We start from the raw sequence: 228,995 nt of genomic DNA, 5'->3' as shown, positions 1-228,995 counted from the left end.
GTGCAGAAAAAACCGCTGGCGTTCGTCTCCGGCATCGGCGTAACCGCGCTGGTGCAAAGCAGCAATGCTACTGCGCTGCTGGTCACTTCTTTCGTCGCACAAGGGCTGGTGGGGCTGACGCCTGCGCTGGTGATCATGCTGGGTGCTGACGTGGGTACCGCGCTGATGGCGCGAATTCTGACCTTTGATCTCTCCTGGCTGTCTCCGTTGCTGATCCTGGTCGGCGTATTCCTGTTTCTCAGCCGCAAGCAAACTCGTGTCGGTCAAATGGGCCGGGTGTGCATCGGCCTTGGGCTGATTGTTCTGGCGCTGGAGCTGATCGTGGCTGCCGCGACGCCAATCACCCAAGGGGCAGGGGTGAAGGTGTTGTTCTCGTCACTGACCGGCGATGTGATGCTCGATGCCCTGACCGGCGCGCTGTTTGCCATTGTCAGCTATTCCAGTCTGGCGGCGGTGCTGCTGACGGCCACCCTGACCGCTTCCGGTGTGATTTCACTGAAAGTGGCGCTGTGTCTGGTGATCGGTGCCAATCTTGGCAGCGGCCTGCTGGCGGTGATTAACACCAGCGGCCAGAATGCCGCCGGCCGTCGGGTGGCGCTCGGCAGCCTGTTGTTCAAGCTGATCGGCTGTGTGTTGGTGCTGCCCTTTGTCTCTTATCTGGCGGACGTGATGGCGCGGTTGCCCGGTGGCAACGAAGAGTTGGTGATTTATTTCCACGTGTTCTACAACCTGATCCGCTGCCTGGTGCTGATCCCGCTGGCCGGGCCGATGGCGCGGCTGTGCGAAACGCTGATCGCCGACGTGGCGGCTGACGATCCCCGTTTGCGCCCACGGCATCTGGATGCCAGCGCACTGGATACGCCGACGCTGGCGTTGGCCAATGCGGCGCGTGAAACCCTGCGCATGGGGGACGTGGTGGAACATATGATGATCCTGCACCGCGAAGTGCTGCACGGCAAGATTGGGCAGGATAAAGAGGTACGTCGGTTGGACGATGACGTCGATGTGCTGTACACCGCCATCAAGCTGTATCTGGCGCAGATCCAAAAAGAGGATCTGGGCGAAGAAGATTCGCGCCGTTGGGCAGAAATCATCGAAATGGCGCTCAATCTGGAGCAGGCCGGGGACATTATCGAACGCATGACCGGCGACATCGCGTCGAAGTCACATGCGGCGCGGCGGGCGTTTTCGGCCGAAGGTCTGGCGGAGCTGGACACGCTGTATGAGCGGTTGATTGGCAACCTGCGGTTAAGTCTGTCGGTGTTCCTGTCTGGCGACCTCACCAGCGCCAAGCGGCTGCGGCGTTCCAAGCACCGCTTCCGTATTCTGGATCGCCGCTACGCGCATGCGCACGTCGATCGCCTGCACCAACAGAACGTGCAAAGCATCGAAACCAGTTCGCTGCATCTGGGGTTGCTGGGTGACATGAAACGTCTGAATTCCTTGTTCGCAGCGGTGGCGTATAACGTGCTGGATCAGGATGAGAAGGATGATGAGCGTGAATGGGAGGACACCCCGAGCACGCTGTAAAAAAATGCCCCCGGCTGAAACCTGCTGGCAACGACATTGCTTAAATAAACGTCTCCCTCTCCTGGGGGAGAGGGCCGGGGTGAGGGGCTTTCGTGTCGGTGTGCTTCCCCTCACCCTTACCCTCTCCCAAAGGAGAGGGGACCATTTTCCGCCAGTTATTTACCCGAAAAAACACCGGCCCTGGCATCGGTGGCCTGGCTATTGATATAGCCACCGACCGGGGTCTCCAGATTCGCCACGCTTTTACCGGCGATCCCCAGCAGGCCACCGGCAGAGGCTGCCGCATCAAGGTGACCGCCACCCTGATAACGGCTGCCCGCTACGTCCTGCTGTTCCAGCTTGCCGTTACCCAGCATTACTTCACCCTGTTGGCTGTGGATCTCCCCACCGTTCAGTTGGGTGTTGCCCTGCACGTTCAGCGCCACGCCATTTTTCCCGCTGATGGCGGATTGCACGCCCACCGCATCGTTATTGACTACGTCGGCTTTGACCTTGAACTGGCCCTGTAACCCGGCGGGGCCGGTTAGACTCTCTTTGGACTTGTTGCCGAGGAAGCGAGCACCGCGATCCCACAGTGGTGCCTGTTCTTTTTCGCCCACCCGGGTTTCCGGTAACGTCACTTTGCCCTCGGCCTTGTTGAAGCTCACCGCGCCGGTGGTGTCCTGTTTGGGTGTGAGACGACGGGCCACGCTGTTGTACTTGTCGGTCGTGGCGTCAGCCACCTTGTTGATCCCGTCCTCCAGCTTCTCCTTCACTTTACCGGCATAGCGCGGCGTGCCGACTTTCGACAGTTTGGAGGTGATGCTGCTGGCCGGATCGTTGGTGTGGTTCAGACCAACGTCCACATTGACCTTCACGCTGCTTTCGCTGTCTTTGCGGCTCTCGACGCGCAGGTCACCGCCGACGTTGCCTTGTACGCTATCGGCATCGATCCGGGCACCGGCCAGAGTGGTGTCTTTACCGCTGTTGATCGTCACTTCGTTGGCGTTAATCAGGCTGTTACCCTGGGTCGTTTTCTGCAGCTTGTCCACGCCGACTTTTACCCCGGCACCCAGTGTGTGGGTGTCGCTGCCGCTGGTGGCGTCAACTTTGCCGCTGGCATCCTTGTTGAAGGATTGACCACCTTTGGCGTTCGCTTTCAGCCCCAGGTTCCAGTTGCTTTTCTGCTCCTGATTTTGCACCGATTCCAGCACCACACCGCCATGTTCGGCATTCAGGCCGACGCTGTTGCCCTGGACTTCGGTCCCTTGCAGATGCAGTGCCTGGTCGCCATCGCCTTTGGCGGTAATGTTCACTGCGCCACCGCTGGTGATTTTACCGCCCTGGTGGGTGGTGGAGGACTCATCGACCCTGGCGATGTCAAATGCGCCGCCGAGGGAAACGCCGCCCGCACTCTTTTTGTCGCTGTCGGTGCTGTTACCGCCAATATCGATATTGCCTGACAGCGTATCGTCCTTGCGCGTCTGGTGCGATTCGGCTGCCTGGAGCGCCACCTTGTCGCCCGCGTTCAAGGTGACGTCGCCCTGACTGGTGACATGACTGCCTTGCAGTGTCAGCCCACCACCGGCTTCCAGCGCCACGCCCTGTTGGCCGCCGATGCTGCTGACCTGTGCGCTGCTGCTGTCGCTTTCCCCCACGCTGCGACCGCCGCCCAGCCCGCCGCCGAAGTTTTTGGTCTCCGGAGTGGATCCGCCTTTGGCAGACACTTTGACGTTGAAGTCATTGTGACTCTCGTGACTGCGGTCGGTAGCCTGCTCGAAACGGAGGTTGCCGTCTTCGGCTTTTACCTGCGTTTTGCCTTTGCCGGCATCCAGTGAAGTACCCTGATAAACCGCGTCTTGCTTAACCTGGATGTCGATGCCGTTGGCCGCGGTAATGCCGCCGGTGACGGCCTGGCTGGCGCTGCTTGCGCTGTGTTTGTTGCCGCCGTCACCTTTGGCGTCGACGTTCAGGTCATTGCCGGTGTTGGTGTAAACACGCACGCTGGCGTTGCCACGGGTATCGCTTTGGCTCTGCTGCTGGTGGTTTTCCGCCGCTTCACTGCGGTGGCTGTCTGCCTTCAGCGTCACACTACCCTGAGTGGCCTGATATTGGGTACCGCGATCCTGCAGTTCCCCGGCAGCGTTAACCTCAATTTCTCCGGCCTTGATGTTGCTGACCACCGCTTGTGAACTGCTGCTGCGCTGTTCACTGCTGCCGCCGTTGGCAGCGACGTCGATGCCGACGTTCGGCAAGCCGATGCTGCCGATATCGTTAATCACACCGTTGGCATCCAGTTTGGCGGCTTTGCCCACTGCGCGTTCAACCGGACGGGTGATGGCGCTGTAATCGACGTTGGCACCGATATCCACGCCAACGTCGGTTTTGCGGGTGTTGCTGCTGGCGCTGTCAGTGGCAGCCAGGTGGGCAACGCTGTTGGCATTCTCCTGATATTTGCCGGCGACCTGATGCTGCGAACCTTGCTGTGTCAGCTGGTCTTTGGCGTTAATGGTCAGATTGCCCTGGATGTCGCTGCCCGAGGTCACCGCCTTACTGCTTTGCGCCTGAGTTTTGCTGTTCTCATAACCGCCTTCAATGCCCGAACCGACTTTATCGATGCCGCCGGTGTAATAGAACCCACCGCCAATTTTGGTTTGTTCGATGTCGCTGGTGGTCTTGTTGTCCGCCGCCAGGAAGGCGACGTTGTTGCCGCTGACGCTGGCATCACCCTGAGTGGTCACCAGTTTGGAGCCGCTGAAGGTCACGTCTTTGTCCGCTTTCAACGCGACGCTGCCGCCACTGAGCATTGAAGACTGTTGCTCGCTGCGGGTGGTTTTCTCGCTGTCACTGGTATGTTCAATGCGCAGACCGGCACGGTATTGCTTATCGCCTTTCTCGTTGGCATAGCCGTTGATCGCCAGCGCCGTTTTCTGCTCATCAATACGTTGCTGCTGCTCTGCCGCGCTGACATTGATATTGCCACCGGCCTGGATGTCCAGCTTGCCGGTGCTGGTGACCTTGCTGCCCACCACGTCGGTATCCTGTTTGCTGACCAGTTGCAGGTTGGTATCGGAAACCAGTTCACTGGCGGTGGACTGCTGGTGGCTGTTGTTGGACTTTTGCGAACTGCTGGTGATGTTAAAGGCAGTGCCGGTACGGGCATTGACCTTATCGATGTTGGTGCTGAGCGCGTTATCAATCCGCAGGCCACCATTGCTGGCGGTAACAAAACCACCCTGACTGCCTTTGACCTTGCTGCCGGTGATGGTCACGCCCTGTTTACCGTTCAGCCACAAGGTGCCGTCGGCGGTCAGCTCGGAGGCGTTGCTGACCTCGCGGCGGTGGCTGTTGTCTTTGTTATCGCCACCGCCGATGCCGCCCCAGGAGGTTTTATCGTCACGCACCGATTTGGCATTGGCAGTTTTTTGCACGTCGATATTGATCCGATCGTTGGCATTGACCTTCAGGTTACCTGTGGCATACACCTTTGCTCCCTGTGCCACCAGGCTATTACCGGCGCTCAGCGTCAAATCGCCACCGGCATGCAGGTCACTGACCTTCAGGCTTTCGGTTTCATTGCTGTTGTTCCAACTGCCGGTGCGCAGGCTGGAGGTATGGTTACGCTGATAGCCGCGTTCGCTGGTTTTATCCTTCTCGACCAGCCCGGCGATCTGCACATCGCGCTTAGCGTCGATTTTCAGCGAGTTACCGGCCCCGACCGTAGCCCCGAGCAGTTTCACATCCTGTGCAGTGGCGGTCAGCGTGGCATTTTTGCTGGCGCTGACGCTGCTGCCGACCTGCTGGTGCTGTTCATTTTCGCGGGTGACGTCGTACTGCCAGGAGTAGAACCATTGGTCGTTGGTATGTCCCTGAGTCTGTTTGAGTTGCTGACCGTCGAGCGTCAGGCTGGCGCCCTGCAAATTAACCTCTTCGCCGCGAATATCGGTGGCGGTCAGGTGGTTGCTGTTATCGGCCAGCAGGCTGATATTTTTGCCTGCCAGCTCGGTGCGGGCCAGCTTTTGGCTGGTGCTGCGATCGTTGATATAGATACCGCCGCGATAGTTTTGGTAGTTCTCACCGCCGTTGCGGCTGCTGCTGTCGTCACTCACCTGGCTTTCTGCACGGATGTCGTAGGCTTTCACCCGGATCTCATTGCTGCCCTGCAACTTGCCCGCGAGCTTCACGCCGCTGCCGGCCGCGGTGTTGATGATGTTGATGCGTCCGGCCTGCATGCTGCCAAGATAGTAGCTGTCCAGCGCGCTCAAGGGTTGCTCGCTGCTGAGCACTTTCGCCTCGCGTGAAACACGGTTATTACCGCTGATGGCGTTGATATCCGCCACCATGTTGCCACTTTTCTTATCGAATACCGGGGTGACGATCACCTCGCCCCGGCTGTCGATGCGCGGGGCGATCAAGTCCAGCACGCCACCGGCGTTCAGTTTGCCATCCAGGCTCAGGGTGTTGCGATTACCCAGGGTGCTGTAGCCCTGCAGCATGCCGTTTTCCACCAGTGGATTGCCCACCACCAATGACGAACGGCTGGTATTAATAAAACCGCAGCCGCTGCAACTGATGCCGTTCGGGTTGGCCAACACGTAGTCGGCCGCCATGCCGAAGATTTCCTGCTGGCCGTGCAACAGCGACGGATTGCGGCTGATCACTTCATTGAGGATCACGCTGGCCGCTTGGTTGTTCAGGTTCGGGTTGGCCCCCAGCTGACCGGCCAACTGAGACAGTCCGGGGTCGCGTGAGTTATTCAGCACCGCGCCGGGTTGGTTAACGTTGAAATCCTGATACTGGTTATGTGACAGTCCGTGGTCATTCGGCGTGACAATATTGACCACCTGCGCGCCGTTACCGGCGGTGGAAACGCCGGGGCCGTTAGCCCCGTTGGCCGCCACGATCTCGCCGGCGTAACCGTTGCCAAGTGAGGCGAGAATGATCGCCAGTGAAGCGGCCAACTTGCCCGCCGCCGAAAGCCTGAAGTTATTATTTTTCATCCATGTATCTCCATATATCGCCGTGTGGTACTGCAAAAAAATGACTGACTAAAAGGTGTACGAGAAGCGGACCAGCACCTGGATCGGATCGTCCGGCATGGCGTGGCTGGACAGCAGCCAGCCGCGGCTGGCCTCGACGTCGATGATGGCGCGCTGATAACGCAGGGTGGCCCCGGCGCTTAACCCGGCGCTGCTTTGCCAGCCCGAAGGGCGGTTATCGCGTGGCAGCACCCGGCCGACGTCGCCGCCGAGGCGTGGGGTGAGGGTGCTTTGGCCCAGGTTGAAGCTGCGGGACAGGGTATTTTGCAGGTACCAGCCGTTATCGCCGGACAGCGTGCTGCGGCTGAAACCGCGGATCGCGCTGCGGTCGGTCAGGCTGAGCCATTCCACGCCGGGCAGCCGATCGCGGCTGTATTGCCCATACAGCAGGTTGCTGAGCTGGTAAGGGGAACCGGCCAGGGTGAAGCGTTGGGTCAGGTTGGCGAACAGCTTGCCCTTGGTGAATTGGGCATCGGGCAGGCCGGCACCGCCGTGGCTATCGGCGCCAAACCACGGCAATCCTTGTTCTACGCTGAGGTTGGCGCTGACCAGCCCGGTAGGCAGGATCTGCAGATGATTCACCCCCAGTTCGAACAGGCTGAGCGTCGGGCTACCGAGGCTGATGCGCACGGTGTCGAAGTAGTTATTGATACGCTTATGGGTCAGTTGGCCGCTCAGGGCATTGATTTGATCGCGATCGCGGTAAAACACATAATCGCCGCGCAGGCCGTATTGCTGGGTCTGGCCGTGCAGTTTATAGCTGTTGAACACCAACTGCTGGCGGTTCATGTATTGCGAATAGCTGGCAAAACCGCTGAAGGTAAAAGCGCCATAGGGCAGAGAATAGAGCAGGGTATAGGCGCGGTTGTAGCGCTGCGACGGATCTTTCAAGGTACCGGCGACGTTCAGGCTGACAAAGTCCGACAGGCCGAACGGGCTGTCCAGCGTTGCGGTGCTGCGAGCCAACCACTGGCCGGTATTTTTCTGGCCGTAATTGTCCAGGGTGGCGGACAGCAGCCAGGGCTTGGTATGTTGGTTATGCAAGCGAATAATGGAGCCGCCGGTTTGGTTGCCCGGTAATATATCCAGCCGAGTTTTGTTTGATTGCAAACGATTGGCCTGATCCAATCCCTGATCGAGCTGGGTTAATTTCAGCGGCTGGCCTTCCAGTCCGGGGAATAATAATTTGCTGTTGACCCAGCGATCGCCGCCCTCTATTTTCTCGATAAATCCTTCGGTGACCCGCAGACCCAATTCCCCCTCGGCATTAGGGCGAATAAACTGTACGCGGGCGGTGATATAGCCTTTATCAAGGTATAAACGGGTTAATTCGCGGGTCAGACGGTTGATGTCATTACTGCTGATACAACGCGGTGGCAGTGCGCTGAGCGCCGCCAAATCTTTCGCTGACAGCAGGGTAATGCCTTGCAGATAGACACCATCAATCGGCAGACATTGGGCTGAACGCGGCAGTGCCGGGGGGGCAGGTTCGGGGTCTGCCAGTAATTGCTGTTGTTTAAGCTGTTGGTAGCGTCGTTGCTCTATCTGTTGATTCACTTCACGCGTGCCGTCTTGCAGGGCACGGCGTGATTCGCCCATCGGCGAAAAATGCTCCATCTCCGGCAGGGTAGCGGCGGGGAGCGCAGTGCTGAACAGCAGCACCAGGGCGGCGGTTTTTTTAATCATTTTAATCCATTATGAGAAGCCAGCGGGGTGGCCTGCTCAATCCATGAGGTCAAGAAACGGACGGCCAGAGGCCGGCCCGAAACAGCGAGCGACAAGCACATTGCGTGATATCTCGATTTGCCGCAGGCAAATTAAGACGATGGGTGTATATCTAAATAATAATTAGGCTGCTTGTTTTAATTTTCAGATCCGTTGAGTTAATTAACTAAAAAAAGTCATTAAACTGTCTGTTATTTAAACTTTATCGGCACAGATAGGAAGAATCTGAATTTTTATTTTGTCCGGGGATAATAGAGGGTGAGGGTAATTCTGACAATCTGACCAGTAGGAAATACGAAATTTCGCAGATAGGTTGGGGCGCAAATGTTAACTGCGCCCCGGAGTGAAATTATTTTTTGTTGATCGGTCGACCGGACCAGTAACCCGCCAGCAGCGAACCGGACAGGTTATGCCACACCGAGAACAGCGCGCCCGGCAGCGCGGCCAGCGGTGAGAAGTAGATTTTGCCCAGCGTTGCCGCCAGCCCGGAGTTCTGCATGCCGACTTCAATTGCCAACGTACGGCAGGTGGACTCGTCAAAGCCAAACAGCTTGCCGCCCCAGTAACCGCTCAGCAGCCCGATGGCGTTATGCAGGATCACCGCGATGATCACCACCAGCCCGACCGAGGCGATATGGCTTTGGCTGCCTGCGACCACGGCACTGATGATCGCCAAAATACACACCATCGACAGCGCCGGCAGAATAGGCTCGATGCGTTTGACGGTTTTGGTAAAGGTGTGATGGACGATCAACCCCAGACCAATCGGGATCACCACGATCTGCAGAATGCTCAGCAGCATGCCCATCACATCGACGCTGATCTCGGTATCGACGTATAAGCGGGTCAGCAGCGGCGTGGCGAACACGCCCACCAGTGTGGAAACCGCCGAGATGGTTACCGACAGTGCCACATCGCCTTTTGCCAGATAGATCATGACGTTGGAGGCGGTGCCGCTGGCCACGCTGCCAACCAGCACCATGCCGGCGGAAAGATCCGGTGGCATATGGAACAGCATTGCCAGCAGCCAGGCCGCCAGCGGCATGATCAGGTAATGCAGAAAGATCCCGGCGGCAACCGGGCCAGGCCGGGAGAGCACGCGCTTGAAGTCATCCAGCCGCAGTGTGACGCCCATGGCGAACATGATCAACATCAGCAATGGGCTGACGTAGGGGCCGATTCCGGTAAAGCTGGTGGGCGTGAAGTAGGCGGCGACGGCGAGCAGCACCGCCCACAGGGGGAATAATCGGGTAAATTTTGCCAGCATGAATGAGGTTTTCCTTAGCCAAATAGAACGATGGGATGGAGTTGTGTTTTTTTGCGAGTTCAGCGGACTGAACCCCTACGGTTATGAACTGATTTTTTAGATGTAGGGGCGCAGCATGCTGCGCCCGCAAGGGATGATAATAGTTTATTCGAACAGATTGTGGTGCAGGGTACGTACCACTTGCTCGGCGTCGTTGCCGGGGACCAGGAAGCACAGGTTATAGCTGCTGGCGCCGTAGCAAATCATGCGGATATTGAACGGGTCGAGCACGCCAAACACTTCTTTGCCCACGCCGCAGGCCTGGGAAAGTTTGTTGCCAATCAACGCCACCAGCGCCAGGTTTTCTTCCACTTCCACTCGGCACAATGATGACAGGTCGGTCAGCAATGAGGTGGTCAGCGGGCTGCCACCGGTGTTGGTAGAGCCGGTGGTGTCCATGGTCAGCGCGATACTGACTTCAGAAGTGGTGATCAGATCCACCGAGACATTATGGCGTGCCAGAGTGTTGAACACTTCGGCCAGGAAACCGCGTGCGTGCAGCATGTTGAGGCTGTGCAGTGTCAGCAGGGTTTGCTTGCGGCGCAGTGCCAGTGCGCGGAACAGCGGCGGATTCTCGGTGGTATTACACACCAGGGTTCCCCCGGCGGCCGGATCCTTGCTTGAACCGACAAACACCGGAATATCGCAGCGCACGGCCGGCAGCAGGGTCGCCGGGTGCAATACTTTCGCACCGAAGGTCGCCATTTCTGCCGCTTCTTCGAAGGTAATTCTGTCAATGCGTTTTGCCGCCGGAACCACGCGTGGATCGGTGGTGTAGATGCCCGGCACGTCGGTCCAGATATCCACCCGGCTGACGCTCAGCGCTTCACCCAGCAGGGCGGCGGTGTAATCGCTGCCGCCACGGCCCAGCGTAGTGGTGCGGCCTTTCGGCTCGCTGCCGATAAAGCCCTGGGTGACCACCAGCGCCTCTTGCAGGCGCGGTTTGAGCAGCGATTGAGCCAGCTGTTTCAGCACCGCGTTATCTGGTGTGGCACGGCCGAAATGGTCATCGGTGTGCATCACTTTACGTACGTCAAACCATTCCGCCTGCACCTGGCGAGCGCGCAGGATCTCCACAAACAGCAGGGTAGACATCAGCTCGCCATGACTGACCAGTTCGTCGGTCAATGCCGCCGAGTTTGCCAGCGACGCCGCTTCGGACAGCATGGCGATGTTTTCCAGCATACGGTCGATTTCTTCGCGCACAACCGCCGGATTGTCGAGACGATCAAGGATGGCGTATTGGATGCGACGGATTTCATCGAGCTGGAAATGGCGTTTGTCGGCATCGCTGCCTTCGGCCAGAGCCACCAACAAATTGGTGACGCCCGCAGAAGCGGACAAGACCACCAGGCGTACGTCCGGATTGGCGAGTACGACGTCGGCGCTGCGGTTCATGGCTGCAAAGTCGGCAACGCTGGTGCCGCCGAATTTGGCGACAACGGTGGAATTCTGGGGTGCTGCTTGGTTCATGTAAAAACCTCGTGTCAGGGTGGCTCTATTCAGAGAGCGCTTTTTTCATAGCCTTGGCACAAGGGAGGAGCGATAAGCAGGGGGCAGACGTAGAGGTTAAAGCTACGATACACCCAGAAGCGCCCCACCTTGCTGATTGCCCCTGCGGACAATCCCTGGTGACAACTCAGAGGATTCAGCCCCTGTAGTCGATACGATGAATGCCGCACATCACCTTACCTCGGCGTCGCTCCCCCTCAAGCGCCGTCATTGGACAACGGCTCCTCTGACACTCTACCTGGGCGACGCACCTCTTCTGGCTTGCGCACCGGGTGCGCAAGTAGGCTGTTAGGAATAGCCGGTAATCGCGCTGCTGTCAACGCCCGGACGTTGAGGGATTTTCATCTTGTACCAGTGCGATCAACGTACAGGGCATCGCCGGGACGAAACCGTTTCCGATGGGGTGCAGTGCGCCATCCTCCCGTTGGCTGAATAACGGAATAATACCCTGATTTTTTTCGATATATTCCATCCAGCCAAAGTTTTCGTTCAGCTTGGTGGCCTTGATGGTGGCGCCGTGGGCGAGCAGACTGCTTAAGCGGGCGTAGGTGGCTTCCTGATTAAATAAAACTTCATGCCGACGAAAGCGCGAGCTTTCCCCACTGTTGCCGCGGCCTTTCAAGGGGGCGCCGGAGCGGATGGCAAACACCTTTCCCTCGCCAAAAATATGGCCGAAGTGGTAGACCGCCAGCGCATTTTGATGGCGGTTGGGCGACAGCGCCAGCACCTGCGCGGTATCGCTGAGATCAAGATAGTTCTCGGCATGTTCGGAGTAAGCATGCCCATAATAAGCGGGGATGCCCTCCATGCGTGCCTGGCGGTAATATTCCCAACTGCTGTCGGTGACCAGCACCGGGATATTCATTTTGATCAACGCCTGCGCCAGCATGCGCGCCACGCTGTTGGCACCGACGATCAGTACGCCGCGCGGTTTTTGCTGCTGCACCCGTAACCAGCGCGCCATCAAGCCGCTGGTCAGGCTCTGTAGCACCACGGTACCGATGATCACGGCGAACACTACGGTCACCAGCCGATCGGCCCCTGGGTAACCGCTGCGTTGCAAGGTCAGGGCGAACAGCGAACTGACCGCCGCGGCGACGATGCCGCGTGGCGAGATCCAGCACAGCAGCAGCCGATCGCGCCAGTGCAGGGAGGATCGCCAGGTCGATACCGCAATACACAGCGGCCGGGCGATAAACTGCACCACCAACAGCAGGCCCAGCAGCGGCCAGCCCATGTTCCACAGTGCCTGGATATCCAGCCGTGCCGCCAAAATGATAAACAGCGCCGAAATCAGGATCGCTGATAGCTCTTCCTTAAACGCCAGGATGTCGCTGGTATCCACATCGCGCATATTGGCCAGCCAGATGCCCATCACCGTGACGGTCAGCAGACCGGATTCGTCGGCGATGGCGTTGGACACGCCAAAGGCGGTGAGCATAATTGCCAGCACCGCCAGGTTTTGCAGGTAGCGGGGTAGCCAGACACGGCGCAGCGCCAGGCCCAGCAGGTAACCGAACAGCGCGCCGGCCACCAGACCGACGGCGGCGGTAATGCCCAGGGTGTAGAACAGGTGGGTGTAAGACTCCGAATGCTGCTTCAGCACGATAAATTCAAACACCAGCAGGGTGAAGATAGCGCCGACCGGGTCGATTACTATCCCTTCCCAGCGCAGCACCTGGTTGATATTGGCGTTGGGCCGCACCACCCGCATCAGCGGGGCGATCACCGTCGGGCCGGTGACCACCGTCACCGCGCCGATCAGCGCCGCCAGCTCGGGCGGAAAGTCCAGTAGCCACCAGCAGGCCACGCCAATCACCAGGAAGGTCATCAGCATGCCGATGGTCACCAGGTTGCGTACCACGCCCCCCAGGCCACGTATTTCCTCGACTCGTAGCGTTAGCGCCCCTTCGAACAGAATAATGGCCACCGACAGTGACACCAAGGGGAACAATAGATCGCCAAACAACGCGTCCGGTTGAACCAGATGTACCACTGGCCCCAGCACCACGCCAAACACCAGCAGCGGCAGAATGGCCGGCAGGCGTAACAGCCAGGCCAGCCACTGCGCCAGCAGCGAACTCAAGCCAATAACCACCAACATCAACGGGGCAGATAATTCCATAGTAATGTCCTTCGTGTTTCAAACCGCAGCCTGGTTGGCGCGCATCCTTAGCCTAATTACGTCAATGACGTGGTGATAATCTGACACAGTTTGGTGACAGTTAACTAACCCTGATAACAGGCTGTTATCCAAAAGTATAGGGGAAGAGCTGAAACGATGCGGCGGCGTTTGACAGTTAGCGCCTATCGCAAGAAAAGAGATCATAATCACAGTCGAACAGGCTACAATCGGACAACCACGTCATCTTTATTCTCAAGCCTAAGAGTGTTGCTATGAAAAATATCAATCCTAGTCAAACCGCTGCTTGGCAAGCCCTGCAGCAACATTTCGAACAGATGAAAGATGTACAGATCAGCGATCTGTTTGCTCAGGACAAAGAGCGTTTCTCCAAGTTCTCTGCCACCTTCAACGATCAGATGCTGGTGGACTACTCTAAAAACCGCATTAGCGCGGAGACCCTGGAGAAGCTGCAGGCACTGGCGAAAGAAACCGATCTGCAAAGCGCGATCAAATCGATGTTTGCCGGTGAGAAAATCAACCGTACCGAAGACCGTGCGGTGCTGCACGTTGCCCTGCGCAACCGTAGCAATACCCCGATTATCGTGGACGGCAAAGACGTGATGCCGGAAGTGAACGCGGTGCTGGCCAAAATGAAACAGTTCTGCGACCGCGTGATTGGCGGTGACTGGAAAGGTTACACCGGTAAAGCCATTACCGACGTGGTGAACATCGGTATCGGCGGTTCCGATCTCGGCCCTTATATGGCGACCGAGGCGCTGCGCCCATACAAAAACCACCTGAATATGCATTTTGTCTCCAACGTTGACGGCACTCATATCGCCGAAACGCTGCAACCACTGAACCCGGAAACCACCCTGTTCCTGGTGGCGTCCAAAACCTTCACCACCCAGGAAACCATGACCAACGCCCACAGCGCGCGCGACTGGTTCCTGAGCACTGCCGGCGATCAAAAACACGTGGCGAAGCATTTCGCGGCGTTGTCTACCAACGGCAAAGCGGTGGGTGAGTTCGGTATTGATACCGCCAACATGTTCGAATTCTGGGACTGGGTCGGCGGTCGTTATTCACTGTGGTCGGCGATTGGCCTGTCGATTGCCCTGTCACTGGGCTTTGATAACTTTGAACAGCTGCTGAGCGGCGCGCATGCGATGGACCAACACTTCGCACAAACCCCGGCGGAGAAAAACCTGCCGGTGCTACTGGCGCTGATCGGCATCTGGTACAACAATTTCTTCGGTGCAGAAACCGAAGCCATTCTGCCGTATGACCAGTACATGCACCGTTTCGCTGCTTACTTCCAGCAGGGCAACATGGAATCCAACGGTAAGTATGTCGATCGCAACGGCAACCCGGTGGATTACCAGACCGGCCCGATCATCTGGGGCGAACCAGGGACCAACGGTCAGCACGCGTTTTACCAGTTGATCCACCAGGGGACCAAACTGGTGCCTTGCGACTTTATCGCACCGGCCATCAGCCATAACCCGCTGAGCGACCACCACGCCAAACTGCTGTCTAACTTCTTCGCACAGACCGAAGCGCTGGCGTTCGGTAAATCGCTGGAAGTAGTAGAGGCCGAGTTTGCCGCACAGGGCAAAACGCCGGAAGAGGTCAAGCACGTAGCGCCGTTCAAGGTGTTTGAAGGCAACCGTCCGACCAACTCCATCTTGCTGCGTGAGATCACCCCGTTCAGCCTGGGCAGCCTGATTGCTCTGTATGAACACAAGATCTTCACCCAGGGCGCAATTCTCAATATCTTCACCTTCGACCAGTGGGGCGTGGAGCTGGGCAAACAGCTGGCTAACCGTATCCTGCCGGAACTGGCGGGTGACGAAGCGGTCAGCAGCCATGACAGCTCGACCAATGCGCTGATCAACCGTTTTAAAGAATGGCGTTAAGTACCACCTGAATTGATGCCATTAAAAAACCCGCCGCGGCGGGTTTTTTCACATATGAATGATTACAGATTGATCGGCACTTCGAAACTGATGCCTGCGCCCACGTCATCGGCGGTGCTGGCGTTGTTATCGGTGTACCACAGGCTGGTGTCGAACTTGACCTGCGAGTCGAAGTTGTAGCCCCAACCCAACTGAATGCCTTTCAGCGTATCGGATTTCGGGAATGCCTTATTGACGGTCTGGCTGTTTGGATTTACTTTGGCGTACACCAAGCGGGTGCTCCAGCGTTGGCCGTCATCCAGCACCATTTCTACTCGGCCGGACAGCATTTGCCCGTCGCCACCCATTGCATGGCCCAGCGGGTAACCCTGCTGGTAGTAACCATCACGATAAATATAGTGACGGTACATGACGTTATCTGCCTTGCCGTTGGAACGGGTGTCTGCGCCTTCGATGTGCCAGTTAATGGTGGTTGGACCCCATTCCGGATGACCCTCCAGACCCAGCAGGTAACCATTGTGTGATGGCAGCATGCCGGCTTCATCTTCACCGGTGATCTGGCCATAGAAACTCACCGGCAGGCCAATCAGTGGCTGCAGTTTCAGCTTGAAGTCGAACCCGCCCAGTTGGTTACCTGGATCGTTTTTCGGGTCGCCAGTGTTGTCGTTGCCGGTCACACCGTCCCAGAATGAACTCCAGGAGTGCGGACGGCCATCGCCACCCCACATCATGATGCGTGAAGCGCCCAGTTCGAGGAAGTTGGTTGGCATCATGGTAAAACGACCGCCAATCAGTTTGGTATCTGGCACGGCAGTGTATTGCGACAACTGGCCAGCGGTGAGCTGGTACTGCCAACGGCCAATCCATGACAGCCAAGGGGTTTCAAACGGCGATTGGTCGGCGCGTTGCAGCATAAAACCGGCCACCGGGCGTGCGGCGTCGGAACGGATCAGGCTGCCGTCATAGCCCGGGCCCCACCACTGGGATACCTCACCGAAGGACAACCATTGGTTCCAGATTTTCACTGCGCCATAGGAGCCGTTCAGGTTGAATTTGGAGCCGTCGCTAACGCGTTGATCGCCCTCGACTGACCCCTGGACACGCACATCCCAGAACTCGCCGTTGGCACCGGCACCGATAGTCAGGCTTTGGTCAGCATATTGGTTCTGGCCGAAGCCCTGCGGCGTGCCCGGTTTGTCGGTAGCCGCGTAGCCGCTGACGCGAATATTGGCTTTTAAGTCACCGACGCGGCGTTGAACGCGGTCGAGCACGTTTTTCTCGGTATTGGTTACCGGTTTGGCCTGTGAAATTACGGAGCTGATTTCTTCCTGACTCAGTGGCCAGGTGGACAGGCTGACGTTGATGACACCACGGTCGGACAGCCAGGCGAGGTCATTACGCAGGTCATTATCAGGGGTTACCAATCCGCTGGCATGGCCGCTCAATGCACAGGTAAACAGGCCTGCGGCGACCAGTCCGTTAAGTTTAGCGCGCATAAATATTCCCTTGTTAATTCGAGTTGTTTGTTTTATGTAAAGATCTATGACCCATCATAGTTGACATTTCAATTTGCTACAAATATATCCATATGAAACATTAAAAATTAAACACTTGAATAATAATGATTTTTATCAGTCTTGGCCCGGGTGTTAATTTTTAAGATAATGCCTATGTTAGGATGCGCGAATAATTACAGTGATATTAATGGTGAATATTTATGGCAAAAACCTCCCGCTCCGTGATGATAGCCAAAGGGTTGCAACGGGTACTGAACGTTGGACTGTTGCTGCTGGCGGCGATCCTGATCGTCTTCTTGGTGAAAGAAACCATTCATTTGGCGAAAGTCTTGTTTGTAAACAACGAGGAATCGACGTCCTATCTGCTGATTGAAGGGATTGTGATTTACTTCCTCTACTTTGAGTTTATTGCTTTGATTGTGAAGTATTTTGAATCGGGTTATCACTTCCCGTTGCGCTACTTTATTTATATCGGCATTACCGCGATTATTCGTTTGATCATAGTGGATCATGAGAACCCGATAGACACGTTAATTTATTCTGCCGCGATATTGTTGCTGGTGGTGACGCTGTATCTGGCCAATACCGATCGACTTAAGCGTGAGTAAAGCGGGATAAAAAAAGCGGCCCAGAGGGGCCGCCGAAGACACAGGTATAGAACGAAGTACATCAAGCGCTGTAGGGGCTCCACATGTTGAGCCCGAGAAAAACTAACCTTTCACCCCACCGGCCGTCAGGCCACCGACCAGCCAGCGCTGTGCCAGCAGGAAGACGGCGGTAATCGGAATCGCCGACAGCACCGCCGCAGCGGCAAAGTCGCCCCACAAATAGTTCTGTGGGTTCAGATATTGTTGCATCCCTACCGCCAACGTATAGCTGTTGACGTCACGCAACAGCAGTGAAGCCACCGGCACCTCGGTGATGGCGGCGATGAACGACAGAATAAACACCACTGCCAGAATTGGTACCGACAGCGGCAGCAGCACCAAACGGAAGGCCTGCCACGGGCTGGCGCCGTCCAGTGCCGCCGCTTCTTCCAACGAATTATCGATGGTTTCGAAATAGCCCTTGATGGTCCAGACGTGCAGCGCGATACCGCCCATATAGGCGAAGATCACCCCGCCGTGGGTGTTCAGGCCGATAAACGGAATGTATTGGCCCAGACGATCGAACAGGGCATACAGCGCCACCAGTGACAATACCGCCGGGAACATCTGGAAAATCAGCATGCTTTTCAGCAGGGTGCTTTTGCCGCGAAAACGCATGCGGGCAAAAGCATAGGCGCAGGTGGTAGACAGCGTGACGATGCCGATGGCGGTGATCACCGCGATCTTGATAGAGTTCCACAGCCACAGCAGGACTGGGAACGGCGGTGGGGTGACGCTGCCATCGGCATGCGTCACGCTCATGCCGAGCGCCAACCGCCAGTGATCCCAGGAGATTTGTTCCGGTATCAGGCTGCCGGTGGCGAAGTTGCCAGACCGCAGTGAGATAGTGACGACCATCAGCAGCGGGAACATGATCAGAGCGATAAAGCACAGCATCAGAGCATGGGTTATCCACAGACGCAGACGCTGGGATTTGGGTTGGACCATAGCCATTATTTTTCTCCCTAGTCGAAGTTCATCTTGCTGGCTTTCAGATTCAGGATCGCCAGAGCGCCTACCAGCAGGAAGATCAGCGTGGCAATTGCCGCCGCCAGCCCGAAGTCCTGGCCGCCGCCGCCTTCGAAGGCGATGCGGTAGGTGTAACTGACCAGCAGATCGGTATAACCGGCCGGCGTGGTGGTACCGATCATGTCCGGCCCGCCGTTGGTCAACAGTTGGATCAGCACGAAGTTATTAAAGTTGAAGGCGAAGCTGGCAATCATCAATGGCGTCAGCGGTTTAATCAGCAGCGGCAGAGTGATGCGGAAAAAGTTCTGCATCGGGGTGGCGCCGTCCATCGCCGAAGCCTCGTACAGGTCGTCCGGGATGGCTTTCAGCAGCCCCATGCACAGGATCATCATGTACGGATAACCCAGCCAGGTATTGACGATCAAAATCATGCTTTTGGCGGTGATAGGGTCGCTGAACCAGGCCGGTTTGATACCGAACAGATGGCTGAGCATCATGTTGATTTCACCGAAGCTTTGGTTGAACAACCCCTTGAAAATCAGAATCGAAATAAACGACGGCACCGCGTAGGGCAATATCAGCATCACACGATAGACAGCCTTGCCTTTCAGCGCTTCCCATTGCACCACACAGGCCAGCACCATGCCCACCGCTACGGTGAGGATCACGGTCATCACCGAGAACACGATGGTCCAAATGAAGATCGACACGAACGGCTTCTTGATCCCTTCGTCCTGCAATACTCGCAGGAAGTTTTTTCCGCCAATGGTGACGGTATAGCCTGGGCTAAGGGTTTCTTTGGCCCAGTTGCCGTCGGCATTCACCGCCTGATAGAAGCCAATCTCCGGGTTAGGCCGGTATTGAATATGGGTCTGTTGGTCGGTCAGCGCGTTGCTGTCTTTATCCAGAGCGTAAAGCGGGCTGGTACCGGAAAACTGGCGCAGGGAACTCATGCGTAACTCGCCGCCGTCCGGTAACTGTGCCAGCAGTTGGCTCAGTGCCTGACGGTTTTGAGTGATCACTCGCAGCGTAGCGCGTTCGCCGCCAGGTTCGGCGCCTTCTTCGACCAGCTTCAGCGTTTGCGGTGCATTGGCATCAAAGCTGAAAGGCTGGGAAATCAGCTGTTGGCCGCTGTCCGGGTGGGTTAACTGCAGACGCCAGCGTTGGTTTTCCGCCGGATACAGGCCGAAGGTAAAGGTCTTGCCGGTCTGGAACTGACGCTGCATCAGCACCGACTGGGCACGCTCAAAGGTGAGCTGATTGGTGCTGCTGTAGTTGGTAAAGGCGATGGCGATGGTGCAAATCAGCGGAAACAGGACAAACAGCCCCATACCGGCGATGCCAGGGTAAACGTAGCGCCAGGCATAGGCGCGACGGTTGGCGAAGACGTAAAGCCCGGCGCTGACCAGGATCAGCGTCAGAATGGCAAACAGGTATTCGCCCTGTGCATACATCAACACAATCAGATAGCAGGTAATCAGGCTGAACAGGCCGATAACCAGCCATTTCAGTATGTCACTCTGCCACCACTTCGACTTTTTGCGCGCAGGTGAACCGGCGTGAGCTAATTGCATAGGGCGTTCCTTTCTGTGAAGCCACAGCGGGGTGCCTGTCTGCACCCCGCACAACATTGTGTGTTACTTGGTGATACGGGTCTGTACGTCATCCAGCGCGGCTTTCACCGTCTGGCGGCCGCTGACGGCGTTGATCACCGCACTGCGTTCGGCGTACCAGAAGGCGCTCATCTGCGGGATGTTCGGCATGATTTCGCCGTTCTGGGAGTTTTCCATAGTGGCGGCAATCTTCGGATCTTTCGCCAGTTGTTCCTGATAGGACTTCAGCGCCACCGCGCCCAGCGGTTTGTCTTTGTTGACGTCAGCCAGGCCTTCGTTGGTCAGCAGGTAGTTTTCCAGGAATTCGGTCGCCAGTTCTTTGTTCGGGCTGGCGGCGTTGATCCCGGCGGTCAATACGCCGACGAACGGTTTGGAAGGCTTGCCTTTAAAGGTCGGCAGCAGGGTCACGCCGTAGTTGATTTTGCTCTGTTCGATGTTTGACCAGGCCCATGGGCCATTGATGGTCATCGCGGTCTGGCCTTTATTGAACGCGGCTTCGGCAATCGAGTAATCGGTATCGGCGTTGATGTGTTTGTTTTTCACCAGGTCGACGATGAACTGCAGACCGGCCTGTGAACCGGCATTGGCGACGCCCACGTCTTTGATGTTGTACTTGCCGTTCTCATATTTGAAGGCATAACCTCCGTCGGCGGCGATGATCGGCCAGGTGAAGTAGGGTTCCTGCAGGTTCCACATGATGGCGCTCTTGCCTTTGGCGCGCAGCTCTTTGTCCAGCGCCGGGATCTCTTCCCAGGTTTTTGGCGCCTGTTTGATCAGGTCTTTGTTATAAATCAGCGACAGCGCTTCCACCGCGATCGGGTAGCCGATCAGCTTGCCATCGTAGCGCACCGCATCCCAGGTGAAGGGGAACAGTTTGTCCTGGAAAGCTTTGGAAGGATGGATCTCGGCCAGCAGGCCCGACTGCGCGTAGCCGCCAAAGCGGTCATGGGCCCAGAAAATAATATCCGGGCCGTCGCCGGTGGCAGCTACCTGCGGGTATTTCTCTTCCAGTTTGTCCGGGTGCTCGATGGTGACTTTGATACCGGTGTCTTTCTCAAACTTTTTGCCGACCTCGGCCAGGCCGTTATAGCCTTTATCGCCGTTGATCCAGATAACCAGTTTCCCTTCCTCGATCTTGGCGAAGGCGGAAGAAGAAAGCACCAGGGTGGTCAGAGCCGAAAGCACCAGTGTGCGGGCGGTGGTAAAGCTGCGAGTCATAATCCAATCCTTCTTTTTTATGGGCACGTAAATCAAGGAGAGAGTTTTCACGGTAATAGTGGGTCACAAAGCGACACATTCTCATCCTCCCCCCCTCTACGCCCCACCGCTGTGTAGTGTGATCCAGTTAACATTGCTCTCTATTCTGTGGCGTCAGACACAAAATAGGGGGACGATTTTTGCCAGGCAGATCACAGATTTGTCTTAAGCGCGGAACTTCTCACCGCCGCGGTCGTTCTCTCATCCTCCCATCTCCTCCCCCATGAAAAATCCTGTTACGGATGATTACCCTTTGTGGGGTTTACCGCACTATCGGCCACATTGATTTTCATCGTCACGAGCAGCAGGAACCGGATTTATGTCGCCAATGCCTACCGCCACTCAACCCACCCTGTACCGGATCCATCCGGTCAGTTTCCGTGATGGAAACGGGGATGGTGTGGGCGACACCCACGGCATGATTACGGCATTGCCCTACCTGAGCACGCTGTCGATTGACGGCCTGGTGTTGCCACAGGCGTTGGCGGCCCAAGAGGCGGCGGCTGTCGCTGCCCAGGGGTTGGCCTTGTGGTACTGCGACGGGCCAAACCACATTCGTCGCGCTGCTGCACCACAACAATATTTGCGCAGCCCACTGGCGTTGGAAGTTGTGCCCTTCAGCGTGGAGAGGCTGGTTGAGGTGTTGAATGCTCGCCGCACTACGTTGGCAGAAAGTCTGTGGAGTACCGGTGATGCCGATCAGCCTCGGGTGGTCAGCCACTGGGGGCAGGGCAACTTGCGTTCCGCCGATGCATTTTTGACGCTGCTGGCGATGCTGCCCGCGCCCATTTGCCTGTATCAGGGGGAAGAGCTGGGCTTGCCGCACGCCGCCGGTTTGCTGGATCCGCTTGGCGCACAAACGCCGATGCCATGGCATGAAGCGCCCGAGCAAGTGACCGCCGGTGAGATCCACTGGTATCAGCAGGTGGCTATCGAACACCGCGCGTTGGCTATCAGCCGTCAACAGCATGACCACCAATCCACCTTGCGCTACTGCCAGTCCTTGCTGGCGCTGCGCCGCTTAGCGGTGATCCAGCAGGGGGAACTGAGCGCGGTCAGCCAGAGTAATGGTGTCGTTAGATTACTTATTACCCATCAGGATCAATGCCTTGAAGCGCTGATTAACCTGCAGCCTTATACTCAGGCGGCCGCACCGTCTGAGGCGACCTTGCCACTGGCTTGGCAGCACGGTGCGCAGCAAGAGGGTCATCAATGGGTTTTGGCGGGTTTTGCGTCCGCCATTTTTACACGAAATGTTAACTGCGAAAGCAGGGGAGTAACGCATGGCTAGCGTCACATTGCGCAGCGTTTATAAGGCTTTCGGCGAAACGGTGATTTCCAAAGACGTCAATCTGACGATCAACGACGGTGAGTTTGTGGTGTTTGTTGGGCCATCGGGCTGCGGCAAATCGACGTTGCTGCGCATGATTGCCGGGTTGGAGGACATTACCTCCGGTGAACTGATGATTGGCGATAAACGTATGAATGAGGTGCCGCCGTCCGAGCGCGGCATCGGCATGGTATTCCAGTCTTACGCGCTGTATCCACACCTGTCGGTGGCCGACAACATGTCGTTCGGCCTGAAACTGGCGGGGGCTAAAAAAGCGGAAATCAATCAGCGGGTCAATCAGGTCTCGGAAGTGCTGCAACTGGCCCACCTGCTCGACCGGCGGCCAAAAGCGCTGTCCGGCGGGCAGCGTCAGCGGGTGGCGATTGGCCGTACGCTGGTGGCGGAGCCGGACGTGTTCCTGCTCGATGAGCCGCTGTCCAACCTCGACGCCGCGCTGCGGGTACAGATGCGTATTGAGATCTCCCGTCTGCACAAGCGCCTGCAGCGCACCATGATTTACGTCACCCACGATCAGGTCGAAGCGATGACGCTGGCCGACAAGATCGTGGTGCTGGATGCCGGGCGCGTCGCTCAGATCGGCAAGCCGCTGGAGCTGTACCACTATCCAGCCAACCGCTTTGTCGCCGGCTTTATCGGATCGCCAAAAATGAATTTCCTGCCGGTCAAAGTGACCGCCGTAGAGCCTCAACAGGTCCAGGTCGAACTGCCTAACAATCAACTGGTGTGGTTACCGGTGGAAGGCACGCAGGTGCAGGCCGGCTCGAATATGTCACTGGGCATTCGCCCGGAACATCTGTTGCCTGGTGATGCCTCTGAAGTTCGGCTGACCGGTGACGTACAGGTGGTGGAGCAACTCGGCAACGAGACGCAAATCCACATCCAAATCCCGGCAATTCGTCAAAACCTGGTTTACCGCCAGAACGACGTGGTGCTGGTAGAAGAAGGTGCAACATTCGCCATCGGCCTGCCGCCTCACCGCTGCCATTTGTTCCGTGAAGACGGTACGGCATGTAAACGGCTGCACCAGGAGCCGGGCGTTTAAAGCATCACAGTCTGTATAACAGGAGAATAATGATGACTACTCTGCGCAAACTTCCTCTGGCACTGGCAATCGCCGCTGGTGTTCTCACCACTCAGGCCATGGCCCTTGATTTTAAAGGCTATGCCCGTTCCGGCATCGGCTGGACCGGCAGTGGCGGTGAGCAACAGTGCTTCAAGGCCACCGGCGCCGACAGCAAATACCGTCTCGGTAACGAATGTGAAACCTACGCCGAACTGAAGCTGGGTCAGGAAGTGTGGAAAGAGGGCGACAAAAGCTTCTACTTCGATACCAACCTGGCCTACTCGGTTTCACAACGTTCCGACTGGGAAGACGTGACGCCAGGCTTCCGTGAAGTGAACGTGCAGGGTAAAAACCTGATCGAATGGCTGCCGGGTGCCAATATGTGGGCCGGTAAGCGCTTCTATCAGCGTCATGATGTTCACATGATTGACTTCTACTACTGGGATATCTCCGGTCCGGGTGCCGGTCTGGAAAACATCGATCTGGGCTTCGGCAAGCTGTCTGCTGCCGTGACCCGTAACTCTGAGTCCGGCGGCTCTTACGGTTATCTGGATAATGAATGGAAGCAGCGCCCAACCGTCAACGATACCTTTGACGTGCGCCTGGCCGGTCTGGAATTGAACCCGGGCGGTACCCTGGAGCTGGGTCTGGACTATGGCCGTGCTAATGCACAAGATGGTTATAGTTTGGCCGATGGCGCCAGCAAAGACGGCTGGTTGATCACTGCGGAACATACCCAGAGCATCCTCACCGGCTACAACAAGTTTGTACTGCAATATGCTACCGACTCTATGACCTCACAGAACAATGGTCGTAGCCAGGGCGCCACTATCGACAACAATGGCAAGATGATCCGCGTGCTGGATCACGGTGCCATCGACTTCAACGACCAATGGGCGATGATGTATGTCGCCATGTTCCAGGACATCGATCGCGACAACAACAACGGCAGCACCTGGTACACCGTGGGCGTGCGTCCAATGTACAAATGGACGCCTATCATGAGCACCCTGCTGGAAGCCGGTTACGACAACGTGAAATCCCAGCGTACCGGCGATCGCAACGGTCAGTACAAGGTCACCCTGGCGCAGCAGTGGCAGGCAGGCAACAGCATCTGGTCACGTCCGGCTATCCGTGTGTTCGCTACCTACGCCAAGTGGGATGAGAAATGGGGTTACGCTACTGCCAGCGATGCAGAGGGCAATTCAGGTCTGAATGCCGGCACCGCCTATAACGACACCAGCATGCACACCTTCAGCCGTGGCAATGACGATGAAGTCACCTTCGGCGCCCAGATGGAAATCTGGTGGTAATGAGATAACGGGGAGAGCCAGGTGCTCTCCCCAACCTGTATTCGCCGACATCGTCTCTCTTGCCTGAGCCACGTCGGTTAGCTTGGGGTATAACAATGAAAAAGAATCTGCTGTCACTCTGCCTGTCACTGGCTCTTACCGTTGGTGCGCCACTGGTGGCCAATGCCGATACACCAGCCAATGTTTCCGTTGCTCCGGCCATTAGCACTGCCACGCTGCAAAGTTTGCCATGGCAACCGCTGGTGCCGCCGGTCAGCCAGGATGTGAAACTGGATAATGTCAGCCCGCAAATTAATCAGGGTGATATTCAGGGCGCTATCGCCGCCTATACGCTGCCGGCCGATCGCGGTTCGCTGGAAGTTACACTGAGCAGCATCAGCAAGAACAACTCAATTTACGCACCGAGCGTATTGGTACTGGATGAACACCTGCGCCCGGCAGCCTATTACCCGAGCAGCTATTTCCCTTATCAGCCACCGGGTGCGATGTCGTCCGATCGCCTTGAGGGCACGCTGAAACTGACTCCGGCACTGGGTCAGAAACAAATCTATTTGCTGGTGTACACCACCCGTCAGGATCTGGCGAAAACCACTCAATTGACTAACCCGGCCAAGGCTTACGCTGCCGGTGTGGGCAACGCGGCGCCGGATATTCCGGATCCGATCGCCAGCCACAGCACCAGCGGCACCATCAAACTGAAGGTCACTGCAGAACAGGGTAGCGGCAATATCATGATTGGCATGCTGCAACCGGCACCGGCAGCGGCACCGGTGGTAGTGGGATCAACCGCGGCGGTTGCTGCAGCACCGACTCCGGCACCGGCTCCAACCAAACCGGCAGAGCCGATGTTGAATGACACCGAAACTTACTTTAACAACGGCATCAAACAGGCGGTGAAGGCGGGGGATATCGATAAAGCGCTGAAACTGATGAATGAGGCTGAAAAACTGGGTTCCACCACAGCGCGTAAAACGTTTATTGGCAGCGTGAAAGGCAAGGGGTAGTACCCGACGCTGCCGATGCTGGCTTGATGATTGGTGCGCCCCGGCGCACCTTTTTTCATTCGCGGGCCAGCGTTTCACCGATCAGCGCCAGCAGGCGAGCATTATCCACCTGCTGCATTATCCGCACCGGCCGACCTTCGGCTTCCGGCATGCCGACCGTCAGGCGCAAACTTTGCGGTCGCCAGCGACGAGAGCTGCCGCGCGTCATGGCACCTTCCAGCGCTACATCGACAAAATACTCTTCCGTGCTGACCAACTGCGGCTCCAGCAACCAGGCAATCACCAGTGCGTCATGGATCCAGCAGCCCGGCAGATGGCGGGTATGGCGGGAGTAGTCGATCCAGGGCTGAGTGGTGGTTCGCAGGTAGCGGCACAGCGGCGTGTCCGGCTGGGTCATCTTTATCAGATCGGCCTGAGTCAGCATGGTTTGCGTGGTAACGTCCAGCGGGGCGAGCGTGATATTGGCACCGCTGGTCAGCACCTGCCGGGCGGCCTCCGGATCCAGGCCGAAATTGGTGTCCTTGATGTAGCCTTCGACGTTGAACACCCCACCCATAATCACGATTTCCTTCACTGCCTGCGCCATCTGCGGGTACAGCTGCAGGGCATGGGCGACGTTGGTCAGCGGGCCGATTGCCGCCAGGGTGATCTCGCCGGGGTGATTGCAGATCAACTCCCCGATCGCTACGGCGGCGTTGGGGGTGGGTATCGTGGCGGCTTGCGGATAAGGCGTATTACGCCACAGGGCGGCTAACTGCGGATCGGTAATCGCCCGATCCAGATGGGTGCGCCAGGGTTCTGGCGCTTCGTTCAATGCTCGCGTTGCGCCTGCCACCACCGGCACCTGATAACCGGTTTGCTGCAGCAGATGGCTGGCCACGGCAAAGCCGACGTCGCGCGGCGTATTGCCGGCCACGATGCTGACAAGCTCCAGTGAGAGCTGAGGTTTGGCCGCCAGCGCCAGCGCCAGGGCCAGCCCGTCGTCAACGTTGGCGCCGGGAATGCCGTTGCCGGGATCGCAATCAATAATCAAACGCATAGCAGTTACCTGAATCAATAAACTAGCAGCCGCACGATCGGCGGATATGCAACTGGAAGGTGAACTCGTGCAGCTCTGGCTGCGCAGTACCGGCGGCCAGCATGGCGATGGCTTTTCTGGCCATGGCGTCGATTGGTTGTTCGACCGCGCTGAGCGGCGGCACGCTGAATTCGGATTGCTGGGTGCCGTTAAAGCAAATGATAGCCAGATCGTCCGGCACGCGCAGCTGATGTTCCGCCAGAGCTGACAGGCAGCCGAGTGCCTGCTGCTCGTTGGAGGTGAATATGGCGCGTGGGCGGGGGCCTTGCAGCATTTTCTGGCTGGCCTGATAGCCGCCCTGGCGGGTATAAGGGGCATCAAAAATCCATTCTTCACGCGGCGTAATACCCGCTTCAATCAGCGCGTCACGCCAGCCATTCAGGCGATCTTGTGCGTTGAGCATGGTCAGCGGGCCCACAAAAATGCCGAGTTCCCGGTAGCCGTGCTGCAACAGATGGCGCGTGGCCTGGCAGGCGGCGTCGCGTTCATTAACGCGGATGGCACTGATGCCGGCATGGCTGTCGATGGTGTCGATCATCACGCAGGGGGTGCCGGAATGGCGGATCAGATCAAACCAGGGATGGCGATCGACGCTGGTATACAGCAGGCCGTCAACCTGACGGCGCAGCAGGTGGTTAATCAGGTCGTACTCGTGCTGGCGGTCGTCGCCGGCGTCACCCAACAGCAGCACGCGGCCATGATTGAACGCCTCGCGCTGCAATGCTCGCGCCATGGTGGCAAAAAACGGGTTGGAGATGTCGGGCACCACTAATCCATAAGTCAGGGTATTGCCGGAAGCCAGCGCCCGGGCGATGTCGTTCGGCCGGTAACCGGTTTGCTCGATCGCCGCCAGCACCCGCAGACGGGTGGCTTCTGCCACCGGGCGTGGGCCGTTGTTGATCACATAGCTGACTACCGCGACCGAGGTGCCCGCTAAGCGGGCAACGTCGGCGCGGGTGATGCGCCGCGTGGATTGATTATCCAAGTTGGGTTCCTGTACGCCCTGATTACACCGCGTCCTGCGGCAGGTTAAGATCGCGGCCGCGGGTTTCCGGTGCAAAGAAGGTAGTGATTAAGCCAATGCCTGCCATTACAACAAAATAGCAGGCGACAGGCCACCAGTGACCGAAACCGGCCAGCAGCGCGGTAGCGATCAGCGGTGCGGTCCCGCCTGAGAGTATCGACCCCAGTTCTTTGGCGAAAGCCATTTTTGAGTAGCGGTTTTTGACGCCGAACAGTTCCACGCCATAGGCCGCCTGCACGCCAAAGATGCCCAGGGATGCGATGCACATACCGACCACAATCACCGAAATCACTATTGCTGGCTCACGGCTGTCGAGCAGCCAGAAGGCCGGGAAGGCGTACAGTACCAGCAACAGACAGAACCAACGGTAGGTGACGCGGCGGCCGAAGCGGTCAGAAAGCCAACCCGCCAGCGGGATCACCAGAAAACCGCACAGCGAGGCTATCATCACCGCCAGTGCCGGCACCGACTTATCCACCATCAGCACCTTGGCAACGTAACCGACGATAAACCCCTGGCACAGATAGGACGGGCCATTTTCGCCAATACGCAGGCCGAGCATGATCCAGAAGGCTTTGGTGCGTTGCAGGTAGCTGCGGTTATCCGCTGCCACGGGTGTGTTGTCCAGCATGCGCTGACGGTTTTGCTGCAGTTCGCGTTCAAATACCGGGGTTTCCCGCACGTGACGGCGCAGGTACAGAGCGCCCCCGGCGATCAGGATGCTGGCGAGGAATGGGATGCGCCAGCCCCAGGCGATCAGATCTGCCTTGTCCAACTGCAACACCAGCAACCAGACCAACGAGGCCAGCAGAGTACCGCTGTTGGAGCCGATCGCAATGATTGAGGCGACCAGACCACGGCGTTTGGCCGGTGCATATTCTGCCAGCATTACCGCACCACCGGAAAGCTCGGCCCCGGCCCCGAAGCCCTGAGCAAAACGCAGGATCACCAGACAGATGGGAGCCCAGACGCCGATTTGGGCGTAGGAAGGGATCAGCCCGATCAAGGTGGTCGAGACGCCCATTAGCGCTACCGTGGTGAGCAGCACCACGCGGCGGCCCTTACGGTCGCCAATCCAGCCGAAAACCAACGCGCCGATAGGCCGGGCAATAAAACCGACGGAGTAGGTAGCGAAGCTGGCCAACAACGCCACCATCGGGGTGGCTTCGGGGAAGAACACGTCGCCGAACACCATACCGGCCGCCAGGCCATACAGGGCGAAATCGACATATTCCATCGCCGTGCCGAGCCAGCACGAGAAAGTGGCGCGCCAGAATTGGCCGCGCCCTTCTTTGGTAGCCAAACGTTCATCGGCCGCCAAGGTTTTGTCGGTGGCCTGTGGGGTTGCAAGCGTTGTTTCGCTCATGACATTGATATCCTCTTTTCGTCTGCGCCACACCTGTAGCGTGATCGCGGTAAAGATGGTTTCCCTGGCGTCGGCAAGAAGGTTTGCTGACAAAGTGTCGGACTGATGGCGATTCAACGCTGCGATACAAGGGTATCTACGCGCGTAGATAAAACAATGTTGCAGAGGTGAAATTTTGCTGAGGATCACACAATCCCCAGCGCGCCGGGGAATGAAGGTAAAGAAAACAGATGGCAGAAAGATGACAAGGCGGTGCTTTGAAGGTGCGAGTTTTGCTGTGCGGCACCCCTCGAATCAGCCTGCCGCTTTTGAATTTCTGCGTTACAATGGGCGCCTGTTAACAGTTTGTCTGGTCTGACGCAGCCACAGGGCGCGGCGTCAGGCCTGGAGTAGAACAATGTCAGGCAATAGGGATTCGATCCTACCGCCGCTGGAGTGGCTATCCGCGCAACATCCTCCGGCGCCTGCTGCCGTCAGCGACTGGCTGATGGAGCCAGGTTCCATGACGCGCCGCTTTGAACGCCACTGTGGGCGGGTGCACGTCGAACCACAGCGCGAATGTTTTGTTACCCGCGACCAACTGGGGGAAGAGGCAGAACACTTGCCGGACGGCCCACGCTATTGGCTGCGTGAAGTTGTGTTGTTGGGCGACAATCAGCCCTGGCTACTGGGGCGCACGGTGATCCCACTGGAAACGCTGACCGGCCCTGATCTGGCGCTGGTGGATTTGGGCACCTTGCCGCTGGGGCGTTATCTGTTCAGCAGCGACGATCTGACTCGTGATTACATTCATATTGGTCGGCAAGATGCCCTGTGGGCGCGCCGCTCCCGCCTGCGGCTGGCGGGTAAACCGCTGTTGCTGACCGAACTGTTTTTACCGGCTTCGCCGCTGTACGCGACAGGAAGTTCGGTTGCCGAATGATGAGGAGAGAAAAGACCTTGGAAGGAAGCGTGATTCAAAGCAAATGGCAGGCTTATAGCCATCTGATGCGCATTAATAAACCGATTGGTACCTTGTTATTACTGTGGCCGACGCTGTGGGCACTTTGGATAGCGGGACAGGGCGTGCCGTCACTGTCTGTCCTGGTGGTGTTTGTGGCTGGGGTCTTCATGATGCGCGCTGCCGGTTGTGTGGTGAATGACTATGCCGACCGTGCGGTAGATGGCCACGTGAAGCGTACGGCCGGGCGCCCAATGCCGAGTGGGCGGGTGAGCGAGAAAGAGGCCAAGGTACTGTTTGTGGTGCTGGTGCTGGTCTCATTCGGGTTGGTACTGACGCTCAATGCCATGACCATCTGGCTGTCATTGGCAGCGCTGGCGCTGGCGTGGGCCTATCCGTTTATGAAACGGGTCACTCATCTGCCGCAATTTGTCTTGGGCGCGGCGTTCGGCTGGGGGATCCCGATGGCCTATGCTGCCGTCAGTGAATCCTTGCCATTGAGCTGCTGGGTGTTGCTGCTGGCCAATATCTGCTGGACGGTGGCTTACGACACGCTGTATGCGATGGTTGACCGTGACGATGACCTGAAGATTGGCATTAAATCTACCGCCATTTTGTTTGGCCGTTACGACAAGCTGATTGTCGGTTTGCTGCAGTTTGCCACGTTGCTGTTGTTGCTGTGGGTAGGCTATCTGACGCAGATGAGCGGAGCCTTTTACTGGTCGCTGTTGCTGGCGGGCGCCTTGTTTATCCATCAGCAAAAACAGATTGCCACCCGTGAGCGTGACGCCTGCTTCAAGGCGTTCATGGACAACAATTATGTCGGGCTGGTGTTGTTTATCGGTATCGCACTGAGTTACTGGCAGGGTTAACGATTTTCAGCAATAAAAAGGCACCCGAGGGTGCCTTTTTCGTTTCTGTAGCAATGGATTAGTCTTCTTTCTCTTCCACTGCGGCCGTTTCCGGCAACGCGTTGGTTTCCGCTGGCATACTGACGCTCTCGATGGTCAGCTTGATTTCCGGGGTAATCAAATCGCTCAGCATGTTGTAGACCTCCATGGTGTGCTCACGGACCGCATCGCCGATGTCATTGATGTAGCCTTCTGCACGCAGCGTTGCCACCAGGGTGGAGAACACCGCCTTGTCGAAGAACTCCGGCGCGTTGATGCCATGCAGCACCGACAGACGCTGGGCCATAATACGGCTCTCTTTCTCCAATGCCCCACGGTTGATGCTTGGGTTGGCACTGAGGATCGACATGGTGATGGCATAGCGCTGCAGCGTTTCACGGACACCGGCGGCCAACAACTGTAGTGGACGGATACGCGCTGGGTTCAGGACCAGAGCGTCACCTTTGTCGCAGATCAGTTGCTGACGGATCATTTCGTCGATCAGCGGTCGTAGCACTTCCGGCAGTTGTTCCTTGTCGTTATGCAGGAACAGTTCAGCCTTCAGCATCGGGTAAATCAGGCCAATCTGCCGTAGCAATTCGGCGCGCGATACCCGGCGGTGATGCATCACGATAGTGGCGATCAGCGACGGCAGAACCAGCAGGTGATGGATATTGTTACGGTAATAGGTCATCAATACCGCCTGCTCGCGCGGCAGGATGATGATATCGCCGATGTTATCCTTCTCTACTTCGAACTTGTTCATGTTCAGCGCGTGGTCCAGCAGCTCATCCGGCGTCTGGGTAGGTACAGTAACGTCCCCGGCATAAGGCACATTGCGCATCAGTTGCAGGTAGCACTCCAACTGCTCAAGCAACTGCTCACGGGTCAGCGAGCGCTGGCGTGAGGCCAGCAGCGCCGTGGAACACAGGTTCATGGCGTTGGCGGCGGCGGCATTGTTGATGCGCACCATAATCTTGGCCGCCAAATCGTTGACCGTCGGCGTTAACCAGCTTGGGCGCTGGGCTTCGATCGGGTCAATGGATTCGCGCCACTGTGGCACATTCTGATTCAGATAAGCGGTCAACGGCAGTGGATCACCGAAGTTGACGTAACCCTGGCCGAGATTGCGCAGCTTACGCAGGCCGCGCAGCATCTGCAGCAGGCTCTCTTTTTCCTTGGTCGCGCCACGCAACTCTTTGGCGTAGGTACCCACTTCCATCACGTGCTCGTAACCGATGTAAATCGGCACCAGGGTGATAGGGCGGCTACCGCCGCGCAGCATCGCCTGAATGGTCATCGACAGGGTGCCGGTCTTCGGCTCCAGCAAACGTCCGGTTCGGGAACGGCCACCTTCAACAAAGTATTCCACCGAGTAACCGCGGGTAAAGAGCTCGCCGAGGTATTCACGGAATACCGTCGAGTACAGCTTGTTGCCTTTGAAAGTACGGCGAATAAAGAAAGCGCCCAGGCGACGGAAAATCGGCCCGGCCGGCCAGAAGTTGAGATTGATACCGGCAGCGATGTGCGGCGGCACCAGACCCTGGTGATACAGTACGTAGGACAGCAGCAGGTAGTCCATGTGGCTGCGGTGGCAGGGCACATAAACAATCTCGTGGCCGTCCTGCGCCAACTGACGCACGCGTTCGGCGTTAGTGACGTTGATGCCTTGATATAAACGGTTCCAGGTCCAGCTCAGCACACGGTCGGAAAGACGCACCGTCTCGTAAGAGAAGTCGGCAGCGATCTCTTCCATCAGCGCAATGGCGTTCTGCTGGGCTTTTTCGTGGGAGATTTTCTTGCTGCGCGCTTCGTCTTCGACCGCTTTTTCAATGGCCTTGGACGCCAGCAGCTTGTTGAACAGGTCCTGACGGGCAGGCAGGCTTGGGCCGACGGCGGCCAGACGCTGACGCGAAAAGTGCATGCGCGCTACGCGAGCCAGTTTCTGCGCAATGATTTTGTCCGTACCGTGCTCGGTGGCCATGCGGCGCAACGAAACGGTATTGGAAAAACGCACAAAGCTGTCGCGGCCGAGCCACAGCACGGCAAAGAATTTCTGCACGCCGTTCAGCAGACGCAGATGCGGGGTGCCGTGCCCTTCGCGCCCCGGAGAGCGGCCGAACATCACCGAAACCGGCAGCATCTGAATGTCGAGATCCGGATTACTGCGGTGCAGATCCAGATAGTCGTGGAACAGTTTTACCGACTCTTCTTTCGGCGTGTAGTAGCGGAATACGCGCGGGCCATCGTGAATAAACACGTGGCTTGGCAGCACGGTGCCGTCTATCTCCAGCGGATCGAGGGGATCGGGCAGATCTTGCGCCAGGCACTGGGTGCGCAGCGTCAGCAAATCCGCCTTGGAATTATAAGGTAAAACATACAAAATCGGCCGTGAGGGATCCAACCCTAACTCCGTGACCGGATCTGAAGGGATAACCTTACTTCTTACCAACAGTTTGAGTGGTAAATTCAATAGTTTATAATAAATTTTACGCCAACCTGACATAACAACGTGAAGCCTCTTGTTAGCAATGCGCCGCAAGCATACCAGAAACCGGGTAGCAGATCTGTGGTGTTGGAAAACCGAGAGCCGGGAGAGTTTCCTGGCCTAGACTGTTTAATTATGACTTATCTCTGCTAAAGGCACTAAAAAACATGGCAAACCAAGCAACCGGCCTGACCCGTATTATTAAAGCCGCCGGCTACTCTTATAAAGGCTTTTCCGCTGCCTGGCAGCACGAAGCGGCGTTCCGCCAGGAATTGGTGGCGACCGTGCTGGCTATCATACTGGCGATTTGGCTGGACGTGGGTGCGATAGCGCGCATTTTACTGATCGGATCGGTGCTGTTGGTGATGATTGTCGAGATACTCAACAGCGCGATTGAGGCGATTGTCGATCGGGTGGGGACCGAGCATCACGAGCTTTCCGGGCGGGCAAAGGATATGGGCTCGGCGGCAGTCTCGCTGGCGATTATTTTGGCGTTGTTCGTCTGGGGTTCGGTGCTGTGGCAGCACTTTGCCTGAGTGGCGACGTTTCGTTGCGACAGGTGTCGCTAATCCCTGATTTTTATTCACTCTTCGGTTCCCAAGCCGCAGTTACCTGTATATACTCACAGCAAGACTGTATAAACAAACAGGGGGCGGAATGAAAGCACTAACTACCAGACAGCAAGAGGTCTATGATCTGATTCGCGATCATATTTCGTCCACTGGCATGCCGCCAACGCGCGCCGAGATCGCCATGCGTCTGGGGTTCCGTTCGCCAAATGCCGCAGAAGAACACCTGAAAGCGCTGGCGCGTAAAGGCGTTATCGAGATTATCTCCGGCGCTTCGCGCGGTATTCGCCTGCTGATGGAAGATGAAGAGGGTTTACCGCTGATCGGCCGTGTCGCCGCCGGTGAGCCGCTGCTGGCGCAGCAGCATATCGAAGGGCACTACAAGGTTGATCCTTCCCTGTTCAAACCGAGCGCGGATTTCCTGCTGCGGGTCAACGGCATGTCGATGCGTGACATCGGTATTCTCGACGGCGATCTGCTGGCGGTGCATAAAACTCAGGACGTGCGTAATGGGCAGGTGGTTGTGGCGCGCATTGAAGATGAAGTCACGGTCAAACGCCTGAAAAAACACGGCAACGTGGTTGAGCTGCTGCCGGAAAACAGTGAATTCCAGCCGATTGTGGTCGATCTGCGTCAGCAGAATTTCACCATTGAAGGTCTGGCGGTCGGTGTGATCCGCAATGGCGACTGGGTTTAATCCTCACGCCCAAACATCGTCCTTTGATTTAAGTCGCCCCAGTTCTGGGGCGATGTCATTTCTGACTGATTAAAACCGCACTGCCACGGGAACATTTCACTATGCGCCTGCTTTCTGCCTTCACCAGCGATACCGATAAAGCCCTGTGGCGTCTTGCGCTGCCCATGATTTTCTCCAATATCACCGTGCCGCTGCTTGGGCTGGTGGATACCGCAGTCATCGGCCACCTCGACAGCCCTACCTATCTGGGGGGCGTAGCGGTTGGTTCTATGGCTACCAGTTTCCTGTTTATGCTGTTGCTGTTTCTGCGCATGAGCACCACCGGGCTGACCGCGCAGGCGCTGGGGGCACAAAATCCGCAGGGTCTGGCACGCGCCTTTATGCAGCCGTTGCTGCTGGCCGTGTTGGCCGGGGCGGCTATTGTGTTGCTGCGCTATCCGCTGATCGGGTTGGCACTAAAAATCGTCGGTGGCGATGGGGCAGTGCTGGAGCAGGCTCGCTTATTCCTCGAGATCCGCTGGCTGAGCGCCCCGGCGGCGCTGGCCAATATGGTGATCCTGGGTTGGTTGCTTGGCGTGCAATATGTGCGTGCACCGGTGATCCTGCTGATTGTCGGCAATCTGCTGAATATCGTATTGGATATCTGGCTGGTGATGGGACTGGGCTGGAACGTGCAGGGAGCCGCGACGGCGACCGCCATTTCTGAATATGCCACGCTGCTGTTGGGGTTATGGCTGTCCTGGCGCGTGATGCGCATACGCGGTGTTTCTGTGCCGATGTTGCGCCAGGCCTGGCGCGGTAATCTGCGGCGTCTGCTGGCGTTGAATCGCGACATTATGCTGCGTTCATTGCTGCTGCAACTGTGCTTTGCCTCGTTGACCATCTTCGGTGCCCGGCTTGGCGGTGAGGTGGTCGCGGTCAATGCGGTGCTGATGAATTTGCTGACCTTCACCGCCTATGCGCTGGACGGTTTTGCCTACGCGGTAGAGGCGCATTCGGGCCATGCCTATGGGGCCCGTGACGATAGCCAACTGCGCAAAGTATGGCGTGCGGCTTGTCGGCAAGCCTGTCTGGTGGCGTTGGGCTTTGGCCTGCTCTATGCCGTTGCCGGGCAGCAAATTATAGCGGCATTGACCTCTTTACCTGAACTGCGCGCCTTGGCGAGCCACTATTTGCCGTGGCAGGTGGTGCTGCCATTGGTGGGAGTATGGTGCTATTTGCTGGACGGCATGTTTATTGGTGCCACCCGCGGCGCAGAAATGCGTAACAGCATGGCGGTGGCGGCGGCCGGTTATGGGCTGACGCTGTTTACCCTGCCTGTATTAGGCAACCATGGATTGTGGCTGGCGCTGGCGGTATTTCTTTCGCTACGCGGCCTTGCTCTCGGGTGGATTTGGCATCGCCACAGGGTGCGAGGAACTTGGTTTGCAGCGGATGCGGTACAGTCAAAAAATGCATAATCATTAGTTTTGTTTATGTTTTTATTTATATTAAGTTACATTTTCCTGGACGAAATTATTTCCGCTTACTTGCTGTTCTGTTGGGCTTTTTACTGAGTTTTATTGTTTCTGTGAATTTTTATCCTGACTTTTTCTCTTTTATCGCTATCTGTAGCTATAGTTAATCATGTGGCTGGCGGAATGAATTGGAACTGACAATCCTTTTATTCAGGTCAATTGACCGAAATAATTACTCAGTTAAGTCCGGTCACAGGCGTTTAAAACTGATTAATCACAGGTAACGGAGAGGTTATGAACAAAGATCAAGCCGACGGTAACTGGAAGCAGTTTAAAGGGAAAGTGAAGGAACAGTGGGGCAAGCTGACCGATGACGATCTGACGGTCATTGAAGGGAAACGTGAACAGCTTGTCGGTAAAATTCAGGAACGTTACGGCTACCAGAAAGAGGCGGCCGAGAAAGAAGTTAAATCCTGGGAAGACCACAACAAGTATCGCTGGTAGCACGCTGGGCCGCAGCGGATTGCGGCCACAAGCTACTTTGAAAGGCTGGGCGTTTTTATCCCCTTGACGCCAAGCCTGCAGGTACAGGGAGGTACCTGAAAACCCAATCTATTTCTTCTTGATGGCGATGCTGTGATCGTGTTCGCCGCAGTCATGCTTGCTGTCACAGGCTTCTACTTCAACGCAACCCGCGCACAGACCATGTGCCTCCACCACGTTATGACGCAGGACAAAACCAGATTCCTTCGCCAGTTTCTGCAGTGTCTCTTCGACCCCTTCGGTAGTGCGTTCGGTCACCTGACCACAGCGATCACAGATAAACAGCGCGGAAGTATGCGTCGGCTGTTCGAAGTGATGGCACAGCACGTAGCTGTTGGCCGACTCCACCCGGTGAATGAAGCCCTGTTCCAGCAGGAAATCCAGCGCACGGTACACCGTCGGCGGTTTGGCCTGGGGTTCGGCGACGCGCAGCAGATCCAGCAGGTCGTAAGCGCTGATGGCACCGGGCTGCTGTGCCATCAGGCGTAACACTTCCAGCCGCTGCGGTGTCAGACGCACATTGCGTTGCTGACAGAGTTGTTCAGCCTGCGCCAGCAGCTTTTCCTGGGTGCTTGAGTTCATGGCAAATTTCCCGGTACGTAAAAAAGCCGATTTTACCATGCTTCAGTCAAATCGCCGAGAGTCGGCCCCTTTTCCGCTGATATGGCGCACTAATCGACTGGTTTACCGCCTGCCGCCGGTCACGAGTGTGACGATGTTCACACCTGGACAGCCGGAGGCAGTGGATCCTTAGCCGGCAAGTGAGCGCTGCAAGCGCTCAGCCAACGCGGCCATTTCCGGTGCAGGATTATGACCAATCAGCATAAAACCATGATGACCATCGGCCCAGTAAACCACGTTCATCCCCTGGCGGCGCTCGCTTTGGGCGGACTGAGGCTTGCCCGGTTGCTGAACAATACACAGCGCCAGCGCACCAAATTGTGCATCCAGCCAGGTTAATTGAGCGATACGCCGATCGTCGTAAGCCAGCACGCGAGCGTTTTTCAGCTCGGCGCCACTCAACATTAACTTCGGCACCGAGAGTGCAATGCCCAACCGATCGCCAGTTTGCTGTAACTGATGGGTAATCTGCGTAGTCGTGTCATCGAAGCCTGCCAGCGTTTCCGGCGTGTACAGCGCCATATACTGGGCGACCAAACCGCGCCAGTTGTCTTCCGGCTGGCTGAGCTGTAAATAGGCGCGATCGCCTGCGATACCGAGTGCCAGAAAACCAACCGCGGCGGCGATCAGGCTACGCCGACTGACACCGCGCTGTGGCACAGGGGCGGTAAGGGGGGCTGCGGCGCGCAGACGTTGTACCGGCGCTTCATCAAGCAATGGGGCAAATGCCTGCTTAAAAGGCAGGCTGCTGCGTGCCAGTAACGACAAACGTTCGGCCAGTGCGGGTTCTTCGATCAGGCGCTGTTCCAGAAGCTGGCGCTGCCGTGGATCCAATTGATTGTCCAGGTAGGCGACCAGCAGTTCATCCGCAGCGTAGGTTGAGCTCATGATGGTTCTCCTTTTGCCTGGGGTGAACGGGTTTGCAGCACGCTGTCGTTTGCCAATCTCAGGCGTGCCGCTGCCAGACGACTCATGATGGTGCCAATCGGCACGCCAAGCACCTCGGCGGCTTCACGGTAAGACAGCTCTTCCACATATACCAGAAACAGCGTATTGCGCTGCGCCTCCGGCAGCCGGTTAACCCGCTGCATCACCTCATTAGCCCAAATCGGCTCTTCGCTGTTTTCCGACCCGCTCAGTTCGTCGACGTCGACAAAACCTTGCCCCTGGCGGATATGCTGGGCGCGGATCTCGTTAAGCCAGATAGAGTGAAGGATGGCAAACAGCCAGCGGTCCATCCGCGTGCCCACGGTAAACTGTGCGGCGCGTTCCAGCGCCCGCACGCAGGTGGCTTGAACCAAATCGTCAGCAACATCCCGCCGGTGGGAAAGCACCAGGCCATAGCGCCACAGGCGGGAAAGATACTGGCCGATTTCGTTACGGATCGCGTCGCTACTGATGTTTGCCTCCGGATCCGGTTAGATCATGATTCTGGGTGATGATCGATGGCGGCCGCCAGATCGCGGTACTCTTCACAACCGGTACCGCATAGCGACTGGATCACCTTCAGTTGCTCTTTCGCCAGATCCTGACGGCCCTTGACCATATAGGCTTCACCCAGATATTCGCGGACTTTCGGGTATTTAGGATCGAGCGCTACTGATTTTAAATAGTAGCCGATCCCTTCATCGGTGCGCCCGAGCTTGCGGGTGGCGTAACCACGGTAGTTCAGGGCAACGGCGGTGTTGGGGTCTTTCAGGGTATTGAGCACATCCAGGGCTTCCTGGTAGCGACCGCTTTTTGCCAGCGCATAGGCGTAATTCGCTCTATCGTTGTCGCCGATCATGCTGCCTTTATCCACCATGCAGGTCTTGGTTTTGGTATCGTATATCTGGCCTTTCGGGCAGGTTGGCGTGGTTTTTCCACTGTCATCGCCTCCCATTGCCAGGGCGGCACCGGAAAGCAATAGAGAACCGGCAATCACAGGCAGCAGCAGGCGTTTAACGAAACTGTTCATGGTTGTTTCCTCATTGATAAAGGTGCACAACTGCACCCGTGTTGAGAGAACACCTGACCACGCTTTTTTATTCGTTTTTCCGGGGACTTTTTTAACCGGAGGTACAGCGGTTTTCCCAACGCCGTCGATTGTCGTTATAATAGCCGTTTGCGGCAGTATGCCGTTCGTTGAAACCAGACAGAATCAGGTAGCCAGTAACCCAGCATGACGAAAGACAACAACGCTTCAAAATACGCCGCCAATCGTTTCTCCATCGCGCCGATGCTCGACTGGACCGATCGTCATTGCCGTTACTTCCACCGCCTGCTGACCAAGGAAACGCTGCTGTACACCGAGATGGTGACTACCGGCGCGATTATCCACGGTAAGGGCGACTATCTGGCTTACAGCGAAGAAGAACATCCGGTGGCGCTGCAACTGGGCGGCAGCGATCCGGCGGCGTTGGCGCACTGTGCCAAACTGGCTGAGCAGCGCGGCTACGACGAGATTAACCTCAACGTCGGTTGTCCATCCGATCGGGTACAGAACGGCATGTTCGGTGCCTGTCTGATGGGGCAGGCAACGCTGGTTGCCGACTGCATCAAGGCGATGCGTGACGTGGTGTCGATCCCGGTGACGGTGAAAACCCGCATCGGTATAGACGACCAGGACAGCTATGAGTTTCTGTGTGATTTTATCGCCACCGTTGCCGGGCGTGGTGAATGCGACATGTTCACCATTCATGCGCGCAAGGCCTGGCTGTCGGGTCTTAGCCCGAAAGAGAATCGTGAAGTGCCACCGCTGGATTATCCGCGCGTCTATCAGTTAAAACGCGATTTCCCAAACCTGACTCTCGCCATCAATGGCGGCGTGAAAACGCTGGAAGAGGCGAAGCAGCATCTGCAGCACCTGGACGGCGTAATGATGGGGCGCGAAGCCTATCAGAATCCGGGTATTTTGGCGCGGGTCGACAGTGAGTTGTTTGGTCGCCAGACCGAGGTGATGGATAGCGTGGCGATTATCGAGTCGCTGTATCCTTACATCGAACGCGAGCTGTCGAACGGCACCTATTTGGGCCATATCACCCGCCATATTCTGGGCCTGTTCCAGGGCGTGCCGGGTGCGCGCCAGTGGCGTCGTCACCTGAGTGAAAATGCCCATAAGCCAGGGGCCGATGCGCGCGTGGTTGAGCAGGCGCTGGATTTGGTGCGTTTGCCGCGCACTGAGATGGCGTAACAGACATAGAAATCTGACTAAAAGTTAGCGTTTTTGACCAGGCATGTCACATTATGTGATGTGCCTTTTTTTTAATTTCAATCAGTTAGTGTCCATGCCGTTCTGGCACGCTTCTTGTAATAGCTCAGCAGATACTTTGTTTTGCGAAGGAGCAAAATCATGTTGGAACTCTTCTTTCTGGTCGGTTTTGTTGTGATGTTGATGGTGACCGGGATTTCACTGCTGGGCGTGTTTGCCGCGTTACTGGTGGCGGCGGCATTTATGCTACTCGGCGGTCTGTTTGCGATGGTGATTAAGCTGTTGCCATGGTTGATTTTGGCGGTGGTAGGTGTCTGGATCTACCGTTCGATGCAGAAGCCGCACATTCGCCGCTACTGATTTTTTGTCGAATAATCAGTCGGTCATGCTGAAATCTACGTAACGGATTGGCTCTTAATGCGGCGGAGATCACAGCTTGGCGCTTTAAACGCTAATGCGGCGCATTAGCCATGTTTTTTGCGTTTGCGGGCTGTTAGGATATTTGTCGATGCAGCGATGCGACCTATTTCATCACCGCAAGAGACAAGAATACCCAATACGAGTGTTGCTCAAGCAACCCACTGTCTCTGGCGGACTCTGCTCTACCCCTACAAATGCAGTAATAGAAAGGGCTCCTTACGGAGCCTTTTTCTATTGGGCATAATCCAGAGATATCAGGCTGCTGGCCAGGAATCACTTTCGAGTTGCAGTGTGCGTTCAATGGTCATATTCAGCTCGCATGAAGCAGAATCCAGCATATCGCCGGAACCGTGCGGCGCGGCAACCAATGCCATGCACTGACTGTCTTTGAACTTCAGCCAGTCACGTTGCGCCTGACGCCAGGCTTTCGGTGCCGTAGCCTTGAACTTGAGAGAATGCTGATAAGCTTTGTTTAGGCGTGCATCCCAAAGATTGAATTCCGTTTCGATACAGGCGGCCATGCTGGGTGTGCCAGCATCTGGCTTATTCATGCATTGCGTATATTCTGCGGAATAAGGATAGTGCATGTAAGTTTTTACGGCGGCCTGCGCTGCGGTGACGAATGCAGGGGCTGCGGCAAAAACCAGTGCTGCGATCAGCATTTTTATTTTCATTTCAGCGTGATTTCCTTATTGAACAACATTAATTGCCAGAGGATCATATTTCATCCGTGATGGTTTTTCGATGCTGCGCAGCACTTTATACTGCCTATTAATTGTAAGGTTATTTGTCTCAGCGACCGGGGATCAGCAAACTGGATCCGCTGGTATTGCGGCTTTCCAGCACCTGATGTGCGCGTTGTGCATCGGCCAGTGCAAACTTTTGCTCTTCCTTCACGTCGACCTTGATAGCCCCGCTGCCGATCAATGAAAACAGCTCATTGCTGGCAAACTGCAATTCGGCACGGTTGGTAATGTAGCCGTTAAGCGAAGGGCGGGTGACGTACAGCGAGCCTTTCTGGTTCAGCAACGCCAGATCAACCCCGGTGACCGGGCCGGAGGCATTGCCGAAGCTCACCATTAGCCCACGGCGTTTCAGGCTGTTAAGTGAGGCCTGCCAGGTACTTTGTCCTACCGAGTCGTAAACGACGCCGACTTTCTCACCCTGTGTCAGCTCAGCCACGCGCTGGGCGATATCTTCTTTATGGTAATTGATGGTTGCCCATGCGCCGGCGTGCTTCGCCAGCTCGGCTTTTTCGTCGGAGCCAACGCTACCGATAAGTTTTGCCCCAAGCGCTTTAGCCCACTGGCAGGCAATCAGCCCGACACCGCCCGCGGCGGCATGGAACAGGAACACTTCACCCGGTTGTACCTCATGGGTTTGGCGCAGTAAATAATGCACCGTCAACCCTTTCAGGAAAGAGGCTGCGCCTTGCTCAAAGCTCAGATTATGCGGCAGCAATGCCACCTTTTCCTGCGAAACGTTGTGCACTTCGCTGTAGGCACCGAGCGTCGACTGGGCATACACCACCCGGTCACCCGGTTTTAGCACGCTGACACCGGCACCGACTTTGGTGACTACCCCGGCAGCCTCGGTGCCCAATCCACTCGGCAGCTTGGCGGGCGGGTACAGACCGCTACGTACGTAGGTGTCGATATAGTTGATGCCGATCGCCTTGTTCTCGATCTGCACCTCACCGGCTGCCGGGTCTACCGGGGTAAAGTCAACGTATTGCAAGACTTCCGGGCCGCCGGTGGTGGAGAATTGAATGCGCTTTGCCATTTCATTACCTCGAGTGGGGGTCTGATTTCACCCTACGCGTTTTAGCATCGGCGATCCAGTTTGCCCTGGGGTGGCTTGATACTTTTTGCATCTGTTATGCGCAGGAATCACAGCTAAAAATCACGTATACTCTCGCGTCAGGATCCTCCATTCGCCACCGGATAAAGAATACGTTTCATGGCAGGAAAAAAACCAACCAACAGAACAAACGCCGACGAAGCCAAAGAGCGCCCAAGAGACCGCCAGATGGAAGGGCTGAAGATGCCGCCACATTCATTGGAGGCGGAACAGTCCGTGTTGGGCGGTTTGATGCTGGATAACGAACGTTGGGACAACGTGTCCGAACGCGTAGTCTCCAACGATTTCTTCAGCCGCCCGCATCGCCTGATCTTTACCGAGATGCAGCGCCTGCTGGAAATGAGCCGACCGATCGACCTGATCACCCTGTCCGAATCACTGGAACAGCGCGGTGAACTCGATTCCGTCGGTGGCTTCGCTTACCTGGCCGAATTATCGAAAAATACCCCAAGTGCTGCCAACATCGGAGCTTATGCGGATATCGTGCGTGAACGTGCGGTAGTGCGTGAGATGATCTCGGTGGCCAATGAAATCGCCGACGCCGGCTATGATCCACAGGGTCGCAGCAGTGAAGATTTGCTCGATCTGGCCGAGTCCCGGGTGTTCCAAATCGCGGAAAACCGCGCCAGCAAAGATGAAGGCCCGAAAGGCATTGAGCGTATCCTGGAAGACACCGTTGCGCGCATAGAACAGCTGTATCAGCAGCCGCACGATGGCGTTACCGGGGTAGATACCGGCTATCAGGATCTCAATAAGAAAACTGCCGGGTTGCAGAAATCGGATCTGATCATCGTCGCCGCCCGTCCTTCGATGGGTAAAACTACCTTCGCCATGAACCTGTGTGAACACGCCGCGATGACGCAGGAAAAACCGGTACTGATCTTCAGCCTTGAGATGCCAGGCAACCAGATCATGATGCGTATGCTGGCGTCGCTTTCACGCGTAGACCAAACGCGCATTCGTACCGGCCAGCTCGATGACGAGGACTGGGCGCGAATTTCCAGCACCATGGGTATCCTGCTGGAGAAGCGCAATATGTACATTGATGACTCCTCCGGCCTGACGCCAACCGAAGTTCGCTCCCGTGCGCGCCGTATTTTCCGTGAGCATGACGGCCTGAGCCTGATCATGATCGACTACCTGCAGCTGATGCGCGTGCCGTCCTTGTCCGACAACCGTACGCTGGAGATTGCTGAAATTTCCCGCTCGCTGAAGGCGTTGGCGAAAGAACTGCAGGTGCCGGTGGTGGCACTGTCGCAGTTGAACCGAAGCCTGGAGCAGCGTGCCGACAAGCGCCCGGTCAACTCCGACCTGCGTGAGTCCGGTTCCATCGAGCAGGATGCCGACCTGATTATGTTCATCTACCGTGATGAGGTTTATCACGAGAACAGCGATCTGAAAGGGATTGCCGAAATTATTTTAGGTAAGCAACGTAACGGCCCAATCGGGTCCGTACGCCTGACCTTTAACGGCCAGTGGTCGCGTTTCGATAACTACGCGGGACCACAATATGATGACGAATAATTCTCTAAGGAATTGAAATGAAAGCGGCAACCGCTGTAATCGACCGCCGCGCTCTGCGACATAATCTGCAACAGGTGCGCCGTCAGGCGCCGCAAAGTCGCCTGATTGCCGTTGTGAAAGCAAACGCTTATGGACATGGCCTGCTGGAAACAGCGCACACCCTGCAAGACGCCGACTGTTACGGCGTGGCGCGCATTGGCGAGGCGCTGATGCTGCGCTCCGGCGGTATCGTCAAACCGATCCTGATGCTGGAAGGCTTCTTCTGTGCCGAAGACCTGCCGGTGTTGGTGGCCAATAACATCGAAACCGCCGTACACAGCATCGAACAGCTTGAAGCGCTGGAGCAGGCCACGTTGGCGCGACCTGTACCGGTGTGGATGAAACTCGATACCGGCATGCATCGTCTGGGCGTGCGCCCGGAGCAGGCAGAGGCGTTCTATCAGCGTCTGAGAGCCTGCCGTAACGTGGTGCAGCCGGTCAATATCATGAGCCATTTCAGCCGCGCCGATGAGCCTGAGTCGGACACTACGCTCAAGCAAATACAGTGTTTCGAAAGCTTTGCCGCCGGTAAACCGGGGCAGCGTTCGATCGCCGCCTCCGGGGGCACGCTGCTGTGGCCGGATGCGCACAACGAGTGGGTACGCCCAGGCATTATCCTGTACGGTGTTTCACCGATGGAAGGTTCCCAGGGCTGTCAGTATGACCTGCAACCGGCCATGACGCTTAAATCCAACCTGATCGCGGTGCGTGAACACAAAGCCGGTGAATCGGTGGGCTACGGCGGCACCTGGGTTAGCGCCGCGGATACCCGTTTGGGCGTGGTGGCAATGGGTTATGGCGACGGTTACCCGCGCAGTGCACCAACGGGGACACCGGTGTGGCTTAACGGCCGTGAAGTGCCGATAGTGGGTCGAGTGTCGATGGACATGATGTCGGTCGATCTGGGGCCGGAAGCTACCGATAAGGTGGGTGACGAAGTGGTGCTGTGGGGCCAGGATTTACCGGTCGAACGCATTGCTGCCTGTACCGGCATCAGCGCTTATGAGCTGATTACCAAACTGACGCAGCGCGTGTCGATGGAATACATCGGCGAATAGCCTGTGGGGGGCCAGCGCCTGCCGGCCCCAATCAATAACGCGTTATTTCTTTACCGCCAACCACCGTTCGATAATGCTCTGATACTCACCGGTTGCTTTGGCCAGGTGCAGCCACTGATCCACATATAACTTCCAACTTAAATCATCACGCGGCAGCATGTAGGCCTTCTCGCCGTACTGCATCGGTTTTTTCGGGTTCACCGCGCACAGTTTCGGAAAACGTTTTTGCTGATACAGCGCCTCGGAGGCGTCGGTGATCATGACATCGGCTTTCTTGTCGACCAACTGCTGGAAAATGCCCACGTTATCATGGGTCAGCGTCAGCTTGGCCTTGGGCAGATAGGCGTGCACGAAGGCTTCGTTGGTGCCGCCCGCCGGCTCCAGCAGACGCACCGAGGGTTTATTGATCTGGTCGATGGTGCGGTATTTCTTCACGTCGGTGCAGCGTACCAATGGGATCTTGCCGTCGGTATCCAGCATGTCGGCGAAAAATACCTGCCTTTGCCGCTGCAGCGTGACGGAGATACCGCCCATGGCGATGTCGCATTTACCGGCGACGAAGTCCGGCGTCAGGGTTTTCCAACTGGTTTTCACCCATTTCACTTTGGCACCCAGACTTTTGGCCAGCGATTCTGCCATGTCGATATCAATGCCTTCATAGCTGCCGTCTTCCTTCAGGAAGGTATAGGGCTTGTAATCGCCGGTGGTACACACTTCCAGCGTGCCCTGCTGGATCACCTTATCCAGGTGTGATTGAGCGCTGGCGCTCCCGGCGGCGACCAGCAGTGCGAAAGGTAATAACTTTTTCATCGGCGTCCTTTTTATACATTCGTGGTTTTATGCGCTGTTTAGCCGTTAATTGTTGCTGACTTGCGCGAGTTACCCACTTTTTATGCCATTAGCAGGGGGAAACGTTCGGCATTGCTGCTGCGCGCTTCACAACCTCGGCGGGGGAAGGGTATCCACAGTCAAAAAACTGATAGGCTGTAACGTCAACATTTATTAACACAGTTTACAGGTGGCTATGTACAACATTGACGATTTTGATATGAAAATCCTGACGCTGCTACAGGCCAATGGCCGTCTGACCAATCAGGAACTGAGCGATCTGGTGGGGTTGTCGGCTTCCCAGTGTTCCCGGCGGCGCATCAGTCTGGAGCAGGCACAGCTGATCCGCGGCTATCATGCGCGCCTGGCACCGGAGGCCGTCGGGCTGGGGCTGGTGGGGCTGATTGAAGTGAGCCTGACTCACCATGCTCAGGAGCAGATCGACAGTTTCCACCAGATGCTGGAAGAAGTGGACGCTATTCTTGACGCCTACAAAACTACCGGCGATGCTGATTATCTGCTGAAGGTGGCGGTGGCGGACCTGCCGGCGCTGGACGACTTTATCAGTCAGACGCTGTCGCGGCATAAAAGCGTGGCGCATATCAAAACGGCGGTGGTGCTCAACCGAATCAAGGAAAACGGTTTGTTGCCGGTTGCGCGATAAAGCTAAAACCGAACGCCGTTTTCCGTCTATATTAGAGCCTGATGCTGTGCCCCCGAACCCTAATAATCCAGGAGAACAACCCGTGTTTCAGAACGTTGATGCCTATGCAGGTGACCCGATCCTGTCGCTGATGGAAAAATTCAAAAAAGATCCCCGTTCGCACAAGGTTAACCTGAGTATCGGCCTTTACTATGACGAGCAGGGCATTATCCCGCAGATGAAGGCGGTTGCCGCCGCAGAAGCGCAACTGAGCAGCGTGGATCATGGCGCGTCAGTGTACCTGCCGATGGAAGGCCTGCTGCCTTACCGTACTGCCATTCAGCACCTGCTGTTCGGCGCTGAGCACCCGATGTTGCAACAGGAGCGTATCGCCACCATTCAGACCGTGGGCGGTTCCGGCGCGCTGAAGGTTGGGGCCGACTTCCTGAAAAGCTATTTCCCGGATTCGCAGGTGTGGGTCAGCGATCCGACCTGGGAAAACCACATCGCCATCTTTGGCGGTGCCGGCTTCAAGGTTAATACCTACCCCTACTTCGACAGTGAAAGCCTGGGCGTGAAGTTTGACGCCATGCTGAGCGCATTGAAACAGCTGCCGAAGCACAGCATCGCGTTGCTGCACCCGTGCTGTCATAACCCGACCGGTTCTGACCTGACCCATGCTCAGTGGGATGAAGTGGTCAAAGTGATTGCCGAACGTGAACTGATCCCGTTCCTGGATATTGCCTATCAGGGCTTTGGCGGCGGGATTGCCGATGACGCCTATGCCATCCGCACCATTACTGCGGCCGGTCTGCCATGCCTGGTGAGCAATTCGTTCTCGAAAATCTTCTCGCTGTACGGCGAACGCGTCGGCGGCCTGTCGGTAGTGTGCGAAAGCGAAGAGGCGGCCGGGCGCGTATTGGGTCAGTTGAAGGCTACGGTTCGCCGCAACTATTCCAGCCCGCCGAACTTCGGTGCGCAGGTGGTGGCGAAGGTGCTGAACGATACCCAACTGAAAGCCCAGTGGCTGGCAGAAGTCGAAACCATGCGCACCCGCATCCTTGAGATGCGCAAAACGCTGGTGGAAGCGCTGAAAGTTGCTCTGCCGCAGCGTAACTTCGATTACCTGCTGGAACAGCGCGGTATGTTCAGCTACACCGGTTTCAGCGCAGCCCAGGTCGATCGCCTGCGTGAAGAGTTCGGTGTGTACCTGATCCACAGTGGCCGTGTCTGCATGGCCGGCCTGAACCATAACAACGTGCATCAGGTGGCCGAGGCGTTTGCCGCAGTGCAATAATGTTGTTAGGGTTTGAAGTTCGCAAGGGAGCGATAGCGATATCGCTCCCTTTTTGTTGTCGGTTTGCCGCCGGAGTTGCTGCAAACTGGATAGAGAATATACTGATTGAGGGGCGCTCACTCATGTGGCATCAGCAAACGCTAATCCTCAGCGCAAAAGCGCGTGGTTTTCATCTGGTTACCGAAGAGATTACCGACCAGCTAACCCACTTACACCGCCTGCAAACTGGCCTGTTGCATCTGTTGTTGCAACATACCTCAGCCTCGCTGACTCTGAACGAGAATTGCGATCCTACGGTACGAGCCGATATGGAACAGCATTTCCTGCGTCAGGTGCCAGAGAACGCACCCTATCAGCACGACTACGAAGGGCCGGACGACATGCCGGCACACATCAAATCCTCTCTGCTGGGCACGTCTCTGACGTTGCCTGTCGGTCACGGGCGGCTGATGCTGGGCACATGGCAGGGAATTTGGCTGGGGGAGCACCGCATCCACGGCGGTTCACGCCGGGTTGTGGCCACTTTACAGGGGGAATAACCCAATGAATAACACAGCACTGCTGGAGTACTGCATGGCGAAGCCGGGCGCGGAACAGAGCGACCAGAACCAGTGGCAGGCCAGTCAGATCAAGGTTGGCGACGTGATGTTCGCCATGGTGTGCGAGGTGCAGGGGCGGCCGGCGCTGGCGGTAAAATCCAGCCCGGAACTGGCGGAGAGCCTGCGGGAACACCATCCCGAGATCGTCGCCTGTGAGCGGCTGAACAAAGCGCACTGGAATACGGTGTTTCTTGACGGCAACCTGCCGAACTCGCAGTTTTATACCCTGATCGACAGTTCTTATCAGTTGGTGCTGGAAGGGTTACCTGAACACGTGCGTCAGGAATTGCGCGCTTAGTCGGGCTGGGTAAGAAAAATCGGGCGCCGCAGTGGGCGCCCGAAGAGTTAGGCTCGCAGCGAGTTGATATCCACCACGAAGCGGTATTTCACGTCGCTTTTCAGCATCCGCTCATAGGCCTGGTTGATTTGCTGCATCGGGATCAGTTCGATGTCCGAGGTAATACCGTGCTGACCACAGAAATCCAGCATCTCCTGAGTTTCCGCAATACCGCCGATCAGCGAACCGGCGATGCGGCGGCGTTTCATGATCAAATTAAACACTTGTGGTGACGGATGATCGTGTTCCGGGGCACCGACCAGCGTCAGGGTACCGTCGCGGCGTAACAGGTTGAGGAACGGGTTCAGATCGTGCTGTGCTGCGACGGTGTTAAGAATAAAGTCGAAGCTGTTGGTGTGTTGCGCCATCTGTTCCGGGTCGCGGGAAATCACCACTTCGTGGGCACCGAGGCGTTTGGCGTCCTCGACTTTGGACTCGGAGGTAGTGAACAGCACCACATGCGCGCCCATCGCCCGGGCCAATTTGACCCCCATATGCCCCAGTCCGCCCAGACCGACGATGCCGACCTTTTTACCGGGGCCGGCGCCCCATTGGCGCAACGGGGAGTAAGTAGTGATACCGGCGCACAGCAGTGGCGCGACACCGGCCGGATCGAGGTTTTCCGGTACCCGCAGCACAAAGTCCTGGTCCACGGTCATCGCGGTTGAGTAGCCGCCGTAGGTGATGGCACCGGTTTGCCGATCCTGTCCGTTATAGGTGCCGGTAAAGCCGTTTTCGCAGTATTGCTCCAGCCCTTCTTCACAGCTCGGGCAGCTACGGCAAGAGTCCACCATACACCCCACGCCGACCAAATCGCCGACCTGATAGCGTGAAACATGGCTGCCGACGGCGCTCACGCGGCCAACAATCTCGTGGCCGGGTACTACCGGAAAAATCGTGTTGCTCCATTCGTTGCGGGCCTGGTGCAGATCAGAATGGCAGACGCCACAGAACAGAACGTTGATTTGCACATCGTGGTCGCGCAGGGCACGCGGTGTGTAATCAAAAGGAACAAGCGCTGACTTGGCGTCGTGCGCGGCATAGGCGTGCGTAATGTTCATGGTCACTCCAGTCATTAATGGGTGGGGAACTACTTCCGGCAGCAGGATGCCGGTGAGGCGCGGCCTGAGTACTGCAGATGGCCACAGAGGGAACATTGATGATAAAAGCTGCGAGCGGGGAGGGAAATGCCTGAAAATGTCTAAATCTTGCCTGTTTCTGTTCAATTTGAGCGAAACAGGTAATAGCGCGGGCCGTCCCTGGGACGGCCCGCCGGGCAGGGATTACTTCTTCTTCAGTAACGGCTTAAGGAAGCGCGCGGTATGCGAAGCCTCGCAGTTGGCCACGGTTTCCGGCGTACCGGCAACCAGGATCTCACCGCCGCCGCTGCCGCCTTCCGGCCCCAGATCGACGATCCAGTCCGCGGTTTTAATCACGTCCAGGTTGTGCTCAATCACCACGATGGTATTGCCCTGGTCGCGCAGCTGATGCAGTACCGCCAACAGTTGCTGGATATCGGCGAAGTGCAGACCGGTGGTCGGCTCATCCAGGATATACAGCGTTTGGCCGGTGCCGCGTTTCGACAGCTCACGCGCCAGCTTGACGCGTTGCGCCTCGCCGCCGGACAGCGTGGTGGCCGACTGGCCGAGACGGATGTACGACAGGCCCACTTCCATCAAGGTTTGCAGCTTGCGCGCCAATGCAGGCACCGCGTCGAAGAATTCGCGTGCCTCTTCGATGGTCATTTCCAGCACTTCGTGAATGCTTTTACCTTTGTACTTCACTTCCAGCGTTTCGCGGTTATAGCGTTTGCCCTTGCACTGGTCGCACGGCACGTAGATATCCGGCAGGAAGTGCATTTCTACCTTGATCACGCCGTCGCCCTGACAGGCCTCGCAGCGGCCACCCTTGACGTTAAAGCTGAAACGGCCTGGGTTGTAACCACGGCTACGCGACTCAGGCACACCGGCGAACAGTTCACGCACGGGGGTGAAGATACCGGTGTAGGTCGCCGGGTTGGACCGTGGAGTACGACCAATCGGGCTTTGATCGATGTCGATTACCTTGTCGAAATGCTCCAGGCCGGTCACTTCGCGGAAGGGGGCCGGTTCGGCAATGGTGGCGCCGTTGAGCTGGCGCTGGGCGATCGGGAACAGCGTGTCATTGATCAGCGTTGACTTGCCCGAGCCGGAAACCCCGGTAATGCAGGTAAACAGCCCCACCGGCAGCGTCAGCGTCACGTCTTTCAGGTTGTTGCCGCGTGCGCCGCTCAGTTTCAGCACCTTGGTCGGATCGGCCGGTACACGCTGCTCAGGGATGGCAATCTCACGTTTGCCGCTGAGGAACTGGCCGGTCAGTGATTCCGGCTTAGCCATAATGTCTTCGACGGTTCCTTCTGCTACCACCTGACCGCCGTGTACCCCGGCACCGGGGCCGATGTCGATCACGTGATCGGCGGCGCGGATGGCGTCTTCGTCATGCTCAACCACGATCACCGTGTTACCAAGGTTGCGCAGGTGGATCAGCGTTTCCAGCAGGCGTTCGTTGTCACGCTGATGCAGGCCGATTGACGGCTCGTCCAGTACGTACATCACGCCCACCAAACCGGCACCAATCTGGCTGGCCAGACGGATACGCTGTGCCTCACCGCCGGACAGGGTTTCCGCCGAGCGCGACAGTGACAGGTAGTTCAGGCCGACGTTCACCAGGAACTTCAGGCGATCGCCAATTTCTTTCAGTACTTTCTCGGCAATCTGGGCACGCTGGCCGCTGAGCTTCATATTCTGGAAGAAGGTCATGGCGTGGCCGATGCTCAGATCGGAGATTTCCGGCAGCGTGGTGTCTTCAACGAACACGTTACGCGCTTCTTCGCGCAGGCGGGTGCCGTGGCACGAGGCGCAAGGACGGTTGCTGATAAACTTGGCCAGCTCTTCACGTACCGCGCTCGATTCGGTCTCTTTATAGCGGCGCTCCATGTTGTGCAGCACGCCCTCGAACGGATGGCGGCGTACGGTGGTATCACCGCGATCGTTGATGTATTTGAATTCGATGGTCTCTTTGCCGGAACCGCTAAGTACCGCTTTCTGCACGTTGGCATCCAGACTGTTGAATGGCGCTTCGACGTCGAACGCGTAATGCTCCGACAACGAACGCAGCATCTGGAAGTAATAGAAGTTACGGCGATCCCAGCCGCGGATCGCACCGCCGGCCAGTGAAAGCTCTGGGTTTTGTACCACGCGTTCCGGATCGAAGAACTGTTGCACGCCCAGGCCGTCACAGGTCGGGCAGGCACCGGCCGGGTTGTTGAACGAGAACAGGCGCGGTTCCAGTTCGCGCATGCTGTAGCCGCAGATGGGGCAGGCGAAGTTGGCGGAGAACAGCAGCTCATCGGCTTTCTCGTCGTCCATGTCGGCGACCACGGCCGTGCCGCCGGACAGCTCCAGCGCGGTCTCGAACGATTCCGCCAGACGCTGCGACATATCGTCACGTACTTTGAAGCGATCGACCACCACTTCGATGGTGTGCTTCTTCTGCAGCTCCAACTTTGGCGGATCTGAAAGATCGCAGACTTCACCGTCGATACGTGCACGGATATAGCCCTGGGTGGCCAGGTTTTCCAGCGTTTTGGTATGCTCGCCCTTGCGGTCTTTTACCACCGGTGCCAGCAGCATCAGGCGTTTGCCTTCCGGCTGGTTGAGCACGTTGTCCACCATCTGGCTGACGGTTTGCGCCGCCAGCGGGACATGGTGATCCGGGCAGCGCGGTTCGCCGACGCGGGCAAACAACAGGCGCAGGTAATCGTGGATCTCGGTGATGGTGCCGACCGTAGATCGCGGGTTATGTGAGGTCGATTTCTGCTCGATGGAGATCGCCGGTGACAGACCTTCAATATGGTCGACGTCCGGTTTTTCCATCAGCGAGAGGAACTGGCGTGCATAGGCGGAGAGCGATTCGACGTAGCGACGCTGCCCTTCGGCATACAGAGTATCAAAGGCCAGCGAGGACTTGCCTGAACCGGACAAACCGGTGACGACGATCAGCTTGTCACGCGGGATAATCAGGTTGATGTTTTTGAGATTATGGGTCCGAGCACCACGAACTTCGATATTGTCCATTTACACTTCCCGTCTTGATGATACACCGCGCCTGTCTGGGTGATTTACGGACGATTTTGTGATCGAACGCGCAAAAAACCGGCACAGCCAGTACGAAACGCATAATTATGACACAAAAAAACCTGAATGAATATCCAGTATACGAATGCAACAAAGTCGATCGAAACGACAATTCTGGAATACAATACGCAGTTATCAACACGGGTGTCGTTTCGGGCTGAGCGTGTTAAACTTACTCGTTTATACTGTGTAAAAATCAATCTTCAGGAGAGTTCTCATGGCCAGCAGAGGCGTAAACAAAGTAATTCTGGTCGGGAATCTGGGCCAAGACCCAGAAGTCCGTTATATGCCGAATGGCGGCGCAGTGGCCAACATTACCCTGGCGACCTCCGAAAGCTGGCGTGACAAGGCGACTGGCGAGCAGAAAGAAAAGACCGAGTGGCACCGCGTTGTGCTGTTCGGCAAGCTGGCTGAAGTGGCGGGCGAATATCTGCGTAAAGGTTCCCAGGTGTATATCGAGGGCGCTCTGCAAACCCGTAAATGGACCGATCAGGCTGGCGTAGAAAAATACACCACTGAGATCGTTGTGAACGTGGGCGGCACCATGCAGATGCTGGGCGGCCGTCAAGGCGGCGGCGCACCTGCAGGCGGTGGCCAGGCTTCCGGTGGTCAGGGTGGCCAGGGCGGTTGGGGTCAGCCTCAACAGCCACAGGGCGGCAACCAGTTCAGCGGTGGCCAGCAGGCTCGTCCAGCGCAAAACAATGCGCCGGCAGCCAGCAGCAACGAACCGCCAATGGACTTCGACGACGATATTCCTTTCTGATCGTCGGTTTGGCAAAGTTGTAAAAAAACCCGCTCAGGCGGGTTTTTTTATGCTTGTCGTTGAGTGGGGAAAGGAAGTTACTACTTTCTGGCCTTCCAGGTTCACCTTGTGTTTCTCCTGGTTATTCCTTATGGGGACTCAACACTTGTTGCGCTTCGTGTTTCATCACATGGGTATGGATAGCCGCCTGAAAGACTTTAAAAAGCAGCCCATTAATCAGGGTCGTGGCAGTCAGTACGATAAAGGCGGTCATCACCCAATCGATCAGACCGATACCGCTATGCAATAGCGCAGGGCGGTATATCAGCATCCCGACAATCACCGCCCAGTGGCTCATGCAGTAAAAACAGCTGAAAAGGTGGCCCAGCAGATCATTTTTTCTCGCAGTCCATGCCCGCATCGCGGCGAACAGTTCGGTCTGGGTAATCGTCATGGACAGGCTGGCCGATGCCAGAGCAATCATTAGACATACCGAGAGATCTGAAGCTAAAAGGCTGGTCATTATGCTTCCTCTATTTTGAGTTGTTGAGTCAGGGGTTGGCTTTCAATAGCTCACCATCACGGTGGCTCTATCATGTAACTTATAAAAGCACATGATATTCGGCGTTGTCAATTTCTTGTATCATTGTAAGATACAAGAAAATTACCCTGGGAAAAGGAAGGGAAATGCGCCAGGACAATAAGCTTTCGCGCATGTTGCACGTATTACTGCATATGGCGCGCCACGACAGCCTCTATACGTCTGAACAAATTGCGGTGATGTTGGGCACCAACAGCGCGGTGGTCAGGCGCACTCTGGCTGGTCTGCGAGATGCCGGTTTTGTGAGTTCAGAGAAAGGTCACCACGGCGGTTGGCGAATTGCCGTCGATCTGCGGGATATTAGTCTGCTGGATATCTACCAGGCTGTTGGCGTCAATCAACTTTTCGCGATCGGCGGTGGGGAACAGCACCCGGAATGCGCGGTGGAAGCGGCGGTGAATCAGGCTTTGGGTAATGTGTTGGCTGAAGCTGAGCAGGCATTGCTGGCGCGTTTTGCAGAAATCACTTTGGCCAATCTGAAAGAGGGATTTGACAGCCACTTCTCCGGAGAGGCACAGGAAAATAGCGCTGCCTGCATCGACAGCGCCAAATTCTGACGCCAAATTCACTGCCCGGCTGGAGCTTCTTGCGGCTTCTCTGCTGTTGGCGCACTTTTGGATTGGTCCATCGCCTGTTGTTTGCGAGTCCGCTGCTCCATGATCAGCCGATAAGCGACGTAGTATTTGTAGATGTTGCTGACATAGGTCACCGTCTCGGCGCCAATTCGCTCGGCAGCCAGGTATTCCACATTGCCAAACCAGATATTGGGGTTAAAACCACGCTTCTCGGTTTCGGTACGCAAACGCGCGATGCGGGCTGGGCCTGCATTGTAAGAGGCGAATGAGAACAGCACTTTGTCGAGGGGCGTCATCGGCTCGTCAGCGTAGTAACGGTCGATCATCCAGCGCATGTATTTCACCCCGGCATTGATATTGGGATCCAGTTTACGGATGTCACCGACTTTCAGCTCTTTGCCGGTGCCCGGCATCACCTGCATAATACCGATAGCTCCCACCGGGCTGCGCACCGACTGGTTGAGGCGCGACTCCTGATAGCCCTGAGCCACCATCAGTAGCCAGTCGACGTTATAGCGGTCGCCATATTTCCTGAACACGTCCACCATCGCCAGAAATTTGCTGCGTTCCTTCTCGGACGCCGCATCTTTGACATATTTGGCGTTTTTCAGGTAGCGCAACAAAATGGTGTTGCCCAATTTGCTGCCGTGGCGATTCTTCTCTACGAAGCCGTTGAGCAAAGCGAGTAACTGCGGATTATTTTTGCGCACCGCCCAGGCGATGTCGGCATCGTCACGCAGCACCACATTTTCGTGCAGCTGAATTTTGGGAAAAACCTGTTTCCAGAATAGCGCCTTATGGCGGTCAACCACGATAAGGGGAATTAGGCCGGCACTCAGCATCTCGATCAGATCCTCATCCTCGAGCGCTTCGGGGGCGGTCTCCAGGATAACGGGAGGACGTGATTCCTGGGTAAAGCGCTTGTTCAGCGCCTCCAGGCTTTCGTAATAGCTCGATGAGCGGCGCACGAATACCGTTTTACCGGAAAGTTGTTCCAGGCTTTCCACCTTGGGCGAGGAGGGGCCAGAAATCAGCAGTTCCTTAACTTTCGGATAGAGGGGGGTAGTGAACGCCACCTGTTCCTGACGTGCGGGAGTAATGGTGAGATTGGAGGCAGCAATGTCCCCCCGGCCTTCATTGAGGGCATTGAGTAACTGGTCACGAGCTACCGGCACGAAGATGACGCGTACTTTGAGGTGGCGCTGTTTGAGCTTTTTATCCTTCATCAACTTGAGATTAAGGTCTCGCTCGAACTCGATAAATATGTCATGGGTGGCTCCACGCTGGCTGCCCTTGGTGATAAAGAAAAAGGTCTTGCTGTAAGTCGTCAATACCCGAATCACCCGTCGGTCGAGCATGCCTGGCAAATCCCCCTGCCAGGGGCGCATGATGTCGTCCATATTGACCTGGAGCGTCTCGGGTTCTTCCTGATCCAGCGTCTTATCCTTTCCCGGAGCCGCATAAACTGAACCGGCGAATAGCAGGGCTGTGAGGCACATCAGGCAGGCGATGAGCAATCGTTGGGAAGAGGTGGCGTTCATGGAAGACACTCCGAATGGTGCGTCTTTTCATTGTAGTCAAACCAGGATTATCTGGCGTAAATAGACGGTCGGTTGGATTATCGGGAACGTTAGCGAATCATCTAACGCTTTTAACGAATTTTTATTAATTATTATAAAGGTAGCGATTAAACTGATTACTGTCATGCGACATCAGTGTTGTCAGCTTAGGGTGTACAAAAAGCTTTTCTTTCCCAGCCTGTATTTCCTGTAATACACCGATATCGCAGAGTTTTTTTAGGTAATCAGATGCGGTTTGTCGCTTGGCTATACCACCGTCGACCAAATTTGTTATTCGGCAGTAGGGTTGCTCAAATATGATATGCACTAGCTCGTGACTGTAGATTTTCGGTAAGCGGTGTTTAATGTATTCATTGGTGTGTTCAATAAGAGATCTGACGGCAGCAATTTTCCCAGTAGTCCATTTAGCTGTTTGTTCTACTGCGGTCAGCATGTAAATAATCCAATCTTTCCAATTTCCAGCAATGGTGACCTGCATCAGGGAACGGTAATACTCGCTCTTATGTTGAACGATATAACGGCTTAAATAGAGAATAGGTAGAGTGAGGAGTTCCTGTTCTATCAAATACAGGATATTAAGGATGCGTCCGGTTCGTCCATTGCCGTCGATGAAAGGGTGTATAGCCTCAAACTGATAGTGCGCAACCGCCATTTTTATTAGAGGGTCAAATCCATCTTCAGCATGAAGGAACTGTTCCCAATTGCTTAATAAATCGCGGATTTTCTCTTCACCTACTGGAGGAGTATAGATTACATTTCCGGTACTTTGATTGCTCAACGTAGTCCCAGGTATTTTACGTATATCCATTTTGATGGCTTTTAATCGACTGCAGATTTCAATTGCCGTGTTGGTACATAGTGGCTTATGGGCTAAATGTACAAATCCCTCATAGAGCGCGCTGCGGTAACGTAAGGCCTCTTTAGTTGCAGGATCGGCCATGCTGTCTTCCTGGGAGTATTGAAACAGCCTGTCTGATGTCGTGACTATATTCTCTATCTCTGAGCTATCTTTTGCTTCCAATAGGGGTAATAAATTGATTAGTAAACTTTGGTTTGGCAATAACTCACCTGCCTGTTTAAGCTCAGCTAGCGCGGCTCTGGCGGGAATGCACGCCTTAAAAATCACAATGGATTCAATCAGTTCTACTGATGGGGGGAGTAAAGGTATTGTGTTGAACGGTTGTTCTGGTTGCCATGTCATGTTTGTTTTTCTCAATTTTGTCGACATGAATTTAGTATATGTCGACACTTTAAACACGTAAATAGAACGTGTCGATAAAATCAAAAAAAATCGACACGTGTTAATAACGTGTCGATAGCTTAAACATGATCGTTGAAATTAAGCCGAGAAGCCGCCGTCGATGCTCAGGCTGGCACCGGTGATATAACCTGCCTCGGGGCCAACCAGATAGGCGACGAAGCTGGCGATCTCTTCATCTTTACCATAACGGTTGACCGCCATCATCCCTTTCAACTGCTCGGCGAAATCGCTGTCGGCCGGGTTCATATCGGTATCTACCGGGCCGGGCTGCACATTGTTGACGGTAATGCCGCGCGGGCCGAGATCGCGCGCCATGCCTTTGGTCAGGCCGACCAGCGCAGATTTGCTCATCGCATACACCGCGCCGCCGGCAAATGGCATGCGTTCGGCGTTGGTGCTGCCAATATTGATGATGCGCCCGCCATCATTCATATGGCGGGCGGCTTCCTGGCTGGCGACAAACACGCTGCGGACGTTCACCGCCAGCGTCCGATCCAGATCTTCCAGCGGCAGTTCTTCGGTGCTGCCCATCGCCAGCACACCGGCGTTGTTCACCAAAATATCCAAATTGCCCAGGCTGTTCACTGCCTGACGCACCGCCTGCTGCAGGGCCGCTGCATCGGCACTGTCAGCCTTGATCGCCAAGGCCTTGCCGCCGGTCGCGGTGATTTCATTGACCAGAGCATCAGCTTTACCGGCAGAAGAGACGTAAGTGAAAGCCACTGCGGCACCTTCGCGCGCCAGACGTTTGGCAATGGCAGCGCCAATGCCACGTGAACCGCCCTGAATGAAAGCGACTTTACCTTGCAGAGAGTGAGTTGCGGACATGGTGTTTCTCCAAAGTGGGATTAGGTTAATAAAGCTACCAGTTCAGTATCGGAGATACGCGGAGCGGTAACTAGTCACAAAGAGCTATAATCAGCTTAAACCATGGGTTTGAAATCGTCGGAGAAAAGCCATGCTCGGCCATCTGGAATGTTTTGTCAGCAGCGCAGAGAGCGGCAGTTTTTCCGCCGCCGGTCGCAAATTGGGGATCAGCTCTGCGGCGGTGGGGAAGAACGTCACCAAACTGGAGACGCTGGTGGGCGTGCGGTTATTTCAGCGTAATACGCGTAAATTGACGCTGACCGAAGAGGGCGAACGTTTTTTACAGGAGGTCAGCGGCGGTTTGCTGTCGATCCAGTGCGCATTGAAAAGTTTGAGTAGCAGTGGTGGGGTAGCGGCGGGAACCCTAAAGGTCAGCATGGGTACCGCTTTCGGCCTGCATTTTGTCTTGCCGATGCTGCCGGATTTTCTGGCTCGTTATCCGTCGATTGTTCCAGACTGGCATTTTGATAATCGTCAGGTGGATTTGATTGGCGAGCATTTCGATGCGGCAATGGGCGGCGGTATTGAGCTGGCGCAGGGGATGATCGCCCGCGAACTGGCACCGGCACACGGCGTGCTGGTGGCTTCGACACAGTATTTACAACAATACCCGTCGCTCCAGCAGCCGGAACAATTGGTGAGTCATGCGGGCATTTTTATTCGCTCACCGCAAACCGGGCGAATCCGTAACCTGCCGCTGCGTAATGCGGATAACGAGCAACGGGCGCCAACCATGGCGATAAAAATGACGGTAAATGAGCCGGAAGCGGCAGCACGGGCAGCAGAAATGGGGTTAGGCATTGCACTGATCAGCATGCCGAACGCATTACCTTATCTGGAGAGCGGTCGTTTGGTTCGGGTATTGCCAGGCTGGTATGTCGATCGCGGTAGCGTGCGTCTGTATTTTCCTACCACCAAGTTTCTTCCCACCAAAACCCGGGTATTTGTCGATTTTATTACCGAACAATTTCGCCTGCAGAAGCTGGCTGCTCGCTTTGATGCACGCTAGAAACAAGAAAAGCCCCTTGCGGGGCTTCATTCTTCCGTCAATTTACTGTCTGACGATCAGTTGAAGATTTCTGCGGTGCCATACAGTTTGTTCTGGCCACCGGCGGAGATGATGCGGTAAGAGCTGGCGCCTGATGCAGCGGCTTTGTTGGCCAGTTCAGTTTCCAGTGCGCTCAGGTTAGAGGCGCCGCTAACGGACACCACACCGATTTTCTGGGCATCGGCAGCAGGTTGGCTGGTTGGCTGGTCGGCAGCAACGCTGGCGAAAGAAGCGGTAGTCAGCAGCAGGGCAGTAGCAAAAATTTTGATGTTTTTCATGATTCAATCCTCAGGGTGTTTTTTAGGTGAGAGGTTGTTGCCTCTCGATGTGGTAGATAATAGGCTGCCGCGACTGAATAGAAAATCGGAGAGTTTTGATAATCTCCATCAAATAAACTGACTTATTTTTGAACGGTACGGCTGACGCTGGCGTGCTGGAAAAATCGCCACTACCCTTTGAGTAAGCAGGAACCTTAGAGGAGTAAATGGCATGTCAGTCAACGCGTTTATCGGCAGCTGGTCATTGGTGTCGTCTGTCTTCAAAGGGGAAGACGGCAGGGTCAATCACCCACTGGGCGAGCAGGTGCTGGGTCGCATTAACTACGAACCCAATGGCACCATGGCGGCGCAGCTCTACAGTGCCACGCGGCCACGCTTTGCCGCCGACGATCTGGCGCAGGGCACCGGGCAGGAAACCCACGCCGCCTTTATCAATATGATTTGTTATTTTGGTCGCTATCAGGTGGATGAGAGCGACCAGCGGATAGTGCACCAGGTTGAAGGCAGCTCGTTCCCCAATTGGATCGGTAGCCGGCAGGTGCGCTTTTATCATTTCACCGGCGATCGTCTCCAGCTTCGTACGGTACCGCTGCAGCTAGGCAACGGTGTGCAGGTCGGCGAACTGGTGTGGCAACGGATAGGAGCGCCCTCATGATCATTGTTCACCATCTGAATAACTCGCGTTCGCAGCGCATTCTGTGGTTTTTGGAAGAATTGGATGTGCCCTATCAGGTGCAGCGCTATCAGCGCGATCCGCAAACCATGCTGGCGCCGCCGGAATTAAAGAAAATTCATCCGCTGGGCAAGTCGCCGGTGATTGTCGATGGCGATCTGACGCTGGCGGAGTCCGGCGCCATTATTGAATACCTGCAGGAAGCCTACGACGCGCAGGGGCAGTTTATGCCGACGGACTACCATGCCCGTCAGCAGTTCCGATATTGGCTGCATTATGCCGAAGGTTCGCTAATGCCGCTGTTGGTGATGAAGCTGGTATTTAGCCGGTTGGGACAACCGCCGATCCCCTGGTTGTTGCGGCCGGTGGCGGGGGCGATTGGCAAAGGCGTGCAGCGTGAATATCTGGACAAACAGATCGCGCCACACTGTGATTATCTGGAACAGCACCTGAGCAAAAACACCTGGTTTGTCGGCAATGAATTCAGCGCGGCGGATATCCAGATGAGCTTCCCGCTGGAGGCGATGGCGGCACGTGGCGCACTGGACGGTTCCCCCAAGCTGCGCGGTTATCTGCAGCGCATTCATACGCGTCCGGCCTACCAGCGGGCGCTGGAGCAGGGCGGGCCTTATGACCTGCTGAACTGAGGCGATGGGCTATACTCGTTGAGGTCACCCTTCATCGGAGGTAGCCCATGGCTACGCAAATCTTTGTGAACCTGCCGGTGGGCAATCTGCCCGCATCCATGACATTTTTCACCGAACTGGGCTTCAGCTTTAATCCCCGGTTTACCGACGATACCGCCGCCTGCATGGTGGTTAGCGACAGTATTTATGTGATGTTGCTGACCCACGACAAATTCAAAATGTTCACCCCGAATCCGATTGTCGACGCCAAAAAATCGACCGAGGTTTTGCTGTGTCTTTCGCAGCCCGACCGGGCGGCGGTGGATGCACTGGTCCGCAAGGCGATCGCGGCCGGTGGCAATACCTATAACCAGCCGCAAGATTACGGCTTTATGTACGGTCACGGTTTCCAGGATTTGGATGGTCATATCTGGGAACTGATGTACATGGACGAAAAGGCCGCACAGGCCCAGTGACCCTGTTTGCCCTCCCAATGGGGGGCTTTCCCATCAGATTTCCCTATGTGACAAATTTCAAATTTTCGATAATGATGGGCCCCAATACTTTTCTGCATAAATTGCCGCGATCTTTGGTTGATCAGAGGGCATAGAAGGCTGGATAATCGTTTGCCTTGAATAAACCACCATAAATCACCCGCCTCATGCCTTGAGAGTTAATCGTTTGCCTTTATCAGCGCCGCCAGTTGGCGACGTGAGTGAAAGACCCAAAAGCAAACGATACCCTATCAAACAGGTGTAGGCGGAATAACAAGCCTTGCAACGGGCTGGCAATGAAACACAGGGGACAGCAAGATGTCGAATTCTCAAGCGAACAACGCCGTTAAACCAAAAGGCGGGCTTGATGGTTATTTTAATATTTCTGCGCGTGGCAGCAGCGTGCGGCAGGAAGTGGTGGCGGGGTTAACTACCTTCCTGGCGATGGTTTATTCGGTGATTGTGGTGCCGAGTATGCTGGGCAAGGCGGGCTTCCCGCCAACGGCGGTGTTTGTTGCCACCTGCCTGGTTGCCGGTCTGGGGTCGTTGCTGATGGGGTTGTGGGCTAATTTGCCGATGGCTATCGGCTGTGCCATTTCGCTGACCGCCTTCACCGCCTTCAGCCTGGTGCTGGGTCAGCACATCAGCATTCCGGTGGCGCTGGGTGCGGTATTCCTGATGGGCGTGCTGTTTACCATTATCTCGGTCACCGGTATCCGCGCCTGGATCCTGCGCAATCTGCCGATGGGCGTGGCACACGGCACCGGTATCGGCATTGGGCTGTTTCTGCTGCTGATCGCCGCTAACGGCGTGGGCCTGGTAGTGAAGAACCCGCTGGACGGCCTGCCGGTAGCATTGGGCGCCTTCACCTCATTCCCGGTAGTGATGACACTGCTTGGGCTGGCGGTGATTTTCGGTTTGGAAAAGCTGCGCGTACCTGGCGGTATCCTGCTGGTGATTATCGCCATTTCGGTCATCGGGCTGGTGTTTGACCCGGCGGTGAAGTATCAGGGGTTGTTCGCCATGCCAAGCCTGGCGGACGCCAACGGCCATTCGCTGATTTTCAGTCTGGATATCATGGGCGCCTTGCAGCCGGTCGTATTGCCGAGCGTATTGGCGTTGGTGATGACGGCGGTGTTTGACGCCACCGGCACCATCCGTGCGGTAGCCGGTCAGGCTAACCTGTTGGATAAAGACGGGCAGATCATCAACGGCGGCAAAGCGCTGACTTCGGATTCTCTGAGCAGCATTTTCTCCGGCCTGGTGGGCGCGGCTCCGGCAGCGGTGTATATCGAGTCGGCTGCGGGTACTGCGGCAGGCGGCAAAACCGGCTTGACCGCGACCGTGGTCGGTCTGTTGTTCCTGATGATCCTGTTCCTGTCGCCGTTGTCTTATCTGGTGCCGATTTACGCCACTGCACCGGCCCTGATGTACGTTGGTCTGCTGATGCTGAGCAATGTCACCAAGCTGGACTTCAACGACTTTGTTGATGCCATGTCCGGCCTGCTGTGTGCGGTGTTTATCGTGCTGACCTGCAATATCGTCACCGGCATCATGCTGGGCTTTAGCGCACTGGTGATTGGCCGTATCTTCTCCGGTGAATGGCGTCGGTTGAATATCGGTACCGTGCTCATTGCCGTGGCGCTGGTGGCATTCTATGCCGGCGGTTGGGCAATCTAATCGCGAGGATGTTTCCCCCGTCGCTTCGGCGGGGGATGTTTTATCCCCATTTCTGCTTCAGATAAGTCTCCTTCTGCCGATACTGCATTTTGAATGGCACAACAAGCTTTAACCGCTGTAAAAAAAGTGATCTACTATCGGGGCATACTCCGGCTATGTGCTGTTGTGGTTTGAACCCTAGAGTCTAAGGAAAGCATGGAAATCTTTTTTACAATCCTCATTTTAATTTTGGTGGTCTCCCTGTCCGGGGTGGTGACGCGCATGTTGCCGTTCCAGGTGCCATTGCCGTTAATGCAAATCGCTATCGGGGCCTTGTTGGCCTGGCCGCATTTTGGGCTGCACGTCGACTTTGACCCTGAATTGTTCCTGGTACTGTTTATTCCGCCATTGCTGTTTGCCGATGGCTGGAAAACCCCGACGCGTGAGTTTTTGCACCACGGCCGTGAAATTCTTGGCCTGGCACTGGTGCTGGTGCTGATTACCGTTGTCGGTGTCGGCTACCTGATTTACGCCATGGTGCCGGGCATCCCGCTGGTGGCGGCGTTTGCCCTGGCGGCAGTACTGTCGCCAACCGATGCCGTGGCGCTGTCCGGTATCGTGGGTAAAGGGCGGATCCCCAAGCCGATCATGGGGGTGCTGGAGGGCGAGGCGTTGATGAACGACGCGTCCGGTCTGGTCTCACTCAAATTCGCCATCGCAGTGGCAATGGGCACCATGGTGTTTACCGTGGGCGGGGCGACGCTGGAGTTCCTCAAAGTGGCGATCGGCGGCCTGCTGGCCGGTGTGGCGATCACCTGGCTTTACAGTAAATCGTTGCGCGTAATGAGCCGCTGGAGCGGCGACGACCCGGCGACGCAAATTGTCTTCCTGCTGCTGTTGCCGTTTGCCTCTTATCTGATTGCCGAGCATATTGGCGTCTCCGGCATCCTGGCCGCGGTTGCTGCGGGGATGACCATCAGCCAGTCCGGTGTGATCCGCAATGCCCCGCTGGCGATGCGTTTGCGTGCCAACAGCGTCTGGGCGATGCTGGAGTTTGTGTTCAACGGCATGGTGTTCATCATGTTGGGGCTGCAACTGCCGGGCATCCTGGAAACCTCCATTCTGCAGGCAGAGCTGGATCCGACCATTCAGACCTGGTACCTGTTTGCCGATGTTGCCATTATCTACGCCGCGTTGCTGGTGTTGCGCTTCACCTGGCTGTGGTTGATGAAAAACGCCAGCCGTCGCTTTATGAAAAAACGGCCGTTGCAGTTTGGCGATTTCACCACGCGTGAACTTTGGGTGGCGTCGTTTGCCGGGGTGCGTGGGGCGATTACGCTGGCGGGTGTGCTGTCTATCCCGCTGTTGCTCAGTGACGGCTCCGCCTTCCCGGCGCGCTATCAACTGGTGTTTATCGCCGCTGGGGTGATCCTGCTTTCGTTGCTTGTGGGTGTCATGGCGTTGCCGCTGTTGCTGCGAGGCGTACAGGTGGCAGACAAGAGCGTCAGCAAGAGCGAAGAGCGGATGGCGATTGCCATGGCGGCCGAGGTGGCGATCGAAAGCGTCAACAAGATGGAAGAACGTCTGGCGGTGGATACCGAGGAAAACCTCGATCCGCAGGTGTTGAAAGAGATCAGTTCGCGGGTGGTCGGCACGCTGCGGCGGCGCATCACCACTAAAGACGATATCGAAAATGCGCTGATGCTGGAAAACCTCGAACGACGTTTTCGCCTGACGGCGCTGCGTGCCGAACGCGGTGAGTTATATCACCTGCGCGCCACGCAGAAAATCAGCAACGAGACGCTGCAAAAACTGTTGCACGATCTCGACCTGCTGGAAGCGCTGTTGATCGAGCGCGAGGGGTAATGCCAACGGGGCCGCAGACGCGGCCCTGTTTATTTCCCTGGCGGCCAGAAGTCGCGGCAGCAGGCGATCCAGGCCTGGGCGCTGTGCGACAGGTAACTGCCCTGACGCCAAATTAACCCCACCTTCCATTCCATGCGTGGCTCCAGCGGTAGCCAAATCAGGTTTTCCTTATCCAGCCATTGGCAGACCGGCTCCGGCAGGGTGGCGATGCCAACCCCGGCCTGCACCATCGACGCCAGAAAATCCCACTGCCCGCTGCGTACCGCAATCTGGGGTTCAAAACCGGCCTGACGGAATGCGTTCATCAGCATCTTGTAGAGCGCGAAGTCCTCGTTATAAAGCAGGATCGGCCAGTTGGCCAACTCGGATATATGGATACTGGTGCGGTTCAGCCAGTGCGGTGTTCGTGGTGCGACCACGCACATCGGGTGGCCGAGCAAGGGCAGAAAGGTCAGTGGCTGAGCGGAATCGACCGGCAGAATGGTCATCGCCAGATCCAGTTCACCGGACATCACCGCCTGTTCAACCGACAGTCCACCCAACTCTGAAATTTTCAGTTCGATACCGGGATAGGTATGGCGGAACTGTCGGATCAAATCGGCAATCTGCCGGCCGACCATTGGCGGGATACCCAGCCGCAGCACGCCTTTTTTTACCGAACTGATGTCTTCCAGCTCGGCCTCCAATTGGCGAAATTCATCGATGATGGCCAGACCGCGCTGATACACCGCCTGGCCGCTGTCGGTCAGGTGCAGTTTGCGACCTTCGCGGATCAGCAAGGTGCACTCCAGTTCCTCTTCCAAATGGCGCAGCATCTTGCTGATGGTTGGCTGGGTGACGAACAGTTTTTCCGCCGCGCGGGTAAAGCTTTGCTGACGTACCACTTCCACGAAGTAGCGTAGGGTGCGGACATCCACGTTGGGTTCTCCTGAGGGGCAATACCGGTGGGAAATTATTCCCTGATGGCATGATATGGATGATTTTAATTCATTTCATGAGAGGTTTCCTGGCTGTGTATACTGTAAAACGCGAATTTTTGTTTAAGGTCATTTTCCATGTTACTGGCGTTACGCCACGCTGCTCCCAGTTTGCTGGCTCGCTTGCAGGTGCCGATTCAGGTTGTTTTGTACGCGGTGTTATTTTTGATTGCCGATCGGTTGGTGCAACAGTTCCATTTGCCGCTGCCCGCCAACATTATCGGTATGTTGATGTTGTTGGCGCTGATTGTGCTGCGTATTCTGCCGTTGAGCTGGGTCCGGGCCGGTTCACGCTGGCTGCTGGCCGAAATGCTGCTGTTCTTCGTTCCGGCGGTAGTGGCGGTGGTCAACTATGCCCAGTTGCTGATGGTAGAAGGCTGGAAGATTTTCCTGGTGATTGCGATTAGCACCACGCTGACGTTGGGCGCGACGGGTTTGGTGGTCGACCGGGTCTATCGACTGGAAGTCTGGTTACAACGGCGAAAACAGCGCGATGAATGACTTTATTCTTAGCATCGCCTGCTTTGTGGCGACGTTGGCGCTGTATTTCGCCAATAAAAAACTCTACCGCCGCCGCCGTACCTTGCTGTTAATGCCATTGGTACTGACGCCAATGATCCTGGTGCTGTTGCTGGTGGTGACCCATATTTCGTACCAGGACTACATTGGCGAAACGCACTGGTTGTTGTGGCTGCTGGGGCCGGCCACCATCGCCTTCGCGGTACCGGTATACGAGAATCTGCATATCATCCGTCGCCACTGGCTGTCGCTCAGCGCCGGAGTGCTGACGGCAGTGCTGGTGGCGGTATACAGCTCGGTGTGGCTGGCGCGATTGCTGACGTTGCCGGAAGAGGTGCAGCGCAGTCTGGCGGTGCGTTCCATCACCACGCCGTTTGCGCTGGAAGCGGCCAAACAGATGGGCGGACAGGCAGACCTGGTGGCGCTGTTTGTGGTGATCACCGGGGTGTTCGGTATGGCGGTAGGGGATATGCTGTTCCTGCGGCTGGCGGTGCGCAGCAGTCTGGCGAAAGGGGCCGGGCTCGGGGCGTCGTCGCACGGTGCCGGTACGGCGAAAGCCTATGAGATAGGGCAGGAAGAAGGCGTGGTTTCCAGCCTGGTGATGATGTTGGCGGGGATTATCACGGTGATTGCCGCGCCGCTGATAGGGCAACTGATGTGGTAAGCCTGCGGCAATGAGCGCCGCAGGCAGGGTAAACTCAGCGAATACCGCTCGAAATGGCCGGCGTTCTTGATGATGCGCGTAACACACGGCCGATTTCATCATGACTGAAAATAATCGAGTGATGGTTACAGGCCAAAGACTGGATCTGCAAATGACGGCAAATCGATGACAGTCCGTTGTCGGCAATTGCCAGCAGTTCTTGCCCATCCCCTTGTTCGGTCATATGCAAGTTCACATCCTCCGTGGCTTTAAATAGCGTGACCCGTGCGTGCAGCAGCGGTGCGCTAAGCGTTTCCTTATTTAGGGATAGCTCCGTAGGCTCCGCCCGTAACGCCCTGTCGGCGGCTTCCCCCTCAATGCCCAGCATCAGCAACATCGCTGCCAGCAGGCCCGGTTCGCTGCGGCGTTGAAAAGCCGTTTGATAGAAGGAATCCAGCAAGAAGACCTGGATGTCGCGAAACCCCCGACTTTCAAGCTGCGCCGCCATTTCAAGGGCGATCAAGCCGCCGAGGGACCAACCCAAAAGGCGCACGGGCCGGTCGGGCGACAACGTCATATGCCCGAGGTAATACGACGCCAGTTCGTTTAATGATGTGATATGGGGGGACATAAACAAGTTGTAATTGTTGATCCCCAGGACGTTAAACTCACCCTCCAGTGAGCTGGCCAGATCATGATAAATCTCGCAGCCGGTGACCGCAGGATGAATCATCCAGATATCATCGGCTGAAATGGTCCGGTTCAGGCGCAGAACCTGCTTAAAGGTAAAGTTGGTGTGATTAAGACGGGCCAATAATTGCTGCAGTGGTGCGGCCACCATTGGGGTTGTGGTCTCGGGGGCCTTATCTGCCGTCAGTGCAGATGCCTGCGCACGCAAGGTTGGGTGAGCAAACAAGGTTTTTATGGCCGCCGGATAACCACAGCGCTTGAGTTTGACCAACAGTTGGATGGCATGCAGCGAATGGCCACCGAGTTCAAAGAAATCATCATCCAGACCAATCTGCGTGACTCCCAGCAGCTCCGACCACAAGGCGGCAAGCTGTTGTTCCAACGCCGTTTGCGGAGCCTGATGCTGTGGCGAAACCTGTGTCATCGGTGCAGGTGCGGGCAAAGCCTTGCGATCCAATTTACCGTTGGGAGACAGGGGTAAAGCTTTCAGCCTGATAAAGCTGGAAGGCACCATAAAATCCGGCAAATGCTGTTGTAGCTGATGACGCCACTGCGCTGAATGCACGCTTTCGTCTGGCGCGACTACATAGGCCACCAGGCGTTTTCCACCGTGCCCATCTTCCCTTGCCAATATTGCGGTATCTTCGACGCCTTCACATTGGCGGAGCTGTTGCTCGATTTCGCCCAGTTCAATGCGTACGCCATGGATCTTGACCTGGAAATCATTTCTGCCCAGATATTCAATGTTGCCATCGGGTAGCCAGCGGGCGAGATCGCCGGTCTTATATAAACGAGCCTGAGAAGCGGTGTTGAAGGGATCGGCAATAAAACGCTCGGCGTTTAACTCGGGACGGTTCAGGTAGCCACGGGCAACCTGAATGCCGCCGATATGCAGCTCGCCGGCCACGCCGGGTGGCAGCGGTTGCAGTTGAGCATCCAAAATATGCAGCTGCGTATTGGCAATGGGCTTGCCGATCGGCACCAGCGATCGCTCATCGTTTGGCTGACATTGCCAACTTGAGACATCCACCGCAGCCTCTGTCGGACCGTAAAGGTTGTGCAACTCAGCATGAGGCAACTGCTGCAGGCAGCGCTGCACCGTCGCTAAAGGCAGGGCTTCGCCGCTGCATATGATGCGGCGTAGGGGAGCACACTGCGCCATTTCGCCATGGCGTAAAAATAATTGCAGCATCGAAGGGACAAAATGCAGCGTAGTGACCTGATGCTGGGCAATGCAGGCCCCCAGATAATCGGGGTCTTGATGACCGCCAGGTTTGGCAATCGCCAGACGGGCACCGACCATCAGTGGCCAAAAGAATTCCCAGACCGAAACATCGAAGCTGAACGGCGTTTTTTGCAGCACCACGTCGTCGTGCGTCAGAGGATAGGCTTGTTGCATCCAGAGCAGACGGTTGATGACTCCCCGGTGTTCATTCATCACTCCTTTGGGTTTCCCCGTCGACCCGGAGGTATAAATCACATAGGCCAGGCTGCGTTGTGGGTCGGGAGTCAGCGGCGCAAGATTATCCCTGGAACCAAGCTGCCACAGGTGACTATCATGCTGTAGATGCAAGCGCGGAATAACGATGTCATGGATCGGATGCAATGCCTGTTCACCGGCCTCGTCGACCAGCACGTATTTTGCGCCGCAATCTTGCAGCATATGGCGCAAACGATCTTGCGGATAGTCGGGATCGATCGGCACATAGGCCGCGCCCGATTTTAAAATGGCGTACAGGGCCATCACCATTTCTGGGCTGCGGTTGACGCAAACCGCGATGCGATCATCAGGTTGTATCCCTTGCTGGCGCAGAAAACCGGCAAATTGGTTAGCCTGCTGGTTCAATTGCAAATAGCTGATCTGTTGTTGCTCATAGCAAAGTGCCGGGGCGTTGGGTGTACGCAATACTTGCTGTTCTAAGAACTGATGAATACCTTGCGGCATGGCCCAGGATTGCTGCGTATTATTCCATTCGTGGAAAATCTGTTGCTGCTCGGCCGGCAGCAATAGCGGCAGTTGCCCCAGGGGTAAACTGGCATCGCCCTCCAACAGATTATCGAGCATCTGTACGATGCGGTTGGCGATGCGCTCACCGTCCTGCCGGCTAAACCAGGCCTGGTTGAGGTTGAACTCCAGCACCGGATCATCACCCGGATGATAGTGACGAAGGTAAATGCCCAATGGCAGTTGCTCATAGCCATGATGCATGTTCTCAACCTTAAACTGGCTTCCTTCCAGTTCAATATCGGTCGGGAAAACCTCCAGTGAAAAGCTGATATCAAATAGCTGACGTCGCCCTTGTTGGTGCAGGTTCAACTGACGATTCAACTCGGCGATGGGGAAGCGCTGGTGGCGATAGCATCTGCGCAGCTCACTGCCCACTTGTTGCAGCAGATGAGCAAAGGGTTGCTGCAAGTCCACATTGATATTGAGCGGGATCATCGAAGAGAACATACCCAGCGTCTGCTTATGATCGCTGGTACTGCGGTTATGCACCGGGACACCCAGGGTGGCGTTGTCCACCTGCCAAATCCGCGCGAACCAACTGGCCAACAGAGCCACCATAAAATGCATTGCCGAGCCGCCGTGAAGGGCGGCATATTGCTCCAACTGCAAGAAGCGCTCGCGGGGTAAACGTTTGATGATTTGGCTGCTGGGATAGGTTTGTTGTTCGGTATAACCTTGCCGCCGTTCCAGCACTGAGGGAGGGGCGGCCGCGAAACGTTCCAGCCACCAGTCGCGGTCGCGCTGGTAGCGTGAAGATTGAAGGTAGGTTTGGTCGCTGGCCACGAAATCACTGTAACGCGAGCTGCCGGTTTCAGTTTTTTCCCCCGCTTTTAATTGCTTATAACGATCCATAATCATGCGGCTTAATAACGAGATCGATGTACCGTCCGCAATCAGGTGGTGGGAGGCTAATAGCCACAGCGTCGTGGAGTCGTCGATCTTGGTTAAATGGCAGCGCCAGAGCAGATCTTCATACAGTTGATAAGGCTGGATAAACACTTCACGCAGGTGGTTTTGCGCCTGGCCGGCGGCATCATCGCGCTGTGAAAAGTCGTGGTAGTGAAGTTCAATGGCTTTTTGGCTGAGCGGCCGCTGAGTGACACCCTGAGGCGTTTCCTGCAGGGCGGTCTGCAAGGCATCGTGCTGTTGTTGTACATACTGGATGGCTTGTTTAAACAGAGGGAATGATATTTCCCGTTCTACACGCCATAAGCATCCAACATTATAGAGTGGAATTTCAGGGTTTAAACTTTGGTCGAGCCATACGGCTTGTTGTACCGTCGTGAGAGAATAAGCAGACACGGAATCACCTCCATAAAAATATGAAAGAATCGACTTAAATAGGTGCGCAGTCGGTAAGTACTCGAACATTATAAGAGGTGATAATGAATTCGCCCAATTTCACATTAAATATTTTTAACTATCTACTTTAATTATGTGTATGGAATTTATATTTTATTTGATACTCAGTTTGGTATTTATTCATTTGGGTATCATTTGCAATGATATGAATACATAAGTCAGGTTGTTGCTGCTCACCGGCAGTTTTGGGTTTACATGGGATTGTGAATGAGGATTGTGTTTGTATTGCAATGTTTTGTTTGTGGTTTTTTGTGTCGCATGAGTTTTTAGTGACGGTGTAAAACCGTAAGAGTGGTGATGTTGCTGTTGGGTTTTCCCCCATCCCCACAGTAACAGCAAGTTTAATCAGGCGATCATTCGCCTTTTTTAACATGCCGAAGGGTTATCAACCTGTGGGATTATGGGGGTAATCTGTAGAGTCTCTAATGATATATTATTTTGTAATAAATAAGAATTTTATTCGCTTATTGGGGTTTTCAGATTGTCTTTTCTTTAATGGCTATTTGGAAGATGGCATGAGCGTGACAGTTAAATTAAATTGGGATGAATATCGTTTTTATAGGGTTATATTTATTGATGTCTGAGGTGACGTCATTATTAATAGTAGGGCCATCACGGCATCATGGCCCTCATTATCCATCTCTGTCAGGTATTTGCAGCGGTCTTGATCAGCTCCACCACCAGCGGAGAAAGCTCGTTGCGTAACGCGGCTCGTTCGGATTGGAACAGCGTGGCGGCGTAAAAGCGGTGCCCCGGCAACTCGACCGATCGCACGTCACCTTCACTATCGTGGCCGCTGATAATCAGCGGATGCTGCTGTAGATCGGCGACAAATTCCGGATTAACGCCGAAGTTGCAGTGGTAACCTTCGTGCGTTTCCAGCTTGCCATAGACACGGGCAGCCAGCGTATTGGGTTGGAAAATAATGGCACCGCTTTTTTCGACCAGCGAACAGCTCAGCGGAGCAATCACCAGCCTGCCGCCAGTGTCGGTTTCTGCGTGTCCGGCGTCGTGCCAACCCATAACGTTGCGCGCGTATTCCACAATCGCATATTGGAAGCCGCCGCAGGAGCCGAGGAAAGGGATGTTTTGCTCACGTGCATGGCGGATGGCCATAAAGGCACCGTCGTCATGATTATAAGGGCTGCCGGGCACTACCCAGATCGCATCATAGCCTTGCAGTACCGAAGGGGCGGTAATGGTTTCTGTGGACAGCCAGTGGGATTGGATATCGAGGTTAAGGTGGTGGGCGGTAAGTTTGAGAGCAATGGGGATGGCCTGGTGAGAAACGGCCTCGGGTTTGTAGTCACCAACCAGAGCAATGCGAACTTGAGCTTTCATCATTTCCTTTTCCTGTGCGGGTAAAAAAGGAGGTTACAGTAAAGTCGATCGCCAATCCGCAGTTTTTTAAACGCGGCGCACAAAAAAGCCCGGCGTTGGCCGGGCTCGGGAAATCAGGTTTTGGCTCAGTACAGTGAAGGGGCACCGGCCGGGCGGGTTTTAAAGCGACGATGCAGCCACATATACTGCTCTGGGGCGCGCATGATCTCTTTTTCCACCACTTTATTCATGTAAGCCGCAGCGGCGATCTCGTCGCCGATGGGGTAATTTTCCAGTGCCGGTTGGATCAGCAGATCATAACCGCGGCCTTTCTCACGACGGATTAGCACCACAGGCACCAGCGCCGGTTTGGCCATGCGTGCCAGCATATAGGTCCCGCTGGTGGTGGCGGCCTGATCGACGGCGAACAACGGAGCAAACACGCTGCCGCGTGGGCCGTAGTCTTGATCAGGTGCGAACCAGACGGCTTCGCCGCGCTTAAGAGCCTGAACCATACCGCGCAGGTCTTTGCGATCGAGCATCGCCTTGTTGGAACGCATACGGCCTTTGGTTTGCGCCCATTCCATCGCTTTATTGTTGTGTGGACGGTACATCGCCATCATCGGCTGGCACAGCCCCATGGCACGACCACCCAGCTCCAGCGACATAAAATGCACGCCAATCACCAGCACGCCGCGTTGGTTTTGCTGTGCCGCTTTCAGATGATTGATGCCGGAAACGTTGAACCAGCGCTTAACGCGTTTATCTGACCAGAACCAGGCCATGCCGGTTTCCAGCAGGCCCATGCCGAGGGATTCGAAGTTGCCAATCACTTTGCGCTCGCGCTGTGCCACGTCCATATCCGGGAAACACAGTTCCAGGTTACGGCGAGTAATGGAAACCCGGCGTTTCAGGAAACGCATCGAGGTGCGGCCCATCCATATACCGAGCTTGTGCAGCAGCGGGTAGGGGAGTTGAACCAGTAAGAACAGACAGCCCAGCCCGAACCAGGTAAACCAGTAGCGAGGATGTAGCAGGGCCATTTTGAATTTTTGCGGACGCTTCATATGAACTCATTTATGCATTAAAAGGGGCTGCAACCTGTAACGCACAAAGATCCACTCAATTGCGATACGACCACTCAGACACCCAGACATCACTATTGTTTAGCCAGATTCCATAATTGACCAAATCTTTACACTCGAAGGGCGGTTCGCGCTGCTATCAGGCTTCGGAGGGAGGGCTGCAGGCCCGCGAAGGCGGCTCCAGGAATGTATATTGTAACACACAATACGGCCCGACAAGGAGGAGTGGCATGCGAATATTCTCATTCGCATCGACCTGATCTTGATAACACACCAGAGAAGAAAAAGGCGCCGCCTCTTGCGAGGTTGCGCCTTTTCAACATGCCAACTGACTAGTATCAGTTCATGCCGTATTTTTTCAATTTCTTACGCAGCGTACCGCGGTTGATGCCCATCATCAGGGCTGCACGGGTCTGGTTGCCACGGGTGTATTGCATCACCATGTCCAACAGTGGCTGTTCAACTTCAGCCAATACCAGCTCATACAGATCGTTAACGTCTTGACCATTCAGTTGAGCAAAATAGTTCTTCAGTGCTTGTTTCACCGAGTCACGCAGAGGCTTTTGAGTCACTTGGTCCTGTGAGTTCACGGTAGAAACGGTCAGTACGTCAGAATTTACGCGTTGTTCGAACATAGTTCTGTCAGCTCTTTTTTGTTACGCAAGATTTTCGAAATATGCCTCCAACGCCTCCAGCTGTTCGCTGGCATCCTCTATGGCGTTGAATGTGCGCCGAAACTGGTCATTCGGGGCGTGCTCCTGGAGATACCAGGATACGTGCTTACGAGCAATCCGGAATCCCTTGCCTTGGCCGTAAAAGCCGTGCAATTCCCGAATATGCCCTATCAACAAACGCTTAACCTCGCCAAGCGGCGGAGGGGGCAGCAGTTCCCCAGTGTCCAGATAATGCTGGATTTCCCGGAAGATCCAGGGTCTCCCCTGAGCAGCGCGGCCTATCATCAGGGCATCAGCCCCAGTGTAGTCGAGCACTGCTCTGGCTTTATGCGGGTCAGTAATGTCGCCATTCGCGATAATCGGAATGGAAACACTCTGCTTAACTGCCCGAATGCTGTCGTACTCCGCGTTGCCGTTGAACAGGCAGGCACGGGTTCGGCCATGAATAGTCAGGGCCTGTATACCACAGTCTTCGGCCAGTTGGGCAATCTCTACACAGTTACGGTGTTCGGGTTCCCAGCCGGTACGGATCTTAAGTGTTACCGGCACATCCACAGCGTTAACGACCGCGTGGAGGATCTGTTTAACCAGATCCGGGTACTGCAGCAATGCAGACCCTGCAAGCTTCCGGTTCACTTTCTTGGCCGGGCACCCCATATTGATGTCGATGATCTGTGCGCCACTGGCCACGTTAATACGTGCTGCGGCGGCCATATCATCCGGATCGCATCCGGCAATCTGCACGGAGCGGATCCCTGGTTCATCGCTATGGACCATACGCAGACGCGACTTATCCGTCCGCCACACCTCCGGATTGGAGGAGAGCATTTCGGATACAGCCATCCCAGCACCCATTGCATGACATAGGGCTCTAAATGGGCGATCTGTAATGCCGGCCATCGGGGCCGCAATCAAGCAATTTGTAAGCTGGTGGTGTCCAATGCGCATAGACAAAGAGTAACCATACTGTGTCCGCAAGGGCGCGTATATTACGCATTTTTGCGTTGAGATGAAAGGCCAAACTTTGACCAATCAGGCGCTATTCGGCAATAAAAATGCACCTCGTCAGGATCTATAAAAATATTATATATATTTAACAATGAGTTGACGAAAAATGGTCAATTAGTGCTCGATAAAATATTCCCCATACAACAGAATTTTATCTGTAATGAGTCTCGATTCAGCTGGATATCGTCAGCGATATAGGCCATTTGTCAGGGTATTGCGTTGAGAAGAGGCACAATTACGCTGAAATCGCGTGACGAGGGTTGTAGCTAAAGAGGGGGATTTTCACCGCCAGCTATCAAGCCAGCGGTGAAGTTATTTCGACAACCTTAATCGATGATCACGCGGCCGTTCAGCGCCTGTAGCGGGCGATTGTTCGCATGGTGTACTACGGCGCGGAATTGGACGATCTGCTCGGCAGAGGCGCTTACAGGCTTATCCAGCACCATCCAGCTTACCCCTTCGGAACAAGGGGGTGTGGTTAACGAGCCGCTGAACCGATAGAAGTTAAAGTTTTGGGGCAGCAACGCCTTGATATCCAGCGGCGTAGTCAGCACCGCGGGCTGATCGACGGCGGTCGGCATCTGCCGCCAGGCCTGCGCCAGCTGCGGGTTGGCTTTGCCTTGCTGGAACATTAATGCCAGGACTGCCAGTGCACCCTCTTGGTCTTTATAAACAAAGTGCGCCTCAAGGGGGAATTGCTTGCCGTCAATTTCGTTTTCGCTGGGGGCGTGGAAGTGAAATTGTTGCAGCGTGAAAGTGTCGTTATCCAGCACTAAGGTATTGCCGCCGCTGACGTTTACCTGCACGGTATGGCCGTTATTGACGATCTGCTGCTTGCCTGGTTGGAAAGCCAGTTTCAGTTTGTCGTGCTGGGTTTTCAGAGCCCCTTTAACATTAACCGGTGACTGGTTTTTACCGGTTTCGCACAGCGAAAAGTCCGGAGAGAGTTTTCCCCAGTGTGCGGGATCTTCCTGGCCTTCATAACCCCAATGGGCCTGCTCGGCGGCGCTAATTGAAAAACTGGAGACCAGTAAAGCGGCGAGTAATAATTTCCCTTTCATTGCCAATCCTTATTGAAAAATAGTGAGTATCCTTTGGCGGGCAGCAGTTAAAAAACGGCTGTTAACGCGCCTGCAGCATACCTCTGCTTTTCTTCAGGATAAATCAGCGAAATCTCGGGTGGAAAAAAAAACCACCGTAACGGATTAGGTTATCGGTGGTTTTTATCAAAGCAAAGCCGTCACTATTTGCGTTGGCCGGTGATGCGACACCATTCTTCGCGCTCTGCTACCGGGTCGAGCGTGAATTTATCTTCATAGGCTTGCGCCACGCTCGCTGCCTGGGTGGCCAGCACGCCGGACAGGCCCAGGTAACCGCCGGATTTCGGCAGGCAGCCGATCAGCGGGGCCAGCTCACGCAATGGACCGGCCAGAATATTGGCGACGACCACGTCAGCCAGCAGATCGGCAGGTTGGTCTTTTGGCAGATACAGCTCCAGACGCTCTGAAACGCCGTTACGCTGCGCGTTGTCGCGACTGGCCTGAATGGCCTGGGGATCGATATCGATGCCGATAGCGCGTGCTGCACCGAGCTTCAGCGCGGCAATCGCCAGGATGCCGGAACCACAACCGAAGTCGATAATGGTCTTGCCGGCCAGATCCAGACCATCGAGCCACTGCAGACACAGCGCCGTCGTCGGGTGGGTGCCGGTACCAAATGCCAGGCCCGGGTCGAGCATCACGTTCACCGCATCCGGATCGGGCACGTCACGCCAGCTTGGGCAGATCCACAGACGCTCGCCGAAACGCATTGGATGGAAGTTGTCCATCCACTCACGCTCCCAGTCCTTGTCTTCCAGCTGTTCAATCTTGTGGCGGAAACCGGCGCCCAGCAGCGGATGCTGTTCCAGCATTGCCACCACTTCGGCCATATCGGTTTCAGCGTCGTACAGCCCGATCACATCGGTATCGCCCCACAGCAGGGTTTCGCCCGGCAGCGGTTCGAACACCGGATTGTCGTGGGTGTCCTGAAAGGTCACCGATACTGCGCCGCTTTCTACCAGCGCATCGCTCAGGTCTTCTGCCTGGCTGCCGGTGGTGTTCAGTTTGAGTTGGATCCAAGGCATAGCAATTCTCTTTTAAGAGGGTAATGATGACGCCGTCCGGCGTTTTTCGCCGACGAGGTTACCGATATAAAATGCCAACAGACTAAGCAGCAACGAGGGCACAATAGGGTGCAACCCTGCCAGTTGCAGCTTGAAGCTGGCCAATAGCGTATAGCATACCGCACCCGTCACCATTGAGCTAAGCGCTCCCTGCGCGTTGGCACGTTCCCAGTACAGGCCCAGTACCAGCGGCCACAGGAATACCGCCTCCAGGCCGCCGAACGCCAGCAGGTTCAGCCAGATGATCATTTCCGGTGGTCGCCATGCCGCCAGCAGCACCAAAAGCCCGAGGATTAACGTGGTCAGGCTGGAAAAGCGCTTAATCAGGCGTTCGTTCTGCATTTGCTGCGGGCGTACGCCAAGGTAGAGATCTTTAATAATAGTGGCGGAAGATTGCAGCAGTTGGGCATTAATGGTCGACATGATGGCCGCCATCGGCGCGGCCAGGAAGATACCGGCGGCATACGGCGGCAGCACGGTGATCATCAGCGTCGGGATCACCTGATCGGGGATCTTCAGATCCGGCAATACCGCGCGGCCAAGCGCACCGGCCAGGTGCATACCGAACATCAGTACCGCCACTACCATAGTGCCGAGGATGATGCCGCGGTGTACTGCCTTACTGTCTTTGTAAGAGATGCAGCGCACCGCAGTATGCGGCAGGCCAATCACGCCAAAGCACACCAGGATCCAGAACGAGGCCATAAACGGCAGGCTGAGGATCTGCTCACCCCCCTGGGGGGATACCAGTGCCGGATCAATTTGCTGGAGTTTGTCCACCGCGCTGTGCAGACCACCGGCGGCGTGGATCACTGCCACCAGTAGCAGTATGGTGCCGATCAACATCACCAAACCCTGCATGGCATCGTTCAGCACGCTGGCACGAAAGCCGCCAAAGGCGGTGTACAGCGCGATGCTGACGCCAAAGATCAGCAGGCCGGTGTCGTAAGGGATGCCGGCAGCGGTTTCCAGCAGGCGCGCGCCACCGATAAACTGTACCGTCATGGCCCCCAGGAACGCCACCAACAGGCTGAGACTGGCCAGCCAGACCAGCAGACGGCTTTGATAGCGGCCGTACAGCATGTCGTTTAAGGTGATGGCGTTGTAGCGGCGAGCCAGAATGGCGAACTTCTTGCCCAGTACACCGAGCGAAAGCCATACCGCCGGCAGTTGGATCATCGCCAGCAACACCCAGCCAAGACCATATTTATAGGCGGCACCGGGGCCACCGATAAACGAACTGGCGCTGATATAGGTCGCGGTCAGTGTCATGGCCAGCACGAAGCCGCCCATCGATCGGCTGCCCAGGAAGTACTCGCTAAGAAAGTTGCCGGTCTGACGTCGGCTGTAAGCATAGACCGACAACCCGAACACCAACACCAGATAAGCGACCAGCGGCACAATGACTTCAGTTTGCATCGCTGTCCTCCAGTGAAATATCACGGAATATGCCGCGTACCATCAGCCAACACAGGCCGATAAACAGCAGTGGCACCAATAAGCAGGCCATTTCAAACCAGTGTGGCAGGCCGGTAATACCGGATGCGCTGTCTGGCAGATAGGCCGCCAGTGACCAGGCCAGCAGGTAGAGCAGCGTCAGGCCAAGTGCCCATCGTGCTTCGCGGTGGGCTTGAATAAAGCGTGTGTCCATCAGTGTTCCCCATAGGTTTACGGTGATGGTTTTGCCAAAGGTAAGGAATTCTACGGCAAGGCTGGATTTTGCCAAGCCGTTACCGTGCCTGAGATGAAAAAGAAAAAGGCCGGTGATTAACCGGCCTTCTGTCAGGCGAGGTGGATTGCCTGCCTTAGGTTTCCTGCAGACCGAGCTTCTTCTCCAGATAGTGGATGTTGGTGCCACCGTGCTGGAAGTTTTCGTCGCTCATGATCCGCTGCTGCAGTTCAACGTTGGTTTTGATGCCATCGATGATCAGCTCAGCCAGGGCGTTCTTCATGCGGGCAATCGCCACGTCACGGTTTTCACCGTAAGTGATCAGTTTGCCAATCATGGAATCATAGTACGGCGGTACGGTATAACCGGCGTAAATATGAGATTCCCAACGCACGCCGAAACCGCCTGGCGCATGGAAACGGGTGATCTTGCCTGGGCTTGGCAGGAAGGTGTTCGGGTCTTCGGCGTTGATACGGCATTCCACCGCGTGGCCGTGAACCTTCACTTCATCCTGTTTGATCGACAGCGGCTGACCGGCAGCGATGCGCAGCTGCTCTTTGATCAGATCCACGCCGGTGATCATTTCGGTAACCGGGTGTTCAACCTGAATACGGGTGTTCATTTCGATGAAATAGAACTCGCCGTTTTCGTACAGGAACTCAAAAGTACCCGCACCGCGGTAACCGATTTCAACACAGGCTTTCGAGCAACGCTCGCCGATGTAACGGCGCATTTCGCTGGTGATGCCTGGTGCTGGAGCCTCTTCAACCACTTTCTGGTGACGACGCTGCATGGAGCAGTCGCGCTCGGCCAGATAGATGGCGTTACCCTGACCGTCTGCCAGAATCTGAATTTCGATATGGCGTGGGTTTTCCAGGTATTTTTCCATGTAAACCATGTCATTGTTGAAAGCCGCTTTGGCTTCAGCTTTGGTCATGGAAATGGATTGTTCGAGGTCTTTGTCGCTGCGCACAACGCGCATGCCACGGCCGCCGCCGCCGCCAGATGCCTTGATGATCACCGGGTAGCCGATGCGTTTGGCGAAGGCACGGTTTTTATCCATGTCGTCGGTCAGCGGGCCATCGGAGCCAGGTACGCAAGGCACGCCGGCTTTCTTCATGGCGTTGATGGCAGAAACCTTGTCGCCCATCAGGCGGATGGTTTCAGCTTTCGGGCCGATGAAGATAAAGCCGGAGCGTTCGATCTGCTCGGCGAAGTCGGCGTTCTCGGACAAGAAGCCGTAACCCGGGTGGATCGCCACTGCGCCGGTAATTTCCGCTGCAGAGATGATGGCCGGGATATTCAGATAGCTTTTAACCGATGGCGCAGGACCGATACATACGGTCTCGTCAGCCAGCAGTACGTGTTTCAGATCGCGATCGGCTGTCGAGTGCACGGCAACGGTTTTGATGCCCAGCTCTTTACAAGCACGCAGGATACGAAGCGCGATCTCGCCACGGTTGGCGATAACAATTTTATCAAGCATGTTCGCCTCGTTATTCGATGACGACCAGTGGCTCGTCAAATTCTACCGGTTGGCCGTTCTCTACCAGAATGGCTTTCACCACGCCGGATTTATCCGCTTCGATCTGGTTCATCATTTTCATGGCTTCAACGATGCACAGCGTGTCGCCGGCATTCACTTTCTGGCCAATTTCGATGAAGGCTTTCGCATCCGGGCTTGGCGTGCGGTAGAAGGTGCCGACCATTGGAGAACGGACGATGTGGCCACTCATGGCCGCTGGTGCTGCAGGGGTTTCGGCTGGCGCGGCTGCAACCGCTGTAGCCAGTGCTGGCTGCGGCTGTGCCGGCATTGCGTATGCCTGCGGCATCATTGGGTAAGCCTGTGCCGGAGCGGCACGGCTGATGCGAACTGACTCTTCGCCTTCAGAGATTTCTAATTCAGAAATACCTGATTCTTCAACCAGTTCGATCAGTTTCTTGATTTTACGAATATCCATGAGTGTGATTCCGTACTCTTTTTGCGTAGCAATTAGTGGGTTTTCGACAGACGGTTAACCGCTGCCTGTAAAGCAAATGTGTAGCCATCTGCGCCGAGGCCGCAAATCACACCCACCGCAATATCGGAAAGGTAGGAGTGATGACGGAAAGGCTCTCGGGCATGCACGTTTGAGAGGTGGATCTCGATAAACGGGATCTGCACCGCCAGCAATGCATCGCGCAGCGCCACGCTGGTATGCGTGAACGCGGCAGGGTTGATCAGAATAAAATCTGTGTTGCCGCGTGCCTGATGTATGCAGTCGATCAGCGCATGTTCAGCGTTAGACTGCAGATGGCTCAGGGTAATATCCAGTGCGGATGCCTGGTTTTCCAATCCGTTAACAATCTCTGTTAGCGTCGTGCTGCCGTACTTCTCCGGCTCACGCGTCCCCAGCAGATTCAGATTGGGGCCGTTCAGAAGCAAAATGTGAAACTTATCCGCCATTGTGCTGGTATCTCCGGCAATAAAACCATCATCGTAGAAAATAACCCGATGTCACCGATTTGTCACCTGTTAAGGGGAAAATTCACCCTGAGAACAGAAACAAGGTCGGGCATTATAACGATATCGTAGCAATTCGCAGCTAAATACTGGTCTTATCAGCGAAGATATTCAACCCTAAACCAGCAAACAGATAGGGGTGTTATCGCATTATGAGGGGTAGAACACAGAAAAGTTCCGCCTTTTAACGCCACCAATTGCGGAATTTCTTGTAGCGCAGCGCCAGCAGCACGACGGCCAGCAGGGCATAAATGAAGGGCTGTGGCGAAAAGGTTTTGACCGACCACAGATAGTGAATCGGTGCCAGGATGGCCACCAGATACACCAGATTATGCAACCTCTGCCATTTGGCCCCCAGTTTGCGCATGGCCCACAACGTCGAGGTTGCCGCCAACGCCAGCAGGATCAGCCAGCTGATAATGCCGAGCGTCAGGTAAGGGCGGGTAACCAGTTCACGCCCCAGCAGGCCAATATTGCTCAGCCCCAATTCCAGCGTCGAATAGCTTATCAGATGCAGCGTGCCCCAGGCAAAGCACCACAACCCGACCAGACGGCGGCAACGGATCAACAGAGGCTGGCGGGTATAGCGTGCCAGTGGGGCGATCATTAAGGTCGCCAACAACAGTTTCAGCGTCATCCTGCCGGTAAAGTGCTGGATATCCTTGGCCGGATCGGCACTGAACCAGCCCTGATCCACCGACAGCACCAGCCAGAGAAAGGGCAAAAATGCTGCCAGATAAATGGCGACCTTGATCCCTTTGATATGGGTTGGAGTCAAACGCACTTAGAAGTTCTCCCGTAGATCCAGGCCGCGGTACAGCGATGCAACTTGTTCGGCATAGCCATTAAACAGCAGGGTGGGCTGGCGTTTAACGTCCAGAATGCCGCCGGAACCGATAAAACGCTCGGTGGCCTGCGACCAGCGGGGATGATCGACGTGCGGATTCACGTTGGCATAGAAGCCGTATTCATTCGGCGCCGACTCATTCCAGGTGGTGGGTGGCTGATCGCGCACCAGGCGAATATGGACGATCGACTTTATCCCCTTAAAACCGTATTTCCATGGGGTGATCAAGCGTAGCGGCGCGCCATTCTGCGGTGGCAATGTTTTGCCGTACACGCCGACGGTCAGCAACGCCAGCGGGTTCATCGCCTCGTCGAGGCGCAGCCCTTCGACATAGGGATACTTCAACCCACCACCGATAAAGCGGTCTTTCTGACCGGGCATCTGTTCCGGGTCGTACAACGTCTGGAAGGCGACGTAACGTGCGTTGCTGTTGGGTTCTGCCAGCTTGATCAGTTTACCCAATTCAAAGCCAATCCACGGCACTACCATCGACCAGGCTTCAACGCAGCGCATGCGATAGATACGCTGTTCAAGCGGGAAGCGTTTGATTAAATCATCGATGTCCAGCGTGATCGGTTTGGCGACTTCGCCGTCGATGCGTACCTGCCAACCTTCGGTTTTCAAACCGCCGGCATTGGCTGCCGGATCGGCCTTGTCCAGACCGAATTCGTAGAAGTTGTTGTAGCCGGTGACTTTATCTTCCGGCGTCAAAGCCAGTTGGGCCTGCCAGGCGGCAGGTTTGCTGAACTCCAGCGGTTTACCGGGCGGTGCCTTGGGCCGATCGTGGCCTTTAAACCATGACAGCAAATCGGCCTGCGCATTAAGCGGCAGAGCCAGTGATGCGGCGGTAATGCCTAACGCCTGCAACACTTTACGCCGCTGATAAAATACGCTCTCGGGCGTGACATCGGCCTCAGTTAATTTACGTTGTTTGCTCATGCTGTTTTTCTCCACGTATCTGGAGTAAGCATGGCGTGAAACCCGGGCTTATGCGAGAGGCGGCGGGAAAATATGAAATTTCGCAGACGGGATAGGCCCCCGTTGTCGGGGGCCGTCAGGCTTAGCGGATTTTCACCAGGGTGCGGCCGGTGACTTTGTTATCCAGCAGCGCGGCAGCCGTGGCCGGTGCCTGTTCCAGCGTGATTTCCTGGGTGGCTTGTTGGTAGAAGCTGTCCGGCAGGATACCGGCCAGGCGTTCCCAGGCGGTTTGACGGCGATGCAACGGAGTGTGCACCGAGTCGACCCCTTGCAGACGAACATTGCGCAAAATAAATGGCATCACCGTGGTCGGCAGGTGATAACCGCCGGCCAGGCCGCAAGCGGCGACCGTGCCGTTATAGTTCATTTGCGCCAATACCCGCGCCAGCATAGTGTCGCCGACGGTATCCACCGCACCGGCCCACAGTTGCTTTTCCAACGGGCGCGGAGCTTCGAGATAGCCATCACGCGACAGCACTTCCTTGGCACCGAGCGCTTTCAGGTAATCGGTATTGCTTTCACGGCCGCTGATGGCCGTGACGTGGTAGCCCAGCGCCGCCAGAATGGCGACCGCCGTGCTGCCCACGCCACCGCTGGCACCGGTGACCAGAATGTCGCCGTCATCCGGGTGTACGCCGCCTTCTTCCAGCGCCATCACGCACAGCATGGCGGTAAAACCGGCGGTACCGAGGATCATTGCTTTACGCTCATCGAGTCCGTTCGGCAACGGCACCAGCCATTCCCCGGAAACTCGCGCCTGCTCAGCCAGGCCACCCCAGTGGTTTTCACCCACGCCCCAGCCGGTGAGCACCACGCTCTGGCCTTCTTTAAAACGATCGTCGCGACTTTGGCGCACGGTACCGGCGAAGTCGATGCCCGGCACCATCGGGAAGTTGCGTACGATTTTGCCTTTACCGGTGATCGCCAACGCGTCTTTATAGTTAATGCTGGACCAATTAACGTCTACCGTGACGTCGCCGTCGGGCAGTTGGTCACTGCTGATATCTTTGACGCGAGCCAGAGTTTGATCGTCTTGTTGTTCCAATAACAGTGCACGCATGTCACTCTTCCTCTTGTTTGCAATTTTGTCATGGATGGCTGGATCCGATTTAATTGACTATATGCATATAAGAAATTTATGTCCTGATAAAAGGCAAAAAAGGGTGATTGAAGGTTTTCTTCGTTGATGATGCTTGGTAGTTTTAGCGGCATGAACTGCCGGCGGTGATCGTCAAGGGTACGCCAGCGACCAATTAAAAATCAGGGTATTGTGTTGGATTCATTTGAGCGAATTCGGGGCCTTTATACGACCAAAGGTGAAAATCCACGTAACCATAACGGACAAGGCACAGGGATGCGATTCACCACCAAGCTCTCTGCATTGATCACCCTGCTTGTTGCTCTGGCGATGTTTTTGATGCTGATGGGCTGCTCATACAGTTACTTCTACGTCACTCAGGAGAGGCTGGATCGCCGCTTCGATTCGCTGATGACTTCGCTCGATCAGGCGATGTTGCATGAATCACCCGAGGAACAGGAACAATGGTTACCGCTGGTGATGCGCCCGCTCGGTATCGTGGCCGTCAGCGTGGATACCAGCCACAGCAATCTCCTGTCTTATCATCTGCCAACGGTAAAGCCGTCCTGGGAATCGCTCAATGGCTACCGGCAGGTTTCTCTGCCGCTGATGCAGCATCCCGGCGCTTCGCTACGCATTACCTATATTGACCCTTTCGCCAGCGACGTGCGTTCGTTGCAATCTACTGCGGCTGTCACTTTGTCGATCGTCGTGATGGTGGTTATCTTGTTGTTCAGTCTACGTTGGTTGCGTGATCAGGCCGACGGGGAAGACCGGCTGGAACGCCGTGCACGCCGTATTCTTAACGGCGAACGAGAGAGCGTGATGCAGGGTGACGTGCGCGAATGGCCGACGAACGTCAGCGGTGCACTCGATCGCCTGCTGGCGGATCTGGCGGAAGCGCGTGAGGAGCGCAGCCGGGTCGATACGCTGATCCGCGCTTTCGCCGCGCAGGACGCCAAAACCGGGCTGAACAACCGGTTATTCTTCGATAACCAACTGACCACGCAACTGGAAGAGGAAGGTTCGCACGGCATTGTCATGATGGTGCGATTGCCGGATTTCGACACGCTGAGGGAAACCCACGGCAACAGTGCGGTGCAGGAACTGATGTATTCGCTGGTCAATCTATTGTCGACTTTCGTGATGCGCTACCCGGCAGCGTTGCTGGCGCGCTATTTTCACAGCGATTTCACCGTCCTGTTGCCGCATCGCACGCTGAAAGAGGCGGACGGTATTGCCTCACAGTTGGTTCATGCCATTGACGCCCTGCCTTCAACGGCGCTTATCGATCGTGAGGCGTTTTTACATATCGGTATCGTGGCCTACCGCAGTGGGCAAAGCACCGAACAGGTGATTGATTATGCCGAGCAGGCTACGCGCCATGCCACGCTGCAGGGGGAAAACGGCTGGTATGTTTACGACAGCCAGGTGCCGGAAAAAGGGCGCGGCAGCGTCAAATGGCGCACCCTGTTGGAACAGGTGCTGGCACGGGGCGGCCCACGGCTGTACCAGAAACCGGCGGTGACGGTGGAGGGGGAAGTCCATCACCGGGAGATCATGAGCCGGATATACGATGGCACCCAGGAACTGCTGCCGTCCGAGTATATGCCGCTGGTACAGCAGTTGGGTCTGGCGGAAAGTTACGACCGCCAGCATCTGAGTCGCATTCTTCCCTTGCTGGCGTTGTGGCCCGAAGAAACGCTGGCATTTACGCTGTGCGTAGACTCATTATTGCAGCGAACTTTCCAGCGTTGGCTGCGTGATAGCCTGCTACAGTGTGAAAAAAGTCATCGTCGGCGAATTCTGATTGAACTTGCAGAGGCAGACGTGTGTCAACATATCGACCGTTTACGCCCGGTGCTGAGATTGCTCTCAGGATTGGGCTGTCGTCTGGCCGTGTCCCAGGCGGGGTTAACCGTGGTGAGTACCTCCTATATCAAGTCCTTACCGGTGGAACTGGTCAAGCTCCATCCCGGTTTGGTGCGGAGTATTGATAAGCGGGATGAGAATCAGCTGTTCGTTCAGAGCCTGACTGGCGCCTGTGAAGGCACCAGCACCCAGGTTTTTGCCGCCAGCGTGCGGACACGTAATGAATGGCAGACGCTGAAAGATCGCGGGATCCTCGGCGGGCAGGGTGACTTTTTCGCGTCGCCGGAACCGATAGATGTAGGGCGTAAAAAATATTCGCGTCGTTATCGTGTTTAACCTGAATGCCGGGCAAAAATTGACGTAGAATGAGCGCCAATTCATCTGGGCTATTTTATCTGTCTTTTTGGGATTACCCCCAAACTGCCTGCGACAATGACGCCTATTTGATATAGGCTCTTGTCAGTCCTTTTCTGTTGAGCGTTGGTAGGTGCTTACCACCAGCGGCAATCAGGTAATATGTTAGATTTTATGAGCTGTGTTACGCCGTTTCGTGCGCTGACAGGGTGGTAAACTGAGCCTTTGTTCAGGGAATTCAGGCCTCATCCAATTTCCGTGCATTCGAGCAGAAACAATACAGACTATTTTTCACCGAAGTAGAACATTTTTGCGCCTTGTCGCTGCTTCGTGTGGTTGGTAAAGTAGGCGGATTTTATTTTCCGCCCCCAGCTTGCAGGATTATCCTTTAGTTATGTTTAAGAAATTTCGTGGCATGTTTTCCAACGACTTGTCCATCGACTTGGGTACCGCCAATACCCTGATTTATGTTAAAGGGCAAGGCATCGTACTGAACGAACCCTCGGTGGTTGCCATTCGCCAGGATCGTGCCGGTTCACCCAAGAGCGTTGCGGCCGTGGGTCATGAGGCTAAACAGATGCTGGGGCGTACCCCCGGCAATATCGCGGCTATTCGTCCGATGAAAGACGGTGTTATCGCCGACTTCTTCGTGACTGAAAAAATGCTGCAGCACTTTATCAAACAGGTTCACAGCAACAGCTTCATGCGGCCAAGCCCGCGCGTGCTGGTGTGTGTGCCGGTCGGCGCAACTCAGGTTGAACGCCGCGCCATCCGTGAATCCGCCCAAGGGGCTGGTGCGCGTGAGGTGTTTCTGATTGAAGAGCCAATGGCGGCGGCAATCGGTGCAGGTCTGCCGGTTTCTGAAGCGACCGGTTCAATGGTGGTGGATATCGGTGGTGGTACTACTGAAGTGGCGGTGATCTCACTCAACGGTGTGGTCTACTCTTCTTCCGTGCGCATCGGCGGTGACCGTTTCGACGAAGCCATCATTAATTATGTGCGCCGTAACTATGGTTCACTGATTGGTGAAGCGACTGCCGAACGTATCAAGCACGGTATCGGTTCCGCTTATCCGGGCGATGAAGTGCATGAAATCGAAGTTCGCGGCCGTAACCTGGCCGAGGGCGTACCACGCGGCTTTACTCTCAATTCCAATGAAATCCTTGAAGCGCTGCAGGAGCCGTTGACCGGCATCGTCAGTGCGGTGATGGTTGCGTTGGAGCAGTGTCCGCCGGAGCTGGCTTCCGACATTTCCGAACGTGGCATGGTGTTGACCGGCGGTGGTGCATTGCTGCGCAACCTGGATCGCCTGCTGATGGAAGAAACCGGTATTCCGGTCGTCGTGGCAGAAGATCCGCTGACCTGCGTAGCTCGCGGTGGCGGCAAGGCGTTGGAAATGATCGACATGCATGGCGGCGATTTGTTCAGCGAAGAATAGTCAGCCCCAGGAAGGAGGAATCGTATCGGATGAATGCGCAAAGCGAAAATCAGGTACGGTTCCTCTTTCTGTTGTCGAGGAACACGCATAATTTATGAAGCCGATTTTTAGCAGGGGGCCTTCCCTGCAACTACGACTTTTTTTAGCAGTGATTGTGGCTATCTGCCTGATCGTTGCCGATAGCCGTCTCGGTACGTTCGTGAAAATACGTAACTACATGGACACGGCCGTCAGCCCTTTCTATTTTCTGGCCAATGGGCCGCGTAAAGTTTTGGACAGCGTTTCAGAAACGCTGGCTACCCGCCAACAGCTGGAGCTGGAAAACCGGGCTCTGCGGCAGGAACTGCTGCTGAAAAACAGCGATATTCTTCTTCTTGGCCAATTCAAGCAGGAAAACGCCCGTTTGCGTGAGCTGTTAGGCTCGCCGCTGCGCCAGGACGAACACAAAATGGTCACCCAGGTGATCTCGACCGGCTCCGATCCTTACAGCGATCAGGTGGTGATCGACAAGGGTTCGGACAACGGCGTTTATGAAGGCCAGCCGGTTATCAGTGATAAAGGCGTAGTCGGCCAGGTCGTCGCGGTGGCGAAAGTCACCAGCCGCGTGCTGCTGATCTGCGATGCCTCACACGCGCTGCCTATCCAGGTACTGCGCAATGATATCCGGGTGATTGCTGCAGGCAGCGGTTGCACCGATGATTTACAGCTCGAACATTTGCCGAACAATACTGATATTCGCGTGGGCGATGTGCTGGTCACATCCGGCCTGGGCGGCCGCTTCCCGGAAGGTTATCCGGTGGCGGTGGTGTCTTCGGTGAAAGTGGATAATCAGCGGGCCTATACCGTGATCCAGGCGCGTCCGACTGCTGGTCTGCAGCGTTTGCGTTACCTGTTGTTGCTGTGGGGCGCCGATCGCAATGGTGATATGCCGTTGCCGCCGGACGAAGTGCATCGTGTCGCCAATGAACGATTAATGCAGATGATGCCTCAGGTACTGCCGCCGGCCGATGCCATGGGGCCGCAACAGCCTCTGCCGGCACCGGCGACCGGCGTTGCTGTGCCGCCAACCGCCGCACCGGCCACGGGAGTCACCCAATGAATCGCTACCGCAGTAATGGGCGCTGGATAATCTGGCTGTCATTCCTGGTGGCGCTGGTGCTGCAAATTATGCCGTGGCCGGAACAGCTCTATATGTTCCGGCCCTCCTGGCTGGCTTTGATCCTGATCTACTGGGTAATGGCGCTGCCACACCGGGTTAACGTCGGTACCGGCTTTGTGCTGGGGTTGATTATGGATCTGATCCTCGGTTCTACGCTGGGCGTGCGTGCGCTGGCGCTGGGGATCATTGCCTATCTGGTCGCGTTCAAATTCCAACTGTTCCGCAACATGGCCCTCTGGCAACAGGCGCTGATCGTGGTGCTATTGTCACTGGCGATGGATGTTGTGGTGTTCTGGGCCGAGTTTTTGGTGATCAACGTTTCTTTCCGCCCAGAGGTGTTCTGGAGTAGTGTGGTAAACGGCATTCTGTGGCCGTGGTTATTCCTGCTGATGCGCAAAATCCGCCGTCAGTTCGCCGTACAGTAAGGGTATATCAATGACTTCGCTTTATCTGGCCTCCGGCTCCCCCCGTCGACGTGAATTACTGACCCTGTTGGGCGTGGCGTTTGAAATTATCCTGACGGATACCGAAGAACAGCGGCAGGAAGGGGAAGCTGCGGAAGTCTATGTGCGCCGTTTGGCGCAGGATAAGGCCAGGGCAGGCGTGGCGCTGGCCCAGCAGGACTGGCCGGTGCTGGGCGCGGATACCATTGTCGTGCTCAATGGCCGGGTGCTGGAAAAACCCCAAAACGAAACGCATGCGGCGCAAATGCTGACGGCGCTGTCGGGTAAACAGCATCAGGTGATGACCGCGGTGGCGATCGCCGATCGCCATGACGTTCTGTGCCAGCTAGTGGTGACAGACGTGACATTCCGCAACCTGTCACAGCAGGATATCTGCGACTATATTGCAACGGGCGAACCGATGGATAAAGCGGGCGCCTATGGAATTCAAGGAAAGGGTGGTTGTTTCGTCAGAACGATAACCGGGAGTTATCACGCGGTGATGGGCTTGCCGTTGGTCGAAACACATGAGCTGCTCAGTAATTTTGTCGCATTACGTGATGTAAGAACCGGTTGATGGGCGCTGCCATTATCGACCGGCTCTGAGGAGAAGGCATGACAGCTGAGCTACTGGTTAATATCACACCGTCTGAAACGCGGGTTGCCTATATTGATGGCGGCATCCTGCAAGAGATCCATATTGAGCGCGAATCCAAGCGTGGTATCGTCGGCAATATTTATAAAGGACGCGTAAGTCGCGTGTTGCCGGGTATGCAGGCGGCATTCGTCGATATCGGCCTGGACAAAGCGGCCTTCCTGCACGCCTCCGATATCATGCCGCACACCGAATGTGTCGCCGGCGATGAACAGAAAAATTTCCACGTGCGCGATATTGCCGAGCTGGTGCGCCAGGGGCAGGATCTGATGGTGCAGGTGGTGAAAGATCCGCTTGGCACCAAGGGCGCACGCCTGACCACCGACATCACTCTGCCTTCACGTTACCTGGTGTTTATGCCGGGGGCGGCGCACGTTGGCGTTTCGCAGCGTATTGAAAGTGAAGCCGAGCGCGATCGCCTGAAAAAAGCCGTCGCCGGTTACTGCGATGAATTGGGTGGCTTTATCATCCGCACCGCGGCAGAAGGCATTGGTGAAGAAGAGCTGTCGCAAGACGCCGCCTTCCTCAAACGCCTGTGGACCAAGGTGATGGAGCGTAAAAAACGCAACCAGACCAAATACAAGTTGTACGGTGAGCTGGCACTCGCGCAGCGTATTTTACGCGACTTCGCCGGTGCGGCACTGGACCGGATCCGCGTGGACTCTCGTCTGACCCACGATCTGCTGGTGGAATTTACCGGTGAGTACATCCCGGATATTACCGCCAAGCTGGAGCTGTACACCGGCAGCCAGCCGATCTTCGACCTGTACGACGTCGAAAACGAGATCCAGCGTGCTCTGGAGCGCAAGGTTGAGCTGAAGTCCGGCGGGTACCTGATCATCGACCAGACCGAAGCAATGACCACCGTGGATATCAATACCGGTGCCTTTGTCGGCCATCGCAATCTCGACGAAACCATCTTCAATACCAATATCGAAGCGACCCAGGCCATTGCCCGCCAACTGCGGCTGCGCAATCTGGGCGGCATTATCATCATCGACTTTATTGATATGAATAATGACGAACATCGCCGTCGGGTGCTGCATTCGCTGGAGCTGGCGCTGAGTAAAGATCGGGTAAAAACCACGATCAACGGCTTCTCTCAGCTAGGCTTAGTGGAAATGACACGTAAACGCACGCGCGAAAGTATTGAACATGTGCTGTGTCACGATTGTCCTACCTGTCATGGACGCGGCACTCTGAAAACTGTGGAAACCGTGTGCTATGAAATTTTGCGTGAAATTGTGCGCGTGCACCATGCTTATGATTCAGATCGTTTCCTGGTTTACGCCTCTGCGGCGGTGGGTGAGGCGCTAAAAAGCGAAGAGTCCCATGCGTTGGCCGAAGTGGAAATCTTTGTTGGCAAACAGGTCAAGGTGCAGATCGAACCCCTGTACAGCCAGGAACAGTTTGACGTTGTCATGATGTAGTCCGCCTGTTGGCGGCTAAAGTCCTATATTGGAGGGGCCCAGCATGCTGGGCCCCCCATGCATAGATATCCCGTTGCCAGGCAGCGGAAGCAAGGAGAACTGCGTGAGGCGACTGCCTGGGATTTTGTTAGCTACAGGCGCCAGTCTGGTTGTTGTCGTGGCGTTGCTGGTCAGCGGGCTGCGTTTGGCGCTGCCTGAACTGAACAACTATCGTCCTCAAATACTGGCCAAGGTCGAAAGCCTCTCCGGCGTGCCAGTGCAGATCGACTTTATGCAGGGAAGTTGGGAAACCTTCGGCCCGCAGTTGGAAATGCGCAACGTGCGCGCCACGCTGCCCAAAAGTAACCTGCATATAGAACGCGTTACGCTGGCGCTGGACGTATGGCAATCGCTGTTGCACTGGCGCTGGCAGTTCCGCGATCTCACCTTCTACCAACTCCAGTTCGATCTCAACACCACTTTGGGTGGCGAAGAGCATAAGGGCAGCACCGTCGAGCCGGGTAAAATCAGCGATTTGCTGTTGCATCAGGTGGATCACTTCAACCTGCGTGACAGCCGGCTTTCCTTCCTTACGCCTGCCGGTGCGCGCGCCGAATTCGAGGTTCCACAGCTAACCTGGCTCAATGGCCGCGATCGTCACCGTGCCGAAGGGCAGATCAGTCTGTCGACGCTAAATGGCCAGCATGGCGTGGTTCAACTGCGCATGGATCTGCGTGATAACCAGGGGTTATTGAATGTGGGTACGGTCTATATGCAGGCCGATAATATCGACATGAAGCCTTGGTTCACCCGTTGGTTACGCGCCAATACCGGGTTGGAAAGCGCCGACTTCAGCCTGGCGGCCTGGTTGCAAATTCAGAACGGTGAAATTGCCGGCGGTAGCGCGTTGCTAAAGCAGGGCGCGGCCAACTGGAACGTGGGGAAACAGCAGCACCGGCTGGACGTGGACAATCTGGCACTGACGCTAAGCCGCCAGGGAACCGGCTGGCAAGTCGAGGTGCCGCAGCTCAACCTGGCCACCGACGGTCAGGCCTGGCCGCAGGGTAAGCTGTCCGGGCTGTGGCTACCGGAAAACACCGAGTTTATGGGGCCGGGGCAAACGGAAGAACTGCGCGTGCGAGCAACCAACATTCAGCTTGAACGCCTGTCTGCGCTGTTGCCGACCTTCTCGTTCCTCAGCCCGGACGTGCTGGAACGCTGGAACGATCTGCAACCGCAGGGCAAGGTCAATGCCTTGGCGTTGGATATTCCGTTGAAGCAACCGGAAAAAACCCGCTTCCAGGCCCGCTGGCAGGACGTCAGTTGGCAACCGTGGAAGCTGCTGCCGGGGATAAATCATTTCTCTGGCGCGCTGAGTGGCGGCGTAGAAAATGGTCGTCTGCAGCTTGATCTCAACGATAGCACCCTGCCGTACGGCGACATGTTCCGCGCCCCGCTGGAAGTCAGCAGCGCGCGCGGTGCGTTAACCTGGCTGAATAACCCACAGGGCTGGGAGCTGGCGAGTAAGAATCTGGACGTGAAGGCCAAATCGCTGTGGGTGAACGGTGATTTCCGTTACCAGCAGCCGGCCAAAGGCGACCCGTGGTTGAACATTCTGGCCGGTATCCGCCTGTATGATGCCGCAGATGCCTGGCGTTACTTCCCTGAACCGCTGATGGGCAAGCACCTGGTGGACTACCTCAATGGTGCCATCCAGGGTGGACAAGTGGACAACGCCACGCTGATTTACAACGGCGATCCGCAGCATTTCCCGTATCGCAAAAACGAAGGCCAGTTTGAGGTATTTGTCCCACTGCGTCACTCCACCTTCCAGTTCCAACCGGACTGGCCGGCATTGACCGATCTGGCCATCGATCTCGATTTTGCCAATGAAGGGCTGTGGATGAATGCTCCGCAGACCAAACTGGGTAAAGTTGATGGCAAAAATGTTACCGCCATCATTCCGGACTACCTGAAGGAACGCCTGTTGGTTGATGCTGATGTGGCGGGCCAGGGCGCGGAAATCCATGATTATTTCGAGCAGACGCCGCTGCATGATTCGTTGGGGTCTGCACTGAATGAGCTGCAGATTGGCGGTAATGTCAGTGGGCGCTTACATCTCGATATCCCCTTGAACGGCGAGCTGGTGCGCGCGACGGGCGAGGTGGCGTTGAACAATAACTCATTGCTGGTGAAGCCGATCGAAAGTGAGTTGCAAAAGGTCAGCGGCAAGTTCCGTTTCGATAACGGCAACCTGAGCAGCGATACGTTGTCGGCCAATTGGTTCGGGCAGCCGGTCGCGGTGAATTTCAATACGCTGGAAGGTAAAAACGACTACAAGGTCAATGTGGGTCTGAAGGCTGACTGGCAGCCGGGTAAATTCCCCGGTATTCCGCAGGAAGTCGCCGATGCCCTGAGGGGCAGCGCGCCCTGGCAGGGCCAGGTTGCCATTACCTTGCCGCATAAGGGCAACGCCAGCTATGACATTGGCATTGATGCAGACCTCAAAAAAGTAAGCAGTCACTTACCCGCTCCGTTAGATAAACCAGCGGGTGAGTCCTTACCGCTGAGCGTGAAAGTGAAAGGTGGCCTGAATGGCTTCATGCTGACCGGCAGCGCCGGCAAGCAGAACCATTTCAACAGTGAATGGACCTTTGCCAAACAGCAGGTGACGTTGGCACGTGCGGCATGGCAAACCGAAGGCAGCGGAACGCCACCGTTACCGGCCGGTAAATCTTTAACGCTCAACTTGCCGGCACTGGACGGTGAAAAGTGGCTGGGATTGATGGCTCCGGCGTTAAAACAAGGCGGCAGTTCGGGCCAGGTGGGCGGCTTCAACTTCCCGACCACCGTCGCGCTGAAAACACCGCAACTGCTATTGGGTGGTCAGGCCTGGCACAAGCTGACGCTATCGGCAGAGAAACAGATCGGCGGCACCCTGGTCAGCGCCAAGGGTGAAGAAGTCGATGGCAGTCTACGGGTAACGGATCGTGGGCCATGGCGTGCCGATATCAATTATCTTTATTACAATCCGCAGTTTAGCGACAGTAAGGGCACCCCGACCGCGGCAACCAACCCGCTGGCGACGACAGAAAAGGTTTCCTTCCGCGACTGGCCGTCGTTGATGCTGCGCTGTAAGTCGTGCTGGGTGATGGGGCAAAACCTGGGCAAAGTTGAGGCCGATTTGGCCAATCAGGGCGATACCCTGACTCTGGAGCATGGCTTGGTCGATACCGGCAAAGGGCGCATGACCGCCAGCGGCCTGTGGAAGCAGAATGCCCAGGAAGAACGCAGCTCGCTGAAAGGCAAACTGCTGGGTGGCAAAATTGATGAAACCGCCGCTTTCTTCGGCATCACCACGCCGCTGAAAGGTGCGCCTTATGACATTGATTTTGATCTGTACTGGCGTGGCACGCCGTGGAAACCGCAGAGAGACACCCTCAGCGGCGCTCTGAAAGTCAATATGGGCAAGGGCGAGATCGACAGTATGGGCGGCGGCCGCGCCGGTCAGCTATTGCGTCTGGTCAGCGTCGACTCCCTGTTGCGAAAGTTGCAGTTCGATTTCAGTGATACCTTCGGTAAAGGTTTCTACTTTGACTCCATCCGCAGCACCGCGTGGCTGAAAGATGGCATAATGCATACCGATAACTTGTTGGTTGACGGACTGGCGGCAGATATCGCCATGAGCGGCGAGGTCGACTTAGTGCGCCGACGTATTGATATGGAAGCGGTGGTCGCACCGGCCATTTCGACCACCGTTGGCGTTGCCACAGCGTTCGTAATTAACCCTATCGTTGGCGCGGCGGTGTTTGCTGCTTCGCAGGTGTTGGGGCCGCTGTGGAGTAAAATCTCGCTGATTCGCTACCATATCAGCGGTGATTTGGACCAGCCGAAGATCAACGAGGTTCTGCGTAAGCCAAAGGAGGATAAGGCGTCATGAAAAGTGCTAACGTTGCGTTGTTACAGTTGTGCAGTGGCGATCGGGTGCGTGACAACCTGGCCCAGATTGAACAGCAGATTAAGCAGCTCAATACCGGGGTAAAACTGGTTATGACGCCGGAGAACGCGCTGTTGTTTGCCAATTCCGCCGCTTATCGTGAGCATGCGGAACACCAGGGCGACGGTCCACTGCAGAATGCGGTGCGTGAGATGGCACGGCGTTACGGTGTCTGGCTGCTGGTGGGGTCGATGCCACTGGTCAGCCGTGAAAACCCTGCGCTGATCACCACCAGTAGCCTGCTGTTTGACGACCAGGGTGAGATCCGCGCGCGTTACGACAAACTGCACATGTTCGACGTGGACATTAACGATTCCCACGGCCATTATCGGGAGTCGGACACTTATCAGCATGGCCAACAGCTCACGGTGGTGGATACCCCGGTCGGGCGGCTTGGCATGACCATCTGCTACGATCTGCGCTTCCCGGCGCTGTTTCAGGCGTTGCGAGCGCAGGGCGCTGAATTGATTTCCGTGCCGGCGGCCTTTACGCGCGTGACCGGCGAAGCGCACTGGGAAATTCTGCTGCGGGCCAGAGCAATTGAAAACCAATGCGTGATCCTGGCACCGGCGCAGGTCGGCAGCCATGGCCCGACTCGTCGCACCTGGGGCCATTCGCTGGCGGTGGACGCCTGGGGCAAGGTATTGGCTGAAAACCCGGATGCGGTATCGGCGTTGAAGGTGCGGGTCGACATTACCGGCCTCAAGACCATTCGCGAGCAAATGCCGGTATTGCAACACAACCGATTCCAGACGTCGCTGACGGCGCCGTTTGACAAAAAATCCTCCATTAAAGAGTGAAAAAATTATGAGCCTGACGTTTGTCAGTGAGCAGTTACTTGCTGCCAATAAGCTGAGCCACCAGGACCTGTTTTCTGTCCTGGGGCAACTGGCCGAACGCCGCCTCGATTATGCCGATCTCTATTTCCAGTCGAGCTACCACGAAGCCTGGGTGATTGAAGACGGCATCATCAAGGATGGCTCTTACAATATCGATCAAGGGGTCGGGGTCCGCGCTGTTAGCGGCGAGAAAACCGGCTTCGCCTATGCCGATCAGATCACCCTGAATGCCTTGCAACAAAGCGCTCATGCGGCACGCAGCATAGTGCGTGACAGCGGGAATGGTCAGGTGCATACCCTGGGTGAAATCAGCCATAAGGCGCTGTATCCCCTGCTTGATCCGCTGCAAAGCCTGCCGCGGGAAGAGAAAATCGCCCTGTTGCACCGCGTTGACAAGGTGGCCCGCGCGGCCGACAAGCGAGTGCAAGAGGTCAGCGCCAGCATCACCGGCGTGTATGAACAAATTCTGGTAGCCGCCACCGACGGCACCCTGGCGGCGGACGTTCGCCCGTTGGTGCGTTTATCCGTTAGCGTGTTGGTGGAACAAGACGGCAAGCGTGAACGCGGCTCCAGCGGCGGCGGTGGCCGTTTCGGCTATGATTATTTCCTGGAAATCGCCGATGGCGAAGTGCGCGCCGATGCTTACGCCAAAGAAGCGGTGCGCATGGCGTTGATTAACCTTTCTGCGGTGGCGGCCCCGGCAGGCAACATGCCGGTGGTGCTGGGCGCAGGCTGGCCTGGCGTGCTGCTGCATGAGGCCGTGGGTCACGGGCTGGAAGGCGACTTCAACCGTCGTGGTACTTCGGTATTTAGCGGCCAGATGGGGCAATTGGTCGCCTCCGAGCTTTGCACCGTGGTGGATGACGGCACTCTGCAGGGGCTGAGAGGCTCATTGGCTATCGACGACGAAGGTGTTCCGGGCCAGTATAACGTGCTGATTGAGAACGGCATCCTGAAAGGGTATATGCAGGATAAACTCAATGCGCGCCTGATGGGCGTTGCGCCAACCGGTAACGGCCGCCGCGAGTCCTACGCGCACTTGCCGATGCCGCGCATGACCAACACTTACATGCTGGCGGGCAAGTCAACGCCGGAAGAGATCATCGCCAGCGTAGAATACGGCCTGTATGCGCCGAACTTTGGTGGTGGCCAGGTGGATATCACCTCCGGCAAGTTTGTGTTCTCTACCACCGAAGCCTATCTGATCGAAAAAGGCCGCATCACCAAGCCGGTGAAGGGCGCAACGCTGATCGGCTCTGGTATTGAGGCGATGCAGCAGATCTCGATGGTAGGTAACGATCTGGCGCTGGATAAAGGCGTCGGCGTTTGCGGTAAAGAGGGGCAAAGCCTGCCGGTGGGGGTTGGCCAGCCGACGCTGAAGCTGAACACCCTGACCGTTGGCGGTACCGCGTAATACTGGAGTGCCCCTGCCCTATAGTTTGGATATAGGCGGAGTTTATGGGCACTCCACGGTTTTCTGGGGCTGAGTTCGGTATTCAATCGGACTCAGACTTTGCAGGCTGGCAGGTGGCCAACCTCTGGTCACATCGCAGCGCGCTCTCCGGGCTTTTTCTTCCGGCGCAATGTTTCGATCTGGTTCGGCCATGTCACCCACCACTGTGCAGCGCAAATCTTGCGCTTGCTCGACTACGTGATCTTCCATGCGCTGGTATTCTTCACCTTCAACCTCGGTACCGGGGCGCTTCAGCGGAAGCTCAATCGAGAAGAACACGAACGCCTCTCAGCAGAGCTGATGAGTGGGGGTGGACCGCCGGGAAAAAGCTTCCGGGTGGAAGGAGCCGTTTACTGCACTCGGTCGATTTGAATGTAGATGACTTTTAGATCTACATGTGGTCGCGCCAGTGTTCGTATCTCAATCTTTTCCAAATTTTGCCCAGAATCCAACGCGAACTTTCCAACAATCTTTTCGGTCGTCCCGCCAGTGCCAGCGATTAGTCCATTTTTCAAAACCTCCGCCTCTTTGGGGAGGGCGAGTACTACATCCCAATCTCCTATAGCCTCTCCCTTTCTAGTCGTGCTTGAATATGCAATTTCAAAGGTGTACTGACCAGTTTCCAATGGCTCGTAAGGGCCATACGTCACATGACCTGATTGAGCATTGTCTTTTTTTTGTATTGCGCATCCGGCTGTTTTTTCTCCAATTTGTGTGAGTAGTTCGCATGCTTTCCATGTGTAAGAGTCACCCACGTTGACAATTTTCCTAACGCGCAATTTGTCTTTGCCATACATCAAGACTAACCTGCTTCCGCAGGTTTTTACTAGCTTGGGAGTCCCATTAATACGCGTTAGTGCCTCAGAAGATATCTTGTATGGAGGGGTAGCGTTCTCTGAAATAATCGCAAAGTCATAGCGTTTCTTGAAATATTCTTTTGACGTGATCCAGTACATCTCGTCCAGGTTATCTGAGTGCTGAGCAATGTCTAGGTGTAACCTGCTGAAATTTTGGAGATACTTGGCATCCCAGTACTGAGCGATTCCGTTATGAAGATTCTCTTTTTCGAGAGCGTCGTCTATACAGGATATGTCTTCTGGATAGTATTTTGTTTTGATTCCGTTGTTTTTGATGAGATGGTATGAGGTCCAGCTCATGGACGCCAATACTAGCAAAGAAATTACAATTGCGGCAGAGGCAAAGCGATCGCGTAGATGGTTATTTAAGAAAATTAAAACAACAATAACTGGCCAAGAAAACACTGGAATTAGATACCTGCTTGTAATCGTAAGATTTTCTATCAGCGTGGTGGCACCGAGTGTCGTGCAGAGGGATAGAAAGGAGAATACGACAAGCCAAGATGATTTGGCATTCTCTTTTTCACCTCTCATGAGTCGAGTGAAGGAACACAGTACGGCACCAATATAGAGCAAGAAAATAAAGCCTAATACTGGATTGCCTATTATTGCTGAGTGAAATAGTTCATAAATATATTTTAAATTTGAAGGTAATTTGTCGATTCCTATACTTGTAGTATAGCGAGTTTGATTATCTACAATCCATTTGTAGGATATTGAGCCAAGGATGCTGAAAATTACTACAAGTATGAGTGGAAGCTTGTTTTTGAATTGAGAATCGCGCTCTGCTATTGAAGCCAAAACTTGTATCGCAATAAGTGGAGCAATGAACTGGACCAGGAATAGGTTGTCTGATAGCGTTGCGGCATAAGCTATGATTGCCATCAGTGGAAGAAAAACAGCGCTGCTTTTATTTTTGTCTCCGCTGTTGAATTTAATCCATAAGGCGGATATCAGTATGGATGAAAGGAAACTCCCATAATGGTAAGCACTATTTAGGATGAAAATAAAAGGTTCGGCAGCCATTAACCCTAGCCATGCTAAGATAACTACTATAGTTGTTGCTGTAATAAATGAATTGAGATTTGTGGTGACTCTTATGGTAAACCAAATCGCCAAGAACACTAAAATAACCTGGGTTAATGCAAATAAAATAATTTGGCTGTAGGGGGTTGGTCCGATTAAGTAAGCGAGCAGGAAGGTGGGATAGTCGGGGAAAAAATAGGGTGCCGGGGTAAGATACCAATCCTTGATTTTCCCGCCTTTTGCGATAATATCTGTAAATAGGGTCGGCAGATAAAGTGCATCAGAATTAAAAAGGCTGGCTTGAATGGATGATCCTGATAAATAATATACAGCTATGCAAACCAAACTTAATATTAGCAAAATCAAGGCGAATAAATTCTTATTTCTCTGCATGGAAATTATCTCAAATATTTATTTTATTGAAGGTGAACGTGGGTAAGTGTCTAATTATCATCATAATTAACCACCATTTCCCCGGTGCGTAGATGACCATCGACTTGCCCGCATCTACACCCTCGACAATCTTCTTTGCCACACTTTCAACAGATGCCAGCTTGGCTCCCTTGCCCTTGAGATGAGCGGTCATGGGGGTATCAGTCGGACCAGGCTTTATCAGTACCACCTTGACTCCGGTATCCGCAAAACGGTGCTGCAAGCCTTGGGCGTAGCGCGTAACCAGCCCTTTGGCCGCACCGTAGACATAGTTGGATTTGCGACCGCGATCACCTGCCACGGAGCCGATGAGGGCAATAGTGCCGTGATTGGCTTTGGCCATCTGTTTGGCGAAAGCCTCGGCATAGAGCACCGGTGAAACCCCATTGACATCCAGCGCTTCACGGCATGTTTCCAGGTTGTCTTGGCAGTTGGCTTGCTCTGGCAGTGAGCCGTGTGCGATCAGCACAATATCCACATTGCCTGACTGAATGATGTGTTCGACTGTAACATTAATAGCTTCTGGGTCTAAAAAACCTGCCTGAACGATCTGGATTTCCGACTCAGGGCTACGCACCTTGAGGTCTGTGGCCACCCGTTCGATGCGTTGTGCATCGCGCCCCACCAAAGTCAGATCGATCGGCTGCTTCTCCAGCCAGAGCCTGACGCAGTGCTCGGCGATCGCCGAAGTAGCGCCAATAACGACGATTTTCTGCTTGTTGTTCATTCAACTTCCCATCAAACGGCGTGAGAGGCCGGAACTGATGCCCGGGTCCCGGTATTTCATGAATTCAGTCAGGCGCGGATAGCCTGCCTCGAAGAGTGCTCTGGGCATTCGTGCATCTTTGGCCGGATAGAGACGGCCCTTTGCCTCACGCACAATGGCATCCAGGCGCTCGAATAGTTTGTGCGTGCGTTCCCCGTGATTCGGAAAATCCAGCGCCAAGGTGACGCCAGGCTGTGGAAAGCTCAGCATCCCCACCGGCTGGCGGTTGCCAAATGTCTTCAGGACGGCCAGGAATGAACCATCCCCAGAGCGGGCAATTTCTTTCAGCATGGCCTGAACCGCGTCTTGCCCGACTTCACGTGGCACCACACTTTGGTACTGGAAGAAGCCTTTTGGCCCGTACATTCGGTTCCACTCAAGGAGATTGTCGAGCGGGTAGAAAAATGGCTCGTAATGTGTGATGGCCCGACCTGCCTGCCACTTCTTGAGGTGGTAGTAAGTCATATTGAAAAGCCGTAGTGACAGCCGATTGACCAGGGATATCGGCGGCACGATGGGCATGGTTAACTTATGTCCCTGGGGGGCCTGGCGATCTCCGGCATTGGTGGGGTTGCCGCGCATGAACAAACCGCGTCCGCCACCTCCCGTGATGCAGTCGATCCAAGACACCGTGTGTTCCCAGTCGGCCTCGGAATCATCCGCTAGTCGGAAGAACTCGTCCAGGTTGGCATGGGGAACCGTCTCGGTGTCTAGCCATGGGCCAGCCACGCATCGCAACTGGATCTCGGCTTGCGTGATCACCCCGGTTAGCCCCAACCCGCCCACAGTCGCTGCAAACCAATCTGATCGCTCATTTGGACCACATTGGATGACTTCTCCATCGGTACGGATGAGGGTAAGGCTCTGGATGTGATCGCCGAAAGAACCCAGTAAGTGATGGTTCTTGCAGTGCACGTCGTTGGCGATTGCCCCCCCAACGGTGACCATCTGAGTACCCGGTGTCACTGGCAGAATCCAACCGCGTGGAATGACCAGTCGCTGGATGTCCCGTAATAGCACGCCAGCCTCACACATCAGTCGGCCAGTGCTTTCGTCGAAAGCGATGAAGTGGTCGAGTCCTGTCGTGATCCAGAGCGTGCCTTCCGGATTTAGGCAAACGTCACCGTAGCTGCGTCCCATGCCATGGGCCACACCCTGGTGAGCTCCATGGCAAATGAGACTCTTGACTCTGGAGGGATCGTTCAGGCCGACGACATGATGGGGAGCGGCGCTCAAGCGTCCCCACGAGCTAATTGGCTTCATTGAGTGTTCACCAATAAATAGGCAATTGAATACATGCCGTCGCCAGATGTTGCAGTTACGCTAATTTTTTTCAACATTACCCAACAATGCCCTCAAGAGTGATTTTATGACGCGCTAATGCGTTTATCTGTGCATGAATATTAGTCGTAGCTAGCAGAGTCGATTCATGATTTAGATTCCCCGCAACTTCATAAATATAATTTTTATTAACCCAAATATCAATTTATTGCGTTACCTATAAATTTATTGCGATACCTATAAATTTATTGTGATGTCTATCAATTTATTGCGATGTTTAAAATATCCAGACGATTAATATAAAGCCTGTTTCAATGTGTGATAATGCAAAAAATAACATTAAGAATCAAGTAATTGTTCAGTGAAAATTCAAGTGCTATGATTGGAAAACTATAATATCTATAAAACGCTTCTTGAAATTAGGGAACCAAACGATAATATAATAACCCAAAACAGGGGTGTATAGAGTTCCACTCTTTAGTTAATGTAAGGTATTGTTTCCATAGTGTTAAATGTTGTGACAATGCTATGTTATTTCAAATAATGCATATGCCAACCCTCTTATTTCGCGAATTGTTTGAAAACAAAATGCTTATCGAGGTGGTACTTGGTCAGGTAGCCGATGGTCAGGCCAATAACACCGCCTAGGTAGCGCATTTCCTTGGTCTCAAATATGTACTGGAAGCCAAATTCGAAGCCCCAGAAAATTACAGTCGTGGCCAGGCCCATGACAATGTAGAGAGCGAAAGTCTGGGTGTCGTGGGCGACGCTACGGGCACGGAAGCGGAATATGTAGCGTTTGTCGAGGATGTATTTGACGACGAGCCCAATCCCGGTGCCCACAACGACTGAGGCCAATATATTAAAGGTGCCGTTGTAGGTGCGGATAACAAGATCCTGGGCACCGATGTTTGTTGCCGTTGCGATTAGTGCGAAAACGATATAGCTAATCACCAGCCTGGTCGAAGTAAACATTTAATGATATCACCGAGGTTCAAAAATAATGCATGATACCGTAATGGCTCGTTCGCCTCTAGCGCCGATGCTAGGGGCAATCAAATTGATGCGGCCAAAGCAGTGGGTTAAAAACGGCTTTGTTTTGGCACCGCTGGTGTTTACAGGGGCATTTTTGGATGCTGGTGCCGTTAGCCATGTCCTGTTAGCGGTGTTGCTGTTCTGCGTCGCCTCGTCGGCGGCCTACATCATCAACGACATGCACGACATCGAGCGTGACCGTTGTCACCCCAAGAAGTCCAAGACCCGCCCCCTTGCGGCCGGGATCGTCTCGATGCCTGTTGCCCTGAGTCTGCTCGCGGTGCTCTACGCTATACTGGTATGGGGCTGGTTTATCGTTCCGAAGGTGGTGATAGTCACTGTGGCCTATTTGGTCTTGAACCTGGCCTACACATTCGTGTTTAAGCGCCAACCTGTGGTCGACATCTTCACCATTGCGATTGGTTTTGTCCTGCGGGTGTACGCGGGGGCCATGGCGCTGGATGTACCCGTGTCTTCCTGGATGTTCATCACTACGCTGTGCCTGGCGTTGTACCTTGCCGCTGTCAAGCGGCGCCAGGAGCTCATCCAAAGCGGAACCGAGGGGCGCGAGGTGCTGAATAAGTATTCCGTCTCGCTAGTGGATCGCTACGCAGAAATGTCCGCAACCGGGGCGTTGCTTTTCTACGGTATGTTTGTAATGTCAGCCAAACCTGAATTGGTCATCACGGTACCCGTGGTTTTGTTCGGTCTGTTCCGCTACTGGTTCGTGGTGGAAACCTTTGATAATGGTGAGTCGCCCACAGATACGCTGCTGAGTGACTGGCAGTTGTTGCTTACTCTGGTGCTGTGGGTGGCTGCCTGCTGCTGGGTGCTGTGGCCAGTACAGGGGTGACCATGGACTACTCTTACGCACTCACCCCCTTTCTGGCTTGGCTCGTCGCCGGTGTTTCGAAGTTCATCATCAACAGCATCAAGGCCAGGCAGCTTGCGTTCGGCCTCATCGGCTACGGCGGGTTGCCCAGCAATCACAGCGCCATCGTCAGTAGCATGGCTGCGCTTATTGCTTTGAAAGAGGGTATCGGACATCCTGACTTCGGTGTAGCCATCACACTGGCATTTATCGTGATGCTTGATGCCAACAGCCTGCGTCGTCAGGTGGGCAAGCATGCAGTGGCAATCAATAAATTAGCGGATGGATCGAACCATCAGTCGCTTCGAGAGCGCATGGGTCACACCCGTATGGAAATTGCCGCCGGTATTGCCGTGGGGATAGCGGTTGCTGCCGCAGTGAACGTGATTTTGTCTTGATGAATGGATCACGGCCGGCCTCGCTCCTCAGCGTGTTTTGGGGGCAAGTAGTGGTGCTCTCCCTGATGAGCTATCCATCGTGATAAGGCGGCTTACATACGGAAAGGCGTCGGCGTTTGCGGTAAAGAGGGGCAAAGCCTGCCGGTGGGGGTGGGTCAACCGACGTTGAAGCTCGATACCCTGACCGTCGGCGGTACCGCGTAAGTCATACCTTCCAGGGGCTGGTTCACGGCCCCTGTTAGCCTTCGTTTTTGAGGCTCTCATCGCATTAGCGGCAATTTTCTTCCGTCTGGCCAAAATTAAGAGCGATTCACTGTTTATTTCTGTCAGCGCAAATCAATAAGCTACATTTACCATTTTCATATGACTTTCCGCTGCCTGCTTTAGGAATGTTCCTTCATAAATGGCCAAATTCGGGCCGTGGCTAATGGTTCGCATCTTGTTACATTTCCCATCCCGCGGTTAAAATGCCGAAAAAACACACGGATGATCTTCTGAATGGATTCAGTCACTCAACGGCTCTCGGCCGCTTTGCTGTGCATTTTATTTTCCTCCACCACCGGTGCTAACCTGCTTAGCCCGGCGGATCGCGACACCATTCAACAGCAGCAGCGTGAATTACTGGAACAAAACCAGCAGCAGCGGCAGGAACTGCAACGCAGCCTGACGCCCACCTTACCCGCAACCCCGGCACCCAGCGCCAACACGGGTGGCCCTTGCTTCACCATCAGCCGTATTCAACTGGAAGGCGCGGATCATCTGCCTGCCAGCGCGCAACGCAAACTCACTCGGGATTATCTGCAGCAATGCCTGAATTTGGGACAAATCCAAACGCTGGTGCAGCAGGTTTCCGACTGGTACATCGCCCGTGGCTATATCACCAGCCGTGCATTCCTGACCGAGCAGGATCTTTCGCGCGGCGAACTGCGGTTACTGGTGCTGGAAGGGCGGCTTGAGAAAATCCTGCTGGAGCAGCAAGACGATCGCATGCTGAAAATGGCCTTCCCAGGCCTGCAAGGCAAAATCCTCAACCTGCGCGATATCGAGCAGGGCATGGAGCAGATTAACCGTCTGCGCCAGCAACCGGTGCAGATAGAAATCCTGCCCGGCAGCCAACCGGGCTACTCGGTGGTCAATTTAAGCGCCAAACCCGAGTTCCCGCTGATGCTGGGGCTGGGGTTCGACAACAGTGGGCAAAAAAGTACCGGGACCGGGCAGCTCAACGCATCGCTGACCGGCAACAACCTGCTGGGGTTGGCGGATCAATGGTTTGTCGCCGGTGCCCGAAGCAGTGATTTCGCCAACGCTCATAATGCACGCAGCGTGCAGACCGGCGTCAGCCTGCCTTACGGTTATTGGACGCTGGATTACAACTATTCCTACAGCGACTACCTGACCACCATTAACAATCAGGGCTTTGACTGGCGCTCCAGCGGTGACAGCCAGACCCATCGGCTGGGTGTTTCGCGGGTGCTGTTTCGTGACGGCGAAATGAAAACCGGCCTGTCGCTGGGGCTGACGCACCGCATCAATCGTAATTACCTGAACGATACCCGGCTGGAAAGCAGTAGCCGCAAGCTGACCAGCGTGACGCTGGGCGTCAGCCACAGCCAGAAACTGTTGGGTGGTTTCGCCACCCTGAACCCGGCCTACAGCCGTGGTGTCCCCTGGCTTGGCGCTGAAAACGACAGCGGCAAAATCAAGGAAGCGCCCCGGGCCGAGTTTCACAAGCTTTCGCTTTCCGGCAGCTACTACCTGCCGCTGGCGCAAGACTGGACCTATCTCACCAGCCTGTACAGCCAGTGGAGTAACCACCGTTTGTACGGCAGCGAACGCCTGACGATAGGTGGGGAAAGCTCTGTTCGCGGTTTCAAGGAACAATACCTTTCCGGCGACAAGGGCGGTTACTGGCGTAACGAGGTCAACCGCACGCTGGTGACACTGCCGTACCTCGGCAGCATCAACGCCCTGGTGGCACTCGACGGTGGCTATTTGCAGCGCGACAAGCTGGATGCCAACGCCTCCGGTACGCTGTGGGGCGGCGCTGTGGGGCTGGGTAGTCGAAGCCGTTATTTCAGCAGCCAACTGACCGTCGGCTGGCCGCTGGCTTATCCTGACTGGCTCAAACCGGATCGGGTCTCGGTTTATTACCGGGTGAATATCGTACTTTAACGCTAATGCACAGGAAGGTTTCAAGGATGAAGTGCACTAAAAATCAACCGCTTAATACATCTCAGCGTCTGTTGAGCTACACCCTGTGCATCTTGCTGGCCGGGCAGCCGCTGCTGCCTGCGCTGGCCCAAGGCGTTAACGTGGCCGAGGGCAATGCCCGTGTCGATCAGGCCGCTAACGGCGTGCCGGTGGTCAACATTGCCACACCGAATCAGGCTGGTATTTCTCATAATAAATACAACGATTTCAACGTTGGCAAAGAGGGGATAATCCTCAATAACGCTACCGGGCAGCTCAACCAGACTCAGCTCGGCGGCCTGATCCAGAACAACCCCAACCTGCAGGCCGGCAAGGAAGCGCAAGGCATCATCAACGAAGTGGTGGCCCCGAACCCTTCACAGCTGCAGGGCTACCTGGAGGTGGCGGGTAAGCAGGCCAGCGTGATGGTCGCCAACCCCTATGGCATCACCTGCGACGGTTGCGGCTTTATCAACACCCCCAACGCGACGCTGACCACCGGCAAGCCGGTGCTGGGTGCCGATGGCAAGCTGCAGGCGCTGGAAGTGACCCAGGGGACCATCACGATTCAGGGCAAGGGGCTCAATGCCGACAGCAGTGACAAATTCGCCCTGATCGCCCGCGCGACCGAGATCAACGCGCAACTGCATGCCAAAGACCTCAACATCACGCTCGGTGCCAACCGGGTGGACGCCACCGGCAAGGCCACGGCGATTGCCGGTCAGGGGGAAGTCCCTAAAGTCGCCATCGATACCGGCGCGCTGGGCGGCATGTACGCCAACCGTATTCATTTGGTGTCCAGTGAAAAAGGGGTGGGCGTCAACCTCGGTAACCTCACCGCGCGTGAAGGCGATATTCAACTGGAGGCCAATGGCCAACTGCGGCTGAACAAAACCCTGGCGCAGGGCAGCCTGAATGCCACGGCGGCGGGCATGACGCTGAGCGGCAAGCATAAGGCTGAGCAGGCACTGACCCTGAAAAGCGGCGGTGATATTACCGCGGATCAAGCCACGCTGAGCGCCAAGGGGGATATGCAACTGACCGCCGCAGGCAAACTGCAGGCGGGCAAAGCCGATACGAACGGCCGCCTGCAAGTGGATGCTGCCAGCCTGAGTAGCGATAAAAACAGCAGCCTGACGGCCGAAGGGGACATCAACCTGACGCTCAGCGGTGACGGCAACTGGCAGGGCACCCTGACCGCCGGGCACGATTTAAAGTTGCAGGCCAATCATCTGACCAACGCTGGGCAGCTGGCTGCCAATCGCGACAGTCGCCTTAACACACAGAACCTGACCAACAGCGGGCTGATCCAGGCGCAGGGCACGCAGAACCTGACCAGTACCCAACTCGACAATTCGGGGCAGTTGAAAGCGGGTACTGTGCACACCATTACCGCCGACGGTGTCGACAATCAGGGGACAATCACCTCCCTGCAACAACTCGATCTGCGGGTGCGCGACAAGCTTAAGGTCGGTGGCTCACTGTCTGCCGATGGCCTGTTGACGGTACAGGCAGGTGAGTTTTTACTGGCCGGAAGCGCCAGCGGCAAGCAGGGCGTCACCCTTGATCACACCGGCGTACTGAAAACCGAGCTGGGCTCATCGCTGCTGAGCGACGGCAATATCACCCTCAACGCCGATGACATGCAGCTCGGCGGGCTGCTTTCCAGTGAGCAAGGCCTGACGCTGGAAACGCCAAAACTGCTGTCTACCGCCGGCGCCCGCACCCAATCCAAACAGGACATGACGCTCAAGGTTGCGCAAGACGCGCAGCTGGCCGGCGTATTCAACACGCTGGGGGATTTGAATTTCTCTGCCGCCACGGCGGATAACCGCAGTGACATTGAAGCCCGGTCTCTGGATCTAACATTCACCAAAACCTTCAACAACGCCGGTAAGTTTCAGGCGGAAAATACGTTAATCCTCACCACGCCGTCGTTGATCAATTCGGGGGCAATTGTCGCCAAAGGCATCGAGCTTAATGCCGACAGCCTGGACAACAGCGGGCGAATACAGGCGTGGGAAAACGCAAATATCACCAGTAAAGATCTGCAAAACCGCCTGGCGGGCCAGTTGCTGGCCGGTGGCACACTGACGCTGCAGGGCACCGAGCTGAATAATGCCGGCAAGCTGCAGGGCAAGACTGTGGATATTGACGTGCAGCGTTGGGACAACAGTGGCAGTGCGCTGGGCGATGACGGCTTAACCGCCGTGGTTGAGCAGACGCTGGAAAACAGCGGGCAACTGCTGAGCGAAGGGCCGATGACACTGACGGCCGCCACGCTGAACAACCCCGGCAAAATACTGAGCGAAGGCGCGTTACAGCTTACTGCTGATAGCGTCAGCAATCAGGGGGAGGCGCAAGGTGCAACCACCAAGGTCACCGCCAAATCGCTGACTAACAGCGGCAACCTGATCGGCATACAAAAGCTGGTGTTGCAGTTGGAAAAGGATCTGAGCAACGCCACCGGTGGCAAGCTGCTGAGTGACGGCGAACTCACGGCCAACGCAGCGACGGTTAATAACAGCGGATTATGGGATGGCGGTAGCATTACGCTGACGGCCCAGCAACTGGATCATAAAGGTACGCTGCAGGCGGGCAAAGGGATCACGCTGGATCTGAGCGGCGATCTTAACGCTGATGCCGCTAGCAAGATCTTCTCCAATAGCAAGGCGAGTCTGACAGCGCTGACCTTGAACAATCAGGGTCATATACAGGCAGATGAACTGACGTTAACCGCCACAGACCTGACCAACAGCGGCAGGCTACAGGGGCAAACCCACCTCGAGACCAAGCTGAGTGGCGTATTCAACAACCTGGCTGGCGGCAATGTACGCAGTCTGGGAAGTTTGCGGATAGAGGCGGCGGAACTCAATAACGTCGGGGATCTACAGAGCGATGGCGGCAGCGTGCTGCAGTTGGATCGTCAGTTGATCAACTCAGGCAACCTGAAGGCAGGCGGTGCCTTGAATCTGCACGCGCCGACGCTGAACAACAGCGGTTGGCTACAGGCTAATAACCTGACATTCACCGGCACCCGCTTGGATAACAGCGGCACATTGAGCACCAGCGGTGATAACCAGCTCACGCTCGATAGCCTGAAGAATACAGGCACGTTGCAGGGTGGCAATTTAACCCTGCAGGCGGACAGCCTGGATAACGCCGGTACATTGCTGGCAAAAAGTCAGATGAGCCTCAAAGCGCGACAGATTGATAACCAGAAGAGCGGCAAGCTGTTCAGCGGCGGTGATACCACACTGGCGGGCAGCCTGCTGAATCAATACGGGCAACTGGTAGCCTTGGGCAATATGACGCTGACGCTTAAAGACGCCTTTACCCAGAGCGGCACCCTGGCGGCAGGCAAAGCGCTAGTCCTGACCAGTGACGGCGATATTCTGCTAAAGGGAACCACTCAGGGCCAGAGCCTGGATCTACGCAGCGGCGGTCAGTTGACCAATGCCGGTACCTTGCGCGGCGGCAGCGGTGACATGCGCCTGGAAGCGGCCGGGATCACGCAAAACAGCGATGCCAGCCTGCAATCGGGCGGATTGGTGCAGTTGCTGAGCCGGGGCGACATCAGCAATAACGGCTTTATCGGTACCGCGGGCGATCTGCTGCTGAGTGCTGCTAACCAACTGATCAACAGCGGCATGCTGTACGCCGGTGGTGATATGAGGTTGCTGGCGGACCGCATCACCAACCAGCGTGGCGATATTCTGGCGGGAAAAAACCTGTGGATGCAGAAAGACGCCGACGGCAAGGCCAACAGCCAAATCGTCAACACCTCCGGCACTATCGAAACTGAAACCGGCGATATTCATATCAACACCGCGCATCTGCTTAATCAGCGCGATGGCTGGTCTGTGAGTACAGAAAAGCAGACGGCGGTGAAGGATCCACTGTGGAATGGCCAGACGCTGGTCAATATGAAACTGGGGGATCTGGCCGAAAGCGAGCTGGGTTATTACATCAAAACTGTGCGCACCGGCGGTAGCATGGGCCACGGCAACGGTTCAGTTGATGATTACTATTATTTAGCGCCTAAAGCGCCCGCGGTGGACAAAAAAATTCTGGTTGAATCGTCCAAAGTGATCGTAACGGCGAATGGTGGAGCCGGGCGTATTGCAGCAGGAAAAGACATTGTTGGCACCGTTGAACGTTTTGACAATATCGCCAGCGATATGTTGGCCAATGGTGATATCTCGCTGACCGGCGGCACGCTGAATAATGAGAGTGTACAAGCAGGAGACCAGAGTAAATACCTGAATTATCATTATGATGGCGAAAACGCACAGTATGATTTCGACAAACGCCATTCGCTGGCTGATTTCAAAAAGAGCGGAAATTACATCCGTGATAACGTCAACACAGCGATTCAGTACCGCTTAACCGGGCAGCCAGAGTACCAGAACGAAAACACCGTTGATTACCGCAGCGTGATCCAGGCCGGTGGCGCGGTCAATGCCAACTTTAGCGACGATATCGGCAACACCATGCTGACCCCGAACGCGGGTAGCCTCAGCCATACCTTGACCCGGCCAACGCTGGACAGCTTGCAGCAACTGCAAGCGGTTGACGGCGTGAAGCAGCAGGCATTGGCGGAGGACCAAAGCGTGGTGTTCGGCACGCCGGAGTGGAAAGACAATCTGCAGGAGGCGCTCGGTACGCTCGGCAATAACGCCGTAGAATTAACGGATTACCCACTGCCAAGCGGTGGCAATGGCCGCTTTGTCGTGACCGAGGATCCGAGCAGCCCCTATCTGATCACCACCAATCCCAAACTGGATGGCCTGGGGCAGTTGGACGGCAGCCTGTTCAACGATCTCTACGCCATGTTGGGCCAACAGCCGGGCGCTGCCCCACGTGAAAACGACAGCCGTTTCACCGATGAAAAGCAGTTTATCGGTTCGGCCTATTTCCTCGACCACCTGAAATTAAACCCGGATTACGACTACCGCTTCCTCGGGGACGCGGCGTTCGATACCCGCTACATCAGCAACGCGATGCTCAGCCAAACCGGCCAGCGCTATCTCAACGGCGTCGGATCCGATCTGGCGCAGATGCAGCAGTTGATCGACAACGCGGCACGGGCGCAGAGCGGCCTGAAGCTGCAGTTCGGCATCAGCCTGACACCGGCACAGGTTTCACAGCTGGAGCACAGCATCGTCTGGTGGGAGAAGCTGACGGTCAATGGCCAGACGGTGCTGGCACCTAAACTCTATTTGGCCAAAGGTGACGTCGCCCCACTGAGCGGCAGTGTGATTGCCGGCAACAAGGTGAACCTGAACGGTGGCAGCGTCCGCAACGACGCCAGCACGCTACAGGGTGGTGAGCGGCTGAACGTCAACAGCCAGGCAGGCATCAGCAATCTTAATCAGGGGATGATCAACGCTAAAGATGGGCTGAATTTGAGCGCTACTGGTGATATCAGCAATATCGGCTCGACCATCAGTGGACAGCGGGTCCAGCTTGAAAGCCAGGACGGCAGCATTATCAATAAAACCCAGGCCCGCCAGTGGGACGCCACCGGCACCCAGGGGGGCCAATCGCTGACGCTGTCGCGCACGGAGGTCGGTGATACCGCCGTGATCCGCGCCGGAGATACATTGAACATGCAGGCCGGTAACAATATCGATGTTACCGGGGCGCAGGTTACCTCTGGCGGTGCAATGGATCTGCGGGCAGGCGGCGATATTAACCTGCTTGCCAATCGTATTGAATCTATTGATAAAACCAACAATAGCGAGCGCATCAGCACTGGCGCGACGCGCAGCACCCTCACCAGCGGCGGGGACCTGCAGTTGCAGGCCGGACGTGACCTGAATTCACAGGCCGCGGCGCTGGTGGCAGACAACGACGTCGGCTTGCGGGCCGGGCGTGACGTTAACCTCAATACCCAACAAAGCCGGGAATATCAGGAAAGCCACGGCGGGCGCCAACAGCGAGTGAACGAGTCCATACGCCAGCAGGGCACTGAGATTGCCAGCGGCGGCGACACGCGCATTCAGGCCGGACGGGACGCGACCCTCAACGCCACCCAGGCCCAGGCCAGCGGTGACGTGGCGGTGAGCGCCGGGCGTGATATCGCGCTCAATAGCGCCACCGAAAGCGACTACAGCTTCTTCGAAGAGACCAAGGTCAAAAAAGGCCTGATGTCCAAAACCACCACCCATACGGTGGAAGAGGACTACGCCACCCACGAGAAAGGCGGCTTACTGAGCGGGAACAACGTCTCGCTCAATGCCGGTAACGATCTCAAGGTGCAAGGCTCGACGGTAGTCGGTGACGGCAAGGTAAACCTGCAGGCGGGCAATAACGTCGATATTGTCGCCGCCACCGAGGAGCAATCGCGCTACCGGCTGAACGAGAAAAAAACCAGCGGCGTGTTCAGCGGCGGCGGCATCGGTGTGACCTTCGGCAGCAAGTCTTCCCGCCATCAGTTGAACGAAGACGGCACCACCCAAAGCCAGAGCGTCAGCACTATCGGTTCTACCGGCGGCGACGTGAATATCGTGGCCGGCGGCAAGGCGCATATCGGCGGCGCGGATGTTATTGCGGATAAGAACCTTAACGTGGTAGCGGGTGAGATCAGTGTCGATCCGGGCAATGATCTGCTGCGGCGTAAAGAGCGTTACGAGCAGAAGCAAAGCGGATTGACGCTGTCGGTCTCCAGTCCTATCACCGATACGCTGCTGGCGATTAATGATTCACTCAAGCGTGCGGACGATACCGGTGATGGCAGGCTGAAAGCGCTGTATGCGGTACAGGCTGCCCGTGCAGGGTGGGTTAACTCACAGGCCAGTGCCGATCAGGCGCAGGGACTGGCGAAAGGTGAGCTTTCCAACAGTGTGAAGGTGCAGCTGAGTGTTGGAGCGAGTAAGAGCACCTCCGAGTCTGAGCAGGCACAAAATCAGGTACGTAGCAGCAACCTGACGGCAGGCGGCGATGCTACTTTGGTCGCGACCGGGTCGAAAGGCACCAGCGGTGATCTGCATGTCAGCGGTAGCGGTATCACTGGGAATAAGGTGACGCTGGCGGCGAAAAACGATCTGTTGCTGGAGGCTGCTGGCAACAATAGTGAACAAACCAGCAAAAACAACAGCAGCGGCTGGAATGCCGGGGTACACATTTCGCTGGGGCAGGAAACGGGGATTGGCGTCTCGGCCAGTGGTTATCAATCGAAAGGCGCGACAGACGGCAAGAGTACCGATTACGTTAACTCTCGGGTGAATGCAAGGGACGAACTGAGCCTCAGCAGTGGACGTGATACGACGCTTTCCGGTGCGCAGGCGCTGGGTGACAAGATCAAAGTGGATGCCGGACGCGATCTGTCTATCAGCAGCCTGCAGGATACCGACGATTACCACAGCTGGCAGAAGGACGTGAGCGGTGGTGCGAGCTTTACCTTCGGGTCGATGAGCGGTTCTGCTTCGGTGAGTATGAACCAGACTAAAATCGACAGTGAATACGCCAGCGTGGGTGATCAAAGTGGTTTATTTGCTGGGGATAAAGGCTTTGATATCAACGTCGGCAACCATACGCAACTGAATGGTGGGGTGATTGCCTCGACGGCGGACAGTATCAAAAACCAGCTCTCTACCGGTACCTTGGGTTGGGATGCCATTGATAACAAAGCGGAGTATAACGCCAGCAGCAGTGGATTCGGTATTTCGACCAGTGGACCAACCGGCGGCGGGCTTGCCAAAGATAAAGGCAAGGCTTCCGGCACCACGCAGTCGGCCGTCGCCGAAGGCAATATTGATATTCGCAATACGACGGATCAAACTCAGGATATCGCTGGGTTAAGCCGCGATACGGACAACGCCAATGGCCGCATCGATAAAATCTTCGATGAGGCGAAGGTGAAAGACAATCTGGCGTTTGCGCAGGGTGTGGCTCAGCTCAGTACCCAGTTGGTCAGCGACTACGGTAATCAGCAAATGCTGCAGGCACAGCGTGCGGCGGCGGAGAAACTGAGTGAAGACCCGGCCTACCTGAGTGCCAGTGCGCAGGAACGCCAGAAAATGCTGGAAGCATCGCCGGAGTATAAGGCGGCGCAGAAAGAGTATGGTGTCGGCAGTGATTTTTGGCTGGCAGGCTCTGCCATCAGTGCGGCCTTGGCGGGGATTAGCGGCGGTGATATTGGCGCTGCTGCCGGTGGCGCACTGGCCCCGTATCTGGCACGGGAGATCAAGGCGAAAATCCAGGGTAACACGGCAGCCAATGCGGCGGCGCACGCGGTAGCCGGGGCATTGGTGGCACTGGTCTCTGGCAACAATGTGGCGGCGGGCGCGGTGGGCGCGGCAAGTGGAAAACTGGCTGCTAAAATTATCAGCGAACAGTACTATGGCAAGGATCCGTCCGACCTGACGGAAGCAGAGAAGGAAAACGTCAGCGCACTCAGCCAGTTGGCGGCGGGGCTGGCAGGTGGATTGGTAGCGGACAGCACCGCAGGGGCCGTGGGCGGTAGCGTGGCCGGCAAGACTGCGGTGGAGAATAATGCGCTAAGTGCGACTGAATCCCTGGCGTTCGATAAAGAACTGGCTGATTGCCGGAAATCAGGTGGTGGTTGTCAGGCTGTCATTGATAAGTGGAAGAAGCGTAGTGATGAACGCAGTACCAAAACCGATGAAACGCTCAGCGATAATCCATTAGAAGGCCAAGAGATAGACAAGAAAATTGCTGAAGGCGGAATTGAGATGGCAGAACGTCCTTTCTGGTTAGGTAAACTTCCCGGCGTGGATGTGATGACCAGCGAGGAGGCTAAAGCTTACGTTAAGCAATGGAATGGTCAGGACCTGGCAAAGATCGACGTAAACAGCCCTGAATGGGTGAAATATGCGGTATTTGCATCAGATCCGGAAAACCAGCTGGCACTGGTATCACTTGGCATTCTGGGTAAAGATCTTCATCAGCTTGCTAAGGCAACTGTTTCGAATATAGCTCAAGGTGGGGTTTCAACAGGCATAAAGAGTATGCAAACAGGACTAAGAAACCCTCAGCAAGTAGATCAGATAAAAAATGATATGACATCAGGGAATTATAGATTTAGTGCTCCTGAAGGCCGTATTGCTGGCTATATAGATAGTAAGGGGAATTATTATATTTCGGAAGGAAACCATCGGATGGTAGCCGCTCAGGAAATATATAAAAAGACAGGAGATAGATCTAACATCGAGAAATTACTACAAAACGGTTCATGGTCTCAGACAAAGAATGCTCCTGTCGGAGCCAAACCAATGCCATCAAGGAAGTAGTATCATCATGAAAAAAAATGAAATATATGTAAAGATGTTGGCGCTTGCCCTACCTTACATAAGGAATATTCAGTCCCTGGGAAAGAAAGAAAAAGGACGGGATATGTCATGCTTCTTTGAGGCTGAATTAATACATAACCTTACGCTCACTATACTCATAAGCGAATTTACAGAGCATGATGTGTGGTTTCTGAATAATCAGGCTAAGTATTATTTTGAAAAATGTAATGATGATATATCACCAAACTATAATCAGCATATTTACTATATCGGAGAGTTATTTAAAATAATCCCTGATGAGTTAAAACCCAAGCTAACATGGGCTGGCCCATAAGCAACAATCCAAGGTAAGGTCGTGACTGTGATTTCTAAGGCCTAAATCCGTTAACTCCTGCTGCCGCAACCGCCTAATTCGGAGAACTGCAGTGTCGGGAGTAGCCGGTTTATTAGAAAAATATTGTCATTTTGAAAATTGAATTACCCAAGATTAATCATTAATGAAATAAATTTCTTTATATTAAAGATAAACGATATCAATAAAAACCCAACATGATGTTGGAATATTACTAACAAGGAGCAGTAATGAAAAAAGTTCTGTGTGTTTCCATGGCGAGCAGTATGCTGTTATTAACTGCCTGTTCATCCACTAATAATGTAGAAAAAGTCACCGCCGTTAATGGCAGTAGCATTGGTGTGAAGACTTTCTTTGCTCTACCTGAAAATAACAATAATCAATATGCTGACACCAGGCTGCGTATTGTCACACAGACCAATACCGGCGTAGGTGTGGGGCTACAGGTTTTAACCTCTGCACTTACCGGTGGTCTTTCCGCCAGTACTTTCAGCAAGGACACGTTGAAAGGCAGCAGTGTCGATACTTTGCCAGAACCGACTAAAAGTTATCTGGTGCCTAAAGCCAAGGTTGTTATCGCCGACTGGTTGCAAAAGAACGGCGCCGGTTACAGCTACAAGAATAATTTGAATATCACCCCCGCCAGATGGCTGCTGGTATATCAGGAGCTAGCGAAAAGTGATACTCCATACGAACTGCGCTACGCCGTTACCTTTTATAAGCGGCCGGAGGGGGGAAACATGTTCTCAGCCTTCGACCAATTCAAGTGCAGCCCAACCCCGCGTTCGGCATCACTGACACAGTGGCAAGCCAGTGATTATGCGATGGTGAAGCAGGTCACCACGGAATATATGGATGACTGCCTTAGCCAGTTGGATAGGCAATTAACCGTATTACTAAAGCGCTAGTTTCTCCTCCGCGATAAAACCAGGCCGAGCGGCAATCCAAAAGCCACCCGGCCCATCAATACCACCTTTACAAGCCGCAGCTTAAACCTTCACTTCCCCAATCCTCTCCAGTGCATCCACCACCAAACCCCAAAACTTATCCTGATCCAGTTTTACCGCCACCTGAGTGTGGCAGTCCGGTGGCGGCGCGGCGCGGAAGTCGGCCACCGTCATGCCCAGCGTCAGGGTGCCGGTCAGTTCGATATCCACCGGGACTTTACGAACAGTCATCACTTCGGGATCGATCACATAGGCCACCGCGCAAGGATCGTGTACCGGCGGGGCGCTAAAGCCCTGCGCCTGTTGATACATCTTGCCAAAGAACTCAAGCAGTTCGCCGACAAACCTGGCCGGCCCGGTTTGGATAGCGGCAATGCGGGCACAGACTTCTGGCGTGGCGAGTGCCTGATGGGTCAGATCCAGCCCGACCATGGTCAGCGGCCACTTTTCATTGAATACGATGTGTGCGGCTTCCGGATCGATCTTGATATTAAATTCGGCCACCGCGCTCCAGTTGCCCACGTGGTAGCCGCCGCCCATCAGCACCACTTCCTTCACCCGGTCGGCAATGCGGGGTTCTTTGCGTACTGCCATGGCGATGTTGGTCAGGCCACCGGTCGGTACCAGCGTCACGCTGCCCGGCGGGTGAGCCATGATGGTGTCGATGATCAGATCTACCGCGTGGCAGGGTTCCAGCACCAACGTTGGCTCCGGTAATACCGGGCCATCCAGGCCGGATTCGCCATGGATATCGGGTGCGACTTCTATCTGGCGTACCAGTGGCCGTGGGCAGCCGGCAGCAAAGGGCACACCGGTAATATTGGCGATACGCGCGACGGCCAGCGCATTGCGGGTGACCTTATCCAGCGTTTGGTTGCCCACCACGGTGGTCACGGCCAGCAGATCGATCTGCGGGTTACCCCAAGCCAGTAGCATGGCGATCGTATCGTCATGTCCCGGATCGCAGTCCAGTATGATTTTTTTCATTTTTATTTATTCCTGATGCAGGGAGAGGTCAGCGCAGCATAGCGCACCGCTAGCAGGTGGGGTAATGACCGATAATGCTTTTTGTTAACCACATCAAAGCGTTGCTAATCTGAAGGTGTAATTAAACGTAAATCTCCCTCGCCGCACTTTACCCTGGAGTTTACTCCAGGGTTTATTCTGTCACCTGGCGTAAAGCACAGAGGAGAAGCGCGATGAGCCTGTTGAAAAAACTCTTGGGGCAAGGCGATTTTGGTGGTGGGCATCAACGCTCAGGGCATCGCAGTGGCCACCATGGCAACCGCTATAACCAGCACGGCGATCAGGGGCCGCAATGCCTGCAATGTCAGGCGCTGAGCAAGCCAGGTGCCCGTTATTGCCATCGTTGCGGTCAACCTTTTGAGGCGGCGGCAGCACAATGCAGCGGATGTTCCGCCCCCTTGCCGCCAGGCAGCCGTTTTTGTCAGCAATGCGGCAAGGCCGCTAACGGGGGGCAACCATGACAAAACGCGGATGGAGTGTGGCAGTGCTGTTGGCAGCAATGGCGTTATGGACGCTGCTGGCCTGGGGCGTTTCTGGCGTCTTGGGCTGGTTGCCCGCGCTAACGGGGCTCGCGCAGAGCGGCTCGGCACAGTTGGCACCGCAGCTCACCGGGGTGCTCAGCCTGGTGCCACAGGCGCTATTGGATACCTGGCTGCCACAGTTGCAGCAACTGGGGAACTGGCTGGCGGGATCTTTCCCACTGCTACTCACCTGGGTGAAGTATGCCGTCTGGTTAATCTGGGGGCTGGGCATGCTGGCATTAGTGGTGCTTGGCGCTTTGGCGCGTCGTGTGCTGCTCAGCGATAGCCCTGATAGACTTCCCCCACGCGCTTAAAGTACTCGGTCAGATAGTTGATACACACCTGTACCTTGAGCGGCAGCTTATCTTTCTCGGTGTACACCGCGTACACCGGGCGAGGATCCGAATGGTAGTTTTTGAACAGGATCTCGATCTCTCCGCGTTTGATCTCCTCGATCACCCACATCAGCGGTGCATAGGCGATACCGGCTCCGGCTTTCAGCCAGCGGATCATGGTCTGTGAATCGTTGGTGACGAAGCGCCCCTGCGGCGCGATGCGCGTGCTGATACCTTCCGGTGCGATCAGCTCGAACTCGCTGTCTGGCCGCACGCTGTATTCGAGCCAGGAAAAATTGACCATGTCGCTTGGTTTTAGTGGCGTGCCGTGTTGGCTGAGATAGCTTTTGGCGGCGCACACCACCATCGGCATTGAGCCCAGGCGTTTGGAGAACAGGCTGGAATCCTGCAGCGCACCGGTGCGGATCACCACATCCAGCCCGTCGGCGATCAGATCCGGTGCCGGGATACCGGTCACCAGGTTCACCGTCAGGCCGGGGTACTCTTTGAGCATATCTGCGGTCATGGTTGCCAGCATGTTTTGTGCCATGGTGGATGAGCTACCAATGCGCAGCGTGCCGGTCGGCGTATTGTTAAACGCGTACAGCTGCTCATGCACTTCGCTGACTTCCAGCAGCATGCGGCGACAGCCCTGATAATAGATTTTTCCGGCTTCCGTCAGGCCAATGCTGCGCGTGCTGCGGTTGAGCAGCTTGACATGCAGCTCATTCTCCAGTTTGGAGACGGTCTGGCTGATAGATGAAACGCTCATATCCAACTGGCGTGCTGCCGCAGTAAATGACCCGCATTCAACCACTTTGGCGAATACCGACATCCGTTTTAGTCTTTCCATTATTCACTCTGGCTTAAAAGTGATTTAGATCACAGATTGTTGATGACTTGATAGTAAGCACGCTAATATAAACAGGTCGGGTGAAAAGACCTTACTAACGCGCGAGTGCGATCGGCAGCGCCATGGTGGCCGATCCCTCCGGTATCCTCGCAGTCCCTATCGCGGATGTACGCTCCAGAGTTTACTCTTATTTCAGGTTCCTGACCTGTCTGGGCCAGAATTTGTGGTGCGTGTCCGCTAAAATGTAAAGAGAATGTGAATGGATAGAGTTCTTAACGCCCGGTGCAGTGAGTGATAAGGAAAAATTGATGAGTTTGCTTCCGGTTATGGTCATTTTCGGACTGTCGTTTCCCCCGATATTTTTTGAGTTGCTGCTTTCGCTGGCGCTGTTTTTTTTGCTGCGTCGCCTGCTGCAACCCACCGGGATTTACGATTTTGTCTGGCATCCAGCGCTGTTTAATACCGCGCTGTATTGCTGTTTGTTCTATCTGATTACCTGTCTTTTCGTTTGAGGTCGCTGTGAAAAATTTTTCAATAAAAATAGCCCGGATCGCGATCACTCTGATTCTGGTCCTGCTGGGGATCGTCGCCATATTCAAGGCCTGGGTGTTTTACACCGAATCCCCCTGGACGCGTGACGCCAAGTTTACCGCCGACGTGGTGGCGATCGCCCCGGACGTCACCGGTCTGTTGACCGATGTCCCACTGGTGGATAACCAACTGGTGAAGAAAGGGCAGGTGCTGCTGGTGATTGATCAGCCACGCTACCAACAGGCCCTGGCGGAAGCCAATGCCGATGTCGCCTACTACCAAACGCTGGCGGCAGAAAAAAGACGTGAAGCCGGCCGTCGTGTGCGCCTCGGCGTGCAGGCGATGTCGCAGGAAGAGATCGATCAGGCGAATAACGTTTTGCAAACCGTAGAGCATCAGCTGGCGAAGGCCGTAGCGACCCGTGAATTGGCAAAATTGGATCTGGAACGCACCACGGTGCGCGCACCGGCCGACGGCTGGATCACTAACCTGAACGTGCACGCCGGTGAATACATCACCCGGGGTTCAGTTGCCGTGGCGCTGGTGAAGAAAAACAGTTTCTACATTCTGGCCTATCTGGAAGAAACCAAGCTCAATGGCCTGAACAAAGGCGACCGTGCGGAAATCACCCCGCTGGGTAGCAACCGCATTATGCATGGCACCGTCGATAGCGTGGCTGCCGCCGTCAACAACAGCAGCAGCACGGTGAACAGCAAAGGGCTGGCGTCGATCGACAGCAACCTGGAGTGGGTGCGTCTGGCGCAGCGCGTGCCGGTGAAAATCCTGCTGGACGACAAAGACCAATTGCACCCGTACCCGGCAGGAACCACCGCCACCGTGGTGATCACCGGTAAGAATGACCGCGCTACCGACAGCGGCTCGCCTTTTGTTCGCTTGATGCATCGGCTGCGTGAGTTCGGTTAATGAATAACCCAACCTTTATCCGGCTGAGATTTGCCTTCAAGCTCAGCTTTGCGGTGGTGTTTGCGCTGTTCGTCGGCTTCCATCTCAATCTGGAAACCCCTCGCTGGTCGGCGATGACCGCCGCCATCGTGGCCGCCGGTACGGCCTTTGCGGCGGGCGGCGAGCCTTTTTCCGGCGCTATTCGCCATCGCGGTTGGCTGCGTATTATCGGCACATTTATCGGCTGCTTTGTCGGTATAGCGATTATCGTCACTACGGCGCGTGCACCGGTGGTGATGTTGTTGCTGTGCTGCATCTGGGCCGGCTTTTGTACCTGGCTTTCCTCCCTGGTTAAAGTTGAAAACTCCTATGCCTGGGGCCTGGCGGGTTATACCGCGCTAATCATTATTGTCACCGTTGCCAGCAGTGAAGCGCATCTGCTGGAAGCGCCGCAGTTCGCCATTGAGCGCTGCAGCGAGATCGTGCTGGGGATCGTCAGCGCCGTGCTGGCAGACTTGTTGTTCTCGCCGCGTTCAATCAAACAGGATATCGACCGGGCGGTGGATAAACTGCTGGTGGATCAGTACCTGTTGATGCAGATGTGCATCAGCAATGCCGAGAAAGAAGATATCGACCGCGCCTGGAGCAATTTGGTGAAGAGCACCACTGCGCTGAACGGCATGCGCAGCAACCTGATGATGGAGTCATCACGCTGGCAAAAGGCGAATCGCCGCATTCTGGCGCTGCATACGCTTTCGCTAACCTTGATTACCCAGGCCTGCGAGACCTATTTAATCCTGTTGAACCACCCGGATGCGCTGAAAGAAAACGTTCGCGAGTTGCTGATGGTTCCGGCCCAAACGCCGCAGGAAATCCATAAACGCATGAAGTTGTTGCGGCAGGTGCTGACCACCAACCGTACCGACGAGACATTAGTAACCATCACCAGTTGGGTGGGGGCGGCCACTCGCTACCTGCTGCTGGCCAAAGGCGTACACACCAACAGCAGTATCAGTTCGGTAGAAGAAGGGGTGTTGAGCAGTGAGGTAGTGGTCAAACCGACCTCGGCGGAAAGACACCACGCGATGATTAACGGTCTGCGCACCTTTGTGGCGACGGCCTTTGGCAGCCTGCTGTGGCTGTGGACCGGCTGGACCTCCGGCAGCGGCTTTATGGTGATCATTGCGGTGATCACCTCGCTGGCGATGCGCACCCCGGCACCGCGCATGGTGGCGATGGACTTTATACTGGGCATGCTGGCGGCGATCCCGGTCGGCTCACTGTACTTTATGGTGATCCTGCCGGCGACGCAGCAAAGTATTTTACTGCTGTGCCTCAGTCTGGGCCTGCTGGCGTTTTTCATCGGTATCGAAGTGCAGAAACGGCGGTTGGGCTCGCTCGGCCTGCTGGCGGGGACCATCAATATTCTGGTATTGAGCAACCCGATGGAGTTCAACGTCACGCAGTTCCTCGATGGCGCGCTCGGCCAGTTCCTCGGCAGCTGTGTGGGCCTGATGGTGCTGCTGCTGATCCGCGATAACTCGCGTGAACGTACCGGTCGCACCTTGCTGAACCAGTTTGTCGGCAGCGCGGTATCGGCGCTGACCACCAAGGCCTCACGCCGTCAGCAAAACCACCTGCCTGCGCTGTATCAGCAGTTGAATCAACTGCTGATGATGTTCCCGAACGATATTGCCAAGTACCGCTTGGCGCTGAACCTGATCATCGCTCACCAGCGTATGCAGCGAGCTGAGATCCCGGTCAGCGAAGAGCTTTCGGCTTTCCATAAGAAGATCCGCAATACCGCCGACCACATGGTCTCGGCGAAAAACGACGTAAAACGTGCTTATTATTACGATCGGCTGTTGAGCGAAATGAACGATTATCAGCAGAAATTGGTGGATTATCAGGCCCCGCTCAGCGTCACCGGGCCGGTAAAACGTCTGGCCGACATGCTGTATCGCTATCGCCACGCCCTGATTGACTAATACCTCAAATACCCTTGCCGGGGCTATACTTGCCTGAGATGGCCCCGTTTCAGAGTTGCACTGAGTGCCTGACCGGCTGCAAAATGGCATGATTAGCTTGAACGGGTGATGCAAAGTTGTTCGGCGCGCTTTCCCTGAAGTGAAAACGTTACATGCCAGTCATCTCTGCTTCATCCTTTTCATCTATAAATCCAACCAGCATGGGTGCTGATGCACCCCTGTCGGCCATAAATCAGGGACAGCAATGAACAAGCGGATCCTCGTGGCGATCGTTATCGCCGTTGTGATAGCCGGTTTTAATGCACTGCGCAGTAACGATCGGGTGATTGCCAACGTACCGGCGGTGGCCGAAGGTCAGAATATTGACCAACTGACGCAGCAGCAAAGGGTGGTGAGCTATCTGCAGCAGCACCAGCGGCTGCCGGACTATTACATCACCAAGAAGCAGGCGCGTGAGCAGGGATGGGATGCACGTAACGGCAATCTGTGTTCGGTGTTGCCGGGCAAAGCGATTGGCGGCGATCGTTTCTCAAACCGTGAAGGGCAACTGCCCACGGCCCGCAGTCGGGTATGGCATGAGGCGGATATCAATTATCAATGCGGCCGGCGCGGCGCCGATCGTTTGCTGTATTCCAGCGACGGCCTGATTTTTGTCACGCGTGACCATTATAAAAACTTCATTCGGGTGGAGTGAGCTTGATGGCAAAAGTAGAGTTCGATTTTAATCAGATTAACGATTTGCCGGCTTTTTACCGCGACTTCGCGCATAAGTTTGCGCTGGATGAGGCCTTTGGTGCCAATCTGGACGCATTGTGGGACGTGGTGACGGCGGACATCGGTTTACCGGTGGAGATAGAATTCACCCATCTCAATGCCCGCAGCAAACGTCGCTTTGGCGCGATTATCCTGTTGTTCGAAGAGGCGGAGGAAGAGCTGGAAGGCAACCTGCGTTTCAACATCCGTGAAAGCACTGGTGAACCTGCACATCACCGGGGATGAACTGGGTTCATCCCGTGGTGACGGCGGCGATCATTCGGCGGTCTCGGCCAGATCGCGCAGGTACTGGAAGATTTGACGGTAGGCTTTCGGCGGCTTGTTAGCGGCTTTCTCTTTCTGTGCGTTACGCACCAGTGAGCGCAGCTGCTGGCGATCGGCTTCCGGATACAGCGCCAGAATCGGCGGGATCGCGTCATCACCTTCTTCGACCAGGCGGTCACGTAATGCTTCCAGCTTGTGGAACAGCGAAACCTGTTGGTTATGGCGGTTCTTCAGCTTGTCGAGCGCGGTCTGAATCGGCTCTACGTCGCGGGCGCGCAACATCTTGCCAATCAGTTGCAGCTGACGGCGGCGACCTTCTTTTTTGATCTTCTGCGCCAGATCAATCGCAGCGCGCAAATCTTCATCCAGCGGGATGCGTTCCAGCGCGTTCTTGCCCAGCTCGACCAGTTCAACACCCAGGTCTTTCAGCGCTTCGGCATCACGTTTAATTTCACTTTTACTGACCCAGATAATCTCGTCATCTTCCTCGTCAATGTTCTCCGGGACATCGTCGAGCCAGTCTTCAGGCTGTTTGTTCATGGTAGGCTCCGTTAAAAAGAGGCTAATCCTAACAGGTTGCCGGCTTTATGCGAAATTCCACGCGGTTCCTGTTAGACTCAAACGTATAAATCTCATGATTTTTGCGCGTGACTCCGCGCGCAACCACGCCGCCACGGCACTTTTCTCAACGATTTTCTGATTAAGTATGGCAGATTGATGAAAGTAGTCACTCAAGTTGCACAGCAGCGCAAGGCGCTGGAACAGGCCGTCTCACAGGCTTTGGAACTGGCGCGCGCCGGTTCTGATGCGGCAGAAGTTGCCGTGACCAAATCTACCGGTATCAGCGTCAGCACCCGCTTTGGCGAAGTGGAGAACGTTGAGTTCAACAGCGATGGTGCGTTGGGCATTACCGTCTATCACCAGCAACGTAAAGGCAGCGCTTCATCTACCGATCTCAGCCCGGATGCGATTGCCCGTACCGTGCAGGCGGCGCTGGATATCGCCCGTTATACCTCGGTGGATCCGCATGCCGGCCCGGCGGAAAAAGACCTGCTGGCGTTTGACGCGCCGGACCTGGATCTGTTCCATCCGGCAGAGCTGGACGCCGACCGCGGTATCGAGCTGGCTGCTCGCGCCGAACAGGCGTCACTGGCGGTGGATAAACGTATTACCAATACCGAAGGCGGCAGCTTCAACAGCCACTATGGCATCAAAGTGTTCGGCAACAGCCACGGTATGTTGCAAAGCTATTGTTCCAGCCGACATTCATTGTCGAGCTGTGTGATCGCCGAGCAAGGGGGTGATATGGAGCGTGATTACGCTTATACCATCGGTCGTGCGATGAGCGATCTGGAAAGCCCTGAATGGGTGGGTCAGGAATGCGCCCGTCGCACCTTGTCACGCCTGTCACCGCGCAAGCTGTCGACCATGACCGCTCCGGTGCTGTTTGCCTCTGAAGTGGCGACCGGCCTGTTCGGCCACCTGGTTGGTGCTATCAGCGGTAGCAGCGTTTACCGTAAATCGACCTTCCTGCTGGATTCACTGGGCAAGCAAATCCTGCCGGAGTGGTTGACCATCGAAGAGCATCCGCATCTGCTGAAAGGGCTGGCTTCCACGCCGTTCGACAGCGAGGGCGTGCGCACCCAACGGCGCGACATTGTCAAAGACGGCGTGCTGCAAACCTGGCTGATGACCAGCTATGCGGCGCGTAAGCTCGGCATGCACAGCACCGGCCATGCGGGCGGCATCCATAACTGGCGTATTGCCGGGCAGGGTAATGACTTTGCCGGCATGCTGAAGCAGTTGGGCACCGGCCTGGTGGTTACCGAACTGATGGGGCAAGGCGTCAGCGGTATTACCGGAGACTACTCGCGCGGCGCGGCGGGTTTCTGGGTGGAAAATGGTGAGATCCAGTATCCGGTCAGCGAGGTAACCATCGCCGGTAACCTGAAAGACATGCTGCGCAATATTGTCAGCGTGGGCAGCGATATCGAAACCCGCAGCAACATCCAGTGCGGTTCCGTGTTGTTGCCGGACATGAAAATCGCTGGTCAGTAATCTCTGCTACGGCTGGCCGCTCCGGTTGCCAGCCGCATCACTTTCACTTCCCCGTTTTAACCTTGCTTACAAATCTTCGGTTTCGGTTTTCAGCCCCCTTGCCTATGGTTAGGCTGGGTTAATTAAAACAATAACTGGAAGGTGAGCAAGTATGTCGAACAAACTGAAAGCGCTGTTGGCGTTGGCGCTGCTGGGTGCCAGTTCACTGGCGGTCGCAGCCGATCTGGCCGACGATATGGATACCATCGCCGGCAATTACAAAAAGGTACTGAGTACCGACTCCTCGGATACCCTCAAACAGAGCTTGCAGAATATGCGGGCCGCGGCAGTGGATGCCAAGCAAAGCAAGCCGCCAAAAATGGAAGACAAAGCCAACGATAGCCCGGAAATTAAAGATTTCCACCACGGGCTGGATACGCTGATCGGCCAGATCGATCAGTCGCTGGCGTTGGCTAATCAGGGCAAGCTGGCCGAAGCCAAACAGGTCGCCCAGGGCTTCAAGCAAACCCGCGACACCAACCACAAGAAATTCCGCTAAACCCTTTCGCGCCGTTCTGAGGCCAGATAACAGGACGGCGCCTGCCCCAGCACGCGGCGAAACATGGTTGCAAACGCCGCGCTGCTTTCATAACCCATATCCAGTGCTACCTGAGTCACACTGCTACCTTCAGCCAACCGGGCCAGCGCCAATACCACGCAGGCCCGCTGACGCCATTGTGAAAATGACATGCCGGTTTGATCCCGGAAAAAGCGGCTGAAGCTGCGGATACTCATATACAGGCGTTTAGCCCACGTTTGCGGCGAGTCGTGCGCGTCAGGTTGCTGCAGAAAACGTTGGCACAGTTCCTCCAGTCGCCGGTCGGCAGGCAGTGGGATGTGCAGTGGCAGGGATTGCAGATGGGCAATTTCATGCAATAACAGACTTACCAATGCGCTGTCACGGCCTTGCTGCTGATATTCCAGCGGCATATCGACCGCCGCCATCAACAGTTGGCGCAGCAGCGGTGTCACGCTAACCACCTGGCAAACCTGTGGCTGGGCGGCCGGCAGCGCTGAAGGTTCAATGTACAGGCTGCGGGTAGTGACGCCGACCATTCTCACCTCGTGCGGCATCTGTGGCGGTAGCCATACCGCTCGCTGCGGTGGCACAAGCCAGTTCCCCTGGCGGGTGAATACGTGCATGACTCCGGTAGCACCATACAACAGCTGAGCGCGCCGGTGGCTGTGCATCGGCAACAGATAACCTGCCGGATAGTCATTCCCGATGGCAATCACCGGTCTGGGGACGTGGTCGAGGTCATCAATACGTAGGTTGCGCATAAACTCTGACGTTGAACAGTTTGGCCGAAACGCAATGATAGTTGGCCTTTCATATGAAGCAAGCCAATAGCCATCGTTTTATTCTGCCTTCCGACTTATTTATTCAGGGAGCGCTTGAGGCTATGGCAGATATCATTCTCGTATTGTTAACCGGGTTTATTACCGGTATCACCACCATTTTGTTCGGTTTTGGCGGTGGTTTTGTGGTGGTTCCCTTTGTTTATCATCTGGTTGCTGCTTCAGGCGAACACCCTGGCCAGGCGATGCATATCGCGGTAGCGACCTCGACGGCGGTGATGATCCTCAATTCTGGCTATGCCACCGTCACCAACTGGCGCAGTGGTAACCTGTTGCGTGAAACCATTGTCCCGTTGATTTATTTTATCGGCATTGGCGCTGCATTGGGGGCTTTGGCCGCTAGCCTGCTGGACGATGCGGTGGTCAGGCTATTGTTTGTGATTTATATGCTGGTGACGATTGCAGATTGCCTGTTCAGGCCGGGGTTTTTGGTCAAGCCGGCTCGCACAGTGCTGTCAAAGGCGACCTTGTGGGGCGGTGGCCCATTGATTGGTGCGATTGCCACTATGCTCGGTGTGGGGGGGAGCGTGATGACAGTGCCTCTATTGCGCCGACATGGCTATGAGATGCAGCATTGCGTCAGCGCGGCCAATCCGTTGTCGATCCCGGTCGCCGTTATTGGTGCTCTGATGTATGTCGGTTTGGGCTGGAAGGACATGAGCGGGCCGCAATACCTGGGCTATGTCAATCTCTCCCTGCTGGGGATGTTGTTGGTGGCGGGTATCCTGGGGATTGTGTTTGCCAAGAGGTGCCTGCCGAAGATCGCTGACAGGTGGCATGCCAGAATTTATGTATTGCTGCTGATTCTGGTTTTGATTGCCATCAGTTTGTAAGACACAGAAAGGGCGGCAGGGTACCGCCCTGATAACCGCTTAGCGGTGGTATTCACCCGCCGCTTCCGGCTGATACAACAGTTCCAGCACTTCGATACGCGCTTCCTCACCGTTCGGCAACTGCCAGGTAATCTGGTTACCTACGTGCATGCCCAGCAGGGCTGCGCCCAAGGGGGCCATTACCGAAAGCTGTTCGTGGCTGTCCTTCAGCGAAGCCGGGTAAACCAGCGTCCGCACGTGTTCTTCTGCCGTATGCAGATCGCGGAAACGCACGCGGCTGTTCATGGTCACCACGTTGGCTGGGATCTGGGACGGCGGCAGGATTTCGGCGCGATCCAGTTCGATGTTCAGCGCGGTGGCGACATCGGTGTTGGCAAAGGCCGGTTGTGCCAATAGCGCATCCAGGCGCTCCGCATCCAGCTCATTAATAGTAATGGTTGGTTTGGTCATTCCACTCTCCAGTCAAATCAAAGGGCGCAGGTTACGCGCCCATAAATTCGGAAAAACAGCACAAAAGCAACACCCCCGCGCCAGAGGAGCGGGGGTGTTGTTGATGTCGAATTGTCTTACCGATAGTAGGCGGTTAAGCGGGGAAAAGAAAGAGATCCCGATCACGAAGCTTTTCACCGCCGCCGGGCTAACTGGAAACAGTTTGTGGCGTTATCTTTTTGTAATTTAATTAAATTATCTGGCAAAAGCTTATTTTGCGAAATGGATCCCTGACGGTCACTGAATTTCCACTTCCAACTGGAAAAAAACAGGCTACACAGAAAATCTCCCCGGGGTTAGGGTAAAGGCATCAGAGAAGGCGGGTTATTCAGGTGATGCCGTGCAATTGACTGAATCATGTTTGAGTCTAGGGGTACTGAAAAGTGAATGATGGATCTGTTGCGATAGAAAATAGTGAGCAACCCGATGTCAGTCAGGCCGGAGGGATAACCGAGCAGGTGCTGACCGATATTACAGCGATGCTGAGCGCAGAGGGTATTTATACCAACGCGGTACAGCAACAGATGCTGGAGTCGCATATTCGTGCCATGGTGCTACGCTCAATAACTGGCGAGCCATTACCGGAAGTCGATAAATCATTGTTTGATGAAATTTCGGCGGAATCCATGCAAATGGCGGAACGGGTCGTGGGGCAGTTTGTTACTCTGCCGATCGAAGAAGCTTATTTACTTTCCGTCCATTTTGAAGTGGCAAAAGATAATAACCAATAGCAGTTAACGAATTAATTTAATCAGGAGAAATACCATGGGTCAGATTACCGTAGTGATTGGCGATCGTTTGGGTAAAGGTCAAAAAGTGGGTCAGGGCATTGAAAATGCAGGCGGAAAAGCCATTGTGATCCCTGGTGTGGCGGCGGATATGAAGCTGGGCGACGTGATGAAAGCGGAAGGCGCACAGCTGGGTATTTCTTTCTGCGGCAGCGGCGGTGCAGGGGCCATTACCGCTCAGACCAAATACGGCTACAAAGCCAAATACGGCATGCGCTCGATTGATGAAGGCGTGACGGCAATTAACGAAGGTTGCACCGTGTTGGGTTTCGGTTTTATGGATAAAGAAGAGCTGGGGCAAAGGCTGGTTGAGGCCTACGTTAAAAAACACGGCAATCCGTAATGAAAGAACAATATACAACGTCGGTAAAGGTGGAGGGTAAGGGCGACAGCAAAGCGAAAGCTTTTGCTTCCGCCTTGGCCAACGTGCAGGGCGCGGTATTAAAATCCACCAGTAATATTCTGCTGCGTATTGAACCGCAGGATGTCAGCGTATTAAGAGCGGAAGAAAAAATAACAAAAGAAAAGTTTTTATTCTTCTTTCTGCCGCGCGAAAGAAAGAACTATTCCGTCTCTCTGGAAATAACCGTGAACGTGACAATCATCAATACAGAAAAAGTTGTCTTCGTCACGAAATAAAAACGTTAGCATAAATCAAAGGGTATACTGATGTTTTTAATCATCTTATTTAAGTCGCTTATTATCGGCGGACTGGTGGGGGTTGGCGTAGGGGCCGGCGCCGCACGCATGTTCCACGCCCCAACCACCCAGGGCATGGGCGCTTTCCGTACCTTGGGCGAGCTGAACTCCTGCGAGGGCGATCCGGCTTCCCACTTTTCATTCGGTCTGGGCTTCTTCTTCAACGCCTGGGCGTCTTCCGTGGCGGCGGGTGCCTTCACGCAGGACGTTGACCACCGCATCATCCCACACTGGGGGGCGGCAGCGTTGATGGTCAAAAACCGCAACCTGGCGCAAACGCTGCACGACCCGAAAAAAATGGCTATTGCCTGCGGCATTATCGGCATGCTGGTGGTGGCTTTCCTCAATACCACCGCTTCTGCAGTGCCTGCTGCGTTGCAGGTGACGGCGATTAAAGTGCTGGTGCCGGCAGCTAACCTGCTGGTGAACACCGTGATGCCGGTGATCTTCTGGTTGGCGGCTATCGACGCCGGGCGTCGCTCCGGTTTCTGGGGCACCATCTTCGGCGGTCTGGCGCAATTGATCATGGGCAACGCCGTACCGGGTCTGGTGCTGGGTATCCTGATCGGTAAAGGTGTGGAAGAGAGCGGCTGGAACAAAATCACCAAGATCATGATGGCGGTGATCGTACTGTTGTTCGTGCTGAGCGGTTTCTTCCGCGGCTTCGACATGAAAGTCCTCGAGTCCTTCAGCCTCGGCGTGCCGGGCTGGCTGGATGCCATTCACAATACCCTGAGCGGTAAATAAGGAGCTGGATGATGGAAGAACAAACTCAAAAAGGCTTCTGGTATGCCGACTGGTCATTCCCGATTTTTGTTGGCCTGCTCTCGTCCGGCGTGTTCGCCGGGACGCACATGTACTACCTGTACGGTATCGGCGCCTTTAACGAAGTGGCCTTCGTTTCCATGCTGCGGGCCGGAATGGATACCGGCGTTTATGGCGCGGTGGCGGCCTTCGGTGCCAGCTTCCTGTTTGCACGCATCATTGAAGGCTCGCTGGTGGGGATCCTGGACATTGGTGGGGCGATCCAGACCGGTGTAGGGCTGGGAGTGCCGGCACTGTTGCTCGGGGCAGGCATTATCTTCCCGGTCGCCAACTTTGCCGCTTCGTTGATCACCGGCCTGGTGATTGGTCTGGCGATTGGCTACCTGATCATTCTGGCGCGTAAATTTACCATCAATCAGAGCAACTCCACCTACGGGGCGGACGTGATGATGGGCGCAGGTAACTCCTCCGGTCGTTTCCTGGGGCCGTTGATCATCCTGTCGGCGATGACCGCCTCGATTCCGATTGGTATTGGTTCACTGCTCGGCGCACTGCTGTTCTATATCTGGAATAAGCCAATCACCGGCGGGGCGATCCTCGGGGCGATGCTGTTAGGGGCCATTTTCCCGGTGGCCATCGCTTAAATGCGACTGTGATTGTTGGGGAGCGGGATGCCGCTCCCCTGCTTGAAAAGGAGTAATGCAGTATGTATGACTTAGTAATCAGACGCGCCAGACTGGCGGATGACCGACTGGTCGATTTGGCGGTTCAGGACGGCAAGATTGCCGCGGTCGGGCAACTGGCTGAAGACGTTCGCGCGCATCGGCAATGGGATCTGGCGGGCAATCACCACCTGAGTGCTGGCTGGATCGACTCCCACGTGCATTGTTACCCCTCTTCGCCGATTTACCATGACGAACCGGATTTGGTCGGCACCGCCTGTGGCGTCACCACGGTGGTCGACGCCGGTAGCACTGGCACTGACGATGTAGACACGTTTTATGCACTGACGCGCCGTGCCAAAACCAACGTTTTTGCCTTCCTGAATATTTCACGCATCGGTCTGCTGCGACAGAACGAACTGGCAGACCTGACCGATATCGACAAGCAGAAAGTCGGCCAGGCAATAAGTGAACACCCGGGCTTTATCATTGGCATCAAGGCGCGCATGAGCAGCAGCGTGGTCGGCCAGAATGGCACCCGGCCGCTGGTGCTGGCCAAAGAGATCCAACAGGAAAATAACCAATTGCCGCTGATGGTGCATATCGGCAATAACCCACCGGATCTTGATGAGATCGCTGATCTGCTGACTCGCGGCGACATTATCACCCACTGCTACAACGGCAAACCAAACCGCATCCTGACCCCGGCGGGCACGCTGCGTGAGTCTATTCAGCGTGCGCTGCAGCGCGGTGTATTGCTCGACGTTGGTCACGGCAGTGCCAGCTTCAGCTTCGAGGTCGCCCGGCAGGCGATAGCGCTGGGCATTTTGCCGCATACCATCAGTTCCGATATTTACTGCCGTAACCGCATGGCCGGGCCGGTACACAGCCTGGCGACGGTGATGTCCAAATTCTTTAGCGTCGGGCTGTCGCTGCCGCAGGTGATTGCCTGCGTGACTGAGAATGCCGCGTCGGCGCTACGCCTGGTCAATAAGGGCCGGCTCGAAGTGGGTTGCGACGCCGATTTCACCCTGTTTGATCTCCGCCAGGGGCCGCAGGTCTTTGCCGATTCAGAAGGGCAATCGGCAACCGGGCAACAGTTGCTGGTTCCGCTGGCCGCGGTGGTGGCCGGGGAAATCCTATTAACCGATGAAGGGAAAGCCGCTCATGTCTTCGATTTATGAAAAATATAATTTAAAACAGGTGATTAATACTTCCGGCCGCATGACCATGCTCGGTGTGTCCACGCCACGCCAGGACGTTATTGACGCCGTTGACTACGGCCTGAATCACTATTTTGAAATCAAGGATCTGGTCGACAAGACCGGTGCCTATATCGCCAATCTGTTGAATGTCGAGGCTGCGGTGATTGTTTCCTGTGCTTCGGCGGGTATCGCTCAGTCGGTGGCGGCGATGATCGTTAAAGATAACGCCAATCTATTGGTGAACCTGCACTCCGCATCAACTACCGTTCCGCGTGAAATCGTGTTGCCGCGTGGCCATAACGTCAACTTCGGCGCGCCGGTCGACACCATGGTCGCTTTGGGTGGCGGCAAGGTCGTCGAAGCGGGCTACGCCAACGAGTGTTCCGCCGAGCAGCTCGAAGCCTGCATTACGCCGCAGACCGCCGCGCTCCTCTATATCAAATCGCACCACTGCGTGCAGAAAAGCATTCTTTCCGTTGAGCAGGCGGTGGTGGTGGCGCGCAAACATAACCTGCCGTTGATCGTCGACGCCGCGGCGGAAGAAGATTTGCTGTGCTACTACCAGATGGGGGCCGACCTGGTGATTTACAGCGGTGCCAAAGCCATCGAAGGCCCAACCAGCGGCCTGGTGATCGGCAAGAAGCAATACGTCGAGTGGGTGAAGCTGCAATCCGGCGGTATCGGTCGGGCGATGAAGGTCGGCAAAGAGGGCATCCTCGGCCTGACGCAGGCGATCGAAAGCTATCTGACGTTGGAGAAAACCACCGGTCAGCAAATGGTGGAAAGAATGACGCCGTTTATCGACAGCCTGAACACCCTGACCGGCATCAGCGCCAAAACCGTCTGGGACAGTGCCGGCCGCGATATTGCGCGGGCAGAGATCACTTTTGATGAAGCGGTGCTCGGACGTTCTACCTACGACATCGTGCAGGCGCTGAAAACCGGCGATATCGCTATCTACTTCCGGGGCTATAAGGCGAACGAAGGCAAGATTGAAGTGGATGTGCGCAGCGTTGATCAGCAACAGCTGATGACTGTCTTCACCTGTATTAAAAATCTGTTCACGGAGAAACAAGCATGAAGCTGCAACCTAACTACTATCGCGATCGCGTGTGTCTCAACGTCTTGGCCGGCTCGAAAGACAATGCGCAGGACATTTATTCGGCGGCGGAAGGGCATGTGCTGGTGGGCGTTCTGTCCAAGAACTACCCGGACGTCGACAGTGCGGTGGCAGACATGCAGCGCTATGCGCGGCTGATTGAGAATGCGCTGTCGGTGGGATTGGGTGCGGGCGATCCGAAACAGTCGGCGATGGTCAGCCTGATTTCTCAGCAGGTGCAGCCACAGCACGTAAACCAGGTGTTTACCGGCGTCGGTGCCAGCCGCGCGTTGCTGGGCCAAAATGACAGCGTGGTCAATGGCCTGGTATCGCCTACCGGCCGCGTTGGCTGGGTGAAGATTTCTACCGGTCCACTGAGCGCTTCTGCGCCGGACGGCATTGTGCCGGTGGAAACCGCCATTGCCCTGTTAAAGGATATGGGCGGCAGCTCAATCAAGTACTTCCCAATGGGCGGGCTGGCCTGCAAAGAAGAATACCAGTATGTGGCTCAGGCCTGCGCCGAACATGACTTTATGCTGGAGCCGACCGGCGGTATCGATCTGGAAAACTTCGAGCCGATCGTCGAAATAGCACTGGCTGCGGGCGTGAAACGGGTGATCCCACATATCTACAGCTCCATCATCGACTCCGCTACCGGCAACACTCGCCCGCAGGACGTTAAAACCCTGCTGGCAATCACCAAAAAACTGGTCGGATAAACGCATGATCGGATGACGTAAGGCAGGGAGGCGACAGGCTTTGTATCCACCGGCGCGGGCACTCCGCGCCGCTATCTATCATAAGGATAACTATGCGAAACTGGCAGTCTCCAACCCTACGCACCGCGTTAACCCTGGCGCTACTGGCGATGACCAGCCCGGTGCTGCATGCTGAGGATGCAATGAAATCTACGTCATCTCATTTTGCTTATATCGGTACCTACAATCCTAACGGTGAAGGCGTCTATCGGGTGCAGGTCGACTCGGCCAGCGGTGCGTTGAGCGGTAAAACGTTGGTCAGCAAGCAGGCCAACCCGGCACAGCTCACCGTGGATGCCAAAGGCCAGACGTTGTATGTTGCCAGCGAAGTGGCAGATTTTAACGGTACTAAACACGGCGGCATCATCGCTTACCGCATCAATCCATCCGATGGCAATCTGACTCAGCTCAATCAGGTCGATTCCCAAGGCGCGGGGCCGGTATATCTTTCTCCGACGCCTAACGGCCGTTATCTGCTGGTAGCGAACTACGTCAGCGGCACCGTGGCCGCCTTCCCGCTGGAGAGCGACGGCAAGCTGGGTAACGCCAGCTCAGTGCAGCAACAGCAGGGGCCTGCAGGTACCGGCAAGCCGGAAGGCGCGGTGGAAGGCAGCTTCGCCATCAGCGATCACAATGGGCCGCATGCGCATATGATCACCAGCGATCCGAGCGGCAAGTTTGTGTTCTCCACCGATCTGGGGCTGGATCGGATCTACCAGTGGCGCTTTGACGATGCCAGCGGCCAACTGACGCCGAACGATCCGCCGTGGATCGCCGCGTCTTCCGCTGGTGCCGGCCCGCGTCACTTTGTTTTCCATCCGGACGGCAAAACTGTACTGCTGGTGAATGAAGAGGCTTCGACGCTGACCAGCTACCGTTTCGACAGCCAAAAAGGGACTCTGAAACAGCGACATGTCGTCTCTTCACTGCCAGCCGATTATAAAGGGACCAACTTTGCTGCCGGTCTGGTTCTGAGCGCAGACGGCAAAAATCTGTATGTCGCCAATCGACTGCATAACAGCATCGCGCAGTTCAGCGTCGGCAGCGATGGCGAGTTGCATGCGGTGGCGGAAACCTGGACGCGTGGCGATTATCCTCGGTCATTGACGTTAAGCCCGGATGGGCATTATCTGTATGCAATGAACCAACGCAGCGATAACCTCACTCGCTTTAGCGTGGATAAGGCCAGCGGCAAACTCAGCTTTGTCGAAGGCTATACGCCGGTGGGCAGCCCCTCGCAAATGGTGTTCTTACCGCTGGCGAAGTAACCCGTTGCCCGCCTGATTCCCCAGGTGGGCACCTTAATTAACGGAAAGAGAATGGTGCGATTTCCCTACCCGCGTTTGGCCTATCTGTTTGATGCTTTGCAATCTGAGACTTTGCCGCAGGATGAACTGGCGAAGCGCTTCGCGGTGTCCACCCGTACCGTGCGTGCCGACATCACGGCACTGAACGATATTCTGGAAAAATATGGCGCCCACTTTGTGCATAGTCGCGGAGCAGGCTATCGCCTGCAGATTGATGACGCCGCACTGTTTAGCGCCCTGCAACATCAGGAGCGCAGAAAGCACGCTACGCCGCGCAGCGCGCAGGAACGGGTGCACTATCTGCTGATTCGTTTTCTGACCTCAGCCTTTTCTCTGAAGCTTGAAGATTTAGCCGATGAATGGTTTGTCAGCCGCGGTACGCTGCAAAACGACATGGCTGAGGTGAGGGAGCGCCTGGCGCACTACCAGTTGACCATTGAAACCAAACCGCGTTACGGCATGAAGCTGTTCGGTTCGGAGATGGCGATCCGCGCCTGTCTGACCGATCTGTTATTCCAGTTGCATCTGGCCGATGCTGAAAATCCATTGCTTAACAATGAGATCCTGCTGCAGCCGCAGGTGGCGACCTTTGCCGGTTTGCTGCATCCGTTGCTGTCGCAATATGCCATTCGTCTGACGGACGAAGGTGAGCAGTATCTGATTTTCTATTGTGCAGTGGCGCTGCGACGCATTACCGATGGTTATCCGCTGCCGGACTTTGACGTTGAGGACGGGGATGATGCGGTGCGCAAGGTTTCGACCTGGCTGGCCGGGGAACTGCGCAAAGCCAGTGGCAAAGAGATATCGATAGCGGAAGAGGCCTACCTGCGGGTGAACATTGCCGCGCGGCGGGTGCAGGAGGTGCAACCGACCGAGATCAACGCCGACGATGAAGAAGCGCTGGTGGATTACATTCTGTCGTATATCAACGCGCACTATAACTACAATCTGCAGGGTGACAAGCAGCTGCGTGCCGATCTGCTGACCCATATCAAGACCATGATCACCCGGGTGAAATACCAGATTAATATCCCCAACCCGTTGCTGGCAAACATTAAACAGCACTATCCGATGGCCTATGACGTGACGCTGGCTGCGGTCTCCAGCTGGGGAAAATATACGCCTTACACCCTGAGCGAAAACGAGATTGGCTACCTGGTATTGCACATTGGCGTTGGGCTGGAGCGGCATTACAACATTGGCTATGAGCGACACCCGCAGGTGATGCTGGTGTGCGATACCGGTAACTCGACGGTGCGGATGATCCAGGCGCAGATCGCGCGCAAATACCCACAGTTGGTGATGACGCGCATCGTTTCACTGCGTGATTACGAGGTGCTCAACCATATCGACGAAGACTTCGTTATTTCCAATGCGCGGGTCAGCGAAAAGAACAAGCCGGTGGTGGTGATGTCGCCGTTCCCGACCGAATACCAGCTCGAACAGCTTGGCAAGCTGGTGCTGGTGGATCGCACCAAGCCCTATATGCTGGAGAAGTTCTTCGACGCCGAGCATTTTATGTTGGTCAATGAACCGCTGACCCAGGCGGAATTATTCCAGCAGGTATGCAGCCAGCTTGAGCAAGAAGGCTATGTTGGCGATGATTTTTATCCTTCGGTGGTGGAGCGCGAGGCCATTGTTTCTACCCTGCTGGGCGAAGGGATCGCCTTGCCACACTCGCTGGGGTTGCTGGCGAAGAAAACCGTAGTGGTGACGCTGCTGGCGCCGCAGGGGGTGGTCTGGGGTGAAGGTGAAATTGCTCACGTGATTTTCCTGCTGGCAATCAGCAAGAGCGATTACGAAGAGGCGATGGCAATCTATGACCTGTTTGTCACCTTTGTGCGTGAACGCTCAATGAGCCGCCTGTTGGGCAGCGACAATTTCGACAGCTTCAAGGCGGTGGCGCTGGACTGTTTAAGCCGGATCTAGACCTGCGGTGTCACTCTAACGGGCTTCAGGCAGAAAGAGGGCAGGAGGAAGGTTGAAGCGTTTGGCCAGCGCCATGATATGCGGAATGGTCAGCGATCTCTTTCCGCTCAGGATTTGGCTCACCAGCGACTTTTTGCCAATCTCGTTTTCGAAATCACTTTGGCTAAGGTTGTATTGTTCCATCAGAATGCTCAGTGCGGCCACTCCTTGCGGCAACTGCGAAATGCGCTGATTAAATCCGGCGAAATCGGGGCTGGTATCTTCATATTCGGCAATTTTTGCTGCCAGGACTTCAATCAGTGGGTGGTGCTCGTCGGTTTCAAGCAGGTATTCCACTAACGCGAGTGCATCACGGTAGGCCTGTGGTGAGGCACTGCCGCCCAGTAGGGGAACGGCACGCAACAGCTCGTGGGTAGCCTTAATTGCATCAGTGATCATTCTTGGTTCCTCCGGTACTGTTGCATCAATCTGTCGTATTCTGCATGGGTAACTATCTGCTTAACAAATATTTTCTGGGTATCAAAACTGGCAAAGAACAAGATCCTCAGATGGTTACCCCCGACGTCAATCACCCACCATTTTGCTTTGTATTTCATTCGGTCGAGGCTGGGGAACAGGTTTTTTAACTCTTCCGGCGTATTGAAGGTCCCCCGGCGCAGCGTTTTGTAGATGGTATCGAGAGAGGCGGCTTCGTTGGGATAATGTTTGGCAGCCTCGTTGAATGCTTCCCTTGAGATTATGTGCATCGCTCCCTCTTTCACATCATGTTAGCATTGTAGCCGTTGCGCGGTGAGTTCACAATTTGTAAACTCTGATTTTCTTGTCTTGCAGCAAGTCATAGCCCAATTTATTGGTGCGGTTATTTGCCGCTAAGTCACTATATCGTTGCTGTTTTATCAGGAAAGGGGAGAGCGGGAGTCGTTGCAGGACCTGGAGTCTGGCTCGCAGCGAGGCAACAAGTCTTTATCTGATATGCGCAGGGAATTGAGGAGCGTCTCGCAAAGATAAAACGCGCCATGATGGCGCGTTCCTGAGGTTTACTTCTTTGTCGCGGGGACGTTAGTCTTCGTCAAAACCGGAGTTAATCAACTCAATCACGGCGGCCAGTGCTTTCGCTTCATCCGGGCCGGTGGCTTCCACTTCGATATGACGACCCTGCGCGGAATCCAACATCAGCAGCGCAATCACGCTGCTGGCCTCGGCCTCGGTGCCGCTGTCATTGCGTAGCATCACCTCGGCATCAAAGCTCTGCACCAGCTCAAACAGCTTCATCGCCGGGCGTGCGTGCATGCCCAGCTTGTTTTTGATTTCAACCGTTTGTTTGACCGTCATTGTTTGCGTTTTTCCAGCGTGCGGTGGCGTGACTGCACGTTTTTGCCGCGTGAGCGGAAGTAGTCGGCCAACTGTTCTGCCACGTAGACTGAACGGTGCTTACCGCCGGTACAACCAATGGCGACCGTCAGGTAGCTGCGGTTGTTGGTTTCCAGCATCGGCAGCCACTGTTCGAGATAGCTGCGGGTCTGGTAGATAAAGTTGTGCACTTCGGTGTGGCGATCGAGGAACGAGGCGACGGGTTTATCCAGGCCGGTCATCGGGCGTAGTTTCGGATCCCAGTGCGGGTTAGGCAGGAAGCGTACGTCGAACACGTAGTCGGCATCGATTGGAATACCGTGCTTAAAGCCGAAGGACTCGAACACCATGGTCAGCTCGCGCTCGCGTTTGCCCAACAGGCGGGTACGCAGCATTTCGGCCAGCTCATGGACTGACATTTCCGAGGTATCGATGATCAGGTCAGCCCTGGAGCGCAGTGGCTCAAGCAGGTCGCTCTCTTCATCAATGGCACTTTCCAGCGACAGGTTCTTGCTGGAGAGCGGATGCAGACGGCGGGTGTCACTGTAGCGTCGAATCAGCGTATTACGGTCGGCATCGAGGAACAGCAACTGCGGCGAAAAGCTGTCCGGCAGTTGGGTCATCGCATATTCAAACACTTCCGGCGATTCCGGCATGTTACGTACGTCAATGCTTACTGCCGCGGAGCTATTGCGTTCCGCCAGCGTATTGGCAAGCTGCGGCAGCAGTACCACGGGCAGGTTATCAACGCAGTAAAAACCCATGTCTTCCAGCGCCCGCAAGGCGACGGATTTCCCTGAACCGGAACGGCCGCTGACAATCATCAGCACCATGTGGCAACTCCCCCTGGCATCTCAGTGGCGTTTATCGCCACCGTTAGAAACTTTAGGATCCCAGTCTGAACCGGGATCCATCGTGGCTAAACAGTATCGTTATCCGAGCTGGAAGTCACGCCAGCCGGGCGTTACTCGGTGATGATTTGGTAAAGCTCTTCGTCACTTTGCGCCGCACGCAGGCGGCGGCATACGGTCTTGTCGGCCAGGCGCTTGGCGACCAGCGACAGAGTATGCAAATGGGTTTTACATTGGTCGGCCGGTACCAGTAAGGCAAACAGCAGATCGACCGGCTGGTTATCAATGGCGTCAAAGGCGATAGGTTGGTCGAGACGGATAAACACGCCAACGGCCCGCAGTGTGTCCTCTTCCAGTTTGCCGTGGGGAATAGCGATACCATTGCCGATACCGGTACTGCCCATGCGCTCGCGGGTGAGAACCGCGTCAAACACCACCTGTGATGACAGGTTGAGCTGTTTTGCGGCCAGTTCGCTGATAATTTCCAAAGCCCGTTTCTTGCTGGTGCAATGGACGGAGCTTCTGGTGCACTCGATGTTTAACACCGAGCTTAATTGCATTGTTTCGTTGTTCATCTCATCTTCACTTAAAACCACACCAGCAAGCAGGAGGCTTGTGAGGTGATTTTTCGCCTTGTTTAACCCTTGATGGCTTATCGGCGCGATACCCATACAGGTAACGCGCCGATGGCCGAGGCTACGTTTGAGCCGTACCCGCTGACGGAAACGGCCCAGAATGTCAGTGTTGTTTCAGTTTGTCTTTATGTTTGTTCAATTGACGCGCCAGTTTGTCGATCAGGTTATCAATTGCGGCATACATGTTCTCGTCTTCCGAGGTGGCGTGCAACTCGCCTCCATTCACGTGCACCGTCGCTTCCGCAATCTGCTGCACTTTTTCCACACTAAGTACGACATACACCTGATTTATGCGGTCAAAATACTGTTCGAGTTTGGCGAACTTGGTGTTCACGAACTCGCGCAAAGGTTCGGTGATTTCGATGTGGTGTCCGGTAATGTTGAGCTGCATAATGTCTTCCTTCTCAATAGAGGTCAAACCAACTGTTTACGTTGGTTGGACGGCGGGATGGACAAAGACTCTCGGTACTTGGCGACGGTGCGCCGCGCCACGATGATCCCCTGGTCGGAGAGCAGGGTGGCCAGCTTGCTGTCGCTGAGCGGTTTGGCGGGGTTTTCCGCCGCGATCATTTTCTTGACCACTGCCCGGATCGCCGTAGAGGAGGCCTCGCCCCCGCTGTCGGTATTCACATGGCTGGAGAAGAAATATTTCAATTCGAAAATGCCGCGCGGACTGTGCAAAAACTTCTGCGTGGTCACGCGTGAAATTGTCGATTCATGCATCTCCACGGCCTGGGCGATATCTGCCAGCACCATGGGCTTCATAAATTCTGCACCCTGTTCAAAGAACGCCTGTTGCTGCTCGACGATGCAGCGCGAAACTTTCAGCAGAGTGTCGTTTCGGCTTTCCAGACTTTTGATCAGCCATTTCGCTTCCTGCAAATTGCTGCGGATGTACTGGCCGTCACTGTCGTTACGCGCGCTATTGCCCATCGCCGCGTACTGCTGGTTGATCTTCAAGCGTGGAATGCTGTCGCTGTTGAGCTCGACCGTCCAGACATCCTGCACTTTGCGCACCAGCACGTCCGGGATCACATACTCGGATTCGCCGGTGTTGATCGACTGACCCGGACGCGGATCCAGTGACTGGATCAGCAACATCGCTTCTTTCAGTGTATCTTCTTTTGAGCGCGTTGTTCGCATCAGGCTGCGAAAGTCGTGGTTAGCCAGCAGGTCCAGATGCTCGCTGATGATCAGCCGTGCTTCAGCCAGATAGGGCGTGTCTTTAGCGTACTGGGAAAGCTGAACCAGCAGACAATCGCGCAGGTCGCGCGCGGCGACGCCAACCGGATCAAAACGCTGTACGCGCTTTAATACCGCTTCGACTTCGTCCATTGTCACATTCTCGTCACCCAGGCTCTCCAGAATGTCTTCCAGCGGCACGGTGAGATAGCCGGTGTCATCAACGGCGTCGACGATTGAGGTGGCAATGGCGGCATCGGTATCGGAAAACGGCGTCAGATCCACTTGCCACATCAGGTAATCCTGCAGGGTCTGGGTGGTCTCGCCCTGATAAACCGGGAGCTCATCGTCACTGTAATCGGTACGGGTACCGGACGGCGTGCCGGCGGTGTAGATTTCGTCCCAGGTGGCGTCGAGCGGCAGCTCTTCGGGCATGTCCTTTTGTTCCAACGCCTCGCGGGTATCCAAACCTTCGGTTTCGACAGTTTCTTTGGCGTCGACTTCTTCGTGCAGGTCGCTCTGTTCAAGCAATGGGTTGCTCTCTAACGCCAGCTGTATCTCCTGCTGGAGCTCAAGCGTGGACAACTGCAGCAGGCGGATAGCCTGCTGGAGCTGGGGGGTCATGGCCAGTTGTTGGCTAAACCTGAGTTGCAAACCTTGCTTCATATTCTTCAGTCTACTTCCGTTAACAGTCGTCCATCAGGACGCGCTGGCACTCAGAGGCGGAATTCTTCGCCCAGATAAACGCGTTTCACCTGCTCATCGGCCAGAATAGCATCCGGCGTGCCGTGAGCAATCAGTTTGCCCTGGCTGACGATATAGGCGCGTTCACACACGTCCAGCGTTTCGCGCACGTTATGGTCGGTGATCAGCACGCCCAGGCCGCTGTCACGCAAGTGCTCGATAATTTTTTTAATGTCGATAACGGAAATCGGGTCAACCCCGGCGAACGGCTCATCCAGCAGGATGAATTTCGGGTTAGCTGCCAGCGCACGGGCGATCTCGACGCGGCGGCGTTCACCACCGGACAGCGCCTGGCCCAGATTGTCGCGCAGGTGGGTGATATGGAATTCTTCCATCAGTTCTACCGCACGGTCGGCTCGCTGCTCGCTGCTGAGATCTTCACGGATCTCCAGCACGGCCATCAGGTTGTCATACACGCTGAGGCGGCGGAAGATGGATGCTTCCTGCGGCAAATAACCGATGCCACGACGTGCACGGGCGTGCAGCGGCAGCAGGCTGATGTCTTCTTCGTCAATCACGATACGTCCGGCATCTCGCTGAACGATACCCACCACCATGTAGAAGGTGGTGGTCTTGCCGGCGCCGTTTGGCCCCAGCAGGCCGACGATCTCGCCGGATTTCACTTTCAGGCTGACGTCTTCAACAACTTTGCGGCCCTTGTAGGCTTTCGCCAGGTTTTCTGCGATGAGTGTAGCCATAAGTGATTAGTTACTCTTCTTTTGCCCGTTTTTGTCTTGCAACTGCGACGGTACCAGAACCGTAGTCACGCGTTTGCCTTTGTCGCTAAACGCCTGCATTTGCTGCTGTTGCACCAGATAGGTGATGCGATCGCCTTTTACGTTGCTGTCGAGCTGTTCCAGATAGGCGTTCCCGGTCAGGGTCACCAACTGCGACGCCACATCGTAACGAACCTTCTGCGCGTGGCCTTTCACCGGCTTGCCGTTGTCTTGCATCTGATAGAAGGTCACCGGGTTGCCAAAGGCTTCGATATAAGTTTTGTTCTGATCGCCGCCTGGTCGTGTCACCACCACCTTGTCAGCCTTGATATCGATAGTGCCTTGCTTGATCACCACGTTATCGGTAAAGGTGCTGACGTTGCTCTGCATATCCAGAGACTGTTTCAGCGAGTCGATGCTTACCGGTTGGCTGGAGTCGGACTTCAGCGCCCAGGCGGGGGCGCTGGCGGCCAAAATCAAGCTGCCGATCAATAGATTACGGCTTTGTTTGTTGGTTCTGAATTTCATAGTTGGTCTTAACCTTATCAATCAGCTCAGCGGTTTTGGCCCGCAGGTTCCCACGCATTTTCATGCCGTTAGAGGTGAAGTTCGTCCCATAGAGTGTCACTTCGTCATCCGAAGCCACATCCTGGGTCACCAGGTTCACCTGAGCATTGTCTGTTTTAATTTTTTCCAGCTGTGAGGTGGTGGTCAGGCTGTTCACCTCGACATGGCCGTAAAGATACAGCATCCGGTCTTTAGTCAGTTTGGCGCGATCGGCGCGAACTGACCAGGTGGCCACCGCGTTTTCATCAAACAGCGTCATCACTGGCTGGGTAAACCAGCTTAATTCGTCGGCTTCATAGTACTTCACGTCTTCCGCCACCAGCTTATAGCTCAGCTTGCCGGTCGGATTGTACACTATGGTGACCGTGTGCTGGCTCTGATAAGTCGGGTCCTGGCTGTTAACCGGCCCCGGCGTGGCATCATCATTGACATCCGTCATGTTCCAGCCAATCAGCGCCAATGCGATCACCGCCAGCAGGATGGTGATCCAAAGTTTGGTTTTACTCATATCGACAGCCCTTTGGCGTCCTCCAGCTTGTTCTGAGCCAAAAGAATAATGTCACACAGCTCGCGCACCGCACCGCGGCCGCCGGCAATGCGGGTAATATAGTGGGCGCGTGGCAGCAGCAGAGGATGTGCATCTGCCACCGCGACCGACAAGCCAACCTGAGCCATCACCGGCCAGTCGATCAGGTCGTCGCCAATATAGGCTACCTGATCTGCCGTTAGCGACAGTGTATCCAACAGTTCGCGGAAGGCCAAAAGCTTATCGGATTGCCCCTGGTAAAGGTGGGTAATGCCGAGGGTATTCGCGCGGTCTTCCAGGAGCTTGGCGGAGCGGCCGGTAATAATGGCCACTTCAATACCCGAGGTTTTCAGGCAGCGAATGCCGTAACCGTCGCGTACGTTAAACGCTTTTAATTCTTCGCCATTGTTGCCCATGAAAATCAGGCCGTCTGACAGCACGCCATCGACATCACAAATCAGCAGGCGGATTTTACCGGCGCGAGCCATGACCTCTTGTTCTACTGGCCCGTAGCAGGTTTCAACCAGACTCATTGAGTTCTCTTCCATAATTAAACGACGCCGGCGCGCAGCATGTCATGCATATGTACCACACCCAGCAACTGGTCGCCATCGGCAACCAGCACCGAGGTGATATGGCGTTGCTGCATCAGGTTCAGCGCGTCGACCGCCAGCAGGTTCGGACGCACCCGCACGCCACCGAGCGTCATAACATCGACAATTTTGGCCTCGTTGAGATTGATGCCCATATCAAAAATCCGGCGCAGGTCACCATCGGTAAAGATACCGGCGATCTTCATCAGGTCGTCACAGATGACCGTCATACCCAGATTTTTGCGGGTGATTTCCAGCAACGCGTCGCGCAGCGATGCATCGGCGCTGACGTGGGGAATTTCATCGCCGCTGTGCATGATGTCGCTCACGCGCAGCAGCAGTCGGCGGCCCAGAGCGCCGCCAGGGTGTGACAACGCAAAATCTTCCGGCGTGAAGCCGCGGGCTTTCAACAGGGCAACGGCTAACGCATCGCCCATCACCAGGGTGGCGGTGGTGCTGGTGGTTGGTGCCAGGCCGAGCGGGCAGGCTTCTTGCGGCACCTTGATGCACAGATGAATATCCGCCGCTTTGCCCATCGAACTTTCCGGGTTGTTGGTCATGCAGATCAACGGGATTTGCTGGCGCTTCAATACCGGGATCAGCGCCTGGATTTCGTTGGACTCGCCGGAGTTGGAGATGGCGAGCACGATATCCTGCGCAGACACCATGCCTAGGTCGCCGTGGCTGGCTTCCGCAGGGTGAACAAAGAACGAAGGCGTGCCGGTGCTGGCGAAGGTGGCGGCAATCTTGCAGCCGATATGGCCGGATTTACCCATGCCCATCACCACCACTTTACCGGTGCATTCGGCGATCAACTCGCAGGCGCGGGTAAAGTCTGCATTGATGTATTGATCGAGCTGGGCCAGCCCGTCACGCTCAATCTGCAGCACTTCTTTGCCTGCCTGCTGAAAATCAAAGCCTGGTTGCAACTGAATATTCGACATGCTCATTCCCGTCGGTTTAGCCGAAAGTACTGAAAGGGTTAAAAAACAGCACCGCAAGATACGCAATAAAGCCACATAATAACAGAGCCCCTGCCAGATGACCGATACGATGTTTACGCCCAACGCACAGGGCGGTGAGCACAATGCTGACCGCCAGCATCACCCAGTAATCGCGGTGGAAGGCGGCGCCATCGACGCTGCCCGGGGACAATAGGGCGGGGACACCCAGTACTATCACCGTATTGAAAATGTTGGAGCCGATGATATTGCCAATTGCCATATCATCCTCACCCTTTAGTGCTCCGGCGATGGAGGTGGCCAGTTCTGGCAGGCTGGTGCCGACAGCGATAAGGGTCAGACCGACCACCAGCTCACTCATACCGAAGAAGTGCGCGATCACCGTGGCGTTATCGACCACCATTTTGGAAGACAGCGGCAGAATGATAAACGCCAGCACCAGCCACAGCACCGCCACGGTGTTGCTGCTGTCCTGCGGCAGCTCGGCCATTTGTTCCAGGGTCAGGCTGTCGCTGCCTTCGCGCTGCGCCAGCCGGGCAATTTTCAACATCAACAGAATGAAGACGGCGGCGGCGGCCAACAGCACCACGCCATCCAGCCGGCTCAGCGTGCCGTCCATCAGCACAAAACCGCACAATACTGTGACCGCCAACATCAGCGGCAGTTCGCGCCTCAATACTTCAGAACGCGCAGCCAGCGGGTGGATCAGTGCGGCAACACCAAGGATCAATAGAATATTGGTGATGTTGGAACCTATTACGTTTCCGACCGCCATATCTATTTGCCCGTTCAGCGCGGCCGTGGTCGAAACAAACAGTTCCGGCAGCGAAGTGCCGATGCCGACGATGGTTATGCCGATAATCAATGGTGGCACACCCAGTGAACGAGAAATCACCGCAGCACCGTAAACTAAGCGGTCTGCGCCATACACCAGTAAAAATAAACCAACGATTAATAAAACTATCGCGAGAAACATGCAGGGTCCTTTGTTGGGTATTATCCCGGTTCGTTGGTTAAAAGCCGTAATTCGGCTATCTTGCTTTGCCCTCCGTTGCGCAGGCTAAAGCCGCAGCAACGGGATTTCCCGGCTAATATATGAACACTTTCGTTTTTTTTCGTTATGGTGCCAATTTTGACCGGGTGGCGCGTAAAAGTAAAACCTATGGCACCATTGGTAACGAAATGCCGGTAAGTTTTTGTAAAGATGAGACGCATTGCGCCCGTTGCTTTAACATCGCGGGTAGATTTGGCAAAAATAAGCCGCAAAGGATCCATTAACATGCACCAGAAGGCAGAGAATCTGGTCGAAGTTCGCGACATGACTTTTTCTCGCGGCGATCGACTAATATTCGAAGACATCAACCTGACGGTTCCCCGTGGCAAGGTGACGGCGATCATGGGGCCGTCCGGTATTGGTAAAACAACGCTGCTGCGTCTGATTGGCGGCCAGTTGACACCGGACAGCGGTGAGATCTGGTTTGATGGCGACGACATCCCCGCCTTGTCCCGCCATCAGCTGTATGAAGCACGTAAGAAAATGAGCATGCTGTTCCAGTCTGGCGCGCTGTTCACCGATCTGACGGTGTTTGAAAACGTGGCTTATCCGCTGCGTGAGCACAGCCGCTTACCGGAGCCTATTTTGCGCAGTACGGTAATGATGAAGCTGGAGGCAGTCGGACTGCGTGGCGCGGCCGAGCTGATGCCCAATGAGTTGTCCGGCGGGATGGCGCGGCGTGCGGCGCTGGCGCGGGCGATTGCGCTCGACCCGGAGATGATCATGTTCGACGAGCCTTTCGTCGGCCAGGATCCGATCACCATGGGCGTGTTGGTTAAGTTGATCGATGAGCTCAATCATGCGCTGGGCATCACCTGTATTGTGGTTTCGCACGATGTGCCGGAGGTGCTGAGCATCGCCGACTACGCGTACATTGTTGCCGATCATCGGGTGATTGCCGAAGGCACGGCGCAAGAATTACAGAACAATCCTGATGCACGTGTGCGCCAGTTCCTGGATGGTATTGCCGATGGGCCGGTGCCTTTCCGTTATCCGGCCGGCGATTACCAGGCCGAGTTGTTAGGTTTAGGGAGTAAATAAGCTGATGTTATTACAGGCGTTAGCGTCGTTAGGACGCCGTGGCATCAACACCAGCGCCAGCTTTGGGCGCGCCGGATTGATGCTGTGGGGCGCGCTGGTCGGGCGGCCCGAGCCGCGCAAACAGTGGCCATTGCTGCTTAAGCAAATGCACAGTGTGGGCGTGCAATCACTGCTGATTATCATGGTTTCCGGGTTGTTTATCGGCATGGTACTGGGGCTACAGGGCTATTTGGTGCTTACCACCTACAGTGCCGAAGCCAGCCTGGGCATGATGGTGGCACTGTCGCTGTTACGTGAACTGGGCCCGGTGGTGACGGCACTGCTGTTTGCCGGTCGTGCCGGTTCCGCGCTGACGGCCGAAATTGGCCTGATGAAAGCGACCGAACAAATCTCCAGCCTGGAAATGATGGCGGTCGACCCGCTGCGGCGTATTGTCGCGCCGCGCTTCTGGGCCGGTTTGATCAGCATGCCGTTGTTGACACTGATCTTTGTCGCCATTGGTATCTGGGGCGGTTCGATAGTCGGTGTGGATTGGAAGGGCATTGACGGTGGTTTCTTCTGGTCGGCGATGCAGGGCGCGGTAGAGTGGAAAAAAGACCTGCTCAACTGCCTGCTCAAGAGCGTGGTATTTGCCATCACCGTGACCTGGATTGCCATCTTCAACGGGTATGATGCAGTACCGACCTCTGAAGGGATTAGCCGGGCAACGACCCGTACCGTGGTACATTCGTCACTGGCGGTGTTGGGATTGGATTTCGTGCTGACAGCACTGATGTTTGGGAATTGATTCGATGCAAACGAAGAAGAGTGAAATCTGGGTTGGGGCATTTATGCTGATTGCGCTGTGCGCCGTCGTATTTTTGTGCCTGCAAGTGGCAAACATTAAGTCGATCGGTAACGAGCCGACATACCGTATTTACGCGACCTTCGATAATATCGGTGGTCTGAAAGCACGTTCACCGGTGAAAATCGGCGGCGTGGTGATTGGTCGAGTGGCCAATATCTCGCTCGATCCTAAAACTTATACGCCGCGCGTTGCCCTGGATATCCAGGAGAAATTCAATCAGATACCGGATACCAGTTCGCTGGCGATCCGCACCTCCGGCCTGCTGGGGGAGCAATATCTGGCACTGAACGTCGGTTTTGAAGATCCGGATATGGGGACTACCATCCTGAAAGATGGCGGTACTATTCAGGACACTAAATCAGCCATGGTTCTGGAAGATCTGATCGGCCAGTTCCTGTATAAGAGCGGCGGCCAGAATGATACGGACAAGGCAGGCGATGCGCCTGCTGCCGGTGCTGCGCCGCAACCTGCCGCCCCTATTCATTAAAAGAGGAAACCTGCATGTTTAAACGTTTACTTATGGTTGCTCTGCTGGTGGTTGCGCCACTGGCAAATGCGGTGGATCAAACCAATCCTTACAGCCTGATGCAAGATGCGGCTCAGAAGACCTTTAACCGTCTTAAGACCGAGCAGCCAAAAATCAAGCAGGATCCCAACTACCTGCGTACCGTGGTGCACCAGGAGTTGATGCCGTTTGTACAGGTTAAATATGCCGGTGCGCTGGTGCTGGGCCGTTATTACAAAGAAGCGACCCCGGCGCAGCGTGAAGCTTACTTCACCGCATTCCAGGCTTACCTGGAACAGGCCTACGGTCAGGCGTTGGCGATGTACCACGGCCAGACTTACCAGATCGAACCTGAAAAGCCGTTGGATAATGCCGATATCGTCGCCATCCGCGTGACCATCATTGACCAGGGCGGTCGTCCGCCGGTGCGTCTGGACTTCCAGTGGCGCAAAAACAGCAAGACCGGTTACTGGCAGGCATATGACATGATCGCCGAAGGCGTCAGCATGATCACCACCAAGCAAAATGAGTGGGCATCCACCCTGCGTACCCAGGGGATTGACGGCCTGACCAAACAACTGCAGGCGGCGGCGCAGCGTCCAATTACGCTGGATCAGAAAAACTGATGACCACGGCACTCAGCTTTGAATCGCAGCAGCAGACTCTGATCCTGCGCGGTGAACTGGATCGGGAAACTCTGTTGCCGCTGTGGGAACAGCGGGAAACGTTGTTGGCGGATAAAACCGTGCTCGACGTTACGCAATTGCAGCGTGTGGACTCTTCCGGGCTGGCATTGCTGGTACATCTGCGTGAACAGCAGCGTCAGCACGGCGTGGAATTAAAAATTTCTGGTGCCAGCGATCGCCTGAAAACCTTGATCACGCTGTACAACCTGCAAGCAATAATGCCTGTCGATACCGCTGGTTAGCCCGACTTTCGACTGACTAAAGACGGTTTCTCCTCAGAAAGCCCCTGTTACACAGGGGCTTTTTCTTTAGTTTAAGAAAACGTCTGATTCCACTAAGATGTCAGGCTGATTATGATCCTTTTGATGCAGAACTGGATACTATGGAAAATAACGAGATTAAAGACGTGCTGATGCGAGCATTGGCACTGGATGAAGCACATGTTACCGGTGATGGTAGCCACTTTCAGGTGATCGTGGTCGGCGAACTGTTTGCCGCCATGAGCCGCGTCAAGAAACAACAGACGGTGTATGCACCGCTGATGGAATACATTGCGGACAACCGAATTCATGCCTTGTCGATCAAGGCGTACACCCCAGAAGAGTGGCAGCGAGACCGCAAACTCAACGGATTTTAAGGCTGTTTGCCCAGCGGGGCGGGCAGCGTCAGTTTAGATAATAGAGAGTAGTCAAATGGATAAATTTCGTGTGCAGGGCCGGACCCGCCTAAGCGGTGAAGTTGCTATTTCCGGGGCCAAAAATGCCGCCCTGCCGATCCTGTTCGCCGCATTATTAGCGGAAGAGCCGGTCGAGCTGCAGAATGTCCCGAAGCTGAAGGACATCGATACCACCATTAAGCTACTCAACCAGTTGGGCACCAAGATTGAGCGTAACGGTTCCGTATTCGTTGATGCCAGCGGCGTGAACGAATTCTGCGCGCCGTATGACCTGGTGAAAACCATGCGTGCTTCTATCTGGGCTTTGGGGCCGCTGGTCGCTCGTTTTGGTCGCGGTCAGGTTTCCCTGCCGGGTGGTTGTGCGATCGGCGCACGTCCGGTTGATCTGCATATTACGGGTCTGGAACAGCTGGGCGCGGAGATCAAACTGGAAGAAGGTTACGTAAAAGCTTCCGTTGACGGTCGTCTGAAGGGGGCACACATCGTGATGGACAAGGTGAGCGTGGGCGCTACCGTGACCATCATGAGCGCCGCAACCCTGGCGACCGGTACGACCGTGATTGAGAACGCCGCACGTGAGCCGGAAATTGTCGATACTGCCAACTTCCTTAACACGCTGGGTGCGAAAATTACCGGTGCCGGCAGTGACCGCATCACCATCGAAGGCGTTGAGCGCCTGGGCGGCGGCGTTTATCGCGTTCTGCCGGACCGTATCGAAACCGGTACCTTCCTGATCGCTGCCGCAGTTTCCGGCGGTAAAGTGATGTGCCGTGATACCCGTCCCGATACGCTGGATGCTGTGCTGGCCAAACTGCGTGAAGCCGGTGCGGATATCGAAGTGGGCGAAGACTGGATAAGCCTGGACATGCACGGCAAGCGTCCGAAAGCGGTGACCATTCGCACTGCGCCGCACCCGGGGTTCCCGACCGATATGCAGGCCCAGTTCAGCTTGCTGAATCTGGTTGCAGAAGGCACCGGTGTGATCACCGAGACCATCTTTGAAAACCGCTTTATGCACGTGCCAGAATTGATCCGTATGGGCGCACACGCTGAGATTGAGAGCAATACCGTGATTTGTCACGGCGTTGAGCAACTGTCCGGTGCTCAGGTCATGGCGACCGATTTGCGCGCTTCAGCCAGTCTGGTGATTGCCGGCTGCATCGCCGACGGCGTGACCGTTGTTGACCGTATCTATCATATTGACCGTGGCTATGAGCGCATTGAAGACAAGCTGCGTGCGCTGGGTGCGAATATCGAGCGAGTGAAAGGCGAGTAATCTGTTGGATGCCGGGGGCTAACCCGGCGCAATGCAGTATTGGAGGGCTCGGCGTTGCCGGGCCCTTTTTAATTGCTGTCTTCCGGGAATTCACCCACGGTCATCTTCAAGGTTATGCGTTTGCCCTCGCGCAACACAATCACCGGAATTTCAGTACCAGGGCGGATTTCCGCCACCTGGTCCATGGTTTCCAGCACCGATACCGCCGGTTTGTTGTCGACATTGATGATTACGTCGTTGATATGGAAGCCGGCGTTACCTGCCGGCCCATTCGGCGTAATTTCGGTCACGATAATGCCCTGCAGGCGATCGATACCGGAATTGGACGAGCGCAGGGGAATAATCTCTTTACCCTGAATACCGAAATAACCGCGGATGACGCGGCCGTCACGGATCAGTTTGTCCATAATCTTGGTGGCTAGCTCGATGGGAATGGCAAAGCCCAAACCTTCCGGCGTTTCCCCGTCGGTGATTTTATCGTAGGTCAGGGTATTGATACCGATTAACTCGCCCAGCGAGTTGACCAGCGCACCGCCAGAGTTGCCGCGGTTAATCGAGGCATCGGTCTGCAGGAAAGTCTGGCGACCTGTGGTACTCATACTGATGCGACCTGTGGCACTGAGGATCCCCTGAGTGACGGTCTGACCGAGATTATAGGGGTTGCCGATCGCCAGCACTATGTCACCCACGTGCGCGGTGCGGGCGTCGTTGTAGGGGATCACCGGCAGGTTGCCCGGATCTATTTTCAGCACCGCCAGATCGGTCAGACTGTCAGAGCCGACCAGCAACGCTTCGTAGCGGCGGCCATCCTGCAATACCACGGTGATTTGCTGTGCATCTTTGATTACGTGCCGATTGGTCAGGATATAACCGCGTTCGTTCATGATCACGCCAGAACCCAAAGACAGAATGTTGGCGGCACCATTCATATTGCGGTTGTAGATATTCACTACTGCAGGCGCGGCGCGGCGCACCGCCTTGTTGTAACTGACCGGCGTTTCATCACGGGTACTTTCATGTTTTTCTGCGAACAGGGTATTGGAAGAACGTAGCACGGGCAAAGCAGCCAGCAGCAGGCCGGCAACGATTAAACCAATAACGACGGAACGCAAGAGCTTAGCAAACATGGAGTTTTAGTACGTGAGATGAAAGATACACGGAGGATAGCATGAGAATACCGGGCGCAGTATGTCACCGGGCCCGGTTTTTAAACAAATTACCGATTAACGCAACAGCAGATAAATGGTTTCGCCGCCGCGCACGATGTTCAGTGCCATCACTGGTGGCTTGGCTTCCAGCACCTTGCGTAAGGTCGTGATGTTTTCAACGCGCTGACGGTTGACGCCAATGATCACATCGTCTTTCTGCAACCCGATCTGCGCGGCTACAGAGCCTTTATCGACCCTATCGATCTTCACGCCCTTGTCGCCACTTGGCAGGGCACCGTTGCTGAGTGAAACGCCCTGCAGAGCCGGAGAAAGCGTTTCGGCATTGGTGGAGGCACCTTCACTGTTATCCAGAGTGACAGAAACTTCCTGTGGCTTACCGTCGCGCAGCAAACCAACCTTGATGGTTTTGCCTGGCGCGGTGGTACCGACCTTGGCCCGCAGTTCGGCGAAGCTGCTGACCGGCTTGCCATCGACGGAAACCAGAATGTCACCGGCTTTGATGCCAGCCTTGGCGGCGGCAGATTTCGGCAGGACTTCGCTGACGAAGGCGCCACGCTGGGTGTCTGTATTAAAGGCTTTGGCCATATCGGCGGTCATTTCACTGCCTTTAATACCCAGCAGGCCGCGTTTCACTTCGCCAAATTCAATCAACTGCTGGCTGAGGTTCTGCGCCATGTTGCTCGGGATGGCAAAGCCGATACCCACGTTGCCGCCGCTTGGCGCCAAAATGGCGGTGTTGATGCCGATTAACTCGCCCTTGAGGTTAACCAGTGCGCCACCGGAGTTGCCGCGGTTGATGGAAGCATCGGTCTGAATGAAGTTTTCCAACCCTTCCAGGTTCAGACCGCTACGACCCAGTGCAGAGATAATACCGGAGGTCGCCGTCTGGCCGAGGCCGAATGGGTTGCCGACGGCCACGGCGAAATCGCCGACCCGCAATTGATCGGAGTCCGCCATTTTTATCGCGGTCAGGTTTTTCACATCGCTGAGCTGCAGCAGGGCGATGTCGGACTGTTCGTCACGTCCCAACAACTTGGCATCCACTTCGCGCCCGTCATTCAACTGCACGCTGATTTTGTCGGCGTTGTTGATCACGTGGTTGTTGGTCAGCACGTAGCCTTTGGCTGCGTCGATGATCACGCCAGAGCCCAACCCTTCAAACGGGCGTGAGCTTTGTTGCTGCCCAGGACCACCGGGGCCGAAGAAACGTTTGAGCTCTTCCGGTACCTGCTGGCGCTGTACCTGGGTGCCTTCCACATGCACGCTGACGACAGCGGGCAAGACTTTTTCCAACATCGGCGCCAGGCTTGGCAGCGGCTGTCCCTGCACGGCGACGGGCATTGCCGCGCTGGCTGCCGGTACGGAGGTCAGTGTGAGGCCAATACTCATTGCCAATGCACTAAGAATTAACGACTTTTTATTCATTGATTATAACTCTCTCAATACCTGCCGGTGAAAGGGTGATGATAATGCAGCAGCAATACCATAGTGAAGGGTAAGACCGTGAATTTGCGTGAAAAGTTCACTCAGGCGCCAGCTTTAAGGATAGCTCGGCATGGGAAGAAAAAGCATGGGGGAGCGAAAACCCGTGGGATGACCCACGGGCGAAAATAGTGTTTAGTCGCGGCGCGGACGTTCGCCACGCAGCAGGCCTGATGCGCCTTCCGAGTAATCGCGCGGCATCTCTACCGGCGTCTGGTCGTTATCCGCTTCGGCTTCGGTCAGGCGATAGCGGAACGGGTTTTCCTGCATTGGCAGGTCCGGCAGCAGGTTGTTGGAGCTTTTCGCCATGTGCTGATACAGCTGGCGATAGTCGCGCGCCATATTATCCAGCAGCTCGGCGCTGCGGGCAAAGTGGCCGACCAGCTCCTGGCGATACTCTTCAAGATCGGTTTTGCTCTTGTCCAACTCGTTCTGCAAAACTTGTTGTTGACGTAATTTACGGTTACCAAAACGCATCGCTACCGCACCAATGACGATACCGACCACCAAACCAATCAGCGCATACTCCCAGGTCATGATGACTCCTATTGTGACTTCGTTGTTCCGCAGGGATTTTTCACTTAATAATATCCACTATAACCGTTAACCTTGTCCGAGTGGAATCCTGATGAGCCATGACCTGATTTCTTCAGGGTTTTCAGCGCCGCCCTGAGCGGGTATTTGTAGCGATAAGGGCGCGAAGCCACCCAAAGTTGCCGCGAAAATGGGCTAAATAATTTCTAAGCGTTGTGAAGGAACATCGAACAGATGCAGGCACAATCACCGTTATCACGCTACCAGCGGCTGCTTGCTGCGGGAGAATACCAGGCCGATGAAGTCCAAATGGCGGCCGTGACTCAACTGGATCATATCTATCAGGCATTATTACAGCAGACGCCCGCGGTCAGTGCGCCGGCTGGGGGCCTGCGCGGCAAACTGAACCGTTGGCTGGGCAAGAGCAATGAAACGACTCAGCAGCGTCCGGCCCAGGGCCTATATATGTGGGGCGGTGTTGGACGTGGCAAGACCTGGTTGATGGATATGTTCTTCCAGAGCCTGCCGGGGGATCGCAAGCTACGGCTGCATTTCCACCGTTTTATGCTGCGAGTGCATGAAGAGCTGACCGAACTGCAGGGGCAGGAAAACCCACTTGAAATCATCGCGGATGGTTTCAAGGCGCAGACTGACGTGCTGTGTTTCGACGAGTTTTTTGTTTCCGATATCACCGATGCCATGTTGCTGGCAACGTTGTTGCAGGCGCTGTTTGCCCGTGGCATCACGCTGGTGGCGACCTCCAATATTCCGCCAAACGATCTGTACCGCAACGGCTTGCAGCGGGCGCGTTTCCTGCCGGCGATCGATCTGATTAACGAATTCTGTGACGTGATGAACGTCGACGCCGGCATTGATTATCGCCTGCGCACTTTGACCCAGGCACATTTGTATCTGACGCCGCTTGATGAACAGACCCGGCTGACCATGGACCGGATGTTTGTGAAGCTGGCCGGCAAGCAAGGGGAGGCGGCGCCGGTATTACAGATCAATCATCGGCCGTTGCAGGCGATCAACGCGGTAGACGGCGTGCTGGCAGTCGATTTTCACACGTTGTGCGAAGAGGCGCGTAGCCAGTTGGACTATATCGCCCTGTCGCGCCTGTACCACAGCGTGATCCTGTATAATGTGCGGGTGATGGGGCCGCTGAAGGAAAATACCGCGCGTCGCTTCCTGGCATTGGTCGATGAATTTTACGAACGTCACGTCAAACTGGTGATCGCTGCCGAAGCGTCGATGTTCGATATCTACCAGGGCGAGCGGCTGAAGTTCGAGTACCAGCGTTGTCTGTCGCGGCTGCAAGAAATGCAGAGCGAGGAGTATCTGAAGTTGCCGCATCTGCCGTGACGTCCAGGGGGACCCAGGACACTGGCGTCCCCGCTTTTCCGCCATTGGCGTTTAATTGCGTTTCTATTCAAAAAGCGTTCGATCTTTGTGAGCGACTTCTCTATAATCTTGCGACCCCACGTTACAACAAAGTTTTTTTCCCAAAAACTTTTTAGTGCCGGCAATGGCTATTCGAAGGGGTAGGTTTGCTGGACTTGTATGGTCGTGTGAGCCTCAACTGTTTTCGAGCGTTTGGGTGTTCACCAACGTGTAACTAATTATTGGGTAAGCTTTCTAATGAAAACTTTTACAGCTAAACCAGAGAGCGTAAAACGCGACTGGTACGTTGTTGATGCAGATGGTAAAACTTTAGGCCGTCTCGCTACTGAACTGGCTCGTCGTCTGCGCGGCAAGCATAAAGCGGAATACACCCCGCACGTTGATACCGGTGACTACATCATCGTTCTGAACGCAGAAAAAGTTGCTGTAACCGGCAACAAGCGTACAGACAAAGTGTATTACCGTCACACCGGCTACGTCGGTGGTATCAAGCAAGCGACCTTTGAAGAGATGATTGCCCGCAACCCAGAGCGTGTGATTGAAATCGCGGTTAAAGGCATGCTGCCAAAGGGTCCGTTGGGTCGTGCAATGTTCCGTAAACTGAAAGTTTACGCGGGCACCGAGCACACTCACGCGGCACAGCAACCGCAAGTTCTTGACATCTAATCGGGATTATAGGCAATGGCTGAAAATCAATACTACGGCACTGGTCGCCGCAAAAGCTCCGCCGCTCGCGTTTTCATCAAGCCGGGCAGTGGTAACATCGTAATTAACCAGCGTAGTCTGGAACAGTACTTCGGTCGCGAAACTGCCCGCATGGTAGTTCGTCAACCGTTGGAACTGACCGACATGGTTGGTAAGTTTGACCTGTACATCACCGTTAAAGGTGGTGGTATCTCTGGTCAGGCTGGCGCTATCCGTCACGGTATCACCCGTGCACTGATGGAGTACGACGAGACTCTGCGCGCTGAATTGCGTAAAGCTGGCTTCGTTACTCGTGACGCCCGTCAGGTTGAACGTAAGAAAGTCGGCCTGCGTAAAGCACGTCGTCGTCCGCAGTTCTCCAAGCGTTAATTTTTTACTGCCCCGGCAGTGGAATTTACGCCAAAAACCCGGTGCTTCACCGGGTTTTTTTATGCCTGAAAATCAACTTGTCGCTACTAAAATCTTTGGTATATCAGACAATTCAATACGAAATCACCGCACAGCCCCCACAAAACAAGCAAAATCTGGTAAACTATCATCCACTTTTGCGCCTGTTCGCCATGCAGCAGTTATCAGTCTACCTCCGAGGCCGTTTTTATGACCTAAGGTTTCGCTGCAAGTTGCTGGCCTGCGGTCAAGATCATTCAGGATAGCAGCCTGTCAGTTGGCTATTCGCAGTATTTTCTAGATAACTTGGAGGTTTTCATGGCTGTCGCTGCCAACAAACGTTCGGTAATGACGCTGTTCTCTGGCCCGACCGACATTTTTAGCCATCAAGTACGTATCGTACTGGCGGAGAAAGGTGTCAGCGTTGAGATTGAGCAGGTTGAGTTGGATAACCTGCCGCAGGATCTGATTGACCTCAACCCGTACCAGACGGTGCCTACCCTGGTCGATCGCGAACTGACCCTGTATGAATCCCGTATCATCATGGAATACCTCGATGAGCGTTTCCCGCACCCACCATTGATGCCGGTCTACCCGGTTGCTCGTGGTGAGAGCCGCCTGATGATGCTGCGCATCGAGAAAAACTGGTATTCGCTGATGTACAAAATCGAGCAGAGCAACGGCCAGGAAGCTGAATCAGCTCGCCGTCAACTGCGCGAAGAACTGCTGGCGATTGCCCCTATCTTTGGTCAGACCCCGTACTTCATGAGCGAAGAGTTCAGCCTGGTGGATTGCTACCTGGCGCCGCTGCTGTGGCGTTTGCCGCAGTTGGGCATTGAACTGAGCGGTGCCGGTTCCAAAGAGCTGAAAGGCTACATGACTCGCGTGTTCGAGCGTGACGCCTTCCTGGCCTCCCTGACCGAAGCCGAGCGCGAAATGCGCCTGCAGACTCGGGGCTAAGCGTTATGGATATGTCTCAGATGACTCCGCGCCGTCCGTATCTGCTGCGAGCTTTCTATGACTGGCTGTTGGACAATCAGTTGACTCCGCACCTGGTGGTGGATGTGACGCGTCCTGACGTTCTGGTGCCTATGGAATTCGCCCGTGATGGTCAGATCGTTTTGAACATCGCGCCGCGTGCAGTGGGCAACCTGGAGTTGGGCAACGACGAAGTGCATTTCAACGCACGTTTCGGTGGTGTACCGCGTGAGGTCTCGGTGCCAATGGCAGCGGTGCTGGCGATTTATGCCCGTGAGAACGGTGCAGGCACCATGTTCGAACCGGAAGCCGCTTATGAAGCGGAAGGCACCTTTGAAGGTTTGGACAATGAGACGATCCCTTCGGAAAGCCTGATGTCGGTGATTGATGGCGATCGCCCCGATCTGGATGAAGGTAATGATCCAGACGACGAGCCGCCACCGCCTCCACGTGGTGGCCGCCCGGCACTGCGCGTGGTGAAATAATCCCGCAGCGGTGAACAGTAAAGGTCGCTTCGGCGGCCTTTTTTATGGCTTGCGATCCGGGAAATCCTCAGCTTTTTAGTGATGCAATGCAGGCATCACGCGGGGCGCTGAGGTCACCGATACGCACCGTGGTGAGTGCGTGGGTCGCGCGCTGTTTAAACGAGGTAATGGCTGTGTCGCCTTGCACTTCAGGGGGCGCGGTACAGATGTCGTTGATGGGCAGGTTATTGCCCTTGTCGAGGGCATGCAGCACCGCGGCCGGGTTGTAAGCCAATGCAAAGGACAGGGCAGATTTTATGCCAGTGGTGAAGGCAGCGTTGCCGCCATTGGCCAGTTTGGGTGCCAGCGCGATCCAGCTGTCATCACCCAGTTTGATGCTGTTTTCTACCGCCGCAAGCTGGCCTGCTTTGGCCAGTTGAGCGACTACCGGTGCCGCACCGCGTGCTTCAATATTGTAACCCACTTCTTGCGGATCCAGAGACGAAGCCAATGAGTTGAAACTGACAACCAGCAGCGCGCCGGTTAACAAGGGAATAGGCAATTTCATGGTGAACTATCCTTATCAAGATATCAGGCACGACCGCGCCTGTCAGTGATGCTAACTGAATACTATAGCGCTTCAGGCGTTGTGCTGTGGGGGAGGTTGTTACAAAGCGTGTGGTCGGCGAGGAAAAAACGAAGGGCCCGGCAGATCACCTGCGGGCCCTTTGGGGAAAAGCGAGCGGAAGATTAGACTTCCAGGTAGCTCATGATGCCATCGGCAGCTTTACGGCCTTCGGCAATCGCCGTCACCACCAGATCCGACCCGCGTACCGCATCGCCGCCGGCGAAGATTTTCGGGTTGCTGGTCTGGAAGGCGTTATCGGTGCTTTCCGGCGCCACAATACGGCCCTGCTTGTCGAGCTCAACATCGTGCGCGGCCAGCCAGTCCATCTGGTGCGGACGGAAACCAAATGCCATCACCACCGCATCGGCATCAATGATGTGCTCGGAACCTGGCACCTGCTCAGCAATCTGGCGGCCGTTGGCATCCGGTGCACCCAACTGGGTACGAACCATTTTCACTCCGGCCACGCGACCGGCGCTGTTGAGTTCGATGCTCAGCGGTTGCAGGTTGAATTTGAAATCAACCCCTTCCTCACGCGCGTTTTTCACTTCGCGTTTGGAGCCCGGCATGTTGGCTTCATCACGGCGGTAGGCGCAGATAACGTCGGTTGCCCCCTGACGGACAGAGGTACGCACGCAGTCCATCGCGGTGTCACCACCGCCCAGCACCACCACACGTTTGCCCTCCATGCTGACATAAGGCTCGTGCTGCTCGGCCTGATAGCCCATCAATTGCTTGGTGTTGGCAATCAGGAACGGCAGTGCGTCATAGACCCCTGGCGCATCCTCGTTCTCCAGGCCACCGCGCATTGACTGGTAGGTACCGACGCCGAGGAACACTGCATCAAACTCACTCAGCAGCGTCTCCATGGTGATGTCTTTGCCCACTTCGGTATTGAGCTGGAACTCAATGCCCATCTCGCTGAAGATGCCACGGCGTTTCACCATCACTTCTTTTTCCAGCTTGAAGGCCGGGATCCCGAAGGTCAGCAGGCCGCCGATCTCCGGGTGACGATCGTAGACCACCGCTTTCACGCCGTTACGGGTCAGCACATCGGCACAGGCCAGGCCCGCCGGGCCGGCCCCGATCACCGCCACGCGTTTGCCGGTAGGCAGCACGTGGGACATGTCTGGTTTCCAGCCCATCTCAATCGCTTTATCGCTGATATAGCGCTCGATGTTACCGATGGTCACCGCACCGAACTCGTCGTTCAGGGTGCAGGACCCTTCACACAGACGATCCTGCGGGCAAACGCGACCGCACACTTCCGGCAGGCTGTTGGTCTGGTGCGCCAGATCTGCGGCCTCCATGATGCGGCCTTCATTCGCCAGCTTCAGCCAGTTCGGGATGTAGTTGTGAACCGGACATTTCCATTCGCAATAAGGGTTACCGCAGGACAGACAACGGTCCGCCTGCGCCTTCGCCTGACTTTCCGAAAACGGCTCGTAAATCTCTACAAACTCAATTTTACGGATCTTGAGCGGTTTCTTTGGCGGATCAACGCGCTGCAGGTCGATAAATTGATAAACATTCTGACTCATTAATGACCTCTTACTGCGCCTGAACCCGCAACTCGGCGGCGGTTCGACTACGGTGACCCAACAATGCTTTGACATCACTGGACTTCGGCTTGACCAGAGCGAACTTCGGTGCCCATTCCGGCCAGTTGGCCAGGATCTCTTCCGCACGCGAAGAACCGGTCGCCTGGACGTGCTCGGTAATCAAGCCGCGCAGGTGCTCTTCATGGATAGCCAGTTGTTCGACATCCAACACTTCGACCAACTCTGGATTCACACGTTTGCGGAACTCGCCGTCTTCATCCAGAACATAGGCGAAGCCGCCGGTCATGCCCGCACCAAAGTTGATGCCGGTTTTGCCCATGACGCAGACAATACCGCCGGTCATGTATTCACACCCGTTGTCACCGATACCTTCGACGACGGTGATGGCACCAGAGTTACGCACGGCAAAGCGTTCGCCTGCCCGGCCGGCGGCGAATAGCTTACCGCCGGTCGCGCCATACAAACAGGTATTGCCGATGATGCTGGCTTCGTGGCTGCGGAACGCAGAACCAATCGGCGGACGCACCGCGATACGGCCACCGGCCATACCTTTACCGACGTAGTCGTTGGCGTCGCCGGTCAGGGTCAGTTCAACCCCACCCGCATTCCAGACGCCGAAGCTCTGGCCGGCGGTACCGGAGAAGTACGCCTTGATCGGGTCGGCCGCCATGCCCTGATCGCCGTGCACGGTTGCGATAGCCCCGGACAGGGTAGCGCCCACGGAACGGTCGGTATTGCGGATATCGAAGTAGAAAGCCTTGCTCTGTCTGGCTTCGATATGCGGCTGCGCCTGCGCCAGCAGATCTTTGTTCATCAACCCCTGGTCGAACGGCGGGTTGCTGCTCTCGGTGCAGTACAGCGCCTTGCCCGGATGCGGCGTGGCGGTTTTCAGCAACGGCGACAGGTCCAGCTTGTTCTGCTTGGCTGAAATGCCGTCCAGCTCGGTCAGGAACTCGGTGCGACCAATCAGATCCACCAGTTGGCTGACACCCAGTTGCGCCATAATCTCACGGGTTTCACGTGCGATAAACTGGAAGTAGTTGGTCACACGTTCCGGCAGGCCGTGGTAGTGATCGCGGCGCAGTTTTTCATCCTGAGTTGCTACGCCGGTGGCGCAGTTATTCAGGTGACAGATACGCAGATATTTACAGCCCAGCGCCACCATAGGGCCGGTGCCGAAGCCGAAGCTCTCCGCGCCGAGGATCGCCGCTTTGACGATATCCACGCCGGTTTTCAGGCCACCGTCCACCTGCAGGCGGATTTTATGGCGCAGGCCGTTAGCCACCAGCGCCTGCTGGGTTTCCACCAGGCCCAGTTCCCACGGACAACCGGCGTATTTCACCGAAGACAGTGGGCTGGCACCGGTACCTCCGTCGTAGCCGGCAATGGTGATCAGGTCGGCATAGGCTTTCGCCACGCCGGTAGCGATGGTGCCGACGCCCGGTTCGGAAACCAGTTTCACCGAAATCATTGCCTTTGGGTTGACCTGTTTCAGGTCGAAAATCAACTGCGCCAGATCTTCGATCGAATAGATGTCGTGATGCGGCGGTGGCGATATCAGGGTCACGCCCGGTACCGAGTAACGCAGCTTGGCGATATACGGGGTCACCTTGTCGCCCGGCAACTGGCCGCCTTCACCTGGTTTGGCCCCTTGCGCCACTTTAATTTGGATCACATCGGCATTCACCAGGTAGGCCGGCGTCACGCCGAAACGGCCGGAAGCCACCTGCTTGATGCGTGACACCTTGTTGGTGCCGTAACGCGCCGGATCTTCGCCGCCTTCGCCGGAGTTGGAGAAGCCGCCGAGGCTGTTCATGGCGATCGCCAGCGACTCATGCGCTTCCGGGCTCAGGGCACCGATAGACATGGCCGCGGTATCGAAGCGTTTGAACAGCGATTCGGCCGGTTCAACCTGATCGACCGGAATTGGCGTGCCTTTCGGCGTGATGGCCAACAGGTCGCGCAGCATCGCCACCGGGCGTTCATTCACCAACTTGGCGTAGGTTTGGTAGTCGCTGTATTTGCCGCTGTGGACCGCGGTTTGCAGTGTGCTCACCACGTCAGGGTTGTACGCATGGTACTCGCCGTCGTGAACGAACTTCAGCAGGCCACCCTGTTCCAGCGGTTTGCGTTTCAGCCACGCACGCTTGGACAGGTTTTGCAGATCCTGTTGAATATCACTGAAGCTGGCTCCGCCGATACGGCTGACCACGCCCTGGAAGCACAGATCGGACAGATCGCGATGCAGACCGACGGCCTCGAACAGTTTGGCGCAGCGGTAAGAGGCAATCGTCGAGATGCCCATTTTGGACATGATCTTGTACAGGCCTTTGTTGATGCCGTTACGGTAGTTCAGCATCACTTCACGGTATTTCTTGTCGATCGCCTGGGTATCTACCAGTTTGGCCAAGGTTTCGTAGGCCAGGTACGGGTAGACCGCTGTCGCACCGAAGCCCAGCAGCACGGCGAAATGGTGCGGATCGCGGGCACTGGCGGTTTCAACAATGATGTTGGCATCACAACGCAGGCTCTTCTCTACCAGACGGGTCTGGATCGCCCCTACCGCCATCGGCGCAGGTACCGGCAGACGGCTGGTGGAGATAGCGCGGTCGGACAACACCAGCAGCACGGCACCGTCGCGGACTTTGCGTTCCGCTTCGTCGCACAGCGCGCGGATGGTCTGCTCCAAATCCTGCTCCGCCGGATCAAAGGTCAGATCGAGCGTATCGGCGCGATAGTATTCGCCTTCCAGCGTGGTGAGCTGTTTGAAGTCGGAGTACAGCAGGATCGGCGATTTGAAGCTTAAACGGTGCGCCTGGCCTTCGGCCTCGCAGAACACGTTCATTTCACGGCCGATGCTGGTCGCCAGCGACATCACATGCGCTTCACGCAGTGGGTCGATCGGTGGGTTGGTCACCTGGGCGAACTGCTGACGGAAATAGTCATAAATAATGCGCGGACGGCTGGAGAGCACGGCAAACGGGGTATCGTCCCCCATTGAGCCGGTGGCTTCCTGGCCAATTTCGCCCAGCACGCGGATCACCTGATCCAGTTCTTCGCTGCTGTAGCCAAACTGCTTCTGGTAAGTCTCAAGCTGCGAGTCGTCCAGTTCACGGCTGCCAACCTGATCGGCCGGCAGGTCTTCAAATGGCACCAGACGCTTGACGTTCTTTTCCATCCACTCTTTATACGGGTGGCGGCTTTTCAGATCGTTATCGGTCTCGGCGGAGTGCAGGATCCTGCCGCTGCGGGTGTCGATCACCATCAGTTCGCCAGGGCCCACGCGGCCTTTCTCTACCACTTCATCCGGCTGGTAATCCCAGATACCGACTTCCGAGGCACAGGTAATCAGTTTGTCTTTGGTGATGACGTAGCGCGCCGGACGCAGACCGTTACGGTCCAGGTTACAGGCGGCATAGCGGCCGTCGGACATCACGATGCCGGCTGGGCCGTCCCACGGTTCCATGTGCATCGAGTTGAAGTCGAAGAAGGCGCGCAGGTCGGTATCCATATCCGGGTTGTTCTGCCAGGCCGGCGGCACCAGCAGGCGCATGGCACGGATCAGATCCATCCCGCCCGCCAGCAGCAACTCCAGCATGTTATCCAGCGAGCTGGAGTCGGAGCCGGTTTCGTTAACAAAAGGCGCGGCAGTCTGCAAATCCGGGATCAACGGCGTCTGGAACTTATAAGTACGGGCGCGTGCCCACTGACGGTTACCGGTGATGGTGTTGATCTCGCCGTTGTGCGCCAGATAGCGGAACGGCTGCGCCAGCGGCCAGCGCGGCACGGTGTTGGTGGAAAAACGCTGATGGAACAGGCAGATGGCCGATTCCAGACGCAGGTCCGCCAAATCAAGATAGAAACGCGGCAGATCTGCAGGCATGCACAGGCCTTTATAGATCGTCACCAGGTTCGAGAAACTGCAGACATAGAAGCTGTCGTCCTGGACACGCTTCTCGATACGACGACGTGCGATGAACAGGCGGCGTTCCATATCACGCGGACGCCAACCGGCTGGGGCGTTTACGAAGATTTGTTCAATGCGCGGCAAAGAAGAGAGGGCGATTTCACCCAAGACGTCCGGGTTGGTCGGCACTTCACGCCAACCGACCACTGACAGTGTTTCATTCTGCAGCTCTTCTTCAACAATGCGGCGGCTGGCACGGGCTTCCTCTTCGTTCTGGCTGAGGAACATCATGCCAACGGCGTAGTTCTTGGCTAAACGCCAGTTGCGCTCTTCCGCTACCATGCGGAAAAAGCGGTCGGGCTTTTGCAATAACAGGCCGCAACCGTCGCCAGTCTTGCCGTCAGCAAGGATTGCGCCACGGTGCTGCATACGGGCAAGTGCGTGAATAGCAGTACGCACCACCTTATGGCTAGGTTCGCCTTCTATGTGGGCGATCAGGCCGAAACCACAGTTGTCCCGCTCTTGGGATTTATCGTACAACATATCAGTGAACCTCCCCAGGCTCTGCGTGACTCTCACAACCCACTGCGAGCGGCTTCTTAATTTCAGGCAGAAGTCCAATCAGCAAGGTTAATAGCGCCGATCTGCTTTTCCGCCCTCCGTTAATGGCCTCTCGTGACGGTTCTCACAAGTGGTAAATGACTTGTTTTAAGAGGGAGTCTTAAATTACTGCATAAATATGACGAGACGTTTGCCCGTCCAGAAAGCTTCCAGCGGACTTCCAACTTAGCGAGAAAGAATACGCAGGTCAACTATAGGCCTAAGGGGGTTTCTTATGGGATTTTTTACGGTCAATTAATTGATATTTAATATGTTATGTCAGTTTTTGCGCTTGAACAGAAGAGCTGTAACCCCCGGAGAAATGTGAGCTGTCTCACTATAGTGCAACGCCTGAATCTCTGCACCATGCTAGTGCGGGTGGGAATGTCAGAGTTTTATTCTAATAAGTCATTCTTTTTCGTTGTTTGTAACTATTTTTCATCGCTTTGTCATATTGACGTGAACGGTTGCGTGAGAATAAGAAAAATTCATCTCGGCCAGAGTGATTTTATTTGCATTTATAATGAATAGTTATGCCTGGTGGAGCCTTGCGGGGAAAGCGTTGATCTCCGTCATCGCGGGAAAAGCCGTTTCTTATTAGCATCACGGGCTTTGAGCACAGAGACCCACAAGATTATGCAGTTGCCGCAATTAGTCAATATGTTTGGTGGCGATCTCCAGCGCCGCTATGGTGAAAAGATCCATAAACTCACGCTGCACGGTGGTTTCAGTTGCCCGAACCGTGACGGCACCCTGGGGCGTGGTGGCTGTACTTTCTGCAATGTTGCCTCTTTCGCCGATGAACAAATGCAGCAGCAGAGTATTGCCGAACAGTTGGCGTTACAGGCGGTCAGGGTTAACCGCGCCAAGCGCTACCTGGCTTACTTCCAGGCCTATACCAGTACTTATGCAGAAGTGAGCCTGCTGGCGCAGATGTATCGGCAGGCGTTGGCACAGGCCGATATGGTCGGTATCTGCGTCGGCACGCGCCCGGACTGCGTACCGCCCGCTGCGCTCGATCTGTTGGCGGGTTACCGCGATCAGGGCTATGAAGTGTGGCTGGAATTGGGGCTGCAAACGGCACACGATAAAACGCTGAAACGCATCAATCGCGGCCATGATTTCTCCTGTTATCAACACACGGCCAGGCTGGCGCGCGAACGCGGGTTGAAGGTCTGCTGCCACCTGATTGTTGGGCTGCCGGGGGAAACGGCCGCCGACCATCTGGCGACCTTGCAGCAGGTGGTAGACAGCGGTGTGGACGGCATCAAGCTGCATCCGCTGCATATCGTTACCGGCAGCACTCTGGCGCGTGCCTGGCAGGCTGGGCGACTGCCCGAACTGGCACTGGATGAATATGCCGCCAGCGCCGGCGAAATGATCCGCCATACGCCGAAAGAAGTGGTGTATCACCGTATTTCCGCCAGCGCGCGTCGGCCGACGTTGTTGGCACCATTATGGTGCGAAAACCGTTGGAACGGCATGCAGGCGGTAGGTGGCTACCTGCAACGTCAGGGTGGCCAGGGCAGCGCGTTGGAAGAAAAGCAGCAATACCGCCCTGGCGCATTGTTTTGATTTGCAATCTTTCCCACACTTCGGCGTTTGCTTTCTTATCTCACCGGGGTTTTACGGTATGATTTAAAAGATTCTGTCTGAAGGGAGCGGCTATGAAGCAAATCCGGGTGTTAGCCCAGTACTACGTTGATTTAATGGTAAAACTGGGGCTGGTGCGCTTTTCGCTGTTGCTGGCGTCGGCGTTGGTGGTGCTGGCGATGGTGGTACAGATGGCCGTCACCATGCTGCTGCGTGGGGAAGTCGAAAGCATCGACGTGGTGCGCTCCATCTTCTTTGGCCTGCTGATTACGCCGTGGGCGGTCTACTTTCTGTCGGTGGTGGTCGAACAGCTCGAAGAGTCACGCCAGCGCCTGACGCGGCTGGTGGATAAGCTCGAAGAGATGCGCCACCGCGATCTGGAGCTTAACCAACAGCTCAAAGACAACATCAGCCAACTGAATCAGGAAATTGCCGACCGTATCAAGGCGGAAGAAGAGCGTCAGCAGGTGATGGACAAACTGACGGGAGAGATGGAACAGCGTGAACTGGCGCAGATCGAACTGGGTCAGCAGTCGGCGTTGTTGCGTTCCTTTCTCGATGCCTCGCCGGATCTGGTCTATTACCGCAATGAAGACAAAGAGTTCTCTGGTTGTAACCGGGCGATGGAACTGCTGACCGGCAAAAGCGAAAAACAGTTGATCGGTCTGACCCCCTTTGACGTCTACGGCCAGGAAATTGCCGAGAAGGTGATCGAAACCGACGAGAAAGTGTTCCGTCACAACGTCTCATTGACCTACGAACAGTGGCTGGTTTACCCGGACGGGCGCAAGGCCTGTTTTGAGCTGCGCAAGGTGCCGTTTTACGATCGCGTGGGCAAACGCCACGGTCTTATGGGCTTTGGCCGCGATATAACCGAGCGTAAGCGCTACCAGGACGCGCTGGAGAACGCCAGCAGGGACAAGACCACCTTCATCTCAACGATCAGCCACGAGCTGCGTACGCCGCTTAACGGCATCGTCGGCCTGAGCCGCATTCTGCTCGATACCGAATTAAACGACGAACAGCTCAAATACCTCAAAACCATCCATGTCAGCGCCATCACGCTGGGTAATATCTTTAATGACATTATCGAGATGGACAAACTCGAGCGCCGCAAAGTGCAGCTCGACAACCAACCGGTGGACTTTACCGGCTTCCTGGCCGATCTGGAAAACCTCTCCGGCCTGCTGGTACAGCCGAAAGGGCTGCAGTTTGTGATGGAGCCGCAGCCACCGCTGCCGCAACAAATTATCGCCGATGGTACCCGCCTGCGACAGATCCTGTGGAATCTGATCGGCAATGCGGTGAAGTTTACCCCGCAGGGGCAAATCGTGGTGCGTGTGCGGCGCGAAGAGCAGGATCGGCTGGTGTTTGAAGTGGAAGACTCCGGTATGGGGATTCCGCAAGATGAGCAGGACAAGATTTTCGCCATGTATTATCAGGTGAAGGATCAGCACGGCGGCCGTCCGGCGACCGGCACCGGCATTGGGCTGGCGGTTTCCAAACGTCTGGCGCAGAGCATGGGCGGCGATATCACCGTCAGCAGCGTACAGGGGCAGGGTTCTTGTTTCACCTTATCCATCAAGGCACCGGCGGTGCAGGAAGCGGAAAGTGAAATCGCAGTCGAAGAGGAACTGCCATTGCCGGCGTTGCATATTCTGCTGGTGGAAGATATTGAGCTGAACGTGATTGTGGCGCGTTCGGTGCTGGAGAAGCTGGGCAACAGTGTTGACGTGGCGATGAACGGCAAAGATGCGCTGGCGATGTTTGATCCGGACGAGTTCGATCTGGTGTTGCTGGACATTCAACTGCCGGACATGACCGGGTTGGATATCGCCCGGATATTGCGTGAACGCTATGCCGGGCAGGCGCTGCCGCCACTGGTTGCCCTGACCGCCAACGTGCTGAAAGACAAAAAAGAGTACCTCGACGCGGGCATGGACGATGTCCTGAGCAAGCCGCTGTCGGTACCGGCGTTGACCAAGGTGATTAAGCATTATTGGGATCATCAACCCTCTCACACCACAAAGAAAACGGAGCAAAAGACGATGAAGATTAATGAGTCTTTACTGGATACCACCATGCTGGAACAGTACATGGACCTGGTGGGGCCGCAGTTGATTCATCAGAGCCTGGAGATGTTTGAGCAGATGATGCCGGGTTATCTGGCGGTGCTGGATTCCAACATGACGGCGCGCGATCAGAAAGGCATCACGGAAGAAGGGCATAAAATCAAAGGTGCCGCCGGCTCGGTTGGCCTGCGTCATCTGCAACAGATTGCACAGCAAATTCAAACCCCGACACTGCCGGCATGGTGGGATAACGTGCAAGACTGGGTTGATGAGTTGAAACAGGAATGGCGTAACGACGTACAGGTACTGCGTGAGTGGGTAGCGGAAGCTGAAAAAAAATGACCCCGACCTAGGCCGGGGTGCGCGAATATTGCGCCAACACCAGGGAAATTGTGAACCTGCGTATTGGTTTTAATGTTCTGGTCGAGCAGGTTGTAGAGAATTCCTAAACATCATACAGCCAACAACATAGCAAATGTAAGCGCTCTTGTTAGAAGATTCATTAAAATGTGTGATGTAGATTAGTGTTTGTCAACTCAGAGCATTAACCAGTTGACAGCAGCGACAGGAGGAAGGGTGATGAAAAACGTTGGCGTAGTGCTGAGTGGTTGCGGGGTTTATGACGGTACGGAGATCCATGAAGCCGTCCTGACGCTGCTGGCGTTGGACCGGGCGGGGGCGCAGGCGGTGTGCTTTGCCCCTGATAAACCTCAACTTCATGTTATTAATCATTTATCTGGTGATGAAGAGCCGGAGAGTCGCAATGTTTTAGTGGAGTCTGCGCGCATTGCCAGAGGCAACGTCCAGCCGCTTTCGCAGGCTGACGCCAGCCAACTCGATGCCCTGATCGTCCCCGGTGGCTTTGGTGCGGCAAAGAACCTCAGCAGTTTCGCCAGTGAAGGGGCGGAATGCTGGATTGATAAGGATTTGGCCAAGTTAACGCAGCAAATGCATAAGGCAAATAAACCAATCGGTTTTATGTGCATTGCGCCTGCCTTGCTGCCGAAGTTATTGGATCAACAAGTGCGGCTGACCATTGGCAACGAGCCTGACCTTGGTGAAGTGATTGATGCCATGGGCGGTGAGCCGGTGATTTGCCCGGTTGATGACATCGTAGTGGATGCTGAGAACAAAGTGGTGACTACGCCGGCCTATATGCTGGCGAAATCGATCGCTGAGGCGGCCAGCGGAATTGATAAGCTGGTTTCACGGGTGCTGGATTTGACTGAATGAGAAAATCTGCGGGCAAATCGATTTTTTCCCGGCCCTGGTTTTGGCTGAAACGCGGATTAATTACGGTGTTTGGCGCGTGGCTACTGGGGATCGTCGTCTTCGCCTTTCTGCCAGTGCCTTTCTCTGCGGTAATGGTTGAACGGCAGGTTGGCGCCTGGCTGAGTGGCGATTTTGGCTATGTGGCGCATTCCGACTGGGTGTCGATGGACGATATTTCCCCGCAGATGGCGCTGGCGGTGATGGCGGCGGAAGATCAGAAATTCCCTGAGCACTGGGGGTTTGACGTGGCAGCAATTGAAAAGGCGCTTAGCCACAACGAACGGCGGCCAACACGCATCCGTGGTGCCTCTACGCTATCCCAGCAAACGGCGAAGAACCTGTTCCTGTGGGATGGCCGCAGCTGGCTGCGTAAAGGGCTGGAGGCCGGGCTGACATCGGGGATTGAGCTGGTGTGGACCAAGCGACGGATCCTGACGGTTTATCTGAATATCGTGGAGTTCGGCGACGGTGTATTCGGCGTGGAAGAAGCATCACAGCGCTTTTTCAATAAACCGGCCAAACGCCTGACGGCCTCAGAGGCGGCCTTGCTGGCGGCAGTATTGCCCAACCCGCATCGCTTCAAAGCCAATGCGCCTTCCGGCTACGTGGTACAGCGGCAGCAGTGGATCATGCGCCAGATGCGTCAGTTGGGTGGCGAAGGGTTTCTGAAAGAAAATAATCTGGATTGAGTGAGCTGATGCCCTCTCCGGTGGGAGAGGGCATCAGACCATTTTACTTCACATAGGTAAAGGCGGTGGTGACGTGTTTCACGCCGCCGACCTGGCTGGCAGTCTGCGCCGCAGACTGTGCTTCCTGTTGCGTGACCAGACCCAGCAGGAACACTTCACCATTTTCGGTGGTGACTTTCACATTGGATGACTTCACCGCATCGCTGGCGAGCAATTGTGAACGCACCTTGGTGGTGATCCAGGTGTCGGAAGACGCGGTACTCAGACTGACCGGTGTACCCTGGCGGACCTCGTTATACACTTCGGTAGTGCCTTCAACACCCATCGCAATCTGCTTGGCGCGGGCGGCCAGATCGGTACTCGGCGCCTGGCCGGTCAGCAGCACCTTACCCTGATAGGCAGTCGCAACCACCCGGGCATCTTTCTTCAACTGCTGATCTTTACTCAGGGCGTTTTCAACCCGGGCTTCCAGCGTGCCGTCGTCTACCTGAGTCCCGACGCTACGTGGGTCGGTGGCAGTTTTGGTGGCGACGGCGGCGCTGCCAACGACAACGCCTGCAATACAGCCTTGTAACAGCAGGGCGCTGGACAGCACTGCAAATGTGGCTTTCAGCTTCATTTCAGTTCCTTATTCATTCGTCCTGGTGGGGAAACAACGTACTATCTATCAGGTCGCATAGGCAATTTACGGTAAGCATATGCATCTCCTGAATACGTGCACTGCGGTGTGATGGAATGCGGATCTCGACATCCTGCTGGCCGAGCAAGCCGGCCAGTTCACCGCCGTCATAACCGGTCAGTGCGACAATCGTCATGTCGCGTGTCACCGCGGCTTCGACCGCTTTCACAATATCACGGCTGTTGCCGCGGGTGGAAATCGCCAGTAATACGTCGCCGGCATGGCCGAGCGCGCGCACTTGTTTGGCATAAACTTCGTCGTGCAGCCGATCGTTGGTGATCGCCGTCAGCACCACGTTATCGGCATTCAGCGCAATGGCCGGCAGGCTTGGACGCTCGGTTTCAAAGCGGTTGATCATGCTGGCGGCGAAATGCTGCGCGTTGGCTGCCGAGGTGCCGTTGCCACAGCACAGAATTTTATTACCGTTAAGTAAGGATTGAACCAGCGTCATCGCGGCACGCGAGATGGCGTCGGGCAAAGCCTCCGCCGCCGCAATCTGGGTTTGGATGCTTTCGGTAAAACAGGCTTTAATTCTATCCAGCACGTTGTATTAATCCACTAAGTCAAAGGGCCGGTCTGCACCGGTAAACCACGATTAATCCGCATTGAAGGCGTTGGGTATCCATTCTAACTGGTTACCGGTGATGGCCAAAACATCAAAACGGCAAGACGATGTGTCAAAACTGGCTCCGCGTCCCGCCAGCCAAACGGCGGCGGCATGCAGCAACCGCTGCTGCTTGCGATAGGTGACGCTGGCAGCTGCACCACCAAAAGCGTCACTGCGGCGGTAGCGGACTTCAACGAACACCCAGGTTTGACCATCGCGCATGATGAGATCGAGCTCACCGCCGCGCAGCGCCACATTGGCGGCGCAGAAGGTGAGCCCGGCGCGTTCCAGATAGTGACGGGCCTGTAACTCATAGCCCGCCCCTATGGCGCGTTGACTCAAGAGACCGGAACGACCGTGCCCTGACGGTATTGCAGCCAAGGCAGCTTTCTGTTGATCACACAGCCTGGCGCAGCGGTGAGTACGCCAGTGGTGCCAGAGACCTGGAAGCCAGGTAACTGGCGCATTTCAGCAAAGTGGTTGGACAATGTCCAGGCATCCATCCCCATTGCGTACAGACGCACCAGCGAATAATCGTTGCGGAACTGGCTACTTGCCTGCTGCAACAACTGCGGGTTAGCGCCGGCCAACAATGGAATATCGCTAAATTGCAGGCCTTCCATTTCCAGACGGAAGTCCGGGCCGGCACCGGCCTGGTAACTGCGGGAACTGGCGTACATTGCCGGCTTGCTGCGCGAGTTGGTGGCCATGTCGATCATCGGTTTGATCAGCGTCAACTGGGACTGGGTGGCGACGATATAGACCGAGTCTACGCTGCCACCGCTGGCTGCAGGCGTATCGCTCGGTGGTGCCGGAATAGTCAGTCCGGCGATGGTCACGGCCTGCGGCGCCGGTGCAGCGGAGATTGGCGTACCGGACATGCGAATGCCACCGCTGTTAACCATCTGGCGCAGCTCACTGGCGGAACCGATGCCTTGCTGCAGCACGGTTTGGCCACCCAGTTTTTGCCACTCCTGGTTAAAGGCTTTGGCAACGCGATCGCCGAAGGCACCGCGCGGGATCAGCAACAGCGGCTGCCGCTTCTGCTGTTCCCAAATGTGACGGGCTGCATCACGCGCTTCGTCTTCCGGTGAAAGCGCGAAGTAACAGATGTTCGGGTTATCTTTTGGCGTTTCCGGTTGATTGAGCGCCAGCACGTTCAGCGTAGTGGTGCTGCTGGCCAGTTGATCAACATTTTCTTTCAGCAGCGGGCCGACCACCAGGGTCGCGCCATCCTGCTGTGCCTGCGTCAGCAACGCGGCCAGCGGCTGGCTGGAGGTATCATACACCTTAATCTGTGCGTTAGCGGCCTGTGGCGGTGTAATTGGCGCAGTGGAAGGTGCAGAAGGCTGGGCGGCGGTCACCGGGGCTGCATCTGGTGCCGAGGTGCTTACTGCGCCATTGGCGTTTGGATCGGTTGATGCCGGCTGCGCTGCCTGCTCAGGTACGCTGGCGGGTTGCTGTTGCTGAACCGGGGTGGAAGGCGTGACACCATTTTTAGCCGCTTCAAAGCCTTTTTGGATCGCGTCGGCGAACACTTTGGCCTGGCCGTTCAACGGCAGCAGCAGGGCGATTTTCGACGTGGAAGCCTGGGTAAAGTTCAGCACTTGGTTCAACTGGGTCGGTAGCGTTTTTGCCGCCGGGTTCTGCGGATAGCGGTTCTGCCAGTCTTTAATCCCTGCCTTCAGCAGGTCAGGATCCTGTTTGTTGTCCTGATATACCCGCAGCAGATCCAGCCAGCCTTGCAGCACATTTTCATTGGCGTTGATCACCAGGCTGTTCATGTCCTGCGGCGTCAGTTGCAACAGCGACTGCCAGGTTTGATCCAGGTTGCTTTGATGCGCTTTCCCGGTCAGCAGTGGCTCTTGCGCAATGTAAGCACGGATCAGCGGCAGGGAAGGTTTGCCCTGATTGGCAGCGATCTGCGCCTGGTAGAAGCGCACCAACTGGTTGGCTGATAGCGAGCCGCTATCGATATGTCCCAACGTACTGCGAGCGCTGACGTAGCTTTTGTTCGCTACCTGCAGTTCAGCAGTCAGTAACTGGCTTTCCACCTGCTGCACGCTGCTGAGGTTTTTCGGCAGTTGTTTGAGCTGTTCACTGGCCTGCGGCAGTTTCCCTTCACGCAACAAGGCGCGAATAGCAAGTAATTGCCAGTCAGCCTTGTTATCATTGCTGCTTTGCTGCAGCTGCTGCAGATAGTAATCGGAACTGGCGCTCGCTTCGTCCTGTATATTGACAGGCGGCGTCTGTGGGGCCTGACTTGGACAGCCTGCAAGGAAAAGGGCTGCTGCGATAACTGCGGTAAGTCGGACAGGCTTTGAACGCCCTGCTTTGGTACGAACGAATGTTGAGGAAAGCATACTGTATCCAGTGATGTTTTTTTCAAGATGCTCAATATTAAATCGGCAACCCGGATGAAACAATGAATCAACACCAACAATCAGTCATTTCTGCATCAACGCTGTATGTGGTGCCCACCCCAATCGGCAATTTAGGGGATATTACCCACCGTGCGTTAGAGGTACTGAAAAGCGTTGATCTGATTGCGGCGGAAGACACGCGCCATACCGGGTTGCTGCTGCAACACTTTGCGATTAGCGCGCGGTTGTTTGCGCTGCATGACCATAACGAACAACAAAAGGCCGATCAACTGTTGGCGAAACTGCAGGAAGGCCAGAGCATTGCGCTGGTTTCCGACGCGGGTACGCCTTTGATCAACGATCCCGGTTATCACCTGGTGCGCCGTTGCCGCGAAGCCGGCATCCGTGTAGTACCGTTGCCCGGAGCCTGTGCGGCAACTACTGCACTCTGTGCCGCCGGTTTGGCTTCAGACCGCTTCTGCTACGAAGGGTTCCTGCCGGCGAAAACCAAGGGGCGTAAGGATACGCTGATGGCGCTGGCAGAGGAACCGCGTACGTTGATTTTCTACGAATCCACCCATCGCTTGCTGGAAAGTTTGCAGGACATGGTCACCGTCTGGGGGCCGCAACGTTATGTGGTGCTGGCGCGCGAGTTGACCAAAACCTGGGAGTCCATCACCGGCGCGCCGGTTGGCGAACTGCTGGCCTGGGTGCAGGAAGATGAAGTCCGTCGCCGTGGCGAAATGGTGCTGATCGTTGAAGGCCACAAGGCGCAGGAAGACGCATTGCCGCTCGAGGCGCTACGTACCCTGGCGTTGCTGCAAAAAGAACTGCCGCTGAAAAAGGCGGCGGCGCTGGCGGCAGAGATCCACGGCGTGAAGAAAAATGCGTTGTATAAATATGCTTTAGAGCAACAAGAACAGTAAAGCGGTTGACCTGCCGTGAGTGCAACGCTACTATCCGCGCCGGAGTTGACCAGACAGTCGCCGCTTCATTGCCGTCCCTTTCGGGGGAGACAGATGGAGGGGAGGAAAGTCCGGGCTCCATAGGGCAGGGTGCCAGGTAACGCCTGGGAGGCGCAAGCCTACGACTAGTGCAACAGAGAGCAAACCGCCGATGGCCCGCGCAAGCGGGATCAGGTAAGGGTGAAAGGGTGCGGTAAGAGCGCACCGCGCGACTGGCAACAGTTCGTGGCACGGTAAACTCCACCCGGAGCAAGGCCAAATAGGGGTTCACATGGTACGGCCCGTACTGAACCCGGGTAGGCTGCTTGAGCCAGTGAGCGATTGCTGGCCTAGAGGAATGACTGTCCACGACAGAACCCGGCTTACCGGTCAACTCCCTCTATAAAGAAAACCCCGCGTGACGCAAGTTACGCGGGGTTTTTTCCTTTCTGGATGCCTATCACACCGGCAAATCGATCAGCAGTGCACGCAGCGGTGTCTCGGCACGGATAGTCAGTCGGTTTTCTTCGTGGATAAACGCCCCATCGCCGCAGGTCAGGTGTTGGCTGTCGTTGCGCTCGCCATGGGCTTCAATGGTGCCGTGGATCGATTGCAGGTACGCCCGCGGCCCGTTGAGCGCCAGCGTTTGCTGTTCGCCCGGTTGCAAATCCAGATGATGGATCCACGCCTGTTGGCGCAGCTGCAGGCTGCCCTGAGCACCGTCCGGAGAGGCCAGCAGCGTCAGCCCGGCCTCTGGCAACATCAGGCGCTGTACGCGTTCGTTGTTGCGCTCTGGGCAGGCATCCAGCCACAGCTGCAAACGGGTCAGCGGCGTGTCGCTGCTGATATTCTGCTCGCTGTAGCTCAGTCCCGGCTGGGTAGCCAGCAACAAAGCTTCACCGGCCTTGGCGCTGACCGTATTACCGTCGTTGTCGCGGTATTCCGCTTTACCCTGCAGGATTAAATTCAGGATATCCACGCTGGGGTAGGTGCGTGGCTGGAACGACGCACCCGGAGCCAGCACTTCCTGATTTAACACCCGCAGTGAGGCGTAGCCCATCAGCTTGGGATCGAAGTAGTGTCCAAAAGAAAAGGTGTAGCGAGCCTGCAGCCAACCAAAGTCAGCTTGCCCGCATTGTTGTGCTGTTCTGCATGTAATCATGGCAATCGGCTCTCTAAATTCATTATCTAGATGGTAAGCATCTGGACGGCGGATTGTTAGCCAGTTAATCTGGTCGGCATATTCAAATTTCCTGACAGAGAGATTCGATGGCCAGAGATCGGGCGTTAACGCTTGAAGCGTTAAGGGTTATGGATGCGATCGACCGACGTGGCAGCTTCGCTGCGGCAGCCGATGAACTGGGGCGCGTGCCTTCGGCGCTCAGCTATACCATGCAAAAATTGGAAGAAGAATTGGACGTGGTGCTGTTCGACCGTTCAGGCCACAGAACCAAGTTCACCAACGTTGGGCGTATGCTGCTGGAACGTGGGCGGGTGTTGCTGGAAGCCGCAGACAAGCTGACCACCGATGCTGAAGCGCTGGCACGCGGCTGGGAAACCCATCTGACTATCGTCAGTGAGGCGCTATCGCCACCGAGCAAACTGTTTCCGCTGGTCGACAAGCTGGCGCTGAAGGCCAACACTCAGGTATCGATCTTTACCGAGGTGCTGGCCGGTGCCTGGGAACGACTGGAGCAGGGACGCGCCGATATCGTTATCGCTCCGGACATGCATTTTCGTGCGTCGTCCGAAATCAACACCCGTAAGCTGTACAAGGTGATGAGCGTGTATGTAGCCGCCCCGAACCATCCTATCCATCTGGAGCCGGAGCCATTGTCCGAAATGACACGGGTGAAATACCGTGGCATAGCCGTAGCGGATACCGCACGTGAACGTCCGGTGTTGACCGTGCAATTGCTGGATAAACAGCAACGTCTGACGGTTAGCACCATTGAAGACAAGCGCCTGGCTTTGCTGGCCGGTTTGGGCGTGGCGACCATGCCTTACCCGATGGTCGAGAAAGACATCGAAGAAGGGCGTTTACGCGTGGTGGGGCCGGAATACAGCCGCGAGGCCGATATTATTATGGCCTGGCGACGTGACAGCATGGGGGAGGCGAAAGCCTGGTTCCTGCGCGAAATCCCGCGGCTGTTCGCTCAACTGGAACGCCAGTAACATTCCCCCTCGCCATTAAGCAAAGGGGGGAGTGCGTTAACCGAAACGCCGGTCGCGGCCGTGCGGCTCGTCCAGATCCTGCGCCGGCCCGATGGAAATAATGCCGTGAGGATTGATGGTGGCGTGGCTGCGGTAATAGTGATTGCGGATGTGCGGCAGGCTGACCGTTTCGGCAATGCCCGGCATTTGGTAGATATCACGCAGGAAGCCGTACAGGTTGAGATAATCGCTGATGCGGTGTTTGTCGCATTTAAAGTGGGTGACATACACCGGATCGAAGCGTATCAGCGTGGTCCACAGGCGCAGATCGGCCTCAGTCAGGCGATCGCCCGTCAGGTAACGCTGTTGTCCCAGTATTTGCTCCAGTCGTGCCAGCGCTTCAAATACCCCGTTCACCGCTTCGTCATAGGCTTCCTGGCTGGTGGCAAAACCGGCCTTGTAGACGCCATTATTCACCTGGTCATAAATCCAACCGTTCAGTTCATCAATTTTTCCGCGCAGCTCGGTGGGGTAATAGTCACCGGCGCGTGCGCCAACACCATCAAATGCGCTGTTGAACATGCGAATGATATCGGCGGACTCATTGCTGACGATGGTTTGTTGCTGTTTGTCCCACAGCACAGGCACCGTCACGCGGCCGGTGTAATGTTTGTCGGCACGCAGATAAAGCTGATAGAGGAAGTCTGAGTGGTACAGGCTGTCGCCGGTGGCTTCAGGGAAGTCGGTGCCGAAGGTCCAGCCATTTTCCAGCATCAGCGGATGCACCACGGAAACCGGAATGAGTGACTCCAGCCCTTTCAATTTGCGCATCAGCAGGGTGCGGTGTGCCCAGGGGCAGGCGAGGGAAACGTACAGGTGATAACGATCTTTCTCCGCTTGAAAACCTCCAACTCCGTGTTCGCCCGGCTGACCGCCTGTGGTCACCCAATTGCGGAACTGAGAGGTTGAGCGTTTGAAACGGCCTCCGGTGGATGAGGTGTCATACCAGATGTCTTGCCAAACGCCATCGACGAGTTGTCCCATGAGAGTCTCCTTCGTGTCCGAGTGAAAAAGCAGAAGGGCCCGACATGCGGGCCCCTGAGTCGGTGTTAAAACCTTACCACTTTTTGTTCAAAAGACGGTCGATGCTGAAACCGCCTGGGCCGGCAACGGCCAGTACGATGAAGCCGCCGGCGATGGTCAGGTTCTTCATGAACATCAGCTGGTTTACGCCATCCGCAAAGTTAGTATGGAACAGTAACGCGGTCAGGATGGTAAAACCGGCGGTGAACAGTGCCACGGTGCGGGTCAGGAAACCGAACAAAATTGCCAGACCGCCGCCAAATTCCAGCAGGATGGTCAGTGGCAGCAAGAAGCCAGGTACGCCCATCGATTGCATATATTGTTGGGTGCCTGCATAGGCATCACCCATTTTGCCGTAGCCTGCCACGATAAACAGGATTGGCATCAGAATACGAGCAACCAGCAAACCTGCATCTTCTAATTTTTTCATCTTCTACTCCAAAGTGATTTTTGTTTGCCAGTTTTGGCGTTTGTCATGTTAGTGAGCGGTATGCCGGGTCTCTGACCCTGTCCTGCCCGTTTTGTCTTGATGGAGTGAATGTTAATCGCGAAGCAAACGCTTTGTTAGCAAGTAATACTGTCGTATTTTTTCAAAAAAACTGAATCTTTAGCCTGCTAATAAATCGTGGGGAATCAGAAAGTTGCCCAGCCTTCACCGGCAGAAACGCAAAGTCTCTGTGAAAAGGCGGGCAAAACATCGGAAGTATTGATGGAATTGTGGAGGGTTACTTGCTGGAAAAAGTTTTCTGGATCAAGCGGATAGTACCAAAGGCACCAAAAGCGCGGCGTGACCAGCGAATCAGCTTGCTGGGATGGCGGATGCCGTACAACGCCATCACGCTGGAGCCGACCACCAGATATTTACGCAGGCCGAAAAGGGTTTGCCAACCGCGATCGATGCGTTCGGTCTTTTCCAGCCACAGGGTTTTGTTTTCGGCGAGATCCAGCCTTTGCTGCTGGATCTTGCGAATCAACTTCTCTTTTCTCCATTCCAGATAGCGGCGGCGATTCATTTTTCACCTTCCAGCTCGGAACGGTCGATTTCCAACTGCTTGCGTGTCGCACCCAGCAGCGTGGAGCGGCGGGCTTTGACCAGTGTCCAGATAGCGCCAACCACGGCCAGGAACAACAGCACCCCGGTAGTCGCACCTAATGCCATCACACGGTAAACAGGATCGATAGCCCAGAAAATCAGGATCAGCAGGCTCATCAGGCCGAATGCGGTGAAGAGCAGGGTCATGCCGGCCATAATCAGCAACTGAATGAGGTTGGCTTTCTCCTCTTCCAGCTCGACCACGGCCAGGCGAACCCGGGTTTCCACCATACCGACCAGAATAGTGATGATGCGCTGAGCGACATCCAGGACCCCTTTAGCGGGGCCCTGTGCACGAACTTGCGGTTGTTCTGCCATAATTAGCGGCGCGCTAGCAGAACGCCCAGCACTACGCCGACCGCAGCGCCGATACCGATACCGGTCCACGGATTATCACGAACGTAATCATCCGCCTGGCCAGCGATTTGTTTGGTCTGGGAAGCAATCTTGTCCCCGGCATCGCTCAGACGTACGCGGGTATCTTTCAATGCGCTTTCGGCTTTGGAACGCAGCTTTTCCAGTTCAGCTTTTGGCTTATCGGTGGAGGAGTTCAACACCTCTTCCAGCGTATCGGCTAAGGATTTAAGTTCAGCGCGTAAGTTTTCTGCATTTGAATCATGTGCCATGTGATTATTCCTTAACGTTAACTTCGACAGACTTTCAACATAGCGGATTTTTTCGCCGGAGCAAAGGGCGGATGGGTAGCTGATATCACTAAGCATCCATTTTATACACAATAAAAATCCCGTGTGGCGTGGCTCTCAGCGATAAATCCGCTGGTGTAAAAAAATTATTCCGCCTGAGCCTGTTTCAGCTCGGCTTGAGCTTCAGCCAGCTTTTTCTGCTTCTTGGCCACTTTCTCCAGGTTGCCGGTCTGCTGGGCTTCTTTCAGCTCCTGCTGACGCTCGGCAACCTTGCTTTGTTTCTCATCGATTTTTTTCTGACGATCGGCCTGCAGGCTGGCTGGTGTGCAATGGGTTTGCACCTCGCTCAATGCCGTCTTCAGCCCGGCCACACGTTGAGTATTGCCGTGTTGGGTGGCGTAATCGATCTGCTTTTGAATTTCTTGCGCCTTGGTCACACAGCCGTTTTCTGCTGCGAACGACAGTGCCGGTAGGGCGAATAATGGGAGAGCCAGTAAAATGGCTGGGCGTAATTTCATACTATCAGTTCCTTATTAATGGGATGCATTGGCATGCATCCTCTGTTCCTGACTGCCCAAAAAGGCAGTGCGACAGGAGTCTACGCAGCTGACTGACGCTAACCTTTAGCATAGTCACAGATCACGCAGACCCCCAAAGAATCCGCCCCAGTTCGGTGGTGATCGGTGATTAATTGAACAGGGAGCGCAAATGAAAGGAAAACCCTTCATATGAAGGGGGTATTATCCCAGATTGAGTGGGGCGCGTGCAAATTCACGCACCCAATGGGTAGGCACAGGGGATTCGCTCAGGGCGATGATGTAGCCCGGCGGTAGAATGTTTTGTAATGCTTCGCGCGCCAGCAACTGTTGTTCCGGCGAGTCCAGACGGATCACCAGGCCATCGCCTTCCGGGGTGATGCTTTTGATGCGAATGCCGCGCTGATCCAGCCTTTGGTAGACATAAAAACCGTCAGGCAGCGAAAGGCCTTGCTGGCCTGCGCGGATGCGCAGTTCGCTTTCGGTACGCACCATGCAGGGCACCAACAGCGTGGCGAGCGCCAGCAAAGCTAGCGCAATCAGCAACACGTACTGCCAGCGCGGGCGCTTGGTCATCACGCCCCTTTCCCCTGATCCTGGCTATCGGCGCGTTTCTTGCGCCACAGTACGATCAACGAGCCGACCAGCCCGACCACCAGCAACACCAATGGCAGTAGCATCAGGCAGAACATCAACTGGTCTTCATACTTGCGGAACACCGGGGTTTTGCCCAGTGCAAAGCCCAGCGAGGTGAGGATCACTACCCACAGCAGACCGCTCATCCAGTTAAAGAACTGGAAACGTGCGTTGCTCAGGCCGGAGAGGCCGGCAATGGTCGGCAGCAGAGTGCGGACAAACGCCAGGAAACGACCGACCAGCAGAGCGGAAAGCCCATGGCGGTGGAACAACTGATGGGCGCGCTGATGATAGTGAGCCGGCAGATGGGATAGCCAGCCCTGCACGGTTCGGGTATTACCGAGCCACTTGCCCTGTATGTAACTGACCCAGCACCCCAGACTGGCGGCGACGGTGAGGATAAAAATGGTGAGCGGGAAATTCATGGTGCCTTTGGCGATCAGCACGCCAACCAGGATCAGCAGGCTGTCACCCGGCAGAAACGCCGCCGGCAACAGGCCATTTTCCAGGAACAGGATCAAAAACAGCAGGCCGTAGAGCGTCCAAACCAGCGAAGGGTTCGCCAGCGTCTCAAAATCCTGCTGCCATAAGGCATGTAACAGTTCTTTAATGATGTCCATCCGGTGTTCCTAAAACGTCATTGTTTGTTTTTGTCTCAGCGGCGGATCGGGAGTGGGCGCAAAGCGCGCGGGCGATCCTGGCTGCTGATAATGATGAAACGGCGTTGCTTTTTAGTGGTTTCTAATCGGTGCGACACCGGTCAAGAGTGGTAAGTCAGCGTGCCACGATAAAGCATATTACTTTCTTTCCAGCCACCCAGCCTGTTTTGCTGCTGTGAGGTATGCAGCGTCCAGTTGATCTGGGCAAGCCGGTTTGGCGCAGGTGATTTCTGGCGCGGGAGTCGAGTACTGTGACCCAACTCTGTGGCTAACGAATAAACCGGCAGCAGTTGGGCGGGGGCGGGTAGCGAGCCGGGGTAAGAATGTACCCGCGGCAGCAGCAGCGGCATTTTACCTGGCGCTTTACGTCGCAGTTCTGCCGGTGACCGGTAAACCGGGTCATCAGGGGAAAACACCGACTCGGCGAGCGATGGCTGACCGTTCTGTGCTGTGGGAATAGCTTTGGAAGACGCCGCGCATAGCTTTTGGCCGGAGACCGAACCGGTCCAGCAAAAAAGAGCAATAAGCATGGCAAACAACCAGCGCATGTATTCGCGTCCCGCCCCGTAGCAGAGGGTAAAAAGTGGCTCAACTTTACCAAAATAGCACGATTGGCAACAGGGAAATCTACGTTGCCAGCGGTGAAATACTACACGGCAAATCGCCGTTCAGGCATCGATTCAGCGGATTTTACAATACCTGACATAACACTACGGTTTTTGACCGCCTGAGCTATTTATTTTCTGCGGCCACGCCGTCCAGATGAACCACCGGATTATCGGCGAACAGATAGCGGTCAGCGTTATATTCAAAATCGTCGCTGGTGGCGTTGAACAGCATTTGCTTGGTATTTTCCAGATGCTGCCACATGGCCAGTTTGGCGGCGTAAGGATCTTTACGTATCAATGCTTTGAGGATCTGATCGTGATCGTCACACCAGCTGGCGATTGAACGGTGGTCGATATGCTCGTGCAGTTTGATCCAGTAAGGGTTATTTACGCGCTGGACCCACATTTTTTCCACGATGGTGGCCATCGCCGTGTTCTGGGTAGCCAGGGCCACCTGAACATGGAATTTCAGATCCCACTGGGAATCACGGAAGCGATCTTCTTTACGCGCCTGTTCCTGGATCTCCATCAACTGAACAATGTCCTGTTTGGTGACCTGGGTGGCGGCGAATTCGGCAATGTTGCTCTCGATCAACTGACGTGCCTGCAGCAGTTCAAACGGCCCGGCGGTGGCAAACTCAATGCTGTCGCCCGGCACCACCAGATTTTTTTGGTGGTTGGACATCACGTGGATCCCGGAGCCTTTGCGCACGTCAACATAGCCTTCCACTTCCAGCATGATGATCGCCTCCCGCACGACGGTGCGGCTGACGTTCATCTCTTCGGCAATATAGCGTTCGGCCGGCAGTTTATCGCCCACCGGGTACCGGCCGCTTTCAATACGCTGCTTAAGTTCGGCGGCCAGTTGCTGATACAGGCGTCTGGTTTCAGTGAATTCCATAGTGAATGCTCTTAGGGTAGAGAGGGGCGCGTAACCATGGATTTGTTATACCACTTATCCGGCAGAGCTACCAGTGGCTGCGGGGAACGCCCGGCACGGTGGCCGGGCGGTGGGATTAACTGCGTACTGGATCTGCTTGCAGTGGATCTTCCTCTGGCTGCGAAGCTGGCCGATTTTGCAGGATGGTCCAGATGGCGATGGCACCGAGAATATCGAATACCGACAGCGCGGCGAACAGCGGGCTGAAGCCCAGGGTATCAGCCAGCGCACCGACCACCAGGGCAAACAGGGTGCTGGCGGTCCAGGCTGCCATGCCGGTCAGGCCGTTGGCGGTGGCCACTTCGTTGCGACCAAATACGTCTGAAGAAAGGGTAATCAGTGCGCCAGACAGCGCCTGATGGGCAAAACCACCGACGCACAGTAGCGCGATAGCCACATAAGGGCTGGTAAACAAACCGATCATGCCGGGGCCAATCATTAGCACCGCACCCATAGTGACCACCAGTTTGCGTGACACAATCAGGTTGACCTTAAAGTGCTTTTGGAAAAACGGTGGCAGATAGCCACCAACGATACAGCCGAGATCGGCGAACAGCATCGGCATCCAGGCGAACATGGCGATCTCTTTCAGGTTAAAACCATAGGCTTTGAACATGAATAACGGGATCCAGGCATTGAAGGTCCCCCAGGCAGGCTCTGCCAGAAAACGCGGTAGCGCGATACCCCAGAACTGGCGGTTGCGCACAATCTGCCAGGCGGACATTTTCTTGGCGTTGTCGGTTTGGTGCTGCGCTTCCTGGCCCTCCAGGATGTAATCGCGTTCCTCACTGCTGAGTTTCTTCTGGTCTTTCGGGTGTTTATAGAAAATCAGCCAACAGATGGCCCAAATCAGGCTTAGCACGCCGGTGATGATAAACGCCATTTCCCAACTGTGTGCCACTATGGCCCAGACCACCAGCGGCGGAGCGAGCATGCCGCCGATCGACGAGCCGACGTTGAAGTAGCCAACGGCAATTGAACGCTCTTTGGCCGGGAACCACTCGCTGCTGGCCTTGAGTCCGGCGGGGATCATCGCCGCCTCTGCCATGCCAACGGCGCCGCGTGCCAGTGCCAGACCGCCCCAACTGTTGGCGAGTGCCGTGCCCATACAAAACAGCGCCCACAGAATGGCGAACATGGCATATCCCACCTTGGTACCCAATACGTCCAGTACGTATCCCGCCACCGGCTGCATCAGGGTGTAACAGGCGGAATAGGCCGCGACGATGTATGAGTATTGCTGCGTGGTGATATGTAAGGTGCCTTCCAGCGTCGGTGCAGCCACGGCGATGGCGTTACGCGTCAGGTAGCCCAGCACGGTGCCGATGGTCACCAGCCCGATCATGTACCAGCGTAACCCTTTAATTTTACGCATCAAAAATATCTCCCAGTCTTCAATTGGCGACGCTTGGATGGCGACAGCGTTTAAGGGGCGATCCCTTTTCGTTGTTCTGCGTCGGCCTGTCCGTCACCGGCGTTTTCCCGCCGCATGAACGACTGGGTGGCGAGACAATAACTTGTCATACAGATTTAAAAGTTGAGTGATATCACAAAAGCCATTTTTCAATTGGGCAATACTGTTTGTCGTATAATTATGCGATTCAGGCGGCTTTTTGCCGTAAAACTGCCGGTTGATGGCCATTTAGGGGCGGCAGAGCCAAAGCTGAGGGTGATATTTTGCTGGACGCTCAGTGGAATTGGTGTGATAACTTTGTCGCATTGGGCACGGTGCCGAACGGCAATCAAGGTGAGGAGCCAGATATGGCGACGTTTTTAAACGAAGATTTTCTGTTGGGCAGCGAGTTTGCCCGGCGTTTGTATCATGACTATGCGGCAGATCAGCCGATCTTTGACTACCACTGTCATTTACCTCCGGAGCAGATCGCCGAGAACACCCGCTTCAAAAATTTATATGAGATTTGGCTAAAGGGCGATCACTATAAATGGCGGGCGATGCGTACCAACGGTGTGGCTGAGCGACTGTGTACCGGTGATGCCGGCGATCGTGAAAAGTTCGATGCCTGGGCCGACACCGTGCCGCACACCATAGGTAACCCGTTGTACCACTGGACCCATCTGGAGCTGCGTCGCCCATTCGGGATTACCGGCACGCTGCTTTCCCCAACGACGGCGGACGATATCTGGCAGCGCGGTAACGCCTTGCTGGCGCAGGACGATTTCAGGGCGCGCGGCATCATGCAGCAAATGAATGTGAAGATGGTCGGTACTACCGACGATCCGATCGACGACTTGCGCCACCATAAAGCCATTGCGGCTGACAGTAGCTTCGATATCAAGGTGTTGCCAAGCTGGCGACCGGACAAAGCGTTCAATATCGACGCACCGGGTTTCAATGATTATCTGCAAAAACTGGAAGCAGCAGCGGATATCAATATCGGCCGTTTTAGCGCGCTGTGTGACGCGCTGAAAAAACGCATGGATCATTTTACCGCCCATGGCTGCAAAGTGGCTGACCATGCGCTGGACGTGGTGGTGTATGGCGAAGCGGACGAAAGCACATTGGACGCGATTTTAACGGCGCGCCTGAGTGGCAAGCTGCCGACGCCGGAGCAGAGCGCCCAGTTCAAAAGCGCGGTGCTGCTGTTCCTGGCCGCCGAATATCAACGTCGTGAATGGGTACAGCAGTATCACATTGGTGCGCTGCGTAATAATAACAGCCTCATGCTGGCTAACGTCGGCCCGGATATCGGCTTCGACTCGATTAACGATCGGCCGCTGGCGGAGCCGCTTTCTCGCCTGCTGGACGCCCAGTCACGTCAGGGTGGGCTACCGAAAACCATTCTGTATTGCCTAAACCCGCGCGACAACGAAGTGATCGGCACCATGGTCGGCAACTTCCAGGGCGAGGGTACGCCGGGCAAGATGCAGTTTGGCTCCGGCTGGTGGTTCAACGATCAAAAAGACGGTATGCAACGGCAGATGACACAGCTGGCGCAGTTGGGCCTGCTGAGCCGTTTTGTCGGCATGCTGACCGACAGTCGCAGTTTCCTGTCTTATACCCGCCATGAATACTTCCGCCGCATCCTTTGCCAGATGATTGGTGGCTGGGTGGAGAACGGGGAAGCGCCGGCGGATATCACTCTGCTGGGTGAGATGGTGAAAAACATTTGCTTCGACAATGCCAAAAACTATTTTGCCATTGAACTGGCGTAGCCGTTGCCCGAGGTGGGTTTATGCAAAGCATGGTAAAAATTCATTCGCTGGATAATGTCGCGGTAGCGCTGCGCGATCTGGCTGCCGGTGAAACGCTGGCGCTGGAGACACAGACTATTGAGCTTGTGCAACCAGTGACGCGCGGGCACAAGTTTGCGCTGCAGCCGATTGCCGTCGGTGAGGCCATCACCAAGTACGGTTTGCCTATCGGTCATGCGTTGGTAGCCATAGCGCTGGGTGAACATATTCACTCGCAAAATGCCAAAACCAACCTGAGCGATCTCGACAGCTATCAGTATCAACCCGCTTTCCCGACGCTGCCGCCACAGGCTGCGGATCGTGAGGTGCAGCTTTACCGCCGTAACAGCGGGGAGGTGGGGATCCGCAACGAACTGTGGATCGTGCCGACCGTTGGCTGTGTCAACGGCATTGCCCGGCAAATCCAACAGCGTTTTCTGAAGGAAACTCAGGACGCGCAGGGGATCGACGGTGTGCACTTGTTCAGCCACCCGTTTGGTTGCTCGCAACTGGGTCAGGATCACGAGAACACGCGCACCATGCTGCAAAACATGGTGCGCCATCCGAACGCCGGGGCGGTGTTGGTGATTGGCCTCGGGTGCGAGAACAATCAGGTGGATGTCTTCCGCAGTACGCTGGGCGCTATCGATGAGCAACGGGTGCGCTTTATGGTGTGCCAGCAGCAGGACGATGAGGTCGAAGCCGGGTTGGAGCAGTTGTATGCGCTGTATCAGGTGATGCGCAACGATCGCCGCCAGCCGGGCAAGCTGAGCGAGTTGAAGTTCGGATTGGAGTGCGGCGGGTCGGACGGCCTGTCGGGCATTACCGCCAACCCACTGCTGGGGCGTTTTTCTGATTACCTGATCGCCAATGGCGGCACCACGGTGCTGACCGAAGTGCCGGAAATGTTTGGTGCCGAGCGGATCCTGATGAGCCGCTGTCGCGATCAGGCGACCTTCGAGAAGACCGTCAGCATGGTGAACGACTTCAAACAGTACTTCATCGCCCATAATCAGCCGATTTATGAAAACCCATCACCGGGCAACAAAGCCGGTGGTATTACCACGCTGGAGGAGAAATCTCTCGGCTGCACGCAGAAAGCCGGACAGAGTCAGGTGGTAGACGTGCTCAAATATGGTGAACGCCTGCGGCAACCCGGATTAAACCTGCTCAGTGCGCCAGGCAATGACGCGGTAGCGACCAGCGCGCTGGCCGGTGCCGGCTGTCATATGGTGCTATTCAGCACCGGACGCGGCACGCCTTATGGCGGTTTTGTGCCAACGGTAAAACTGGCGACCAACAGCGAACTGGCGGCGAAGAAACCCCACTGGATCGATTTTGACGCTGGTCGGCTTATCCACGGCACCCCGATGGAAAGTCTGCTGGAGCAGTTTGTCGACCTGATCGTGGCGATTGCCAATGGCCAGGCGGCACGTAACGAAGTGAATGATTTCCGTGAGTTGGCGATTTTTAAAAGCGGGGTGACCTTGTAGGGCAGTGGTATCGAGACCAAAAAAAGGCGCTCGATAACGAGCGCCTTGTCGAGTAAGCCTGGAAATTAACGCACCTTCAGCGGATCTTCATCTGCCAAACGTTGGTCTTCTGCCTGACAGGCTGCGGCAGTAAACAGTACGTCGGTAGAAGAGTTCAGTGCGGTCTCGGCGGAGTCTTGCAGCACGCCGATGATAAAGCCGACGGCGACTACCTGCATGGCCACGTCGTTCGGAATACCGAACATGTTGCACGCCAATGGGATCAGCAACAGCGACCCCCCGGCCACACCTGAAGCGCCACAGGCGCAGACGGCAGCCACGATGCTCAGCAGCAGTGCGGTCGGCACGTCAACCGGGATCCCCAGAGTATGCACCGCCGCCAGCGTCAGCACGGTAATGGTGATCGCTGCACCGGCCATATTGATGGTCGCGCCCAATGGGATAGAAACCGAATAGGTGTCTTCGTTCAGATTCAGCTTTTTGCACAGCTCCATATTCACTGGAATATTGGCGGCCGAGCTGCGGGTGAAGAACGCGGTCACGCCACTTTCACGCAGGCAGGCGAACACCAGTGGATAAGGGTTGCGGCGGATTTTCCAGTAAACGATCAGCGGGTTCAGCACCAGCGCCACCAGCAACATACAGCCGATCAGCACCACCAGCAGTTGAGCATAGCCCCACAGCGCACTGAAGCCGGTTTCTGCCAGAGTCGAAGCCACCAGGCCGAAGATGCCGAGCGGGGCGCAGCGGATCACCGCACGAACCACCATGGTAACGGCATGTGACAGATCGTTAATCAGTGATTTGGTGGTGTCAGAGGAGTGGCGTAGTGCCAGCCCCAGGCCCACAGCCCAGGCCAGAATACCGATATAGTTAGCGCTAATCAGCGCCTGGAACGGGTTGGCAACCACGCTCAATAGCAGGCCTTTCAGCACTTCAACAATACCGCCCGGTGGGTTGATGTCGGTATTGCCGGCTACCAGTGCCAGATTGGACGGGAACATAAAGCTGAGTACCACCGCCACCAGCGCCGCAGCGAAAGTGCCCAGCAGGTAGAGGAACAGGATCGGCCGGATATTGGTTTTCTGCCCGTGTTTGTGATTGGCGATTGAGGCCATAACCAACACCAGTACCAGTACCGGTGCCACTGCTTTCAGTGCGCCAACGAACAGCGCGCCCAGCAAGCCGACTGCCGAAGCTGCTGCCGGTGAGACCAGTGCAACGATAATACCGGCCACCAGGCCGACCATGATTTGTTTGACCAGACTGCCCTGAGTGATTTTCTGTAATAGTTTTTGCATAGTGCTTTTTCTTCCCGATGATGTTGCTTACAGCTTTATCTCGGCGGGAACCTCGCCGGACAACTTTTATTTGAATCTGTAACCAGGTGTGTTTGCCAAATCAGTATTCAGCAAACCAAAGGGGTTGGAAAGGGCCAGCGGTGAAATTCTGAGGGCGGATCAACTCTTGATAACATACTAGTTACATTTGTGTGATCGCAATAACGTTTGGTGTTTTAGGCGAATTGCCAAACAATCACGGGGCGGCAAGCCGCCCGGATAACAGATTATGGTGCTTTATTATTCGCCAGGCGGTCATTCCGGCGGTTCACCCAGGCGTTGATCAACAGCGTCAGCGTCAGGATACTGGCGACGACACCGAGCGAAACACCGATCGGGATGTGGAATAAATCAATAATCAGCATTTTGACGCCGATAAACATCAGGATCAGCGACAGGCCGTATTTCAGCATCGAGAAGCGTTCTGCCACGTTAGCCAGCAAGAAGTACATGGCGCGCAGGCCCATGATGGCAAACAGGTTAGAGGTCAGGACGATGAACGGATCGGTGGTCACGGCAAAGATCGCCGGGATGCTGTCGACCGCAAAGATCACATCGCTCAGTTCTACCAGGATCAGCACCAGCACCAGCGGCGTAGCAAACAGCAGGCCGTTGCGACGCACGAAGAAGCGCTCACCTTCCAGATTATCGGTCATGCGCAGATGGCTGCGCAGCCATTTCACCAGTGGCTTGTCGCCAATCGCCGCGCCATCTTCCTTCGCCAGCGCCATCTTGATACCGGTAAACAGCAGGAAAGCGCCGAACAGGTACAGCAGCCACTGGAATTGGGTCACCAGCCAGCTACCGGCGAAGATCATGATGGTACGCAGTACGATCGCGCCCAGTACGCCAAAAATCAGCACCCGGCGTTGCAGGTTTGCCGGCACGGCAAAGTAGCTGAACAGCATCAGCCAGACAAAGACGTTATCTACCGCCAGCGCTTTTTCGATCAGATAGCCGGTGAGGAAGGCCAGCGCTTGGGTGTCGGCAACTTCACGCCCGGCGGTTTGGTTCAGGTAGTACCAGAAACCCAGGTTGAACAGCAGAGAAAGGCTGACCCACACCAGCGACCAGCTGGCGGCCTGCTTCAGCGTCATGGTATGTGCGCCTTTGCGGCCCTGCAGCAGCAGGTCAATTGCGAGCATCACAACTATGATGGCGGCAAAGCTGCCCCATAACCAAGGTGTGCCAACGGTATTCATCATCAGTGGTATCCTTCAAAAACAAAAACGGCCAACGTCGGAAGACGCTAGCCGCTCTTATGAACGCTGCAAGCAAACCTCGCCTTCCGGCAAGGTCTCACTTACAACGTTGATGAAGGTGCACCTTGGTGCTCCCTGACATCAGGTTGCCCGGTAACCGGGTGCTTGCGCACCGTAATGACGATTAACCGGCAATGAAGTTACTCCCCTTTGCACGGCAGAAAGTAATGCAAAATGTGTCAGCGGTCAACGTTTATTGCGTTACCCGGCCAGGGCTTTTTGCGCACCCAGGCTGACGACAAACCCCTGCAACAGCAGCCGGCTGAACGGCGTATCGCTAACCTGCTGTTGCTTAAGCTGATACTCCGCCTGTTGCTGCGGATACAGCTCGCCAAGCCAGCTCAGATACTGGTGCATCACCGCGCCGTTAAACTCGGGGTGGAACTGAGTGGTCAACACGTTATCGCCATAGCTGAGGATCTGATAGGCATCCTGCTGCGAGCGTGCCAGCACGACGGCCCCGGCAGGGGGCGTCAATACGCTCTGCGAGTGGATCAGATTGGCCTTGAAGCGCGGCGGCAGCATCGCCATCCGCCGGTCATGGGCGGCGGCGGGCAACAGTTCTATCTCCAGCGTACCCACTTCCATGCCCTGCGGGTGATAGCCAACTTCCCCACCAAGCGCATAGGCCAGCAGCTGGTGGCCATAGCAAGCACCAAAAATCGGCAGTTTGATCAGCATCGCCTGACGCAGCCATTCGGCGGCCTGTTCGCTCCACGGCAGTTGCTCGGTCACCATTGCCGGTGAACCGGTGATCACCACGCCAGAGTAATTTTGCGGTGGCAGCGGTTGTTCGCCAGCAGGCAGATGCACGACCTGTACACGATCGGCGTCGATATTCCCCTGTTGCAGGAACATGCCATCAAAATTGGCTTTTTCCCGGCGAATAGCCTCTGGTGCGTCGCCGGTTTGCATCAGTAATAACGGTTTCATGTCATTCTCCGTCGGCAGGGAACACTACGCCGGTCTGGCGGCGGATTTCGGTCAACAGGCGGGCGATAATCAACGAGTTTTCCAGCCCCGGATGCTCCACCTGCCGTTTCTCCACCAGTTCGGCGAAGACTTGCGCTTCGTACAGCATGGTATTGATATGCTGGGGCTGGGTCAGATCCTGACGTTGGCCACCGCGTGGCGTCAGGACTACGCCCTGACACTCCGAAATTTTCTCAATCACCAGTGTGCCTTCTTCGCCCTGGATCTCGCTCGGAATATCCGAGTTGCTGACCTTGGAGTGGGAGAGGGTCACATCGAAGTCGCCGTAGTTGAGGCAGGCGGTGCCGTGCGCATCAACGCCGGTATCCAGCAAGCTGGCGCTGGCGATCACCGATTTTGGCTCGCCAAACAGCGCCACGGCACTGGCCAGGCAGTAATAACCAATGTCCATAATTGAACCATTGGAAAACTGTGGATTGAAGGTGTTTGGATTTTCACCGGCCAGATAGCGTGGGTAGCGTGAAGAGTATTGGCAGTAGTTGATAAAGGCTTTACGCAAACGGCCGATTTTCGGCAGCGTCTGCTGCAAGGTCAGGAAATTGGGCAGGTGGGCGCTTTTAAAGGCTTCGAACAGCACCACCTGATTCTCACGCGCACAGGCCACCAGTTTTTCGGCTTCGCGCAGGTTGGACACCAGCGGTTTTTCGCAAATCACGTGGTTTTTATGGCTGAGGAACAGCAACGCTTGCTGGCAGTGCAGGCTATTGGGGCTGGCGATGTAAACCGCGTCGATAGCGTCAGATTGGGCCAGCGCCTCAAGGGAATCGAAAAACAGACTGACGGGGTAGTTGGCACCAAATGCCTGCGCCTGTTCCAGCTTGCGCGAATAGACGGCGGTCAGCTTTAGTTTGCCGCTCTCGTGTGCGGCGTCGATAAAGCGTTCCGTAATCCAGTTGGTACCAACAACGGCAAAGCGAATCATAGAGTTCTCCGGTTCCCAGACGTTAGAAATCAGAGTATCACAGGCACTCGTCAGGTATACAGATTGCCAAACACCGACAGGTGAGTCAGATACAACCGGGTGTCGAACTCCAGTTGATGGTAGTTGGGTTCCATATGGCAGCACAGGCTGTAGAAGGCTTTGTTATGGTCTTTTTCTTTCAGGTGCGCCAACTCATGCACCACAATCATGCGCAGAAACGGCTCCGGTGCCAGCTTGAATACCGTCGCCACGCGGATTTCCGCCTTGGCCTTCAGCTTGCCGCCCTGCACGCGGGAAATAGCGGTGTGCATGCCAAGCGCATGTTTCATCACCTGGATTTTACCGTCGTAGGCCACCTTGCTCAGCGGCTGGGCGTTGCGCAGGTACTGGTTTTTCAGATCGACGGTAAACTGATAAAGCGACTTGTCGGTGGTGCAGTCATGTACCTGCGGATAACGCTGCAACAACACCTCACCCAGGCGTTGCTGGTCGATCAACTGCTGCACCTGGCTTTGCAGATGTTCAGAGTAACCCTGCAGGTAAGTCAGTTCGATTTCACGCATGAGTAATATTACGCCCCAGTATTTCCATAATCGGGCGCAGTCGCTCGCGCTGTATATTCGCCTGTCGGGCTTCCCAGCGATCGTGGGCCGCCTGCAGGTTTAGCCAAAAGTCTGCCGTGGTTTCAAAAAGATCGGCAAACAGGTTGGCCTCCGCAACGCTGAGACGGCGATGCCCATTGCATAAGCGGTTTACCGTAGCGCGAGTGACGCCCAAGACCTTGGCCAGATCCTCCTGGCCGATACCCAGCGGTGTTAAGTACTCTTCTTGCAGCACTTCCCCCACCGTAGTGGGTTTTCGGCTTGTGGTCTCTAACATATATTCTCCGTTGCCTAGGTATCTTGATGTGGGTCCAGGTAAATCTGCTCGGCGGCATCATTGCGCCAGCGGAACATTAAGCGCCATTGAATATTAACCCGCATACTGGACCAACCTTGAAAGGTGCCGGACAGGCGTTTGTAGTAATTGCTGGTCGGATTATGTAAATCACACTCTTTTTCAGCGGCGGCCAGCATATCGAGTTTTCTGGCTAGTTGGCGTTCAATGGTCGAAGGAATCAAACGATCGTGTCGACCCTCCTGATAGAATTGCGCCAAATATTTGTCTCGGAAAGACGAAATCATTTCCTTCCCCATTCCATTGGGTCAATGAGTGTAACATTTAAAGTTACATTGTGTCGGATTGAAAATTGCTCAATACAGATTAAGCGGAAGGAATGCTATAGCTATCAGCGGCGAAAAGCGGGTTTGGCTTTCCGCTATGCGAGTGAATGCGCAATTTATCCGAAAAAACATTTTACTGCCGGACGTTTTTAGGGGATAAACAGCCCAAATTTTATCAGTCAGGAGGGGCAATGAGCCAACTCGATCTGGGAACACAGCAACTTGAGCTGGAACGTTATCCCCAACAGGAAGAATCCACCCAACTACAGGCGTGGGAAGCGGCGGACGAATATCTGCTGCAACAGCTTGAAAATGTAAACATGGGCGATCGTCCGGTGCTGATTTTCAACGACAACTTCGGCACCCTGGCCTGCGCACTGCACGGTCATCAGCCTTACAGCATCAGCGATTCCTACATGAGTCAGTTGGCCACGCGCCATAATCTGAAACTCAATGAATTGGATCCGGAGCAGGTAACGCTGCTGGACACCCTGGCCGAACTGCCGGCGTCACCGGCGGTGGTGCTGATCCGTATTCCTAAAGCGCTGGCACTGCTGGAACAGCAACTGCGTGCGCTGCGCGATGTCGTGGCGCCAGACACGGTGATCATCGCCGGAGCCAAAGCGCGTGACGTGCATACCTCAACCATGCAGCTGTTTGAAAAGGTGCTCGGCCCTACTCGCACCAGCCTGGCATGGAAGAAAGCGCGGTTGATCCACTGTGAAGTTGCAGACATCGTGCCACCGGCCGCGGCGGTAACCACCAACTGGGTGCTGGACGGCACCGATTGGGTGATCCACAACCATGCCAACGTGTTCTCACGCAGCAACCTGGATATTGGCGCGCGCCTGTTCCTGGATCACCTGCCGCATGACATTGAAGGCCACATCATCGATCTGGGTTGCGGTAACGGTATCATCGGCATGGCCGCATTGATGCAGAACCCGCAGGCGCAGGTGAGCTTTGTTGATGAGTCCTATATGGCGGTGGCTTCCAGCGAACTGAATGTGGAACACAACCTGCCGCAGGATATGGATCGTTGCCAGTTTGAAGTGAACAATTCGCTGGCGGGGATTGAGCGTGAAAGCGTGCAGGCGGTGCTGTGTAACCCACCGTTCCACCAGCAGCATGCCATTACCGATCACACCGCCTGGCAGATGTTCTGTGACGCCAAGCGTTGCCTGCAGGTGGGTGGCGAATTGCGTATCGTCGGCAACCGCCATCTGGATTACCACCAGAAGCTGAAACGTTTGTTCGGCAACTGCACCCTGATCGCATCCAACAAGAAGTTCGTGATCCTCAAAGCGGTGAAATCCGGCGCACGTTACTGATTGGCCAAGGGGCGCAGAGAATGCGCCCCTGATGGTGATTACAACGCCATCGCCAGCCGCGTGCCCTGATCGATAGCGCGGCGGGCATCCAGTTCGGCGGCGACGTCCGCACCGCCAATCAAATGCACCGTTTTACCCATCTCCAGCAGCGGTTGTTGCAGCTCGCGGCGGGGTTCCTGCCCGGCGCAGATAATCACCGTGTCTACCGGCAAACAACTTTCCTGTTCGGCTCGTGAAATATGCAGGCCTTCATCATCAATGCGTTGATAACTCACGCTGTTGAGCATTTTTACGCCGCGCATCGCCAGACTGGTGCGGTGGATCCAACCGGTGGTTTTCCCCAGACCTTCGCCCACCTTGCTGGTCTTGCGTTGCAGCAAATAAATCTGCCGGGCCGCGTGCGTAGCTACAGGTCCTTCGGCGGCCAGACCGCCGCGATGGTTAAGCTGGCTGTCGATGCCCCATTCACGGTTAAACTCGGCCTGATCCAGACTGCTCGACACGCCGTGCTGGCTGAGGTACTCGGCGGTATCGAAGCCAATGCCGCCGGCACCGATAATCGCCACCCGCTGGCCGACCGGTTTTTTGTCGCGTAACACGTCGAGATAGGTCAAGACTCTGGCGTTATCGATACCGGGGATCTCCGGGGTACGCGGCACTATGCCGCAGGCGAGGATCACTTCGTCAAACTCCGCCAAATCGGCTGCCTTCACCCAACAGCCCAGTTTTAGCGTGACCTCCAGCAGCGCCAGTTGGCGGCGGAAGTAGCGCAGGGTTTCATGGAATTCCTCTTTGCCGGGGATCTGTTTGGCAATATTGAACTGGCCGCCAATCTGATCGGCAGCGTCAAACAGCGTCACCCGGTGGCCACGGCTGGCGGCGGTGGTGGCAAAGGCCAACCCGGCTGGCCCGGCGCCGATCACCGCCAGTTTCTTCGGTTTTTCTGCCGCAACCAGTGGCATTTCAGTTTCGCGGCAGGCGCGTGGGTTAACCAGGCAGGAGGTGAGTTTGCCCTCAAAAATCTGATCAAGGCAGGCCTGGTTACAGCCGATGCAGGTATTTATCTCGTCGGCGCGGCCTTCGGCGGCCTTTTGCACAAAGGCGGCGTCGGCCAGGAACGGACGGGCCATCGAAACCATGTCGGCGCAGCCGTCTGCCAGCACCTGCTCTGCAACGGCCGGATCGTTAATACGGTTGGTGGTGATCAGCGGAATACGCACTTTGCCCATCAGCTTACGGGTTACCCAACTGAAACCGGCGCGTGGCACCATGGTGGCGATGGTCGGAATACGCGCCTCATGCCAGCCAATACCGGTGTTGATGATGGTCGCACCCGCCTGCTCAACCGCCAGCGCCAACTGTTCAATCTCTTGCCAGCTGGAACCGTCTTCCACCAGATCCAGCATCGAAAGGCGATAAATCAGAATGAAATCGCTACCGACCGCCTGCCGCACCGCCCGGACGATCTCCACGGCAAAACGCATGCGGTTGCTGAAACTGCCGCCCCACTGGTCGTCGCGCTGGTTGGTGCGCGACACCAGAAATTGGTTGATCAGATAACCTTCGGAGCCCATTACCTCGACGCCATCGTAACCGGCCTGTTGCGCCAGTGCCGCACACTGGGCGAAGTCGGCGATGGTCTGGATGATCTCATCCTCGCTCAGCGCTGTGGGGGCGAAGGGGTTGATCGGCGCCTGCAGCGCGGAGGGCGCGACCGGCTGCGGCTGATAACTATAGCGACCCGCGTGCAGGATCTGCAGCGCAATTTTGCCGCCGGCCTGATGAACGGCCTCGGTGACGATGCGGTGGTGGCTGACCTGCTGCGGGTGGCTGAGGGTAGAGCCGCCGCGATACACCACGCCTTTTTCATTGGGGGCGATCCCGCCGGTGACGATCAGCGCCACGCCGGCCGCCGCGCGTTCGGCATAGAAAGCGGCCATTCGCTCGGGGCCATTGGGCAGTTCTTCCAGGCCGGTGTGCATCGATCCCATCAGCACCCGGTTTTTCAGGGTAGTGAAGCCGAGATCCAGCGGCGCCAGCAGGTGTGGGTAATTGCTCATTGCAGTCTCCATCGCGTCTTTCATCGTTATTATTATGTGCGACCCAAGTGGTCGGATGAGATAAATCTAGCCGTTGTCACTGCCGTTGGGAATCTGCATTGCGCTGAATGTGATAGATGTCATGAATCTTTCTTGCTGTTTGCATAGTGAACAGCAAATCGGTTAGCATTTGCGCGTTGAAATTCCTTCTCTCTGCGGAGCCATTACCGAAAATGAACACACACGCCTGCTGATATCTTGTCCCACGTTGCGCACATCGGTGCCTTGTGGGGATGTTTTGATCTCATTCAGGAGTGCTTATGGCTCATTTTACGCAGCCCCCTTATCTCGTTTTACATCAACTGACCTGCCAGTTTGCTGACGGCGAAACGCTGTTCGGTCCGCTGGATCTGACTTTCGATCAACAACACTGTGGCCTGGTTGGGCGCAACGGCGTCGGCAAAACGCGTCTGCTACGGTTGATTGCCGGGCTGGATTTGCCGGGTAGCGGCCATGTTGAATCTCATGCTTCACTGGCCTACGTGGCGCAGCAGCCGGACATTGTTCCGCAGACCACGCTGGCGCAGCTGCTCGGCTACGGTGAGATCTTTGCCGCTTTGGCCCGTCTTGAGCAAGGGCGACCGCAAGCGGAAGATATCGATCGTCTGGAAGGGCAATGGGATCTCAGCGATCGTCTGCAGGCGGCTTTTAGCGCTGCCGGGCTGCCGGTATTTGATCCGAAGCGGCCAGCGAGCGATCTGAGCGGTGGTGAACGGATGCGTGCCGCCTTGTGCGGGGCGATGCTCGGTGGGGCGGACTTCTTGCTACTGGACGAACCGACCAACCACCTTGATACCCGCGCTCGCGACTGGCTGTATCAGCAGTTGGAAAGCTGGCGTGGTAGTTTGCTGGTTGCCAGCCACGATCGGCAACTGCTGGCGCGCATGCAGCGTATTGTCGAACTGACCCCTGCTGCATTGCACAGCTACGGCGGTAACTACCAGGATTATCGCCGCCAGCGTGACCTGGAGCAGCAGGCTGCGCGTGCCGGGCTGGAACATGCGCGTCAGGAACGTCGGCGTACCCGCGCCCGGCAGCAGAAAGAGCATGACATCAGCCAGCGGCGTTCCGCACAGACGCTGAAAACCGTCGATACGCTGAACATCGCCTCTTTTGAGCGGGTGGCCTACAAGGCGGCGGCCAAAGAGAGCCTGGGTACGCTGCGCAAGCAGCACCAGGAGCAGAAAGGCTCCCTCGATGCCGCAGTGCATGAAGCCTGGCAGCGGGTGGAGGAAGACAGCCCGGTGATGCTGACCCTGCCGGGCAGCGCGGTGGCGGCGGGTAAACAGGTACTGGTGCTGGAACAACTGCAACTGCCCTTTATCACTATGCCGCCGCTGGATTTACGCATCGATGGCCCGATGCGCGTGGCGTTAACCGGTCCGAACGGCTGCGGTAAAACGACCTTGCTGAAGGTGATCCTGGGGCAGTTGGCCGCCAAAGCCGGTCGTTGCCATTGCTCGCTACCGACGGCTTATCTCGATCAAAACCTTTCGCAGCTCGATCTGTCGCTTTCGGTGGTTGAGCATCTTGGCCTGCAAGATTCGCCACTCAATGAGGGCAGGATGCGCAGCCAGTTGGCACAGTTGCAGCTAAACGCCGAGCGCGTATTGTTGCCCCTGGCGGCGCTCAGTGGCGGTGAGCGGCTGAAAGCGGCGCTGGCCTGCATGTTGTGGCGGCAGGAGCCGGCGCAGTTGTTGTTGCTGGATGAACCGACCAACCACCTGGATCTGGCATCGTCACTGGCGATTGAGGCCGCACTGGCCAGTTTTCCCGGCGCGATGCTGGTGGTCTCCCATGATGAGGCGTTTTTGCAGGCGCTGAAATTGACTCACCGCTTACAATGGCAGAAGGAAGGGTGGCAATTGCAGAGCCTTTGATGGAAGACCGCGTTCAGGGACGGATGCATTCCAACAGCAGGGTAAAAGCAGCGGCCATTTGTTCTTCCGGCACGCAGGCAAACCCCATCAGCAGGCCGCGGCGATGGTTAGGCAACATGTAGTAGCGCGACAGCGGCCGCACCAGCACGCCGCGTTGGTTGGCGGCGGCGGCGATCGCCACGTCGTCCGCCTCGTCCGGCAGGTTAAGGATCAGGTGCAGGCCGGCGTTGTTGTTGAACTCGCTCAACGCCTGCTTGCCCAGATGCTGTTCGATCAATGCGGTCAGAAATGCCCGGCGGCGGGCATACAGCAGCCGCATGCGACGAATATGTGCAGTGTAGTGACCTTCCTGAATAAACTGCGCCAATGCGGTCTGGATCAGCAGATGACCACCGCGGTACAGCTCGGCATGGGCGGTTTTCAACGCCGCGACCAGCGGCTTTGGCAACACCACGTAACCCAGCCGCAGCGCCGGATACAGGGTTTTACTGAAGGTGCCGATATAGATCACCGGCGCGTCGGCTTCCAGCCCTTGCAATGCCGGGATCGGCTGGCCGGAAAAGCGGAATTCACTGTCGTAGTCATCCTCAACGATCCAACTGCCGCCGTTACGTGCCAGTGCCAGCAGGCGTTGTCGTCGCGCCAGGCTCATTACCGATCCCAGTGGGTATTGGTGCGACGGAGTGACAAATATCAACCGTGGTGCAGCGGTGGGTTGCTCCGGCGGTACCATGCCGGCCTCATCCACCTCCAGCGGGCAGATATTCACGTCGTTCATTCGCAGGATATTGCGGATCCCCCAATAGCCCGGCTCTTCTATCCACGCGTCGTCGCCTGGATTGCACAGCAGCCGCGTCACCAGATCTATTGCCTGATGGATGCCCTCAGTAATCAGAATTTGCTCCGGTGAACAGCGTACCGAACGCGCCACGCGCAGATAATCCACCAGCGCATGTTGCAATTCCGGGCTGCCACCCTGGTTGCTGTAGGTCAGTTTCTGCGGGGCCGGGCGGCGGCTGATACGTGCCTGGATCTTGCTGAATAACTGATGAGGGAAAGCATTAACGTCGGGTACGCCGGGGATAAACGCCCCCCATTGTTTCGGGCTGGCGCTGGCGTGATGCAACAAAGCAGCGCCCCGCGCCGACAGCTCAATACGCCGTTGTTCCCCGTCACTGCCGGCAGGGGCGCTGGCAGTGGATAAACAACTGTCCGGCACGGTTTCGGCGACGAATGTGCCACTTCCGGCGCGTGCCAAAACATATCCTTCTGCCAACAATTGTTCGTAAACGGTTAAAACGGTGTTACGTGAAAGGCTAAGCTCCTGCGCTAAATCGCGTGAGGCGGGCAGGCGGCTGGAGGGCGGCAGGCTACCGTCCAGAATGCTGGTGCGGATCGCATTATAGAGCCGCTTATGCAGCTTATCCTCCGGCTGTTCGCCGAGACGTTGCAATAACAGGTCGCCACTCAGTGAGCGCAATTGGATCCCTTAATTAATCGGAACTGGCTCTCGATTATAGGGCCACATCCTGTGTAAATAAACGTCATTGTTTCACAAATGTGAACGAAACGTACAGATGGCACCGACCGGAGAGAACAACATGAAAAACGCAGAATTGAACCAACGTCGTCAGGATGCTACCCCACGTGGGGTGGGTGTAATGTGCGGTTTTTACGCCGAGCGTGCAGAGAACGCCACGCTGTGGGATGTCGAAGGCAATGAAGTCATCGATTTCGCCTCCGGTATTGCCGTATTGAATACCGGCCACCGTCACCCGAAAGTGATCGCCGCGATTGAAAAGCAACTGAAGGCCTTCACCCACACCGCTTACCAAATTGTTCCTTACGAAAGCTACGTCACACTGGCGGAACGCATTAATCAGCGTGCGCCGATCGAAGGCCCATGTAAAACCGCCTTCTTCACCACCGGTGCCGAAGCGGTAGAGAACGCGGTCAAGATTGCCCGTGCTCATACCGGTCGTCCAGGGCTTATCACCTTTGGCGGCGGCTTCCATGGCCGTACCTACATGACCATGGCGCTGACCGGCAAAGTGGCGCCTTACAAACTGGGCTTTGGGCCATTCCCCGGCTCGGTGTTCCACGGCCAGTACCCAAATGAGTTGTACGGCGTGACCACCGAAGACGCAATGAACAGCCTGGAACGCATTTTTAAAGCGGATATCGATCCCAAGCAGGTTGCGGCCATCGTGCTGGAACCGGTGCAGGGCGAGGGCGGTTTCAACATCGCACCGGCCGAGTTTATGCAAGCGCTGCGCACACTGTGTGACGAGCACGGCATTTTGCTGATTGCCGATGAAGTGCAGACCGGTTTTGCCCGTACCGGCAAGCTGTTCGCCATGGATCATTACAGTGTGAAACCCGATCTGATCACCATGGCGAAAAGCCTGGCGGGTGGTATGCCGCTGTCGGCGGTGGCAGGGCGTAGCGAGGTGATGGATGCCCCGGCACCGGGTGGACTGGGCGGTACCTATGCCGGTAACCCACTGGCGGTGGCGGCCGCGTTGGCGGTGTTGGACGTGATTGAAGAAGAGCAGCTATGCCAGCGTTCGCAGCGCCTGGGCCAGCATCTGGTGGAAGTGTTGCAGCAGGCGCGCCAGACCAGCCCGGCGATCGTAGATATCCGCGCGCAGGGTTCGATGGTAGCCGTGGAGTTCAACGATCCGACCACCGGCAAGCCTTCGGCGGAGATTACCCGTCAGGTGCAGCAGAAAGCGCTGGCAGAAGGCCTGCTGCTGCTGAGCTGCGGCGTGAACGGTAACGTGATCCGCTTCCTGTATCCGCTGACCATCCCTGAAGACCAGTTCACCAAGGCGCTGGGCATTCTTTCCCGCGCGCTGGCCCAATAAGGAGTGCGTGGCAATGAAATTGAATAATCCCGAGCTGCTGCGTAGCCAGTGTCTGATTAACGGTGAGTGGTGTGATGCGCTGAGCGGCAAACGTGAAGCGGTGATCAACCCGGCGACCGGCGTCGAATTGGCCAGCATTCCGCTGGCCAGCGGCGAAGAAACCCAACAGGCGATTAACGCGGCGCAGGTGGCGCAGCAAGGCTGGAAGCAGCTGACCGCCAAACAACGTTCCACACTGCTGTTGGCCTGGGCCGATAAGATAATGGTGGCGCAGGAAGATTTGGCGCAGCTGATGACCGCTGAACAGGGCAAGTCATTGGCGGAAGCGCGAGGTGAAGTGGCCTATGCCGCTTCGTTTATCACCTGGTTTGCCGAAGAAGCCAAACGGGTCGACGGTGCGGTATTGCAGGCGCCACTGGCCTCACAGCGTCTGGTGGTGGTCAAGCAACCCATTGGCGTTTGTGCGGCCATTACACCGTGGAACTTCCCGGCGGCGATGATTACCCGCAAGGTAGCACCGGCGCTGGCGGCTGGCTGCGCGATTATCGTTAAACCGGCCGAACAAACGCCGCTGACCGCGCTGGCGTTAGGCAAGCTGGCGCAGGATGCCGGCATTCCGGCGGGCGTATTGCAGATTGTCACCGGTGATGCCGCTCAGGTGGGCAAGGTGCTGTGCGACAGCCCGGTGGTGCGCAAGTTGAGCTTTACCGGTTCGACCGAGGTCGGCCGCATTCTGATGGCGCAGTGCGCGCCAACCATCAAAAAACTGTCGCTGGAACTGGGCGGCAATGCGCCGGTGATCGTCTTCGACGACGCCAACCTGGACGCGGCGGTAGCAGGCATTATGGCCTCCAAATTCCGCAACAGCGGCCAAACCTGCGTCTGCGCCAATCGTATCTACGTGCAGGACGGCATCTATGACCGTCTGGTGGACAAACTGGTGGCGGCGGTCGAGCAACTGAAGGTCGGCGACGGCAGCCAGGAGGGCACCACTCAGGGGCCGCTGATCGACCAGGATGCGGTGGAAAAAGTGCAGAGTCATATCGACGATGCGTTGATCAAAGGGGCGCAGATTGCTATTGGCGGTCAGCCACACGCACTGGGGCGTACCTTCTTCCAGCCAACGGTCGTGACCGGCGTGACGCAAAAAATGCGCTTCGCCAAAGAAGAAACCTTTGGCCCGGTGGCTCCGTTGTTCCGTTTCCATGATGAGGCAGAAGCCATCGCCATGGCCAACGATACCGAATTCGGCCTGGCTGCCTATCTGTTCACGCAGAACGCCTCGCGCCAGTGGCGGGTGCCGGAAGCGCTGGAGTACGGCATGGTCGGCATCAACACCGGACTGATTTCCAACGAAGTCGCGCCGTTTGGCGGCGTAAAACAGTCAGGACTCGGACGTGAAGGATCGCGTTACGGGATTGAAGAATATCTGGAGTTGAAATACCTGTGTATCGATGTGAGCTGTTAACCACCGGGAAATTAACCGATCCCGGTGGCCTGAGCCGCCGGGAAACAAAGGATGCCGTATGTCTGCTGAAAATACCTCTATTTCTCCGGCGCTTGCCGCCGGGGTGCGAGCACCTGCACCCGCCAAATCACTGAGTTTTCTCGAAGGGGTGGCGATGATTGTCGGCACCAACATTGGTGCCGGCGTGCTGTCCATCGCTTACGCCTCCAGTAAGGCGGGTTTTTTACCGCTGTTGTTCTGGCTGGTACTGGTCGGCAGTCTGACCACCATCACCATGCTGTATGTTGCCGAATCCACTCTGCGTACCCGTGCGCACCTGCAATTAAGTGGCCTGGCAAAACGTTATGTCGGCGGTATCGGTGCCTGGCTGATGTTTGCCTCGGTTTGCGTTAACAGCGTCGGGGCGCTGACCGCCTATATGACCGGTAGCGGCAAACTGCTGCAATCCCTGTTTGGTATCTCACCGGCGATCGGCAGTCTGCTGTTTTTCGTGCCGGCGGCGGGGGTGTTGTACCTGGGGCTGAAGGCGATTGGCCGCGGCGAAAAGTTTATCAGTATCGGCATGGTAGTGATGCTGACCGCATTGGTGGCAGCCACACTGCTTAAAGATACCAGCCAGATGCGTAACCTGCTGGACGGTGACTGGCGCTTTATGGTGCCGGTATTCAACGTGGTGGTGTTCTGCTTCTCGGCGCAATATATCGTGCCGGAAATGGCGCGCGGCTTCTCGGATAAACCGGAGCAGCTGCCCAAGGCGATTATGGTCGGTATGGCCGTGACCTTTGTGCTGTTGGCGGCGGTACCGATGTCGGTCATTGCCCTCAGTGGATTGGATGGTATTTCTGACGTGGCGACCATTTCCTGGGGCCAGGCGTTGGGGCAATGGGCCTTCTTCTCCGCCAACATCTTTGCCCTGTGCGCGATGCTGACCTCTTACTGGGGATTGGGCGGCAGCTTCCTGACCAATATTTTCGACCAGTTCAGACTGGGTAATGACGAACAGCCGCTGCGCCGTTTCGGCGTGTTGATGCTGGTGGTGTTGCCCCCCTTCGTGCTGGCTTACAGCGGGCTGGTGTCATTCGTTAACGCACTGTATTTCGCCGGGGTATTCAGCGGGGTGATCTTGTCGATTATGCCGATGCTGATCCTGCGCGGGGCGCGCAAGCATGGTGACCAGACGCCACGCTGGCAGTGCAGCTGGATCACTCACCCGCTGTTACAGGTCTGCATTGTGCTGTTGTATCTGGGCAGCGCGGTGTATGCCATTGCGTCGCTGTTCGGCTATCTGCCCTCTGGATGGTGAATTGCCTTCCCTCAAGAAGTGATGTTGTTTCTCGATAATTGAGAACGGCGGCGTCGTGGCCGCCGGTTTTTTTACCCGCGCATTTTCTCCGGCAGCGCCAACCAGGCCTGCACCGAAGGACGTTGCCACTGTTTTTGCGCATAGTGGCGAATGTTTTCCGGCACCGCATCACCGTGTATCACCAGCCGATTAAGCATCAACGCCAGATCGGTATCGGCAATGCACCATTCCCTGAACAAATCATCCTGGCCGTGACTCAGCAGTTTTTCGACGGCGGCGATCAGCTTGTTGGCGTCAGCCTGTGCGGCGGCGGACAGCGGGGGAAACTTGTCCTTGCCGAAAACGGCCTCGGTCGAGCGTTCGGCGCGCAGGCCCTGCAGATCGCTGCGTAGCCACGCCTGGACTTCCCGCGCCTTGGCGCGTTGTTTAACGTCGCGCGGATACACCGGGTGGGCCGGGTGGATCTCATCGAGATATTCATCAATGGCCGAGGACTCCGAGAGTTGAAACTCGCCGACCACCAGCGTAGGGACTCTGCGTGTCAATGACAGCGCTGCATAGCTTGCCGCTTTGTTTTCCCCTTGTGACAGGTCGACCGGCTTAACGGTGAAGGGAATGCCTTTCTCCGTCAGGGTAATAAACGCCGACATGGCATAGGGGCTGAAAAAGTTGGCATCGGTATAGAGTTCGACAATCGGCTGAGACATTGGGGGTTCCTCAAGGCAAAGGGCGGCGAACTTAGATAATTGACGAGCAGTGGCTAAAGATCAATCTGTTAACAGAAAGTTATTTCAACGGTGAGCCGTGCTGCGGGCGAGGGTTGCCGACGCTGTGATATATTTGTTGCCATTAAGTTGAGTTTGGCAGCGCGAAGTAACATGAAGCAGCAGTGGATAGAGAGTTTGAAACTGGGGTGTGCACGTTTGTGGCCGCACCCCTTGGCCGTAGGCAAAAAAGAGATATTTCTTTCCAGCGTTGGCGCCGGATTGGGGCTGATGATTTCCGGCTGGATCAGCCATTTTGTGTTGGGTGAGGTGAACCTGTGGTTTATCGCGCCGATGGGGGCCTCCGCGGTGCTGCTTTTTGGCGTGCCGAACAGCCCGCTGGCGCAGCCATGGTCTATTGTTGGTGGCAATATGTCGGCCGCCGCGGTGGGAGTCAGCACCAGCCTGCTGATAGCCGATCCCGGCCTGGCCTGTGGAGTAGCGGCGGCATTGGCGATTGGGTTAATGTTCAAACTGCGTTGCCTGCATCCTCCCGGCGGCGCGGTCGCGCTGACTGCGATCCTCGGTGGGCCGGGCATTCATCAATTGGGCTATAGCTTTGTGCTATATCCGGTATTGTTGAACTCGGTGTTATTGGCGGTGTTGGCAATTATTTTCAATAACCTGGCCGGACGACGCTACCCGCACCCCCTGGCCACAACCGAGGCCAAACCCGCCAATCTGCCGATCGATGCGGTGTCCATTACCCGTGCTGACTTGCATCAGGCACTGATGCAGGGCGAGCTGTTTGATATCGACGAAGACGATCTGCAGGAAATCCTGTTGCGCGCCGAACAGCTGGCGCACCAGCGGCAGAACTTAAATTAGCGTTTTTCGATAAAATACCGCCCGTTCTGCTTCACTAAAACCCAGCGTTTTATGCAGGCGCTGGGAATCAAGATTGGCGATATCGGCTAAGGCGGTAAAGGCGCCGTCCGTGGATTATTGAAGCATAAAGGACTCATGTTGGGTTGGCGCCAATATTTTGACTCAGTGCACAAAAGTGCGTTTAACTCGTACTGAGACGCAGAAATAAGGTATCCAGATACAGGCTCCGATAATACTTCGGATCAATGAACGGGACTCTTCATAATTTAGTGCAACGTCCAGATAGCGATTGCCGAGGTAAAGATCGATCGTCAAGAAAAGAATATTAGCCAGCAGCAGACCAATATAAGACCTCGGTAGTTGGCGTTTCTTACGGAAGAAGAGGCTGGTGGTATAGACAGACAATAGAAACAGCCCGATAAAGCTGAATAGTTCGAAAAACAAAATCCCTTTGAGTGCTGCTTGCAGAACATCGTAATTGTTAAGTGCTATCTTGAGCGTATTGGTGAGCGCGACAATATTAGCAATGATGCCAATGAGTAACCCGAATGCCGGGACAAAAAGCCAGCCACGGATTTTCTTAAATTCTTTGTTCTCGCAATTCGCACAAAAATCACTGTCTTGCAGTGCTTGGTTGTTGCATTGAATGCAGGTTGTCATGGTCCCTCCTGGAAAAATAGAATCCTTGTTAGGACAAATTATGTAGCGGTATGTTGAATTTTACTACTGGATCGTATCCTAAGGCACTGAAAAGTGCGAACGCCGCCATTTTGTCGCCATTACGGGCAAAAAACAAAAAAGCCACTTCTGAGGAAGTGGCTTAATGTGCTGTTATATCAGCTAAAATTTGGTGGCCCCTACTGGACTTGAACCAGTGACCAAGCGATTATGAGTCGCGTGCTCTAACCAACTGAGCTAAGGGGCCAAGCGGCGAGATTATACGGTAATCCTCCGGCACAGGTCTACTGTTAACCATCTGTATGTTGCTTTTCTGCGCAGTTCTAGCCTGTTGTAATTACTGGCGGATTTTGCGATAACCGCTGTAAATCCCTTTAATGGACTCTCGAACCCTATGGAACTCCTGGTACCCAACCTGCGGGTTGTGTTTTGCGGCATCAACCCGGGTCTGTCCTCGGCCCACCAAGGCTACCCCTTTGCTAACGGCAGTAACCGGTTCTGGAAGGTGGTGCATCAGGCGGGCTTTACCGACACTCAGTTAGCGCCGGAGCAATGGCAACAGTTACAGGAGACCGGTTGTGGCATCACTGCGTTGGTGGCGCGTCCCACGGTGGCGGCCAGTGAGGTGACGCGTGAGGAGCTACTCAGCGGTGGTGAGGCGTTAAAAGAAAAGATCCTGCGCTACCAGCCGCGTGCGCTGGCGATTTTGGGCAAGCAGGCGTTCAGCAGTGCCTTCGGGGTACGTAATGCGCCTTGGGGACGTCAGGAAATGACGATCGGTAAAACGGAGGTGTGGGTGCTGCCGAACCCCAGCGGATTGAACCGTGCCACGCTGGAGCAGCTTACACAGAGCTATCGCGAGCTGTTCCTGGCGTTGAAATAAGTCCGATGGATTTTAGGCAATAAAAAACCCCGGCAAGCCGGGGTTTTTGCGAGCAGCTAAACCTTAGTCGTCCAGGAAGCTACGCAGCACTTCGGAACGGCTTGGGTGACGCAGTTTACGCAGCGCTTTGGCTTCGATCTGACGAATACGCTCACGGGTAACGTCGAACTGTTTGCCCACTTCTTCCAGCGTGTGGTCGGTGTTCATATCGATACCGAAACGCATACGCAGCACTTTCGCTTCACGGGCGGTCAGGCCAGCCAGGACGTCGTGCGTGGCAGAGCGCAGGCTCTCCGAAGTAGCAGAATCCAGCGGCAGCTCGAGGGTGGTATCCTCGATGAAATCGCCCAGATGTGAATCTTCATCATCACCGATCGGCGTTTCCATGGAGATCGGCTCTTTGGCGATCTTCAGCACTTTGCGGATTTTGTCTTCCGGCATCAGCATGCGTTCAGCCAGCTCTTCCGGCGTCGGTTCGCGGCCCATCTCTTGCAGCATCTGGCGCGAAATACGGTTGAGTTTGTTGATGGTCTCAATCATATGCACCGGAATACGGATGGTACGCGCCTGGTCGGCGATAGAGCGGGTGATAGCCTGACGGATCCACCAGGTGGCGTAAGTTGAGAACTTATAACCACGGCGGTATTCAAACTTGTCTACCGCTTTCATCAGACCGATGTTGCCTTCCTGGATCAGATCCAGGAACTGCAGACCGCGGTTGGTGTATTTCTTGGCGATAGAAATAACCAGACGCAAGTTGGCTTCAACCATCTCTTTCTTCGCACGGCGGGCTTTCGCTTCACCGATAGACATACGACGGTTAATGTCCTTCACCTGCTCGATGGTCAGGCCGGTCTCTTCTTCGATCTGACGCAGTTTCTGCAGGCTGCGCTGCACGTCATCCGCGACGTCTTTCAGCTTTTCTGACCATGGCTTGGCCATTGCCAGCGCTGCTGCGAACCAGGTATCGCTGGTTTCGTTGCTGGAGAACAGGGTAACGAAGTTTTTCTTCGGCATTTTACACTGTTCAACGCACAGCTTCATGATGATACGTTCTTGAGTACGAACGCGGTCCATCATGATGCGCATGCTGTTGACCAGGAAGTCGAACTGTTTTGGCACCAGGCGGAACTGCTTGAAGACTTCAGACAGCTTCAGAATTTCTTCTGCTGCGCTGGCGTGGCTGCGGCCGTTCTTTTTGATGACGACACGAGTCGCTTCATACTGATCGCGCAGATCGGCGAATTTCTGACGAGCCAGCTCTGGATCGATGCTGTTGTCATCTTCTTCTTCGTCTTCGTCGTCTTCTTCTTCGTCATCTTTCTGCTCTTCGGTCGACAGCTCAGAACCGACGTGCGTTGCGGTAGGAGCGATGTCTTCTTCCGCGTTAGGATCGACGAAGCCGGTGATCAGATCGGACAGGCGAGCTTCGCCTGCTTCGACGCGATCGTACTGCTCCAGCAAATAGGTAATGGCTTCCGGGTACTCGGCAACTGAGCACTGAACCTGGTTGATGCCGTCTTCAATACGCTTGGCGATGTCGATTTCGCCTTCGCGCGTCAGCAGTTCAACGGTCCCCATTTCACGCATGTACATGCGCACCGGGTCGGTGGTACGGCCAATTTCAGACTCAACGCTGGACAACACTTGAGCAGCCGCTTCAGCCGCATCATCATCGGTATCGGTGGTGTTCTCGGCCAGCATCAGGTCATCGGCGTCCGGTGCTTCTTCCAGCACCTGGATGCCCATGTCGTTAATCATCTGGATGATGTCTTCGATCTGGTCGGAGTCGACGATATCTTCCGGCAGATGGTCATTGACCTCAGCATAGGTCAGATAGCCTTGCTCCTTACCACGGGTGACAAGTAGCTTTAGCTGTGACTGCGGGTTTTGCTCCATAAGACGGTATCCACACTTCAGAGTATTGGGGTTGGTGTCGGTCGGCGAAACCGCCAACAATAGCATTTGGGGCGTTTTTGTTGTTGCCGCGGCCCACTGTGGCGGCATATTGCAGGGCTCTGCCCTCGCATTTATCGGCACTTAAGCCGTTTAGGTATTCAGTTTTTCTTCGCTAGCACTTGGTTAAGAGAACGGACTTCTTCACGTTCTTCCGGGCTGAGGCCATGTGTTCTGGCCTGGGCGATCAATGTCTCCAGCCGTTGCTCCAATACCGAGTCATATAGGCTGGCCAGGGTGTCCAAAAAAGTCTGTTCGACCCTTTCCTCAACGATCATATGGTTCCATGTCGCCAAGGTTTCAAGTTGCTGGCTCAATTTGTTGTCGCGATACTGCTCCAACAACTGGCCGGTAGTCAGGCCTGGCTGAGCTAAACAGGTCTGCACCAACTCGACAAACAGCGGTAAACCGGCCTGTTTGGTCTGCTCCAATCCCTCGAGTGAAGGGATAAGTGTAGCCAACTGCGGATTTTGTACCAGTAACCCTATTAGTATACGCATGGTTGTGCGTTTTAGCTGGGGCGCCTGATAGGTATTCGCATTTTCAGCCTGTTTGGGCATCAGCTTGTCTAGCTGGCTGTCATCGAGCAGGCCAAGCTTGCTGCCGAGCTGTTGACGCAGGTACAGGCGCAACGTTTCGCCCGGCACCTGAGTAATCAGCGGTAGCGCCAGCGTGCTCAGCTTGGCGCGGCCGTCCGGGCTGCTCAGATCAACCTGTGGCATCAAGGTTTCGAACAGGAAAGTGGAAAGCGGCTGCGCCAGCTCCATCCGTTGTTCGAAGGCCTCTTTGCCTTCTTTGCGTACCAATGTGTCCGGGTCTTCGCCATCAGGCAAAAACATAAACCGCAGCTGACGCCCGTCATTCAGATAGGGCAGCGCGGTTTCCAGTGCGCGCCAGGCCGCTTCACGGCCGGCCCGGTCACCGTCATAGCAACAGACCACGTTGTCGGTGGCGCGGAACAGCAACTGAATATGTTCAGCCGTCGTTGAGGTTCCGAGCGAGGCGACGGCATAATCAATGCCGTATTGCGCCAACGCCACCACGTCCATATAACCTTCCACTACCAGCAAACGCTGCGGGGTAGGGTGGTTCTGCTGCGCTTCATACAGGCCGTACAGTTGACGACCCTTGTGGAATACTTCGGTCTCCGGCGAGTTCAGGTATTTCGGCATGCCGTCACCCAATACGCGCCCGCCAAAGGCGATCACTCGCCCACGTTTGTCGCGAATAGGGAACATTACGCGTTCACGGAAACGATCGTACGAGCGTCCTTGATCGTTAGTCACCAGCATGCCGGCATCGTTCAATGCACTACGGCTGTCGGCGTCGCGACCAAAACGCTTTAAGGCGTTATCCCAACCGGCAGGAGCAAAGCCGATGGCAAAATGGCGGATAACATCGTCACTCAACCCGCGCTGTTGCAGATAATTACGCGCCGGCGTACCGGAAGGTTGATGCAGTGACTGTTGATAGAACGCACTGAGCTGTTCCATCAGTTGATACAGGCTTTGGCGCTGATGACGTTCGATTTGGGTCGGTCCGGAACCTGCCTCGTAAGGCACTTCCAGTCCGTGCATGGTTGCCAGCTCTTCGATGGTTTCGACAAACTCAAGTCGGTCGTAATTCATCAGAAAGTCGACGGCGTTACCGTGCGCACCACAACCAAAACAGTGATAAAACTGCTTTTCACCATTAACGGTAAATGAAGGCGTTTTTTCGTGGTGGAACGGACAGCACGCGTGATAGTTCTTGCCCTGCTTCTTGAGCTTTACCCGGGCGTCGATCAGATCGACGATGTCGGTGCGAGCCAGCAAGTCATTGATAAATACACGCGGAATTCGTCCAGCCATAAGCCCTTACTTTACTAGCCTATAAACGAGAACAAGCCGCGCATTCCTTTCGGAAAGCACGGCCTTCGTATGCAACTACTCGGTCTGCGCGATTTTTAAAATCAGAAATTCACGCGGCGGGGTTGCCCCCGAAGAATTAATACAGACGAGTGCGGCGTGCGTTTTCGCGAGCCAGTTTCTTCGCGTGACGTTTCACAGCAGAAGCTTTAGCGCGCTTACGTTCGGTAGTCGGTTTTTCATAGAACTCACGACGACGAACTTCAGCCAAAACGCCCGCTTTTTCGCAAGAGCGTTTGAAACGACGCAGAGCAACGTCAAATGGCTCGTTTTCACGTACTTTAATTACAGGCATGTGCCTCTCACCTCAATAAAATTCGGTTTGCTGCTGGCCAAGCGCCAGCAATTTCAAAATGGTGCGGAATTTTACTTCAACGGATGCTGCTTTGTAAAGCACCACAGCAAATTGAACCTGCGGCCACCCTGGTAAAACATGCGCAATTTTGCATCGGGCGCTGATTATAGACTAATCAGAAAAAAATGCTCGTTTTTAATCAAACCGGCATTTATGGCTGGAATCATCAACATAGCCCAAAGTGGCCGCCAAGATGCGCCGCACTGGCGGTAAATCGGCCTGTTTGTGCTAAACTGGCGGCCGCACGTGAATGATGGGAAATGTAATGCGAGTACTGGGTATAGAAACTTCCTGCGATGAAACCGGAATTGCAGTGTATGACGATCAGGCCGGTTTATTAGCCAATCAATTGTACAGCCAGGTGAAGCTGCATGCCGACTACGGCGGTGTGGTGCCGGAACTGGCTTCCCGCGATCATGTGCGTAAAACCGTGCCCTTGATTCAGGCGGCATTGAAGGAAGCGAACCTGACCGCGGCCGATATCGACGGCGTGGCCTATACCGCCGGGCCAGGCCTGGTGGGGGCATTGCTGGTCGGCGCGACCATTGGTCGTGCGCTGGCGTTTGCCTGGGGCGTGCCGGCAGTGCCGGTGCATCACATGGAAGGCCATTTGCTGGCACCGATGCTGGAAGACAATCCACCGGCGTTTCCGTTTGTCGCACTGCTGGTTTCCGGCGGCCATACCCAGTTGATCAGCGTGACCGGCATCGGTCAATACGAACTGCTGGGCGAATCGGTCGACGATGCAGCGGGTGAAGCCTTCGACAAAACGGCCAAGCTGTTGGGGTTGGACTATCCCGGCGGGCCAATGCTGTCGAAAATGGCGCAGCAGGGTACCGCAGGCCGTTTCACCTTCCCACGGCCAATGACCGATCGGCCGGGGCTGGATTTCAGCTTCTCCGGCTTGAAGACCTTTGCCGCCAACACTATCCGTTCCAACGGTAATGACGATCAAACTCGTGCGGATATTGCCCGGGCATTTGAAGATGCGGTAGTGGATACGTTGGCGATCAAATGCAAACGTGCGCTGGAGCAAACCGGTTTCAAACGACTGGTTATGGCCGGCGGCGTCAGTGCCAACCGCACGCTACGCACCAAAATGGCGGAAATGCTGCACAAACGCGGCGGCGAGGTGTTTTATGCCCGTCCGGAATTCTGCACGGATAACGGTGCCATGATCGCTTATGCGGGTCTGGTGCGGTTGCAGAGCGGTGCCAATCCGGAACTGAGCGTTTCGGTGCGACCGCGTTGGCCACTGGCTGAATTGCCTGCAGTATAAATAGTCGAAAGGCCGGAGATCTCCGGCCTTTTTAATTACTCTTCTTTCTGCTCTTCCTGTTCTGCCGCGTCGGTTTTCTTCTTGCGGAAGACACCCCAGATTTTCCCTTCCTGGCCACGCCACAGGCGCTGAATATTGTCGTGGTGCCGCATCAGGATCAGGCATGACAGCATCGCTACCGGGAAGGTGAACTGCGGTTTGAACCACCAGACGTAGAACGGAGCAATCAGCGCGCTGATAATCGCCCCCAGCGAAGAATAACCGCTGAGCAGCACTGTCAGCAGCCAGGTACCGGTCATCAGGCCGGTAAGATCCCAGCCGATCGGTGCTATGGCACCAAACGCGGTTGCCACGCCCTTACCGCCGCGGAAGTGGAAGAACACCGGGTAAATATGCCCCAGACAGGCGGCGATCGCCGTCAGGCCCAGATACAGCGGCGGGACATCAAGTTTGTATGCCAGCCAGACCGGCAGCATCCCTTTGAGAATATCGAATACCAGCACCGCCGCCGCAGCCACGCGCCCGCCGATACGCAGGACGTTGGTCGCTCCTGGATTCCCTGAGCCATTTTCACGCGGATCGGGCAGCCTGGCGATCCGGCAAACCAGGATCGCACTGGAAACTGAGCCACACAGATACGCGAAGATAATCATGCCAAGCGCGGTAGCACTCATAACGCGGTTCCGTTTAATAAGGGTCGTTTTACTCTCAACATATATGGATAATACTCATATTCCGCTGGAAGTGGTATCCGGCAAGGCCAAAAACAGAGAATGACGTGATGGATATCGTATTTATAGAAGAGCTTACCGTAATTACTACCATTGGCGTTTATGACTGGGAACAAAACATTCGCCAGAAGCTGGTGTTCGATATCGAAATGGGCTGGGACAACCACCAGGCGGCCGCCAGTGACGATGTGAATGACTGCCTGAGCTATGCCGATATCAGTGAAGCCATCATCCAGCACGTGGAGCCCAATCGGTTTGCGTTGGTGGAGCGGGTTGCTGAGGAAATATCTGAAATATTACTCCAGCGCTTCAATTCCCCGTGGGTCCGTATTAAGGTCAGCAAACCGGGCGCTGTTGCACATGCCAGCCGGGTTGGGGTGATCATTGAACGTGGTACCCGGCCGGCGTGACGTTCTGTCATACCTGTGCAACTTAAGACCGTTAACCTGGTCTGAACCTGAGAATTGTTTTAGCGGCAATGTATTGAGCACTGCCGCTTTTTTATGTTTATAGCCGTAACTTTATAGGGTGATCGAAGCACATGGCGGACATGCATTCACTGTTTATTGCGTTTGTTCTTGGGGTGGTCGAAGGGTTAACTGAATTTTTACCGGTGTCTTCAACCGGGCACATGATTATTGTCGGCGAGTGGCTGGGCTTTACTGGCGATAAGGCCAAAACTTTTGAGGTGATCATCCAGTTGGGGTCGATTCTGGCGGTGGTGGTGATGTTCTGGCGTCGCTTGTTCGGACTGATCGGCATTCATTTTGGTGGTAAACCGGTTGAGCACGAAGGCAAAACGACGGGCCATTTGAAACTGGGCCATATTCTGCTGGCGATGATCCCAGCGGTGGTGCTGGGGCTGCTGCTTCATGACTTTATCAAGTCGCTGTTTGCACCGAAAAACGTGATGTATGCGCTGGTGGTGGGTGGTTTCCTGCTGTTGGCCGCTGAATGGCTGAAGCCGAAAAAACCGAGTGCCGAAGGGCTCGATGACATCACCTACCGTCAGGCATTTATGATTGGTTGCTTCCAGTGTCTGGCACTGTGGCCGGGCTTCTCCCGCTCAGGTTCCACCATTGCCGGTGGCATGCTGGTGGGTGTGAATCGTTATGCGGCTGCGGAGTTCTCTTTCCTTCTGGCGGTGCCGATGATGATTGGTGCCAGTGCGCTGGATCTGTACAAGAGTCTGCATTTCCTGACGATGGGCGATTTACCGATGTTTGCGGTCGGTTTCGCCACTGCCTTCGTGGTAGCGCTGATCGCGATCAAGACCTTCCTGACGCTGATCAAACGTATCTCGTTTGTGCCGTTTGCTATCTATCGCTTTATCGTGGCCGGCGTGGTTTACATGGTCTTCATGTAAGCGACACCGCAATAAAAAACCCCGCGCTGCGGGGTTTTTTTATGCCTGATCGAGAGGGATATCCTGGGTTTGTTTCCAGTCGGCCAGTGCCTGTTGGCGGCGGCGTTTCAACTCGTCGCGGATCGCCAGCCCTTGCAGGCCACTGGCTACCACCTCTTTGACCGACACCGCATTTGCCACCTGAAACGCCTGGCGCAGGTAGTCGCCCTGCGGATAAGGGTTGTTTTCAAAGCCGGTACGGCCGCGGGCGTCGGCTTCGCTGGTGAGGATCATCTGTTCCAGCCGCTGCGGTTTGCGCCAAACATCGACCGCATCAAACAGTTTCAGCAGGGTCTCAGGGCGCAGCTTGTTTACCGTATGGATCAGGTCGTGATATTCGGCGACCAGCTTGGCCAAATCGCGTACCGGATTGGGGACTCGCAGCCGCTGGCACAGTGCTTCGACCAGCAGAACGCCCGCAGGTCCATGGCCGTGGTGATGTGGCCAGAGCTCTTTTGGTGTCTGCCCCTTGCCAAGGTCATGACAGAGAGCGGAGAAGCGCACGTCCACTTCAGGGCTGAGCTGGGCAGCGATGGCCAGCGTCATCAGAGTATGAATGCCGGTGTCGATCTCCGGGTGCCATTTAGCGGGGGCCGGTACGCCGAACAGCGCGTCGATCTCCGGGAACAGCACGCTCAGCGCCTCGCAGTCACGCAGTACCTGAAAATAGACCTGTGGGCTCTGGCTTTGCAGTGCCTTCTCGGTTTCTTTCCATACCCGCTCGGCCGTCAGCGCTGCCAGTTCACCACTGCGTGCCATCTGACGCATCAACTCGGCGGTTTCCGGGGCGATGCTAAAACCCAAATGGGCGAAGCGGGCGGCGAAACGCGCCACGCGCAGTACACGCAACGGATCTTCACCAAAGGCATCGGACACGTGGCGCAGTACTCGCGCTTGCAGGTCGGCCACGCCGTGGAAAGGGTCGATCAACTCACCGTCGGCGCTGCGGGCAATGGCGTTGATGGTTAAATCACGACGTTGCAGATCTTCTTCCAGCGTTACGTCCGGTGCGGCGTAGCAGGTAAAACCGGTATATCCCTGGCCGGATTTCCGCTCGGTGCGTGCCAATGCATATTCTTCATGTGTTTTCGGGTTGAGAAACACCGGGAAGTCTTTACCGACCTGTTGATAGCCCAGAGCTGTCAACTCTGAAGGCGCAGCGCCAACCACCACCCAGTCGCGGTCGACTACCGGTATCTCAAGCAAGCTGTCGCGGACGGCACCGCCGACCAGGTAAGTCTTCACTGTTAACTCCTGAATTTATGTTAAGGCTCTGTTGACCAGATTACCTCAATTAGCGGGGTGTTGCCGAAACCAATAAAAAGGGCGCCCCGCAGGCGCCCAATCTCAAACCGAACGATACTTTGATCAGTTCATCCAGCGGTTGTTGCTTTTGCGACGCGGGATCAGATGTGGCAACAGCAGACCCAACAGCAGGCCTACGCCAGCCACACCGCCGCCGTACATAAACCACTGCAGGATAATGGTGCGCTGTTTGTCGTCGAGCTGCAGGTTAACGGCGTTAACCTTTTTCTGTGCCACTACCAGCTGATTTTTCAGATCCTGGTTTTCCTGCTGCAGACCGCTGATGGTGCTGTCGCTGCCGGCTACTTTCTGCTGCATTTCAGCGGTACGCTGGTTCCAGCTGTTGTCGATATTGGCCAGTTTATCGGTCAGGGTTTTTACCTGTTGCTCCAGCGCGGGCACCTGGGTGCGCAGGCTTGGTGTCTGGCTCAGCTGATCCAATGGGATCCAGGTATTACGGCCCTTGGCATCGCGGATCTGGCCATAGTTGGTGCTGTCATTTACGCTCAACAGAGTCACTTCTTCACCGGCGTTCAAGGTACCGACAATACGGTACTGATTACCCGGGCCGCTGTGGACGTAAGTATTCAATTCATCGGAGATATAGCGTTTATCTTCGGCATGGGCGCCCCAAGTGATGCTGAAGCTCAGCACGGCAAGGCAAATCAGGCGTAATTTCTGCATTAGTTCATCGTTTCTGTGTGAATTTATGGGAACGATAGTAGAGCGTTCAGTCTGACGACGCAACGCAAAAACCGGAATGAGAACTATCTTACTGTGGCAGATTCTGTGAGTTGCGCAGTGTTTTATAACGTAACAGGTTTTTTCTGCAGTTAGCAGGGTTAAGGCGCCGGGAATCGCGGTAAGATATCGGCAACTGTGCGTCACCGGGCAGAACGTGGCAGGCCAGGCCCGCCGCCGTGAAGGCTGACGCGAATGCGTAACTTATTGGTGTAAAAGACTTATGACCGTTGAAATAGAACTGAAATTTATTGCCACCCCGGATGCGGTTGCCGCCTTGCCGCAGCAACTGGCCGCCTGGCCGAATCAGCATTCCGCACCGCAAAAACTGACCAATATTTATTTCGAAACCGCCGATAATTTCCTGCGTGGTCAGGATATGGGGCTGCGTATCCGCGGGTTCGACGACAGTTATGAAATGACCATCAAAACCGCCGGAAAGGTGGTCGCGGGCTTGCATCAGCGTCCGGAATACAATGTGGCGATCGCCACGCCGGAACTGGCGCTGGATCGGTTCCCGGCAGATATCTGGCCGCAGGGTTGTGATATCCCGGCTTTGCAGCAGGCGTTGCAACCGCTGTTTCGTACCGACTTCGTGCGTGAGAAGTGGGTGGTCACTTACGGTAAGAGCGAGATTGAGGTTGGTCTTGATCAGGGTGAAGTGCGTGCCGGAGAGCAGAGCGAAGCGCTGTGCGAGATCGAGCTGGAATTAAAGGAAGGCAATACCGCCGATTTGCTGGCGCTGGCCAACGCACTGGCGGAACACGGCGGCCTGCGCCAGGGCAGCCTGAGCAAGGCAGCGCGGGGTTACCATTTGGCGCAGGGCAACGCCCCGCGTGAGCGTCATCCATTGGCGGTATTGAAACCGGCCGCCAAATCCACCGTTGAGCAAGGGATGATCGCCAGTTTCGAACTGGGTTTGAGCCATTGGCAATATCACGAAGAACTGTGGTTACGTGGTGATACTCAGGCCCGTCGTTCCGTGATGGAGGCGATTGCGCTGATCCGCCAGGCATTGGTGATTTTCGGCGGCCTGGTACCACGCAAGGCCAGCGCCGATCTGCGCGCCCGACTGACCGCACTGGAGCCGCTGCTGGTTGATAAAACCACTCAGCCACAGGAGTTGTGCTACAGCGCGGAATATCTGCAATGTAAGTTAGCGCTCACATCGTGGTTGGTAACCGGTGCCTGGAAACCCTTTATCGATGCCAAGGCGCAGGCCAAGCTTGACGGCTCCTTCAAACGTTTTAGCGACATTATGCTGGGGCGCAGCGCCGCCGAGTTGAAAGAAGCCTTCACCCGCACGCTGAACGATGACGAATACGAGGAACAGCTGCCGCGTCTGACGCGTCAGGTCTCGGCATTTATCCTGTTGTCCGGGGCTTACCCTGACGACGAAACCGGCCCGTACATCGACGGCTGGCGCGAGCTGCAGCTGGCGGTAGCCGAACGGCGCCAGGGCTGGTACGAAGGCAGCCGCAAGCAGGCCTTATCGCATGCGCCATTCTGGTTAAACGGCGCCCTCCGCTAATTAAGCTGGCCTGCCCGGCGCAGGCCGCAGAACGGATCATTCACTATGTTGCCACTTTCAGCAGCGTTACAGACTCAGGCACAGAACATCGTGCAGCGTTTTCAGGAAACTCAGGGCGCGGACTGCGCGCTCAGCGATCAGGAACAGTGGGTTTTGGCGTCGAGCGACTTTGTCTGCGACATGTTGCTCAACCAGCCGGAATGGCTGGCGACGCTGCGCAAGCAACCGCCGGTGGCGGACGAGTGGCAACATTATGCCGCCTGGCTGCAGGATGATTTGGAAGAGGTGCGTGACGAAGCGCAGCTGATGCGTGCACTGCGTCTGTTTCGCCGTGAGACGCTGGTAAGGATCGCCTGGGCGCAGGCGCTGGGCCAATGCAGCACGCAAGAAACGCTGTTACAGCTGAGTGGGTTGGCGGAAACGCTGATTGTCAGCGCCCGCGACTGGCTGTACCAAACCTGCTGCCGTGAGTGGGGCACCCCATGTAATGCTCAGGGCGTGCCGCAGCCGTTGTTGATCCTCGGTATGGGGAAATTGGGCGGCGGTGAGCTGAACTTCTCGTCCGATATCGATCTGATCTTTGCCTACCCTGAAAACGGCCAGACCCAGGGCGGACGGCGTGAGCTGGATAACGCCCAGTTCTTCACCCGCCTGGGACAGCGGCTGATCAAAGCGCTGGATCAACAAACTATCGACGGCTTTGTCTATCGCGTGGACATGCGGCTGCGACCGTTCGGCGACAGTGGCCCACTGGTGATGAGCTTCGCCGCGCTGGAGGATTATTATCAGGAGCAGGGCCGTGACTGGGAACGTTATGCGATGGTCAAGGCGCGGCTGATGGGCGGTTCGGAAGACGTCTACAGCGAAGAACTGCGCAAAACCCTGCGGCCGTTTGTTTTCCGTCGCTATATCGATTTCAGCGTGATCCAGTCGCTGCGCAATATGAAAGGCATGATCGCCCGTGAAGTACGGCGGCGCGGGCTAAAAGACAATATCAAACTGGGTGCCGGTGGCATCCGCGAAATTGAATTTATCACCCAGGTATTCCAACTGATCCGTGGCGGGCGCGAACCGGCGTTGCAGGGGCGCTCCTTGTTGCCGACGCTACAGGCGGTGGGGGAACTGGGGCTGCTGGAGCCGCAACAGGTACAGGCGATGAGTGCCAGTTACCTGTTCCTGCGGCGGCTGGAAAACCTGCTGCAGGCGATTGCCGATCAACAAACGCAAACCTTGCCGCAAGATGAACTCGACCAGGCGCGGCTGGCCTGGGGGATGGGGTTCGATGATTGGTCGGCCCTGTTGCTGGCGCTGGATGACCATATGCAGGCGGTCAGGGCAGTATTTAACGACCTGATTGGCGACGATAGTCCGGATGTCGGAGAAGATCCCGACTATCAGCACTATCACAGTTTGTGGCAGGACGCGCTGGAAGAGAACGAACTGGCCCCGTTGACGCCGCACCTGGACGAAGAGGCGCGCAGACAGATGCTGCGCACCATCGCCGAGTTTCGTCATGACGTCGACAAACGGACCATTGGCCCGCGTGGCCGCGACGTGCTCGACCAACTGATGCCGCGCCTGCTGGCGGAAGTCTGTCCGCGTCAGGACGCGCCGACCGCACTGCTCAGGCTGACCCAGCTGTTGCTGAGCATCGTGACCCGTACCACCTACCTTGAGCTGCTGGTGGAATACCATGCGGCGCTCAGCCATCTGATTCGTTTGTGTGCCGCTTCGCCGATGGTGGCCAACCAGCTGTCGCGTTATCCGCTGCTGCTCGATGAGCTGTTGGAGCCGGCGACGTTGTATCAGCCGGTGGCCCCGGATGCCTATCGCAGCGAGCTGCGCCAGTACCTGTTGCGGGTGCCGGAGGACGACGAAGAGCAAAGGCTGGAAGCGCTACGCCAATTCAAACAGGCGCAGCAGCTGCGTATTGCCGCCGGGGATATCTCTGGTGCCCTGCCGGTGATGAAAGTGAGCGATCACCTCACCTATCTGGCGGAGGCGATTATCGACACTGTGGTGCAGCAGGCGTGGAACGATATGGTCGCACGCTATGGCCAGCCAACCCATTTGCAGGAGCGTGAAGGACGAGGTTTTGCGGTGATTGGCTACGGCAAGCTGGGCGGTTGGGAGCTGGGCTACAGTTCCGATCTTGACCTGGTGTTTATCCTCGATTGTCCGCCTGAGGTGATGACCGACGGCGATCGCAGCATCGACGGTCGTCAGTTTTATCTGCGTCTGGCTCAGCGGGTCATGCACCTGTTCAGCACTCGCACCTCGTCCGGTATTTTGTATGAAGTGGATGCCCGCCTGCGGCCGTCGGGCGCGGCCGGTATGCTGGTCAGCACCGTCGAAGCCTTTGCCGATTACCAGCAGAGCGAAGCCTGGACCTGGGAACATCAGGCGCTGGTGCGGGCACGCATCGTGCATGGCGATCCGCTGTTGCATCAGCAGTTTGACGTTATCCGCCGGGAGATCCTGTGCAAACCGCGTGACCTGGAAACGCTGAAGCGCGAGGTACGTGAGATGCGCGAGAAAATGCGCAATCACCTTGGCAACAAGCAGCGCGATCTGTTTGATATCAAAGCCGACGAGGGCGGGATCACCGATATCGAATTTATTGCCCAGTATCTGGTCTTAGGCTATGCGGCCGCCGAACCGCGCCTGACACGCTGGTCTGATAACGTGCGCATTTTCGAGCTGATGGCCAATTACGACATCATGCCGGAAGAAGAAGCGCGCGCACTGACCCAGGCTTACGTCACCATGCGCGACGAGATCCATCATCTGGCGTTGCAGGAGCATTCCGGCAAGGTCGGTAACGGCCAATTCGCCGCCGAACGTGAACAAGTCCGCGCCAGTTGGGCGAAGTGGCTGGGCTGAGCAGGCCGGTTGCGCAATACGTTTTGCAGCTATTACAGACGTCTGTGGTAATATCTGCGCCACTAAAATTTTGTACTTTTTTGGAGTTATCGGATGAAAGTTACACTGCCTGATTTTCGCCGCGCCGGGGTATTGGTGGTGGGTGACGTCATGTTGGATCGCTATTGGTATGGGCCGACCAGCCGTATCTCACCGGAAGCGCCGGTGCCGGTGGTCAAGGTTGAAACCATTGAAGAGCGTCCCGGCGGTGCGGCTAACGTGGCGATGAACATTGCTTCGCTGGGTGCCAATTCACGCCTGGTGGGCCTGACCGGTATTGATGATGCCGCGCGGGCGCTAAGCGCCAAGCTCAATGAAGTCAACGTGCGCTGTGATTTTGTCTCGGTGCCGACGCATCCGACCATCACCAAGCTGCGCGTGCTGTCGCGTAACCAGCAATTGATCCGCCTCGATTTCGAAGAAGGTTTCTCTAACGTCGATCCGCAGCCGCTGTTGGAACGTATTCAGCAGGCGCTGCCGCAGATTGGCGCACTGGTGCTGTCTGACTACGCCAAAGGCGCGCTGAGTCAGGTACAGAGCATGATCCAACTGGCGCGTGCCGCCAAGGTACCGGTGTTGATTGATCCTAAAGGATCGGATTTCGAGCGTTATCGCGGCGCAACGCTGCTGACGCCAAACCTGTCCGAATTCGAAGCGGTGGTAGGTCACTGTAAAGACGAAGCCGAACTGGTTGAACGCGGCATGAAGCTGGTGGCGGACTTTGAGCTTTCCGCTCTGCTGGTCACCCGCTCCGAGCACGGCATGACGCTGCTGCAGCCGGGCATCGCGCCGCTGCATTTACCCACTTTGGCGCAGGAAGTGTTTGACGTTACCGGTGCCGGCGATACCGTTATCGGCGTGTTGGCCGCGGCACTGGCTGCCGGCAACACGTTGGAAGAGTCCTGTTTCCTGGCCAATGCCGCTGCCGGCGTGGTAGTGGGCAAATTGGGGACTTCAACCGTTTCGCCGATTGAACTGGAAAACGCGGTACGCGGCCGGGCCGAAACCGGCTTTGGTGTGATGACCGAGGCCCAGTTGAAAACCGCCGTGGCGCAAGCCCGTCAGCGCGGTGAAAAAGTGGTAATGACCAACGGCATCTTCGACATTCTGCATGCCGGTCACGTCTCTTATCTGGCTAATGCCCGCAAGCTGGGCGATCGCCTGATTGTGGCAGTGAACAGCGATGCTTCCACTAAACGTCTGAAAGGCGAAACCCGTCCGGTCAACGCGCTGGAAAACCGCATGATTGTACTGGGTGCGCTGGAAGCGGTGGACTGGGTGGTGCCGTTCGAAGAAGACACGCCACAACGCCTGATCGCCGATATCCTGCCGGATCTGCTGGTGAAAGGCGGCGATTACAAGCCTGAAGATATCGCCGGTAGTACCGAGGTATGGGCTAATGGCGGCGACGTCAAAGTGCTGAACTTTGAAGACGGCCTGTCGACCACCAACATCATCAAGGCAATAAAAGACGGGCGTGGCTAACGTTCGCTGAAAACGGCGGTGGGCAGTGAGTGGACTGAAGCAAGAGCTGAGTTTGGCGCAGGGCGTTGGGCTATTGTCCACTTCACTGCTGGGGACCGGTGTGTTTGCCGTTCCGGCTTTGGCGGCACAGGTGGCGCAGGGCGATAGTCTGTGGGCCTGGCCGCTGCTGATTATCCTGGTGTTCCCGATCGCCATTGTTTTTGCGGCTTTGGGCCGCCACTTCCCCAGTGCGGCCGGGGCAGCGCATTTTGTCGGGCTGGCCTTTGGCCCGCGCATGGCGAAAGTCACCGGCTGGCTGTTTTTGTCGGTTATTCCGGTTGGGTTACCCGCTGCGCTGCAGATTGCCGCCGGTTTTTGGCAGGCCACTTTCGGCTGGAGCGCCAATGTCCTGCTGTTGGTACAAATTGCCACGCTGGTGGTGATTTGGTTTTTAGGCACGCGCAGCGCGGGTTCCAGTGCCAATATTCAAACGTTAATTGCCATTCTGGTGGTGGCGCTGGTGGCCGCTATCTGGTGGCGTGGCGACATCTCACTGTCTCAAATTCCCTGGCCGGCAATCAACGAAATCTCCTCTCCCAATCTGTTCCACGCGCTGGCCGTGATGTTCTGGTGCTTTGTCGGCCTGGAGGCCTTTGCCCATCTGGCGACCGAGTTCCGTAATCCTGAACGCGATTTTCCGCGTGCGCTGCTGTTTGGCATGTTGGTTGCCGGGGCGGTGTACTGGGGCTGTACCGTGGCGGTGCTGCATTTCCACGCCTACGGCGAGCATCAGGCGGCGGCTGCGTCGTTGCCGGGTATCGTGGTGCAATTGTTTGGTCAACATGCGCTGTGGGTGGCCTGCATCATTGGCTATCTGGCCTGTTTTGCCAGCGTGAATATCTATACCCAAAGCTTCGCCCGGCTGGTGTGGTCGCAGGCGCAGGATCGTCCGTCCAGCGCGCTGGCCAGGCTGTCTGCCGGACAGGCACCGGTCAATGCATTAAGCGCGGTGGTCGGCAGCTGCTTGCTGTTCACTTTGCTGATTTATACGCTAAAGCTACCGCTGGATACGCTGCTGGTGTATGCCAATGGCATTTTCGTGCTGATTTATCTGCTGTGTATGCTGGCGGGCTGTCGAATTTTGCACGGGCGTTCGCGGCTAATGGCGGCGACAGGATTAGGGCTGTGTGTGCTGTTGATGGTGATCATCGGCTGGAAAAGCCTGTATGCACTGGGAATGTTTGCGCTGATTTGGCTGGTGTTGCGGTTTAAGGCACAGACGGCGCTCAAAGCGCAATAAGGGCGCGTTGCCGCGCCCTTAAGGGTAACTATTCGGCGTCTGGCTGTTGCGCAGCAGGCGTGGCGTTCAGCTTGCTTTCCAGCTCGCTCATACGCTGTTCCAGCAACGCCAGTTTCTCACGGGTGCGCAGCAGTACCTGGGTCTGCACGTCGAACTCTTCGCGGTTGACCAAATCCAGACGGGTGAGCTGTGACTGCAACACCTGACGGATTTTCTTCTCAACGTCTTCCCCGAATTCGCGCACGCCTTTAGGCATGGACTCATGCACCTGACGTGCGATCTGTTCAATTTTTTTCGGGTCAATCATGGCGTATCCCTTTCAGAGTTTAATAGCTGTCGCCTAGTGTAATGCGAGTTGCCCGCCGGATAAACTATTTAACCGCTTTCCCTGCGGCTGGCCGAATTGTGCTTTTGCCAATTGCCCTGATTAATCATTAGCGTTATAGTCGAGAAGCTTATTCTCAGGGCGGGGTGCAAGTCCCCACCGGCGGTAAATCACCTTTTACGGTGAAAGCCCGCGAGCGCTCAGCCAGTTTTTGCAGTTTGGTTAGAGGTCAGCAGATCCGGTGTAATTCCGGGGCCGACGGTTATAGTCCGGATGGGAGAGAGTAACGGTATCTGCCGGGTTTGCGCCCGCTTGCGTTATTTTTTTAGCTATTGCTAGCTACTCCTCAAGATCGCCCTGGTTCTGGTAATCCATAATTTTCTAATGAGGTTTTTTACCATGAATCAGACCCTACTTTCAGATTTCGGCACGCCGGTAGAACGCGTAGAACGCGCTCTTGAAGCATTGCGCAATGGGCACGGTGTGATGGTGCTCGATGATGAAAATCGTGAAAACGAAGGTGATATGATCTTCGCCGCAGAAACCATGACCGTTGAGCAGATGGCGCTGACCATTCGCCACGGTAGCGGTATTGTGTGCCTGTGTCTTACCGAAGAACGTCGTCAGCAGCTTGAACTGCCGATGATGGTGACCAACAACTCCAGCCAGTTCCAGACTGCCTTCACCGTGACTATCGAAGCGGCACAGGGTGTGACAACCGGTGTTTCCGCGTCCGACCGCCTGACCACCATTCGCGCCGCAATTGCCGATAACGCCAAGCCGAGCGATCTGAACCGCCCTGGCCACGTGTTCCCGCTGCGTGCGCAGCCGGGTGGCGTGCTGAGCCGTCGTGGTCATACCGAAGCGACTATCGATCTGGTGGCAATGGCCGGTTTCAAACCTGCCGGCGTGCTGTGTGAACTGACCAACGATGATGGCAGCATGGCGCATGCGCCAGAAGTTATCCTCTTCGCCAAACAGCATGACATGACCGTACTGACCATCGAAGACCTGGTGGCCTACCGCCAGTCACACGAGCAGAAAGCCAGCTGATATCACACTGATTTTCTGAATATGAAAAAAGCCGCATGCGCGGCTTTTTTTGTAGCTGAAAAACGATTA

208 protein-coding genes, 1 tRNA gene, 1 other RNA gene, 1 pseudogene and 2 riboswitches (2 of these 213 only partly in view) are annotated in these 228,995 nt (G+C 55.7%); of the genes and pseudogenes, 102 read left to right on the top strand and 109 right to left on the bottom strand.

Going from position 1 to position 228,995, the window contains the following annotated elements:
• On the top strand, positions 1-1,530 hold the 3' portion of the coding sequence (locus E5C26_RS22560) for a Na/Pi cotransporter family protein (protein WP_135318268.1). Its footprint begins 120 nt before the window's first position; only the last 1,530 of its 1,650 coding nucleotides appear in the window; the start codon falls outside the window, past its left edge; it ends in the stop codon at positions 1,528-1,530.
• 155 nt (positions 1,531-1,685) lie between these two features.
• On the opposite strand, the gene E5C26_RS22555 is transcribed toward E5C26_RS22560, so the two are convergent.
• The 5 genes from E5C26_RS22555 to E5C26_RS22535 form a co-directional block, all read right to left on the bottom strand.
• Positions 1,686-6,509, bottom strand: a complete 4,824-nt coding sequence (locus tag E5C26_RS22555) for a hemagglutinin repeat-containing protein (protein WP_135318267.1) — start codon at positions 6,507-6,509, stop codon at positions 1,686-1,688.
• A 48-nt stretch (positions 6,510-6,557) separates the two neighbouring features.
• Positions 6,558-8,234: a ShlB/FhaC/HecB family hemolysin secretion/activation protein gene (locus E5C26_RS22550; RefSeq protein WP_135318266.1), complete on the bottom strand. Its 1,677-nt coding sequence runs from the start codon at positions 8,232-8,234 to the stop codon at positions 6,558-6,560.
• Positions 8,235-8,622: 388 nt separating this feature from the next.
• Complete coding sequence (gene panS / locus E5C26_RS22545) at positions 8,623-9,540, bottom strand: ketopantoate/pantoate/pantothenate transporter PanS (protein ID WP_135318265.1); 918 nt, start codon at positions 9,538-9,540, stop codon at positions 8,623-8,625.
• 144 nt (positions 9,541-9,684) lie between these two features.
• Complete coding sequence (gene lysC / locus E5C26_RS22540; RefSeq protein ID WP_135318264.1) at positions 9,685-11,052, bottom strand: lysine-sensitive aspartokinase 3; 1,368 nt, start codon at positions 11,050-11,052, stop codon at positions 9,685-9,687.
• Positions 11,053-11,161: 109 nt separating this feature from the next.
• A riboswitch (Lysine riboswitch) is annotated at positions 11,162-11,355 on the bottom strand.
• Between the two features lie 52 nt (positions 11,356-11,407).
• Complete coding sequence (locus E5C26_RS22535) at positions 11,408-13,216, bottom strand: cation:proton antiporter (RefSeq protein WP_135318263.1); 1,809 nt, start codon at positions 13,214-13,216, stop codon at positions 11,408-11,410.
• A 272-nt stretch (positions 13,217-13,488) separates the two neighbouring features.
• Here E5C26_RS22535 and pgi point away from each other — a divergent pair, with 272 nt between their 5' ends.
• Complete coding sequence (pgi, locus tag E5C26_RS22530) at positions 13,489-15,135, top strand: glucose-6-phosphate isomerase (protein WP_017894221.1); 1,647 nt, start codon at positions 13,489-13,491, stop codon at positions 15,133-15,135.
• A gap of 62 nt (positions 15,136-15,197) precedes the next feature.
• Here pgi and E5C26_RS22525 read toward each other — a convergent pair whose 3' ends face one another.
• A complete protein-coding gene (locus E5C26_RS22525; RefSeq protein WP_135318262.1) occupies positions 15,198-16,631 on the bottom strand; it encodes a capsule assembly Wzi family protein in 1,434 nt (477 codons plus the stop codon).
• A gap of 221 nt (positions 16,632-16,852) precedes the next feature.
• On the opposite strand from E5C26_RS22525, the gene psiE reads away from it, so the two are divergent.
• On the top strand, positions 16,853-17,260 hold the full coding sequence (gene psiE / locus E5C26_RS22520; RefSeq protein WP_012147169.1) for a phosphate-starvation-inducible protein PsiE: 408 nt from the start codon (positions 16,853-16,855) through the stop codon (positions 17,258-17,260).
• A gap of 102 nt (positions 17,261-17,362) precedes the next feature.
• Here psiE and malG read toward each other — a convergent pair whose 3' ends face one another.
• The 3 genes from malG to malE form a co-directional block, all read right to left on the bottom strand.
• Positions 17,363-18,253 carry a maltose ABC transporter permease MalG gene (malG, locus tag E5C26_RS22515; RefSeq protein ID WP_012147168.1) on the bottom strand — a complete coding sequence of 297 codons (891 nt, stop codon included), beginning with the start codon at positions 18,251-18,253 and terminating at the stop codon, positions 17,363-17,365.
• Between the two features lie 11 nt (positions 18,254-18,264).
• Positions 18,265-19,842: a maltose ABC transporter permease MalF gene (gene malF / locus E5C26_RS22510; protein WP_135318261.1), complete on the bottom strand. Its 1,578-nt coding sequence runs from the start codon at positions 19,840-19,842 to the stop codon at positions 18,265-18,267.
• Between the two features lie 63 nt (positions 19,843-19,905).
• Positions 19,906-21,099: a maltose/maltodextrin ABC transporter substrate-binding protein MalE gene (malE, locus tag E5C26_RS22505; protein WP_037416088.1), complete on the bottom strand. Its 1,194-nt coding sequence runs from the start codon at positions 21,097-21,099 to the stop codon at positions 19,906-19,908.
• 358 nt (positions 21,100-21,457) lie between these two features.
• Here malE and E5C26_RS24960 point away from each other — a divergent pair, with 358 nt between their 5' ends.
• From E5C26_RS24960 to malM, 4 genes are all read left to right on the top strand, one after another.
• Positions 21,458-22,429, top strand: a complete 972-nt coding sequence (locus E5C26_RS24960; protein ID WP_135318260.1) for an alpha-amylase family glycosyl hydrolase — start codon at positions 21,458-21,460, stop codon at positions 22,427-22,429.
• Positions 22,422-23,531 carry a maltose/maltodextrin ABC transporter ATP-binding protein MalK gene (gene malK / locus E5C26_RS22495; protein ID WP_135318259.1) on the top strand — a complete coding sequence of 370 codons (1,110 nt, stop codon included), beginning with the start codon at positions 22,422-22,424 and terminating at the stop codon, positions 23,529-23,531. The genes E5C26_RS24960 and malK overlap by 8 nt, the downstream gene beginning before the upstream one ends.
• 29 nt (positions 23,532-23,560) lie before the next feature.
• Positions 23,561-24,865 carry a maltoporin gene (locus tag E5C26_RS22490; RefSeq protein ID WP_135318258.1) on the top strand — a complete coding sequence of 435 codons (1,305 nt, stop codon included), beginning with the start codon at positions 23,561-23,563 and terminating at the stop codon, positions 24,863-24,865.
• Between the two features lie 95 nt (positions 24,866-24,960).
• Positions 24,961-25,869, top strand: coding sequence for a maltose operon protein MalM (gene malM, locus E5C26_RS22485; protein WP_135318257.1), 909 nt, complete (start codon positions 24,961-24,963; stop codon positions 25,867-25,869).
• Positions 25,870-25,924: 55 nt separating this feature from the next.
• On the opposite strand, the gene E5C26_RS22480 is transcribed toward malM, so the two are convergent.
• From E5C26_RS22480 to E5C26_RS22470, 3 genes are read right to left on the bottom strand one after another with little or no spacing between them, the layout of a single operon-like run.
• Positions 25,925-26,908, bottom strand: a complete 984-nt coding sequence (locus tag E5C26_RS22480; RefSeq protein ID WP_135318256.1) for a nucleoside hydrolase — start codon at positions 26,906-26,908, stop codon at positions 25,925-25,927.
• A 22-nt stretch (positions 26,909-26,930) separates the two neighbouring features.
• Positions 26,931-27,932: a LacI family DNA-binding transcriptional regulator gene (locus tag E5C26_RS22475; protein WP_135318255.1), complete on the bottom strand. Its 1,002-nt coding sequence runs from the start codon at positions 27,930-27,932 to the stop codon at positions 26,931-26,933.
• Between the two features lie 22 nt (positions 27,933-27,954).
• Positions 27,955-29,337: an MFS transporter gene (locus tag E5C26_RS22470; protein WP_135318254.1), complete on the bottom strand. Its 1,383-nt coding sequence runs from the start codon at positions 29,335-29,337 to the stop codon at positions 27,955-27,957.
• 397 nt (positions 29,338-29,734) lie between these two features.
• On the opposite strand from E5C26_RS22470, the gene ubiC reads away from it, so the two are divergent.
• Positions 29,735-30,259: a chorismate lyase gene (ubiC, locus tag E5C26_RS22465; RefSeq protein WP_135318253.1), complete on the top strand. Its 525-nt coding sequence runs from the start codon at positions 29,735-29,737 to the stop codon at positions 30,257-30,259.
• Positions 30,256-31,149 carry a 4-hydroxybenzoate octaprenyltransferase gene (gene ubiA / locus E5C26_RS22460; RefSeq protein WP_135318252.1) on the top strand — a complete coding sequence of 298 codons (894 nt, stop codon included), beginning with the start codon at positions 30,256-30,258 and terminating at the stop codon, positions 31,147-31,149. Before ubiC ends, ubiA begins: the two co-directional genes overlap by 4 nt.
• A gap of 58 nt (positions 31,150-31,207) precedes the next feature.
• Here ubiA and plsB read toward each other — a convergent pair whose 3' ends face one another.
• On the bottom strand, positions 31,208-33,673 hold the full coding sequence (gene plsB, locus E5C26_RS22455; protein ID WP_135318251.1) for a glycerol-3-phosphate 1-O-acyltransferase PlsB: 2,466 nt from the start codon (positions 33,671-33,673) through the stop codon (positions 31,208-31,210).
• 149 nt (positions 33,674-33,822) lie between these two features.
• Here plsB and E5C26_RS22450 point away from each other — a divergent pair, with 149 nt between their 5' ends.
• The 4 genes from E5C26_RS22450 to E5C26_RS22435 all read left to right on the top strand — a co-directional run bounded on the left by E5C26_RS22450 (position 33,823) and on the right by E5C26_RS22435 (position 36,882).
• Positions 33,823-34,191, top strand: a complete 369-nt coding sequence (locus E5C26_RS22450; RefSeq protein ID WP_012147155.1) for a diacylglycerol kinase — start codon at positions 33,823-33,825, stop codon at positions 34,189-34,191.
• Positions 34,192-34,312: 121 nt separating this feature from the next.
• Positions 34,313-34,921: a transcriptional repressor LexA gene (gene lexA, locus E5C26_RS22445; RefSeq protein WP_012147154.1), complete on the top strand. Its 609-nt coding sequence runs from the start codon at positions 34,313-34,315 to the stop codon at positions 34,919-34,921.
• Positions 34,922-35,022: 101 nt separating this feature from the next.
• The gene (dinF, locus tag E5C26_RS22440) at positions 35,023-36,381 is read left to right on the top strand and encodes an MATE family efflux transporter DinF (protein ID WP_135318250.1); all 1,359 of its coding nucleotides are present in this window, start codon (positions 35,023-35,025) and stop codon (positions 36,379-36,381) included.
• Positions 36,382-36,672: 291 nt separating this feature from the next.
• A complete protein-coding gene (locus E5C26_RS22435; RefSeq protein ID WP_012147152.1) occupies positions 36,673-36,882 on the top strand; it encodes a CsbD family protein in 210 nt (69 codons plus the stop codon).
• Between the two features lie 108 nt (positions 36,883-36,990).
• On the opposite strand, the gene zur is transcribed toward E5C26_RS22435, so the two are convergent.
• The 4 genes from zur to E5C26_RS22415 all read right to left on the bottom strand — a co-directional run bounded on the left by zur (position 36,991) and on the right by E5C26_RS22415 (position 39,499).
• Entirely contained in the window at positions 36,991-37,503 is a 513-nt protein-coding gene (gene zur, locus E5C26_RS22430; protein ID WP_012147151.1) for a zinc uptake transcriptional repressor Zur, read from the bottom strand.
• Between the two features lie 168 nt (positions 37,504-37,671).
• Positions 37,672-38,430: an anti-sigma factor family protein gene (locus tag E5C26_RS22425; protein WP_135318249.1), complete on the bottom strand. Its 759-nt coding sequence runs from the start codon at positions 38,428-38,430 to the stop codon at positions 37,672-37,674.
• Positions 38,427-38,876, bottom strand: a complete 450-nt coding sequence (locus E5C26_RS22420; RefSeq protein ID WP_240776139.1) for an RNA polymerase sigma factor — start codon at positions 38,874-38,876, stop codon at positions 38,427-38,429. The genes E5C26_RS22425 and E5C26_RS22420 overlap by 4 nt, the downstream gene beginning before the upstream one ends.
• An 89-nt stretch (positions 38,877-38,965) precedes the next feature.
• Positions 38,966-39,499: a tetratricopeptide repeat protein gene (locus tag E5C26_RS22415; protein WP_135318247.1), complete on the bottom strand. Its 534-nt coding sequence runs from the start codon at positions 39,497-39,499 to the stop codon at positions 38,966-38,968.
• A gap of 204 nt (positions 39,500-39,703) precedes the next feature.
• On the opposite strand from E5C26_RS22415, the gene dusA reads away from it, so the two are divergent.
• Both dusA and pspG read left to right on the top strand, forming a co-directional pair.
• Positions 39,704-40,714 (top strand): tRNA dihydrouridine(20/20a) synthase DusA, encoded by a 1,011-nt coding sequence (dusA, locus tag E5C26_RS22410; RefSeq protein ID WP_135318246.1) that lies wholly within the window; start codon positions 39,704-39,706, stop codon positions 40,712-40,714.
• Between the two features lie 159 nt (positions 40,715-40,873).
• Positions 40,874-41,092, top strand: a complete 219-nt coding sequence (pspG, locus tag E5C26_RS22405; protein WP_135318245.1) for an envelope stress response protein PspG — start codon at positions 40,874-40,876, stop codon at positions 41,090-41,092.
• A gap of 314 nt (positions 41,093-41,406) precedes the next feature.
• Here pspG and E5C26_RS22400 read toward each other — a convergent pair whose 3' ends face one another.
• Complete coding sequence (locus tag E5C26_RS22400) at positions 41,407-41,826, bottom strand: lysozyme inhibitor LprI family protein (protein ID WP_135318244.1); 420 nt, start codon at positions 41,824-41,826, stop codon at positions 41,407-41,409.
• 118 nt (positions 41,827-41,944) lie between these two features.
• A complete protein-coding gene (locus E5C26_RS22395) occupies positions 41,945-42,934 on the bottom strand; it encodes a quinone oxidoreductase (RefSeq protein WP_135318243.1) in 990 nt (329 codons plus the stop codon).
• A 177-nt stretch (positions 42,935-43,111) separates the two neighbouring features.
• On the opposite strand from E5C26_RS22395, the gene dnaB reads away from it, so the two are divergent.
• Together dnaB and alr are read left to right on the top strand one after the other, a co-directional pair.
• Complete coding sequence (gene dnaB, locus E5C26_RS22390) at positions 43,112-44,536, top strand: replicative DNA helicase (RefSeq protein ID WP_012147143.1); 1,425 nt, start codon at positions 43,112-43,114, stop codon at positions 44,534-44,536.
• A gap of 17 nt (positions 44,537-44,553) precedes the next feature.
• Positions 44,554-45,633, top strand: a complete 1,080-nt coding sequence (alr, locus tag E5C26_RS22385) for an alanine racemase (protein WP_135318242.1) — start codon at positions 44,554-44,556, stop codon at positions 45,631-45,633.
• A 42-nt stretch (positions 45,634-45,675) separates the two neighbouring features.
• Here alr and E5C26_RS22380 read toward each other — a convergent pair whose 3' ends face one another.
• A complete protein-coding gene (locus E5C26_RS22380; protein ID WP_135318241.1) occupies positions 45,676-46,443 on the bottom strand; it encodes a transporter substrate-binding domain-containing protein in 768 nt (255 codons plus the stop codon).
• Between the two features lie 214 nt (positions 46,444-46,657).
• Between E5C26_RS22380 and E5C26_RS22375 the strand changes: the two genes are divergently transcribed.
• From E5C26_RS22375 to E5C26_RS22360, 4 genes are all read left to right on the top strand, one after another.
• Complete coding sequence (locus tag E5C26_RS22375; protein ID WP_012147140.1) at positions 46,658-47,125, top strand: Lrp/AsnC family transcriptional regulator; 468 nt, start codon at positions 46,658-46,660, stop codon at positions 47,123-47,125.
• A gap of 82 nt (positions 47,126-47,207) precedes the next feature.
• Positions 47,208-48,401 (top strand): amino acid aminotransferase, encoded by a 1,194-nt coding sequence (locus E5C26_RS22370; protein ID WP_135318240.1) that lies wholly within the window; start codon positions 47,208-47,210, stop codon positions 48,399-48,401.
• A 122-nt stretch (positions 48,402-48,523) separates the two neighbouring features.
• Positions 48,524-48,940 (top strand): secondary thiamine-phosphate synthase enzyme YjbQ, encoded by a 417-nt coding sequence (locus tag E5C26_RS22365; protein ID WP_017894193.1) that lies wholly within the window; start codon positions 48,524-48,526, stop codon positions 48,938-48,940.
• Between the two features lie 4 nt (positions 48,941-48,944).
• Complete coding sequence (locus E5C26_RS22360) at positions 48,945-49,298, top strand: MmcQ/YjbR family DNA-binding protein (protein WP_135318239.1); 354 nt, start codon at positions 48,945-48,947, stop codon at positions 49,296-49,298.
• Positions 49,299-49,345: 47 nt separating this feature from the next.
• Here E5C26_RS22360 and E5C26_RS22355 read toward each other — a convergent pair whose 3' ends face one another.
• Entirely contained in the window at positions 49,346-50,398 is a 1,053-nt protein-coding gene (locus E5C26_RS22355) for an NAD(P)-dependent alcohol dehydrogenase (RefSeq protein ID WP_135318238.1), read from the bottom strand.
• Positions 50,399-50,620: 222 nt separating this feature from the next.
• A complete protein-coding gene (uvrA, locus tag E5C26_RS22350) occupies positions 50,621-53,452 on the bottom strand; it encodes an excinuclease ABC subunit UvrA (RefSeq protein WP_135318237.1) in 2,832 nt (943 codons plus the stop codon).
• A gap of 277 nt (positions 53,453-53,729) precedes the next feature.
• Here uvrA and ssb1 point away from each other — a divergent pair, with 277 nt between their 5' ends.
• Complete coding sequence (gene ssb1 / locus E5C26_RS22345; RefSeq protein WP_085119715.1) at positions 53,730-54,275, top strand: single-stranded DNA-binding protein SSB1; 546 nt, start codon at positions 53,730-53,732, stop codon at positions 54,273-54,275.
• Between the two features lie 121 nt (positions 54,276-54,396).
• Here the strand turns inward: ssb1 and E5C26_RS22340 are convergent, their stop codons facing one another.
• Positions 54,397-54,777 carry a DUF1360 domain-containing protein gene (locus E5C26_RS22340; protein ID WP_135318236.1) on the bottom strand — a complete coding sequence of 127 codons (381 nt, stop codon included), beginning with the start codon at positions 54,775-54,777 and terminating at the stop codon, positions 54,397-54,399.
• A gap of 164 nt (positions 54,778-54,941) precedes the next feature.
• On the opposite strand from E5C26_RS22340, the gene E5C26_RS22335 reads away from it, so the two are divergent.
• Positions 54,942-55,412: an Rrf2 family transcriptional regulator gene (locus E5C26_RS22335; RefSeq protein ID WP_135318235.1), complete on the top strand. Its 471-nt coding sequence runs from the start codon at positions 54,942-54,944 to the stop codon at positions 55,410-55,412.
• 8 nt (positions 55,413-55,420) lie between these two features.
• Here the strand turns inward: E5C26_RS22335 and E5C26_RS22330 are convergent, their stop codons facing one another.
• The 3 genes from E5C26_RS22330 to E5C26_RS22320 all read right to left on the bottom strand — a co-directional run bounded on the left by E5C26_RS22330 (position 55,421) and on the right by E5C26_RS22320 (position 59,099).
• Positions 55,421-56,971: a lytic transglycosylase F gene (locus E5C26_RS22330; protein ID WP_135318234.1), complete on the bottom strand. Its 1,551-nt coding sequence runs from the start codon at positions 56,969-56,971 to the stop codon at positions 55,421-55,423.
• Positions 56,972-57,095: 124 nt separating this feature from the next.
• On the bottom strand, positions 57,096-58,211 hold the full coding sequence (gene fic, locus E5C26_RS22325) for a protein adenylyltransferase Fic (protein ID WP_135318233.1): 1,116 nt from the start codon (positions 58,209-58,211) through the stop codon (positions 57,096-57,098).
• Between the two features lie 138 nt (positions 58,212-58,349).
• A complete protein-coding gene (locus E5C26_RS22320) occupies positions 58,350-59,099 on the bottom strand; it encodes a 3-oxoacyl-ACP reductase family protein (RefSeq protein WP_135318232.1) in 750 nt (249 codons plus the stop codon).
• 130 nt (positions 59,100-59,229) lie between these two features.
• On the opposite strand from E5C26_RS22320, the gene E5C26_RS22315 reads away from it, so the two are divergent.
• Positions 59,230-60,147: a LysR family transcriptional regulator gene (locus E5C26_RS22315; protein ID WP_135318231.1), complete on the top strand. Its 918-nt coding sequence runs from the start codon at positions 59,230-59,232 to the stop codon at positions 60,145-60,147.
• 56 nt (positions 60,148-60,203) lie between these two features.
• On the opposite strand, the gene bhsA is transcribed toward E5C26_RS22315, so the two are convergent.
• On the bottom strand, positions 60,204-60,464 hold the full coding sequence (gene bhsA, locus E5C26_RS22310) for a multiple stress resistance protein BhsA (RefSeq protein ID WP_012147129.1): 261 nt from the start codon (positions 60,462-60,464) through the stop codon (positions 60,204-60,206).
• A 211-nt stretch (positions 60,465-60,675) separates the two neighbouring features.
• Between bhsA and E5C26_RS22305 the strand changes: the two genes are divergently transcribed.
• From E5C26_RS22305 to E5C26_RS22285, 5 genes are all read left to right on the top strand, one after another.
• Positions 60,676-61,119, top strand: coding sequence for a lipocalin-like domain-containing protein (locus tag E5C26_RS22305; protein WP_135318230.1), 444 nt, complete (start codon positions 60,676-60,678; stop codon positions 61,117-61,119).
• On the top strand, positions 61,116-61,784 hold the full coding sequence (locus E5C26_RS22300; RefSeq protein ID WP_135318229.1) for a glutathione S-transferase family protein: 669 nt from the start codon (positions 61,116-61,118) through the stop codon (positions 61,782-61,784). Before E5C26_RS22305 ends, E5C26_RS22300 begins: the two co-directional genes overlap by 4 nt.
• Before the next feature lie 47 nt (positions 61,785-61,831).
• Positions 61,832-62,239 (top strand): VOC family protein, encoded by a 408-nt coding sequence (locus E5C26_RS22295; RefSeq protein ID WP_012147126.1) that lies wholly within the window; start codon positions 61,832-61,834, stop codon positions 62,237-62,239.
• Positions 62,240-62,575: 336 nt separating this feature from the next.
• Positions 62,576-63,937 carry an NCS2 family permease gene (locus E5C26_RS22290; protein ID WP_135318228.1) on the top strand — a complete coding sequence of 454 codons (1,362 nt, stop codon included), beginning with the start codon at positions 62,576-62,578 and terminating at the stop codon, positions 63,935-63,937.
• Positions 63,938-64,132: 195 nt separating this feature from the next.
• Positions 64,133-65,782: a Na+/H+ antiporter gene (locus tag E5C26_RS22285; protein ID WP_135318227.1), complete on the top strand. Its 1,650-nt coding sequence runs from the start codon at positions 64,133-64,135 to the stop codon at positions 65,780-65,782.
• A 29-nt stretch (positions 65,783-65,811) separates the two neighbouring features.
• On the opposite strand, the gene E5C26_RS22280 is transcribed toward E5C26_RS22285, so the two are convergent.
• Complete coding sequence (locus E5C26_RS22280) at positions 65,812-66,699, bottom strand: LysR family transcriptional regulator (RefSeq protein ID WP_135318226.1); 888 nt, start codon at positions 66,697-66,699, stop codon at positions 65,812-65,814.
• 138 nt (positions 66,700-66,837) lie between these two features.
• On the opposite strand from E5C26_RS22280, the gene E5C26_RS22275 reads away from it, so the two are divergent.
• Positions 66,838-67,260: a CidA/LrgA family protein gene (locus E5C26_RS22275; protein ID WP_135318225.1), complete on the top strand. Its 423-nt coding sequence runs from the start codon at positions 66,838-66,840 to the stop codon at positions 67,258-67,260.
• Positions 67,253-67,942 (top strand): LrgB family protein, encoded by a 690-nt coding sequence (locus E5C26_RS22270; protein ID WP_135318224.1) that lies wholly within the window; start codon positions 67,253-67,255, stop codon positions 67,940-67,942. Before E5C26_RS22275 ends, E5C26_RS22270 begins: the two co-directional genes overlap by 8 nt.
• Positions 67,943-67,976: 34 nt before the next feature.
• Here the strand turns inward: E5C26_RS22270 and E5C26_RS22265 are convergent, their stop codons facing one another.
• From E5C26_RS22265 to acuI, 15 genes are all read right to left on the bottom strand, one after another.
• A complete protein-coding gene (locus tag E5C26_RS22265; RefSeq protein WP_135318223.1) occupies positions 67,977-71,921 on the bottom strand; it encodes a non-ribosomal peptide synthetase in 3,945 nt (1,314 codons plus the stop codon).
• Positions 71,922-72,626: 705 nt separating this feature from the next.
• Positions 72,627-73,325: a CTP synthase C-terminal region-related (seleno)protein gene (locus tag E5C26_RS22260; protein ID WP_441347648.1), complete on the bottom strand. Its 699-nt coding sequence runs from the start codon at positions 73,323-73,325 to the stop codon at positions 72,627-72,629.
• A gap of 122 nt (positions 73,326-73,447) precedes the next feature.
• Positions 73,448-74,368: a kdo(2)-lipid IV(A) palmitoleoyltransferase gene (lpxP, locus tag E5C26_RS22255; protein WP_135318222.1), complete on the bottom strand. Its 921-nt coding sequence runs from the start codon at positions 74,366-74,368 to the stop codon at positions 73,448-73,450.
• 356 nt (positions 74,369-74,724) lie between these two features.
• Positions 74,725-75,021 carry a DNA-binding transcriptional regulator Fis gene (fis, locus tag E5C26_RS22250; RefSeq protein WP_000462905.1) on the bottom strand — a complete coding sequence of 99 codons (297 nt, stop codon included), beginning with the start codon at positions 75,019-75,021 and terminating at the stop codon, positions 74,725-74,727.
• Between the two features lie 21 nt (positions 75,022-75,042).
• Positions 75,043-76,008: a tRNA dihydrouridine synthase DusB gene (gene dusB / locus E5C26_RS22245; RefSeq protein WP_037410551.1), complete on the bottom strand. Its 966-nt coding sequence runs from the start codon at positions 76,006-76,008 to the stop codon at positions 75,043-75,045.
• 386 nt (positions 76,009-76,394) lie between these two features.
• Entirely contained in the window at positions 76,395-77,129 is a 735-nt protein-coding gene (locus tag E5C26_RS22240; RefSeq protein ID WP_135318221.1) for a carbonic anhydrase, read from the bottom strand.
• A gap of 182 nt (positions 77,130-77,311) precedes the next feature.
• Positions 77,312-78,193: a 50S ribosomal protein L11 methyltransferase gene (prmA, locus tag E5C26_RS22235; protein WP_135318220.1), complete on the bottom strand. Its 882-nt coding sequence runs from the start codon at positions 78,191-78,193 to the stop codon at positions 77,312-77,314.
• Positions 78,194-78,205: 12 nt separating this feature from the next.
• Positions 78,206-79,651, bottom strand: coding sequence for a sodium/pantothenate symporter (gene panF, locus E5C26_RS22230; RefSeq protein ID WP_135318219.1), 1,446 nt, complete (start codon positions 79,649-79,651; stop codon positions 78,206-78,208).
• Complete coding sequence (locus E5C26_RS22225; RefSeq protein ID WP_135318218.1) at positions 79,641-79,883, bottom strand: YhdT family protein; 243 nt, start codon at positions 79,881-79,883, stop codon at positions 79,641-79,643. The genes panF and E5C26_RS22225 overlap by 11 nt, the downstream gene beginning before the upstream one ends.
• Positions 79,884-80,037: 154 nt before the next feature.
• On the bottom strand, positions 80,038-81,387 hold the full coding sequence (gene accC / locus E5C26_RS22220) for an acetyl-CoA carboxylase biotin carboxylase subunit (RefSeq protein ID WP_012147113.1): 1,350 nt from the start codon (positions 81,385-81,387) through the stop codon (positions 80,038-80,040).
• Positions 81,388-81,397: 10 nt separating this feature from the next.
• The gene (accB, locus tag E5C26_RS22215; protein ID WP_012147112.1) at positions 81,398-81,862 is read right to left on the bottom strand and encodes an acetyl-CoA carboxylase biotin carboxyl carrier protein; all 465 of its coding nucleotides are present in this window, start codon (positions 81,860-81,862) and stop codon (positions 81,398-81,400) included.
• Between the two features lie 32 nt (positions 81,863-81,894).
• Entirely contained in the window at positions 81,895-82,347 is a 453-nt protein-coding gene (aroQ, locus tag E5C26_RS22210) for a type II 3-dehydroquinate dehydratase (RefSeq protein WP_012147111.1), read from the bottom strand.
• 241 nt (positions 82,348-82,588) lie between these two features.
• Positions 82,589-83,188, bottom strand: a complete 600-nt coding sequence (msrQ, locus tag E5C26_RS22205; RefSeq protein WP_135318217.1) for a protein-methionine-sulfoxide reductase heme-binding subunit MsrQ — start codon at positions 83,186-83,188, stop codon at positions 82,589-82,591.
• Positions 83,189-84,190 carry a protein-methionine-sulfoxide reductase catalytic subunit MsrP gene (gene msrP, locus E5C26_RS22200; RefSeq protein ID WP_135318216.1) on the bottom strand — a complete coding sequence of 334 codons (1,002 nt, stop codon included), beginning with the start codon at positions 84,188-84,190 and terminating at the stop codon, positions 83,189-83,191.
• A gap of 121 nt (positions 84,191-84,311) precedes the next feature.
• Positions 84,312-85,289, bottom strand: coding sequence for an acrylyl-CoA reductase (NADPH) (acuI, locus tag E5C26_RS22195; RefSeq protein WP_135318215.1), 978 nt, complete (start codon positions 85,287-85,289; stop codon positions 84,312-84,314).
• A 294-nt stretch (positions 85,290-85,583) separates the two neighbouring features.
• On the opposite strand from acuI, the gene csrD reads away from it, so the two are divergent.
• From csrD to tldD, 9 genes are all read left to right on the top strand, one after another.
• Positions 85,584-87,515 carry an RNase E specificity factor CsrD gene (gene csrD, locus E5C26_RS22190; RefSeq protein ID WP_135318214.1) on the top strand — a complete coding sequence of 644 codons (1,932 nt, stop codon included), beginning with the start codon at positions 85,584-85,586 and terminating at the stop codon, positions 87,513-87,515.
• Positions 87,516-87,927: 412 nt separating this feature from the next.
• Positions 87,928-88,971 (top strand): rod shape-determining protein MreB, encoded by a 1,044-nt coding sequence (gene mreB, locus E5C26_RS22185; RefSeq protein ID WP_012147106.1) that lies wholly within the window; start codon positions 87,928-87,930, stop codon positions 88,969-88,971.
• A 94-nt stretch (positions 88,972-89,065) separates the two neighbouring features.
• The gene (gene mreC / locus E5C26_RS22180; RefSeq protein WP_135318213.1) at positions 89,066-90,070 is read left to right on the top strand and encodes a rod shape-determining protein MreC; all 1,005 of its coding nucleotides are present in this window, start codon (positions 89,066-89,068) and stop codon (positions 90,068-90,070) included.
• On the top strand, positions 90,067-90,555 hold the full coding sequence (gene mreD, locus E5C26_RS22175; protein WP_135318212.1) for a rod shape-determining protein MreD: 489 nt from the start codon (positions 90,067-90,069) through the stop codon (positions 90,553-90,555). The genes mreC and mreD overlap by 4 nt, the downstream gene beginning before the upstream one ends.
• Before the next feature lie 10 nt (positions 90,556-90,565).
• Positions 90,566-91,150 (top strand): Maf family protein, encoded by a 585-nt coding sequence (locus tag E5C26_RS22170; RefSeq protein WP_135318211.1) that lies wholly within the window; start codon positions 90,566-90,568, stop codon positions 91,148-91,150.
• A gap of 38 nt (positions 91,151-91,188) precedes the next feature.
• Positions 91,189-92,658, top strand: a complete 1,470-nt coding sequence (rng, locus tag E5C26_RS22165) for a ribonuclease G (protein ID WP_012147102.1) — start codon at positions 91,189-91,191, stop codon at positions 92,656-92,658.
• Positions 92,659-92,761: 103 nt separating this feature from the next.
• Positions 92,762-96,577, top strand: a complete 3,816-nt coding sequence (gene yhdP / locus E5C26_RS22160) for an AsmA2 domain-containing protein YhdP (protein WP_135318210.1) — start codon at positions 92,762-92,764, stop codon at positions 96,575-96,577.
• A complete protein-coding gene (nit1, locus tag E5C26_RS22155; protein WP_135318209.1) occupies positions 96,574-97,434 on the top strand; it encodes a deaminated glutathione amidase in 861 nt (286 codons plus the stop codon). The genes yhdP and nit1 overlap by 4 nt, the downstream gene beginning before the upstream one ends.
• A 7-nt stretch (positions 97,435-97,441) precedes the next feature.
• Positions 97,442-98,887 (top strand): metalloprotease TldD, encoded by a 1,446-nt coding sequence (gene tldD / locus E5C26_RS22150; RefSeq protein WP_135318208.1) that lies wholly within the window; start codon positions 97,442-97,444, stop codon positions 98,885-98,887.
• A 389-nt stretch (positions 98,888-99,276) separates the two neighbouring features.
• On the opposite strand, the gene E5C26_RS22145 is transcribed toward tldD, so the two are convergent.
• The 4 genes from E5C26_RS22145 to E5C26_RS22130 form a co-directional block, all read right to left on the bottom strand.
• Positions 99,277-101,202 carry a hypothetical protein gene (locus E5C26_RS22145; protein ID WP_135318207.1) on the bottom strand — a complete coding sequence of 642 codons (1,926 nt, stop codon included), beginning with the start codon at positions 101,200-101,202 and terminating at the stop codon, positions 99,277-99,279.
• A 10-nt stretch (positions 101,203-101,212) separates the two neighbouring features.
• Positions 101,213-101,968, bottom strand: a complete 756-nt coding sequence (locus tag E5C26_RS22140; protein WP_135318206.1) for an SDR family NAD(P)-dependent oxidoreductase — start codon at positions 101,966-101,968, stop codon at positions 101,213-101,215.
• Positions 101,969-103,147: an FAD-binding oxidoreductase gene (locus E5C26_RS22135; protein ID WP_240776138.1), complete on the bottom strand. Its 1,179-nt coding sequence runs from the start codon at positions 103,145-103,147 to the stop codon at positions 101,969-101,971.
• Between the two features lie 702 nt (positions 103,148-103,849).
• Positions 103,850-104,263, bottom strand: a complete 414-nt coding sequence (locus E5C26_RS22130) for a GtrA family protein (RefSeq protein WP_135318204.1) — start codon at positions 104,261-104,263, stop codon at positions 103,850-103,852.
• Positions 104,264-104,306: 43 nt separating this feature from the next.
• Here E5C26_RS22130 and E5C26_RS22125 point away from each other — a divergent pair, with 43 nt between their 5' ends.
• From E5C26_RS22125 to E5C26_RS22100, 6 genes are all read left to right on the top strand, one after another.
• Positions 104,307-105,176, top strand: coding sequence for a decaprenyl-phosphate phosphoribosyltransferase (locus E5C26_RS22125; protein WP_206194301.1), 870 nt, complete (start codon positions 104,307-104,309; stop codon positions 105,174-105,176).
• Between the two features lie 2 nt (positions 105,177-105,178).
• The gene (locus E5C26_RS22120) at positions 105,179-105,592 is read left to right on the top strand and encodes a divergent PAP2 family protein (protein ID WP_135318202.1); all 414 of its coding nucleotides are present in this window, start codon (positions 105,179-105,181) and stop codon (positions 105,590-105,592) included.
• Between the two features lie 498 nt (positions 105,593-106,090).
• Positions 106,091-107,764, top strand: coding sequence for a ShlB/FhaC/HecB family hemolysin secretion/activation protein (locus tag E5C26_RS22115; RefSeq protein ID WP_135318201.1), 1,674 nt, complete (start codon positions 106,091-106,093; stop codon positions 107,762-107,764).
• Positions 107,765-107,790: 26 nt separating this feature from the next.
• On the top strand, positions 107,791-117,039 hold the full coding sequence (locus E5C26_RS22110; RefSeq protein WP_135318200.1) for a hemagglutinin repeat-containing protein: 9,249 nt from the start codon (positions 107,791-107,793) through the stop codon (positions 117,037-117,039).
• 7 nt (positions 117,040-117,046) lie between these two features.
• Complete coding sequence (locus E5C26_RS22105; RefSeq protein WP_135318199.1) at positions 117,047-117,373, top strand: zinc ABC transporter substrate-binding protein; 327 nt, start codon at positions 117,047-117,049, stop codon at positions 117,371-117,373.
• A 248-nt stretch (positions 117,374-117,621) separates the two neighbouring features.
• Positions 117,622-118,299: a hypothetical protein gene (locus E5C26_RS22100; RefSeq protein WP_135318198.1), complete on the top strand. Its 678-nt coding sequence runs from the start codon at positions 117,622-117,624 to the stop codon at positions 118,297-118,299.
• A gap of 81 nt (positions 118,300-118,380) precedes the next feature.
• Here E5C26_RS22100 and uriH read toward each other — a convergent pair whose 3' ends face one another.
• Complete coding sequence (gene uriH, locus E5C26_RS22095) at positions 118,381-119,325, bottom strand: uridine-preferring nucleoside hydrolase UriH (protein WP_135318197.1); 945 nt, start codon at positions 119,323-119,325, stop codon at positions 118,381-118,383.
• A gap of 212 nt (positions 119,326-119,537) precedes the next feature.
• On the opposite strand from uriH, the gene E5C26_RS22090 reads away from it, so the two are divergent.
• Together E5C26_RS22090 and E5C26_RS22085 are read left to right on the top strand one after the other, a co-directional pair.
• Positions 119,538-119,825 (top strand): zinc ribbon domain-containing protein, encoded by a 288-nt coding sequence (locus tag E5C26_RS22090; RefSeq protein WP_135318196.1) that lies wholly within the window; start codon positions 119,538-119,540, stop codon positions 119,823-119,825.
• Positions 119,822-120,199 (top strand): hypothetical protein, encoded by a 378-nt coding sequence (locus E5C26_RS22085; RefSeq protein WP_135318195.1) that lies wholly within the window; start codon positions 119,822-119,824, stop codon positions 120,197-120,199. The genes E5C26_RS22090 and E5C26_RS22085 overlap by 4 nt, the downstream gene beginning before the upstream one ends.
• Here E5C26_RS22085 and aaeR read toward each other — a convergent pair.
• Positions 120,162-121,073: an HTH-type transcriptional activator AaeR gene (gene aaeR, locus E5C26_RS22080; protein ID WP_135318194.1), complete on the bottom strand. Its 912-nt coding sequence runs from the start codon at positions 121,071-121,073 to the stop codon at positions 120,162-120,164. The genes E5C26_RS22085 and aaeR overlap by 38 nt on opposite strands.
• A gap of 308 nt (positions 121,074-121,381) precedes the next feature.
• Here aaeR and aaeX point away from each other — a divergent pair, with 308 nt between their 5' ends.
• The 5 genes from aaeX to E5C26_RS22055 all read left to right on the top strand — a co-directional run bounded on the left by aaeX (position 121,382) and on the right by E5C26_RS22055 (position 125,494).
• Complete coding sequence (gene aaeX, locus E5C26_RS22075; protein WP_012147087.1) at positions 121,382-121,585, top strand: p-hydroxybenzoic acid efflux pump operon protein AaeX; 204 nt, start codon at positions 121,382-121,384, stop codon at positions 121,583-121,585.
• Positions 121,586-121,592: 7 nt separating this feature from the next.
• Positions 121,593-122,528 carry a p-hydroxybenzoic acid efflux pump subunit AaeA gene (gene aaeA / locus E5C26_RS22070; RefSeq protein WP_135318193.1) on the top strand — a complete coding sequence of 312 codons (936 nt, stop codon included), beginning with the start codon at positions 121,593-121,595 and terminating at the stop codon, positions 122,526-122,528.
• Positions 122,528-124,495, top strand: a complete 1,968-nt coding sequence (gene aaeB, locus E5C26_RS22065) for a p-hydroxybenzoic acid efflux pump subunit AaeB (RefSeq protein ID WP_135318192.1) — start codon at positions 122,528-122,530, stop codon at positions 124,493-124,495. Before aaeA ends, aaeB begins: the two co-directional genes overlap by 1 nt.
• A gap of 244 nt (positions 124,496-124,739) precedes the next feature.
• A complete protein-coding gene (locus tag E5C26_RS22060) occupies positions 124,740-125,189 on the top strand; it encodes a ribonuclease (protein ID WP_135318191.1) in 450 nt (149 codons plus the stop codon).
• A 5-nt stretch (positions 125,190-125,194) separates the two neighbouring features.
• Positions 125,195-125,494 (top strand): barstar family protein, encoded by a 300-nt coding sequence (locus E5C26_RS22055; RefSeq protein ID WP_135318190.1) that lies wholly within the window; start codon positions 125,195-125,197, stop codon positions 125,492-125,494.
• Positions 125,495-125,524: 30 nt separating this feature from the next.
• On the opposite strand, the gene yjgA is transcribed toward E5C26_RS22055, so the two are convergent.
• Entirely contained in the window at positions 125,525-126,073 is a 549-nt protein-coding gene (gene yjgA / locus E5C26_RS22050; protein ID WP_012147082.1) for a ribosome biogenesis factor YjgA, read from the bottom strand.
• 177 nt (positions 126,074-126,250) lie between these two features.
• Here yjgA and pmbA point away from each other — a divergent pair, with 177 nt between their 5' ends.
• Positions 126,251-127,591, top strand: coding sequence for a metalloprotease PmbA (gene pmbA, locus E5C26_RS22045; protein ID WP_135318189.1), 1,341 nt, complete (start codon positions 126,251-126,253; stop codon positions 127,589-127,591).
• 151 nt (positions 127,592-127,742) lie between these two features.
• Positions 127,743-128,129 (top strand): cytochrome b562, encoded by a 387-nt coding sequence (gene cybC, locus E5C26_RS22040; protein ID WP_135318188.1) that lies wholly within the window; start codon positions 127,743-127,745, stop codon positions 128,127-128,129.
• On the opposite strand, the gene E5C26_RS22035 is transcribed toward cybC, so the two are convergent.
• Positions 128,126-128,911 (bottom strand): AraC family transcriptional regulator, encoded by a 786-nt coding sequence (locus E5C26_RS22035; protein ID WP_135318187.1) that lies wholly within the window; start codon positions 128,909-128,911, stop codon positions 128,126-128,128. The two genes, cybC and E5C26_RS22035, sit on opposite strands and share 4 nt — an antisense overlap.
• A 122-nt stretch (positions 128,912-129,033) precedes the next feature.
• On the opposite strand from E5C26_RS22035, the gene E5C26_RS22030 reads away from it, so the two are divergent.
• The gene (locus E5C26_RS22030) at positions 129,034-129,822 is read left to right on the top strand and encodes a sulfite exporter TauE/SafE family protein (protein WP_135318186.1); all 789 of its coding nucleotides are present in this window, start codon (positions 129,034-129,036) and stop codon (positions 129,820-129,822) included.
• Positions 129,823-129,861: 39 nt separating this feature from the next.
• On the opposite strand, the gene rnk is transcribed toward E5C26_RS22030, so the two are convergent.
• On the bottom strand, positions 129,862-130,272 hold the full coding sequence (gene rnk / locus E5C26_RS22025) for a nucleoside diphosphate kinase regulator (RefSeq protein WP_012147077.1): 411 nt from the start codon (positions 130,270-130,272) through the stop codon (positions 129,862-129,864).
• Between the two features lie 422 nt (positions 130,273-130,694).
• On the opposite strand from rnk, the gene E5C26_RS22020 reads away from it, so the two are divergent.
• From E5C26_RS22020 to E5C26_RS21975, 10 genes are all read left to right on the top strand, one after another.
• Positions 130,695-131,042, top strand: a complete 348-nt coding sequence (locus tag E5C26_RS22020) for a glycine dehydrogenase (protein WP_135318185.1) — start codon at positions 130,695-130,697, stop codon at positions 131,040-131,042.
• Positions 131,043-131,076: 34 nt separating this feature from the next.
• Positions 131,077-131,442: a glycine-rich SFCGS family protein gene (locus E5C26_RS22015; protein ID WP_012147075.1), complete on the top strand. Its 366-nt coding sequence runs from the start codon at positions 131,077-131,079 to the stop codon at positions 131,440-131,442.
• The gene (locus E5C26_RS22010; RefSeq protein WP_061807823.1) at positions 131,442-131,738 is read left to right on the top strand and encodes a DUF4312 family protein; all 297 of its coding nucleotides are present in this window, start codon (positions 131,442-131,444) and stop codon (positions 131,736-131,738) included. The genes E5C26_RS22015 and E5C26_RS22010 overlap by 1 nt, the downstream gene beginning before the upstream one ends.
• 30 nt (positions 131,739-131,768) lie before the next feature.
• Positions 131,769-132,545, top strand: a complete 777-nt coding sequence (locus tag E5C26_RS22005) for a DUF4311 domain-containing protein (RefSeq protein WP_012147073.1) — start codon at positions 131,769-131,771, stop codon at positions 132,543-132,545.
• A gap of 11 nt (positions 132,546-132,556) precedes the next feature.
• Complete coding sequence (locus tag E5C26_RS22000) at positions 132,557-133,207, top strand: DUF4310 family protein (RefSeq protein WP_037416299.1); 651 nt, start codon at positions 132,557-132,559, stop codon at positions 133,205-133,207.
• Between the two features lie 62 nt (positions 133,208-133,269).
• Entirely contained in the window at positions 133,270-134,409 is a 1,140-nt protein-coding gene (locus E5C26_RS21995; RefSeq protein ID WP_135318184.1) for an amidohydrolase/deacetylase family metallohydrolase, read from the top strand.
• Entirely contained in the window at positions 134,393-135,511 is a 1,119-nt protein-coding gene (locus E5C26_RS21990; protein WP_135318183.1) for a DgaE family pyridoxal phosphate-dependent ammonia lyase, read from the top strand. Before E5C26_RS21995 ends, E5C26_RS21990 begins: the two co-directional genes overlap by 17 nt.
• Positions 135,508-136,248, top strand: a complete 741-nt coding sequence (gene dagF, locus E5C26_RS21985) for a 2-dehydro-3-deoxy-phosphogluconate aldolase (protein WP_135318182.1) — start codon at positions 135,508-135,510, stop codon at positions 136,246-136,248. Before E5C26_RS21990 ends, dagF begins: the two co-directional genes overlap by 4 nt.
• A 92-nt stretch (positions 136,249-136,340) precedes the next feature.
• On the top strand, positions 136,341-137,555 hold the full coding sequence (locus tag E5C26_RS21980) for a lactonase family protein (protein WP_135318181.1): 1,215 nt from the start codon (positions 136,341-136,343) through the stop codon (positions 137,553-137,555).
• A gap of 51 nt (positions 137,556-137,606) precedes the next feature.
• Positions 137,607-139,523 (top strand): BglG family transcription antiterminator, encoded by a 1,917-nt coding sequence (locus E5C26_RS21975; protein ID WP_135318180.1) that lies wholly within the window; start codon positions 137,607-137,609, stop codon positions 139,521-139,523.
• 15 nt (positions 139,524-139,538) lie between these two features.
• Here E5C26_RS21975 and E5C26_RS21970 read toward each other — a convergent pair whose 3' ends face one another.
• From E5C26_RS21970 to E5C26_RS24670, 14 genes are all read right to left on the bottom strand, one after another.
• Positions 139,539-139,961: a helix-turn-helix domain-containing protein gene (locus E5C26_RS21970; protein ID WP_135318179.1), complete on the bottom strand. Its 423-nt coding sequence runs from the start codon at positions 139,959-139,961 to the stop codon at positions 139,539-139,541.
• Positions 139,958-140,269 (bottom strand): type II toxin-antitoxin system HigB family toxin, encoded by a 312-nt coding sequence (locus tag E5C26_RS21965; RefSeq protein ID WP_135318178.1) that lies wholly within the window; start codon positions 140,267-140,269, stop codon positions 139,958-139,960. The genes E5C26_RS21970 and E5C26_RS21965 overlap by 4 nt, the downstream gene beginning before the upstream one ends.
• 313 nt (positions 140,270-140,582) lie before the next feature.
• Complete coding sequence (npr, locus tag E5C26_RS21960; RefSeq protein ID WP_012147066.1) at positions 140,583-140,855, bottom strand: PTS phosphocarrier protein NPr; 273 nt, start codon at positions 140,853-140,855, stop codon at positions 140,583-140,585.
• Complete coding sequence (gene rapZ / locus E5C26_RS21955; RefSeq protein WP_012147065.1) at positions 140,852-141,706, bottom strand: RNase adapter RapZ; 855 nt, start codon at positions 141,704-141,706, stop codon at positions 140,852-140,854. Before rapZ ends, npr begins: the two co-directional genes overlap by 4 nt.
• 131 nt (positions 141,707-141,837) lie before the next feature.
• Positions 141,838-142,299, bottom strand: coding sequence for a PTS IIA-like nitrogen regulatory protein PtsN (gene ptsN / locus E5C26_RS21950; protein WP_012147064.1), 462 nt, complete (start codon positions 142,297-142,299; stop codon positions 141,838-141,840).
• Positions 142,300-142,462: 163 nt separating this feature from the next.
• Positions 142,463-142,750 (bottom strand): ribosome hibernation promoting factor, encoded by a 288-nt coding sequence (hpf, locus tag E5C26_RS21945; protein ID WP_135318177.1) that lies wholly within the window; start codon positions 142,748-142,750, stop codon positions 142,463-142,465.
• Between the two features lie 23 nt (positions 142,751-142,773).
• Entirely contained in the window at positions 142,774-144,207 is a 1,434-nt protein-coding gene (gene rpoN, locus E5C26_RS21940; RefSeq protein ID WP_017894146.1) for an RNA polymerase factor sigma-54, read from the bottom strand.
• A 50-nt stretch (positions 144,208-144,257) separates the two neighbouring features.
• A complete protein-coding gene (lptB, locus tag E5C26_RS21935) occupies positions 144,258-144,983 on the bottom strand; it encodes an LPS export ABC transporter ATP-binding protein (RefSeq protein WP_135318176.1) in 726 nt (241 codons plus the stop codon).
• Positions 144,984-144,989: 6 nt separating this feature from the next.
• Positions 144,990-145,529 carry a lipopolysaccharide ABC transporter substrate-binding protein LptA gene (gene lptA, locus E5C26_RS21930; RefSeq protein ID WP_135318175.1) on the bottom strand — a complete coding sequence of 180 codons (540 nt, stop codon included), beginning with the start codon at positions 145,527-145,529 and terminating at the stop codon, positions 144,990-144,992.
• On the bottom strand, positions 145,498-146,076 hold the full coding sequence (gene lptC, locus E5C26_RS21925; protein ID WP_135318174.1) for an LPS export ABC transporter periplasmic protein LptC: 579 nt from the start codon (positions 146,074-146,076) through the stop codon (positions 145,498-145,500). Before lptC ends, lptA begins: the two co-directional genes overlap by 32 nt.
• Complete coding sequence (gene kdsC, locus E5C26_RS21920) at positions 146,073-146,627, bottom strand: 3-deoxy-manno-octulosonate-8-phosphatase KdsC (protein ID WP_135318173.1); 555 nt, start codon at positions 146,625-146,627, stop codon at positions 146,073-146,075. Before kdsC ends, lptC begins: the two co-directional genes overlap by 4 nt.
• 17 nt (positions 146,628-146,644) lie before the next feature.
• Complete coding sequence (gene kdsD / locus E5C26_RS21915) at positions 146,645-147,631, bottom strand: arabinose-5-phosphate isomerase KdsD (protein WP_135318172.1); 987 nt, start codon at positions 147,629-147,631, stop codon at positions 146,645-146,647.
• A 16-nt stretch (positions 147,632-147,647) separates the two neighbouring features.
• A complete protein-coding gene (locus E5C26_RS21910; RefSeq protein WP_135318171.1) occupies positions 147,648-148,625 on the bottom strand; it encodes a calcium/sodium antiporter in 978 nt (325 codons plus the stop codon).
• Between the two features lie 20 nt (positions 148,626-148,645).
• On the bottom strand, positions 148,646-148,924 hold the full coding sequence (locus E5C26_RS24670) for a hypothetical protein (protein ID WP_167796690.1): 279 nt from the start codon (positions 148,922-148,924) through the stop codon (positions 148,646-148,648).
• A 4-nt stretch (positions 148,925-148,928) separates the two neighbouring features.
• Here E5C26_RS24670 and mlaF point away from each other — a divergent pair, with 4 nt between their 5' ends.
• The 7 genes from mlaF to murA all read left to right on the top strand — a co-directional run bounded on the left by mlaF (position 148,929) and on the right by murA (position 153,734).
• A complete protein-coding gene (gene mlaF, locus E5C26_RS21900) occupies positions 148,929-149,744 on the top strand; it encodes a phospholipid ABC transporter ATP-binding protein MlaF (RefSeq protein WP_135318170.1) in 816 nt (271 codons plus the stop codon).
• A 4-nt stretch (positions 149,745-149,748) separates the two neighbouring features.
• A complete protein-coding gene (mlaE, locus tag E5C26_RS21895) occupies positions 149,749-150,531 on the top strand; it encodes a lipid asymmetry maintenance ABC transporter permease subunit MlaE (protein ID WP_012147055.1) in 783 nt (260 codons plus the stop codon).
• A 4-nt stretch (positions 150,532-150,535) separates the two neighbouring features.
• Positions 150,536-151,078: an outer membrane lipid asymmetry maintenance protein MlaD gene (gene mlaD, locus E5C26_RS21890; RefSeq protein WP_135318169.1), complete on the top strand. Its 543-nt coding sequence runs from the start codon at positions 150,536-150,538 to the stop codon at positions 151,076-151,078.
• Positions 151,079-151,092: 14 nt separating this feature from the next.
• On the top strand, positions 151,093-151,722 hold the full coding sequence (gene mlaC / locus E5C26_RS21885) for a phospholipid-binding protein MlaC (RefSeq protein WP_135318168.1): 630 nt from the start codon (positions 151,093-151,095) through the stop codon (positions 151,720-151,722).
• On the top strand, positions 151,722-152,024 hold the full coding sequence (gene mlaB, locus E5C26_RS21880) for a lipid asymmetry maintenance protein MlaB (RefSeq protein WP_135318167.1): 303 nt from the start codon (positions 151,722-151,724) through the stop codon (positions 152,022-152,024). The genes mlaC and mlaB overlap by 1 nt, the downstream gene beginning before the upstream one ends.
• 140 nt (positions 152,025-152,164) lie before the next feature.
• Positions 152,165-152,419 carry a BolA family iron metabolism protein IbaG gene (gene ibaG, locus E5C26_RS21875; protein ID WP_012147051.1) on the top strand — a complete coding sequence of 85 codons (255 nt, stop codon included), beginning with the start codon at positions 152,165-152,167 and terminating at the stop codon, positions 152,417-152,419.
• Between the two features lie 55 nt (positions 152,420-152,474).
• Positions 152,475-153,734: a UDP-N-acetylglucosamine 1-carboxyvinyltransferase gene (gene murA, locus E5C26_RS21870; protein ID WP_012147050.1), complete on the top strand. Its 1,260-nt coding sequence runs from the start codon at positions 152,475-152,477 to the stop codon at positions 153,732-153,734.
• 68 nt (positions 153,735-153,802) lie between these two features.
• Here murA and degS read toward each other — a convergent pair whose 3' ends face one another.
• The 3 genes from degS to zapG all read right to left on the bottom strand — a co-directional run bounded on the left by degS (position 153,803) and on the right by zapG (position 156,922).
• Entirely contained in the window at positions 153,803-154,861 is a 1,059-nt protein-coding gene (gene degS / locus E5C26_RS21865) for an outer membrane-stress sensor serine endopeptidase DegS (RefSeq protein ID WP_135318166.1), read from the bottom strand.
• 96 nt (positions 154,862-154,957) lie between these two features.
• Positions 154,958-156,328, bottom strand: coding sequence for a serine endoprotease DegQ (degQ, locus tag E5C26_RS21860; protein ID WP_135318165.1), 1,371 nt, complete (start codon positions 156,326-156,328; stop codon positions 154,958-154,960).
• Between the two features lie 192 nt (positions 156,329-156,520).
• Complete coding sequence (gene zapG, locus E5C26_RS21855; protein WP_012147047.1) at positions 156,521-156,922, bottom strand: Z-ring associated protein ZapG; 402 nt, start codon at positions 156,920-156,922, stop codon at positions 156,521-156,523.
• A 231-nt stretch (positions 156,923-157,153) separates the two neighbouring features.
• Here zapG and zapE point away from each other — a divergent pair, with 231 nt between their 5' ends.
• The 5 genes from zapE to sspB all read left to right on the top strand — a co-directional run bounded on the left by zapE (position 157,154) and on the right by sspB (position 160,878).
• Positions 157,154-158,284: a cell division protein ZapE gene (gene zapE, locus E5C26_RS21850; protein WP_135318164.1), complete on the top strand. Its 1,131-nt coding sequence runs from the start codon at positions 157,154-157,156 to the stop codon at positions 158,282-158,284.
• 276 nt (positions 158,285-158,560) lie between these two features.
• A complete protein-coding gene (gene rplM / locus E5C26_RS21840) occupies positions 158,561-158,989 on the top strand; it encodes a 50S ribosomal protein L13 (protein ID WP_012147045.1) in 429 nt (142 codons plus the stop codon).
• Between the two features lie 15 nt (positions 158,990-159,004).
• The gene (gene rpsI, locus E5C26_RS21835; RefSeq protein ID WP_020831838.1) at positions 159,005-159,397 is read left to right on the top strand and encodes a 30S ribosomal protein S9; all 393 of its coding nucleotides are present in this window, start codon (positions 159,005-159,007) and stop codon (positions 159,395-159,397) included.
• A 336-nt stretch (positions 159,398-159,733) separates the two neighbouring features.
• Positions 159,734-160,375, top strand: coding sequence for a stringent starvation protein SspA (gene sspA / locus E5C26_RS21830; RefSeq protein WP_012147043.1), 642 nt, complete (start codon positions 159,734-159,736; stop codon positions 160,373-160,375).
• A 5-nt stretch (positions 160,376-160,380) separates the two neighbouring features.
• Positions 160,381-160,878, top strand: a complete 498-nt coding sequence (gene sspB, locus E5C26_RS21825) for a ClpXP protease specificity-enhancing factor (protein ID WP_026142550.1) — start codon at positions 160,381-160,383, stop codon at positions 160,876-160,878.
• Positions 160,879-160,945: 67 nt separating this feature from the next.
• Here sspB and E5C26_RS21820 read toward each other — a convergent pair whose 3' ends face one another.
• The 3 genes from E5C26_RS21820 to gltB form a co-directional block, all read right to left on the bottom strand.
• Entirely contained in the window at positions 160,946-161,425 is a 480-nt protein-coding gene (locus E5C26_RS21820; RefSeq protein WP_135318162.1) for a hypothetical protein, read from the bottom strand.
• Between the two features lie 182 nt (positions 161,426-161,607).
• Entirely contained in the window at positions 161,608-163,026 is a 1,419-nt protein-coding gene (locus tag E5C26_RS21815; RefSeq protein ID WP_135318161.1) for a glutamate synthase small subunit, read from the bottom strand.
• 10 nt (positions 163,027-163,036) lie between these two features.
• Positions 163,037-167,497 carry a glutamate synthase large subunit gene (gltB, locus tag E5C26_RS21810; RefSeq protein ID WP_135318160.1) on the bottom strand — a complete coding sequence of 1,487 codons (4,461 nt, stop codon included), beginning with the start codon at positions 167,495-167,497 and terminating at the stop codon, positions 163,037-163,039.
• A gap of 693 nt (positions 167,498-168,190) precedes the next feature.
• On the opposite strand from gltB, the gene E5C26_RS21805 reads away from it, so the two are divergent.
• From E5C26_RS21805 to mtgA, 4 genes are all read left to right on the top strand, one after another.
• Positions 168,191-169,129 carry a TIGR01212 family radical SAM protein gene (locus E5C26_RS21805; RefSeq protein ID WP_135318300.1) on the top strand — a complete coding sequence of 313 codons (939 nt, stop codon included), beginning with the start codon at positions 168,191-168,193 and terminating at the stop codon, positions 169,127-169,129.
• A 92-nt stretch (positions 169,130-169,221) separates the two neighbouring features.
• Positions 169,222-171,561: an aerobic respiration two-component sensor histidine kinase ArcB gene (gene arcB, locus E5C26_RS21800; protein WP_135318159.1), complete on the top strand. Its 2,340-nt coding sequence runs from the start codon at positions 169,222-169,224 to the stop codon at positions 171,559-171,561.
• Between the two features lie 237 nt (positions 171,562-171,798).
• Complete coding sequence (gene elbB / locus E5C26_RS21795; protein ID WP_135318158.1) at positions 171,799-172,452, top strand: isoprenoid biosynthesis glyoxalase ElbB; 654 nt, start codon at positions 171,799-171,801, stop codon at positions 172,450-172,452.
• On the top strand, positions 172,449-173,180 hold the full coding sequence (gene mtgA / locus E5C26_RS21790) for a monofunctional biosynthetic peptidoglycan transglycosylase (protein WP_135318157.1): 732 nt from the start codon (positions 172,449-172,451) through the stop codon (positions 173,178-173,180). Before elbB ends, mtgA begins: the two co-directional genes overlap by 4 nt.
• Before the next feature lie 43 nt (positions 173,181-173,223).
• Here mtgA and dolP read toward each other — a convergent pair whose 3' ends face one another.
• The 4 genes from dolP to E5C26_RS21770 are packed head-to-tail and all read right to left on the bottom strand — an operon-like array spanning position 173,224 to position 176,829.
• Positions 173,224-173,799: a division/outer membrane stress-associated lipid-binding lipoprotein gene (gene dolP, locus E5C26_RS21785; protein WP_135318156.1), complete on the bottom strand. Its 576-nt coding sequence runs from the start codon at positions 173,797-173,799 to the stop codon at positions 173,224-173,226.
• 13 nt (positions 173,800-173,812) lie between these two features.
• Positions 173,813-174,403, bottom strand: a complete 591-nt coding sequence (diaA, locus tag E5C26_RS21780) for a DnaA initiator-associating protein DiaA (RefSeq protein ID WP_004948462.1) — start codon at positions 174,401-174,403, stop codon at positions 173,813-173,815.
• Positions 174,404-174,454: 51 nt separating this feature from the next.
• On the bottom strand, positions 174,455-174,808 hold the full coding sequence (locus tag E5C26_RS21775; protein ID WP_206194300.1) for a YraN family protein: 354 nt from the start codon (positions 174,806-174,808) through the stop codon (positions 174,455-174,457).
• Positions 174,805-176,829: a penicillin-binding protein activator gene (locus E5C26_RS21770; protein WP_135318154.1), complete on the bottom strand. Its 2,025-nt coding sequence runs from the start codon at positions 176,827-176,829 to the stop codon at positions 174,805-174,807. Before E5C26_RS21770 ends, E5C26_RS21775 begins: the two co-directional genes overlap by 4 nt.
• A gap of 62 nt (positions 176,830-176,891) precedes the next feature.
• Here E5C26_RS21770 and rsmI point away from each other — a divergent pair, with 62 nt between their 5' ends.
• Both rsmI and rnpB read left to right on the top strand, forming a co-directional pair.
• A complete protein-coding gene (gene rsmI / locus E5C26_RS21765; protein ID WP_012147032.1) occupies positions 176,892-177,755 on the top strand; it encodes a 16S rRNA (cytidine(1402)-2'-O)-methyltransferase in 864 nt (287 codons plus the stop codon).
• A gap of 41 nt (positions 177,756-177,796) precedes the next feature.
• Positions 177,797-178,175: RNase P RNA component class A (gene rnpB / locus E5C26_RS21760), an RNA gene on the top strand.
• A 58-nt stretch (positions 178,176-178,233) separates the two neighbouring features.
• Here rnpB and E5C26_RS21755 read toward each other — a convergent pair.
• A complete protein-coding gene (locus E5C26_RS21755) occupies positions 178,234-178,935 on the bottom strand; it encodes a pirin family protein (protein WP_135318153.1) in 702 nt (233 codons plus the stop codon).
• A 107-nt stretch (positions 178,936-179,042) separates the two neighbouring features.
• Between E5C26_RS21755 and E5C26_RS21750 the strand changes: the two genes are divergently transcribed.
• Positions 179,043-179,948: a LysR family transcriptional regulator gene (locus tag E5C26_RS21750; protein ID WP_135318152.1), complete on the top strand. Its 906-nt coding sequence runs from the start codon at positions 179,043-179,045 to the stop codon at positions 179,946-179,948.
• A 36-nt stretch (positions 179,949-179,984) separates the two neighbouring features.
• On the opposite strand, the gene E5C26_RS21745 is transcribed toward E5C26_RS21750, so the two are convergent.
• From E5C26_RS21745 to E5C26_RS21695, 11 genes are all read right to left on the bottom strand, one after another.
• Positions 179,985-180,971 (bottom strand): glutathione S-transferase family protein, encoded by a 987-nt coding sequence (locus E5C26_RS21745; RefSeq protein ID WP_135318151.1) that lies wholly within the window; start codon positions 180,969-180,971, stop codon positions 179,985-179,987.
• Positions 180,972-181,044: 73 nt separating this feature from the next.
• Positions 181,045-181,440, bottom strand: a complete 396-nt coding sequence (locus E5C26_RS21740; protein WP_112363736.1) for a DoxX family protein — start codon at positions 181,438-181,440, stop codon at positions 181,045-181,047.
• 295 nt (positions 181,441-181,735) lie between these two features.
• The gene (locus E5C26_RS21735; protein WP_135318150.1) at positions 181,736-182,023 is read right to left on the bottom strand and encodes a YqjK-like family protein; all 288 of its coding nucleotides are present in this window, start codon (positions 182,021-182,023) and stop codon (positions 181,736-181,738) included.
• Positions 182,020-182,421, bottom strand: coding sequence for a phage holin family protein (locus E5C26_RS21730; protein ID WP_135318149.1), 402 nt, complete (start codon positions 182,419-182,421; stop codon positions 182,020-182,022). Before E5C26_RS21730 ends, E5C26_RS21735 begins: the two co-directional genes overlap by 4 nt.
• Positions 182,422-182,423: 2 nt before the next feature.
• Complete coding sequence (locus E5C26_RS21725) at positions 182,424-182,729, bottom strand: DUF883 family protein (RefSeq protein WP_004948431.1); 306 nt, start codon at positions 182,727-182,729, stop codon at positions 182,424-182,426.
• Between the two features lie 164 nt (positions 182,730-182,893).
• Positions 182,894-183,265: a DUF1090 domain-containing protein gene (locus tag E5C26_RS21720; RefSeq protein WP_135318148.1), complete on the bottom strand. Its 372-nt coding sequence runs from the start codon at positions 183,263-183,265 to the stop codon at positions 182,894-182,896.
• 222 nt (positions 183,266-183,487) lie between these two features.
• Complete coding sequence (mzrA, locus tag E5C26_RS21715; RefSeq protein ID WP_135318147.1) at positions 183,488-183,859, bottom strand: EnvZ/OmpR regulon moderator MzrA; 372 nt, start codon at positions 183,857-183,859, stop codon at positions 183,488-183,490.
• A complete protein-coding gene (locus E5C26_RS21710; protein ID WP_135318146.1) occupies positions 183,859-184,539 on the bottom strand; it encodes a DedA family protein in 681 nt (226 codons plus the stop codon). Before E5C26_RS21710 ends, mzrA begins: the two co-directional genes overlap by 1 nt.
• A gap of 140 nt (positions 184,540-184,679) precedes the next feature.
• The gene (locus E5C26_RS21705) at positions 184,680-185,126 is read right to left on the bottom strand and encodes a hypothetical protein (protein ID WP_135318145.1); all 447 of its coding nucleotides are present in this window, start codon (positions 185,124-185,126) and stop codon (positions 184,680-184,682) included.
• 184 nt (positions 185,127-185,310) lie between these two features.
• Positions 185,311-186,087 (bottom strand): transcriptional regulator ExuR, encoded by a 777-nt coding sequence (exuR, locus tag E5C26_RS21700; protein WP_135318144.1) that lies wholly within the window; start codon positions 186,085-186,087, stop codon positions 185,311-185,313.
• Between the two features lie 115 nt (positions 186,088-186,202).
• Positions 186,203-187,501: an MFS transporter gene (locus E5C26_RS21695; RefSeq protein WP_135318143.1), complete on the bottom strand. Its 1,299-nt coding sequence runs from the start codon at positions 187,499-187,501 to the stop codon at positions 186,203-186,205.
• A gap of 386 nt (positions 187,502-187,887) precedes the next feature.
• Here E5C26_RS21695 and uxaC point away from each other — a divergent pair, with 386 nt between their 5' ends.
• Positions 187,888-189,300, top strand: coding sequence for a glucuronate isomerase (gene uxaC / locus E5C26_RS21690; protein ID WP_135318142.1), 1,413 nt, complete (start codon positions 187,888-187,890; stop codon positions 189,298-189,300).
• A 20-nt stretch (positions 189,301-189,320) separates the two neighbouring features.
• Complete coding sequence (locus tag E5C26_RS21685; RefSeq protein WP_135318141.1) at positions 189,321-190,811, top strand: UxaA family hydrolase; 1,491 nt, start codon at positions 189,321-189,323, stop codon at positions 190,809-190,811.
• 65 nt (positions 190,812-190,876) lie between these two features.
• On the opposite strand, the gene sstT is transcribed toward E5C26_RS21685, so the two are convergent.
• The 7 genes from sstT to E5C26_RS21650 all read right to left on the bottom strand — a co-directional run bounded on the left by sstT (position 190,877) and on the right by E5C26_RS21650 (position 196,512).
• Positions 190,877-192,112 (bottom strand): serine/threonine transporter SstT, encoded by a 1,236-nt coding sequence (gene sstT / locus E5C26_RS21680; protein ID WP_135318140.1) that lies wholly within the window; start codon positions 192,110-192,112, stop codon positions 190,877-190,879.
• Positions 192,113-192,378: 266 nt separating this feature from the next.
• On the bottom strand, positions 192,379-193,356 hold the full coding sequence (locus E5C26_RS21675) for a TerC family protein (RefSeq protein WP_135318139.1): 978 nt from the start codon (positions 193,354-193,356) through the stop codon (positions 192,379-192,381).
• A gap of 258 nt (positions 193,357-193,614) precedes the next feature.
• Positions 193,615-194,346 (bottom strand): glutamine amidotransferase, encoded by a 732-nt coding sequence (locus E5C26_RS21670; protein WP_135318138.1) that lies wholly within the window; start codon positions 194,344-194,346, stop codon positions 193,615-193,617.
• Between the two features lies 1 nt (position 194,347).
• Positions 194,348-195,328, bottom strand: coding sequence for a Gfo/Idh/MocA family protein (locus tag E5C26_RS21665; RefSeq protein ID WP_135318137.1), 981 nt, complete (start codon positions 195,326-195,328; stop codon positions 194,348-194,350).
• Positions 195,329-195,378: 50 nt separating this feature from the next.
• Positions 195,379-195,891 carry a M48 metallopeptidase family protein gene (locus E5C26_RS21660; RefSeq protein ID WP_012147012.1) on the bottom strand — a complete coding sequence of 171 codons (513 nt, stop codon included), beginning with the start codon at positions 195,889-195,891 and terminating at the stop codon, positions 195,379-195,381.
• Complete coding sequence (locus E5C26_RS21655; protein ID WP_135318136.1) at positions 195,884-196,207, bottom strand: HigA family addiction module antitoxin; 324 nt, start codon at positions 196,205-196,207, stop codon at positions 195,884-195,886. The genes E5C26_RS21660 and E5C26_RS21655 overlap by 8 nt, the downstream gene beginning before the upstream one ends.
• A gap of 14 nt (positions 196,208-196,221) precedes the next feature.
• Positions 196,222-196,512 (bottom strand): type II toxin-antitoxin system RelE/ParE family toxin, encoded by a 291-nt coding sequence (locus E5C26_RS21650; protein ID WP_135318135.1) that lies wholly within the window; start codon positions 196,510-196,512, stop codon positions 196,222-196,224.
• A gap of 230 nt (positions 196,513-196,742) precedes the next feature.
• On the opposite strand from E5C26_RS21650, the gene rlmG reads away from it, so the two are divergent.
• Positions 196,743-197,882 (top strand): 23S rRNA (guanine(1835)-N(2))-methyltransferase RlmG, encoded by a 1,140-nt coding sequence (gene rlmG / locus E5C26_RS21645; protein WP_135318134.1) that lies wholly within the window; start codon positions 196,743-196,745, stop codon positions 197,880-197,882.
• A gap of 38 nt (positions 197,883-197,920) precedes the next feature.
• Here rlmG and E5C26_RS21640 read toward each other — a convergent pair whose 3' ends face one another.
• Positions 197,921-199,942: an oxidoreductase gene (locus E5C26_RS21640; protein ID WP_135318133.1), complete on the bottom strand. Its 2,022-nt coding sequence runs from the start codon at positions 199,940-199,942 to the stop codon at positions 197,921-197,923.
• Positions 199,943-200,241: 299 nt separating this feature from the next.
• On the opposite strand from E5C26_RS21640, the gene E5C26_RS21635 reads away from it, so the two are divergent.
• Entirely contained in the window at positions 200,242-201,861 is a 1,620-nt protein-coding gene (locus E5C26_RS21635) for an ABC-F family ATP-binding cassette domain-containing protein (protein ID WP_135318132.1), read from the top strand.
• A gap of 13 nt (positions 201,862-201,874) precedes the next feature.
• Here the strand turns inward: E5C26_RS21635 and pdxR are convergent, their stop codons facing one another.
• Positions 201,875-203,341: a MocR-like pyridoxine biosynthesis transcription factor PdxR gene (gene pdxR / locus E5C26_RS21630; RefSeq protein WP_135318131.1), complete on the bottom strand. Its 1,467-nt coding sequence runs from the start codon at positions 203,339-203,341 to the stop codon at positions 201,875-201,877.
• 121 nt (positions 203,342-203,462) lie between these two features.
• Between pdxR and E5C26_RS21625 the strand changes: the two genes are divergently transcribed.
• Genes E5C26_RS21625 through E5C26_RS21615 form a run of 3 tightly spaced genes read left to right on the top strand, consistent with a single transcriptional unit; the run spans position 203,463 to position 207,499 of the window.
• Positions 203,463-204,728, top strand: coding sequence for a 4-aminobutyrate--2-oxoglutarate transaminase (locus E5C26_RS21625; RefSeq protein WP_135318130.1), 1,266 nt, complete (start codon positions 203,463-203,465; stop codon positions 204,726-204,728).
• 13 nt (positions 204,729-204,741) lie between these two features.
• Positions 204,742-206,196, top strand: a complete 1,455-nt coding sequence (locus E5C26_RS21620) for an NAD-dependent succinate-semialdehyde dehydrogenase (protein ID WP_135318129.1) — start codon at positions 204,742-204,744, stop codon at positions 206,194-206,196.
• A 58-nt stretch (positions 206,197-206,254) separates the two neighbouring features.
• Positions 206,255-207,499, top strand: coding sequence for an aromatic amino acid transport family protein (locus E5C26_RS21615; RefSeq protein WP_135318128.1), 1,245 nt, complete (start codon positions 206,255-206,257; stop codon positions 207,497-207,499).
• A gap of 71 nt (positions 207,500-207,570) precedes the next feature.
• Here the strand turns inward: E5C26_RS21615 and yfcF are convergent, their stop codons facing one another.
• Positions 207,571-208,206: a glutathione transferase gene (gene yfcF, locus E5C26_RS21610; protein WP_135318127.1), complete on the bottom strand. Its 636-nt coding sequence runs from the start codon at positions 208,204-208,206 to the stop codon at positions 207,571-207,573.
• A gap of 171 nt (positions 208,207-208,377) precedes the next feature.
• Between yfcF and E5C26_RS21605 the strand changes: the two genes are divergently transcribed.
• Positions 208,378-209,091, top strand: a complete 714-nt coding sequence (locus E5C26_RS21605; RefSeq protein ID WP_135318126.1) for an HPP family protein — start codon at positions 208,378-208,380, stop codon at positions 209,089-209,091.
• On the opposite strand, the pseudogene E5C26_RS21600 reads toward E5C26_RS21605, so the two are convergent.
• The 3 genes and pseudogenes from E5C26_RS21600 to E5C26_RS21590 all read right to left on the bottom strand — a co-directional run.
• A pseudogene (locus E5C26_RS21600) lies at positions 209,083-209,175 on the bottom strand (aminoglycoside N-acetyltransferase AAC(6')-Ic); the annotation flags it as partial. The gene E5C26_RS21605 and the pseudogene E5C26_RS21600 overlap by 9 nt on opposite strands.
• A gap of 78 nt (positions 209,176-209,253) precedes the next feature.
• Positions 209,254-209,751 carry a DUF2569 domain-containing protein gene (locus E5C26_RS21595; protein WP_135318125.1) on the bottom strand — a complete coding sequence of 166 codons (498 nt, stop codon included), beginning with the start codon at positions 209,749-209,751 and terminating at the stop codon, positions 209,254-209,256.
• A 188-nt stretch (positions 209,752-209,939) separates the two neighbouring features.
• Positions 209,940-210,016 (bottom strand) — tRNA-Ile (locus tag E5C26_RS21590).
• Between the two features lie 147 nt (positions 210,017-210,163).
• Between E5C26_RS21590 and mug the strand changes: the two genes are divergently transcribed.
• Positions 210,164-210,652 (top strand): G/U mismatch-specific DNA glycosylase, encoded by a 489-nt coding sequence (mug, locus tag E5C26_RS21585; RefSeq protein WP_135318124.1) that lies wholly within the window; start codon positions 210,164-210,166, stop codon positions 210,650-210,652.
• 63 nt (positions 210,653-210,715) lie between these two features.
• On the opposite strand, the gene rpoD is transcribed toward mug, so the two are convergent.
• From rpoD to rpsU, 3 genes are all read right to left on the bottom strand, one after another.
• Entirely contained in the window at positions 210,716-212,551 is a 1,836-nt protein-coding gene (rpoD, locus tag E5C26_RS21580) for an RNA polymerase sigma factor RpoD (protein ID WP_017894063.1), read from the bottom strand.
• Positions 212,552-212,709: 158 nt separating this feature from the next.
• Complete coding sequence (gene dnaG, locus E5C26_RS21575; protein WP_135318123.1) at positions 212,710-214,458, bottom strand: DNA primase; 1,749 nt, start codon at positions 214,456-214,458, stop codon at positions 212,710-212,712.
• Positions 214,459-214,594: 136 nt separating this feature from the next.
• On the bottom strand, positions 214,595-214,810 hold the full coding sequence (gene rpsU, locus E5C26_RS21570) for a 30S ribosomal protein S21 (RefSeq protein WP_001144069.1): 216 nt from the start codon (positions 214,808-214,810) through the stop codon (positions 214,595-214,597).
• Between the two features lie 325 nt (positions 214,811-215,135).
• Here rpsU and tsaD point away from each other — a divergent pair, with 325 nt between their 5' ends.
• Positions 215,136-216,149 carry a tRNA (adenosine(37)-N6)-threonylcarbamoyltransferase complex transferase subunit TsaD gene (tsaD, locus tag E5C26_RS21565; protein ID WP_135318122.1) on the top strand — a complete coding sequence of 338 codons (1,014 nt, stop codon included), beginning with the start codon at positions 215,136-215,138 and terminating at the stop codon, positions 216,147-216,149.
• A 35-nt stretch (positions 216,150-216,184) separates the two neighbouring features.
• On the opposite strand, the gene plsY is transcribed toward tsaD, so the two are convergent.
• Positions 216,185-216,823, bottom strand: coding sequence for a glycerol-3-phosphate 1-O-acyltransferase PlsY (gene plsY / locus E5C26_RS21560; protein WP_135318121.1), 639 nt, complete (start codon positions 216,821-216,823; stop codon positions 216,185-216,187).
• A gap of 107 nt (positions 216,824-216,930) precedes the next feature.
• Here plsY and folB point away from each other — a divergent pair, with 107 nt between their 5' ends.
• The gene (gene folB / locus E5C26_RS21555; protein ID WP_135318120.1) at positions 216,931-217,290 is read left to right on the top strand and encodes a bifunctional dihydroneopterin aldolase/7,8-dihydroneopterin epimerase; all 360 of its coding nucleotides are present in this window, start codon (positions 216,931-216,933) and stop codon (positions 217,288-217,290) included.
• Positions 217,291-217,421: 131 nt separating this feature from the next.
• Positions 217,422-218,246: an undecaprenyl-diphosphate phosphatase gene (bacA, locus tag E5C26_RS21550; RefSeq protein ID WP_135318119.1), complete on the top strand. Its 825-nt coding sequence runs from the start codon at positions 217,422-217,424 to the stop codon at positions 218,244-218,246.
• 39 nt (positions 218,247-218,285) lie between these two features.
• Here bacA and E5C26_RS21545 read toward each other — a convergent pair whose 3' ends face one another.
• Positions 218,286-219,530 carry a multifunctional CCA addition/repair protein gene (locus E5C26_RS21545; RefSeq protein WP_135318118.1) on the bottom strand — a complete coding sequence of 415 codons (1,245 nt, stop codon included), beginning with the start codon at positions 219,528-219,530 and terminating at the stop codon, positions 218,286-218,288.
• 123 nt (positions 219,531-219,653) lie between these two features.
• Complete coding sequence (locus tag E5C26_RS21540) at positions 219,654-220,274, bottom strand: TIGR04211 family SH3 domain-containing protein (protein WP_012146991.1); 621 nt, start codon at positions 220,272-220,274, stop codon at positions 219,654-219,656.
• A gap of 280 nt (positions 220,275-220,554) precedes the next feature.
• Here E5C26_RS21540 and E5C26_RS21535 point away from each other — a divergent pair, with 280 nt between their 5' ends.
• The 4 genes from E5C26_RS21535 to yjeH all read left to right on the top strand — a co-directional run bounded on the left by E5C26_RS21535 (position 220,555) and on the right by yjeH (position 227,548).
• A complete protein-coding gene (locus E5C26_RS21535; protein WP_135318117.1) occupies positions 220,555-221,862 on the top strand; it encodes a CYTH domain-containing protein in 1,308 nt (435 codons plus the stop codon).
• 45 nt (positions 221,863-221,907) lie between these two features.
• The gene (gene glnE / locus E5C26_RS21530) at positions 221,908-224,745 is read left to right on the top strand and encodes a bifunctional [glutamate--ammonia ligase]-adenylyl-L-tyrosine phosphorylase/[glutamate--ammonia-ligase] adenylyltransferase (protein WP_135318116.1); all 2,838 of its coding nucleotides are present in this window, start codon (positions 221,908-221,910) and stop codon (positions 224,743-224,745) included.
• Positions 224,746-224,838: 93 nt separating this feature from the next.
• A complete protein-coding gene (gene hldE, locus E5C26_RS21525) occupies positions 224,839-226,269 on the top strand; it encodes a bifunctional D-glycero-beta-D-manno-heptose-7-phosphate kinase/D-glycero-beta-D-manno-heptose 1-phosphate adenylyltransferase HldE (RefSeq protein ID WP_012146988.1) in 1,431 nt (476 codons plus the stop codon).
• Positions 226,270-226,294: 25 nt separating this feature from the next.
• The gene (yjeH, locus tag E5C26_RS21520; protein WP_135318115.1) at positions 226,295-227,548 is read left to right on the top strand and encodes an L-methionine/branched-chain amino acid transporter; all 1,254 of its coding nucleotides are present in this window, start codon (positions 226,295-226,297) and stop codon (positions 227,546-227,548) included.
• 28 nt (positions 227,549-227,576) lie between these two features.
• On the opposite strand, the gene ubiK is transcribed toward yjeH, so the two are convergent.
• Positions 227,577-227,855 carry a ubiquinone biosynthesis accessory factor UbiK gene (gene ubiK / locus E5C26_RS21515; RefSeq protein WP_012146986.1) on the bottom strand — a complete coding sequence of 93 codons (279 nt, stop codon included), beginning with the start codon at positions 227,853-227,855 and terminating at the stop codon, positions 227,577-227,579.
• Between the two features lie 146 nt (positions 227,856-228,001).
• A riboswitch (FMN riboswitch) is annotated at positions 228,002-228,162 on the top strand.
• Between the two features lie 110 nt (positions 228,163-228,272).
• Between ubiK and ribB the strand changes: the two genes are divergently transcribed.
• Positions 228,273-228,926 (top strand): 3,4-dihydroxy-2-butanone-4-phosphate synthase, encoded by a 654-nt coding sequence (ribB, locus tag E5C26_RS21510; RefSeq protein ID WP_135318114.1) that lies wholly within the window; start codon positions 228,273-228,275, stop codon positions 228,924-228,926.
• A gap of 66 nt (positions 228,927-228,992) precedes the next feature.
• On the opposite strand, the gene zupT is transcribed toward ribB, so the two are convergent.
• Positions 228,993-228,995, bottom strand: partial view of a zinc transporter ZupT gene (zupT, locus tag E5C26_RS21505; protein ID WP_135318113.1) — the final stretch only. The gene runs 765 nt beyond the window's last position; only the last 3 of its 768 coding nucleotides appear in the window; its start codon lies beyond the right edge, outside the window; it ends in the stop codon at positions 228,993-228,995.

Source organism: Serratia proteamaculans, assembly GCF_004684015.1.
In the GTDB taxonomy this organism is placed as follows: Bacteria; Pseudomonadota; Gammaproteobacteria; order Enterobacterales; family Enterobacteriaceae; genus Serratia; species Serratia proteamaculans_F.
The sequence above is the reverse complement of the archived record's forward strand: the minus strand, read 5'-3'. Positions and strand labels throughout refer to the sequence as shown.

What these genes read in the sequence shown, in the direction of transcription:
- E5C26_RS22555 (WP_135318267.1), bottom strand. Translation starts at nt 6,509, where the DNA reads ATGAAAAATAATAACTTCAGGCTTTCGGCGGCGGGCAAGTTGGCCGCT.
- E5C26_RS22550 (WP_135318266.1), bottom strand. Translation starts at nt 8,234, where the DNA reads ATGATTAAAAAAACCGCCGCCCTGGTGCTGCTGTTCAGCACTGCGCTC.
- panS (WP_135318265.1), bottom strand. Translation starts at nt 9,540, where the DNA reads ATGCTGGCAAAATTTACCCGATTATTCCCCCTGTGGGCGGTGCTGCTC.
- lysC (WP_135318264.1), bottom strand. Translation starts at nt 11,052, where the DNA reads ATGAACCAAGCAGCACCCCAGAATTCCACCGTTGTCGCCAAATTCGGC.
- E5C26_RS22535 (WP_135318263.1), bottom strand. Translation starts at nt 13,216, where the DNA reads ATGGAATTATCTGCCCCGTTGATGTTGGTGGTTATTGGCTTGAGTTCG.
- pgi (WP_017894221.1), top strand. Translation starts at nt 13,489, where the DNA reads ATGAAAAATATCAATCCTAGTCAAACCGCTGCTTGGCAAGCCCTGCAG.
- E5C26_RS22525 (WP_135318262.1), bottom strand. Translation starts at nt 16,631, where the DNA reads ATGCGCGCTAAACTTAACGGACTGGTCGCCGCAGGCCTGTTTACCTGT.
- psiE (WP_012147169.1), top strand. Translation starts at nt 16,853, where the DNA reads ATGGCAAAAACCTCCCGCTCCGTGATGATAGCCAAAGGGTTGCAACGG.
- malG (WP_012147168.1), bottom strand. Translation starts at nt 18,253, where the DNA reads ATGGCTATGGTCCAACCCAAATCCCAGCGTCTGCGTCTGTGGATAACC.
- malF (WP_135318261.1), bottom strand. Translation starts at nt 19,842, where the DNA reads ATGCAATTAGCTCACGCCGGTTCACCTGCGCGCAAAAAGTCGAAGTGG.
- malE (WP_037416088.1), bottom strand. Translation starts at nt 21,099, where the DNA reads ATGACTCGCAGCTTTACCACCGCCCGCACACTGGTGCTTTCGGCTCTG.
- E5C26_RS24960 (WP_135318260.1), top strand. Translation starts at nt 21,458, where the DNA reads ATGTCGCCAATGCCTACCGCCACTCAACCCACCCTGTACCGGATCCAT.
- malK (WP_135318259.1), top strand. Translation starts at nt 22,422, where the DNA reads ATGGCTAGCGTCACATTGCGCAGCGTTTATAAGGCTTTCGGCGAAACG.
- E5C26_RS22490 (WP_135318258.1), top strand. Translation starts at nt 23,561, where the DNA reads ATGATGACTACTCTGCGCAAACTTCCTCTGGCACTGGCAATCGCCGCT.
- malM (WP_135318257.1), top strand. Translation starts at nt 24,961, where the DNA reads ATGAAAAAGAATCTGCTGTCACTCTGCCTGTCACTGGCTCTTACCGTT.
- E5C26_RS22480 (WP_135318256.1), bottom strand. Translation starts at nt 26,908, where the DNA reads ATGCGTTTGATTATTGATTGCGATCCCGGCAACGGCATTCCCGGCGCC.
- E5C26_RS22470 (WP_135318254.1), bottom strand. Translation starts at nt 29,337, where the DNA reads ATGAGCGAAACAACGCTTGCAACCCCACAGGCCACCGACAAAACCTTG.
- ubiC (WP_135318253.1), top strand. Translation starts at nt 29,735, where the DNA reads ATGTCAGGCAATAGGGATTCGATCCTACCGCCGCTGGAGTGGCTATCC.
- ubiA (WP_135318252.1), top strand. Translation starts at nt 30,256, where the DNA reads ATGATGAGGAGAGAAAAGACCTTGGAAGGAAGCGTGATTCAAAGCAAA.
- plsB (WP_135318251.1), bottom strand. Translation starts at nt 33,673, where the DNA reads ATGTCAGGTTGGCGTAAAATTTATTATAAACTATTGAATTTACCACTC.
- E5C26_RS22450 (WP_012147155.1), top strand. Translation starts at nt 33,823, where the DNA reads ATGGCAAACCAAGCAACCGGCCTGACCCGTATTATTAAAGCCGCCGGC.
- lexA (WP_012147154.1), top strand. Translation starts at nt 34,313, where the DNA reads ATGAAAGCACTAACTACCAGACAGCAAGAGGTCTATGATCTGATTCGC.
- dinF (WP_135318250.1), top strand. Translation starts at nt 35,023, where the DNA reads ATGCGCCTGCTTTCTGCCTTCACCAGCGATACCGATAAAGCCCTGTGG.
- E5C26_RS22435 (WP_012147152.1), top strand. Translation starts at nt 36,673, where the DNA reads ATGAACAAAGATCAAGCCGACGGTAACTGGAAGCAGTTTAAAGGGAAA.
- zur (WP_012147151.1), bottom strand. Translation starts at nt 37,503, where the DNA reads ATGAACTCAAGCACCCAGGAAAAGCTGCTGGCGCAGGCTGAACAACTC.
- E5C26_RS22425 (WP_135318249.1), bottom strand. Translation starts at nt 38,430, where the DNA reads ATGAGCTCAACCTACGCTGCGGATGAACTGCTGGTCGCCTACCTGGAC.
- E5C26_RS22415 (WP_135318247.1), bottom strand. Translation starts at nt 39,499, where the DNA reads ATGAACAGTTTCGTTAAACGCCTGCTGCTGCCTGTGATTGCCGGTTCT.
- dusA (WP_135318246.1), top strand. Translation starts at nt 39,704, where the DNA reads ATGACGAAAGACAACAACGCTTCAAAATACGCCGCCAATCGTTTCTCC.
- pspG (WP_135318245.1), top strand. Translation starts at nt 40,874, where the DNA reads ATGTTGGAACTCTTCTTTCTGGTCGGTTTTGTTGTGATGTTGATGGTG.
- E5C26_RS22400 (WP_135318244.1), bottom strand. Translation starts at nt 41,826, where the DNA reads ATGAAAATAAAAATGCTGATCGCAGCACTGGTTTTTGCCGCAGCCCCT.
- E5C26_RS22395 (WP_135318243.1), bottom strand. Translation starts at nt 42,934, where the DNA reads ATGGCAAAGCGCATTCAATTCTCCACCACCGGCGGCCCGGAAGTCTTG.
- dnaB (WP_012147143.1), top strand. Translation starts at nt 43,112, where the DNA reads ATGGCAGGAAAAAAACCAACCAACAGAACAAACGCCGACGAAGCCAAA.
- alr (WP_135318242.1), top strand. Translation starts at nt 44,554, where the DNA reads ATGAAAGCGGCAACCGCTGTAATCGACCGCCGCGCTCTGCGACATAAT.
- E5C26_RS22380 (WP_135318241.1), bottom strand. Translation starts at nt 46,443, where the DNA reads ATGAAAAAGTTATTACCTTTCGCACTGCTGGTCGCCGCCGGGAGCGCC.
- E5C26_RS22375 (WP_012147140.1), top strand. Translation starts at nt 46,658, where the DNA reads ATGTACAACATTGACGATTTTGATATGAAAATCCTGACGCTGCTACAG.
- E5C26_RS22365 (WP_017894193.1), top strand. Translation starts at nt 48,524, where the DNA reads ATGTGGCATCAGCAAACGCTAATCCTCAGCGCAAAAGCGCGTGGTTTT.
- E5C26_RS22360 (WP_135318239.1), top strand. Translation starts at nt 48,945, where the DNA reads ATGAATAACACAGCACTGCTGGAGTACTGCATGGCGAAGCCGGGCGCG.
- E5C26_RS22355 (WP_135318238.1), bottom strand. Translation starts at nt 50,398, where the DNA reads ATGAACATTACGCACGCCTATGCCGCGCACGACGCCAAGTCAGCGCTT.
- uvrA (WP_135318237.1), bottom strand. Translation starts at nt 53,452, where the DNA reads ATGGACAATATCGAAGTTCGTGGTGCTCGGACCCATAATCTCAAAAAC.
- ssb1 (WP_085119715.1), top strand. Translation starts at nt 53,730, where the DNA reads ATGGCCAGCAGAGGCGTAAACAAAGTAATTCTGGTCGGGAATCTGGGC.
- E5C26_RS22340 (WP_135318236.1), bottom strand. Translation starts at nt 54,777, where the DNA reads ATGACCAGCCTTTTAGCTTCAGATCTCTCGGTATGTCTAATGATTGCT.
- E5C26_RS22335 (WP_135318235.1), top strand. Translation starts at nt 54,942, where the DNA reads ATGCGCCAGGACAATAAGCTTTCGCGCATGTTGCACGTATTACTGCAT.
- E5C26_RS22330 (WP_135318234.1), bottom strand. Translation starts at nt 56,971, where the DNA reads ATGAACGCCACCTCTTCCCAACGATTGCTCATCGCCTGCCTGATGTGC.
- fic (WP_135318233.1), bottom strand. Translation starts at nt 58,211, where the DNA reads ATGACATGGCAACCAGAACAACCGTTCAACACAATACCTTTACTCCCC.
- E5C26_RS22320 (WP_135318232.1), bottom strand. Translation starts at nt 59,099, where the DNA reads ATGTCCGCAACTCACTCTCTGCAAGGTAAAGTCGCTTTCATTCAGGGC.
- E5C26_RS22315 (WP_135318231.1), top strand. Translation starts at nt 59,230, where the DNA reads ATGCTCGGCCATCTGGAATGTTTTGTCAGCAGCGCAGAGAGCGGCAGT.
- bhsA (WP_012147129.1), bottom strand. Translation starts at nt 60,464, where the DNA reads ATGAAAAACATCAAAATTTTTGCTACTGCCCTGCTGCTGACTACCGCT.
- E5C26_RS22305 (WP_135318230.1), top strand. Translation starts at nt 60,676, where the DNA reads ATGTCAGTCAACGCGTTTATCGGCAGCTGGTCATTGGTGTCGTCTGTC.
- E5C26_RS22300 (WP_135318229.1), top strand. Translation starts at nt 61,116, where the DNA reads ATGATCATTGTTCACCATCTGAATAACTCGCGTTCGCAGCGCATTCTG.
- E5C26_RS22295 (WP_012147126.1), top strand. Translation starts at nt 61,832, where the DNA reads ATGGCTACGCAAATCTTTGTGAACCTGCCGGTGGGCAATCTGCCCGCA.
- E5C26_RS22290 (WP_135318228.1), top strand. Translation starts at nt 62,576, where the DNA reads ATGTCGAATTCTCAAGCGAACAACGCCGTTAAACCAAAAGGCGGGCTT.
- E5C26_RS22285 (WP_135318227.1), top strand. Translation starts at nt 64,133, where the DNA reads ATGGAAATCTTTTTTACAATCCTCATTTTAATTTTGGTGGTCTCCCTG.
- E5C26_RS22275 (WP_135318225.1), top strand. Translation starts at nt 66,838, where the DNA reads ATGTTACTGGCGTTACGCCACGCTGCTCCCAGTTTGCTGGCTCGCTTG.
- E5C26_RS22270 (WP_135318224.1), top strand. Translation starts at nt 67,253, where the DNA reads ATGAATGACTTTATTCTTAGCATCGCCTGCTTTGTGGCGACGTTGGCG.
- E5C26_RS22260 (WP_441347648.1), bottom strand. Translation starts at nt 73,325, where the DNA reads ATGATGAAAGCTCAAGTTCGCATTGCTCTGGTTGGTGACTACAAACCC.
- lpxP (WP_135318222.1), bottom strand. Translation starts at nt 74,368, where the DNA reads ATGAAGCGTCCGCAAAAATTCAAAATGGCCCTGCTACATCCTCGCTAC.
- fis (WP_000462905.1), bottom strand. Translation starts at nt 75,021, where the DNA reads ATGTTCGAACAACGCGTAAATTCTGACGTACTGACCGTTTCTACCGTG.
- dusB (WP_037410551.1), bottom strand. Translation starts at nt 76,008, where the DNA reads ATGCGCATTGGACACCACCAGCTTACAAATTGCTTGATTGCGGCCCCG.
- E5C26_RS22240 (WP_135318221.1), bottom strand. Translation starts at nt 77,129, where the DNA reads ATGAAAGGGAAATTATTACTCGCCGCTTTACTGGTCTCCAGTTTTTCA.
- prmA (WP_135318220.1), bottom strand. Translation starts at nt 78,193, where the DNA reads ATGCCTTGGATCCAACTCAAACTGAACACCACCGGCAGCCAGGCAGAA.
- panF (WP_135318219.1), bottom strand. Translation starts at nt 79,651, where the DNA reads ATGCAAACTGAAGTCATTGTGCCGCTGGTCGCTTATCTGGTGTTGGTG.
- E5C26_RS22225 (WP_135318218.1), bottom strand. Translation starts at nt 79,883, where the DNA reads ATGGACACACGCTTTATTCAAGCCCACCGCGAAGCACGATGGGCACTT.
- accC (WP_012147113.1), bottom strand. Translation starts at nt 81,387, where the DNA reads ATGCTTGATAAAATTGTTATCGCCAACCGTGGCGAGATCGCGCTTCGT.
- accB (WP_012147112.1), bottom strand. Translation starts at nt 81,862, where the DNA reads ATGGATATTCGTAAAATCAAGAAACTGATCGAACTGGTTGAAGAATCA.
- aroQ (WP_012147111.1), bottom strand. Translation starts at nt 82,347, where the DNA reads ATGGCGGATAAGTTTCACATTTTGCTTCTGAACGGCCCCAATCTGAAT.
- msrP (WP_135318216.1), bottom strand. Translation starts at nt 84,190, where the DNA reads ATGAGCAAACAACGTAAATTAACTGAGGCCGATGTCACGCCCGAGAGC.
- acuI (WP_135318215.1), bottom strand. Translation starts at nt 85,289, where the DNA reads ATGCGTGCACTGTTATTGGAACAACAAGACGATCAAACTCTGGCTCGC.
- csrD (WP_135318214.1), top strand. Translation starts at nt 85,584, where the DNA reads ATGCGATTCACCACCAAGCTCTCTGCATTGATCACCCTGCTTGTTGCT.
- mreB (WP_012147106.1), top strand. Translation starts at nt 87,928, where the DNA reads ATGTTTAAGAAATTTCGTGGCATGTTTTCCAACGACTTGTCCATCGAC.
- mreC (WP_135318213.1), top strand. Translation starts at nt 89,066, where the DNA reads ATGAAGCCGATTTTTAGCAGGGGGCCTTCCCTGCAACTACGACTTTTT.
- mreD (WP_135318212.1), top strand. Translation starts at nt 90,067, where the DNA reads ATGAATCGCTACCGCAGTAATGGGCGCTGGATAATCTGGCTGTCATTC.
- E5C26_RS22170 (WP_135318211.1), top strand. Translation starts at nt 90,566, where the DNA reads ATGACTTCGCTTTATCTGGCCTCCGGCTCCCCCCGTCGACGTGAATTA.
- rng (WP_012147102.1), top strand. Translation starts at nt 91,189, where the DNA reads ATGACAGCTGAGCTACTGGTTAATATCACACCGTCTGAAACGCGGGTT.
- nit1 (WP_135318209.1), top strand. Translation starts at nt 96,574, where the DNA reads ATGAAAAGTGCTAACGTTGCGTTGTTACAGTTGTGCAGTGGCGATCGG.
- tldD (WP_135318208.1), top strand. Translation starts at nt 97,442, where the DNA reads ATGAGCCTGACGTTTGTCAGTGAGCAGTTACTTGCTGCCAATAAGCTG.
- E5C26_RS22145 (WP_135318207.1), bottom strand. Translation starts at nt 101,202, where the DNA reads ATGCAGAGAAATAAGAATTTATTCGCCTTGATTTTGCTAATATTAAGT.
- E5C26_RS22140 (WP_135318206.1), bottom strand. Translation starts at nt 101,968, where the DNA reads ATGAACAACAAGCAGAAAATCGTCGTTATTGGCGCTACTTCGGCGATC.
- E5C26_RS22135 (WP_240776138.1), bottom strand. Translation starts at nt 103,147, where the DNA reads ATGGGACGCAGCTACGGTGACGTTTGCCTAAATCCGGAAGGCACGCTC.
- E5C26_RS22130 (WP_135318204.1), bottom strand. Translation starts at nt 104,263, where the DNA reads ATGTTTACTTCGACCAGGCTGGTGATTAGCTATATCGTTTTCGCACTA.
- E5C26_RS22125 (WP_206194301.1), top strand. Translation starts at nt 104,307, where the DNA reads ATGGCTCGTTCGCCTCTAGCGCCGATGCTAGGGGCAATCAAATTGATG.
- E5C26_RS22120 (WP_135318202.1), top strand. Translation starts at nt 105,179, where the DNA reads ATGGACTACTCTTACGCACTCACCCCCTTTCTGGCTTGGCTCGTCGCC.
- E5C26_RS22115 (WP_135318201.1), top strand. Translation starts at nt 106,091, where the DNA reads ATGGATTCAGTCACTCAACGGCTCTCGGCCGCTTTGCTGTGCATTTTA.
- E5C26_RS22110 (WP_135318200.1), top strand. Translation starts at nt 107,791, where the DNA reads ATGAAGTGCACTAAAAATCAACCGCTTAATACATCTCAGCGTCTGTTG.
- E5C26_RS22105 (WP_135318199.1), top strand. Translation starts at nt 117,047, where the DNA reads ATGAAAAAAAATGAAATATATGTAAAGATGTTGGCGCTTGCCCTACCT.
- E5C26_RS22100 (WP_135318198.1), top strand. Translation starts at nt 117,622, where the DNA reads ATGAAAAAAGTTCTGTGTGTTTCCATGGCGAGCAGTATGCTGTTATTA.
- uriH (WP_135318197.1), bottom strand. Translation starts at nt 119,325, where the DNA reads ATGAAAAAAATCATACTGGACTGCGATCCGGGACATGACGATACGATC.
- E5C26_RS22090 (WP_135318196.1), top strand. Translation starts at nt 119,538, where the DNA reads ATGAGCCTGTTGAAAAAACTCTTGGGGCAAGGCGATTTTGGTGGTGGG.
- E5C26_RS22085 (WP_135318195.1), top strand. Translation starts at nt 119,822, where the DNA reads ATGACAAAACGCGGATGGAGTGTGGCAGTGCTGTTGGCAGCAATGGCG.
- aaeR (WP_135318194.1), bottom strand. Translation starts at nt 121,073, where the DNA reads ATGGAAAGACTAAAACGGATGTCGGTATTCGCCAAAGTGGTTGAATGC.
- aaeX (WP_012147087.1), top strand. Translation starts at nt 121,382, where the DNA reads ATGAGTTTGCTTCCGGTTATGGTCATTTTCGGACTGTCGTTTCCCCCG.
- aaeB (WP_135318192.1), top strand. Translation starts at nt 122,528, where the DNA reads ATGAATAACCCAACCTTTATCCGGCTGAGATTTGCCTTCAAGCTCAGC.
- E5C26_RS22060 (WP_135318191.1), top strand. Translation starts at nt 124,740, where the DNA reads ATGAACAAGCGGATCCTCGTGGCGATCGTTATCGCCGTTGTGATAGCC.
- E5C26_RS22055 (WP_135318190.1), top strand. Translation starts at nt 125,195, where the DNA reads ATGGCAAAAGTAGAGTTCGATTTTAATCAGATTAACGATTTGCCGGCT.
- yjgA (WP_012147082.1), bottom strand. Translation starts at nt 126,073, where the DNA reads ATGAACAAACAGCCTGAAGACTGGCTCGACGATGTCCCGGAGAACATT.
- pmbA (WP_135318189.1), top strand. Translation starts at nt 126,251, where the DNA reads ATGAAAGTAGTCACTCAAGTTGCACAGCAGCGCAAGGCGCTGGAACAG.
- cybC (WP_135318188.1), top strand. Translation starts at nt 127,743, where the DNA reads ATGTCGAACAAACTGAAAGCGCTGTTGGCGTTGGCGCTGCTGGGTGCC.
- E5C26_RS22035 (WP_135318187.1), bottom strand. Translation starts at nt 128,911, where the DNA reads ATGCGCAACCTACGTATTGATGACCTCGACCACGTCCCCAGACCGGTG.
- E5C26_RS22030 (WP_135318186.1), top strand. Translation starts at nt 129,034, where the DNA reads ATGGCAGATATCATTCTCGTATTGTTAACCGGGTTTATTACCGGTATC.
- rnk (WP_012147077.1), bottom strand. Translation starts at nt 130,272, where the DNA reads ATGACCAAACCAACCATTACTATTAATGAGCTGGATGCGGAGCGCCTG.
- E5C26_RS22015 (WP_012147075.1), top strand. Translation starts at nt 131,077, where the DNA reads ATGGGTCAGATTACCGTAGTGATTGGCGATCGTTTGGGTAAAGGTCAA.
- E5C26_RS22010 (WP_061807823.1), top strand. Translation starts at nt 131,442, where the DNA reads ATGAAAGAACAATATACAACGTCGGTAAAGGTGGAGGGTAAGGGCGAC.
- E5C26_RS22005 (WP_012147073.1), top strand. Translation starts at nt 131,769, where the DNA reads ATGTTTTTAATCATCTTATTTAAGTCGCTTATTATCGGCGGACTGGTG.
- E5C26_RS22000 (WP_037416299.1), top strand. Translation starts at nt 132,557, where the DNA reads ATGGAAGAACAAACTCAAAAAGGCTTCTGGTATGCCGACTGGTCATTC.
- E5C26_RS21995 (WP_135318184.1), top strand. Translation starts at nt 133,270, where the DNA reads ATGTATGACTTAGTAATCAGACGCGCCAGACTGGCGGATGACCGACTG.
- E5C26_RS21990 (WP_135318183.1), top strand. Translation starts at nt 134,393, where the DNA reads ATGTCTTCGATTTATGAAAAATATAATTTAAAACAGGTGATTAATACT.
- dagF (WP_135318182.1), top strand. Translation starts at nt 135,508, where the DNA reads ATGAAGCTGCAACCTAACTACTATCGCGATCGCGTGTGTCTCAACGTC.
- E5C26_RS21980 (WP_135318181.1), top strand. Translation starts at nt 136,341, where the DNA reads ATGCGAAACTGGCAGTCTCCAACCCTACGCACCGCGTTAACCCTGGCG.
- E5C26_RS21975 (WP_135318180.1), top strand. Translation starts at nt 137,607, where the DNA reads ATGGTGCGATTTCCCTACCCGCGTTTGGCCTATCTGTTTGATGCTTTG.
- E5C26_RS21970 (WP_135318179.1), bottom strand. Translation starts at nt 139,961, where the DNA reads ATGATCACTGATGCAATTAAGGCTACCCACGAGCTGTTGCGTGCCGTT.
- E5C26_RS21965 (WP_135318178.1), bottom strand. Translation starts at nt 140,269, where the DNA reads ATGCACATAATCTCAAGGGAAGCATTCAACGAGGCTGCCAAACATTAT.
- npr (WP_012147066.1), bottom strand. Translation starts at nt 140,855, where the DNA reads ATGACGGTCAAACAAACGGTTGAAATCAAAAACAAGCTGGGCATGCAC.
- rapZ (WP_012147065.1), bottom strand. Translation starts at nt 141,706, where the DNA reads ATGGTGCTGATGATTGTCAGCGGCCGTTCCGGTTCAGGGAAATCCGTC.
- ptsN (WP_012147064.1), bottom strand. Translation starts at nt 142,299, where the DNA reads ATGAACAACGAAACAATGCAATTAAGCTCGGTGTTAAACATCGAGTGC.
- hpf (WP_135318177.1), bottom strand. Translation starts at nt 142,750, where the DNA reads ATGCAGCTCAACATTACCGGACACCACATCGAAATCACCGAACCTTTG.
- rpoN (WP_017894146.1), bottom strand. Translation starts at nt 144,207, where the DNA reads ATGAAGCAAGGTTTGCAACTCAGGTTTAGCCAACAACTGGCCATGACC.
- lptB (WP_135318176.1), bottom strand. Translation starts at nt 144,983, where the DNA reads ATGGCTACACTCATCGCAGAAAACCTGGCGAAAGCCTACAAGGGCCGC.
- lptA (WP_135318175.1), bottom strand. Translation starts at nt 145,529, where the DNA reads ATGAAATTCAGAACCAACAAACAAAGCCGTAATCTATTGATCGGCAGC.
- lptC (WP_135318174.1), bottom strand. Translation starts at nt 146,076, where the DNA reads ATGAGTAAAACCAAACTTTGGATCACCATCCTGCTGGCGGTGATCGCA.
- kdsC (WP_135318173.1), bottom strand. Translation starts at nt 146,627, where the DNA reads ATGAGTCTGGTTGAAACCTGCTACGGGCCAGTAGAACAAGAGGTCATG.
- kdsD (WP_135318172.1), bottom strand. Translation starts at nt 147,631, where the DNA reads ATGTCGAATATTCAGTTGCAACCAGGCTTTGATTTTCAGCAGGCAGGC.
- E5C26_RS21910 (WP_135318171.1), bottom strand. Translation starts at nt 148,625, where the DNA reads ATGTTTCTCGCGATAGTTTTATTAATCGTTGGTTTATTTTTACTGGTG.
- E5C26_RS24670 (WP_167796690.1), bottom strand. Translation starts at nt 148,924, where the DNA reads ATGGATCCTTTGCGGCTTATTTTTGCCAAATCTACCCGCGATGTTAAA.
- mlaF (WP_135318170.1), top strand. Translation starts at nt 148,929, where the DNA reads ATGCACCAGAAGGCAGAGAATCTGGTCGAAGTTCGCGACATGACTTTT.
- mlaE (WP_012147055.1), top strand. Translation starts at nt 149,749, where the DNA reads ATGTTATTACAGGCGTTAGCGTCGTTAGGACGCCGTGGCATCAACACC.
- mlaD (WP_135318169.1), top strand. Translation starts at nt 150,536, where the DNA reads ATGCAAACGAAGAAGAGTGAAATCTGGGTTGGGGCATTTATGCTGATT.
- mlaC (WP_135318168.1), top strand. Translation starts at nt 151,093, where the DNA reads ATGTTTAAACGTTTACTTATGGTTGCTCTGCTGGTGGTTGCGCCACTG.
- mlaB (WP_135318167.1), top strand. Translation starts at nt 151,722, where the DNA reads ATGACCACGGCACTCAGCTTTGAATCGCAGCAGCAGACTCTGATCCTG.
- ibaG (WP_012147051.1), top strand. Translation starts at nt 152,165, where the DNA reads ATGGAAAATAACGAGATTAAAGACGTGCTGATGCGAGCATTGGCACTG.
- murA (WP_012147050.1), top strand. Translation starts at nt 152,475, where the DNA reads ATGGATAAATTTCGTGTGCAGGGCCGGACCCGCCTAAGCGGTGAAGTT.
- degS (WP_135318166.1), bottom strand. Translation starts at nt 154,861, where the DNA reads ATGTTTGCTAAGCTCTTGCGTTCCGTCGTTATTGGTTTAATCGTTGCC.
- degQ (WP_135318165.1), bottom strand. Translation starts at nt 156,328, where the DNA reads ATGAATAAAAAGTCGTTAATTCTTAGTGCATTGGCAATGAGTATTGGC.
- zapG (WP_012147047.1), bottom strand. Translation starts at nt 156,922, where the DNA reads ATGACCTGGGAGTATGCGCTGATTGGTTTGGTGGTCGGTATCGTCATT.
- zapE (WP_135318164.1), top strand. Translation starts at nt 157,154, where the DNA reads ATGCAGGCACAATCACCGTTATCACGCTACCAGCGGCTGCTTGCTGCG.
- rplM (WP_012147045.1), top strand. Translation starts at nt 158,561, where the DNA reads ATGAAAACTTTTACAGCTAAACCAGAGAGCGTAAAACGCGACTGGTAC.
- rpsI (WP_020831838.1), top strand. Translation starts at nt 159,005, where the DNA reads ATGGCTGAAAATCAATACTACGGCACTGGTCGCCGCAAAAGCTCCGCC.
- sspA (WP_012147043.1), top strand. Translation starts at nt 159,734, where the DNA reads ATGGCTGTCGCTGCCAACAAACGTTCGGTAATGACGCTGTTCTCTGGC.
- sspB (WP_026142550.1), top strand. Translation starts at nt 160,381, where the DNA reads ATGGATATGTCTCAGATGACTCCGCGCCGTCCGTATCTGCTGCGAGCT.
- E5C26_RS21820 (WP_135318162.1), bottom strand. Translation starts at nt 161,425, where the DNA reads ATGAAATTGCCTATTCCCTTGTTAACCGGCGCGCTGCTGGTTGTCAGT.
- E5C26_RS21815 (WP_135318161.1), bottom strand. Translation starts at nt 163,026, where the DNA reads ATGAGTCAGAATGTTTATCAATTTATCGACCTGCAGCGCGTTGATCCG.
- gltB (WP_135318160.1), bottom strand. Translation starts at nt 167,497, where the DNA reads ATGTTGTACGATAAATCCCAAGAGCGGGACAACTGTGGTTTCGGCCTG.
- E5C26_RS21805 (WP_135318300.1), top strand. Translation starts at nt 168,191, where the DNA reads ATGCAGTTGCCGCAATTAGTCAATATGTTTGGTGGCGATCTCCAGCGC.
- arcB (WP_135318159.1), top strand. Translation starts at nt 169,222, where the DNA reads ATGAAGCAAATCCGGGTGTTAGCCCAGTACTACGTTGATTTAATGGTA.
- elbB (WP_135318158.1), top strand. Translation starts at nt 171,799, where the DNA reads ATGAAAAACGTTGGCGTAGTGCTGAGTGGTTGCGGGGTTTATGACGGT.
- mtgA (WP_135318157.1), top strand. Translation starts at nt 172,449, where the DNA reads ATGAGAAAATCTGCGGGCAAATCGATTTTTTCCCGGCCCTGGTTTTGG.
- dolP (WP_135318156.1), bottom strand. Translation starts at nt 173,799, where the DNA reads ATGAAGCTGAAAGCCACATTTGCAGTGCTGTCCAGCGCCCTGCTGTTA.
- E5C26_RS21770 (WP_135318154.1), bottom strand. Translation starts at nt 176,829, where the DNA reads ATGCTTTCCTCAACATTCGTTCGTACCAAAGCAGGGCGTTCAAAGCCT.
- rsmI (WP_012147032.1), top strand. Translation starts at nt 176,892, where the DNA reads ATGAATCAACACCAACAATCAGTCATTTCTGCATCAACGCTGTATGTG.
- E5C26_RS21755 (WP_135318153.1), bottom strand. Translation starts at nt 178,935, where the DNA reads ATGATTACATGCAGAACAGCACAACAATGCGGGCAAGCTGACTTTGGT.
- E5C26_RS21750 (WP_135318152.1), top strand. Translation starts at nt 179,043, where the DNA reads ATGGCCAGAGATCGGGCGTTAACGCTTGAAGCGTTAAGGGTTATGGAT.
- E5C26_RS21745 (WP_135318151.1), bottom strand. Translation starts at nt 180,971, where the DNA reads ATGGGACAACTCGTCGATGGCGTTTGGCAAGACATCTGGTATGACACC.
- E5C26_RS21740 (WP_112363736.1), bottom strand. Translation starts at nt 181,440, where the DNA reads ATGAAAAAATTAGAAGATGCAGGTTTGCTGGTTGCTCGTATTCTGATG.
- E5C26_RS21735 (WP_135318150.1), bottom strand. Translation starts at nt 182,023, where the DNA reads ATGAATCGCCGCCGCTATCTGGAATGGAGAAAAGAGAAGTTGATTCGC.
- E5C26_RS21730 (WP_135318149.1), bottom strand. Translation starts at nt 182,421, where the DNA reads ATGGCAGAACAACCGCAAGTTCGTGCACAGGGCCCCGCTAAAGGGGTC.
- E5C26_RS21725 (WP_004948431.1), bottom strand. Translation starts at nt 182,729, where the DNA reads ATGGCACATGATTCAAATGCAGAAAACTTACGCGCTGAACTTAAATCC.
- E5C26_RS21720 (WP_135318148.1), bottom strand. Translation starts at nt 183,265, where the DNA reads ATGAAATTACGCCCAGCCATTTTACTGGCTCTCCCATTATTCGCCCTA.
- mzrA (WP_135318147.1), bottom strand. Translation starts at nt 183,859, where the DNA reads ATGACCAAGCGCCCGCGCTGGCAGTACGTGTTGCTGATTGCGCTAGCT.
- E5C26_RS21710 (WP_135318146.1), bottom strand. Translation starts at nt 184,539, where the DNA reads ATGGACATCATTAAAGAACTGTTACATGCCTTATGGCAGCAGGATTTT.
- E5C26_RS21705 (WP_135318145.1), bottom strand. Translation starts at nt 185,126, where the DNA reads ATGCGCTGGTTGTTTGCCATGCTTATTGCTCTTTTTTGCTGGACCGGT.
- exuR (WP_135318144.1), bottom strand. Translation starts at nt 186,087, where the DNA reads ATGGAATTCACTGAAACCAGACGCCTGTATCAGCAACTGGCCGCCGAA.
- E5C26_RS21695 (WP_135318143.1), bottom strand. Translation starts at nt 187,501, where the DNA reads ATGCGTAAAATTAAAGGGTTACGCTGGTACATGATCGGGCTGGTGACC.
- uxaC (WP_135318142.1), top strand. Translation starts at nt 187,888, where the DNA reads ATGGCGACGTTTTTAAACGAAGATTTTCTGTTGGGCAGCGAGTTTGCC.
- E5C26_RS21685 (WP_135318141.1), top strand. Translation starts at nt 189,321, where the DNA reads ATGCAAAGCATGGTAAAAATTCATTCGCTGGATAATGTCGCGGTAGCG.
- sstT (WP_135318140.1), bottom strand. Translation starts at nt 192,112, where the DNA reads ATGCAAAAACTATTACAGAAAATCACTCAGGGCAGTCTGGTCAAACAA.
- E5C26_RS21675 (WP_135318139.1), bottom strand. Translation starts at nt 193,356, where the DNA reads ATGATGAATACCGTTGGCACACCTTGGTTATGGGGCAGCTTTGCCGCC.
- E5C26_RS21670 (WP_135318138.1), bottom strand. Translation starts at nt 194,346, where the DNA reads ATGAAACCGTTATTACTGATGCAAACCGGCGACGCACCAGAGGCTATT.
- E5C26_RS21665 (WP_135318137.1), bottom strand. Translation starts at nt 195,328, where the DNA reads ATGATTCGCTTTGCCGTTGTTGGTACCAACTGGATTACGGAACGCTTT.
- E5C26_RS21660 (WP_012147012.1), bottom strand. Translation starts at nt 195,891, where the DNA reads ATGCGTGAAATCGAACTGACTTACCTGCAGGGTTACTCTGAACATCTG.
- E5C26_RS21655 (WP_135318136.1), bottom strand. Translation starts at nt 196,207, where the DNA reads ATGTTAGAGACCACAAGCCGAAAACCCACTACGGTGGGGGAAGTGCTG.
- E5C26_RS21650 (WP_135318135.1), bottom strand. Translation starts at nt 196,512, where the DNA reads ATGATTTCGTCTTTCCGAGACAAATATTTGGCGCAATTCTATCAGGAG.
- rlmG (WP_135318134.1), top strand. Translation starts at nt 196,743, where the DNA reads ATGAGCCAACTCGATCTGGGAACACAGCAACTTGAGCTGGAACGTTAT.
- E5C26_RS21640 (WP_135318133.1), bottom strand. Translation starts at nt 199,942, where the DNA reads ATGAGCAATTACCCACACCTGCTGGCGCCGCTGGATCTCGGCTTCACT.
- E5C26_RS21635 (WP_135318132.1), top strand. Translation starts at nt 200,242, where the DNA reads ATGGCTCATTTTACGCAGCCCCCTTATCTCGTTTTACATCAACTGACC.
- E5C26_RS21625 (WP_135318130.1), top strand. Translation starts at nt 203,463, where the DNA reads ATGAAAAACGCAGAATTGAACCAACGTCGTCAGGATGCTACCCCACGT.
- E5C26_RS21620 (WP_135318129.1), top strand. Translation starts at nt 204,742, where the DNA reads ATGAAATTGAATAATCCCGAGCTGCTGCGTAGCCAGTGTCTGATTAAC.
- E5C26_RS21615 (WP_135318128.1), top strand. Translation starts at nt 206,255, where the DNA reads ATGTCTGCTGAAAATACCTCTATTTCTCCGGCGCTTGCCGCCGGGGTG.
- yfcF (WP_135318127.1), bottom strand. Translation starts at nt 208,206, where the DNA reads ATGTCTCAGCCGATTGTCGAACTCTATACCGATGCCAACTTTTTCAGC.
- E5C26_RS21605 (WP_135318126.1), top strand. Translation starts at nt 208,378, where the DNA reads ATGAAGCAGCAGTGGATAGAGAGTTTGAAACTGGGGTGTGCACGTTTG.
- E5C26_RS21595 (WP_135318125.1), bottom strand. Translation starts at nt 209,751, where the DNA reads ATGACAACCTGCATTCAATGCAACAACCAAGCACTGCAAGACAGTGAT.
- mug (WP_135318124.1), top strand. Translation starts at nt 210,164, where the DNA reads ATGGAACTCCTGGTACCCAACCTGCGGGTTGTGTTTTGCGGCATCAAC.
- rpoD (WP_017894063.1), bottom strand. Translation starts at nt 212,551, where the DNA reads ATGGAGCAAAACCCGCAGTCACAGCTAAAGCTACTTGTCACCCGTGGT.
- dnaG (WP_135318123.1), bottom strand. Translation starts at nt 214,458, where the DNA reads ATGGCTGGACGAATTCCGCGTGTATTTATCAATGACTTGCTGGCTCGC.
- rpsU (WP_001144069.1), bottom strand. Translation starts at nt 214,810, where the DNA reads ATGCCTGTAATTAAAGTACGTGAAAACGAGCCATTTGACGTTGCTCTG.
- tsaD (WP_135318122.1), top strand. Translation starts at nt 215,136, where the DNA reads ATGCGAGTACTGGGTATAGAAACTTCCTGCGATGAAACCGGAATTGCA.
- plsY (WP_135318121.1), bottom strand. Translation starts at nt 216,823, where the DNA reads ATGAGTGCTACCGCGCTTGGCATGATTATCTTCGCGTATCTGTGTGGC.
- folB (WP_135318120.1), top strand. Translation starts at nt 216,931, where the DNA reads ATGGATATCGTATTTATAGAAGAGCTTACCGTAATTACTACCATTGGC.
- bacA (WP_135318119.1), top strand. Translation starts at nt 217,422, where the DNA reads ATGGCGGACATGCATTCACTGTTTATTGCGTTTGTTCTTGGGGTGGTC.
- E5C26_RS21540 (WP_012146991.1), bottom strand. Translation starts at nt 220,274, where the DNA reads ATGCAGAAATTACGCCTGATTTGCCTTGCCGTGCTGAGCTTCAGCATC.
- E5C26_RS21535 (WP_135318117.1), top strand. Translation starts at nt 220,555, where the DNA reads ATGACCGTTGAAATAGAACTGAAATTTATTGCCACCCCGGATGCGGTT.
- glnE (WP_135318116.1), top strand. Translation starts at nt 221,908, where the DNA reads ATGTTGCCACTTTCAGCAGCGTTACAGACTCAGGCACAGAACATCGTG.
- hldE (WP_012146988.1), top strand. Translation starts at nt 224,839, where the DNA reads ATGAAAGTTACACTGCCTGATTTTCGCCGCGCCGGGGTATTGGTGGTG.
- ubiK (WP_012146986.1), bottom strand. Translation starts at nt 227,855, where the DNA reads ATGATTGACCCGAAAAAAATTGAACAGATCGCACGTCAGGTGCATGAG.
- ribB (WP_135318114.1), top strand. Translation starts at nt 228,273, where the DNA reads ATGAATCAGACCCTACTTTCAGATTTCGGCACGCCGGTAGAACGCGTA.